This is a genomic window from Ketobacter sp. GenoA1 (assembly GCF_003671475.1).
Taxonomy (GTDB): domain Bacteria; phylum Pseudomonadota; class Gammaproteobacteria; order Pseudomonadales; family Ketobacteraceae; genus Ketobacter.
Map to the genome: position 1 here is coordinate 1 of NZ_RCHM01000044.1, position 230,686 is coordinate 230,686.

The 230,686-nt window shown below is 54.5% G+C and carries 196 protein-coding genes, 2 tRNA genes, 1 other RNA gene and 1 pseudogene (1 of these 200 cut by a window edge); 74 read left to right on the plus strand and 126 right to left on the minus strand.

Translation table 11 applies throughout. The features are described 5' to 3' along the window. Positions 1-274: 274 nt before the first annotated feature. Positions 275-1,480: a tyrosine--tRNA ligase gene (tyrS, locus tag D9N13_RS19310; protein WP_290593396.1), complete on the minus strand. Its 1,206-nt coding sequence runs from the start codon at positions 1,478-1,480 to the stop codon at positions 275-277. Positions 1,481-1,684: 204 nt separating this feature from the next. Between tyrS and D9N13_RS19315 the strand changes: the two genes are divergently transcribed. Together D9N13_RS19315 and D9N13_RS19320 are read left to right on the plus strand one after the other, a co-directional pair. After that, a complete protein-coding gene (locus tag D9N13_RS19315) occupies positions 1,685-3,061 on the plus strand; it encodes an OapA family protein (RefSeq protein ID WP_290593398.1) in 1,377 nt (458 codons plus the stop codon). Then, positions 3,061-4,179 carry an anhydro-N-acetylmuramic acid kinase gene (locus D9N13_RS19320; RefSeq protein ID WP_290593400.1) on the plus strand — a complete coding sequence of 373 codons (1,119 nt, stop codon included), beginning with the start codon at positions 3,061-3,063 and terminating at the stop codon, positions 4,177-4,179. Before D9N13_RS19315 ends, D9N13_RS19320 begins: the two co-directional genes overlap by 1 nt. On the opposite strand, the gene erpA is transcribed toward D9N13_RS19320, so the two are convergent. The 4 genes from erpA to argC all read right to left on the minus strand — a co-directional run bounded on the left by erpA (position 4,176) and on the right by argC (position 6,890). Next, on the minus strand, positions 4,176-4,496 hold the full coding sequence (gene erpA / locus D9N13_RS19325) for an iron-sulfur cluster insertion protein ErpA (RefSeq protein WP_290593850.1): 321 nt from the start codon (positions 4,494-4,496) through the stop codon (positions 4,176-4,178). The two genes, D9N13_RS19320 and erpA, sit on opposite strands and share 4 nt — an antisense overlap. 111 nt (positions 4,497-4,607) lie before the next feature. Then, a complete protein-coding gene (locus tag D9N13_RS19330) occupies positions 4,608-5,090 on the minus strand; it encodes a polymer-forming cytoskeletal protein (RefSeq protein ID WP_290593401.1) in 483 nt (160 codons plus the stop codon). Continuing rightward, positions 5,074-5,835: a DUF6776 family protein gene (locus tag D9N13_RS19335; protein WP_290593403.1), complete on the minus strand. Its 762-nt coding sequence runs from the start codon at positions 5,833-5,835 to the stop codon at positions 5,074-5,076. The genes D9N13_RS19330 and D9N13_RS19335 overlap by 17 nt, the downstream gene beginning before the upstream one ends. A gap of 8 nt (positions 5,836-5,843) precedes the next feature. Then, positions 5,844-6,890: an N-acetyl-gamma-glutamyl-phosphate reductase gene (argC, locus tag D9N13_RS19340; protein WP_290593405.1), complete on the minus strand. Its 1,047-nt coding sequence runs from the start codon at positions 6,888-6,890 to the stop codon at positions 5,844-5,846. Between the two features lie 207 nt (positions 6,891-7,097). Between argC and D9N13_RS19345 the strand changes: the two genes are divergently transcribed. The 4 genes from D9N13_RS19345 (at position 7,098) to D9N13_RS19360 (ending at position 11,232) form a co-directional block, all read left to right on the plus strand. After that, positions 7,098-8,849 (plus strand): chloride channel protein, encoded by a 1,752-nt coding sequence (locus D9N13_RS19345; protein ID WP_290593407.1) that lies wholly within the window; start codon positions 7,098-7,100, stop codon positions 8,847-8,849. Positions 8,850-8,855: 6 nt separating this feature from the next. Then, the gene (gene hemJ / locus D9N13_RS19350) at positions 8,856-9,296 is read left to right on the plus strand and encodes a protoporphyrinogen oxidase HemJ (protein ID WP_317622538.1); all 441 of its coding nucleotides are present in this window, start codon (positions 8,856-8,858) and stop codon (positions 9,294-9,296) included. Positions 9,297-9,304: 8 nt separating this feature from the next. After that, positions 9,305-9,688, plus strand: a complete 384-nt coding sequence (locus D9N13_RS19355) for a cupin domain-containing protein (RefSeq protein WP_290593409.1) — start codon at positions 9,305-9,307, stop codon at positions 9,686-9,688. Between the two features lie 248 nt (positions 9,689-9,936). After that, the gene (locus D9N13_RS19360) at positions 9,937-11,232 is read left to right on the plus strand and encodes an NAD(P)/FAD-dependent oxidoreductase (protein ID WP_290593411.1); all 1,296 of its coding nucleotides are present in this window, start codon (positions 9,937-9,939) and stop codon (positions 11,230-11,232) included. A 266-nt stretch (positions 11,233-11,498) separates the two neighbouring features. On the opposite strand, the gene D9N13_RS19365 is transcribed toward D9N13_RS19360, so the two are convergent. Together D9N13_RS19365 and D9N13_RS19370 are read right to left on the minus strand one after the other, a co-directional pair. Continuing rightward, entirely contained in the window at positions 11,499-12,437 is a 939-nt protein-coding gene (locus D9N13_RS19365) for a DUF4124 domain-containing protein (RefSeq protein ID WP_317622539.1), read from the minus strand. Beyond that, a complete protein-coding gene (locus D9N13_RS19370) occupies positions 12,418-13,362 on the minus strand; it encodes a LysR family transcriptional regulator (protein WP_290593413.1) in 945 nt (314 codons plus the stop codon). The genes D9N13_RS19365 and D9N13_RS19370 overlap by 20 nt, the downstream gene beginning before the upstream one ends. Before the next feature lie 120 nt (positions 13,363-13,482). Here D9N13_RS19370 and D9N13_RS19375 point away from each other — a divergent pair, with 120 nt between their 5' ends. Continuing rightward, positions 13,483-14,085 carry an FMN-dependent NADH-azoreductase gene (locus D9N13_RS19375; RefSeq protein ID WP_290593415.1) on the plus strand — a complete coding sequence of 201 codons (603 nt, stop codon included), beginning with the start codon at positions 13,483-13,485 and terminating at the stop codon, positions 14,083-14,085. A gap of 53 nt (positions 14,086-14,138) precedes the next feature. Further along, a complete protein-coding gene (locus tag D9N13_RS19380) occupies positions 14,139-14,978 on the plus strand; it encodes a pirin family protein (RefSeq protein WP_290593417.1) in 840 nt (279 codons plus the stop codon). 29 nt (positions 14,979-15,007) lie between these two features. Here the strand turns inward: D9N13_RS19380 and D9N13_RS19385 are convergent, their stop codons facing one another. The 4 genes from D9N13_RS19385 to D9N13_RS19400 form a co-directional block, all read right to left on the minus strand. Further along, a complete protein-coding gene (locus D9N13_RS19385) occupies positions 15,008-15,904 on the minus strand; it encodes a DUF2167 domain-containing protein (protein WP_290593419.1) in 897 nt (298 codons plus the stop codon). Between the two features lie 135 nt (positions 15,905-16,039). Beyond that, positions 16,040-16,873 (minus strand): dienelactone hydrolase family protein, encoded by an 834-nt coding sequence (locus D9N13_RS19390; RefSeq protein WP_290593421.1) that lies wholly within the window; start codon positions 16,871-16,873, stop codon positions 16,040-16,042. A gap of 9 nt (positions 16,874-16,882) precedes the next feature. Continuing rightward, positions 16,883-17,332 (minus strand): copper chaperone PCu(A)C, encoded by a 450-nt coding sequence (locus tag D9N13_RS19395; protein WP_290593423.1) that lies wholly within the window; start codon positions 17,330-17,332, stop codon positions 16,883-16,885. A 5-nt stretch (positions 17,333-17,337) separates the two neighbouring features. Continuing rightward, positions 17,338-17,898, minus strand: a complete 561-nt coding sequence (locus D9N13_RS19400) for an SCO family protein (protein WP_290593425.1) — start codon at positions 17,896-17,898, stop codon at positions 17,338-17,340. Positions 17,899-18,051: 153 nt separating this feature from the next. Between D9N13_RS19400 and miaB the strand changes: the two genes are divergently transcribed. The 5 genes from miaB to lnt all read left to right on the plus strand — a co-directional run bounded on the left by miaB (position 18,052) and on the right by lnt (position 23,834). Beyond that, entirely contained in the window at positions 18,052-19,389 is a 1,338-nt protein-coding gene (gene miaB / locus D9N13_RS19405) for a tRNA (N6-isopentenyl adenosine(37)-C2)-methylthiotransferase MiaB (RefSeq protein WP_290593427.1), read from the plus strand. 494 nt (positions 19,390-19,883) lie between these two features. Further along, positions 19,884-20,906: a PhoH family protein gene (locus tag D9N13_RS19410; protein WP_290593429.1), complete on the plus strand. Its 1,023-nt coding sequence runs from the start codon at positions 19,884-19,886 to the stop codon at positions 20,904-20,906. After that, the gene (ybeY, locus tag D9N13_RS19415) at positions 20,893-21,390 is read left to right on the plus strand and encodes an rRNA maturation RNase YbeY (RefSeq protein ID WP_290593431.1); all 498 of its coding nucleotides are present in this window, start codon (positions 20,893-20,895) and stop codon (positions 21,388-21,390) included. Before D9N13_RS19410 ends, ybeY begins: the two co-directional genes overlap by 14 nt. 22 nt (positions 21,391-21,412) lie before the next feature. Continuing rightward, positions 21,413-22,258: an HlyC/CorC family transporter gene (locus D9N13_RS19420; RefSeq protein ID WP_290593433.1), complete on the plus strand. Its 846-nt coding sequence runs from the start codon at positions 21,413-21,415 to the stop codon at positions 22,256-22,258. A 16-nt stretch (positions 22,259-22,274) separates the two neighbouring features. After that, positions 22,275-23,834, plus strand: coding sequence for an apolipoprotein N-acyltransferase (lnt, locus tag D9N13_RS19425; protein WP_290593435.1), 1,560 nt, complete (start codon positions 22,275-22,277; stop codon positions 23,832-23,834). Positions 23,835-23,855: 21 nt separating this feature from the next. Here the strand turns inward: lnt and D9N13_RS19430 are convergent, their stop codons facing one another. Genes D9N13_RS19430 through D9N13_RS19440 form a run of 3 tightly spaced genes read right to left on the minus strand, consistent with a single transcriptional unit; the run spans position 23,856 to position 27,379 of the window. Next, a complete protein-coding gene (locus D9N13_RS19430; protein WP_290593437.1) occupies positions 23,856-24,611 on the minus strand; it encodes a YdcF family protein in 756 nt (251 codons plus the stop codon). 58 nt (positions 24,612-24,669) lie between these two features. Then, positions 24,670-25,257, minus strand: coding sequence for a class GN sortase (locus D9N13_RS19435; protein ID WP_290593438.1), 588 nt, complete (start codon positions 25,255-25,257; stop codon positions 24,670-24,672). Continuing rightward, complete coding sequence (locus tag D9N13_RS19440) at positions 25,241-27,379, minus strand: marine proteobacterial sortase target protein (RefSeq protein ID WP_290593440.1); 2,139 nt, start codon at positions 27,377-27,379, stop codon at positions 25,241-25,243. Before D9N13_RS19440 ends, D9N13_RS19435 begins: the two co-directional genes overlap by 17 nt. A gap of 15 nt (positions 27,380-27,394) precedes the next feature. On the opposite strand from D9N13_RS19440, the gene D9N13_RS19445 reads away from it, so the two are divergent. Beyond that, the gene (locus tag D9N13_RS19445) at positions 27,395-27,538 is read left to right on the plus strand and encodes a hypothetical protein (RefSeq protein ID WP_290593442.1); all 144 of its coding nucleotides are present in this window, start codon (positions 27,395-27,397) and stop codon (positions 27,536-27,538) included. Between the two features lie 6 nt (positions 27,539-27,544). Here D9N13_RS19445 and D9N13_RS19450 read toward each other — a convergent pair whose 3' ends face one another. Further along, the gene (locus D9N13_RS19450; protein ID WP_290593444.1) at positions 27,545-29,122 is read right to left on the minus strand and encodes a sensor histidine kinase; all 1,578 of its coding nucleotides are present in this window, start codon (positions 29,120-29,122) and stop codon (positions 27,545-27,547) included. A gap of 166 nt (positions 29,123-29,288) precedes the next feature. Here D9N13_RS19450 and D9N13_RS19455 point away from each other — a divergent pair, with 166 nt between their 5' ends. Continuing rightward, positions 29,289-31,667: a molybdopterin-dependent oxidoreductase gene (locus tag D9N13_RS19455; RefSeq protein ID WP_290593446.1), complete on the plus strand. Its 2,379-nt coding sequence runs from the start codon at positions 29,289-29,291 to the stop codon at positions 31,665-31,667. Further along, positions 31,664-33,799 (plus strand): molybdopterin-dependent oxidoreductase, encoded by a 2,136-nt coding sequence (locus tag D9N13_RS19460; protein WP_290593448.1) that lies wholly within the window; start codon positions 31,664-31,666, stop codon positions 33,797-33,799. The genes D9N13_RS19455 and D9N13_RS19460 overlap by 4 nt, the downstream gene beginning before the upstream one ends. Here D9N13_RS19460 and D9N13_RS19465 read toward each other — a convergent pair. Further along, complete coding sequence (locus tag D9N13_RS19465) at positions 33,787-34,371, minus strand: TetR/AcrR family transcriptional regulator (protein ID WP_290593450.1); 585 nt, start codon at positions 34,369-34,371, stop codon at positions 33,787-33,789. The genes D9N13_RS19460 and D9N13_RS19465 overlap by 13 nt on opposite strands. A gap of 88 nt (positions 34,372-34,459) precedes the next feature. On the opposite strand from D9N13_RS19465, the gene D9N13_RS19470 reads away from it, so the two are divergent. From D9N13_RS19470 to D9N13_RS19480, 3 genes are read left to right on the plus strand one after another with little or no spacing between them, the layout of a single operon-like run. Continuing rightward, a complete protein-coding gene (locus D9N13_RS19470) occupies positions 34,460-35,686 on the plus strand; it encodes an oxygenase MpaB family protein (RefSeq protein WP_290593451.1) in 1,227 nt (408 codons plus the stop codon). 30 nt (positions 35,687-35,716) lie between these two features. Further along, positions 35,717-37,081: a cytochrome P450 gene (locus D9N13_RS19475; protein ID WP_290593452.1), complete on the plus strand. Its 1,365-nt coding sequence runs from the start codon at positions 35,717-35,719 to the stop codon at positions 37,079-37,081. Between the two features lie 23 nt (positions 37,082-37,104). Further along, positions 37,105-37,980, plus strand: a complete 876-nt coding sequence (locus tag D9N13_RS19480) for an SDR family oxidoreductase (RefSeq protein ID WP_290593454.1) — start codon at positions 37,105-37,107, stop codon at positions 37,978-37,980. 51 nt (positions 37,981-38,031) lie between these two features. Here D9N13_RS19480 and D9N13_RS19485 read toward each other — a convergent pair whose 3' ends face one another. Further along, positions 38,032-38,538, minus strand: a complete 507-nt coding sequence (locus D9N13_RS19485; RefSeq protein ID WP_290593456.1) for a hypothetical protein — start codon at positions 38,536-38,538, stop codon at positions 38,032-38,034. Positions 38,539-38,699: 161 nt separating this feature from the next. Next, a complete protein-coding gene (locus D9N13_RS19490) occupies positions 38,700-39,962 on the minus strand; it encodes a saccharopine dehydrogenase family protein (RefSeq protein ID WP_290593458.1) in 1,263 nt (420 codons plus the stop codon). Between the two features lie 218 nt (positions 39,963-40,180). Here D9N13_RS19490 and leuS point away from each other — a divergent pair, with 218 nt between their 5' ends. Genes leuS through holA form a run of 3 tightly spaced genes read left to right on the plus strand, consistent with a single transcriptional unit; the run spans position 40,181 to position 44,282 of the window. Beyond that, positions 40,181-42,748, plus strand: coding sequence for a leucine--tRNA ligase (gene leuS / locus D9N13_RS19495; RefSeq protein WP_290593460.1), 2,568 nt, complete (start codon positions 40,181-40,183; stop codon positions 42,746-42,748). After that, a complete protein-coding gene (gene lptE, locus D9N13_RS19500) occupies positions 42,745-43,251 on the plus strand; it encodes an LPS assembly lipoprotein LptE (protein WP_290593462.1) in 507 nt (168 codons plus the stop codon). Before leuS ends, lptE begins: the two co-directional genes overlap by 4 nt. Next, complete coding sequence (gene holA, locus D9N13_RS19505) at positions 43,248-44,282, plus strand: DNA polymerase III subunit delta (RefSeq protein ID WP_290593464.1); 1,035 nt, start codon at positions 43,248-43,250, stop codon at positions 44,280-44,282. Before lptE ends, holA begins: the two co-directional genes overlap by 4 nt. Positions 44,283-44,284: 2 nt before the next feature. On the opposite strand, the gene D9N13_RS19510 is transcribed toward holA, so the two are convergent. Continuing rightward, on the minus strand, positions 44,285-45,277 hold the full coding sequence (locus D9N13_RS19510) for a helix-turn-helix domain-containing protein (RefSeq protein ID WP_290593466.1): 993 nt from the start codon (positions 45,275-45,277) through the stop codon (positions 44,285-44,287). Positions 45,278-45,457: 180 nt separating this feature from the next. Here D9N13_RS19510 and D9N13_RS19515 point away from each other — a divergent pair, with 180 nt between their 5' ends. From D9N13_RS19515 to D9N13_RS19530, 4 genes are all read left to right on the plus strand, one after another. Further along, complete coding sequence (locus tag D9N13_RS19515; RefSeq protein ID WP_290593468.1) at positions 45,458-46,252, plus strand: hypothetical protein; 795 nt, start codon at positions 45,458-45,460, stop codon at positions 46,250-46,252. A 104-nt stretch (positions 46,253-46,356) separates the two neighbouring features. Then, a complete protein-coding gene (locus D9N13_RS19520) occupies positions 46,357-47,412 on the plus strand; it encodes an alpha/beta fold hydrolase (protein WP_290593470.1) in 1,056 nt (351 codons plus the stop codon). A 64-nt stretch (positions 47,413-47,476) separates the two neighbouring features. Further along, positions 47,477-48,640: a sensor histidine kinase gene (locus D9N13_RS19525; RefSeq protein ID WP_290593471.1), complete on the plus strand. Its 1,164-nt coding sequence runs from the start codon at positions 47,477-47,479 to the stop codon at positions 48,638-48,640. Then, positions 48,637-49,266, plus strand: coding sequence for a response regulator transcription factor (locus D9N13_RS19530; RefSeq protein WP_290593474.1), 630 nt, complete (start codon positions 48,637-48,639; stop codon positions 49,264-49,266). The genes D9N13_RS19525 and D9N13_RS19530 overlap by 4 nt, the downstream gene beginning before the upstream one ends. 80 nt (positions 49,267-49,346) lie before the next feature. Here the strand turns inward: D9N13_RS19530 and D9N13_RS19535 are convergent, their stop codons facing one another. From D9N13_RS19535 to rlmE, 16 genes are all read right to left on the minus strand, one after another. Next, positions 49,347-50,033: an START domain-containing protein gene (locus D9N13_RS19535; RefSeq protein ID WP_290593476.1), complete on the minus strand. Its 687-nt coding sequence runs from the start codon at positions 50,031-50,033 to the stop codon at positions 49,347-49,349. A gap of 246 nt (positions 50,034-50,279) precedes the next feature. Continuing rightward, a complete protein-coding gene (gene pnp / locus D9N13_RS19540) occupies positions 50,280-52,397 on the minus strand; it encodes a polyribonucleotide nucleotidyltransferase (RefSeq protein WP_290593478.1) in 2,118 nt (705 codons plus the stop codon). Positions 52,398-52,627: 230 nt separating this feature from the next. Continuing rightward, positions 52,628-52,897, minus strand: a complete 270-nt coding sequence (gene rpsO / locus D9N13_RS19545; protein WP_290593480.1) for a 30S ribosomal protein S15 — start codon at positions 52,895-52,897, stop codon at positions 52,628-52,630. Positions 52,898-52,975: 78 nt separating this feature from the next. Then, on the minus strand, positions 52,976-53,899 hold the full coding sequence (gene truB, locus D9N13_RS19550) for a tRNA pseudouridine(55) synthase TruB (protein WP_290593482.1): 924 nt from the start codon (positions 53,897-53,899) through the stop codon (positions 52,976-52,978). A 2-nt stretch (positions 53,900-53,901) separates the two neighbouring features. After that, positions 53,902-54,315, minus strand: coding sequence for a 30S ribosome-binding factor RbfA (gene rbfA / locus D9N13_RS19555; protein ID WP_290593484.1), 414 nt, complete (start codon positions 54,313-54,315; stop codon positions 53,902-53,904). A 13-nt stretch (positions 54,316-54,328) separates the two neighbouring features. After that, a complete protein-coding gene (gene infB, locus D9N13_RS19560; RefSeq protein WP_290593486.1) occupies positions 54,329-57,019 on the minus strand; it encodes a translation initiation factor IF-2 in 2,691 nt (896 codons plus the stop codon). A gap of 59 nt (positions 57,020-57,078) precedes the next feature. Then, positions 57,079-58,575, minus strand: a complete 1,497-nt coding sequence (gene nusA / locus D9N13_RS19565; RefSeq protein WP_290593488.1) for a transcription termination factor NusA — start codon at positions 58,573-58,575, stop codon at positions 57,079-57,081. A gap of 48 nt (positions 58,576-58,623) precedes the next feature. Beyond that, positions 58,624-59,085 (minus strand): ribosome maturation factor RimP, encoded by a 462-nt coding sequence (rimP, locus tag D9N13_RS19570; protein ID WP_290593489.1) that lies wholly within the window; start codon positions 59,083-59,085, stop codon positions 58,624-58,626. A gap of 343 nt (positions 59,086-59,428) precedes the next feature. Continuing rightward, a tRNA-Met gene (locus D9N13_RS19575) sits at positions 59,429-59,505 on the minus strand. Between the two features lie 131 nt (positions 59,506-59,636). Beyond that, a tRNA-Leu gene (locus tag D9N13_RS19580) sits at positions 59,637-59,723 on the minus strand. A 64-nt stretch (positions 59,724-59,787) separates the two neighbouring features. After that, positions 59,788-60,243: a preprotein translocase subunit SecG gene (secG, locus tag D9N13_RS19585; protein WP_290593490.1), complete on the minus strand. Its 456-nt coding sequence runs from the start codon at positions 60,241-60,243 to the stop codon at positions 59,788-59,790. Positions 60,244-60,256: 13 nt separating this feature from the next. After that, on the minus strand, positions 60,257-61,006 hold the full coding sequence (tpiA, locus tag D9N13_RS19590) for a triose-phosphate isomerase (RefSeq protein WP_290593492.1): 750 nt from the start codon (positions 61,004-61,006) through the stop codon (positions 60,257-60,259). 69 nt (positions 61,007-61,075) lie between these two features. Next, positions 61,076-62,419 carry a phosphoglucosamine mutase gene (gene glmM / locus D9N13_RS19595; protein ID WP_290593494.1) on the minus strand — a complete coding sequence of 448 codons (1,344 nt, stop codon included), beginning with the start codon at positions 62,417-62,419 and terminating at the stop codon, positions 61,076-61,078. Between the two features lie 37 nt (positions 62,420-62,456). Then, the gene (gene folP, locus D9N13_RS19600) at positions 62,457-63,311 is read right to left on the minus strand and encodes a dihydropteroate synthase (RefSeq protein WP_290593496.1); all 855 of its coding nucleotides are present in this window, start codon (positions 63,309-63,311) and stop codon (positions 62,457-62,459) included. A 15-nt stretch (positions 63,312-63,326) separates the two neighbouring features. Then, the gene (gene ftsH, locus D9N13_RS19605) at positions 63,327-65,267 is read right to left on the minus strand and encodes an ATP-dependent zinc metalloprotease FtsH (protein WP_411268192.1); all 1,941 of its coding nucleotides are present in this window, start codon (positions 65,265-65,267) and stop codon (positions 63,327-63,329) included. A 117-nt stretch (positions 65,268-65,384) separates the two neighbouring features. After that, positions 65,385-66,008, minus strand: a complete 624-nt coding sequence (gene rlmE / locus D9N13_RS19610; RefSeq protein ID WP_290593498.1) for a 23S rRNA (uridine(2552)-2'-O)-methyltransferase RlmE — start codon at positions 66,006-66,008, stop codon at positions 65,385-65,387. A gap of 136 nt (positions 66,009-66,144) precedes the next feature. Between rlmE and yhbY the strand changes: the two genes are divergently transcribed. From yhbY to D9N13_RS19630, 4 genes are all read left to right on the plus strand, one after another. Further along, entirely contained in the window at positions 66,145-66,459 is a 315-nt protein-coding gene (gene yhbY / locus D9N13_RS19615) for a ribosome assembly RNA-binding protein YhbY (protein ID WP_290593500.1), read from the plus strand. Positions 66,460-66,528: 69 nt separating this feature from the next. Further along, positions 66,529-67,929, plus strand: a complete 1,401-nt coding sequence (locus D9N13_RS19620) for an ATP-binding protein (protein ID WP_290593502.1) — start codon at positions 66,529-66,531, stop codon at positions 67,927-67,929. Then, positions 67,926-68,618, plus strand: a complete 693-nt coding sequence (locus tag D9N13_RS19625; RefSeq protein WP_290593505.1) for a response regulator — start codon at positions 67,926-67,928, stop codon at positions 68,616-68,618. Before D9N13_RS19620 ends, D9N13_RS19625 begins: the two co-directional genes overlap by 4 nt. Positions 68,619-68,683: 65 nt before the next feature. Continuing rightward, on the plus strand, positions 68,684-69,019 hold the full coding sequence (locus tag D9N13_RS19630) for a Spy/CpxP family protein refolding chaperone (protein ID WP_290593507.1): 336 nt from the start codon (positions 68,684-68,686) through the stop codon (positions 69,017-69,019). A gap of 62 nt (positions 69,020-69,081) precedes the next feature. On the opposite strand, the gene D9N13_RS19635 is transcribed toward D9N13_RS19630, so the two are convergent. The 4 genes from D9N13_RS19635 to carA are packed head-to-tail and all read right to left on the minus strand — an operon-like array spanning position 69,082 to position 74,390. After that, positions 69,082-69,501 carry a hypothetical protein gene (locus D9N13_RS19635; RefSeq protein ID WP_290593509.1) on the minus strand — a complete coding sequence of 140 codons (420 nt, stop codon included), beginning with the start codon at positions 69,499-69,501 and terminating at the stop codon, positions 69,082-69,084. A gap of 40 nt (positions 69,502-69,541) precedes the next feature. Next, the gene (gene greA, locus D9N13_RS19640) at positions 69,542-70,018 is read right to left on the minus strand and encodes a transcription elongation factor GreA (RefSeq protein WP_290593511.1); all 477 of its coding nucleotides are present in this window, start codon (positions 70,016-70,018) and stop codon (positions 69,542-69,544) included. Continuing rightward, a complete protein-coding gene (carB, locus tag D9N13_RS19645; RefSeq protein ID WP_290593514.1) occupies positions 70,015-73,236 on the minus strand; it encodes a carbamoyl-phosphate synthase large subunit in 3,222 nt (1,073 codons plus the stop codon). Before carB ends, greA begins: the two co-directional genes overlap by 4 nt. 17 nt (positions 73,237-73,253) lie before the next feature. Beyond that, the gene (gene carA / locus D9N13_RS19650) at positions 73,254-74,390 is read right to left on the minus strand and encodes a glutamine-hydrolyzing carbamoyl-phosphate synthase small subunit (protein ID WP_290593516.1); all 1,137 of its coding nucleotides are present in this window, start codon (positions 74,388-74,390) and stop codon (positions 73,254-73,256) included. Between the two features lie 236 nt (positions 74,391-74,626). Between carA and D9N13_RS19655 the strand changes: the two genes are divergently transcribed. Further along, positions 74,627-74,773 carry a hypothetical protein gene (locus D9N13_RS19655; protein ID WP_290593518.1) on the plus strand — a complete coding sequence of 49 codons (147 nt, stop codon included), beginning with the start codon at positions 74,627-74,629 and terminating at the stop codon, positions 74,771-74,773. Positions 74,774-74,855: 82 nt separating this feature from the next. Here D9N13_RS19655 and dapB read toward each other — a convergent pair whose 3' ends face one another. The 5 genes from dapB to hrcA all read right to left on the minus strand — a co-directional run bounded on the left by dapB (position 74,856) and on the right by hrcA (position 81,108). Next, positions 74,856-75,671 (minus strand): 4-hydroxy-tetrahydrodipicolinate reductase, encoded by an 816-nt coding sequence (dapB, locus tag D9N13_RS19660; protein WP_290593520.1) that lies wholly within the window; start codon positions 75,669-75,671, stop codon positions 74,856-74,858. A gap of 275 nt (positions 75,672-75,946) precedes the next feature. Further along, positions 75,947-77,086 carry a molecular chaperone DnaJ gene (gene dnaJ, locus D9N13_RS19665; RefSeq protein WP_290593522.1) on the minus strand — a complete coding sequence of 380 codons (1,140 nt, stop codon included), beginning with the start codon at positions 77,084-77,086 and terminating at the stop codon, positions 75,947-75,949. 168 nt (positions 77,087-77,254) lie between these two features. Next, a complete protein-coding gene (gene dnaK / locus D9N13_RS19670) occupies positions 77,255-79,192 on the minus strand; it encodes a molecular chaperone DnaK (RefSeq protein ID WP_290593524.1) in 1,938 nt (645 codons plus the stop codon). Positions 79,193-79,382: 190 nt separating this feature from the next. Further along, entirely contained in the window at positions 79,383-79,988 is a 606-nt protein-coding gene (grpE, locus tag D9N13_RS19675; protein WP_290593526.1) for a nucleotide exchange factor GrpE, read from the minus strand. An 88-nt stretch (positions 79,989-80,076) separates the two neighbouring features. Next, positions 80,077-81,108, minus strand: a complete 1,032-nt coding sequence (gene hrcA / locus D9N13_RS19680; RefSeq protein ID WP_290593528.1) for a heat-inducible transcriptional repressor HrcA — start codon at positions 81,106-81,108, stop codon at positions 80,077-80,079. 134 nt (positions 81,109-81,242) lie between these two features. On the opposite strand from hrcA, the gene recN reads away from it, so the two are divergent. Next, positions 81,243-82,913, plus strand: a complete 1,671-nt coding sequence (recN, locus tag D9N13_RS19685; RefSeq protein ID WP_290593530.1) for a DNA repair protein RecN — start codon at positions 81,243-81,245, stop codon at positions 82,911-82,913. Between the two features lie 71 nt (positions 82,914-82,984). Here the strand turns inward: recN and fur are convergent, their stop codons facing one another. Further along, on the minus strand, positions 82,985-83,392 hold the full coding sequence (gene fur / locus D9N13_RS19690; protein WP_290593532.1) for a ferric iron uptake transcriptional regulator: 408 nt from the start codon (positions 83,390-83,392) through the stop codon (positions 82,985-82,987). A gap of 90 nt (positions 83,393-83,482) precedes the next feature. Here fur and D9N13_RS19695 point away from each other — a divergent pair, with 90 nt between their 5' ends. Then, positions 83,483-83,950 (plus strand): outer membrane protein assembly factor BamE, encoded by a 468-nt coding sequence (locus D9N13_RS19695; RefSeq protein WP_290593534.1) that lies wholly within the window; start codon positions 83,483-83,485, stop codon positions 83,948-83,950. 17 nt (positions 83,951-83,967) lie between these two features. On the opposite strand, the gene D9N13_RS19700 is transcribed toward D9N13_RS19695, so the two are convergent. Both D9N13_RS19700 and D9N13_RS19705 read right to left on the minus strand, forming a co-directional pair. Further along, positions 83,968-84,273, minus strand: coding sequence for an RnfH family protein (locus D9N13_RS19700; protein WP_290593535.1), 306 nt, complete (start codon positions 84,271-84,273; stop codon positions 83,968-83,970). A 1-nt stretch (position 84,274) separates the two neighbouring features. Continuing rightward, positions 84,275-85,630, minus strand: coding sequence for a sodium-dependent transporter (locus D9N13_RS19705; protein ID WP_290593537.1), 1,356 nt, complete (start codon positions 85,628-85,630; stop codon positions 84,275-84,277). Positions 85,631-85,866: 236 nt separating this feature from the next. Here D9N13_RS19705 and smpB point away from each other — a divergent pair, with 236 nt between their 5' ends. From smpB to ssrA, 3 genes are all read left to right on the plus strand, one after another. Then, positions 85,867-86,340: an SsrA-binding protein SmpB gene (smpB, locus tag D9N13_RS19710; RefSeq protein ID WP_290593539.1), complete on the plus strand. Its 474-nt coding sequence runs from the start codon at positions 85,867-85,869 to the stop codon at positions 86,338-86,340. A 73-nt stretch (positions 86,341-86,413) separates the two neighbouring features. Next, the gene (locus tag D9N13_RS19715) at positions 86,414-86,776 is read left to right on the plus strand and encodes a DoxX family protein (protein WP_290593541.1); all 363 of its coding nucleotides are present in this window, start codon (positions 86,414-86,416) and stop codon (positions 86,774-86,776) included. A gap of 104 nt (positions 86,777-86,880) precedes the next feature. Next, positions 86,881-87,233, plus strand: a transfer-messenger RNA (tmRNA) gene (ssrA, locus tag D9N13_RS19720). Between the two features lie 224 nt (positions 87,234-87,457). Here the strand turns inward: ssrA and D9N13_RS19725 are convergent. The 18 genes from D9N13_RS19725 to D9N13_RS19810 all read right to left on the minus strand — a co-directional run bounded on the left by D9N13_RS19725 (position 87,458) and on the right by D9N13_RS19810 (position 108,215). Beyond that, positions 87,458-88,045 carry a toll/interleukin-1 receptor domain-containing protein gene (locus D9N13_RS19725; RefSeq protein ID WP_290593543.1) on the minus strand — a complete coding sequence of 196 codons (588 nt, stop codon included), beginning with the start codon at positions 88,043-88,045 and terminating at the stop codon, positions 87,458-87,460. A 9-nt stretch (positions 88,046-88,054) separates the two neighbouring features. Further along, complete coding sequence (locus D9N13_RS19730; protein ID WP_290593545.1) at positions 88,055-89,482, minus strand: SIR2 family protein; 1,428 nt, start codon at positions 89,480-89,482, stop codon at positions 88,055-88,057. Then, complete coding sequence (locus D9N13_RS19735) at positions 89,479-89,856, minus strand: TIR domain-containing protein (protein ID WP_075267763.1); 378 nt, start codon at positions 89,854-89,856, stop codon at positions 89,479-89,481. Before D9N13_RS19735 ends, D9N13_RS19730 begins: the two co-directional genes overlap by 4 nt. 227 nt (positions 89,857-90,083) lie before the next feature. After that, positions 90,084-90,260, minus strand: a complete 177-nt coding sequence (locus D9N13_RS19740; protein ID WP_011399984.1) for a hypothetical protein — start codon at positions 90,258-90,260, stop codon at positions 90,084-90,086. Positions 90,261-90,364: 104 nt separating this feature from the next. Continuing rightward, positions 90,365-90,913, minus strand: coding sequence for a winged helix-turn-helix transcriptional regulator (locus tag D9N13_RS19745; RefSeq protein ID WP_290593554.1), 549 nt, complete (start codon positions 90,911-90,913; stop codon positions 90,365-90,367). A gap of 44 nt (positions 90,914-90,957) precedes the next feature. After that, on the minus strand, positions 90,958-92,061 hold the full coding sequence (locus D9N13_RS19750; protein WP_290593556.1) for an ATP-binding protein: 1,104 nt from the start codon (positions 92,059-92,061) through the stop codon (positions 90,958-90,960). Then, a complete protein-coding gene (locus D9N13_RS19755) occupies positions 92,061-95,255 on the minus strand; it encodes a type I restriction endonuclease subunit R (protein WP_290593558.1) in 3,195 nt (1,064 codons plus the stop codon). Before D9N13_RS19755 ends, D9N13_RS19750 begins: the two co-directional genes overlap by 1 nt. 5 nt (positions 95,256-95,260) lie before the next feature. Further along, on the minus strand, positions 95,261-95,926 hold the full coding sequence (locus tag D9N13_RS19760) for an RloB family protein (RefSeq protein WP_290593560.1): 666 nt from the start codon (positions 95,924-95,926) through the stop codon (positions 95,261-95,263). Positions 95,927-95,935: 9 nt separating this feature from the next. Beyond that, positions 95,936-97,207 carry an AAA family ATPase gene (locus D9N13_RS19765; RefSeq protein WP_290593562.1) on the minus strand — a complete coding sequence of 424 codons (1,272 nt, stop codon included), beginning with the start codon at positions 97,205-97,207 and terminating at the stop codon, positions 95,936-95,938. A 131-nt stretch (positions 97,208-97,338) separates the two neighbouring features. Beyond that, positions 97,339-98,667, minus strand: a complete 1,329-nt coding sequence (locus D9N13_RS19770) for a restriction endonuclease subunit S (protein WP_411268201.1) — start codon at positions 98,665-98,667, stop codon at positions 97,339-97,341. Further along, positions 98,667-100,664: a class I SAM-dependent DNA methyltransferase gene (locus tag D9N13_RS19775; protein WP_290593564.1), complete on the minus strand. Its 1,998-nt coding sequence runs from the start codon at positions 100,662-100,664 to the stop codon at positions 98,667-98,669. Before D9N13_RS19775 ends, D9N13_RS19770 begins: the two co-directional genes overlap by 1 nt. A gap of 30 nt (positions 100,665-100,694) precedes the next feature. Continuing rightward, the gene (locus D9N13_RS19780; protein ID WP_290593565.1) at positions 100,695-100,934 is read right to left on the minus strand and encodes a transcription factor; all 240 of its coding nucleotides are present in this window, start codon (positions 100,932-100,934) and stop codon (positions 100,695-100,697) included. Positions 100,935-101,029: 95 nt separating this feature from the next. Further along, positions 101,030-101,980, minus strand: coding sequence for an Abi family protein (locus D9N13_RS19785; protein ID WP_290593567.1), 951 nt, complete (start codon positions 101,978-101,980; stop codon positions 101,030-101,032). 219 nt (positions 101,981-102,199) lie between these two features. Next, positions 102,200-102,913, minus strand: coding sequence for a hypothetical protein (locus tag D9N13_RS19790; RefSeq protein ID WP_290593569.1), 714 nt, complete (start codon positions 102,911-102,913; stop codon positions 102,200-102,202). Positions 102,914-102,927: 14 nt separating this feature from the next. Then, positions 102,928-104,229 carry a TniQ family protein gene (locus D9N13_RS19795; RefSeq protein ID WP_290593571.1) on the minus strand — a complete coding sequence of 434 codons (1,302 nt, stop codon included), beginning with the start codon at positions 104,227-104,229 and terminating at the stop codon, positions 102,928-102,930. Beyond that, complete coding sequence (locus D9N13_RS19800) at positions 104,222-105,316, minus strand: AAA family ATPase (protein WP_290593573.1); 1,095 nt, start codon at positions 105,314-105,316, stop codon at positions 104,222-104,224. Before D9N13_RS19800 ends, D9N13_RS19795 begins: the two co-directional genes overlap by 8 nt. Then, positions 105,313-107,712 (minus strand): integrase catalytic domain-containing protein, encoded by a 2,400-nt coding sequence (locus D9N13_RS19805; RefSeq protein WP_290593575.1) that lies wholly within the window; start codon positions 107,710-107,712, stop codon positions 105,313-105,315. Before D9N13_RS19805 ends, D9N13_RS19800 begins: the two co-directional genes overlap by 4 nt. A gap of 224 nt (positions 107,713-107,936) precedes the next feature. After that, positions 107,937-108,215, minus strand: coding sequence for a hypothetical protein (locus D9N13_RS19810; protein ID WP_290593577.1), 279 nt, complete (start codon positions 108,213-108,215; stop codon positions 107,937-107,939). 162 nt (positions 108,216-108,377) lie between these two features. Between D9N13_RS19810 and D9N13_RS19815 the strand changes: the two genes are divergently transcribed. Beyond that, positions 108,378-109,217 (plus strand): hypothetical protein, encoded by an 840-nt coding sequence (locus D9N13_RS19815; RefSeq protein WP_290593579.1) that lies wholly within the window; start codon positions 108,378-108,380, stop codon positions 109,215-109,217. 906 nt (positions 109,218-110,123) lie between these two features. On the opposite strand, the gene D9N13_RS24355 is transcribed toward D9N13_RS19815, so the two are convergent. The 9 genes from D9N13_RS24355 to D9N13_RS19850 all read right to left on the minus strand — a co-directional run bounded on the left by D9N13_RS24355 (position 110,124) and on the right by D9N13_RS19850 (position 115,676). Continuing rightward, on the minus strand, positions 110,124-110,384 hold the full coding sequence (locus D9N13_RS24355) for an AEC family transporter (RefSeq protein ID WP_411268194.1): 261 nt from the start codon (positions 110,382-110,384) through the stop codon (positions 110,124-110,126). Next, positions 110,299-110,904 carry an AEC family transporter gene (locus D9N13_RS19820; RefSeq protein WP_290593581.1) on the minus strand — a complete coding sequence of 202 codons (606 nt, stop codon included), beginning with the start codon at positions 110,902-110,904 and terminating at the stop codon, positions 110,299-110,301. Before D9N13_RS19820 ends, D9N13_RS24355 begins: the two co-directional genes overlap by 86 nt. Further along, a complete protein-coding gene (locus tag D9N13_RS24360; RefSeq protein ID WP_411268195.1) occupies positions 110,862-111,053 on the minus strand; it encodes a TauD/TfdA family dioxygenase in 192 nt (63 codons plus the stop codon). Before D9N13_RS24360 ends, D9N13_RS19820 begins: the two co-directional genes overlap by 43 nt. 52 nt (positions 111,054-111,105) lie before the next feature. Continuing rightward, the gene (locus D9N13_RS19825; protein ID WP_290593583.1) at positions 111,106-112,152 is read right to left on the minus strand and encodes a DUF5924 family protein; all 1,047 of its coding nucleotides are present in this window, start codon (positions 112,150-112,152) and stop codon (positions 111,106-111,108) included. 136 nt (positions 112,153-112,288) lie between these two features. After that, positions 112,289-112,630: a DUF3703 domain-containing protein gene (locus D9N13_RS19830; RefSeq protein ID WP_290593585.1), complete on the minus strand. Its 342-nt coding sequence runs from the start codon at positions 112,628-112,630 to the stop codon at positions 112,289-112,291. Positions 112,631-112,668: 38 nt separating this feature from the next. Beyond that, entirely contained in the window at positions 112,669-113,772 is a 1,104-nt protein-coding gene (locus tag D9N13_RS19835; RefSeq protein WP_290593587.1) for an SO_0444 family Cu/Zn efflux transporter, read from the minus strand. Continuing rightward, positions 113,756-114,217: a Zn(2+)-responsive transcriptional regulator gene (gene zntR / locus D9N13_RS19840; protein ID WP_290593589.1), complete on the minus strand. Its 462-nt coding sequence runs from the start codon at positions 114,215-114,217 to the stop codon at positions 113,756-113,758. Before zntR ends, D9N13_RS19835 begins: the two co-directional genes overlap by 17 nt. 90 nt (positions 114,218-114,307) lie before the next feature. Beyond that, on the minus strand, positions 114,308-115,156 hold the full coding sequence (locus D9N13_RS19845; protein WP_290593591.1) for a thioesterase family protein: 849 nt from the start codon (positions 115,154-115,156) through the stop codon (positions 114,308-114,310). 88 nt (positions 115,157-115,244) lie between these two features. Next, positions 115,245-115,676 carry a group III truncated hemoglobin gene (locus tag D9N13_RS19850; protein WP_290593593.1) on the minus strand — a complete coding sequence of 144 codons (432 nt, stop codon included), beginning with the start codon at positions 115,674-115,676 and terminating at the stop codon, positions 115,245-115,247. 348 nt (positions 115,677-116,024) lie between these two features. Between D9N13_RS19850 and D9N13_RS19855 the strand changes: the two genes are divergently transcribed. Beyond that, positions 116,025-116,960 (plus strand): dienelactone hydrolase family protein, encoded by a 936-nt coding sequence (locus D9N13_RS19855; RefSeq protein ID WP_290593595.1) that lies wholly within the window; start codon positions 116,025-116,027, stop codon positions 116,958-116,960. Positions 116,961-117,072: 112 nt separating this feature from the next. Then, entirely contained in the window at positions 117,073-117,789 is a 717-nt protein-coding gene (locus D9N13_RS19860; protein ID WP_290593597.1) for a hypothetical protein, read from the plus strand. A gap of 71 nt (positions 117,790-117,860) precedes the next feature. Here D9N13_RS19860 and D9N13_RS19865 read toward each other — a convergent pair whose 3' ends face one another. After that, complete coding sequence (locus D9N13_RS19865; protein ID WP_290593599.1) at positions 117,861-118,580, minus strand: mobilization protein; 720 nt, start codon at positions 118,578-118,580, stop codon at positions 117,861-117,863. A gap of 267 nt (positions 118,581-118,847) precedes the next feature. On the opposite strand from D9N13_RS19865, the gene D9N13_RS19870 reads away from it, so the two are divergent. Further along, positions 118,848-119,474, plus strand: a complete 627-nt coding sequence (locus D9N13_RS19870) for an LON peptidase substrate-binding domain-containing protein (protein ID WP_290593601.1) — start codon at positions 118,848-118,850, stop codon at positions 119,472-119,474. A 60-nt stretch (positions 119,475-119,534) separates the two neighbouring features. On the opposite strand, the gene D9N13_RS19875 is transcribed toward D9N13_RS19870, so the two are convergent. Continuing rightward, on the minus strand, positions 119,535-120,938 hold the full coding sequence (locus D9N13_RS19875) for a WS/DGAT/MGAT family O-acyltransferase (protein ID WP_290593603.1): 1,404 nt from the start codon (positions 120,936-120,938) through the stop codon (positions 119,535-119,537). 53 nt (positions 120,939-120,991) lie between these two features. Continuing rightward, positions 120,992-121,351 carry a hypothetical protein gene (locus tag D9N13_RS19880; protein WP_290593605.1) on the minus strand — a complete coding sequence of 120 codons (360 nt, stop codon included), beginning with the start codon at positions 121,349-121,351 and terminating at the stop codon, positions 120,992-120,994. Positions 121,352-121,610: 259 nt separating this feature from the next. Here D9N13_RS19880 and D9N13_RS19885 point away from each other — a divergent pair, with 259 nt between their 5' ends. Beyond that, positions 121,611-122,627 (plus strand): AraC family transcriptional regulator, encoded by a 1,017-nt coding sequence (locus D9N13_RS19885; protein WP_290593607.1) that lies wholly within the window; start codon positions 121,611-121,613, stop codon positions 122,625-122,627. Positions 122,628-122,652: 25 nt separating this feature from the next. Here the strand turns inward: D9N13_RS19885 and D9N13_RS19890 are convergent, their stop codons facing one another. Then, entirely contained in the window at positions 122,653-124,446 is a 1,794-nt protein-coding gene (locus tag D9N13_RS19890) for a long-chain-acyl-CoA synthetase (protein WP_290593609.1), read from the minus strand. A gap of 241 nt (positions 124,447-124,687) precedes the next feature. Here D9N13_RS19890 and D9N13_RS19895 point away from each other — a divergent pair, with 241 nt between their 5' ends. Then, positions 124,688-127,495, plus strand: a complete 2,808-nt coding sequence (locus D9N13_RS19895) for a hybrid sensor histidine kinase/response regulator (protein ID WP_290593611.1) — start codon at positions 124,688-124,690, stop codon at positions 127,493-127,495. 3 nt (positions 127,496-127,498) lie between these two features. Here D9N13_RS19895 and D9N13_RS19900 read toward each other — a convergent pair whose 3' ends face one another. The 4 genes from D9N13_RS19900 to D9N13_RS19915 all read right to left on the minus strand — a co-directional run bounded on the left by D9N13_RS19900 (position 127,499) and on the right by D9N13_RS19915 (position 133,914). Further along, entirely contained in the window at positions 127,499-128,878 is a 1,380-nt protein-coding gene (locus tag D9N13_RS19900; RefSeq protein ID WP_290593613.1) for a DUF1329 domain-containing protein, read from the minus strand. A 15-nt stretch (positions 128,879-128,893) separates the two neighbouring features. Next, positions 128,894-130,933: a DUF1302 domain-containing protein gene (locus tag D9N13_RS19905; RefSeq protein ID WP_290593615.1), complete on the minus strand. Its 2,040-nt coding sequence runs from the start codon at positions 130,931-130,933 to the stop codon at positions 128,894-128,896. A 289-nt stretch (positions 130,934-131,222) separates the two neighbouring features. Continuing rightward, on the minus strand, positions 131,223-132,503 hold the full coding sequence (locus tag D9N13_RS19910) for a hypothetical protein (protein WP_290593617.1): 1,281 nt from the start codon (positions 132,501-132,503) through the stop codon (positions 131,223-131,225). A gap of 154 nt (positions 132,504-132,657) precedes the next feature. Continuing rightward, a complete protein-coding gene (locus D9N13_RS19915) occupies positions 132,658-133,914 on the minus strand; it encodes an MFS transporter (RefSeq protein ID WP_290593619.1) in 1,257 nt (418 codons plus the stop codon). A 154-nt stretch (positions 133,915-134,068) separates the two neighbouring features. On the opposite strand from D9N13_RS19915, the gene D9N13_RS19920 reads away from it, so the two are divergent. Beyond that, positions 134,069-134,815, plus strand: coding sequence for a hypothetical protein (locus tag D9N13_RS19920; protein WP_290593621.1), 747 nt, complete (start codon positions 134,069-134,071; stop codon positions 134,813-134,815). 70 nt (positions 134,816-134,885) lie between these two features. On the opposite strand, the gene D9N13_RS19925 is transcribed toward D9N13_RS19920, so the two are convergent. Together D9N13_RS19925 and nifJ are read right to left on the minus strand one after the other, a co-directional pair. Further along, positions 134,886-135,899 carry a dihydroorotate dehydrogenase-like protein gene (locus D9N13_RS19925; RefSeq protein WP_290593623.1) on the minus strand — a complete coding sequence of 338 codons (1,014 nt, stop codon included), beginning with the start codon at positions 135,897-135,899 and terminating at the stop codon, positions 134,886-134,888. Then, on the minus strand, positions 135,899-139,486 hold the full coding sequence (gene nifJ, locus D9N13_RS19930; RefSeq protein ID WP_290593625.1) for a pyruvate:ferredoxin (flavodoxin) oxidoreductase: 3,588 nt from the start codon (positions 139,484-139,486) through the stop codon (positions 135,899-135,901). Before nifJ ends, D9N13_RS19925 begins: the two co-directional genes overlap by 1 nt. Positions 139,487-139,694: 208 nt before the next feature. Here nifJ and D9N13_RS19935 point away from each other — a divergent pair, with 208 nt between their 5' ends. After that, positions 139,695-141,227, plus strand: coding sequence for a cryptochrome/photolyase family protein (locus D9N13_RS19935; RefSeq protein ID WP_290593627.1), 1,533 nt, complete (start codon positions 139,695-139,697; stop codon positions 141,225-141,227). Between the two features lie 102 nt (positions 141,228-141,329). Next, positions 141,330-142,580: an RNA polymerase sigma factor RpoD/SigA gene (locus D9N13_RS19940; protein WP_290593629.1), complete on the plus strand. Its 1,251-nt coding sequence runs from the start codon at positions 141,330-141,332 to the stop codon at positions 142,578-142,580. Here D9N13_RS19940 and D9N13_RS19945 read toward each other — a convergent pair. Continuing rightward, a complete protein-coding gene (locus tag D9N13_RS19945) occupies positions 142,561-143,505 on the minus strand; it encodes a MerR family transcriptional regulator (RefSeq protein ID WP_290593631.1) in 945 nt (314 codons plus the stop codon). The genes D9N13_RS19940 and D9N13_RS19945 overlap by 20 nt on opposite strands. Positions 143,506-143,646: 141 nt before the next feature. On the opposite strand from D9N13_RS19945, the gene D9N13_RS19950 reads away from it, so the two are divergent. The 4 genes from D9N13_RS19950 (at position 143,647) to D9N13_RS19965 (ending at position 148,098) form a co-directional block, all read left to right on the plus strand. After that, positions 143,647-145,422 carry an acyl-CoA dehydrogenase C-terminal domain-containing protein gene (locus tag D9N13_RS19950; protein ID WP_290593633.1) on the plus strand — a complete coding sequence of 592 codons (1,776 nt, stop codon included), beginning with the start codon at positions 143,647-143,649 and terminating at the stop codon, positions 145,420-145,422. Between the two features lie 3 nt (positions 145,423-145,425). Next, positions 145,426-146,172, plus strand: coding sequence for an SDR family NAD(P)-dependent oxidoreductase (locus tag D9N13_RS19955; RefSeq protein ID WP_290593635.1), 747 nt, complete (start codon positions 145,426-145,428; stop codon positions 146,170-146,172). A gap of 98 nt (positions 146,173-146,270) precedes the next feature. Continuing rightward, entirely contained in the window at positions 146,271-146,726 is a 456-nt protein-coding gene (locus D9N13_RS19960; RefSeq protein ID WP_290593637.1) for a hypothetical protein, read from the plus strand. A gap of 172 nt (positions 146,727-146,898) precedes the next feature. Further along, on the plus strand, positions 146,899-148,098 hold the full coding sequence (locus D9N13_RS19965) for a Zn-dependent hydrolase (protein ID WP_290593854.1): 1,200 nt from the start codon (positions 146,899-146,901) through the stop codon (positions 148,096-148,098). An 11-nt stretch (positions 148,099-148,109) separates the two neighbouring features. Here the strand turns inward: D9N13_RS19965 and asnB are convergent, their stop codons facing one another. The 12 genes and pseudogenes from asnB to ectA form a co-directional block, all read right to left on the minus strand. Then, positions 148,110-150,128 carry an asparagine synthase (glutamine-hydrolyzing) gene (gene asnB, locus D9N13_RS19970; protein WP_290593639.1) on the minus strand — a complete coding sequence of 673 codons (2,019 nt, stop codon included), beginning with the start codon at positions 150,126-150,128 and terminating at the stop codon, positions 148,110-148,112. A gap of 38 nt (positions 150,129-150,166) precedes the next feature. Then, a complete protein-coding gene (locus D9N13_RS19975) occupies positions 150,167-151,246 on the minus strand; it encodes an aspartate carbamoyltransferase (protein ID WP_290593641.1) in 1,080 nt (359 codons plus the stop codon). A gap of 120 nt (positions 151,247-151,366) precedes the next feature. After that, on the minus strand, positions 151,367-152,788 hold the full coding sequence (locus D9N13_RS19980) for a sodium:solute symporter family protein (protein ID WP_290593643.1): 1,422 nt from the start codon (positions 152,786-152,788) through the stop codon (positions 151,367-151,369). Positions 152,789-152,814: 26 nt separating this feature from the next. Beyond that, positions 152,815-153,114, minus strand: coding sequence for a hypothetical protein (locus D9N13_RS19985; protein WP_290593645.1), 300 nt, complete (start codon positions 153,112-153,114; stop codon positions 152,815-152,817). Between the two features lie 227 nt (positions 153,115-153,341). After that, positions 153,342-156,470 carry an efflux RND transporter permease subunit gene (locus D9N13_RS19990; RefSeq protein ID WP_290593647.1) on the minus strand — a complete coding sequence of 1,043 codons (3,129 nt, stop codon included), beginning with the start codon at positions 156,468-156,470 and terminating at the stop codon, positions 153,342-153,344. A gap of 1 nt (position 156,471) precedes the next feature. Next, entirely contained in the window at positions 156,472-157,542 is a 1,071-nt protein-coding gene (locus tag D9N13_RS19995; RefSeq protein ID WP_290593649.1) for an efflux RND transporter periplasmic adaptor subunit, read from the minus strand. A gap of 102 nt (positions 157,543-157,644) precedes the next feature. Beyond that, positions 157,645-159,054, minus strand: coding sequence for a sodium/proline symporter (locus D9N13_RS20000; RefSeq protein ID WP_290593651.1), 1,410 nt, complete (start codon positions 159,052-159,054; stop codon positions 157,645-157,647). Continuing rightward, positions 159,054-159,947 (minus strand): TPR end-of-group domain-containing protein, encoded by an 894-nt coding sequence (locus D9N13_RS20005; RefSeq protein ID WP_290593653.1) that lies wholly within the window; start codon positions 159,945-159,947, stop codon positions 159,054-159,056. The genes D9N13_RS20000 and D9N13_RS20005 overlap by 1 nt, the downstream gene beginning before the upstream one ends. Continuing rightward, positions 159,932-161,374, minus strand: a complete 1,443-nt coding sequence (locus D9N13_RS20010; RefSeq protein WP_290593655.1) for an aspartate kinase — start codon at positions 161,372-161,374, stop codon at positions 159,932-159,934. The genes D9N13_RS20005 and D9N13_RS20010 overlap by 16 nt, the downstream gene beginning before the upstream one ends. 7 nt (positions 161,375-161,381) lie before the next feature. Next, positions 161,382-161,786: an ectoine synthase gene (locus tag D9N13_RS20015; protein ID WP_290593657.1), complete on the minus strand. Its 405-nt coding sequence runs from the start codon at positions 161,784-161,786 to the stop codon at positions 161,382-161,384. Positions 161,787-161,848: 62 nt separating this feature from the next. Next, positions 161,849-163,153, minus strand: a complete 1,305-nt coding sequence (ectB, locus tag D9N13_RS20020; RefSeq protein ID WP_290593855.1) for a diaminobutyrate--2-oxoglutarate transaminase — start codon at positions 163,151-163,153, stop codon at positions 161,849-161,851. A 75-nt stretch (positions 163,154-163,228) separates the two neighbouring features. Beyond that, a pseudogene (ectA, locus tag D9N13_RS20025) lies at positions 163,229-163,720 on the minus strand (diaminobutyrate acetyltransferase); the annotation flags it as partial. A gap of 314 nt (positions 163,721-164,034) precedes the next feature. On the opposite strand from ectA, the gene D9N13_RS20030 reads away from it, so the two are divergent. From D9N13_RS20030 to D9N13_RS20040, 3 genes are all read left to right on the plus strand, one after another. Beyond that, positions 164,035-164,538: a MarR family winged helix-turn-helix transcriptional regulator gene (locus tag D9N13_RS20030; RefSeq protein WP_290593659.1), complete on the plus strand. Its 504-nt coding sequence runs from the start codon at positions 164,035-164,037 to the stop codon at positions 164,536-164,538. Positions 164,539-164,807: 269 nt separating this feature from the next. Next, a complete protein-coding gene (locus D9N13_RS20035) occupies positions 164,808-166,091 on the plus strand; it encodes an ammonium transporter (RefSeq protein WP_290593661.1) in 1,284 nt (427 codons plus the stop codon). Between the two features lie 15 nt (positions 166,092-166,106). After that, positions 166,107-166,748, plus strand: a complete 642-nt coding sequence (locus tag D9N13_RS20040; RefSeq protein ID WP_290593663.1) for a hypothetical protein — start codon at positions 166,107-166,109, stop codon at positions 166,746-166,748. 76 nt (positions 166,749-166,824) lie between these two features. Here the strand turns inward: D9N13_RS20040 and D9N13_RS20045 are convergent, their stop codons facing one another. The 5 genes from D9N13_RS20045 to D9N13_RS20065 all read right to left on the minus strand — a co-directional run bounded on the left by D9N13_RS20045 (position 166,825) and on the right by D9N13_RS20065 (position 174,555). Further along, positions 166,825-169,935: an efflux RND transporter permease subunit gene (locus D9N13_RS20045; protein WP_290593665.1), complete on the minus strand. Its 3,111-nt coding sequence runs from the start codon at positions 169,933-169,935 to the stop codon at positions 166,825-166,827. Next, positions 169,928-171,406, minus strand: coding sequence for an efflux RND transporter periplasmic adaptor subunit (locus D9N13_RS20050; RefSeq protein WP_290593667.1), 1,479 nt, complete (start codon positions 171,404-171,406; stop codon positions 169,928-169,930). The genes D9N13_RS20045 and D9N13_RS20050 overlap by 8 nt, the downstream gene beginning before the upstream one ends. After that, positions 171,399-172,808: a TolC family protein gene (locus D9N13_RS20055; protein WP_290593669.1), complete on the minus strand. Its 1,410-nt coding sequence runs from the start codon at positions 172,806-172,808 to the stop codon at positions 171,399-171,401. Before D9N13_RS20055 ends, D9N13_RS20050 begins: the two co-directional genes overlap by 8 nt. Positions 172,809-172,876: 68 nt before the next feature. Further along, complete coding sequence (locus D9N13_RS20060; protein ID WP_290593671.1) at positions 172,877-173,305, minus strand: hypothetical protein; 429 nt, start codon at positions 173,303-173,305, stop codon at positions 172,877-172,879. A gap of 107 nt (positions 173,306-173,412) precedes the next feature. Further along, positions 173,413-174,555, minus strand: coding sequence for an acyl-CoA dehydrogenase family protein (locus tag D9N13_RS20065; protein WP_290593673.1), 1,143 nt, complete (start codon positions 174,553-174,555; stop codon positions 173,413-173,415). Positions 174,556-174,762: 207 nt separating this feature from the next. Between D9N13_RS20065 and D9N13_RS20070 the strand changes: the two genes are divergently transcribed. Continuing rightward, complete coding sequence (locus D9N13_RS20070) at positions 174,763-175,785, plus strand: AraC family transcriptional regulator (protein WP_290593675.1); 1,023 nt, start codon at positions 174,763-174,765, stop codon at positions 175,783-175,785. A 14-nt stretch (positions 175,786-175,799) separates the two neighbouring features. On the opposite strand, the gene D9N13_RS20075 is transcribed toward D9N13_RS20070, so the two are convergent. Genes D9N13_RS20075 through D9N13_RS20085 form a run of 3 tightly spaced genes read right to left on the minus strand, consistent with a single transcriptional unit; the run spans position 175,800 to position 178,850 of the window. Next, a complete protein-coding gene (locus tag D9N13_RS20075; protein WP_290593677.1) occupies positions 175,800-176,315 on the minus strand; it encodes a ferritin-like domain-containing protein in 516 nt (171 codons plus the stop codon). Further along, positions 176,312-177,118, minus strand: a complete 807-nt coding sequence (locus tag D9N13_RS20080; protein WP_290593679.1) for a 2-oxoacid:ferredoxin oxidoreductase subunit beta — start codon at positions 177,116-177,118, stop codon at positions 176,312-176,314. Before D9N13_RS20080 ends, D9N13_RS20075 begins: the two co-directional genes overlap by 4 nt. Then, a complete protein-coding gene (locus D9N13_RS20085; RefSeq protein ID WP_290593681.1) occupies positions 177,096-178,850 on the minus strand; it encodes a 2-oxoacid:acceptor oxidoreductase subunit alpha in 1,755 nt (584 codons plus the stop codon). The genes D9N13_RS20080 and D9N13_RS20085 overlap by 23 nt, the downstream gene beginning before the upstream one ends. Positions 178,851-179,081: 231 nt before the next feature. Here D9N13_RS20085 and fabV point away from each other — a divergent pair, with 231 nt between their 5' ends. Further along, complete coding sequence (gene fabV / locus D9N13_RS20090; RefSeq protein ID WP_290593683.1) at positions 179,082-180,263, plus strand: enoyl-ACP reductase FabV; 1,182 nt, start codon at positions 179,082-179,084, stop codon at positions 180,261-180,263. Positions 180,264-180,335: 72 nt separating this feature from the next. On the opposite strand, the gene D9N13_RS20095 is transcribed toward fabV, so the two are convergent. Both D9N13_RS20095 and D9N13_RS20100 read right to left on the minus strand, forming a co-directional pair. Then, complete coding sequence (locus D9N13_RS20095; RefSeq protein WP_290593685.1) at positions 180,336-181,811, minus strand: N-acyl amino acid synthase FeeM domain-containing protein; 1,476 nt, start codon at positions 181,809-181,811, stop codon at positions 180,336-180,338. A 234-nt stretch (positions 181,812-182,045) separates the two neighbouring features. Then, positions 182,046-184,436: an efflux RND transporter permease subunit gene (locus tag D9N13_RS20100; RefSeq protein ID WP_290593687.1), complete on the minus strand. Its 2,391-nt coding sequence runs from the start codon at positions 184,434-184,436 to the stop codon at positions 182,046-182,048. Positions 184,437-184,564: 128 nt separating this feature from the next. Between D9N13_RS20100 and D9N13_RS20105 the strand changes: the two genes are divergently transcribed. The 4 genes from D9N13_RS20105 to D9N13_RS20120 all read left to right on the plus strand — a co-directional run bounded on the left by D9N13_RS20105 (position 184,565) and on the right by D9N13_RS20120 (position 189,415). Beyond that, positions 184,565-185,185 (plus strand): TetR/AcrR family transcriptional regulator, encoded by a 621-nt coding sequence (locus D9N13_RS20105; RefSeq protein WP_290593689.1) that lies wholly within the window; start codon positions 184,565-184,567, stop codon positions 185,183-185,185. Positions 185,186-185,291: 106 nt separating this feature from the next. Next, complete coding sequence (locus D9N13_RS20110; RefSeq protein ID WP_290593691.1) at positions 185,292-186,764, plus strand: cytochrome P450; 1,473 nt, start codon at positions 185,292-185,294, stop codon at positions 186,762-186,764. A 116-nt stretch (positions 186,765-186,880) separates the two neighbouring features. Next, a complete protein-coding gene (locus D9N13_RS20115) occupies positions 186,881-187,534 on the plus strand; it encodes a DUF2959 domain-containing protein (RefSeq protein ID WP_290593693.1) in 654 nt (217 codons plus the stop codon). Positions 187,535-187,699: 165 nt separating this feature from the next. Beyond that, positions 187,700-189,415: an OmpP1/FadL family transporter gene (locus D9N13_RS20120; RefSeq protein ID WP_290593695.1), complete on the plus strand. Its 1,716-nt coding sequence runs from the start codon at positions 187,700-187,702 to the stop codon at positions 189,413-189,415. A 98-nt stretch (positions 189,416-189,513) separates the two neighbouring features. Here D9N13_RS20120 and D9N13_RS20125 read toward each other — a convergent pair whose 3' ends face one another. Beyond that, positions 189,514-190,581: an SDR family oxidoreductase gene (locus tag D9N13_RS20125; RefSeq protein ID WP_290593697.1), complete on the minus strand. Its 1,068-nt coding sequence runs from the start codon at positions 190,579-190,581 to the stop codon at positions 189,514-189,516. A gap of 225 nt (positions 190,582-190,806) precedes the next feature. On the opposite strand from D9N13_RS20125, the gene D9N13_RS20130 reads away from it, so the two are divergent. Further along, entirely contained in the window at positions 190,807-191,337 is a 531-nt protein-coding gene (locus D9N13_RS20130) for a hypothetical protein (RefSeq protein WP_290593699.1), read from the plus strand. On the opposite strand, the gene D9N13_RS20135 is transcribed toward D9N13_RS20130, so the two are convergent. After that, a complete protein-coding gene (locus D9N13_RS20135; protein ID WP_290593701.1) occupies positions 191,330-191,797 on the minus strand; it encodes a MarR family winged helix-turn-helix transcriptional regulator in 468 nt (155 codons plus the stop codon). The two genes, D9N13_RS20130 and D9N13_RS20135, sit on opposite strands and share 8 nt — an antisense overlap. A 75-nt stretch (positions 191,798-191,872) precedes the next feature. On the opposite strand from D9N13_RS20135, the gene D9N13_RS20140 reads away from it, so the two are divergent. Then, positions 191,873-193,042 carry a metallophosphoesterase gene (locus D9N13_RS20140; RefSeq protein ID WP_290593703.1) on the plus strand — a complete coding sequence of 390 codons (1,170 nt, stop codon included), beginning with the start codon at positions 191,873-191,875 and terminating at the stop codon, positions 193,040-193,042. Continuing rightward, positions 193,039-194,379 carry an MATE family efflux transporter gene (locus D9N13_RS20145; protein WP_290593705.1) on the plus strand — a complete coding sequence of 447 codons (1,341 nt, stop codon included), beginning with the start codon at positions 193,039-193,041 and terminating at the stop codon, positions 194,377-194,379. The genes D9N13_RS20140 and D9N13_RS20145 overlap by 4 nt, the downstream gene beginning before the upstream one ends. Positions 194,380-194,422: 43 nt before the next feature. On the opposite strand, the gene D9N13_RS20150 is transcribed toward D9N13_RS20145, so the two are convergent. Then, the gene (locus D9N13_RS20150; protein ID WP_290593707.1) at positions 194,423-195,829 is read right to left on the minus strand and encodes a DUF945 family protein; all 1,407 of its coding nucleotides are present in this window, start codon (positions 195,827-195,829) and stop codon (positions 194,423-194,425) included. 256 nt (positions 195,830-196,085) lie between these two features. Then, on the minus strand, positions 196,086-198,629 hold the full coding sequence (locus D9N13_RS20155; RefSeq protein WP_290593709.1) for an EAL domain-containing protein: 2,544 nt from the start codon (positions 198,627-198,629) through the stop codon (positions 196,086-196,088). A 161-nt stretch (positions 198,630-198,790) separates the two neighbouring features. Here D9N13_RS20155 and D9N13_RS20160 point away from each other — a divergent pair, with 161 nt between their 5' ends. Then, positions 198,791-200,119, plus strand: coding sequence for a PilZ domain-containing protein (locus D9N13_RS20160; RefSeq protein ID WP_290593711.1), 1,329 nt, complete (start codon positions 198,791-198,793; stop codon positions 200,117-200,119). Between the two features lie 71 nt (positions 200,120-200,190). After that, positions 200,191-201,765, plus strand: coding sequence for a bifunctional GNAT family N-acetyltransferase/carbon-nitrogen hydrolase family protein (locus D9N13_RS20165; RefSeq protein WP_290593713.1), 1,575 nt, complete (start codon positions 200,191-200,193; stop codon positions 201,763-201,765). Positions 201,766-201,808: 43 nt separating this feature from the next. Here the strand turns inward: D9N13_RS20165 and D9N13_RS20170 are convergent, their stop codons facing one another. Next, positions 201,809-202,582 carry a ferredoxin--NADP reductase gene (locus tag D9N13_RS20170; protein WP_290593715.1) on the minus strand — a complete coding sequence of 258 codons (774 nt, stop codon included), beginning with the start codon at positions 202,580-202,582 and terminating at the stop codon, positions 201,809-201,811. A gap of 100 nt (positions 202,583-202,682) precedes the next feature. On the opposite strand from D9N13_RS20170, the gene D9N13_RS20175 reads away from it, so the two are divergent. Beyond that, positions 202,683-203,567: a LysR substrate-binding domain-containing protein gene (locus D9N13_RS20175; protein WP_290593717.1), complete on the plus strand. Its 885-nt coding sequence runs from the start codon at positions 202,683-202,685 to the stop codon at positions 203,565-203,567. Positions 203,568-203,572: 5 nt separating this feature from the next. On the opposite strand, the gene D9N13_RS20180 is transcribed toward D9N13_RS20175, so the two are convergent. The 3 genes from D9N13_RS20180 to D9N13_RS20190 form a co-directional block, all read right to left on the minus strand. Next, positions 203,573-205,858: a PAS domain S-box protein gene (locus D9N13_RS20180; RefSeq protein WP_290593719.1), complete on the minus strand. Its 2,286-nt coding sequence runs from the start codon at positions 205,856-205,858 to the stop codon at positions 203,573-203,575. 63 nt (positions 205,859-205,921) lie between these two features. Then, on the minus strand, positions 205,922-206,371 hold the full coding sequence (locus D9N13_RS20185; protein WP_290593721.1) for a phosphate ABC transporter substrate-binding protein: 450 nt from the start codon (positions 206,369-206,371) through the stop codon (positions 205,922-205,924). 144 nt (positions 206,372-206,515) lie between these two features. Further along, positions 206,516-208,003 carry a sensor domain-containing diguanylate cyclase gene (locus D9N13_RS20190; protein ID WP_290593724.1) on the minus strand — a complete coding sequence of 496 codons (1,488 nt, stop codon included), beginning with the start codon at positions 208,001-208,003 and terminating at the stop codon, positions 206,516-206,518. Positions 208,004-208,281: 278 nt separating this feature from the next. Here D9N13_RS20190 and D9N13_RS20195 point away from each other — a divergent pair, with 278 nt between their 5' ends. Beyond that, the gene (locus tag D9N13_RS20195) at positions 208,282-209,514 is read left to right on the plus strand and encodes a succinylglutamate desuccinylase/aspartoacylase family protein (RefSeq protein ID WP_290593726.1); all 1,233 of its coding nucleotides are present in this window, start codon (positions 208,282-208,284) and stop codon (positions 209,512-209,514) included. Between the two features lie 19 nt (positions 209,515-209,533). Here D9N13_RS20195 and D9N13_RS20200 read toward each other — a convergent pair whose 3' ends face one another. Beyond that, positions 209,534-210,145 (minus strand): thiol:disulfide interchange protein DsbA/DsbL, encoded by a 612-nt coding sequence (locus D9N13_RS20200; RefSeq protein ID WP_290593727.1) that lies wholly within the window; start codon positions 210,143-210,145, stop codon positions 209,534-209,536. Between the two features lie 182 nt (positions 210,146-210,327). On the opposite strand from D9N13_RS20200, the gene D9N13_RS20205 reads away from it, so the two are divergent. Then, on the plus strand, positions 210,328-211,335 hold the full coding sequence (locus D9N13_RS20205; RefSeq protein ID WP_290593729.1) for a hypothetical protein: 1,008 nt from the start codon (positions 210,328-210,330) through the stop codon (positions 211,333-211,335). On the opposite strand, the gene D9N13_RS20210 is transcribed toward D9N13_RS20205, so the two are convergent. Next, the gene (locus tag D9N13_RS20210) at positions 211,319-212,470 is read right to left on the minus strand and encodes a patatin-like phospholipase family protein (RefSeq protein ID WP_290593731.1); all 1,152 of its coding nucleotides are present in this window, start codon (positions 212,468-212,470) and stop codon (positions 211,319-211,321) included. The genes D9N13_RS20205 and D9N13_RS20210 overlap by 17 nt on opposite strands. 102 nt (positions 212,471-212,572) lie before the next feature. On the opposite strand from D9N13_RS20210, the gene D9N13_RS20215 reads away from it, so the two are divergent. Further along, positions 212,573-213,187, plus strand: a complete 615-nt coding sequence (locus D9N13_RS20215; protein ID WP_290593733.1) for a histidine phosphatase family protein — start codon at positions 212,573-212,575, stop codon at positions 213,185-213,187. Between the two features lie 106 nt (positions 213,188-213,293). Here D9N13_RS20215 and speD read toward each other — a convergent pair whose 3' ends face one another. Further along, entirely contained in the window at positions 213,294-214,094 is an 801-nt protein-coding gene (gene speD / locus D9N13_RS20220; protein WP_317622541.1) for an adenosylmethionine decarboxylase, read from the minus strand. A 154-nt stretch (positions 214,095-214,248) separates the two neighbouring features. After that, positions 214,249-214,674: an OsmC family protein gene (locus tag D9N13_RS20225; RefSeq protein WP_290593735.1), complete on the minus strand. Its 426-nt coding sequence runs from the start codon at positions 214,672-214,674 to the stop codon at positions 214,249-214,251. 393 nt (positions 214,675-215,067) lie between these two features. On the opposite strand from D9N13_RS20225, the gene crp reads away from it, so the two are divergent. Then, positions 215,068-215,700, plus strand: coding sequence for a cAMP-activated global transcriptional regulator CRP (gene crp, locus D9N13_RS20230; RefSeq protein WP_290593737.1), 633 nt, complete (start codon positions 215,068-215,070; stop codon positions 215,698-215,700). Between the two features lie 101 nt (positions 215,701-215,801). Here the strand turns inward: crp and D9N13_RS20235 are convergent, their stop codons facing one another. From D9N13_RS20235 to rpmE, 3 genes are all read right to left on the minus strand, one after another. Beyond that, on the minus strand, positions 215,802-217,070 hold the full coding sequence (locus D9N13_RS20235; protein ID WP_290593740.1) for a malic enzyme-like NAD(P)-binding protein: 1,269 nt from the start codon (positions 217,068-217,070) through the stop codon (positions 215,802-215,804). 220 nt (positions 217,071-217,290) lie between these two features. Next, positions 217,291-218,091 (minus strand): thermonuclease family protein, encoded by an 801-nt coding sequence (locus D9N13_RS20240; protein ID WP_290593742.1) that lies wholly within the window; start codon positions 218,089-218,091, stop codon positions 217,291-217,293. Positions 218,092-218,177: 86 nt separating this feature from the next. Then, positions 218,178-218,393: a 50S ribosomal protein L31 gene (rpmE, locus tag D9N13_RS20245; protein WP_290593856.1), complete on the minus strand. Its 216-nt coding sequence runs from the start codon at positions 218,391-218,393 to the stop codon at positions 218,178-218,180. A gap of 204 nt (positions 218,394-218,597) precedes the next feature. Between rpmE and D9N13_RS20250 the strand changes: the two genes are divergently transcribed. Next, on the plus strand, positions 218,598-220,820 hold the full coding sequence (locus D9N13_RS20250; protein WP_290593744.1) for a primosomal protein N': 2,223 nt from the start codon (positions 218,598-218,600) through the stop codon (positions 220,818-220,820). Between the two features lie 4 nt (positions 220,821-220,824). Here the strand turns inward: D9N13_RS20250 and D9N13_RS20255 are convergent, their stop codons facing one another. From D9N13_RS20255 to D9N13_RS20270, 4 genes are all read right to left on the minus strand, one after another. After that, positions 220,825-222,543 carry a P-loop NTPase fold protein gene (locus D9N13_RS20255; RefSeq protein ID WP_290593746.1) on the minus strand — a complete coding sequence of 573 codons (1,719 nt, stop codon included), beginning with the start codon at positions 222,541-222,543 and terminating at the stop codon, positions 220,825-220,827. A gap of 151 nt (positions 222,544-222,694) precedes the next feature. Then, positions 222,695-223,327, minus strand: a complete 633-nt coding sequence (locus tag D9N13_RS20260; RefSeq protein ID WP_290593748.1) for a hypothetical protein — start codon at positions 223,325-223,327, stop codon at positions 222,695-222,697. A 170-nt stretch (positions 223,328-223,497) separates the two neighbouring features. After that, the gene (locus D9N13_RS20265; RefSeq protein WP_290593750.1) at positions 223,498-224,664 is read right to left on the minus strand and encodes a GGDEF domain-containing protein; all 1,167 of its coding nucleotides are present in this window, start codon (positions 224,662-224,664) and stop codon (positions 223,498-223,500) included. Then, positions 224,639-225,808: a sensor domain-containing diguanylate cyclase gene (locus tag D9N13_RS20270; protein ID WP_290593752.1), complete on the minus strand. Its 1,170-nt coding sequence runs from the start codon at positions 225,806-225,808 to the stop codon at positions 224,639-224,641. The genes D9N13_RS20265 and D9N13_RS20270 overlap by 26 nt, the downstream gene beginning before the upstream one ends. Positions 225,809-226,076: 268 nt before the next feature. On the opposite strand from D9N13_RS20270, the gene argS reads away from it, so the two are divergent. The 5 genes from argS to D9N13_RS20295 form a co-directional block, all read left to right on the plus strand. Continuing rightward, a complete protein-coding gene (gene argS / locus D9N13_RS20275) occupies positions 226,077-227,837 on the plus strand; it encodes an arginine--tRNA ligase (protein ID WP_290593754.1) in 1,761 nt (586 codons plus the stop codon). Positions 227,838-227,859: 22 nt separating this feature from the next. Continuing rightward, on the plus strand, positions 227,860-228,378 hold the full coding sequence (locus D9N13_RS20280; RefSeq protein ID WP_290593756.1) for an SPOR domain-containing protein: 519 nt from the start codon (positions 227,860-227,862) through the stop codon (positions 228,376-228,378). Positions 228,379-228,472: 94 nt separating this feature from the next. After that, the gene (hslV, locus tag D9N13_RS20285) at positions 228,473-229,015 is read left to right on the plus strand and encodes an ATP-dependent protease subunit HslV (RefSeq protein WP_290593757.1); all 543 of its coding nucleotides are present in this window, start codon (positions 228,473-228,475) and stop codon (positions 229,013-229,015) included. Further along, the gene (hslU, locus tag D9N13_RS20290) at positions 229,015-230,361 is read left to right on the plus strand and encodes an HslU--HslV peptidase ATPase subunit (protein WP_290593759.1); all 1,347 of its coding nucleotides are present in this window, start codon (positions 229,015-229,017) and stop codon (positions 230,359-230,361) included. Before hslV ends, hslU begins: the two co-directional genes overlap by 1 nt. 36 nt (positions 230,362-230,397) lie before the next feature. Next, positions 230,398-230,686: the 5' portion of a DUF971 domain-containing protein gene (locus D9N13_RS20295; protein ID WP_290593761.1), read on the plus strand. 83 nt of this gene lie beyond the right edge of the window; only the first 289 of its 372 coding nucleotides appear in the window; the start codon lies at positions 230,398-230,400; the stop codon falls past the right edge of the window.

The window sequence follows — 230,686 nt, forward strand, 5'->3', positions numbered from 1 at the left end:
ATTGTTAAAGAACGTCTTTTTAACCTTGCCCTCTTCAAGCAAGGACGCGTATTCTACTCCCTCCCAACACCGTGTCAACCTGTTTTTAAACCTGATCAACACCTTAGGGTGTAATACGCTGCGCCGCTTGGACTGCTGTGCCTCAGCCTGCGCCCTTCAACGCCTCCGCCACCCTGTATTCGAGCAACTTCCCCGTCGAAGTGGTGCGCATTATAGGGCCTCAACCTGCCCCGTCAACGACTTTTTTTAACTATTTTATTCAATACCTTACGGGCTACTTGATTACGACTCGCGCAAAGCGTTTTTTACCCGCCTGACACACATAGGGACCACCTGATGCAAGGCGTGACCTGGGGTCTTTTATTGGCTCACCATCAATGCGCACGGCCCCCTGCTTCATCATGTCTCTGGCTTGCCCTGTGGTTTTAGTCAGGCCTGCCTGTTGTATGACATTCGGCACAGGCAACCCCTCGCCACCTTCTGCCTGCAACTCAAACTCCGGCATTTCCTCCGGGATCTCGCCCCATTTAAACTTATTGCCGGCCCCTTTATGGGCACTTTGGGCTGCCTCTTCACCATGGAAACGAGCCACGATTTCTTCCGCCAACCTTGATTTGATGTCTCTCGGGTTCACACCCCCATCAATATCGGCTTTGAATTGGGCAATATCTTCATTGCTACGAAAGCTCAGTAACTCAAAATAACGCCACATGAGCTCGTCGCTGATGGACATCAGCTTCCCATACATCTCCGATGGAGCATCGGTCACACCAATATAGTTACCCAACGACTTGGACATCTTCTGTACACCATCCAACCCTTCAAGAATGGGCATCATGACGACGGTTTGGGGTTTCTGCCCATTTGCCTTCTGCAGCTCACGCCCCATCAGCAGGTTGAACTTCTGATCCGTGCCGCCCAGCTCCACATCGGCCTTCATCTCGACGGAATCCCACCCCTGGATGAGCGGGTACAGGAATTCATGAATGGCGATGGGCTGGTTGGACTTGAAGCGCTTGGAGAAATCATCCCGCTCCAGCATTCTGGCGACGGTATGTTGCGCCGCCAGCTGGATCATGCCTCCGGCACCAAGCTTTTCCATCCAGGCGGAGTTGAAAACCACTTCTGTCTTTTCCGGGTCGAGGATTTTAAACACCTGTTCCTTATAAGATTTTGCGTTCTCCAGCACATCTTCCCGGGTCAGCGGTTTGCGAGTCTGATTCTTACCGGTAGGATCCCCGATCATTCCGGTGAAATCACCGATCAGAAACATAATATGATGACCCAGATCCTGGAACTGGCGCAGCTTGTTGATGAGCACAGTGTGGCCAAGGTGAAGATCCGGCGCGGTTGGGTCAAAGCCAGCCTTGATCCTGAGTGGCCTATTTTCTTTTAGTTTCTCGATAAGCTCTTCTTCCAGCAGGATTTCTTCTGCGCCCCGCCGGATGAGGGCCAGCGCCTGTTCAACGGAATTCGACACGTTTTCCACCTTGATTGATTGGTCTGGTCATAAAAATGGGCGGTATTGTAGCATGCAGCCGGTAAAGCCCCAGCCCGGAACAGGATAATTTTGAACTGTGATGGACGGCTCAATCCCAACCTTAAAGTTTCTGTAACATTCAGTTTCATCTATCCTTATAATGAATTACTTAGCAGCATTAACCAGAATCTACTCGAATTAGGTATGACGAATCACAGCAGTGCAGATCAGGCACCCAAGCCTTCTTACCCAAAAACCCATCTGATGGCCGTAGCCGTCTGCTCAGCCGTAATGGTGCTGACGCTGACCTTACTGCCCTCTCCCGATGCCACGGCAACCAAAACGGTTCGCTTGAAGCCCACCATTGAACAGAGCAATGCATCGGCAAAGGCCCGGGCTCAAGAACTCATGGATGAATCCCTGGCAGAAGAGCCGCTACTGGCTGAGCTTGAACCAGCAACGCCCGTCAGGAACTGGATGGACCAGAAAGTGCGCAGTGGCGATACATTGAGCCATATATTCAAACGCGTGGGCCTGAGCTCCCGGGATGTCTATGAAGTAATGTCCGGGCAGGGGGAAGTCACCCTGCTGAAGAAAATCCACCCCGGTCAAACCATGCGCTTTGCCATCGAAGAGCAGAAGCTGGTGGCGCTGGAGTACGTCATGTCTCGAACCGAGAGCCTGGTAATTGAGCAGGGTTCCGAAGGCTATGTTGCAGAAAAGCATCAGAAAGCGCTGGTCCCCTACACATCCTATGCCGAAGGCACCATCCATTCATCGCTGTTTCTGGCTGCGCAAAAGGCAGGGCTCTCAGAGGGCCTGACCATGGAGCTGGCCAATATATTCGGTTGGGATGTGGATTTTGTGCTGGATATCAGGGAAGGGGACTCCTTTCGCGTGATCTACCAGGAAATGCACCTGGAGGGCGAAAAAGTGAAAGATGGTGAAATCCTGGCTGCCCAGTTCACCAATCAAGGCGAGACATTCACCGCCATCCGCTATGAAACTGCGGACCGTGGAGCCAGCTATTTCACTCCCGATGGCGACAGCATGCGCAAAGCTTTCCTGCGCAGCCCGATTAGCTTTGCCCGCATCAGCTCACACTTTAATTTGCGCCGCAAGCACCCGGTGCTGCACACCATTCGGGCCCACAAAGGCACCGACTATGCAGCATCGCGAGGCACTCCGATCAAGGCAACCGGTGATGGCAAAGTGGTCTACGCCGGCCGCAAGGGCGGATACGGTAAAGTGGTTATTATTCAGCACGGCCAAACCTACAAAACACTTTACGCCCACATGAACAATTATGCCCGTGGCATTCGCTCCGGCACCAGAGTCAAGCAAGGCCAGGTCATTGGCTATGTGGGAAGCACGGGGCTCGCCACCGGACCACACCTGCATTATGAGTTTTACGTAAACGGTGCAGTGCGAAACCCTGTGACCGTTAAGCTGCCCCATGCTGAACCGATTCCCAAACAGGATAAATCCGGGTTCCTGGCTGTGGCACAGCAAATGGTCGGCCAGCTTGCCACCTACGCTGCCGCCATGGAGAGCGAAAGCGTCGCGCAATTGGATCAATAATGAGCGCCGACGAACTGTACGTTGGCCTCATATCTGGTACCAGCGCAGACGGCATTGACGCTGCACTGGTTTCGCTCCGACAAGACCGCCCTGAGCTGATCGCTCATCATCTGCACCCGATTCCTGCCGCCACGCGTAAACTCCTGGTTTCCCTGTTCACGCCTGATCGAAACCAGATCGACTTGATGGGTGAGCTGGATATTGAGCTGGGGAGGCTATTCGCTGCTGCAGCCAATACACTGTTGCAGCAAGCTGGCGTACCCGCGAGCGCGGTACAGGCCATCGGCAGTCACGGACAAACCATTCGGCATCGCCCGGACAACACTGCCCCCTTCACCCTGCAAATTGGCGACCCACATACCATTTCTCAGCTGACCGGGTTGCCGGTGGTGGCGGACTTTCGACGCCGGGATATGGCTTGCGGCGGCCAGGGCGCGCCGTTGGCACCGCTGTTTCATCAACACTGCCTGACCGACAGCCGGGAGAACCGGGTCATTCTGAACCTTGGAGGCATTGCCAACATCACGCTACTGCCCGCCCGTGGTTCCGGAGGGCGCCCGCTCGCCATGGACACGGGGCCCGCCAGTGGCTTGATGGACGCCTGGTGCCAGGCCCACCGCAACCAGCCCTATGACCAGGCGGGTGCCTGGGCTGCGCAAGGCCAGGTCATTGCCCCCTTGCTGGAGAGCTGGCTGCAGGACCCTTACTTCTCACACCCGGCTCCCAAAAGTACCGGTAAAGAGTATTTTCATCTGGAATGGGCGCAACAGAAGGCCGGTATGCCCCTGGGCGATTTTGAGCCGGTGGACGTACAGGCCACTTTGCTGGCGCTGACAGCAACCACGATAATGGACGCGGTTAACGGACTGCCGGTGCGGGCGAACGGTGTGCTGGTCTGTGGGGGGGGCGTTCACAACCAAGCTCTCATGGACCGGTTGCGGGCCTTATGCCCCTGTCCGCTGGATACAACATCTCCAGTGGGTGTCGATCCGGACTGGGTGGAAGCAATGTGTTTTGCCTGGTTGGCAAAATGCCACATCGATGGCACAAAGCTGGACACCGGCCCGTTTACCGGCGCTCACTCTGAGGTGCTTCTGGGTGCTCTGTATCCGGCCTAAATAGAAAAGGAAGAGCCGCAGCCGCAGGTACTGGTGGCATTGGGGTTTTTCACTATGAACTGCGCTCCCTGCAGACCTTCCGAATAATCCACTTCAGAACCGGCGAGATACTGGATACTCATGGGGTCCACCAACAGGGTGACGCCATGATTTTCCACCTGGGTGTCATCCTCTTTGGCTTCCTCATCGAATTTGAAGCCGTAGGAAAACCCGGCACAACCTCCACCGGTGATATACACCCTCAGTTTGAGGTTATCGTTACCTTCTTCCTCAATCAGCGCCCTGACCTTGCGGGCCGCATTATCAGTGAAGCTCATCGCTGGTACATCAGACACGTTATGAGATACTCCTTTAAAATACTGACGGCGCCAAAGGGCGCCGTCTTGGGATTATCTTAAGTCCGACTAAATTAGTCAAGAATAGCCGAATCAGGCGGGACTTTGCTTGGTTTCCATTTTAGCGTTAAGGCCTGATGGTTTTTCATCCTTTTTGGCTTTTTTGTCCAGCGTAATCGCTACCTCTTCCACCGCCGGTTTCTGCTGGCTGTGCACCAGGGAGCCGTTCACTTCCGCCCCCATGACCATTTCGATCAGATGGTAATGAACATTGCCGTTGACAACCGCCTTGGCCGCCAGCTCCACGTGGGCAGAGGAATGCACATCACCATTTACCTTGCCGTTAACCACGACATTCGGCACATGGATTTCACCCTCAATCTTACCCGCTTCGCTCAGGCGCAGCAGGGCTTCGCTGCCATCATCCGCCCTCACATTCCCTTTGATCGTACCTTCAACCAAAAGCCCGCCTTCGAACCTGACGTCACCATCAATCACAGTGCCTTTCGCGATCATGGTGGTTTTGCCAGCATGACGGTCAAAGTCTACTTTTTTTGTCTTATCCTTTCCCCACATCGCTTTTTACCTCTAGCACGTTCCAATCAAACCGCTTTTCAAGTCTAGTCGCTTTACGACCTTTTGACTGAGCGATTACCTCAATTTGTTCCGGAACAAATCCACCCGGAACCACAATTTCACCATCTACATTCTGGAAGTAACGGAATTTAAAAGAAATTCCACTTTTATCCATCTCTTCGGAGAGTTCCTCAAATGACAGGCTTTCTTTGGTGCCTCCACGCACGCCAAGTAAATTCATAGTGACATTACCACTGATATACGAGCTGTTATCCGCCACCTGAGTCATCACCACTTTGTATTTAAAACGGCGTTTATTGAATGTGGTGGAGAGCTCTAAACGCTCGATCCGCAACCCCTTATCGTTCTTGCGGGGTGCCATAATACTTTTGTAGAACGTGACCGCTTCTTCCAGCTCGGATACCCGGTTCTGCAATCCGATGTTCTCTTTTCTGACCCGTTCTGACGCCTGCCGTTCCAGCTCACTGCCGTGCTTGAGTATGGCCGCTTGTTCCTGAAGCTGAGACAGGGTTTTGCTGAGTTCTTTGGTTTCCCGCTGCAGTTCAGTGCGCTCATCCAGCACATGCAGCTTTTCCCGAATGCCCTGGTAGTAACCGGCGACAAAAAAACCACCGGCCACCAGCAGCAACACCGCCAACCCCAGCGCCGCACGCTTCCAGCGCGAACCTTGCCTCTGCGGCACTAAAACCAGCTGTGGATCCGGGCTGCCACCAGATTTTGCCACGGCAGGCCTCAGGGCATCAGGGCCACCTGGTTCAGCCCAGCTGACTCAGGTAACCCACACATAATGTTCATATTCTGAACCGCCTGCCCGGCAGCACCTTTCACCAGATTATCGATCACGGACAGCACCACGACGGTGTCACCACCCTGGGGGACATGTACCGCCATGCGGCACTGATTGGAACCTTTGACGCTACGGGTCTCCGGCATTGCCCCTGCCGGCATGACATCCACAAAGGGTTCATCGGCGAAGCGTGCCTCGTACAAAGCCTGCAGATTTTCCAGCGAGTCGCCCAGTCGCCCATACAAGGTTGCGTGAATGCCTCGAATCATGGGCGTCAGATGTGGAACAAACGTCAGGCCAACCGGGGCCCCCTTCACATCAGTCAGGCCCTGGTTGATCTCGGGTAAGTGCCGATGCCCGGACACCCCGTAGGATTTGAAGTTTTCACTGGCCTCACACAGCAGCGACCCCAACTTTGCCTCACGCCCGGCACCACTGACACCGGACTTGGCATCTGCGATCAGATGCTGCGGATCAATCAGGTCGTTCTCCAACAGGGGCAGGAAACCCAGCTGCACCGCGGTGGGATAACACCCAGGGTTAGCCACCAGGCTGGCACCGGCGATCTGTTGGCGATTGACTTCAGGCAGGCCATATACCGCTTGCTCGAGCACATCGACGCAAGCGTGGGGCATGCCGTACCACTTTTCCCAGAGTAACGGATCCCGCAAGCGAAAATCTGCGGCCAGGTCCACAATTTTCACGTTCGCCTTGAGTAGCGCCGGCACCATTTTCATGGCGACACCATTGGGGGTCGCAAAGAACACAAGATCACACTGACTCAGGTTATCCACATCAGGCTGGGAAAACTGCAGATCCAGGTGGCCGCGCAAATTCGGGTACAAAGCGTGCACATCCTGCCCACATTCAGAGCGCGAGGTGACGGCGGTCAACTGGACATTGGGGTGCTGCACCAACAACCGCAGCAGTTCCACGCCGGTGTAGCCAGTGCCACCAACGATTCCAATTTTGATTTTTGCGCTGTGATTCATAGGGATCCCGATTCGTTCTTGCTGATAGAATGTGCAATCATAAAGCAGCTGGAACCGTATTAAAAATTCTAAGCCCTTGTATAGGCAAAATTTTTGCTTGAAATACCCGGTGGAGCAAGCAGCCTTTGTGACTGATAGGGTTCTGACTATGCTCTAGACCGTTGTCCGTTTCCTTAAGCGTAGCGTATTTGGCAGACCTGTCCCGTTATGAACTTTGACCTTGATCGCATAAGAGAACGTTTGTCCACCCTGGATGCGGTGCCACTGCTGGCGCTGCTGGGAATTCTGGCGGGCCTCAGCTCCGGCCTGATCATCATCCTGTTTCGCATGGTGATTGAACTGACCCTTGGCTTGTTTCTGCCGGATCATTCCGAAAACTTCGAAGGCCTGAGCCCTCTGCTGCAGGGTGCCCTGCCCCTGACCTGCGCAGTGCTCCTGGGCGCTGCTTTTCACTACCTGCCGAAAGAGGAGCGGCGTACCGGTGTGGGCTATGTCATTGAGCGCTTCAATCTGAACCAGGGCGCCATCAGCCTGCGCAGCTTATTGGTGCAGTTTTTTGGCGCCGCACTGACTTTGATCGGCGGCCTGTCCATGGGACGGGAGGGCCCGGCAGTACACCTGGGCGCCGCCGGCGGCAGCCTGCTGGGGCAATGGGCCCGGCTCCCCAACAACAGCGTACGAATTCTGACTGGCTGCGGCTGTGCGGCGGCCATTTCAGCCTCATTCAACACCCCCATTGCCGGAGTCATCTTTGCTATGGAGGTGATTATGATGGAGTACAGCATCGGCACGTTTATCCCGATCATCCTCGCATCGGTGGTGGGAGCCTCTCTCACCCGAGCCGTGTACGGTCATGAGCCGGCCTTTACCATTCCTGAAGTGCAACTGGGCACCCTCATGGAGCTTCCCTTTGTGGTGTTGTGCGGAATCCTGATTGGCTGTCTTGCCGCCGCGCTGATTTTTTTGTCCACGCAGTATTATCAACGCACCCACCGCCTGGGGATCGGCTGGCGCTTTTTTCTGGCGGGCATGATTACCGCAGCAGCAGGTTTTGTGGCGCCGGAAGTGCTAGGAATTGGTTACGACACGGTGGATGCGGCCATGATCGGCAGCCTGACAGTCAGCTCATTGCTGATCATCGCGGTCCTGAAACTGGTGGCCACCAGTGCCTGTGTGGGCTCCGGTTTGCCCGGTGGCGTCATCGGCCCATCGCTGTTCATGGGAGCCCTGGCCGGCGCCCTGTTCGGCAAACTGGGTGGTGCCTTGCTACCGGATGACTCCAATATCACACTGTATGTGTTGCTGGGAATGGCTGGCATGATGGCGGCCACACTGGAAGCGCCACTTGCCGCCTTAATGACCTTGCTGGAACTGACCTTTGAAGCCAATATTATTTTCCCCGGTATGCTGGTGGTGGTGATTTCCAGCCTGATCACCACGCAGGTATTCCGGCAACGGGGCATTTTTCAGGCGTTTTTGCAGGCCCAGGGTATTGCTCTGAACACCAGCCCCCTGGCTCGACACTTACACCGGGTGGGCGTGGCCGCCGTCATGGACCGCAACGTGCGCAGGGTAAACCGGTTGATCAATCGGGAGGAAGCGGACGACATCCTGAAAAAACAACCGAACTGGCTGCTGATCGAGAAAGAAGGCCAGCCAACCCATTTTATGCCGGCTGCCGAGCTGGCCCTGTACATTGCCAGCCTGGAAGAAAAGGGTGAGCAACCCTCCGAAGACAAAACAGCCCCGGAAGAATTTAAAATCAACCTGTTGGAAATTCCCGCAAAACGGGATAATGTGACGCCAATCCTGTTGAGCGCAACGTTGCACGAGGCGCTGCAGGCGATGCAAAAAGCGGATGTCAGCGCGGTGTACGTGCGGCGCATGTCGGCACCCAATATCTATCGCGTTTTTGGTGTTATCCGCAAACAGGATATCGAGCACTATTACCAGATATAAGGATGCATGATGCTCTGGGTTAAAGCATTTCACATTATCGCCGTTGTCTGTTGGTTTGCAGCGCTGTTCTATTTACCAAGGTTGTTTGTTTATCACTGCCAGGCTAATGCCGAAGGTGACACCCAGGGCTCCGAACGTTTCAAAATCATGGAGCGAAAACTGTATCGTGGCATCATGACGCCCTCAATGATTGTGGCGTTGATACTGGGCATCTGGATGCTGGTTGATCGCTGGGATCCTTACTTTAAATCCGCTTTGTGGATGCACATAAAACTGACGCTGATCATACTGTTGATTGGCTATCATCACCTGTGCGGTGCCATGCTGAAAAAATTTGCCCGCAATGAAAACACCCGCTCGGAATCTTTCTATCGTGTATTCAACGAAGTTCCTGTTTTCATCCTGGTAGCGGTCATTATTCTGGCAACTCTGAAACAACCTTTGTAGGCACTGCAATGTCTGAATCGGGATTACACCCTGCGGTACTCAAATTCAATGCGGATGCCGAATATTTTTTTGAGGAAGGCTGTTACATCATCGAGCAGCTTAACTCAGACTGTGACCCCGCACTGTCCATCGCCCGGGCTCGGGTCACACCGGGCCGCACCACCCATTGGCACTGCCTGCACAACACGGTGGAACGCTATCAGATACTGTCCGGAACAGGGCTGGTGGAAGTCGGTGACCAACCCGCTGCAGCGGTACACCCCGGAGACACTGTGATCATTCCCGCCGGCATGCGACAACGCATCCACAACCCTGGTGAAGACGATTTGATTTTTCTGGCATTGTGTACCCCACGCTTTGTACCCGAACATTATCAGGATCTGGAAAGCTGACTTGTACCAGCACAGTTTGCCGGAGATACTATTGCCCTGGAGACCGCTCACAGTTACAAAACTGTCATTGCGTGCGTCAGATTGGCCACTAGAATGGCCGCCCACCACAACCACGGTCACCTCTGTTGCTGACCGAGCAGTTTCACATTGCTGACTAACGAATTTTGTCGCTGGTGTCATCCATGGCCAGAACACCAGCCCCCGCACATCTGACGGGAACCGGTTTCTAACATTGAAAGGTAACTACTATGACTCATCGTATCGTCATCGTTGGAGGCGGCGCCGGCGGCCTTGAACTTGCCACGCTGCTGGGAAACAAGGCAGGCAAGCGTGGCCAGGCAGAAATCACTTTGGTGGATGCCAACATGACTCACCTTTGGAAGCCCCGCCTGCACGAGGTGGCTGCCGGTGTGCTGAATGCCGACGTGGATGAACTCAACTACGTGGCACACGCCCAGCGTCACCGATTCAAGTTCATCATGGGCCGCATGAATGGTCTGGACCGCCAGGGCAAAGAGGTGATTCTGGAAGCTCATGTGGTTGAGGGTGAGCAAATACTGCCGGAGCGACGCCTGGGATACGATACTCTGGTGATCGCCATCGGAAGCAACACCAATGATTTTGGTACCCAGGGTGCAGCGGAACATTGTATTTTCCTGGACAAGCGTTCAGCCGCCGAAACGTTTCATCGCAAATTTCTTAATAAGTATTTAAAAGCAAACCAGGATCCCAGCGCCGACCCCAAACATTGTAGTATTGCTATTGTCGGTGCCGGCGCAACCGGAGTGGAGTTAGCGGCAGAGCTGAACCATTCAGCCCACGAACTGGTGGAATACGGTTTCGATCAAATCAAACCGGAGAACCTGACCATCACCATTATTGAAGCTGCAGACCGGGTATTGCCGGTGCTTTCTGAAAAAGCCTCTGCTGCCATATTGCGCCAACTCAACGAGTTGAACATCAACGTATTGACCGGCGAAATGGTGACGGAAATCACCGCCGATGGCTTGCACACCAAGAGTGGCAAGTTTGTTCCCGCCTTTCTGAAAGTATGGAGCGCCGGCATCAAGGCACCGGATTTTTTACATGGCATCGCCGGACTGGAGAGTAATCGCATCAACCAGCTGGTGGTGAAAGCCACACTGCAGACAACCCGGGACGATGATGTTTTTGCCTTTGGCGACTGCGCCCAATGTCCGCGCCATGATGCAGATACGCCGGTGCCCCCACGGGCACAGTCCGCCCACCAGCAGGCTAAGCTGCTGGCCAAATCCCTGCAGCGCCGATTGGCCGGCAAGCCACTGCTGACCTTTGAATATCAGGATAAGGGATCGTTGATTTCATTGAGTAAAAATGGCAGCGTGGGCAACATCATGGGCAACCTGAGCAAGGATTTCACCTTTGAAGGCAAGCTGGCGCGCTTTATGTACATCACGCTGTACCGCATGCACCAGTTCACCCTGCACGGTGTGTTCAGAACCTTGCTGTTGATTTTGCGGGATCGAATAAATCGACGGGCCAGCCCTACCTTGAAATTACACTGACCAGGCCAGGCCGGAAAAAGAAGAACTCGCCACATGCAGCCCAATCTACAGCGTGGCGAGTGCATTCAACGCACAAATGCTAAAAAGAGAAGATATATTTGGCCTTCCCTGAACAGGAAAACGGACCCTCTGTAGCCCTTTACCCATAACAGTGAAAGTCAACACAGCTTCGTTCATCAACTGAACATGCGGATATTCTACCCAAGCCTGCAGAAAAACGGACTGGCATCTTACAACAACTTGTGTGAATGAAGAGGTCATCCTGCTCAGCGGGGTTTAAACTCTTTCCATTCCGCATCACAGTCAAACCGACGGCGGCGGTCGCGTATATTAAGCCCGGTAAGCGATTCCAGGGCCTGCCGCAGTTGGGGATACTGATCCGGGTTATCCTGTTCCACTCCCAGCGATTCCATCAATAAATCACGTGAGGTACTGCCGCCTGTAGCCAACCGCACTCCGGCTTTTTGCCGCTCCTCATGTGACAAGGGCCGAAACTGTTTCCAGCTGTCAATATCATCGCAATCGCTACCACGTTGCTTCCGGCAGCGGGTACGAGCTTCATCGGCCCAGTTTTTCAGCGCACTGCAACTTTGACCAAAACGCTGCTGGCAGATGGATTCCGATGCCACTTCATCACAGTAAAAACCATGCTGGACCAGACATTGCCAATCCCTTTCCGACACCAGCGCCTGCAGGGGCATTGCCCGCCCCATCTGCAAACCGGTGAGCACCGGCGGGCGACGATCCAATAGATGAAAGGGAGAATTGCAGCGATCGGAAATATCCTTCTGCTCACAATCCTGCTGCAGACACACTTTCCAGTGATAGATTTTTTTACAGGGCAGACTAAAGCGCAGTTTACATACGTAGTCCTGCTGTTCGGTAAAACAATCACCCACCACGCCTTCGCACAGATCATCTTCCGACGCATCCTCCGGCACCGATTGCGGGCGGCGGGAGGGGATGCCTGTGCTTGGTTTTTTGTTCGTCAGGGCCTGCTCCGACCAGGCGGCGGATTCATCCGGCTTGCTCAAGCGTACGCCCAACCGTTCCGTATTGGGTGTAACGGTTTTGACTTCGGCATCGTCCGGCGCTTCATCGGAATAATGGACCCGGCCCGCGGCATCCTTCCACTGATAAATCTCAGCGTGAACCCAGACACTCATACAACACAAAAACAAGGTACTAATCCATTTTAAGATCAAAGTCCTCTCCCCTGGGTTGCAGTGATTTCATATTACGACAGCGATCCAGAAGCAACTGGGTGAGAAACCGAGCCGCCGGGCCCGCTGCATCCTTATCTTTATACACCAAATACAGCTGCCCGTAGCGATGCCCGCCCTCTTCCATATTCACCGGCTTCAGGGTACCGGCGTTTAATTCCTCCGCCACCTGCAGTCGCGGCACCCAGGCGAACCCTAAACCACTTTTGATGGCACGAATGGAGGTGGTGATGTTACTCACCGTCCAGCGCTGCTCCGCCTCCAGCCAGGGAGCGCTGAAGCGCCGCTGAGGCCCGGAATCCCGCGTCACCATTTGCCGATGCTGTTTCAGATCCTGCAGCGTCACGGCGCGGCCCAATTGCTGCAGGGGATGATCCGGACTGGTTACGCAAACGAATTCCAGCCGCAGCAAAGGCTCCCCGACAAAACCCTGGGGGACCACCGTTGACACCAGTATGTCCACCAACCCGGACAGAAGCAGATCGTGCCCGCCGGAGAGCACGGATTCCACCAGCTCGACCCGGGTATCGGGAAAGCCCCGGGAAAATTCCGCCAGCACGCAAAGCAGCTCATCGTAGGGAAACACCACTTCCACCGCCAGATCCAGGCGCGCCTCGATACCTCGGGACAGGTTGTCGGCGATGGTCTCCAGGGACAGCGCGCTGTCCAACAACTGACGCGAGCGTCGCAGCAGCACCTCTCCCGCACTGGTAAGGTGGGCTTTGCGCCCTTTCACTTCCAGCACTTGTACCCCCAGCGACTGCTCCAGCTTCTGAATAGAATAGCTGAGGGTGGACTGGGTTTTATGGATTGCCTGAGCGGCCTGGGCGTAGCCGCCGCACTCCACCACCGCTTGAAACGCGCGCCATTGTTCCAGCGTCACTCTGGGTACCTGTGTTGCCGGCATAGGGCCTCCATCAATCGAATTGTTCGAATACTTTTAGCGAATTTATCGTATTTTAATTCAAATTATTCGATTTATCATTACACACATCCATAGACATCGTGACCCACAAGGAGCTTGACCATGAACATTCTTCACATCAGCAGCAGCATCTTCGGCGACAATGGAAAATCCAGCGAGTTGGCGAAGCATTTCCTCGAGCAAATGTCCGCCCGGAACCCCGACGCTTCCGTCACAGTACGGGATTTGGCCAAGGATCCTGTTCCCCATTTGGACGCGGAAACCTTTCAAGCCAATATCACGGCTGCCGACGAGCGGAGCGAAGCACAACAGCAGCGGGCGCAGCTGGGGGACACCCTGGTTGAAGAGTTGATGAACACGGACATTCTGGTGTTGAGCGTGCCCATGTACAACTTCGGAATCCCCTCCACCCTGAAAGCCTGGATTGATCAGGTGGCACGGGCCGGAACCACCTTCAAATACACTGAAAATGGCCCCGTAGGCCTGGTGAAGAATACCAAGGCGTATGTGTTGGGAGCCCGCGGCGGCGCCTACGCCGGTACCTCCAATGATACCCAGACACCCTACCTGAAAATGTTCCTGGGCTTTCTCGGCATAACGGATGTGGAATTCGTGCTGGCGGAAAAGCTGAACATGAACGCTGACCAGGCACCGGCAATCATCGATCAGGCGAAACAGGAAATTAACCAGTTACTGGAGTCATAAAGCACAGCAACCACCCGGATATCCCATCCGGCACACCCAGAGGAGAAGCGGCCATGACGACCATCCGACATTGCATCCCTGCCCGTCCGGCATCTGACGGAGCCGGCGTCAAAATCAAACGGGTTGTCCCCACCGGGGATTATTCGGTGATGGACCCGTTTCTGATGCTGGATGAAATCCGATCCGAAGATGGCAGTGATTACGCGGCCGGCTTCCCTGCCCATCCCCACCGTGGCTTTGAAACCATTACCTATATGCGACAAGGCCAACTGGAACATCAGGATCACATGGGCAACCGCGGTGTAATCTCAAGCGGCGGCGCACAATGGATGACGGCGGGACGGGGGGTCATCCATTCCGAAATGCCCCTGCAGCAGGACGGCGCCTTCCACGGTTTTCAACTGTGGCTGAACTTACCGGCTGCTGAAAAAATGCGGGCTGCTGAGTACCACAATCTGGAACCGGGCGACATTCCTACCGTGTTGGTAGGCAAACACCTGATCCGTGTCCTGGGTGGCAACCTCACGGTGGGCACAGAGATCATTTCCGGCCCGATCAGAAACCGGGCCACCGCGCCGCAGGTGTGGGATATAGAAATGAAGGGTGATGCACCTTTGGTGTTGCCGCTGGATGCGGCCATGGCCTGTCTGCTTTATCTCTATGAAGGCAAAGTGGAGGTGGCAGGGGAACCGCTGCGGGAAGCACAGCTGGTGAGCCTGGAGCACCGCGGCGAGATCACCCTGCGCACCGCCAACAGCGCCCGGCTTTTACTGTTGGCAGGCAAGCCATTGGCGGAACCTGTGGTGCAATACGGTCCGTTTGTTATGAACAGTCGCCAGCAGATTGAAACGGCCATCCAGGATTACCAGGCCGGCATCCTGGTTGCCGAATAGCCTGGCCGCCACCCACGCTTGAGCGGAGATCAGGCTTTACTACCCTTGAACAACTTCACCAGCAAGCCGCCACCAGCGGCAAGTATGATTACACCAAACTTTTTCAGGAACAGCAGCAGCCCAGCCAGAAGGCCGGTTTTTGCCAGCACTTTTCCGGCCACCAGGCCGCCGATACCATAGGCTGCATAGGTGTCGTATTCCGGATCAAACTCATCGTAGCGGTAGCCGTCGTTGAAGCTGGCCATGGCCAGTACGCTGTCCACGTTCTGGTTGATCTCCGGTAGTTGATTCATGTCGGCAATGAAATTCATCAACAGGTAACCTTTGCGGCCCAGCACCCTGATGTTGTAATTGAGTGTATGGTCTTGGGCATCACCAAATTTCAGTTCCTGTGCCCAGTGCAGCTTATGGTCCACGCCATCGTAGTAGGGCTGGGCGGCCCAATCGATCAGCTCAATGGGCTCGTAACCCAGGCGGACGCGTTCTGCACTTTCCTGCTGGGTGCTACTCTTCATGTCAGCCAGCAGTTCGCTGAAATCAATCTCATGGGCATCGTCATCGGACACATAGCCGTCTTCACTGTACTCAATGGTAACCCCCCAGGAATCGGCATCCAGAGGTGACTTGTCGGCGGGAAACAGCATACCCAGAGGTGGTTCACCTTCGGGATTACCCCAGGCCTCCACCAGCACCCGTTGGGAATCCTGCGGTGACAAATAATAAAACCCATCAGGCACATTCAGGCTGGCAACCCCATTCGGCAGGGCGATGGTCCCGGTCTGACGGTCAAGACCGGCTTCAAAGTTTTCGATCCAGGCCTGGATCTGCGCCTGCTCATCCGGAGCCTGTGGCTCTTCGGCCTGCAGCGGGGTGGACAGCATTGAAATAGCGCACAACAGTGCACCGAAGCAAAGGGCTCGCGTCATGATTGTTCTCCTTATTTCACCCCAAGGCCCTGAAGTCAGATGCGCTGACATCTAAATCCGAATTCGGGGATATTTTTTTGAATTGTTACAACGGCCAACAAGTCTGTTCACTTTGCTGGCCGCAGTCGTAACCCTTTAATCAGTATGGCCCATCTCTGTGCATCCATCCTGGGTGGCACCATTTTTGTGAAGCCGCTCACGAAAAAACCCCACCATCTGATCGTATGCCTGGCGGGTGGGATGATCCGGTTTATCGACAAAATCCAGCGTCAATACCGAGTGCGCCCAGGGCGGTATCCGGTGTTTATTGAACAGGGAGGAATCAATCTCAATACGCCTGAAGTTATCCCCAAACTGATCCTGAAGATAATCAAAGCGGGCCCGGGGGCACATAACGTCGTTGCTGAAGCGCATCCCCATCACCGGCACGCCCTGCTCCTGTGAACGCTTGCGGGCGGCGGCCATATCGGTTGCCGTCACGCCCAGGCTGCGGCGCGCCTGTTTGCCCACCATGCCGTCCATATTACCGGGTTGGCAGGACACCGGCGCCGCCACCGCGTCATCCACCATCAGCGTCAGGGCAAAGCCGCCCGTAAAACACATGCCGATGGCACCCACCGGTATGTCACCGCACTCTGCCTGCATTCGTCGGCACAGCGCCCGCAACCAATCCGCCACCGGCCCCCGGCGCCGGTTGGCCAGCACCCGGAATTCAAAACTGACACAGACTTTGGCCAGGTTCTTCAACGGCTCGAACGGTGAATCCGGTTGCCCGAACAACACCGGCAAATACACTGTAAAACCATCCCTGTGCAACCGTTCAGCCAGCTCAATGGTCTCCCGGGTGATGCCCGGGAGTTCCTGGATAATCAGTACACCGGGTTGCTGGCCATCCCCTTTGCGCAACACCCGATGAGAAAAGCCGCCGTAAGCAAATCGAAATTCCTCAAATCCGGGAACCTGCTTCATGCACTGGCCTCAATGATGGTGATGATGCTGATGGGCATCATTCTGGCCGCGTTTCACCGGCAGACTGACGCTTAGGTTCTCACCATCCTCGAAGATCAACGTCAATGGCACCGTGTCGCCTTCTTGTAGCGGCTGCTTCAGACCGATAAACATAATGTGATTAGCGCCCGGTTCAAACATCACACAATCCTCAGCCGGCACCGCTATGCTCTGCAACTGCTGCATACTCATGGCACCATCCTGCTCCACCACCGTATGCATTTCCACTGCCTCCGCCACGGGGCTTTTCACCGCCACCAGATTCCGGTTTTGATCGCCTCCGTTATGCAGCATCAGATAACCTGCCGTATTGGGACTGACCGGCGGCACCAGACGCACCCAGCCCTGCTCTACCGATAACCCGTCTGCCCATACCGGAGCGGACACTCCCAACAACAACACCAACAACCACTTCTTCATCAACTTCAATCCTCCAACAGGGATTCCACGTCTTCCACCATTTTGTCGATGGTATCACTTTTCGCAAACAGGGCTCGTACCCGGCCCTGCTGATCCAACAGATAGATATAGTCACTGTGGGTATACAGAGTACCCGCGGCGGAATCGGATTGCTGGGCAATGGCGATCACACCATATTGCCGGGCCACTGCCGCCAGTTGCTCGCGGGTACCGGTGAAGCCCACAAAATCCTTGCCAAAGTAGTTCAGATACTGCTGCATGCGTTCCACCGTATCCCGTTCAGGATCGAAGGTGACAAACACCGGCTGTACCTGGGCGCGGCTTTGTTCCAGCTCATTGAGCACCGCCGCCATGCGGTTCAACACCATGGGGCAGACGTCCGGACAACTGGTGTAACCGAAATTCAACAACACCACCTTACCCTTGAAGTCGCTCAGACGGCTGGTTGTCGCCACGGTAGACGGCAGCTCAAAATCGCCCCCCAACTTGGTGTTAATGGGTAATTCAGCGGCCCCGGCCAGGGCCGGCAGGCTTATCAGCAGCCAGGCAAATGTCTTCCACACCATCGTTACATCCTTAGGTTGTTGTTTTTTAGGTGGTTTATAACCAGTCATCGACTGCCTCGATACTAACCTATAAGGCGGTCAAGACAAACTGTGAAAAGCGCCGCCATCCCCTGTATAATTCGCCTCCCGCACTGGCTCGGACTGAAGTGGATCATGCGCAAAAAACTCTTTATTGAAACCCATGGCTGCCAAATGAACGAATACGACTCCAATCGTATGGCGGATCTGCTGGGCGCCTCCTATCAACTGGAACTCACTGACAGCGCCGAGGAGGCAGACGTTCTGTTGTTGAATACCTGCTCGATTCGGGAGAAAGCCCAGGAGAAGGTGTTTCACCAACTGGGGCGCTGGAAAAAGCTGAAGGAGCGCAACCCGCAGCTGGTCATTGGCGTGGGCGGCTGCGTGGCCAGTCAGGAAGGAGACGCCATCCGGGATCGGGCCCCCTATGTGGACATGGTGTTTGGCCCCCAAACCCTGCACCGGTTGCCCACTATGATCGAAACGGTGGACATCACCCACGAGGCGGTGGTGGATGTCAGTTTCCCCGAGATCGAGAAATTCGACAAGTTACCGGAGCCCAGCGTGGACGGCCCCAAAGCCTTTGTGTCCATCATGGAAGGTTGCTCCAAATACTGTACGTTCTGTGTAGTGCCCTATACCCGCGGCGAAGAGATCAGCCGCCGCTTCGAAGACGTGATGAAAGAAGTTCAGCACCTGGCAGGGCTGGGCGTGCGCGAGGTCAACCTGCTGGGCCAGAATGTGAACGCATACCGGGGTGAAAACCGGGACGGCGACCCGATGGATCTGGCGGAACTGATCGAGCATATCGCACGGGTTCCCGGCATTGGCCGCATTCGCTTCACCACCAGCCACCCGGTGGAATTCACCGATTCCCTGATCGATGTTTACGCCCGCGAGCCGAAACTGGTGAGCCATCTGCACCTGCCGGTGCAAAGCGGCTCGGATCGCATATTAAGCGCCATGAAACGGGGCCATTCCCGTGCGGACTACCTGGCCAAGATTCGGCGTATTGAAGCCAACCGGCCGGGCATCAGCCTGTCCTCGGATTTCATCATTGGTTTCCCCGGCGAAACGGAAGAAGATTTCAACGCCACCATGACACTCATTGAGGACGTTGGCTTCGACCTGAGTTTCAGTTTCGTTTACAGCCCACGCCCGGGGACACCCGCAGCGGACCTGACAGACGACACCCCCCTGGCAGAGAAAAAGCGCCGCCTGGCCCTGCTGCAGCACCGCATCAACCAGAACGCACAGGAAATCAGCCGCCGCATGGTGGGTAGCCAGCAGGTCATTCTGGTGGATGGTATTTCCAAGAAAGATCCCGGACAACTGCAGGGGCGCACTGAAAACAATCGGGTGGTGAACTTCCGCCACGATGACGATGAGCTGATCGGAAAATTTGTGGCGGTCAGTATCGACCAGGCCTTACCCAACTCACTGTTGGGAACCTTTGTGGAGTTGGCAGAATAAAAAACGACCGGCAACATGGGTTGTCCGGTCGTTCATGTGTTACTGCCTCTACGGCTACAGCAAATAAAAAGAAACCCGGAGGCCGTTACGCAAAGTATGAACCTTTGTGGAACGGCCCCCCTGTTGTGCCCCAACGGGTTTCTGCTCGCTTTCCCCCAGGAATTCGGCCACGAATGGCAGAAGGTTGCACCAGCAGTAACAACAACCTAACCTATGCAGGCCCTGTGCCAAAACAACAACCCTATGATTTATATAGATTTATCGAAAATCACAAAGCGACAGCCGATGGGCTGTGTAAAAATGTCCGACAAGTTATGACGTTTTTTGACAGCAAGATCCGCACCGCAAAGGATGCTGGGCGTAAAACCCTTCGACACTAAAACCAACAATAAAATGAACAAAGGTTCTTAAAGAACTTTTATGCTTTTCCTGCCTGGCGGTTCCGTATATTCTTATATTCAATTCACTATAGAAGGGCGTATTACGCAGCCACTTTGAACGAGATCGTAACAACACATCAATTGAAACTGGAGCCTGCAGACTCCAGTCGCCTCGCCAAGCTGTGTGGCCAATTCGACGAGCACCTGCGACAGATCGAAGACAAGCTGGATGTACAGATCGCCAACCGCGGCAACGCATTCCAACTGACCGGACACCCCAGTCAGGTCAATGCCGCCAGCGAAGTTCTCCACAAGCTCTATAAAGACACACAGAGCACCCGCTATCTGACTCCCGATGACGTACACCTGATGCTGCGGGAGAGCCTGATGAACCCGGAGCACAATGACCCGGAACAGCCCGCAATCAATGCCCCGGCCCCCGACCAGGAAGCCACCGAGCTGGGTATCCGTACCCGTAAGGGCATGATCAAGCCCCGCGGCGAAAACCAGAAAGCGTATGTGCGCCAAATACTGCGTAATGACATTAACTTCGGCATCGGCCCCGCCGGTACCGGTAAGACCTATCTGGCCGTGGCCTGCGCCGTGGAGGCGCTGGAGGCAGAACAGGTACGACGCATTTTATTGGTGCGCCCGGCCGTGGAAGCGGGGGAAAAACTGGGATTTCTGCCGGGTGACCTGGCAGAAAAAATCAACCCGTATCTGCGCCCGTTGTACGATGCGCTGTATGAAATGCTCGGTTTCGAGCGGGTGGCCAAATTCATTGACCGCCAGATTATTGAGGTGGCTCCGCTGGCCTACATGCGCGGTCGGACACTGAACAATTCCTTCATTATTCTGGATGAAAGTCAGAATACCACCAAAGAACAAATGAAGATGTTTCTGACCCGGATCGGCTTTGGCTCCAAAGCCGTCATCACCGGTGACTACACCCAGATTGACCTACCCAGGGGCACCAAAAGTGGCCTCGTGCACGCTATGGACGTACTCAAAGAAGTGAATGGCATCGGCTTCTCTCACTTCCAATCCAAAGATGTGGTGCGTCATACCCTGGTGCAGCGCATTGTGGAAGCCTATGACCGCCACGAAACCGACGACATGCACCATGATGGCCACTGAGAACGCCCAGGGTCTGGACATCGACCTGCAACTTGCCTGTGCCGGCCACACCATTCCCACTGCAGCGCAATTTTCCCGTTGGGTGGCACAAGCTCTGCAAGCAGCACACTATACGGCCCCCGAAACGGTGCCCACAGAACTGACCTTAAGAATAGTGGAGCAGAGCGAAAGCCAGGAACTCAACCATACCTACCGGGGCAAAGACCGCCCCACCAATGTATTGTCGTTTCCCTTTGAGGCGCCGGAGGATATTCCCCTGGCCCTGCTGGGGGATCTGGTGATCTGCGCCGACATTGTGGAACGGGAAGCGCAGGAACAGCAAAAAGAACTGGAAGCCCACTGGGCTCACATGGTAATCCACGGTACCTTGCATTTATTGGGTTACGACCACATAAATGAAGAAGACGCCGAGGCAATGGAAACGTTGGAAGTGCAAACCCTGGCTAACCTGGGCTATGCAGATCCATACGTGATCAATAACTAGAATAGGAGTGACACTCGTCATCATGAACGACGATCACAGTCGTAACGGTTCATCAGGCAGGGGTTTTTTAGATAAGTTAGCCAACTTTCTGTCCGGTGAACCGCAGAATCAATCCGAGGTTCTGGAAATTCTGACCAATGCCCACCACAGTGGGCTGGTTGAAGCAGAAGCACTGGGCATTTTTCAGGGGGCGTTACAGGTATCCGATATGCAGGTGCGGGAGATCATGATTCCCCGTTCCCAGTCCATCGTGATCAACGCCAGCGCCAAGCCCGATGAGTATCTGCCACCCATCATTGAATCCGCCCATTCCCGTTTCCCCGTGTACGGCGACAGCCCGGATGAGATCATCGGCATTTTGCTGGCCAAGGATCTGCTGGACCTGGCCTACAAGGGCAAACTGGAGAAAACCCAGCTCAAGGATCTGATCCGCCCCGCCACCCTGGTCCCCGAAAGCAAACGTCTGAACGTGCTGCTGAAGGAGTTTCGCCAGACCCGTACTCATATGGCCATCGTGGTGAACGAGTATGGCAAGATGTCCGGCCTGGTGACCATCGAAGACGTGCTGGAACAGATCGTGGGCGAGATCGATGATGAACACGATTTTGATGACGACTACATGATCAAACAGGCAGACAACAATGAATTCGTCGTCAAGGCGGTGACCCCCATCGACGAATTCAATGAGCATTTTGCCACCAAGTTCAATGAGGACGAATACGATACCATTGGGGGAATCGTGTTGAGCCACTTCGGACATTTGCCGAAACGTGAGGAAAGCGTCAACATTGGCAAATATCATTTTACGGTACTGAACGCGGATAACCGGGCCATTCGTTTACTGAAAGTGAGCCCCATACAACACTGATAACCAGAACACGCACATGACTTTAAAGACCTCAATTACCACAGGTGGCAAAGGCCACCTGTTGGCGTTATTGGCGGGGGCGATTTTCCCCCTGGGATTGGCCCCTGTGGGTTTCTGGCCGCTGATCCCCGCCTCCATGGCACTGCTACTGATTTTGCTGGAAGGGCAAACGCCGCGACGGGCCTTTCTGCGGGCCTTTCTCTACGGTATGGGGTTTCACGGCGTAGGCGTGTCCTGGGTTTATGTCAGCATCCATTTTTACGGTAGCGCACCGGTGTGGCTGGCAGCCCTGGGAACGCTGCTGTTCTGTGCCTTTCTCAGCGGGCTGCTGTTTGCGTTGCCGTTCTGGGCCTATCGCCGTTTACAAATGGATCGCTATGCTCTGCTAACCTTCCCGGCGTTATGGGTACTGATGGAGTGGACCAAAACCTGGCTGTTGAGTGGCTTTCCCTGGCTCTGGGCCGGGTATGGTTTTATTGATTCACCCATTGCCGGCCTGGCCCCCGTTGCCGGTGCCCTGGGCTTAAGCCTGGTGGCGGCCGTCTCGGCGGTACTGCTGCGCCAGATACTGAAACAGGAATCGCCCCGGCGCCTGCCGGCTGCCGGCGCGCTGCTGGTCATCTGGGTGAGCTGCTGGTTACTGCAGAATACCCCGTGGACCCAACCGGATCTGGCCCAATCCCGGCAGGTGGCCTTGATACAGGGCAACATTCCCCAGGAACAGAAATGGGACCCAAAATACCGCAATAAAATCATCAGCACCTATGTGGACGCCACCCGGGAAAACTGGGATGCCGATCTGATTCTGTGGCCTGAGGCCGCCTATCCGGTGTTTTATCACCAAGCCCTGCGCACAATTACGGATCTGGATATTGCGGCCTCCGAAAAATCCGTGGCCATCATCAGTGGTGTACCCCGCTGGGAACCCCAGGAAAACGGCGAGCAGCATTATTACAATGCGGTCTTCGTCATCGGCGATGGTGAAGGGATCTACAACAAACAGAAACTGGTCCCGTTCGGCGAGTACGTGCCACTGGAAGACGTCCTGCGCGGGTTGCTTCCTTTCTTTAACCTGCCCATGTCCAGTTTCACCAAGGGTGCAGCCGAGCAGCCGCCACTGATCGCCAAAGGGCTGAGTTTCTCTGCTTACATCTGCTATGAGATTGTCTACCCGGAGTTGGTTCGCCAACAGGCCAGGGATAAAGACTTTCTGATCACCATCAGCAATGATGCCTGGTTTGGCCGCTCCTGGGGGCCGATTCAACATTTTCAGATGGCCCGCATGCGCGCACTGGAAACCGGAAAATATCTGCTGCGAGGAACCAATACGGGCATCACCGCCATCATCGATCACCGTGGCCGCGTTCAGTCCCGCATCCCCTCCTTTCAGGCAGGGGTTTTGAAGGGAGTAATCTATGGCACCGCGGGGGTCACGCCGTTTGTGCAATTCGGTCAATGGCCGGTTCTGGGGCTGTGCCTGTTGCTGCTGATTGCCGGTATCGCACTCTCCAGTCGCCCCATCCAGGAACCGGAAGTACGACCGCTGTACCATCGCTCTACGGTTTCCCGTAAGTAATCAGAAACACTGCAGCAATGTTCAGGGCTCGGCCTGCCCCCAGTGGTAGGCCAGAAGCCCCAGATATTCCCGAATGGCGAAGCTTGACAGGAAAAAACTCCAGGAACCCGGTATCCAATAATACAGACTGCAACCGCATCGGCTCTCAAATCCGGTGGGCGCCGGTATCACATCCATCCCCTGCTGCTCAAAACTGTACACGGCCCTGGGCAAATGCCAGGCATCGCTCACCAACAGAACCTGGTCAATGCCACTGCGTTGCAGGTATTCCACACTGAACAGCGCGTTCTCCCAAGTGTTGCGGCTGTTGCTTTCCACCCACCCCGGTTCAATGGCAAACCGCCGTAAAATTTCCGCCATGGCTTCCGCTTCACTGCGTTCTGCAGCACCGGGAGCACCACCGCTGAGCAACAATGGCAACCCGGTCTGTTCATGCAGATAAACCGCGTACAACAGACGTCGGTTGGTTAAATCCGAGGGCACCGAAGCGCCGTACTCCGGCTGCTGCACATAAATACCTCCCCCCAACACCACAATGGCGCCCGGGTTTCGGCCGGGCTGTTGCAGGGAAGCAGCATCCAAGGCCGGATAAGGCTCCAGCCCCTTGAACAAAAAACATTTCACCGCCGGAATGGACAGCGCCAGCAACGTCAGTAATGACACCGAGCCGAACACCATGGCCAACTTGCGGTTGTTGCGCCACAGGATCAAGGCGATCAGCAGCAGCATGAAATTCATTGCCGGCGGCAGTATCAACGCAGTAAGAATGTAACGCATGAACGTCGACTACCCCATATCAGTCTCAGTATGCGGCTCACCCTACCACAATCGGATGTCAACTCACAGACAGGCCACGGCCCACCTGGCGGGCGATGACCAGGTAGCGTAACGGGCCACCGCTATCCAGTGCGGTAAACGGGTAGCACGCCACCAGCGCCAATACCGGTGCGTCAGCCTGCAATCGAATATCGGAGTCGCGCACATCCGTTACCTGGATCTGCACAATCTCGAACCACTGCAGACGACCATCGCGGGATTGCAGCAGTATTTGCTCCCCCAGTTGCACCTGACTGAGAAACGCAAAGTGGGTGTCGCGATGTCCGCCGATCACACTCACACCCACCTGCCCCGGTGTCACACTGGCACTGAGATGGCTGGGGCCGAAGGCAAGATTGCGTCCGCTGGCCCCGGCCAGTACCACCAGTTTCTTATCCTGTGCGGGGAATACCAGGCGGGCGATGGGCGCGGTATCCGCCCAGGGCCAGGGTCGATGGTCGTTGCCGTCCCGCAGCGAGCGTTGCCAGGCGTCGTCCAGCAAATATTGTGCAAACCGGGCCTTGGCAAACAGGTAAGCACTTTCCCCCAACAACCACACCGCCAATACCATCAACAACAGCGCCGCTTGCTTACGCCAGTTCCGCATGCGCTTGGCCTCCGAATTCCGCCCGTTGCCACAACAACAAGGCCAGCCCCAGCAATAAGAATCCAATCACCAAATGCCAGTGCAGGCCCAGGGCCGTGCGCGGATAACCCACTGCCGGCGCCGGCTGCCGGGATCCGGCGGGCATTCGATTGGCAATCTGCGCCTGCTGCACGGCCGCGTCCTGCGGCCGCACCGGCGTTTTATCGACAGCCACAAAACTGGTGTAAGGGGTCAGCAGTCGGTGCTCAAGTCCCAGTGCCACAATGGCATCACGGTGCATCGCTGCGTTTCCCTGGCGCACACCGTCATCCTGCAGGCTGGCCACCTTGGCCCGCGCCCACAGGGTGGCCACACCGGCGGCCTGCTGGTCGGAGCGCAATTGCAACCGGGTCTGCCATTGCTGCCCTGCAAAGCGTCCAGCAATGGATACGGCCGCAGGTGGTTGATCAAAGCGCGCTTTGATCAACAATGGCTCCCCCACAAACAAGTCCGGTACAGGCTGTGGATACCACTCGGCCGCGCCGCCTTCTACCTGCACCGATATTTGAGTCAGCGCGGGCTTTTCAATTTTGCCAAACAATTCCGCCATCGCGCTTTGCACCTCATCGGTGCTGCCGATGTAGGTGTAGGTTCCGCGGCCAAACTCCGCCGCCTTACGCATAAAAAATCCATTGGGTGCAGCACCAATGGCCACGGTATAAAGACGCTTATGGGCGATGTGCTGGTGAATCAATTCAAACAGGGCACTTTCATTACCCACACTGCCATCGGTAATAAACACGATCTGGGCGATGACATCGGCTTGTTCCTCCTCAAGCTGTTCCTCATCTACATGTTCTGCATCGGCTTGGGTCAGCGCCCAGCGCAGCGGGGACGCCATTTCAGTACCGCCATTGGCCACCAGACCATCCACGAACCCCTGTGCGCGGCGCAGCGCTGCCGGACTGGCTGCGGTGGAGTGAGGAAACAGAGTCCGGTATCCGGAATCAAAATCGATAATGTTAAACCGGTCCTGGGGCCGCAAACGGGAGAGCGCCATGTGCAAAGCCTGTTTCGCCTGCAACATAGATTGCCCGGCCATGGAGCCGGAACTGTCGATGATCAAAATCAGCTCCCGCGGGGCAACGCTTATGCCGTCTGCGGTGGCCGGTGGTATCACCATGATCAGGCCATGATCCCGACCCGAAACCTGTTCAGAAAAATACGCCGCCACCGGACTTTGCTGGGCGACCGGTTTCCAGCGCAGTACAAAATCCCGGTCCATGGCCACCTGTTCGCTGCGGGTCCGGATCTGATAGACCTCACTCAACCGGGTGACATCGATGTCGTGATAGGGTGCCTGAAACTGTTGTACCTGATAGCCCGGCGTCACTTGAATGCGGACACGGGCCTGGAGTTGATCCGCCGCGGCATGATGGGTTTGCGGCGGTGTGATCATAGGGGCATCCGTCACCTGTGCCGTGGGAAAAGCCCACCCCTGAACCTGCTCTGGGGATTCCGGCAGACGGGACAGGCCGGGAATGTAACGCGGCGTCAGCGTCATGGGTAGCCGCAGGGAGAACTCACCCTGGTCGTAACGCAGGGTCTGCAGAAAGGTCAACTCCACCTCAATGGTTTCGTGAGGGCCGATGTTCGCCACCTGGGTGGAAAACAGATCTGGTCGCTGTTGCTGCAGCAGTCCGGCCCGCATACCCTGGGCTTTGGCCTGGGTGTATAGGCGCCTGGCTTCCTGCTTTTCCTTGATTTCACCTTCGATCACCCGCTCCCCAATGCGAATGCGCATGGCGTTGACAGCGCTGTTCTCGGGCAACGGCAGCACATAAACAGCCTCCACCCATTGCCGGGAAGGGTTGATAAAACTCTGGCGCAGTGTCACCCGGGACACCAGACCATTTACCTGCACATCAAACTCTGACTGACTGCGCACAAACGGCGTGTAGCCCTGCTCCGATGGCATCAACAGGCTGCCCGCGCCCACCTCATCCAAAGCGGCATAATTTGCCTCTTGATAGTTCGCCTCTTGATAGTTCGCCCCTTGATAGTCCACTCCTTGATAGGCGCTGGCGCTGGCTGCTGTGATGAGACAAAACACGATTGAAACAAGAAATTGAATACGGTGCATAAGGCATCCCCAAGCATGAAACAGGTATTCCCATTGCAACGTTCAATGTGGGCGCTGGAGCCACCCGAAGGTGGCAATCTGGAGGTCAATTATGCTGAATTATGGCGTAACGGGATGAGGGCCTTGTTCAGGGCTGCCGCCAGTACCGGTTTGCTTTAGTGACGTTCAAAACAGTTCGACAGTGTCGTCTGGCTCGGCGTGCTTGAAGCGCGGCAGAGTGATGCTAAAGCAGGTACCGGCGCCCTCGTTGGAATGGACATCGATTTCACCGCCCATTTCGGCCACAAACTCCTTTACCACCGCCACCCCCAGGCCGGTACCCTGATGGTGGTTCACGTAATCGTCGTACAATTGGCTTACCGGACGGAACATACCCTGTAGTTTCCGGGGTGAGATACCCACCCCGCTGTCACACACCTGCAACACCAGTTGTTCACCGCAACTGTGGTGGTAGCGGGTGGCCACCGTGACGGAAATCTCCCCTTCTGCGGTGTATTTCAAGGCATTGGCACAGAGCTTTTTCACCACCTGATTCAGCCGCGTGGGATCCAGTTCCGCCTGCATACCGGGCTCACTGTAATGTGCCCGGAAGCGCAAACCTTTTCGCTGCGCCTGCTGCTCCACATGGTGCAGGGTTGCCACCAGTGTATCCTCCATCAGCACCCGCCGTTTGGCGGATTCCGTATCCACATTGACACTGCTCAGATCTTCCAGATCCTCGATCATTTCCATGAGCCGCCGGGCGTTATCATGAATCATCGAAGCTGCATTGCGCTCCCGTTCAGAGTAGGGCTCAGCGTTGGATTTGGCGGCAAGCCGGTGACTGAACCCCAGAATGGCATTCATGGGTGTGCGCAATTCATGGGACATCACCCGTAAAAAGGTGGATTTGGCTTTCTCGGACAGGGTCACTGCCCGCTCCAGAGCCAATGTCCGCAACCGGGCTTCAGCACCTTCCACCAAGGTGAACAGCATGTCTTTCATGCGGCCATAGGGCTCGGAACCCACCTCGGGCATGTTGCGCGCCATGACGCTGATGGTGTCGAAATTCGCTATGGTACGATTTTCCAGATCCACAAAACGGCCCTTGCTGCGCATTTCCAGCATCAAACGCTGCCAGGCGTCACGCCGCTCCTGCTCGCCGAAATAAACCACAGCACCATCCTGGGATTCAATCAACCCGCAGCCGGCAATCCCCAGGCGTTCCAGGGTCTGATTCAATAACGCTCCCAGCTCAGAGTAGCCACTGCAGTTATAACTCTTCTCCAAAAAGCGGATGATTTCCCCCAATTGACTGCTGGCGGACATGGACAACATGGCAATATCACTGGCTTCGCGCAGTTGATTTTGCAAAGTGGTGATTTCCCGCTGCTTGGAAAAAAATTGATCCAGCGCTGTGTATAGAGGATCAAAACCTTGAAAAACAGGCACATACAACGACAGCCGACATTGCCAGAACGGATCAAGATCCACCTCTCCCGGAACCCGCTGCAGGAGAATCAAATGATCATAGGGGTTTACCGTGAAGGTGCCCAGCAGCTGATTCAGCAGGGCACCCTGGTTGCGCGGGGTTACTTCAACCAGGGCGACCGGAGCCGTGCTGGTCTGACGGGTGAACGCGGAACTGGACTCCAGCATGACCAACTGACAACCCAGGGTGCGTTCCAACTCGGACAGGGCCATTTCTGAGCGGGTTTGGGGGTCCACCAACATCAGCATTTGCAATCCGTAGCGCGCGTTCACCTGCATATCCCTGCTGTAACCATGCTTTATTAAAGAGTAGTGCAGGTTATTCACTCTTGCAGGTGGCATTTGTTTGCGCTCAATTTGTCATATTTGGGCATTGAACTGCCACTGCACATTTAGGAGGCTGTCACAACCAGACAAGAACAAAAACGGACTGTCAGCCATGGTTATAGCAACCCGCCAAACGGGCACGCAAACCCATTATCGAACCTGCAATCTCTGCGAAGCCAGCTGCGGACTGGTCATTGAGCATCGAAACGGACACATACTGTCCATCAAAGGGGATGCGAAGGATCCCCTGTCGGAAGGCCATATCTGCCCCAAGGGCGTGGCGCTGCAGGATCTGCAAAATGATCCCGACCGATTGCGCAAACCACTGAAAAAGACTGCACACGGCTGGCAGGAAATTGGGTGGCAACAGGCGTTCGACGAAATCGGCAACAACCTGCGCCGCATACAACAGCAGTACTCCAAAGATGCAGTAGGTTTGTACCTGGGCAATCCAACCGCGCACAACCATGGCGCGTTGTTGATGCTGGCGCCATTGATCAGGGCGTTGAACACCCGCTCCCGTTTCTCCGCCACCTCCTGCGATCAATTGCCGCACATGCTGGCCTGTAAGGAAATGTTCGGGCACTTTGCCAACTTCCCCATTCCGGATATTGACCGCACCGATTACTTCCTCTGCCTGGGCGCCAACCCTCTGGCCTCCAATGGCAGCGTGATGACCGCCCCCAATATCAAAACCAGACTGCAGCGATTGCAGAAACGCGGTGGTCGCTTTGTGGTACTGGATCCCCGCAAAACCGAATCGGCGACCATCGCCGACGAACACCACTTTATCCGGCCGGGAACCGACGCTGTACTGTTATTGGCGCTGTTGCACGTTATCTTCCGAGACCATCTCAACAGTGATGGCGTCGCCCGCGGCTATCTGAAAAATCTCGACCAATTGCAACAGGCAGCAAGGCAAATCAGCCCTCCATTGGCCGCCGCCATTACCGGTGTGGACCAAGAGGCGATTGAGCGGCTGGCGCGGGAATTTGCCAGGGCACCACGGGCTATTGCCTACGGGCGGGTGGGTGTGAGCACCTCCCAGTTCAGTTCCATCAACGCCTGGCTGATTTACGCCCTGAATATTGTCACCGGCAACCTGGATAAAGCCGGCGGCCTCATGTTTACCCTGCCGGCCATTGATCTGGTGGGGCTGGCGGCATTGGCGGGGGAAACCGGCAGCTTTGATCGCTGGCGATCTCGGGTCAGGGGGCTGCCGGAATTCGCCGGTGAACTGCCGGTGGCCACCATGGCAGAGGAAATCCTGACCCCGGGCCATGGACAAATCAAAGCCATGATTACCCACGCCGGCAATCCGGTGCTGTCGGTTCCCAACGGCACATTGCTGGAGCAGGCTTTGCATCAATTGGAATACATGGTCAGCATCGATATTTACCTGAATGAAACCACTAAACATGCGGATATCATCCTGCCCCCTACCGGCCCTCTGGAACACGGCCACTATGAACTGGGCCTGCACAGTGTGGCCATTCGCAATACGGTAAAATACTCCCCGCCGTTATGGCAGCCCTCTGGCAACAGCCTGCACGATTGGCAAATACTGGCGCACCTGACCGCGCAACTGGAATCGACTTCACCAATAAAAACCCTGGCTGCCAAATCCAGGCTGGCGCTTATTGAACGACTCACTGATGAAGGCATGCTGGACTGGCTGATCAAACTGGGCCCGTATGGCAAGGGCTTACCGGGTGTATATCAACTGCTACAGTGGCTGGGGAAAAACACGCTTACCAATGCCTTGAAAGCCAAAGCCGCGCGCTCTGCCCGTGCCGTTACCCACCGCCTGCCAGCGCTCAACAAAGCCTTGCAATCATCGGCCTACGGTAACCTGACTGACGACAGCCCAATACCGTTTCCCAAACTGGATTTACGGGAGCTGAAACAGCACCCCCATGGTGTGGACCTGGGGCCATTGCAACCCATGCTGACCCATCGCATATTCACCCGGGATAAAAAAGTTGATCTGGCGCCACCCCTGTTTATGCAGGATTTGCAACGGCTGCAGGCGAACCTGCCGGTGCCCGGTGCCGCGCATGAATTGTTGTTGATCGGCCGCCGCCATCTGCGTTGCAATAATTCCTGGATGCACAACAGCAGACGGCTGATCAAGGGCAAGAACCGCTGTGACTTGATGATGTCCACAGTGGATGCGCAGCGCCTGGGGTTACAGGATGGTGCCGCCGTTACCGTGGCATCGGCCACCGGCAAAGTGGTGCTGCCTCTGTGGGTAAGCGACGATATCATGCCCGGCGTGGTCAGCATGCCCCACGGTTGGGGCCATCATCGACAGGGCACCAACCTGGCCAATGCCTCCCGCAAAGCCGGTGTCAGCATGAACGATATCACCGACCATAAGCTGGTGGACGGGCTTACCGGAATGGCGGTAATCAACGGCGTTCCTGTGCGCGTGCAACGTGCCCCTTCGCCCGCAACCACCAAGCAAACCCATGCCACGGTATCACCATGACCAAAACACACCACACTTTTTGCCGAGTATGCGAACCCTCCTGCGCCCTGATCGCTGAACTGGATGAGAACAACAGGTTGATCAAACTGGCACCGGATCGCCAGCATCCGGTAAGCCGGGGTTTTGCCTGTCACAAGGGTATCCATTACCAGGCCATTCACCAGGATCCGGATCGGCTTAATGTTCCCATGAAACGCAGCAACAGCAAGGCCGAAGCCGGCCACTTTGTGGAGTTGGATTGGGATCAGGCCATTGCCGACATCGCCCATAAGCTGCAATCCATTCGGCAACAATACGGCAATGATGCCATCGCAGGCTATATCGGCAACCCCACGGCCTTTAATGCCCTGGGCAGTCAGGCGATCGGCTCCCTCTTCACCCAACTGGGAACCCGCCGTCTGTTCAATTCGGGCACCCAGGATTGCAGCAATAAGTTTGCCGGGGCGGAAGCCGTTTTCGGCACCAGCACGCTGCATCCGATCCCCGACCTGTCCCGCACCCGCTATGCCCTGATTTTTGGTGAGAACCCCAAAGTCTCCCATATGTCGTTCGTCTCCATGGCCAACCCCATGGCACAGCTGAAGAACGCCCGCAGCAACGGCGCCACCATCCGCTTTATCAATCCCCGTCGTATTGAATCCGCCACCGCGGCCACCGGCGATGTATTGCAGATCAAGCCCGATACAGATCTATACCTGATGGCGGCCCTGCTGCATGAAATTGATCAGCAGGTTGGGTTCGATGAATCAGTGCTGGCCGAGCATGGCAAGCACATCGCTGGATTGCGGGCCTTCATTGCACCTTACAGTGCGCAATCCGTGGCCGATGTCACCGGTCTGGATGCGGCCCTGATCCGGCAAACGGCCATTGAGTTCGCGCGCGCCGAATCCGCCTGCGTGCACATGTCCACCGGGGTTAACATGGGGCGCCAGGGCACCCTGTGTTATTGGCTATTGCAGATGCTGAGTTTTGTAACCGGCAATCTGGATAAACCCGGAGGTAATCTCTACAGCCTGGGCTTCTACCCGGCGGCCAAAGCCGGGGCAATGCACAATCTGTCTGCGGACTCGATCTTTTTCCAATCCGAGCATGGTGAACTGCGCACCATTCGCGGCGCCCTCCCAGGCAACCTGTTAGCGGACATGATTCTGCGGGACAGTAACCCCATCCGGGCCCTGTTCATCATTGCCGGTAATCCACTGCTGTCCATGGCCGGAGAACAACAGTTGCGTGAAGCCTTTGGGCAACTGGAGCTGATTATTGTGCTGGATTTGGTTCGCAATGCCAGCGCCGAATACGCAGATTACCTATTGCCCTGTACCGATATGCTGGAACGTCCGGACATCAATATCTGTGGCCTGGGTATGCAGTACCAGCCTTATGTGCAATACACCGAGGCAGTGGTGCCACCTGCGGCAGAACGCAAGCCGGAATGGTGGATACTGGGCAAACTGGAACAGGCCATGGGCCTGCATTCGCTATTTGATGGCGACCACCAACCCAACCCGTTCGGCCGCCTCAACCGCATGCTGCGCTACAGTGACCTGGATATTGACCAGTTAAAAGCGGCACCCGGCCAATCCATAACCCTGCCGGACAACGGCACTGGCCGGTTCTATTCCGATTGGCTGCAAACCGAAGACAAAAAGGTGGATTGTTGCCCGGCCTTATTCAAGGAGGCCATCGCGCAGGCCCATCGCTTGTTTCAGGAGCTGAATTCAGAACCCGCAAATCAACTAAAGCTGATCAGTCTGCGCACCAACTACATGCAGAACAGTTGGTATCACAACATGACGGAGCTGAAGCGGGAACAGCAACAGGAAAACCCACTGCACATGTCGCCGCAAGATGCGGCGCTACGCCAGCTCACCGAGGGTCAGCCGATCCGCGTGTTCAATCAATGGGGACACTTGCAGGCCCGGGTAAAAATTGATGACACCCTTCGGCCCGGTACGGTGGCCATGACCCACGGTTGGGGCAATCAACACTCTGCGGGGCTGCACGTGGCGCAGCAGTACCCCGGCATCAACGTCAACCAACTATTGCCCACCGGACCCGGTAGCTTTGAAAAACTCAGCAATCAGGCCCATATGACCGGCATCAACGTGGAGGTGGAAGCCTATTCCAGATAGCCCACCACCATATCGGTCAATCCGCGGGTGATCTCCTCCTGGGTCATCATCTGCGGCTGGCCGATGAATCGCACCATGGTAAACATGACACTGTTGGAAATAATAAAGATGCGAACATGCAGATCCTGAATCGGATTATTCTGATAGTGCTTGAGAAAGTACACCCGCGACAGGTCCATAAAACTCTGCTGCAAGATATCCATAACCCGGTCCGTGGGCAGGCTGTGCCAGTTGCGTACCAGTTCCAGATACAAGCCATCCCGTGAATTCAACAAGCCAAACCCGAACTGGATAATCAGCGCCACGTTACTGCGTAAATCGCCATCCTGGCTCATGGGCAGGCGCAGCAACGCCTGGGCAATCTCGTTGGCGAGCTTGTCCACCAGGGCCTCCACCAGCGCCTCTTTGTCATCAAAGTACTGGTACAGGGAACCCACGCTGACACCAGCGGTTTCCGCAATATGATGGGTGGTAATACCTTCCAATCCCCGCTCCACTATTGCCGTGGCAGTCGCCTCGATCAAGGCATCCACCATCTGGCGGGAGCGTTTCTGTTTCGGCTTTTTCCGCACAGCAATCTACCCTGTAAACGCGAATTGAATGCGAATAAATATTCGCATTATTCTGCTGGAACATCAAGACGCTGGATGAGAGGCCATCATGAATCAAGCGGAAACCCCAATACCCACCCGTGCGCGCCCCTTTGAAAAAGCGCAAAAGCCCACCCCCGCCTGGCTGAAAGCCATTCTGGGACGTGAACTGTCCCCTTCCCGAAGCGAATATCAGGCGGTGACCCAGGCCCTGTGGGATGGCGACAAACCCATGGACGACCTGGTGGCCTGGATGTTCGAGGCGGACACCCGTCAGCGCAAGCATCAAGTGCAACAGGCGATCCGGCAGGGAAATCTGCACCAGGCACCAGCAGCCATTGAGGGCTTTTTTGCCACCCTGCAGCAGCCGCCCTCCTGGATCGATTTCGACCTTGTGGAAGAGGGCGTGCGCTTTACCCATGGCCTGGGCATTGCCGCCGGCTATGTACTGCGTGACCTGGCCCTGATGGGTGGCTACCTGTTGTCGGGCTTCAATCAATCCCTGGTGATGACCGGCGCGCTTAATAAGGGCACCGCCCAACGCATAGCAGAGACCGGAAAATGGTGGATCGACTGTACTGAGCCCGGCGGGCTGCAACCTGTTGGCCCCGGTTACCGCACCACGCTGCAGGTGCGATTGGTACATGCCCTGGTGCGCCGTGGCCTGGATCGGCGCCCGGACTGGGATCACGGCCGTTGGGGTTTACCCTTGAGCCAGATTGATATGGTGGCCACTTACCTGGGCTTCAGCGTGGTGATGCTGGTGGGTCTGCGTAAACTGGGGATGCCGGTATTACCGCGTGAATCCAAGGCGGTTATTCATCTGTGGTCCTACGCGTGTTGGCTGATGGGCGTGGAAGAAAAATGGCTGGTGCAATCCGAAAGCGACGGCTTTGTATTGCTCAACCACACCTACATGACCCAAAGCAAACCCGACGCCACCAGCCGCGAACTGGCCCTCGCACTGGCACGGGAGCCCTTGGCACGCCGTTTTCCAAACCTGCAATCCCTGCGCCGCAGGTTGTCCTACCATCAGCACCTGGGTATGAGCCACTATTTCCTCGGCCAAAGCAAAATGCAGGAACTGGGCTTCGAGGAACTGGGGCTGCCCTGGTATCCCCTGGTGTCCAATGTACCCCGGGCACTGGGTTACAGTGCCCGACATTTTGTGCCGGGCCTGCGTCAACGCCAACAACGCAATGGGCGCAAGGCGCAATTGGCCATGCTGGCCTCCATGTTTGGGGAACAGGATCACACCATTATCAACCCCGATTCAGACCACCCCGCACACCTTTAATCCGGGACGAGCCGTAGACGGAGCATAAAAATGATACTCGACCTTATTGCAGACCAGCGCGCCGGCCAACGCCTGAAAAACACCCTGCCCGGCGAGAAGGGGCTGCCCTTAGTGGGCCACAGCCTGGATTTTCTGTATCGACCGGTGGAAACCGCGTTACGCTTTGAAAGCAAGCATGGCCCGGTCTTCTGGCTATCCATTTTTGGTATGACCGCCGTGGTAATGGTGGGCCCCGACGCCAACAAACGGGTGCTGCTGGATCGGGAAAAAGCCTTTTCCAATGCCCGTGGCTGGGATTTCTTCATTGGTCAGTTTTTTAAACGCGGCATCATGCTACTGGATTTCGATGAACACCGGTTTCACCGCGGCATCATGCAGGCCGCTTTCAAAAAACAGGCACTGATGCAGTATGTGGGGCGTATGAATCCCGTCATCCAAGGGAGCCTTAACACCTGGTGTGACAGCCGCAGCCGAAAAAACTTTGCCGTGCTGCCCCACCTCAAACAAATGACATTGAACATCGCCACCGAAGTTTTCATGGGTGAACGGCTGGGCCCGGAAGCCGATGCCATCAATCAGGCTTTTGTGGATTGTGTGCTGGCGGGAACCGCCCTGATTCGCTATCCGGTGCCGGGTGGCCGCTGGCACAAGGGCTTGAAAGCCCGTAACAAACTCGAACAGTTCTTCGCATCCCGGGTGGCGGAGCGACGCCGCAACCCGGGGTCGGATCTGTTCAGCCAATTGTGTCTGGCGCAGGATGAAAACGGCCGGCGTTTCAGCGACGCTGACGTGGTCAACCATATGATCTTTTTAATGATGGCAGCCCACGACACCTCCACCCTCACCCTCTGTGCCATGTTCTATTATCTGGCCAAACATCCCCACTGGCAGCAGACGCTGCGCGAGGAATCCCTGGCGCTGAACAAACCGGCTGCGGACTATGCAGATCTGGATCGCCTCACCGGCATTGAAAAAGTGATGAAAGAGGCGCTGCGTCTGATGCCGCCGGTGCACGGTATTCCGCGGCGCACGGTGAAACCGGTGCAATTCAACGACGTCACCATACCGGAAGACACCTTTGTCATTGTCAGCCCCTTTGTCACTCACCATATGGAAAAGTATTGGCCCAATGCACAGCAATTTGATCCCGAGCGCTTTGGCAACACAGTGGACAAAGCGCAACAACACCCCTATCAATACGTTCCGTTTGGCGGCGGCGCCCATAAATGCATTGGCCTGCATTTCGCGGAGCTGCAGATCAAAACCATTATGCATCAAGTATTATTGAACTATCGCTGGCAAGTGCCCCGGCACTACCACATGCCGATTAACTTCACCACGCTACCCAACCCGGCAGACGGCTTACCAGTCAAGCTCATCCGCTTGCAGAATTAATGCATCAGCAGTAAGGAACCAGCATGAATCCAAAACCCCACAACACTGTTTTCATTACCGGTTGTTCATCCGGCATTGGCCGGGAGACGGCAAAACTGTTCCAGAGCAAGGGCTGGAATGTGGCCGCCACCATGCGCAATCCCGGTGCCGAAACCGAGCTCAATCAATTGCAGAATGTAATCTGCCCGCCCCTGGACGTGACCGATGTCAACTCAATTCAGCAGGCGGTGCAATCCACCCTGGATGAATTCGGCTATATCGATGTGGTGGTCAATAACGCAGGTTACGCACTGATGGGCGCCTTCGAAACGCTGGATCGCGAGCAGATTCTGCGGCAGTTCGATACCAATGTATTCGGGCTGATGGAAGTGTGTCGCGCTGTGTTGCCACACTTTCGCAGCCGCAACCACGGCACCCTGATTAATGTGGCCAGTATGGTAGGACGGTTCCCGCTGCCACTGTACAGCGTCTACAATGCTAGTAAATTTGCCGTGGAAGGTTTTACCGAAACGCTGATATACGAATTGGAAAATTTTAATATCAACGTGAAGCTGATTGAACCCGGTGCCACCAACACGCATTTTTTTGGTCGTTCCAGCGAGCGGCAAAACCGTACCGGCGTTAAGGCGTATGAGCGTTACACTCAAAAAGTGTTTGCGGTGATGGATGCGATCGGGCCCGCCGGCGGCGACAGCAAAGCGGCCGCCAAAACCATCTGGCGGGCTGCAACCGAAGGCAGCACCCAATTGCGCTATGCCACCGGTAGCGATGCCAAAGCCTTTCTACTGGCACGACGCCTGTTGCCCGACCGCTTGTTTAACCGCACCATCAAAGTCAGCTTGACACCCTGGGCGTTGAACACCGTGGGGCGCTTGTTTTACCGCCCCAACACGCCATAGCAAGGTAGCAAAGCGCTACAGCGGGCAGAACAGAACTGCCCGCTTATGACTCTAGCACGCGGACAATCCGGAAGGTGCCGCAGGCGCTGCGGCCAAGTCCACCAGATCCATTGCCCAGAAACCCACCTCATTCGGTGGATAGCCATCCTCCCCATGCAACGGTTGACTGTTGTTGACCACCTCCAGGCGCCCGGAGATACCATTCCCCATAGTGATACTGGCCAGGCTGATCAGGGAAGGCGCATCCTGCACATTGGCTGGCAATATCGCCGCCGTGCCCTGGGACGGCTTGCCATTGAAGACGCACACTGGAGGATTGGCGGGCCTCACCTGGCCCCACACCATAAACCAAAGCTGGTCCAGGGGCGCTTCAGGCAGCGGTATATCAAACCGCTGTCCACCGGGATTAAAAGGCATGGGGCCAGGGCTTTGGTACAGAGGTGAATCACCTTGCCCTGGCTGCGGGCGCTCACCTTCATAAAGAGCGACCTGTAGATTGCCGTCCATCAGCGGGATGGATGGCCTTAGAAAGATGGTTGTCAGTCGTAACACTTCCATGTTGCCTCCTGCGAGTGCAGATCATCTATTATTCAGACGCATACCACCAAGCAGTGGATGCCGATATAACATCAAGCAGAACGGGAGCGATGTCCAGCCCTGTTTTTGTGCATTAATTCCTGAATCAATCCACCCGTCACCGGCAGCTGTGGCCGATCACCTTAGCCGGCAACCTCTGCTCCCCAATGAATGCCGGCGTGCTGTGCCAGCTGTTGGCGCAATACTTCCCCCATGGCCAGATAGGGGGTCAGATACCCTCCGGTTTGCCCGGTTTCCGCTTCCAGCTGCGGCTCTAATCTGGCCAGACAATAGGCAGCGTCCACCAACATGGCGGCGGTACCGCCGTGGCCTGGATCCCATTCGGTGTGCATCCAGCCCTTCAGTTTTCGGCCGGACGGTGTAATCCCCACCGCCCTGAAACCACAGGGCCCATTCTTCGCCATCTGCCGATCTGACGGCCCCGAGCCCTCTTTAGGGCCCAGGGCATGCAGCATACGCCCCCCTAGGGTGGTGGGGTTTGCTTCCACAAACCACCGTGTCAGGCGGGTTTCCAGTTGTGCTTTCAGCCGATTTAGCACGCCATTCCCGGCCAGTTTGGCTTCCATATAGGTGAAGTCCTCCCCCCAGGGTCGCCCCAGCAGCGCATGGCTGCGTCGCACCACCCGCGCATTGATCTGGCCCAGTGGAAACGGCATGATCCACTGGCCGAAATCCGCATCAAACCGCAGCCGGTCCAGATCCGGGCACTGAGGCCCAGCCAGCTGGTGCGGCGGATTCAGGCTATAGGGGTTGGCGATCATTTCCGACATGAGCGGGTCCGTGGCCACCGCTTCCATCACCCCTTTGCCACTGGCAAAGCTGCCGCCACTGACTGCAATACGCCCGTAACTGAAGCAGTTAAGAATGTGGCTACAGTATTCCCCAAACGTTTCACGGGCCACCTGCTGCATGTGATGCACCAGATACTCCGAAGGAATGGAATCCAGCCCGCAGCAATTCACAATCTTGACCCGGTTAGCCCGGGCCTGGGCGTCATGGGTGTCCATCATCCGGCGCAACCAATGCAATTCTCCGCACAGATCCGCCATGTGCGTGCCGTGGGCGACACAGGCCTCCACCATCTCGGTGGCGTAGCGGGCACCCGGTGCCACCGTCGAGACTATCACCCTGGCGCGGGCAGCAATATGGTCCGCCGCGGCTCTGTCCGCCCCCGGCACCACAAACACCGCAAGCAACGGATCACCGATTTCCGCTTTTAAAGCCTGTAATTTGGCGGCATCTCTCCCGGCAATGGCCCAGCGCAGCGGACGCCCACTCTCGCCCCGCCCGTTGCCCCCGTACTGGCGATGTAAATACCGCGCTGCCGGACGCCCGGTATGGCCGGTGGCGCCCCACAGAATGACATCAAATTCACGCTCTCGCATCGGTTGTCCCCCCAGCTAGACAGTGCCATGCACTCTAGAGGACTGTCCCCCCGCCGGTAACCGGCGCCTGGACGTATTCGCCTTACTCTATTTGGTGTATTCTGCCCCGTTCCCCTCGCAGAATCTGATCGTAACCCCATGCAGCCCCTATCTGTCGCCTGCCGGGTGCGGTATCCTTTGCGCTTTGAATTTATTGGCATTCCGAGAGTTTTCAGTCGATGGAAGAACAGTACCATCCCCAGCAGATAGAAACCGAAGCCCAGCAATACTGGGAGCAGAACAAGAGCTTTGAAGTCACCGAACAGGAAGGCAAGGAACCTTACTACTGCCTGTCCATGTTCCCCTATCCCAGCGGCCGCCTGCACATGGGCCATGTGCGCAATTACACCATCGGCGACGTGATCAGCCGTTTCCAACGCATGCTGGGCAAAAACGTCATGCAACCCATGGGCTGGGATGCCTTCGGTCTGCCGGCGGAAAATGCCGCCATCAAGAACAAGGTAGCTCCCGCCAAATGGACCTACGAAAACGTAGACTATATGAAGGGCCAGCTTAAGCGCCTGGGGTTCGGTTACGATTGGAACCGGGAGCTGGCCACCTGCCGCCCGGAATACTACCGCTGGGAACAGTGGTTCTTCACCAAGCTCTATGAGAAGGGCCTGGTGTACAAGAAAATGGCCACCGTGAACTGGGATCCGGTGGATCAGACTGTGCTGGCCAACGAACAGGTCATCGACGGCCGTGGCTGGCGTTCCGGCGCCCTGGTGGAGCGCAAGGAAATCCCCCAGTGGTTCGTGAAGATCACTGACTACGCCGAAGAGCTGCTGGCGGATCTGGACAAGTTGGAACACTGGCCGGAACAGGTCAAGACCATGCAGCGCAACTGGATCGGCCGCTCGGAAGGGGTTGAGTTGCAGTTCGAGATCGAAGGCGGTGAGCCGCTGGAAGTCTACACTACCCGCCCCGACACCCTGATGGGTGTGAGCTATGTGGCGGTGGCCGCCCAACACCCCCTGGCCAAACAGGCGGCAGCAGAGAACACCGCCATCGCCGCTTTCATTGAAGACTGCAGCCATAACAAGGTGGCGGAAGCCGACATGGCCACCATGGAGAAGAAAGGCATCTTCACCGGTTTGATGGCTAAACACCCCATCAGTGGCAAGCAGGTGCCTGTGTGGGTCGCCAACTTCGTACTGATGGACTACGGCTCAGGTGCCGTCATGGCGGTGCCCGCCCACGATCAGCGCGACTTTGAATTTGCCCAACAATATGACCTTCCCATTCAGCAGGTGATTACTGCCCGCAACGGTGAAGAGATCGACCTGACCACTGCCGCCTTCACCGAAAAAGGCACCCTGATCAACTCAGGGGAGTTCGATGGCTTAAGTTCAGAAGACGCGTTCAACGCCATCGCCGAACATCTACAGAAAGCCGGTAAAGGTCACGTGAAAGTGAATTACCGCCTGCGGGACTGGGGTGTTTCCCGGCAACGCTACTGGGGCACCCCCATCCCCATGATCAACCTGGCAGACGGCAGCGCCGTACCCGCCCCACCCGAGCAACTGCCGGTGAAATTACCCGAAGAGGTGGTGATGGATGGCGTACAGTCCCCCATCAAGTCCGATCCGGAGTGGCGCAAAACCACTTACAACGGTGAGGCCGCCGAGCGCGAAACCGATACCTTCGACACCTTTATGGAGTCCTCCTGGTATTACGCCCGCTATTGCAGCCCCAACGACGACACCCAAATGCTGGATCCGGAAAAGGCCAACTACTGGCTGCCGGTAAATCAGTACATCGGCGGCATCGAACACGCCATCCTGCACCTGCTGTATTCCCGCTTCTTCCACAAACTGATGCGTGACTTCGGCCTGGTGGAATGCGATGAACCCTATGAGCGCCTGCTGTGCCAGGGCATGGTGTTGGCCGACTGTTTCTACCGCGAAGATGAAAAGGGCGGCAAGGTCTGGTTCTCTCCAACGGAGGTCGACACCGACGCTAACGGCGGCTTTGTTCTGAAAAGCGATGGCCAGCCTGTGTTGCACGACGGCATGAGCAAGATGTCGAAATCCAAGAACAATGGCATCGATCCCCAGGTCATCATCGATCAGCACGGCGCCGACACGGTGCGCCTGTTCATGATGTTCGCGGCACCGCCGGAACAATCCCTGGAATGGTCCGATAGCGGCGTGGAAGGCGGCAACAAGTTCCTGCGCAAGATCTGGCGTATGGTAATTGGCCATCTGCAAAAAGGCACAGCACCGGCACTGGATGTGTCGGCCCTTAACGACCAGCAAAAAGACCTGCGCCGCAAACTGCACGAGACCATCGCCAAGGTGAAAGACGACTATGATCGTCGCCTCACGTTCAACACGGCAATCGCGGCCGTAATGGAGCTGTCCAACCACATGGCCAAGCTCGATGACGACGGCAACCAAAGCCGCGCCGTGATGCAGGAAGCGGTCGAGGCCTGTGTATTGATGCTGGCACCCATTACCCCCCATGTGTGCCATACCCTGTGGCAAAAACTGGGGCATGAAGAACCCGTAATTGATGCGACCTGGCCCGTAGTGGATGAAAGCGCTTTGGTGCGTGATGCCATTGAAATGGTGGTGCAGGTCAACGGTAAAGTGCGCGCCAAGATCGAGGTGGGTGTGGATGAAGCCAAGGACAGCATCGAAGCCAAAGCCCTGGCCAACGAGAATGTGCAGAAATTCACGGCCGGCAAGCACATTGCCAAAGTCATCGTGGTGCCGGGTAAACTGGTAAGTGTTGTGGCCAAATGATGCTGCGCACACCCATTCTGCCCATCCTGATCGCGGCGCTGTCACTGATGAGCGCAGGCTGTGGCTTTCAGCTGCGCGGCTCCAGCGCCTCCATCGCTCAGTCCTACAGCAGCGTACGGGTGGTAGACCTGAGCGGCGATGGCAGGCTGCGTAAAGATCTGGAACAGGCACTGACGGATACCGGCACCAATGTAACCGCCACCTCCCTGAACGTGGTGGAGATCCTCCAGTCCGAGGAAGACAAGCGCACTGCCTCCTACTCCAGCCGCGGCAAGAGTGCTGAATACGAGCTACTGAAAGAAATCCGTTTTCAGTTCAAGCGTGATGAGAAAGTGCTGATTCCGGAAACCACCTTCAAGGCACGGCGCTCTTACCTGTACCGGGAGACCGCTGCAGTGGGCAAAGCCGAGGAAGAGAACATGCTGAAGCGGGAAATGGATCAGGATCTGGTACAACGCATTTTATTGTCCATTCGCCGCTCCTCACAAGATATAGACCTATGAAGCTGCGCACGAACCAACTGAAAGAGCACTTTGCCAAAGGACAGATACTTCCCGTCTATATTCTCAGTGGTGACGAAACCCTGCTGATGCAGGAAGCGGCCGACCACATTCGCCGATCCTGTCGCCAACAGGGCTTTACCGAACGGGATCTGTTACCCATTGAGCCTGGCTTTGATTGGTCCAACCTGCTAGAGGCCGGCAACAGCATGTCGTTGTTTGGTGATCGCAAAATACTGGAGGTGCGCCACCCCAAACCGAAGTTCGATGATGGTGCGAAAAAAACGCTACAAAAGTACTGCGAGAATCCAAACCCCGACAACGTGTTGCTGTTGATCATCCCCAAGGTGGATAAAAAAACCCAATCCACCAAATGGTTTCAGAAGATTGAACAATGCGGAGCATTGATTCAGGTGTGGCCCATCGACATCAACCAGCTACCACAGTGGATTCATCAACGGATGCGTCAAGTGGGCCTGGAGCCGACCCGTGAAGCGGTTCAACTGCTGGCAGAAAGAGTGGAAGGCAATCTGCTGGCAGCATCCCAGGAGGTGGAAAAACTGGTATTGCTGCGGGGCAAGGGCCCGCTGGATGTGCAGGACATAGAAGAATCCGTCGCCGACCATGCCCGCTACAATCTTTACGATTTGGTGGATGAGGCATTAAAGGGCAATGATGCCCACGCCATGAAAATGCTTTACCAACTGCAGGCCGGAGGCACGGAGCCAACGGTGTTGCTGTGGGCCTTCAGTAAAGAAATCCGGGCTCTGGCAGGGATGGCCCAATTGCTCAACAATGGTATGGCAGCAGCCCGGGTTATGCAGGAATACCGGATATGGGACAGCCGCAAGCCTATCTTTCAATCCGCATTACAACGACTCTCCCCCACCAGCTTTCGACACTGCCTGCTGGAAGCCGCGCGTATCGACCAGGCCATCAAAGGCATTGGCGAAGGCAACCCCTGGGATGGATTCAGTACCATCATTCTTTGGCTGTCCGGTAAAGTGCGCCCCACGCAACTGTCCATCGCCTGAGATTACTGGCCTGTTCGGCAATGGCCGCAGTGACACTCCGCACGTTTATGCCAATCCCTGCCGCGCATTCGGCTCAGGTAGTCTGTGGGATTCTCACCAAACATCGCCCGGTAATGGTCAGGTAATCGGCCCATATGGCGTAAACCACTGGCCACGGCCGCTTCGGTGACCGAACCAACCTGACGCAGAGCTTTGTGAAATTTGATCAGGCGGTAGCAGCGTAAAAACTGTAAGGGTGTGAGTCCAAACTGATTCTTGAATACCAACTGAAGATTGCGGCTGGTGGAGTGGGTGTAGTCCACCAGATCACGGATCTTGATGTCGAAACGATAATGGTGGCGGATGTAATCCAGGCTCCGGGTCAGAATCCGCTCCCGATTGCTGCTTTTGGTTTTACCGCTATCAGCACACATGAGTACTTCCATCCAATCCAGCACAACCTGTCCCATGCAGTAATTAAACTGAACAACGTCAACCGTAGCCGTCTCCCGCAGGCCAGCTAACAGCATCCTATGGATGGCGGCGGCGACCGAAAACAACGCGGCACCATCCAGGTCCCTGCGCTTTATTTTGTCTGCGTTGCCGAAGAACCAATCCAGTTCAGAGTCACTGAACAATGTACAGAGCTGCTCCACCGTCACCACCATCGCCATGGCCGGCGTGCGCACCATATGCCAGGTTAACTCGGATGAAGGCAACGAGATCATGGAGTGCTTGTCGCCTTCCGGATGCCAGGTAAAGTGGCGCAGGGCCGGAATATCCGGGTGCGGCAGGTGGCAAGCGATCGCACTCTCCGGCAATCTGCATTCCTGCAACGTATCCAGACTACTGGAACGCCAGAACAGTTCAAAGTTGCATGAAACCAAACCGGAGGTAGCGATTTTCGGGGAGTCAGACAAGGGGGTATTACAGGAATCGTACTTCCCGTAAATGTCATCAAATTCCGTGATGCAGATGTCCTTGAGATCGAATGATTGTAGGCGGTCTGAATCCATGCACCAACGTAATTGAGACGTTCCAACTCTTATCCATTGCAAACCTAAGGTTATTTATAACACACTTTATTCGCCCTGAATGGCAGGCGATAAAAAATCCTGCCAAGATTTCGTTTTCTGGATAGTTCAACAAGCAGGGAATGACATACTGAAAGCCAGGCACCACCTCAAGGAGCTATTGTGTCTGCCAAATCGATTGTGAAGGAACCAGCACCCCGTGATCTGGCCAATGCCCTGCGCCGCCAACATCAGCTTGGTGCGGTGAACAAGGCAACGCGGGAACTGATTAATGCACAATGCCACGATGATCTGCTCAACATCATCCAGCAACTGTGTTGCAGTCTGGGGGCTTCCGGTTTTGTCTTTCTTCAAGGGCCCCATTTTCGAGGTGTACGTAAAATCGCCGCCGGACTACCGCGCAACCAGATCAGAACCTTGACGGCACTGCTCTGTGGCGATGATAAAATTGCGGCCCACGATCATCTGTTTGCCTTCCGATATCGAGACTTCAAGCTGGTCATTCACCACCAGGGCCCTGCACCGGAACAACACAGCCCCATCCAGGATGACTCCATTCAGGATGATATGGCACTGTTTCTCGACAGTGCGGAAATCTGGTTAAACAAGCATGAGGCACTGCTGCAGACCGAAACCCTGATCAAACATCAATTAAATGATTTCCAGCAAGCCCTGCTCCTGGACAGGCAGTCTCTGGGCAGCAAACGGGATCTGATCGTCAATAAGATGCTCACGGACATGGCAACCCTGCTGCCCATGCTGGGCCTGGAGGCTGATCAGGAAGACGATATCTACGATGCCATCACACCGATCGTCGAGGCCATGTCGCAGACTCTGGACAGCCATACCCGTTCCAACCTGGACCTGTTTGCAATCGTTGAAAATCTGCTGCATCACCTGCGGGGCAGTGTCGACTACCGAGCCCCGGCCCAACCCGACGATATCGTGCTGTTCTAGGACTTCTCCCATCTCTAGGACTTCCCCCATCCGGGTGATACCCAAAACAGGCTGATTTCCCCATTCTGAAACACTATCCACTTGGATTAACAGAGGGAATTCACATGCACCATTCACACCTATTCATGCGCCTCACGCTGCTGGTGCTGGCGACACTGGTCACCACCTCCAGTATGGCGGGCAGTTGCCAACAAAATGAATATACAGCACCTGAACGTGACCAGGCCCGGCTCGAAAGCGGCCTTGTTGGTGAGTGGAACCAGACATTTGACGAAAAGATACTGACCGTGGAAGACATTGACGGCAACCAGTGGCGTTACTTCACCATTGAAAAGCGACCCGAAACCCCCGCAGGCCTGATCCTTTTTTTACATGGTTTCCCCGAATTTGCCTACGCCTGGGAGCAGCAACTGGAATACTTCGGTGACACCCACCATGCTGTGGCCATAGACCTGAAAGGACATCATTATTCCTCCAGCCCTGACCTGGTGGAGGAATATGATTTCATAGAAATTGCCTGGGAAATTCGTGCAATCATTCGCTGCCTGGGTTATGACAAAGCAACCATTGTCGGCCATGACTTCGGTGGCGCCATCGCCTGGATTATGGGAATGCTGCATCCAGATGCCGTTGACGGCTTGGTGGTGATCAGTGTTCCCCACCCCTACCTGTTTGGCCGCGCACTGTTGAATCCTGACAGCGACCAGGCAGAGCGTAGCCGCTACATTGGCTATGCGCAGGGAACCTCACTAGCGGACCAGTTGAATTTTTCCAAAATCATTTTCAGTGACTTTTCAATATTCGATAGCGGATTCTATTCCGGCAAGCGGATACTGCGCCTGATGCTGGAAAACTGGGTGCCCACGCAACGCTGGAAAACCATGAAACATTACTATCGCGCCATGCCGTTTCCTGCCAATGAACAGGATTACCCTGCTGAGCTTACGGCGTTCCAGAAAAAGATCTACACCATCAAACGCCCAACCCTGTTTTTGTGGGGCCTGGCAGACCCCTACTTCAATCAGGATACCCTAACAGGCATTGGAGACCTGGTACCGGATCTGGAGCTGGTTACTTATCCGCAAGGCACTCACTGGCTACACCATGAAGCAGAAGATCTTAATTTACGAATAGATACTTTTATTCGCAAATTACAATAGATCCTGCATAGACGCCAACTCGAACGCCATGTTATACAAAAGTGAAAACATCATGATATTCGCCATGCTAAAACGTTATCAAGAATTGGTGCCACCTTATTTTCTGGTTCGCTCCCTGATCCTCACCAGTACAGGGATCATCGTCATGGCCTGTGTCTACGCTGAACTGGTGAAAGCCATTGATACGAGCAGTTTCATATTGTCACTGGCCTTGCTGTATCCAGTGCTCTTTATTTCGTCCTACTTGTATCTCACCATCTTTTACCCGCTGCGGGAATCCAACCATTATCCCAATTCAGCACAGCATCCTATTCTATTATTGTTAAGCATACTCAACTACGGATGCGCCATCGCGCTCATTGAAGCCAGTAAAAATGCTGTTGACAATCTGCATGTGCTGACCTTTCTGCTGGCGCTGCCGGCCGCTTCCACCGCTGGATTACGCGGTTGGCAAGCGGTGTTGATAATCAGCATTGCCAATCTCACTGCCGGCCAGGTTCTGCTTGCACAACTGGATACATCCTATTTTCTGCAAATCGCCAGCAGCCAGGTACTGGTCTATCTGCTGTTCAATACCATGATCAGCGAATTCAAACAGAAAACCATCGCCAGCATCAATTTGGCTCAGCTGACCGCCACCCAAAACTTACTGGAATCCCGGGTCGCTCAAGAGACCCGGGAGGCAATCGCCCGTGATCTGCATGATGAATTGGGGCACCTGAGCACTGTCATCAGCCACAACCTGAATCAGTATTGTTACACACACCAAAACAAAGACCCGTTACTGATCAATGCCATGGAACTGACCCGCAAGATGTCCGAACAGATTCGCACACTGTCGCATACCTGGCAGGAGCCGGTTTTTGACATCAAAAGTGCTCTTGAAACTTTGGCGCACAGTATTCCTCGCCCGCATATCGTGGTCGATACAGAAGGCTTTGACGGCAGCTGTTCAGCCTCCAGTGGCGCCATTCTGTTTCGCTGTTGCCAGGAGATCATTACCAATAGCATTCGACATTCCAACGCCAGCACCCTTTACATACTCATAATGAAAAGCCCAACGCAGTACAGCATCAGCATTGAAGACAATGGTTCCGGCAAGACTCAGTTCAAACCCGGCAAAGGCCTGAACGGTATTTATTCCCGAGTGAAACAGTTGGGTGGCAAGATCGATCTGGCACTGAACACCGACGGGTTCAGTGCCACCTTGGTGATTCCCGCGCTATGAAATATCACGTACTCCTGGTGGAAGATCAAGCGTTGGTGCGAGAGAGCCTGGCTTCGCTATTAAACAGCACACAACAATTTCAGGTTACTCACAGCCTGGAATCAGCCCAACTGGCACTGGCACTTCTTAAAAAGAATCAGACCTTCGACCTGATCCTCTGTGACTACCACCTGAAACAGGATACTGCGGAAACCCTGCTGCGCAATCAGAACCTTTTGGGCGGTATTCCGGTTGTCCTGCTAACCTCTCACTTTAACGCATTGGCACTGCAACACTGTCTGTCACTGGGGGCGAAAGGCTTTCTGTTTAAGGAATCCGGTATCGAGGAATTTATACAGGCACTGAATACGGTAGCCAACGGCGGCGTGTATTTTTCAACCCCGGAGCCAACCATCCAGGCACTGAACGATTGCGGAGAATTACAACAACCGGATCTGCAGCTGACAGCCACCGAAACGGAAATACTGAAATGGCTTGCCACCGGTATGAGTAACAAGCAAATTGCCATCAGTACGGATAAAAGCACCGAGACGGTAAAAACCCATATTGCCCGTATACTGAAAAAACTGCAGTGCAAAACCCGCACCCAGGCGGTCACCAAAGCGGCGCACTTTCATCTGATCTAAACCGTATGCAACATGGTATAACGTGCACAAAAAGAAAGGGGCCAGCAGGCCCCTTTCTTTTTACTTGTTAAAAAAACCGCTTATTGCGTCATGGCAACGCCGCTGGAAACCGGCTCTTTAATGAAAGCGAATTTTGCACCCTCATATTTACCCAGTGCTGAAGCTCGCAGGTTTTTCATGGTATTAAACGGCATTTCATAGGTAAACATATCCAGCAACCAACCCTGAATATCACCACCGGGATTGTAATCTGATACGTAGGCCACCTCGACAACACCATTGCCTTTCGGTGTCAGCACCCACTCAGCTTCCATATGTGGGCTGCGAATCATGCTGTCATCTTTATTCAGGTACTGCGGTTCAGCGAATACTTTTTTGGTCACCACCAACGTTTCCGGATTCTGTTCCCAGCGGGAATACAAAATGGCGTCCCGATCACGCTCAGGCCAGGGAGCATCAACAACGGTATAGGTTATGGATTCCTTATCACTGATCTCTTTCAATTGCTCCGCTTTGGCCACCTTATCCATCCACTCGGGAAAAGCGCTGTGATCCGACAAAAAAGACACCAGACTGGAAAGGCTGCCCTTCACAGAAGTGACGACTTTGACTTGTTTCAACGGGCTTGATTGCGATGCTTTGGTATAAAGTTGTACTCCGTTTTCATCCATATCCAACTGCCAGTCACTGGCCAGGGCCACACTTGAAAGCAGCAGAGCGGATGATGCAACCAATGCTTTAAAACGGTTGATTTTGTGCAATGGCATTTCCCTATTCCTCCGGTTTTTTGTTCTTGTATATTCTGTAGAAAATGTACGGGTCTGCAGTCTGTCGTGATCTACACAGCGCAACAGATCAAAAATAAAGCAGGACGCTGATTTTGTCTCGAATGTCATTAGGGTACGCAATGCCCTTCACAAACACAACTGTATTTTATATAACCAAGTGTAAATAAAAAGGGAGCCGTTAGCTCCCTTTTTATTTACAAACCTTAGCAAGTTAGCTGATGTTTGTTATTCCGCAGAGGTATTTTCACCTTGCTCTGCCAGTGCTTCCTTGATACTCAGTTTAATGCGGCCACGGTTGTCCACATCCAACACTTTAACGGTTACTTCCTGACCTTCCTGTAGGTAATCACCCACACTGTTCACACGCTCTTCAGCAATCTGAGAGATATGAACCAGGCCATCGGTACCCGGCAGAATGTTAACAAAAGCACCGAAATCAACGATCTTGTTCACCTTACCGGTGTACAGCTTGCCGATTTCAGCTTCGGCAGTAATGCCTTCCACCATGGACAGTGCTTTCTCGGCTGCAACCTGGTTCTCACCGTAGATTCGTACCTGACCGTCATCCTGAATATCGATCTCGGCACCGGACTCTTCGCAGATACTGCGAATCATCGCTCCGCCTTTGCCGATCACATCACGAATCTTATCCGGGTGGATCTTGATGGTCAGATAGACCGGCGCATCGGAAGACAATGTGCCACGGGCCGCACCCAGTACCTTGTTCATCTCGCCCAGAATATGCAAGCGGCCTTCCCGCGCCTGATTCAGAGCCTTTTCCATGATTTCTTCGGTGATACCGGTAATCTTGATGTCCATCTGCAAGGCGGTAATGCCGTTTTCCGTGCCGGCTACTTTAAAGTCCATATCCCCCAAGTGATCCTCATCACCCAGAATGTCGGACAGGATGGCAAAACGCTCGCCTTCCTTTACCAGGCCCATGGCAATACCCGCCACCGGCGCCTTCATGGGCACACCGGCGTCCATCAACGCCAGACTGGAACCGCACACAGAAGCCATGGAAGAAGAACCATTGGATTCGGTGATTTCAGAGACCACGCGAATGGCATAAGGGAAATCGGCGCTGTCCGGCAACATGGCCTGTACGCCACGACGGGCCAGGCGACCATGTCCAATCTCACGACGCTTGGGCGCCAGCTGGAAGCTGATCTCACCCACACAGAATGGCGGGAAATTATAATGAAGCATGAACGGATCCTGCTTCATGCCTTCAATGGAATCGATGCTTTGGGAATCGCGCAGGCTGCCCAGGGTAGCCGTTACAATGGCTTGGGTTTCACCTCGGGTAAACAAGGCTGAACCGTGAGTACGGGGCAGAACACCGGTTTCCACACTGATCGGACGTACCGTATTCTGGGCGCGGCCATCAATACGGGGTTTGCCGGACAGAATGTTTTCCCGCACCGTCACGTATTCCAGATCGTGGAACGTGTCCTTCACTTCACGCTCGGAAGGGGCGTTCTCGTCATCTTCCTTGCACAGAGCAGCAATGGCTTCGCTACGCAGCACGTCAACCTGAGCATAACGCGCCTGCTTGTCATGGATCTGATACGCTTCCACCAGACGGTTGCCAATCACGTCCTTCACTGCCGCAGTCAATGCAGTATCTTCTTCCGGCGCTTTCCAGTCCCACTTTGGTGTTGCCACTTCTGCAGCAAACTCGTTGATGGCGGTAACGGCTTTCTGCATTTCCATATGGCCAAACAGAACCGCGCCCAGCATCTGGTCTTCGGTTAATTCCTGGGCTTCGGATTCAACCATCAGTACCGCTTCTTCGGTACCGGCCACCACCAGATCCAGCACAGAGGTTTCCAGCTGCTTGTAGGTGGGGTTGAGAACGTACATACCATCGCAATACCCAACACGGGCGGCACCAATCGGGCCCATGAAGGGAATACCGGCGATGGACAGTGCAGCAGAAGCACCGATCAATGCAGCAATATCCGGATCGGTTGTTTTATCGGTCGACATTACCGTGGCAATCACCTGCACTTCATTGGTGAAGCCATCGGGGAACAGTGGACGAATAGGACGATCGATCAAACGGGAGGTCAGCGTCTCTTTTTCGGTAGGACGGCCTTCGCGTTTCATAAATCCACCGGGGATACGGCCGGCGGCATAGAATTTTTCCTGATAGTTAATGGTCAATGGGAAAAAATCGATTCCCGGGCTGGCTTCTTTCTTGGCAACAGCCGTAACCAACACAGAACAGGACTCTGTTTTCACAACGACTGCACCCGTCGCCTGACGGGCTACCTTTCCGGTTTCCAACGTAAATGTCTGGTCACCAAACTGAAATTCTTTTTTTACCACTTTAAACATAATTTACCTTCCGTTTCGAGACTCCGGCACAACTCGTTTTCCTATGATTGCTTACATTCTGAAGCCGAAGTTTTACCAATAGTTTCAATTTCATTAATGCACTTAAAAAAACACGGCACTGATCCGAAGATGAGTGCCGTGTTTCTCAGCGTATCAGAAGCACAGTGTCCACACGGGTAAACCCCTTAGCGGACGGGTGCGTTCTGAATATCTGCCTTGCCAATGCTTCATTAACGACGCAGACCAAGCTTGCCGATCAGTGCAGTGTAGCGATCCAGATCCTTGCGCTTCAGGTAGTCCAGCAGCTTACGACGCTGGTTTACCATACGGATCAAACCACGACGAGAGTGGTGATCCTTGTTGTGAGCTTTGAAGTGACCTTGCAGCTGATTGATTTGCGCAGTCAGCAGAGCAACCTGTACTTCCGGGGAACCGGTATCGCCTTGTCCACGGGCGTGTTCGGCAACAACTTTTGCTTTTTGTTCAGCACTTAATGACATTGTATTTCTCCAAATATGCTTGCATCAAAACCGACCGAACCACGCATATTTACAGTTCGTCGGCTACTTCATCAACAGCTAGATGCTGTTACTTATTAAGCGTCGGGGAGCCACCTTTCCATCGTCCAGCACCTCTCCAACGCCAATAAATTCATGATCCGGCCCGGTGAGCTTCACCCACCCAGTGACCGGTGCCCCCGCTACCTGTACCGGGTTGCCATTGCGCATGTAAAATGCGGTGGCTTCCGTCAGGGCCAGCTCAGGCCAGTGATCGGCACTGCTACCCAGCGGCAAAAGCAACTCATCCAGGGCTTTATGGCCTCCAGAATCAATGGCTTGCGAAAGCGCATCCACGGTGACCGCTTGTTCCAGGGTGTAGGGGCCTGCCTGGGTGCGGCGCAATTCTACCACATGCGCCAGATTCCCCATAGCGGTGGCGATATCTTCCACCAGATTACGCACGTAGGTGCCCTTACTGCAGGATACCGCCAACCGGAAATGGCTGGTGTCGAAGTCTAGCAGCTCCAGGCTGTGAATGCGCACCTTGCGGGCCTTGCGCTCCACTTCCACCCCTTGCCGTGCCAGCTTGTACAAGGGTTGTCCATTATGTTTGAGGGCGGAATACATGGAGGGAATCTGCTCGATATCCCCCCTGAACTGCTCCAGCACCGGCAACAAGGCTGCTTCCGTCAAGCCGTCGGTGGCACAGGTTTCCACCACCTCACCATCTGCGTCTGAGGTATCCGTGCGTGCGCCCCACTTGGCTTTCACCACATAGGCCTTGTCGGCATCCAGCAGAAATTGCGAAAATTTGGTGGCCTCACCAAAGCAGAGGGGCAATACACCGGTCGCCAGCGGGTCCAGACTGCCTGTGTGTCCGGCCTTGGCAGCACCAAACATTCGTTTCACGCGCTGTAAAATCTCGTTGGAAGTACAGCCGGCGGGCTTATCAAGCACCAGCACACCGTCGACGGCACGCCCTTTATTGCGTCGTTTTCCCACGCTTACTCTCCGTCGGATTCGCTGTGTTCATCGTCGCGATGACGGGCCTGATCCTCAGCCACGGCCTTGTCAATGAGGCGCGACATCCGCGGCCCATCAACAATGGTGCGATCATAATGAAAGCGTAGACGGGGCATGGTACGCAACTGAATACTCTTTGCCAGCAAGCTGCGCAGGAAGCCACCGGCATGCTCCAGCACACCGATGGACTCGTCCACGTTCTGATCTTCATTAATACCCATGAACGTGACATAAACATCGGCAAACGCCAGATCTTTACTCACGTTGACGCTATTAATAGTAACCATACCCACTCTTGGGTCTTTTACTTCCCGCTGCAGCAGGACCGCCAGATCACGCTGAATCTGGTCAGCTATGCGGTCAGTACGATTATAACCTCGAGCTCCGTGACGCAACGCCTATCACCCCTTAAATGGTGCGAGCTACTTTCTTAACGTCAAAGACTTCGATCTTGTCGCCTTCTTTCACGTCGTTGTAGCTCTTCACGGCGATACCACATTCGATACCGGCGTTTACTTCGTTTACGTCATCTTTAAAGCGACGCAGGGATTCCAGTTCGCCCTGGAAGATCACCACATCATCGCGCAGGACCCGAATGGGCTTATTGCGATGCAGGGTGCCTTCAATTACCTTACAACCGGCAACTGCGCCAAACTTGGAGGAACGGAACACATCCCGCACTTCGGCCACACCCACGATTTCCTCGCGCAGCTCTGGCTCCAGCAACCCGGACATAGCGTTCTTCACGTCTTCAATGATGTCGTAAATAACGCTGTAATAGCGCAGTTCGATGTTCTCTTCCTGGCACAGTTTACGCGCTGCACCATCTGCCCGTACGTTGAAACCAATGACCACCGCATTGGAGGTCAGGGCCAGGTTCACATCGGACTCGTTGATACCACCAACACCGGAAGAAACGATGTTCACCTTAACTTCCGTGGTGGAAAGATCCACCAGCGCAGACTGCAGTGCTTCCAGTGACCCACGCACATCGGTCTTCAATACGATATTGACGGACGCGGCCTCGCCAGAGCCCATGTTCTCGAATACGTTTTCCAGCTTGGCCGCCTGCTGACGGGCCAAACGGTTATGGCGCAGCTTCTTCTGACGGAACTCAGCCACCTCCCGCGCCTTACGCTCATCTGGAACGATCTGGAACTCTTCACCGGCATCCGGTGCACCGGCCAAGCCGAGAATTTCCACGGGAATGGATGGCCCGGCGGACTGTACCGGTTTGCCGTTTTCGTCCAGCATGGCCCGCACCCGGCCATAATGCTCGCCAGCCAACACCATATCCCCTTGATTCAGAATACCATTCTGGACCAACAGGCTGGCGACAACACCACGCCCCTTATCCACACGGGACTCGATCACGATACCGCGGGCGGCACCCGTTGGAACAGCTTGTAGCTCCAGCAGTTCGGCCTGCAGCAGGATGGCATCCAGCAGCTCATCAATTCCCTGACCGGTATGAGCAGAGACATTAACGAACTGGGTATCACCGCCCCATTCTTCCGAAATTACTTCTTTCTGAGAAAGATCAGACTTGACCCGCTCCGGATCGGCGTCTTCTTTATCAATCTTGTTCACTGCCACAATAATGGGCACGTTCGCCGCCCGGGCGTGATCGATGGCTTCTGCAGTCTGTGGCATCATGCCGTCATCCGCAGCCACAACCAGCACGACGATATCGGTACAGGATGCACCGCGGGCGCGCATTTGGGTAAACGCTGCGTGGCCAGGGGTGTCCAGGAAGGTAATCATGCCGTGGCCGGTTTCCACATGGTAGGCACCGATATGCTGGGTGATGCCACCGGCTTCGCCTGCTGCCACCCGGGTGCGCCGAATATGATCCAGCAGTGACGTTTTACCGTGGTCAACATGGCCCATGATGGTCACCACCGGAGCACGACTGGCAGTCTCGGCGTCGGATTGAGTATCTTCCAGGTGTTCTACCAAAGAATCCTCAACCGCGTCTTCGCTCACCAGCTTGACCTTGTGACCGAACTCTTCCACGACCAATTGTGCCGTATCACGGTCAATGGCCTGATTCATCGTTGCCATAACACCCAGATTAAAGAGGGATTTGACAACCGCAGCGCCCTTTACCGACATTTGCTGTGCCAGGTCTGACACAAGAATGGTTTCACCAAGAGCGACTTCACGCACGACAGGTCCTGTTGGGTTCTGGAACCCATGTTGGTTTAAGCGAGAAGCAGAAACGCGGGGGACAATCTTACGTTCCGGTTGTTTATCCTTACCCTTCTTCTTGGGTACTTTACGGGCCCGCTTGGCCTGGCGGGCTTCCCGGTCCAGACTGTCTTCGAAGGCACGCTTAACAATGGCGTCTTTTTCCTCTTCCAGCAATTCTTCCTTGCTGGCCTCCTCAGATGAACCGCGACCTTCCAGCTCCTGGGCAATACGGCGTGCTTCTTCCAGCGTACGCTGACGGGCTTCTTCTTCCGCTTTCTTACGAGCCTCTTCCTTGCGCTTGGCCTCTTCGGCTTTGCGCGCATCTTCTGCAGCCTGCTCTTCCGGACTCTTCTCCGGCTTTTTAGGCGCGGTATCCTTTGCAGCAGACTCTTTCTTGGTCTTGGCGGTGGAGGCTTTGGCAGGCTCCTTGGCCGCAGCGGCCGCAGTTTGCTTGGCCTCCTCGGCTTTGCGCGCCTCTTCGGCAGCTTTTTTCTCTGCTTCCAGGCGTTCCTGCTCCGCTTTCTTCGCAGCTTCTTCCGCTGCCTTGCGTTCTGCTTCCAGGCGTTCTGCCTCTTCCGCCTTGGCCGCTTCTTCAGCCTCTACTGTGGAACGCTTTACATAGGTCCGCTTCTTACGCACTTCAACGTTCACAGTCTTGCTGCGGCCCTGCGAGCCGCTGACTTTCAGCGTGCTCACACTCTTACGCTTCAGCGTGATTTTCTTGGGCCCAGAGTCCGACTCACCGTGGGATCGTTTCAGGTGCGCCAACAATTGCTCTTTCTCAGTATCTGATACAGCTTGCGCTGGATCTTTGTGAGTCAGTCCCGCGTCTTTCATTTGCTGCAATAAAGTCTCAACGGGAATACCCACGACATCTGCTAGCTGTTCGACGGTCACTTCTGCCATATCAGCGTTTCTCACTCCTGTTCTTCGTGCCGGTTAAGTACTTGTGGTTTGGGTTCAGGTTATTCCTGACCTTCAAACCAGGGGGCACGTGCAGTCATAATCAATTGCGCGGCGCGTTCTTCGTCGATGCCTTCCACATCCAACAAATCATCAACAGCCTGCTCGGCCAGATCATCCATCGTGATGATACCGATTTTCGCCAGCGCGTAGGCGGTGGTTTTATCCATACCGTCCATATTCAACAGGTCTTCAGCAGGCGCCTGCTCGCCTTCCAGTTTCTCTTCTGACACCAATGCTTTGGTCAGTAGAGCATCCTTTGCCCGACGGCGCAGTTCATCGACAACATCCTCGTCGAAACCATCAATTGCCATCATCTCTTCCTTGGGCACATACGCTACTTCTTCGAGGCTGGTAAAACCTTCCTCAACCAGCACCACAGCAACGTCTTCATCCACATCAAGATCATTCATAAAGCGTTCGACCAATTCGCCCGCCTCTTCTTCCTGTTTACTCTGAGCCTGCTCAATGGTCATCACATTGAGATCCCAGCCCGACAGTTCACTGGCCAAACGGATGTTCTGGCCACCTTTACCGATCGCCTGGGCCAGCTGATCCTCTTCCACCGCAATATCCATGGCGTGACGGTCTTCATCCACCACAATGGACATTACATCAGCAGGCGACATGGCGTTAATGACGAACTGCGCCACGTTGTCGTCCCACAGAACGATATCAATTCGTTCACCACCCAATTCGTTGGAAACAGCCTGAACACGGGCACCACGCATACCAACGCAGGCACCAACCGGGTCCACCCGCTGGTCATGGGTTTTTACGGCAATCTTGGCCCGCGAACCCGGGTCACGGGCAGCCCCTTTGATCTCTATGAGGTCTTCACCGATTTCCGGCACTTCTATCTTGAACAACTCGATCAGCATTTCCGGACGCGTCCGGCTGACAAACAGCTGCGGCCCGCGATTCTCGTGGTTTACCCCATGCAACACCGCACGCACCCGATCGCTCATACGGAACGTTTCCCGGGGAATCATCTCATCGCGCGGCAGCAACGCCTCGGCGTTGTTGCCCAAATCCAGAATGACGCTGTCTCGAGTCACCTTCTTGACAGAACCACTAACCAACTCGCCGATACGATCAACAAAAGCCTCAATGACCTGCTGCCGCTCTGCTTCACGAACTTTTTGTACAATAACCTGTTTGGCAGTCTGGGCAGCAATGCGGCCGAATTCAATGGACTCGATGGGCTCTTCCCAGGTATCCCCGATGTTCAGGGATTTGTCCACGTCATGGGCTTCTTCCAGCGTCAAATGACGACCGGGAAATTCAAAATCTTCATCCGCAACCACATGCCAGAGACGATAGGTATCGTAGTCACCTGTAACTCGATCAATGTTGACGCGAATTTCCACGTCATCGGAAGGGAATCGTTTTTTAGTGGCCGTTGCCAGCGCCAATTCAACCGCGCCGAAGATTACGTCTTTATCAACGCCTTTTTCGTTAGATACGGTGTCCGCTACCAAAAGTATTTCTTTGCTCATCTCACTGCCTCACCCTGAGACTGCGTCCGATAGATATCCATCAGTACGTTAGTCAAATATTGGGACCAGGTTTGCCTTATCAATTTGGTTGATGGAAACGGTGAGCTGCTGGTTATCCACTTGAAAAGTGAGCACATCATCTTTCGCTTCCAACAGCTTACCGGTGAAATTTCTCATGCCGTTTACGGCCATTTGCAAACGCACCTTGATCAGTTCGCCCTGGTACATTGCAAACTGGTCAAAGTTGAAAAGGGGTCTGTCCATACCTGGAGAAGACACTTCCAGGTTGTATTCTCCATTGATGGGATCTTCCACATCCAGCACACCACTGACCTGATGCGAGGCTGCTTCGCAATTATCAATGGTCACACCGTCTTCCGAATCTATGTATACGCGCAAAATGGAATGTTTGCCCTGTGACAGATATTCGATGCCCCACAGCTCCATCCCTACAGCGTTGACCGCCGGCTCCAACATTTCTTTCAAAGATTCGATTCGTTTTGAAGACACGTAGTATTGAACTCTATCTTTATGTCACAAACAAAAAGTGGGCACCACGGCCCACAACTGGTTGGCTTGCCGCAGGTGTTACACCGTTGCCCAACCAACATTTTTCCTAACAAAAAGCCCCTAAAAGTAGGGGCTTTCAAAATTCGTACTCGTTAGCTCCGCTTGCGTGCCACCTAACACCTTAAGGTGATCACCCAATCCTATCGGCTGCGCATTATAGCAATGATTGAAGCGCCGCTTCAACTACAACGACCTGAGCACAAATGATCCGATAGAACTTCGAAGTCGCTGCCCGTACCTGGTCAGGTCTGGTAATTCCTGATCAGGTACGGGAGCTTAGGATTGGTAGCGGGGGCTGGATTTGAACCAACGACCTTCGGGTTATGAGCCCGACGAGCTACCAGGCTGCTCCACCCCGCATCGACAAGACGCGCATCTTAGAGACTTTATTTTAACCTGTCAACAGGTTGTCACAAATAAAGATGTTTATCTAAGTGCTGGTAAATTAAAAGAAATTAAAAAGCCTGCTCTACGCAGGCTACTTACCAATTTGGTGCCGAAGGCCGGACTTGAACCGGCACGACCGTTAGGCCACTACCCCCTCAAGATAGCGTGTCTACCAATTTCACCACTTCGGCGGGGAGGCATAATTTAACGGATAACGCATTTGCGTTCCAGCCCAATTATGCCGTAAATCTTAAATTACTCTACCGGGGCAACCGGGGTCGATTCTGGCGCTTCAGATTCGGCCTCATCCACTGCCGCACCGCCTGCTTCAGCCGCCGCTTGCGGTGCCTCAGGCACGTCACCGGTGGTTTCCGCCGGCTCTTCCTGATACTGGGGAACATCAGTCTCGACCACCTGCTCTACCGCCGCTTCCGGCTCCGAGGTAAAGTCAAACTCACCACCACTGGCTTTTTCCCGGGCAATATAGGCCAGCGCCACGCAGATAACAAAAAATATCGCTGCCAGCAACCACGAAGACTTGGTGAGGAAATTACCGCTACCGGCACTGCCAAACACGGTTTGCGATGCGCCACCACCAAAGGAAGCCCCTGCATCGGCACCTTTACCCTGCTGAATCAGCACCAGGCCAATCAGAGCAAGGGCCACACACACCAGCACAATCAATAAAACGGTTTCAAAATTCTCAATCATCTCGATTTCCTAATTACTCTGCCGCATGGCAGATAGCCAAAAACGCTTCGGCATCAAGGGAGGCACCACCGATCAAACCACCATCAATGTCTGGGCAGGCGAACAATTCCGCCGCATTCGCCGCTTTCACACTGCCTCCGTATAAAATAGGCAGTTTGTCTGCGACAGCCCCGTCCTCCGCTGCGAGCCGCTTGCGTAATGTCTCGTGCACTTCCTGCGCCTGCTGCGGAGATGCTGTACGGCCGGTACCAATAGCCCAAACCGGCTCGTAAGCCAGGATTGCCTTGCTGAAGGCTGCTACCCCCGCAGCGTCCACAACGGCCATCAACTGCTCTTCGACCACCTGCGCGGTGGTGCCAGCCTCACGCTGCTCAAGGGTTTCACCCACACATAAAATCGGGGTGAGCCCGGCATCAATCACCGCCATGAATTTGGCAGCAATCTGTTCATTTTGTTCACTAAACAGCGCCCTGCGTTCAGAGTGCCCAAGAATCACATGGCTACAGCCGAATTCCTGAAGCATACCCACCGAGACTTCGCCGGTATAGGCCCCTGCAGGATACTGACTGGCATTCTGCGCCCCCCACTGGATGGCACTGCCACTCAGTTCGTCCGCCACCAGCCCCAGAAAGGGGAAGGGTGCACACACCACCACGCTGGCTCGACCTGGATTCAGGCCTTGCTTCAACTCCCGCAACAGGGCAGTCACGGTGGATTTGGAACCGTTCATTTTCCAGTTGCCCGCAACCACAGGTGTACGCATCGCTCAACTGCCTCCATTTTTACGAGGCGGCAATGGTAGCGAAGAAGATGTCAACATACAAGAATGGGGTTACGCGCCGATCACTTCCTCGACCGCATCGGCTATCTGGCGGCACAATCCCGCCACTTCGTCCGCATCATCCCCTTCCACCATGACCCGAATCAAGGGTTCGGTACCGGAAGGACGCAGCAGGACCCGGCCACGCCCGGAAAGCTGTGACTCCACGGTCTTGACCGCATCCTGAACCTGGGGAATGGATACCACTTCCTGCTTTTCGGGCAACCGAACATTGATCATGGTTTGCGGCAGCTTGGTCATTCCGGAGCGCAACTCAGCCAGGGCCTTGCCCTGCGCCACCATGGCTGCCAGAACCTGCAGGGCAGACACGATGCCGTCCCCGGTGGTGGTCTTGTCCAGGCACACGATGTGACCGGAAGACTCACCGCCCAACTGCCAGTCATTCTGCTTGAGCAATTCCATGACGTAGCGATCACCCACTTTGGCCCGCACAAAATCCACACCCAAAGACTGCAGTGCCAACTCCAGACCGTAATTGCTCATCAGCGTGCCCACGACACCACCCTGCAGGGAGCGGTCCAGCTGGCGGCCACTGGCAATGATGAACAGCAGTTCATCGCCATCCACCAACTCCCCTTCGGCATCCACCATCAACACCCGATCGCCATCACCGTCGAACGCAATCCCCATATCCGCGCGCAGCTCCAGTACTTTTTCCTGCAGGGCCTGGGGATGGGTGGAGCCGCAGTTGTGATTAATATTCAATCCATCCGGCTTAACACCAATGGGCACGATTTCAGCACCCAGCTCTTCAAATACGGCCGGCCCGGGCGCATAGGTCGCACCATTGGCACAGTCCACGACGATGCGCAGGCCATGCAGGGACAAATGCCTGGGAAAGGTGCTTTTACAGAATTCGATGTAGCGACCCCTGGCATCCTCAAGCTTTTTGGTTTTGCCAATCCGGTCAGAAGGCACCGTATCCATTTTCCGGCCCAACTGGGATTCAATGGCCAGCTCCACCTCATCGGGCAGTTTTTTTCCTTCCGTGCAGAAAAACTTGATGCCATTATCGTAATAGGGGTTATGGGACGCACTGATGACAATGCCGGCGGCAGCCCGGTAGGTGCGCGTCAGATAGGCGATGGCCGGTGTTGGCATGGGCCCCAGCAACATGACGTCCACACCGGATGCCGATAGCCCCGCCTCGAGGGCGGATTCAAACATATAACCGGAAATCCGGGTGTCCTTTCCAATCAGAATCCGCTGACGCCCCTCTCCCTGGGCGAATACTTTGCCTGCGGCCCACCCCAATTTGAGCATAAACTCCGGGGTGATGGCCCCTTCACCGACCTTGCCCCTTATGCCATCGGTTCCAAAATACTGTTTGCTCATCACGCTTCCTTAATTTTTCTGAACGTTCAAATCACTATCAGACGGATTCCAGCACAGCGGACCATACTTTCAACGCATCCACCGTCGGAGCAACATCGTGCACCCGCACAATCGCCGCACCGGACTGCACTGCAATCAGTGCCGCCGCCACACTGCCGTGCAGTCGCTCGGCTACCGGCTTATCCAAGACGGCCCCAATCATGCTCTTGCGGGACATCCCCACCAACATCGGGCACTCCAGTTTTGTAAACTGATCCAGATGTTTGAGCAGGGATAAATTATGCTGCAGCGTTTTACCAAACCCGAAACCGGGATCCAAGACAATACGTTCAGGTGCAATGCCTGCGGAACCACAGGCTTCCAGCCGGGCCTGCAAATAAGTGTAGACGTCATTCAACACGTCCTGGTAGCGGGGGTTATTCTGCATCGATTCCGGCTGCCCCTGCATGTGCATTAGGCAAACCGGCAATGCTGTATTTTTCACACATTCCAGTGCCCCGGGGCGCTCCAGTGCACGCACATCATTAATCATCCCGGCCCCCGCCGCGGCTGCTTCGCGCATGACCGCAGGTGTGCTGGTGTCCACCGAGACAACCGCATCAATTGCGCCGGCCAATGCCTCAATCACGGGCACTACCCGGTCCAGCTCTTCCTGCTCGGAAACCGGTGCCGCTCCAGGGCGCGTGGACTCCCCACCAATGTCGATAATGGCAGCCCCCTGCTCAACCATCAGCCGCGCCTGGGCCAAAGCCTCATCTTTGCAGAAGAAGCGACCGCCGTCGGAAAAGGAATCAGGAGTAACATTGAGAACACCCATCACCACAGGACGGGATAAATCCAAAAAACGGCCTCCACATTGGAGACCGTTTTCGGGCGAAGCTGGTCTGTGCATTCGCTTATCTGGGCATTAGTGAGTGTTAGCCGGATCACCAATGGAGCCGGTATTGGAATCGTCTTTTTTACCGGAAGCGGATGTATCCACTGCCTGGTTACCGCCGCTGGGGCCATCATTGGAATCGTTCCAGCCTTTCGGCGGACGCGGCTTTCGACCTTCCATTATATCTTCAATCTGGTCCGCATCGATGGTCTCGTACAACATGAGCGCCTCTGCCATCATATGCAGCTTATCCATGTTTTCATCAAGAATGCTCTTCGCCCTGTTATAGCAGTCATCAATGATCTTGCGGACCTCTACATCGATTTCCTTGGCGGTCTGACCGGATACCATTTTGCGTTGCGTGTACTGACGACCGAGGAACACTTCCCCTTCGTCCTCTTCATAACTCAGGGGGCCCATTTTTTCGGACAAACCCCATTTGGTAACCATATTGCGCGCAATCTCGGTTGCACGGTGGATGTCATTGGATGCACCGGTGGTGACGCCATCCCGGCCCAGAGTGATTTCCTCTGCAATGCGGCCACCGAACAAGGAACAAACCATGCTTTCCAGGGCCCGCTTGCTCTGACTGTATTTATCCTCTTCCGGCAAATACATGGTGACACCCAGGGCACGCCCACGGGGAATGACGCTGACTTTGTACACCGGATCATGCTCGGGCACCAGACGCCCGACAATGGCATGCCCTGCTTCGTGGTAGGCCGTATTGAGCTTTTCTTTCTCGGACATCACCATGCTCTTGCGCTCGGCACCCATCAGGATCTTGTCCTTGGCTTTCTCAAACTCGGCCATCTCCACTACCCGCTTGCTGGCGCGGGCGGCAAACAGGGCAGCCTCATTCACCAGGTTGGCCAAGTCGGCACCGGAGAAACCGGGGGTACCACGGGCAATGGCTTTAGGTTCCACATCGTCTCCCAGCGGCACTTTGCGCATGTGTACTTTCAAAATCTGCTCACGGCCACGAATGTCCGGCGCGGACACCACCACCTGGCGATCGAATCGACCGGGGCGCAACAAGGCTGAATCCAGTACATCCGGTCGGTTGGTGGCGGCAATCACAATGACACCGTCATTGGGTTCAAAACCATCCATTTCCACCAGCAACTGGTTCAGGGTTTGCTCACGCTCGTCGTGACCTCCACCCAGACCGGCACCACGGGAACGGCCCACGGCGTCGATCTCGTCGATAAAGACGATGCAAGGTGCCTGCTTTTTAGCCTGCTCGAACATGTCCCGCACCCGGGATGCACCCACCCCAACGAACATTTCAACGAAGTCGGAGCCGGATATGGTAAAGAAAGGCACCTTGGCTTCTCCGGCAATGGCTTTCGCCAGCAGGGTTTTACCTGTACCGGGAGGGCCCACCATCAGCACGCCACGGGGTATTTTACCGCCAAGCCGCTGGAACTTGCCTGGGTCCCGCAGGAACTCAACCAATTCCTGGACTTCATCCTTGGCTTCGTCGCAGCCTGCGACATCGGCAAAGGTGGTCTTGATTTGATCTTCGCTCAACAATCGGGCGCGGCTCTTGCCGAATGTCATGGGGCCGCCGCGGCCGCCGCCGCCACCCTGCATTTGACGCATAAAGAACATGAAAATGGCAACAATCAACAGAATGGGGAAACAGGCCACCAGCAACTGAGCCCAGAGGCTTTGTTTTTCAGGCGCGCGGCCCTCAATGGCGACATTGTTTTCCAGCAACATGGGCATCAGATCGATGTCCGCAATGGCGGGCAGTACGGTCTCGAATTTCTCATTGGATACTGTTCGCCCGGCTACGGTGGAGCCATCAATGACGACCTTATCCACCTGACCCGATTGCACGTATTCGACAAATTGCGAATACGGAATGGTCTGAGAACTGGTATTGGCGCTGAAATTATTAAAAACCGAAAGCAGAACAATTGCGATCACAACCCACAAAATGAGGTTTTTTGCCATATCGTTCAAGGGTTTACCCTCTCTTTTCATTCGCCGGACGACGCCGGACGAGAATACTTATTACTGCGTTTAATGAACTACATTACTACACAATAGACGCTTACACCATCTTTCGCCGGAAACAGATCACGATCCTCGAAAGCCCTTGCCCAATAGATAAACCTCCTTGGATCGAGGCCTGGAAGCCGCGGGTTTTCGGGTGATGACCTTAGCGAAATTCTGCTGCAAATCCTTGCGATATTCCTGCGAACCTTCACCCTGAAAAACTTTGACCAGAAAATCTCCGTTTTTCTTCAAAACCTGTTTCACCATATCCAGAGCCAACTCCCCCAGATACATCGCCCGCGGTTGATCCACCGCGTTCACTCCACTCATATTGGGGGCCATGTCGCAAATTACAAGGTCCACCGGGCGTTTTCCCACTAATTCAAGCAGTTGCTGGTACACGGCATCCTCCCGGAAGTCTCCCTGAAGAAACTTAACCCCGGGAATGGGGTCCATCTCCAGAATATCAGAAGCAATCACCAGGCCATGATCCCCCACCAACCTGGCCGCCATCTGGCTCCAGCCCCCGGGCGCCGCGCCCAGGTCGAGCACCGTCATACCTGGCTTTATCAGGGCATCTTTATCGTTGATTTCCAATAACTTATAGACTGCACGAGAGCGCCAGCCCTCGTCTTTGGCCCGCTGCACATAAACATCATCAAAATGTTCACGCAGCCATTTTCCGCTGGTTTTGGAACGCGACAAACTTCACCTCTGGGTTCAATACAGTGCAGAACCGCCTATTTTGCCCGATGGGCACTTGCACTGCGAATTTTTTGGTGTCCGGCCCCGGACTACTCTACAATACGCGCCCGGTGACTCTCAGGCAGGTATTCTCAGCATGGCTTTGACCCAAGATCAGAAAAAACGCTTTCGCAAATTGGCCCACCATTTGAAGCCAGTGGTTCTGGTGTCCGAAAATGGCCTGTCCGAGGGAGTAATGAATGAGCTGGACCGAGCACTGGAAGATCACGAGTTGATCAAAATTCGGGTCAATACCATGGATCGGGAGGATAAGGTGGCCATCATTAACGAGATCTGCGCCCAATGCGGAGCGGAGCTGGCTCAGGTGATCGGCAAAATGGCCGTGTTGTACCGGCCCGCCAAAAAGCAGAACCCCAAACTTTCCAATCTGGTTCGACTGCAACAGCAATAACGCCGGCTTCCAAAGTTTTTGCACAATTTGTGGATATACTGGGACAAAAGCGACTCTCAATGATCCGGTATGTCCATTCACAAGAAATTATTGCTCACCTTCATCGTCTTCAGTGGTGTACTGATCATCAGCATGGCATTGCTGGTAAAGTGGAGTTTTCAGTATAACTTTCGCGCCTATGTAAAAGAGCAGAACTTGTCCCGTCTGCAGGAGGGTGCCCTGCGTCTGGCGGATTACTATGCACAACACGGCAATTGGAACAGCCTGCAGAATGATCCGCCACAGTTGCGACAATTGATGCGCCGCCCCTCACCCCTTTCAGGTCCGCCCGGGCCACCCCTTCCTGACGAATACAGCACCAGCGCGCCGCCGCCTGCCAAGTCCATGCGTCTTTTCTTTCTCCTGGACGCTGAACACCGGTTGCTGTTGGGCAAAGCGCCGCAGCACATCCAGCCCCACCAGCTGGCCCCCATTACTGTGGGTGGCCAACCTGTGGGTTATCTTGGTTACGACCTGGACCGGCGCGTACTCAGCCACATGGACGAACGCTTCGCCCAACGGCAGGGGCGGCAGTTGCTGCTGATTTCCATCACCGGCATTATTCTGTCGCTGTTGTTCGCCTGGCCCCTGTCCCGCTTTCTGGTGGCCAGGCTGGATCAGTTGGGCCAGCAGATTCATCATCTGAGCGAAGGCCGATACGATGCGCGCGTGGCATTGAGTGGTGAGGATGAGTTATCCCGTTTAGGAACACACCTGAATCACCTGGCACTGACACTGCAACAGACGGAACAATCCCGCCGCAAGTGGGTGGCGGATATTTCCCACGAGCTGCGCACGCCACTGGCCACTTTGCGGGCACAGCTGGAAGCCATTGAAGATGGGGTGCACACCTACAATGAGCGCACCCACCAGCGCCTGGTACAGCAAACCCAACGCCTGCAGCAACTGGTGGAGGATCTCTACCAGCTGTCCCTGGCGGATGTAGGTGCGTTGCAGTACCGAAAGCAGCCCTGTGATCCCATTGCCCTGGTGCAAGACTGTGTTGAGGAGTTCCGGGACGCGTTTGCCAAAGCCGGCATCACTTTGGACACCGATATCAGGCTCACGCCCGGCCTGCGCCTGTTGGCAGATCCGCAACGCCTGCATCAACTACTGTGCAATCTGTTGGAAAACAGCCTGCGCTACACCCACCCCCCCGGCGCAGCCTTTATTCGCGCCCACCAGGACCACGATCAATTGATTATCTCCGTGGAGGACACTTCACCAGGGGTTTCAGAGGTGCAACTGAATCATCTGTTTGAGCGCTTTTATCGCGGTGAAAGCTCCCGCAACCGGGAAACCGGCGGTGCCGGCCTTGGACTGAACCTGTGCCGCAGCATCGTGGAGGCCCACGCTGGCAGCATCAGCGCCAGCGCCAGCCGCCTGGGCGGGCTTGCGGTAACGGTAACATTACCCGTGAGGACAGCATGACCAGAGTGTTGATCGTTGAGGACGAAAAGGATCTGGCCGATCTGCTGACCGATTATCTGCAGCACCATCAGATCGATTCACAACAGGTTGCCGATGGCAATAACGTCATAGCATACTTTCTGGGTTACCAACCGGACCTGATTCTGCTGGATCTGATGCTGCCCAATAAAGATGGGCTGACACTGTGTAAAGAGATCCGCGCGCAAAGCCAGGTGCCGATTATTATGGTAACGGCGAAAGTGGAGGAGATTGACCGCCTGCTTGGCCTGGAGCTGGGGGCTGACGACTACATTTGCAAGCCCTACAGCCCACGGGAAGTGGTGGCCCGTATCAAAGCCGTCCTGCGGCGTTCAACCACGATTTCTCCACCGCCGGAGGCAAGCCACGGGCCTTTGGTGATGGACCCTGATTCATTGAGTGCCCAACTCTTTGGCGCACCATTGACACTCACCAGCGTAGAATTCAGGTTACTGCAAACCCTGAGCGAACACCCGCACCGTATTTTCAGCCGCGACCAACTGATGGACCGCATGTACCAGGACCGTCGTGTGGTCAATGACCGCACCATCGATTCCCATATCAACAAACTGCGCAAAAAACTCAGTGTTGCCTGTCCTCACTGTGAGGTCGTTCATTCCGTATACGGTGTCGGCTACAAATTTGAACTTCCACAATCTTTGGATAATTGATGTGATTTTTCTGCATCATGCTTCGCAATACTGTATTGGAAACCAAACACACCAGGAGCAAATCAATGAGAACCCTTATCGCACTTATCATCAGCACCGTCATAGCCATCCCGGTATTGGCCATGCCTCCGGGCGACGGCAGCCAAATGCTCAAAGGCATGACCCGGCAACTGAATTTAACCGATGAACAACAGGCTCAGGTAAAGGCCATTCTGGAATCCAAAAAAGCGGAAATGGAGGCCATTCGGGCGCAGATGCAAACATTGCACGCGCAGACCAACGCTGAAATCAAAACCGTGCTGAATCCAGAACAAATCAAAAAGTTCGAAACAATGCAGGAAAAACGCAGGGAGCGCTTCGAAAACAAACGCGAACACCATGAACGCGGCTATCAGAAATAAGAACAGGAGCCACCTTCAGCCGACTTCTTAACCTGCTTTACGCCGCGCACTGCGGCGTTTTTTTATTCCCGGCTACGTCTAACGGCAAAATAGGCCAGGCCGGATAACGCCTGCACCACCGCCACCGCATTCGCCATTGCTCCCACTGCGGGAACATGCAGGCTCGCCAACATTCCCAGAGCGCTCAGACCAACCGGCATCAGCGCACACCACTGCATCCATGATACGGCAACCTGAGCGCGCTGCATCCACAACAAAACCAGCAAGACCAGGGTCAGCCCGGATACCGTCAACCACTGCATTTTGTATACGGCCAATGGCACGCCAGCGGGCACCTGACTGTCATAAAATGGCAGCCATACCAGCACGAACAACCAGACGGCCCCAAGCAACAGGACTTCTATTGCCTGCAGCAGAAAGCGCGGTGTTAAATCGCGCTCCCCTGATTGCGGTGCTTGCGGTTGGAGTGGGATTTTCTGCATGGAACACGCACAAAGAAAAGGGCGGTTGCCCGCCCTTTTCTTATATGTGCTTTACCTTGATTATCTCGTACACCACAGTTCCCCCGGGTGTGTCGACAGCGACTTCATCCCCTTCCATTTTACCGATGAGGCCACGGGCAATGGGCGAGTTAACCGACAGTTTCCCCTGTTTGATATCCGCCTCGTCATCACCGACCACCTGGAAGGTCTTCTCCTGATCTTTATCCACATCATACAGATCAACGGTGACACCAAAGATCACCTTACCACTGTTGTCGATCTTGGAGATGTCGATGATCTGGGCATTGCCCAACTTACCTTCTATCTCCATGATTCGGCCTTCAACAAACCCCTGCTCCTCTCGGGCAGCGTGGTATTCCGCGTTTTCCTTAAGATCGCCGTGCTCACGGGCCTCGGCAATGGCCGCCACGATTCGTGGCCGTTCCACCCGCTTCAGATGATCCAGTTCTTGTCGTAACTTTTCCGCGCCATTCACGGTCATTGGAAATCGATTCATGCTAGTAACTCCGCGTGTAAATCCTGTAATCGTCGAACCACTATCTCCACATCTGAATTCAACGCCGCACAGATGGCCTGCGCGCCAGCGATGGTTGTGGTATAGGCCACTTTATTCTGCAGCGCTTCACGGCGAATATGATAAGAATCCGCCACCGCCTGGGTACCTTCAGTGGTGTTGACGATCAGATCTACATCTTTGTTCTTGATAGCATCCACAATATGCGGACGCCCTTCTTTCACTTTATTGATCTGTTTTACTTCCAGACCGGCGTCTTTGATCATCCGCGCCGTGCCGCCGGTGGCCACCAACTTAAAGCCAAGTTCGGTGAGCTGACGGGCCACGTCGACGGCCGCGGGTTTATCGCTCTCACGCACACTGATAAAGACAGTGCCTTTGGTGGGGAGTTTCTCGCCTGCGCCCAGGGAAGCCTTACCGAAAGCTTCACCGAACTCATCACCCACGCCCATCACTTCACCTGTGGATTTCATTTCCGGCCCCAGAATCGGATCAACACCCTGGAACTTGGCGAAGGGAAACACGGCCTCTTTAACAAAGTAGTGCTTGGGTACAATTTCGGTGGTGAAACCCTGTTCCTGCAATGAGGTTCCCGCCATACAACGTGCGGCCACTTTTGCCAGGGACACGCCGATACACTTGGATACGAACGGCACGGTACGGGAAGCCCTGGGATTCACTTCCAACACATAAACTTCGTTACGCTTGACCGCAAACTGAACGTTCATCAGCCCCACCACACCCAACTCCAGGGCCATTTTGCGGGACTGCTCACGCATGATGTCCTGCACGTCCTGATTCAGGTTATAGGGAGGCAGCGAACAGGCGGAATCGCCAGAATGCACACCGGCCTGCTCAATATGCTGCATCAAACCACCGATAACCACCTGCTTGCCATCGGATACGGCGTCCATGTCCACTTCGATGGCATCATCCAGAAACCGATCCAGCAACACCGGCGCATCGTTGGATACGCTGACCGCCTCAGTCATATAGCGACGCAGCTCGGATTCCTTATACACAATCTCCATGGCGCGACCACCCAGCACATAGGAAGGACGAACCACCAGCGGATAGCCGATTTCCTCAGCGTAGCGCACGGCTTCTTCCGTGGAGCGGGCCGTTCTGTTGGGCGGCTGGCGCAACTTTAAGCGTTCGATCATCTGCTGGAATCGTTCACGGTCTTCCGCACGGTCAATGGCATCCGGGGTGGTGCCAATGATGGGCACACCGGCCGCTTCCAGATCGCGGGCCAGTTTCAGGGGTGTCTGACCGCCGAACTGGACGATAACCCCTTTCGGCTTTTCCAGATTCACGATGGCCAGCACATCTTCAAGGGTAACCGGCTCGAAGTACAAGCGATCGGAGGTGTCATAATCCGTGGATACTGTTTCGGGATTGCAGTTCACCATAATGGTTTCATAGCCATCATCCCGCATGGCCAGGGCCGCATGCACACAGCAATAATCGAATTCGATGCCCTGACCAATTCGGTTAGGACCACCACCCAGCACCATGATTTTGTCACGGTTACTGGGTTCAGCTTCGCACTCTTCCTCGTAAGTCGAGTACATATACGCAGTGGTGGTCGCAAACTCGGCTGCACAGGTATCGACGCGCTTGTAAACGGGTTTGATGCCCATTTCCTCACGGCGCTTACGCACCTGTTTTTCGGACACACCCAACAGTTTGGACAGACGGGCGTCCGAGAATCCTTTACGTTTCAGTTGCCAGAAGCGGTCTCTGGTCATATCACCGATGGCAGATTTCACCAGCATCAGCTCGTCGCGAATGATGTCCTCGATCTGCACCAGATACCAGGGGTCAATACCGGTGCACTGGTACACTTCATCAATGCTCATGCCGGCCCGGAAGGCATCACCCAGCACCCAGATCCGATTCGGGCCGGGGTTTTTCAGCAGGTTCAGCAGCTGATCCCGCACATCATCGGCTTCCAGATCCAGGTACGGATCAAAACCATCGGCACCCACTTCCAGGCCGCGCAGCGCTTTTTGCATTGACTCCTGGAAGGTGCGGCCGATCGCCATCACTTCGCCCACGGATTTCATCTGAGTGGTAAGCGTGGGGGTGGATTTGACGAACTTTTCAAAATTGAAGCGCGGTATTTTCGTCACCACGTAATCAATGGAAGGCTCAAAAGATGCCGGAGTATTGCCGCCGGTAATGTCGTTTTGCAGCTCATCCAGGGTGTAGCCCACCGCCAGCTTGGCCGCCACCTTGGCAATGGGAAAGCCGGTTGCCTTGGAGGCCAGCGCCGAAGAGCGCGACACCCGCGGGTTCATTTCAATCACCACCAGGCGGCCGGTGTTGGGACACATGCCGAACTGCACGTTGGAACCACCGGTTTCCACGCCGATCTCACGCAGTACAGCCAATGAGGCATCCCGCAGGATCTGGTATTCCTTATCGGTGAGAGTCTGAGCCGGGGCAACGGTGATGGAGTCACCGGTATGAACACCCATGGGATCGAAATTTTCAATGGAACAGACAATGATGCAGTTGTCGTTTTTATCCCGCACCACTTCCATTTCATACTCTTTCCAGCCAATGAGGGATTCATCAATCAGCAATTCATTGGTGGGTGACAAATCCAGGCCACGCTCACAGATTTCCACAAATTCATCGCGGTTATAGGCAATCCCGCCACCGGACCCCCCCATGGTAAAAGAGGGGCGGATAATGCAGGGAAAACCCAGCACATCCAGTACCTGCAGGGCTTCTTCCATACTGTGGGCGATCTGAGCCCGCGGTGTTTCCAGACCAATGGACTTCATGGCTTTATCAAAGCGCTCACGGTCTTCTGCTTTATCGATGGCATCCTGGGTGGCACCGATCAACTCCACACCGAATTGCTCCAGCACACCTTTTTTGGCCAGATCCAGAGCACAGTTCAGTGCTGTTTGCCCACCCATGGTGGGCAGCAGGGCATCGGGGCGCTCCTGCTCGATGACCTTGGCCACGGTTTTCCATTCCACCGGTTCGATATAGGTGGCATCCGCCATGGCGGGATCAGTCATGATTGTGGCCGGGTTGGAATTCACCAGAATGACGCGGAACCCCTCTTCCCGCAGGGCTTTACAGGCTTGCGCGCCGGAGTAGTCAAATTCGCAGGCCTGCCCGATCACAATGGGACCGGCACCCAGAATCAAAATACTTTGTATGTCAGTACGTTTTGGCATTGCATCCTACCGTTGCGTTAATTGGCTTGCTTGGCGCGTTCCTGCATCAGTTCGACAAAATGATCGAACAGAGGTGCAGCATCATGGGGGCCGGGGCTGGCTTCCGGGTGACCCTGAAAACTGAATGCGGGCTTATCTGTGCGATGAATCCCCTGTAGGGAGCCATCGAACAATGAACGATGAGTGGCCCGCAGATTATCAGGCAGGGTATCTTCATCAGCGGCAAAGCCGTGATTCTGGCTGGTGATCAGCACAGTCTTATCATCCAGATTCTGCACCGGGTGATTGGCCCCGTGGTGACCGAATTTCATTTTCACGGTTTTGGCACCACTGGCCAACGCCAACAGCTGATGACCCAGACAGATCCCGAATACCGGTATATCGGTTTCCAGAATCTCTTTGATGGCTTTGATGGCGTAGTCGCAGGGTTCCGGATCACCGGGACCGTTGGATAAAAAGATGCCGTCCGGATTCATGGCCAGCACATCGCTGGCAGGGGTTTGCGCCGGCACCACGGTGAGCTCGCAACCGCGATCCACCAGCATACGCAGAATATTGCGCTTCACCCCGTAGTCATAGGCCACCACCTTGTATTGGCCAGCCTCATGACGGGCATGACCCTTACCCCAGGACCAGGATCCTTCAGCCCAGAAATAGGGTTCGGAAACCGTCACTTCCTTAGCCAAATCCATGCCTTTAAGGCCACCAAAGCCCCGGGCAGCCGCCAGAGCCACCTCTTCATCCACATCACCGGCCATTATGCAGCCGCCCAATGCGCCTTTCTCCCGCAGGATTCGGGTCAGCTTGCGGGTGTCGATATCGGCGATACCCACCACGCCGTTATCACGCAGGTATTCATCCAGATTCTTCTGGCGCCGCCAGTTGCTGGCCATTAACGGCAGGTTCCGGATGATGAGGCCAGCCGCCCAAATCTGGCGGGATTCCTCGTCCTCCTCGGTGACGCCGGTATTGCCAATGTGGGGATAGGTCAGGGTGACCATCTGGCGGGCATAGGATGGGTCGGTCAGGATTTCCTGATAGCCGGTCATCGCAGTATTAAAAACTACTTCGCCTACGGATTGCCCGTCGGCTCCAATGGATACACCCCGAAACAGGGTGCCGTCTTCTAGGGCCAAAATGGCTGGTTTGTTCAAGCCAACCTCCATTGCTGGTCGATGCGGGTGCTAAGTTCGATGTTACGGCAACTCGTTCACCAGTTGCAAAAAAGCGGAATAGATTCAAAGAGATCCATCCCGCTTTGTTGATTCTGTTACTGGCTTGATCAGGTGCTTGGTGTGATATGGCGGCTTTTTCACCCTCTGAAAAACGCCAGGCCGAACACGAGCGGGCTTGATACAGCGAACTGCTAAGCCTTGCTTAAGGTCGGTTGGTGAGTGATTGGATGAAGAACCGCTCCACCATGGAGCTGATCGGGCGCTATTTTATCGAATTGGAGGTATGGCGTCTATTGCTTTGTGGCATTCGGCACACTGCCACACCACCAGATCCCATTTCTGCTGCAATTGACCGCCTGTAACGGGGTTCACCCCTTAACAGCAGGCGGTAGCAGCAGGCAGGCCCGCTTAATACCCGCCGGCTGCAAAGGGGTAAAAGCGCTGTTAGCGCAAACCCAGCACGTCCTGCATATCAAACAAGCCGGGTTCTTTGTCACCCAGCCAGCGGCAGGCCCGCACGGCACCCCGGGCGAAATTCATCCGGCTGGTAGCCTTATGGGTGATTTCAACCCGCTCACCATCGGCCGCAAACATCACCGTGTGCTCGCCAACAATGTCGCCGGCGCGCACCGTGGCAAAACCGATCGTATCCCGATCGCGGGGGCCTTCCTGCCCTTCCCGACCGTACACTGCCACCTTGTTCAAGTCCCGCCCCAGGGTATCGGCTACCACTTCACCCATGCGCAGCGCCGTACCGGAGGGAGCATCCACTTTGTGGCGGTGATGGGCTTCCACCACCTCGATATCCACTTCATCGCCCAACACCCGGGCGGCGATTTCCAACAGCTTGAAGCACAGATTCACCCCCATGCTCATATTGGGAGCAAACATAATGGCGGTTTTGCCCGCCGCTTGCGCCAGCCTGGCCTTTTCCTCATCACTGAGCCCGGTGGTACCAATGGCCATCTTCTTGCCGTGCCGGGCACAGAACTCGGCATTGGCCACCGTGGCAGCCGGCGCCGTAAAATCGATTAACACATCGAAATCATCTTTCACGGCTTCCAGGCTGTCTGCAACCGTGACACCCAGCTTGCCAATGGCCGCCAGCTCCCCGGCATCGGAGCCGATCAGGGAGTTGCCGGGGCGGTCAATGGCGGCGGTGAGGGTGACACCCTCACCTTCGGTGACAGCCTGGATCAGGGCGCGCCCCATGCGGCCCGCTGCGCCGATGACGGCGACTCGTACGTCGGAATTGCTCACGTTGATTCCTTTGTATGGATACTAAATCAGGTTTAATCGTAATCGGCTAGATCGCTACAGGAAGAGAAGATACCTTCCCCAGAACACGCCGTAAACCCATCCCTGGGGGCTTCACAACCGCATCCCTGCGGTTGGGAGTTCTGGGGAAGGTATCTTCTCTTCCTTACGCTATCACTTCATAGCATGCTCAGTGGCAGCCAACCTCTATGGCAAATGCGATGATAAAGGCCATCGCCGTCATGAGCGCCGGGAAGACAAGGCGAGAGCCGGCCCGCTTACAACATGTCGTCGAAGAAAGACTTCACCCCATCAAACCAACCACTCTTTTTCGGTGACTGGCGGTGACCTTCCTTTTCCAGGCTTTCCTGGAACTGCTTAAGCAGCTCTTTCTGATCCTTCGACAGGTTAACCGGTGTTTCAATGATAACCCGGCACAACAGATCGCCGGCATTGCCACCGCGCACCGGTGTAACGCCTTTGCCCCGCAAACGGAACAATTTACCGGTCTGGGTTTCGGATGGAATTTTCAGTTTTACGCGGCCATCCAAAGTCGGCACTTCCAGCTCACCACCCAAGGCAGCATCGACGAAACTGATGGGCACTTCGGTATAAAGATCCTTGCCTTCACGACGGAAGATGGAATGATCACGCACCGCCACCTGCACATACAGATCACCGGCCGGGCCTCCATTGAGCCCCGCCTCACCCTCACCGGCCAGGCGAATACGGTCGCCGGTATCCACACCCGGGGGAATTTTTACCGACAAGGTTTTGCGCTTTTCTTTACGGCCCTGGCCATGACAATCGGAACAGGGATCCTTGATGATTTTGCCCTGGCCGCGACACGCCGGACAGGTCTGCTGCACCGAGAAAAAGCCCTGTTGCATGCGCACCTGACCCACGCCACCGCAGGTATTACAGGTGACCGGGTTAGTGCCTTTTTTGGCACCGGAACCATCACAGGTATCGCAATGCACCATAGTGGGAACCCGGATCTCAACACTGGTGCCTTTAACCGCCTCTTCCAGATCCAGTTCCAGGGTATAGCGCAAATCCGAGCCGCGGTTGTTGCGGCTGCCACCGCGTCCACCACCACCGCCAAAGATATCCCCGAACACATCTCCGAATATATCGCTGAAGCTGGCGCCGGCGCCGGCACCGGCGTGGAAGCCACCGCCACCCATGTTGGGATCAACACCGGCATGACCGTATTGGTCATAGGCGGCCTTTTTCTGTTCGTCGGAAAGCACTTCGTAAGCTTCGGTGGCTTCCTTGAATTTCGCCTCCGCCTCTTTGTCGTCCGGGTTACGGTCGGGATGATATTTCATGGCCAGCTTACGATAGGCTTTTTTAATATCCTGCGCACTGGCGCCCTTGCTTACCCCGAGTACTTCGTAAAAATCTCTTTTCGACATGCGTTCAGACCAATTAGATGAAATGAATGGTGCGAATTATACCTTTGTCGGAACCGGGTGTCCGACACAAGAGCGCGGAGACAGTGCTCCGCGACCCGATAATGCCGTTGGCAAGAACAGCAGCTGGGGAGCGGCGAACTCACACCGAATTCGCCGCTCCGGTACTGCTTACTTCTTGCTGTCGTCCACTTCTTCGAACTCGGCGTCTACCGCGTCGTCAGCGGAGCCTTTCTCAGCCGCTCCAGCATCCGCCGCCGCGTCAGTGGCTTCAGCGCCACCCTGAGCCTGCTGTTCGGCGTAGAGCCGCTGCGCCAGACCGGAGGAAGCTTCCGTCAGCTCCTTGGTCTTGGCTTCGATGGCGTCCTTGTCATCACCCTTCAGGGCTTCTTCCAGTGCCGTGATGGCGGACTCGATGGCGGTTTTCTCTTCCGGTTGAACTTTGTCAGCGGCATCTTCCAGCGTCTTTTTGGTGGCGTGGATCATGCCATCAGCCTGGTTGCGAACCGTCACCAGCTCTTCGAACTTGCGATCTTCCTCGGCGTGGGATTCTGCATCCCGCACCATTTGATCAATCTCATCATCGCTCAGACCGGAAGAGGCCTTGATCACGATGGACTGCTCTTTGCCGGTGGCCTTGTCCTTCGCGCTGACGTTCAGAATACCGTTGGCATCAATATCGAAGGTAACTTCAATTTGCGGCATGCCCCGCGGTGCCGGCGGAATGTCCGCCAGATCAAAGCGACCCAGTGATTTGTTCTGGGAAGCCTGCTTACGCTCACCCTGGCACACGTGCACGGTTACGGCTGTCTGGTTGTCGTCCGCGGTAGAGAAGATCTGCGATTTCTTGGTCGGAATCGTAGTGTTCTTCTCGATCAGCGGCGTCATCACTCCACCCATGGTTTCGATACCCAGGGTCAGGGGTGTTACGTCCAGCAGCAGTACGTCTTTTACATCTCCGGCCAGTACCGCAGCCTGGATGGAAGCACCCACGGCTACCGCTTCATCCGGGTTTACATCCTTGCGGGGTTCCTTGCCGAAGAAATCTTTTACCTTCTGTTGAACCAGAGGCATACGGGTCTGACCGCCCACAAGAATTACTTCATTGATATCGGACGCTTTCAAACCGGCATCCTTCAACGCGGTTTCGCAGGGCTTCAGGGAATCTTCCACCATTTTCTCAACCAGCGATTCCAGCTTGGCGCGGGTCAACTTGATGTTCAAGTGTTTCGGGCCGGAAGCATCCGCCGTGATGTAAGGCAGGTTCACTTCAGTCTGCTGGCTGGAAGACAACTCGATCTTGGCTTTCTCTGCGGCTTCTTTCAGGCGCTGCAGGGCCAAAGGATCGTTGTGCAGATCGATGCCGGAATCCTTCTGGAAGGTATCCGCTAAATATTCGATCAGGCGCAGGTCGAAATCCTCACCACCCAGGTGGGTGTCACCGTTGGTGGCCAGTACTTCAAACTGGTGCTCGCCATCCACTTCGGCGATTTCGATGATGGAAATATCGAAGGTACCACCACCCAGGTCATAAACCGCCACCACGGAATCACCGCGCTTCTTGTCCATACCGTAAGCCAGTGCGGCGGCGGTAGGCTCGTTGATGATGCGCTTCACATCCAGACCGGCGATACGGCCGGCATCTTTGGTGGCCTGACGCTGACTGTCGTTGAAGTAGGCAGGTACCGTGATCACCGCTTCGGTGACCGCTTCACCCAGATAGTCTTCGGCGGTCTTCTTCATTTTCTTCAGAATTTCCGCAGACACCTGAGGGGGCGCCATCTTTTTGCCGTGGGCTTCCACCCAGGCATCACCATTGTCGGACTTGATGATCTTGAAGGGGGCGCGCTTCAAATCTTTCTGCACTTCGTTGTCAGTGAACTTGCGTCCGATCAGACGCTTCACCGCAAACAAGGTGTTGTGGGGGTTGGTCACCGCCTGACGTTTGGCGGATTGACCCACCAGGATCTCCCCATCTTCGTTGTAGGCAATGATGGAAGGAGTGGTACGATCACCTTCGCTGTTCTCGATAACCTTGGGCTTGTCACCCTCCATTACCGCTACGCACGAGTTGGTTGTACCCAGGTCGATGCCGATAATTTTACCCATTTTAAACTCTCCGCTGCTTTGCTCGATTCAGGCTGTCTAAGCCCTTAACGGTTCTGTAAATGAAACTTTTTTGCCTGAGGGCCGGCCCTTGCATTTGGCCTTACCCCTTGTCTGGTTACCTAGATGGGGGCTTGCCCCACCTTTTCAAGTGCTTATCCTGATAACTTGTCTGAAATTCAGGGCATTTGCCTTACGGCGCCTTTGACACCACCACCATGGCCGGACGCACCAACCGCCCTTTCAACACATAGCCTTTTTGCATCACTGCCATCACGGAATTGGGCTCCATGTCCGGGTTGGGCACCATGGACATGGCCTGGTGAAATTCCGGGTTGAAGGGCTCACCCATGGGATTGAGTTGCTCAATACCGTGCTTGCCCAGGGTATCCACGAACATTTTCAGGGTCAGCTCAACCCCGTCCCGCATGGCCTTGACCGCTTCGTTCTCCAGGTTTTCTGCGGCCTCCAGGGCACGCTCCAGACTGTCGATCACGGGCAGTAAATCGGATGAGAACTTATCCAGCGCGAATTTGTGGGCATTTTCCACGTCCCGCTCTGCGCGGCGACGGATATTCTGCACTTCCGCCTGAGCCCGTATTACAGAATCCGACTGCTCGGTGACTTTGGCCTGCAATGCCGCCACCTCTTCCATCAGTGACTCCACGGTCGGAGCTTCCAGATTCTCAACCGGTTCCGCCTGCTGGGCCTCGGTGGCCTGCTCAACGGATGCCTGCTCCACACCCTCCTGCTGAGGCTGCTCTTCATCCTGTGGGCGCGTGGCTTCTTCGTTGGACATACAAATTCTCCAAACAAAACAAAAGGTTATCCAAACCGCTGCGAAATAGCGGCAAGATTCTAACAAAAATTTGAAGGCTATATGGGGGTTAACTGGCGGGCTTCAAGGCCGCCGAGAGAATTTTTGCTGTTAAATCAACCATGGGAATGACTTTCTGGTAGGGCATTCGGGTGGGGCCGATCACCGCCAGCACCCCCAGCACCTCATCCTCGGTGCCATAAGGCGACGAGATCAGGCTGCACTCGTCCAGCATTTCATAGCCGGACTCCTGACCGATGTAAATTTGAATACCATCCGCACTGACACAGTGATCCATAAGATCCAGCAGATCCCGCTTGCGCTGGAAGGCATCGAACAACTCCCGCAAGCGATCCACGCCCTGCTCATCGGCCATGGCCAGCAGGTTCGACTGGCCGGACACAACGCACTCCGGCTGCCCGCTGGGCTGGAAACTCTGGCCCGCCACTTCAATCACCGTCTGCATCAGGGAATCCATACGCACCTTGTCATCCCGCATGGCGGCCAGCAGCCGATCCCGGATCGCGCCCAGGGGGTTGCCGATAAAGTGCTGATTGAGATAGTTGGCTGCCTGCTGCAATTCAGATTCATTGTAGCGGCGATTGGTGGTAATGATCCGGTTCTGCACCTCGCGATCATTGAGCACCAGGATCACCAGCACCCGCTTGCCTTCCAGCGGCAGAAACTCAACCTGGCGCAGGCTGGACCGATCGCTTTTGGGCACCATCACAATACCCGCCATGGAGGTCAGATCCGACAGCACCTCAGAGGCTTCCTCCATCAATGCCTGGGGGGTTTTATCGGGTAACAGGCGCTGCTTGACCTGATCCACGTTCTCCCGCCCCGGTGAGGACACCGTCAGCATGGTGTCCACAAACATGCGATAACCCAGGGAGGTGGGTACGCGGCCGGCGGAGGTGTGCGGAGAATGGATCAGGCCCCGCTCCTCGAGCTGGGCCATCACATTGCGAATGGTGGCCGGGCTGGCGGAATTGACCATGGACTGGGCAATGGCCTTGGAGCCCACCGGCTCGCCATCGCGGATATAACGCTCCACCAGCGCTTTCAGCACTTCTTCGGCACGATCCACCTTTGGTCGCATCTGGGCCCCGTCACATGATTGAAAATCAGCAGTAATTTTTGATTCTAGCGCGCCTTTGACGATGGCGACAAGCCACCAATTTCCCTATCATGGTGGCACACTCCCAGGATCAACCAGGCGCGATCACGTCCACTATGCTCACACACATCAACATCCGCAATTTTGCCATTGTCGAACAGCTGGATCTGGATATCCCCAACAAACTGACGGTGGTCACCGGTGAAACCGGGGCCGGCAAGTCGATCATGATCGATGCCCTGGGCCTGGCTCTGGGCAATCGCGCCGACTCCGGCTCCGTGCGCCACAGCGCCGACAAGGCGGAAATCCTCGCCACCTTTGATGTCCATAACAATCCGGCCGCCCGCAGCTGGCTGCAAGCGCGGGATCTGGACGCCGACCACGAGTGCATCCTGCGGCGGGTGATTGCCGCCGATGGCCGCAGCCGAGCCTACATCAACGGCACCCCCTCCCCGATCCAGAGCCTGAAAGAACTGGGGGAAATGTTAGTAAGCATTCACGGACAACACGAGCACCAGGCCCTGCTGCGCAGGGATACCCACCGTTTGTTGCTGGACGAGTTTGCCGGGCTCAACCAGCAGGCCAAAGCCGTGGCCGACGCCTTCCGCCATTGGCAAACAGCGCAGCAGGCGTTTGAACACTTCCGTGATCACGCCAAAGAGATGCAGGACCGGGCTGACCTGCTGCGTTTCCAGATCAACGAATTGGATGAGCTGAAACCCGTTGCCGGTGAACTGGCCACGCTGGAGGCAGAACACAAGAAACTGTCCAATGTGGAATCCCTGCTCAGTCGCGGACAACAGGCGCTAACCGGGCTCAGTGAAGGCGACCCCAGCCTGGTGGACCAAACCCACAGTGTCCTGCACCTGTTGAAGGATATGCTGGACGAAGATCCCGGCCTGAAAGAGATGACCGAGCTGGTAGAAAGCGCCCGCATTCAGCTGGATGAGGCCGGTACCAGTCTGCGCCACTACCTCGACAGCCTGGATCTGGACCCGGAACACTACCAGGCCCTGGATTCACGCATTGCGGCCTATTTTCACCTGGGACGAAAGCATCGGGTTGACCCGCAACAACTGGCCGAACTCTGGCATGAATTGCAAACCGAGCTGGACGCCATTGATGGCGGCGAGGAAAAACTGGCCAAGCTGGAGCAGGCGGCAGAGGCGGCCCGGACGGCATATCTGGCAGCCGCCACCAAGCTGTCAAAAGGGCGCGCCAAGGAAGCCAAAAAACTGGGCAAACTCATTACCGAAAAGGTGCAACCGCTGGGCATGCCGGGGGCCGAATTTCAGGTAGACCTGCAGCCCCTCAGCACCGAACAGTATTCAGCCAACGGCCTGGAAACTGTGGAATTCATTGTCCGCACCAACCCCGGCCAACCGGCCAAACCGCTCAACAAGGTGGCCTCCGGAGGCGAACTCTCCCGCATCAGCCTGGCTATTCAGGTGGCCTGCGCCGCCAAAACCAATGTGGCAACCCTGGTGTTTGATGAGGTGGACGTGGGCATCGGCGGCGGTGTTGCCCAGATCGTGGGTCAACTATTGCGGGAACTGGGCCACCATAACCAGGTTATGTGCGTCACCCACCTGCCCCAGGTGGCGGCTCAGGGCCACACCCATCTGCACGTAAACAAGCAGACCAGCAAGAACCAGACACACACGGACATTGCAAAGCTGTCACAGGATGAGAAAGTAGCAGAGATTGCCCGGATGCTGGGCGGATTGAAGATTTCAGAACAGACTCTGGCGCATGCCAGGGAGTTGATTGAGGAAAGCCAGGCTTAAGCTTTCCTCTTCACCGAGTGCAGTCACCGGGTGCAATCACCACACTCGTGGCAACACCGGGTAACAGGTGGTTATTTCTTGGGTTTAACGTACAGCACCAGATTGTGATCCACCAGATCGAAACCGTGCTTCTCCGCGATGGCGTGCTGAAGCACTTCGATCTCTTCATCTACAAACTCGATGACCTGACCAGTATCCACACAAACCATATGGTCATGATGGTCGCCTTTATCCAGCTCAAACACGGCATGACCACCATCAAAGTTCAATCGGCTCACCAACCCGGCGCTTTCGAACTGAGTCAGCACCCGGTATACCGTCGCCAGCCCCACATCATCTCCCGCGTCCAACAGGGCCTTATACACATCTTCTGCGCTCATATGGTGGCTGTCGGAGGCTTCCAGAATCTGCAGGATCTTCACGCGCGGCAGGGTAACTTTGAGGCCGGCTTTGCGCAATTCCTGATTTTCATTTGTCATAGGGATCTTTCTTCGTTTTACGGTTTCTAAAGAATCCGCGTTACCTGTATGATGTTCGTTTTTTGCGAAGATAGTGGAAAACCTTACCAGATGCAAAACTTGTTGAACGCTTTCCGCAGCGGCCGGCACGCCGCAACACTGATTCTGCTGGTGGCAACGCTGCTGGCCGGCGGCTGTAGCTCCCTGCGCTTTCCCGGCGTGTTCCGTATTGATGTCGGCCAGGGCAATCTTATCACCAAGGAAATGGTGGACAAACTGAGGGTGGGCATGACCCCGCGCCAGGTGGAATATGTGATGGGCTCCCCCATGGTGGCGGATACCTTTCACCCAAACCGCTGGGACTACATTTACAGTCTGGAAACCGGTAAAGGCATCCAGATTCAGAACCAGCTAACGCTCTTTTTTAATAACGAGCGCCTGGCCAGAATCGACACCAGCCGCTACAAAGATCCGGAACAACTGCGTAACGACCTGCTGCAACAAATGGGTCTGCCGGTGCCACGGTCTGAAAATAAAGATAAAGACCAAGACAAAGCCACACCCAACACCGAAGCCTGATCGCATTTGGCCCGGGGCTATTCCTCCCCGGCGGCCTTTTTGGCAGCACGCTTTTTACGCACTTCCTTAGGATCGGCAATCAGAGGGCGGTACAGCTCAACCCGCTCGCCCTCTTCCAGCACACGCTCTTTGGGTTTGCGTTCGGCCTTGCCGAACACCCCCATGGGCACCGCATCCACATCCAGCCCGGCAAACTTGTCCGCAATGCCGGACTGAACCACCGCATCATACATGGTGGTTCCTTTTTTCACAGACAAAGGCACAATCAGCTGCTTCTCGGGCAAAGCATAGGCCACTTCCACTTGAATCATCGGTTCACTCATTTCACGCCATCAGTTTATTGAACATTACCACCGCCACGCCCGCCGGCGATACGAAGCGCACCAGGAAAAACCAGACTTTGTAGACAGTAGGATGATCAATGTCCACTTCAGCCCGCACCACGGCACGATCCATTATCCAGGCCACGAACACACAAATCAGCAATCCGCCCAGGGGCAGCATGATGTTGGTGGTAAGTTTATCGAGGAAATCGAAAATGCTGTTGTCGAAGATTTTTATATCCGACCAAATATTCAGGGACAACGCACAGGCCACCCCCAACAACCAGGCCGCCACCCCCACAATCAGCGCCGCCACCCCACGGTTCATACCCAAGGTTTCCACGGCCCAGGCCACGGCCGGCTCCGCCAGCGAAATGGCCGAACTCCAGGCGGCGGCGGTTACCAGTATAAAGAACATGGTCCCCAGGATCATACCACCGGGCATCTGGCTGAACGCAATGGGCAGGGTCTGGAACATCAGGGACGGCCCGGCGCCCGGCTCCAGTCCGTTGGCAAAGACGATGGTGAAAATCACCACCCCGGCCACCAGTGCCACCAGGGTATCCAGGATGCCGATGGTGACCACCGTGGAGGCCAGATTCTGCTGCCGGGACATATAGGCGCCGTAGGCCATAATCGCCCCCATGCCCAGGCTGAGGGTAAAGAAGGAATGCCCCAGCGCACTAAGAATGGCCTCTTCGGTCAACTTGCTGAAATCCACTTTGAACATAAAAACGAGGCTGTCGCTGAAGGTATCCTGCGTCATGGAATAGCCCAGCAGGATCAAGAGCATGATGAAGAGAAGAGGCATCAACAACTGCACCGCCATCTCCAACCCTTTATGGATACCATTGGCTACCACCGCCACAGTCATGGCCATAAACAGGGTGTGCCAATCCACCAGTTTGGAGGGATCACTCACCAGGTTACCGAATTCGCCGCTGATTGCCTCAGCACTTTCACCGGCAAAGGTACCGCTTGCCATCAGGTACACATAGGATACCGCCCAGCCTGCAACCACACTGTAAAAGGACAGGATGAACAATCCCGCCAGTGCACCCAGCCAACCAATACCGCCCCAGAACGGGGTTGCCCGCGCCTCATCGGCCAGCTTGTGCATGCTGTTAATGGGGCTGGCCCGCCCGCGCCGGCCCAGCAGAATTTCCCCCAGCATCACCGGTATGCCAATGGCAAAGATGAACAGTAGATAGAGCAGAACAAAGGCTCCGCCGCCGTTCTCGCCTGCCATATAGGGAAACTTCCAGATATTTCCCAATCCCACTGCGGATCCGGTGGCGGCCAGTATGAAGGTCCAGCGTTTCGTCCAGATACCATGAATTGATTGCTGCTCAGTCATTGGCAGTCCCTTATGCGAAGCTTATTGTCACTGTTATTGAAGGTAGCGCGCTCAAAAACACCCCCAGCGCTAAGGGCATTTTCCTTGCGTTTCCGCGGGCTGTCAAAACAAGCCCACACGGTTTTTGGTTTCTAGGGTCAAAAGCCCTATACTTAGCGGCCCGGTTGAATCGGTACCCAGATTGGATCGGTACCCGGTTGGATCGCTTGCAAGGGACATCACTCAGCGCGGAAACTATGTCGAAGTCGAAGAAAAAAGCCGGCGGTTCCACAATCGCCCTGAACAAAAAAGCCAAGCATGAATTCTTTCTCGAAGATCGCTTTGAAGCCGGCCTGGCACTGGAAGGCTGGGAAGTTAAAAGCCTGCGGGAAGGCAAAGTCAATTTCATGGACAGCTATGTGCTGATGAAAGATGGCGAGGCGTTTCTGTTCGGCTGCCATATTTCCCCCCTGCCCACTGTTTCCACCCATTTTGTGCCCGACCCAACCCGAACCCGCAAGCTGCTGTTGCATCGACGGGAGCTGGGGCGTATTTTCGGGGCCATTGCCAAAAAGCACCTGACCTGTGTCCCCCTGGCGCTGTACTGGAAGAACGGCAAGGTAAAATGCGAGATCGCCCTGGCACAGGGTAAGAAACTGCACGATAAAAGGGCCACCGAAAAAGACCGTGACTGGAACCGTGAGAAAAGTCGGATTCTCAAGAACGCCTAAACCGGTCAACCATAATTGACCATATTGCCACTTAGGGGTAAAGTGAGTACCACATTATTATTGGTACCCGGCCATGATCCTAAGCGCAAAGATTGTCTGCACCCTTCTCGCCCTGTTCTTTGTTGCCACCGGCTGGATGAAAGCCGGCGGCCACCCCCACATGATTGAAGAATTCGACAAATTCCAGTTGCCTCACTGGCTGCGTATTCTGGCTGGGGTGCTGGAACTGATTGCCGCCCCCTTGATGTTGCTGGTCTGGTGGCTGCCCACCCTGGCCAGCCTGGGGGCGTTGCTGGTGAGCGCGGTGATGGTGGGGGCCGCCTACACCAATTTCGTCAAGCGGCCCGCGGTGTTTGGCTGGGGTACTTTGGTGATTCTGGCCCTGTGCCTGATCCCGGCACTGGCTTTTAATCCGCTGCAGCCCCTGTTGCCCTAGCATTACCTGAAACCCCGGTCAGGGAACTTTTATCGTGCCGGACAGTCAAAGAAAACACTTAACCGTTATATTACTTTGCCTATCAGTGGTATAATGGAAGTTCTGGGGGCGACATTGGCTTCGACGTCGATTACGAACCCTTAGGTGCATGTCGTGTGGGTAGCAACACACGTACTTCAAGTGCTGCAAATGATAGTTGCAAACGACGACAACTACGCTTTAGCCGCTTAAGGCTAAACCGACCCGATTTTTTGCTTGTGGAGATGACAGGTCGGTAACTTTACACAAGATCGCAGCAAAGCGCGCCTGGCGCGGCGCTGTTAAAACCTTAACAGGCTGGCTTGTTACACCCTGTCTGGTCGGGCCGTAACGAGCGAGATTAATAGACAAGACTAAACATGTAGATCCTTAGGCAGAGGATTGGCGGACGCGGGTTCGATCCCCGCCGCCTCCACCAATTGAAAAAGGTGAACTGATCACAGTTGGGGAAAGTCACAAAGTTTGGCCATTTTGGCCAAACTTATGTACTTTTTTCAAAAAGGTTGGCCAAATCCAAGGGTATACTGACCCACTTAAAGAAAAAAAGGCCTGAGAAATCACAGACTAATGATTTCTCAGGCCTTTTTGCTTAATGTTCTTAAATCTGCAAGATTGCCGGTCGTTTGCGGAAATCGATGCCGACTAATAGGAATAACGATTCCAGGTTGTACTTCCTTTCCTAAACGAATCGAGCGTTAACCAAGCGCCCTGCTTTTTTACGAATGTATCTGACTGACCATTGGTATACCTACCTTTATCAACCAACGGATACAAACCTAAGTATTCCTGACCTTTAAATGTTGCGCCTTCATAATCAACGATTGGCAAAACTGCAACCGAGCCTCCGCTGAATCCATCAAAGTAACCTAATTCCCAAGGCATCCACTTCGACCCCGATGCATTGTCTGTAGCCAGGAATATCAACGATTTTGACTGTTTCATTCTCGTTCTCAGGAGCTCCGCAGTCTCAACGGTTACATTCTCACGATTTGCCTGTGGATCGTCATGCCAGTCAACGTAAACCTTAATCCCCATGCGGGATAAAATTTCTTTTACTCCCAAGACGAGCTCAGCATCTTTGGATGAATGGGATAGAAACACATCGAAGCTTTCATACGATGTTGTAGATCTGGCCTCCGACTCCAATATTGACTTAGCGTTGAACTGATAACTTTTATTCATTCTGGAGCGGGCTGCTTGACGCGCCTCGTCTTTCGTAAAATAAGCCATTAGAGCCTCCTACAAACTATCCAATATACGCTCAAGCGTTTTCAAATGTTCCTGCCCTGATTTGGTTTTATCGCCGAGAGAAACAAAATCAGGCTTAATACCGTGAAGACTCTTCGGGATTATTTTCTCAAAGCTATTAACAACTTCACGCCATAATTCCTCTGCCATACTCCCCGTGAATCCCAAAGGCAAGGGAGTAACTCCTTTTGCTATGGCTATATCAAACTCTTCTCTCATTCCATTGGATAAAACCAATCCATTTTCCGAGGCCTTGTTTCCGAAAACAAAGACGGCAACGCCGGCATAATCCAGCATATCTTCCCTGTATCGGCTCCACATTTTTTTAGCGTCATCGGATTGAGGAAATGGGCGAATCTGCAACTGATCAGTGAGTTTGCTTCGTTGATTTCTATATATTTCCCTTAAGGCACCTTCTACGATTGCACTTCCAACCCCTAAACCAAGGCCATTAACAATTCGGAATCCTTTTTTCACTATCAAAGCGGAAATATTCGCACACAAATCCAAAGCATCCGCCTCAGCCCACGGAGAATAATCATCTGCCGCACCACTAACAAAAATCGTTCTTTGCTTATGGACACGTTCAATTTTCGTTAGAATGTCAGTGATCTGCGCGTATGAATCTATCAATACAGTTTGAATGTTATATCTGCACTTCAAATCATTGATAAAGTGCTCTTGCTTTATCTTCCTATACTCGAAATCACCAGGAGAGTCTGAGTCCAGCTTCTGTTCTTTCCGAAGTATGCAGTAATGGGTTCTCTGACAAGATCCCATTTCTGACCGTATCCTTCCTAAAACATGATCTAAATTTGGATCACTAAAGCTGAACCCTAAAAACAGAAATGTTTTTGATACCAACTCGCCTGCAAGCGCAGTTACAAACGGCCCACGCGTTTGCATATATGTTTGATAGTCATCTTTTGCTATCACTGCGTCATTAGGGTGCTGCGCATCACCATGCATCTTATAAACGACAGCATCGCGATTTCGAATAGTCCTTGGTAGATCTTCCTTGGCATGCTTAACGTCCGGAATCTTCCCAGCATCTTTCAATGACCGCTCTATTAGATCGTCATAGTTCGTTGTCCAGTACGTGGCAATCGGTAAGCGAGCCAAGATTCTGTGATTTTCAGTAACGGTATTCTCATTCAAAAAGTGGTCGATTATCGCCCTATTCAGACCATCTCGATTTGCGCCTCTGTCGTTGAGGTGATATTGGGCAAGCGACACTAGGTCGTGCTCCTTATCAACGTCCAGATTCAATTCGTCCGCAATCTCACGCAACAAATCTGACCAATTTACGAATCCTGCTCCGACTGACAGTCCTGCCCCTGCAAAGATAGCTGCATTATTCTCGTCAACTTCGCGTGAGAACTTCTTAATGAAGTTTTCGATAGAAACCAATGTAGTCACCCCAACAAATTCTTAAGGTTTTCCCAGTTCCAGCGATATAGCCTTCCAGCATTAGGAACAGCAACATAATCCCCATTTTTGTATCCAATAACTTGAACAATAGGAATTCCTTCTTCCCTAGCCATCGCAACCTCAGCCAAAACTCCCGGGGCCCGATGGGTCTTGGGGCCGACCATAACGAGAACAATATCGGACCGTTTAATTGCCGATCGAGCCTTGTCCTTCCAGGAACGCTCTGGAGCTGCCTCCTTCAAGCTGTGATCAATAACGTTAAAGGGCGAGTCAGGGTTCTTTGCTTGCTGAATAATGAAATCCTTCAAAACGCGGTCTTCATCAAAATCGAAGCTCACGAATACTCTCTTTTTTCCGACCATTGCTGTGCCTCCAAACACATTTTCTCCTAACAAATAGGACGCGCCACCGATCAGTGCTGGGCCCAATCCAGGAGCGATGAATTGACTTAAGAATGCAGCGGTTCCAAAACCTGCTGCGCTCCTCCACGCCCCCTGGGAGCGATGATGCCTACAGTATTTCTCCCCTTCGGCACATAAGATTGAACAGCGAGTTCCGTCTCGCTTAGTGCCCGCGCACATGGGCATATCTATTTCTTCTCTTTCCGTACACCTTTGAATGGTGTTTTGTCAGTCGTTTTAACATCCATAAAGCGGCCAGTATCAGCGTCACGCTTAACCCAGTGGCCACTGGGAGTCTGAGTCTGAGAGCGATCACGAACCGCGCCATTGCGGTGACCATCGCCTTTAGGTGGATTTGTTGCCATGCTGATTCTCCTTAAATAAAGCTGTTTAACCAGGGGTTATTAAAAATGGGTGTTTTTCACCCATAAGCGCACTTTACACGCCAAATCTGTTTAAAACAACCCGTTTAATCAGAAAATTGTGGGCCTGAATAGAGAAACTCTATCCCACCCGTGAGCGAAGATGCCTCAGACCTCATTATTAGCCCTTCATTACTAAGCTTTTTTAGCCTGGTACTGGCATTCTGGACAGAGATTCCGAGAGCCTTGGCCACACTAGCTGTGCTGACCCCCCTCTGGCTTAGAACAAAGTCCAGTAGCTCTCTTGTGGACGCCTTTGCATCGGGCCCTATGACCCGTGTCTCGCTATCCGTTATGAGTATCAAAGATTGCTGTTTCGCGGTTGCGGCATAATCCCAGTTGTCGATGAGATCCGGCGAGTTCACGTGAGTGATGTAAAACCACCTTTCCCCGCGCAGCTGCTTTGCGAGGGCGATAACGCTCTCTCTTGGAAAAGAGGAATCTGTAGCCACAATACCTTCAAGCGAGATTTCAAAAGACTTTCTGCCAGGATTCTCGTCTACAACACCTTGCAGCCGTTTAAATACCTCACGGCCTATAACATTCCCGAACGGATGGTCGTTATTATCAGTGAGTTCGAGGAGCTTAACTAACATAGACTTCTGCTTAACAGGTTTAATTTAAGGAGATTATACTAATGTTAGTCCAGATAAAAATCAAAGCAAACTTGTGTTCCGTCTATCCTGCAAAGACCCTTCTTCTCACTTATGTCGGCTAGTTCTCCATCTTTGTATTGAATCTTCAACTCAAAAGTCGGCTGACGAACAACAACGATGGCATCGTATTTTGCGGCATGAGTCTGTGTACTTCTGAGCCCAAGCCCCCTCGCATCCCCATCTGGGCTAGAACCAAATCGACTTAACCCGCCTTGGGTTAATGCTCGTGATACTAAAAAGATATCTGTATCAACGCTACCTTCTTCAAGTTGCTCAAAAAGATCTGGGTAGTGCTGACTCAGAGTTCGTTTTAACGTCGAAGCAATGCCCAACCCTCCATCGGATATAACCGTCTGGATATGGCGTCGCTTACCACCATAAAGTTGCAATGCGACAAAGCCCGGCATAGGTGTTTCGCTGTGTTCTTGCACGTTACCAATTAACTCTGAAAAGATTGTAAAAGCCGATTGGTAATAGGCATCGCCTGCGTGATGCGAAAAGCGCTTTGTAAGATTTTTGGGGAGCGAATAATCAAAATTGTTCAAATCTATTGAGGCAATTTCAACCAGGTTTTCACTGTTTCCAAGGTACTGTTTCGCTTTGGAATCCACAGGCCTTGCGGGCAATACCATAACACTGTGATGCAAGTGATCGAAGAACCCCAGCCTATCAAGATAGTGCTTTGTGCTTGGACATCTGCTGAAATCCAATTCGATAGATTTGCCAACATAGGAAGCCTGGTTTGCCAATGCAATCACTCGCGCCCCCGCAATTAACAAGATTTTACAGTTTTCTGGAAAACGTATGACACACTTGTTAGCAGGCGAGCCTAACAGGCATCCCGCAGACGACAAGCTATCCTCAAAATCACTCTCGCTAATCCACGTCGACTGTGTCGCCAGCTCCAAAATATAATCTTCGTCAGCCAAATACCATTTCCAGCCTTCCTGCCTCAGCCCTTCTGAATTGGCATAAAGATACTTGTTGAGTGCAGACTTATCGCTAACACCTAACGCTTTAGCAATCTGTTTACCTGTCAGCCCAGGAGACTCCCGAAGGACATTTTTAATTTGTTGCTTATCAAACATTACTCGATCAAATCCTTTGACTCGCCGTGCTTCATAATGTCGTAAACCAAGCTAAAAAACGTAGCCATATTTTGAGGATCTTTCAGCAGGACTCTCGCCAAATCGTTATGCGACTTCATTGCATCAACCGTTGCCGATCTGACAACCTGTGGCAAATCACCCTGAAGCGCCTGCTCTTTTGTATTGTTTTCAACCTGCTCGTTGACTCGTTCATTTTGCTTCGCGATATCAACTATTTGCGATGTAAAATGACGCCGCCCAAGATCGTCTGATATTTCGCCAAACAATTCATTCATTCGTGCGATGATCTGACTTATAAACTCCTTCTCTCGATCGCTAGGCTCAGCCTCATTTGGGCCAATAGGCTTCAAGGCATATTTAGCACCTTCTTCTTTGACTTCCTTTGCACCACGTATCTGAAAATTAGCAAGCACCAAACCCGTTAAATCAATCTGCTCAGGGGAGATACCCTTCAGGCGTTTGCTGTAAAGCTTTGCGAAAGCCGCAAAATTCTCCAGTTCTGCGTCACCCAACTCAACCAACTGAGCTATATAGTTGTAGGTTCGAACAAAACGAGCAAGATCGGTTTTAAAGCGCATTAACCCTTCACGCTCTGTGGCAAATTCACTGCGTTGCTTTTCAGCATACTCCTGCGCTTTTCTATCTCCTTGTGCAACAGCTTTGTCTATTGCTGCATCCCATTTCTCAATAGCGTCAGTTAGGATCTTCAATTTGCTATTGAAAATATCGGTCGGGCGCTGGGTGGCGCTGTATAGTTTCTTGTGGAGGCTTTCGTCGCTCTCCTTACCAAGAACAGCTTTGCCGCGTGCTTGTTTGAACGCTTCGAGATCCGCATGTACGTAAATGCCGAAAGCGTCGAGAATATCTTTCATGTCGTAAATGACATTCACATCCTGTACAGACTCTAACTCTGCACCATCATCATACTGCTTAAAGGCATCCAGAATGGTTTTCGGATCATTAACAAAGTCGATCACATAGGTTTCATCTTTGCCTGGATATGTTCGATTAAGGCGAGATAGCGTCTGAACAGCCTCCACTCCGCTGATTTTCTTATCGAGGTACATGGCAACCAGTTTCGGCTGATTGAAACCTGTCTGAAACTTGTTGGCTACAATCATCACTCGATATTCACTGCGCTCAAACTCATTGCGCAAGTCACCAGAGGTGTCTGGATTCAAATTGTACTCTGTGTATTCCTTTTCAATATCGATACCCAACGACTCTTTCTCGTCGTCATCACCAAGGGCTTTTCCTTCAACCTTTCCAGAGAAGGCGACCAACGCCTTGATGTGTTCAAGATTGTGCTTCTTGATGTATTTATCGAAGGCCAATTTGTATTTAACAGCCTGGGGTCGACCACTGGTAACCACCATGGCCTTCGCCTCGCCATTCAGCAGCCCGGCAATGTTTTTGCTGAAATGGTCGATGATGAACTCTACCTTCTGCGACACAATGGTCGGGTGAAGCGACTTCCAACGAGCCAGAGCGCGGCGTGCAAACTTTTTGTCGACACGCTTATCGTTTAACCCCTGGTCGCCAAGGCGCAATGCCTGCTCGTAAGGCGTGTAGTTCCGCAGCACATCCAGAATAAAGCCTTCTTCGATGGCCTGTCGTTGTGTATATCGGTGAAACGAAACAGGCTTGTTATCATCTGATACCGGCAACGCTGGGTTCTCCGGTCGACCAAATAGTGTAAAGGTGCTGTGTTTAGGTGTAGCTGTAAAGGCAAAATGGCTGACGTTAGTCGGACGCACTCGCGATTTCTGAATTTCCAACAGCACGTCCTCAATGGTCATCTCATCGAGTTTATCTTTGGCGTCCAGCGATAGAGCTGCTCGCAAGCCTTGAGCTGTTGAACCCGTTTGCGAGGTATGGGCCTCGTCAATGATGACGGCAAAGTTGCGGTCCTTTAATGACTGTTCCGTGATGATAGCTTCCATCGCAAAGGGGAAGGTCTGGATCGTTACGACGATAATCGGCACCCCTTGCTTCAACGCCTCTGCCAAGCGGTTCGATTTGGATTTGCCACCGCGCTGGTTCGCCTCAATGGTTTCGATCAAACCAAACTGGTGATCAAGCTGTTTTACCGCATCCTGCAACTGCGCATCCAGAACGGTTCTATCGGTCACGATGATCACGGAATTGAAGTATGCCTTCCCATCCGGGTAGCGCAACTTAATCAGATCATGGGCTGTCCAGGCGATGGTACTGGTTTTGCCTGAGCCCGCAGAGTGCTCACACAGATATTGATGGCCTGCCCCTAGCTTACGGGCGTCGTCGATCATCCTGTTCACCGCGTCAAACTGGTGATAACGAGGGAAGATAAGCGTCTCTGCTTTGTAGGGCATCCCGAACTTGTCTACTTTCTCTTTGGTTTCCACATACACAAAGCTATGGAAAATTCGCAACCAGGCATCGCGTTGACATATCTCTTCCCAAAAATAAGCAACGGGGTATTCACCATCATCACGGGGTTTATTACCGGCGTGACCATCATTACCTTTGTTAAACGGCAGGAAAAAGCTCTTATCGCCCTTCAGCTCTGTACACATGGCTATTTCGCTATCGCTCATCGCAAAATGCACCACGGCACCGCGCTTAAAGGTTAGGAGTGGCTCTTTGCGGTTGGTTTTCGGGTCTACCGGCAGACGATCCTGTTTGTACTGCAAAATGGCATCATCAATGGCCTGCGTGAAATCTGTTTTCAGCTCCACCGTAGCTACCGGCAAACCGTTGATAAACAAACCCAGATCGATGGCCCATTCCCGAGTCGGGCAATACTTCAGCTGCCGTACAACCCGCAGAATATTGTTCTGATATTTCTCAACCTCCTTGCTGTTACGGGTATCTTCAGGGGCTGCCTGGCTCATGGCAATATTACCGCAACCCGCCATATCAAAGCCCTGGCGAAGTACTTTCATAGTACCGCCTGTTTTGGCGGAAAGTGCCTTTTCCAACCGATCCAAAATGGCCTTTTCCGCATCGCCTCCATTAAGGCGTATCAACTTTTCCCAGGTCTGCGGTTGCGAAGCCTTAACCCAGCCCACCACGTCTTCTGGGTATAGCGCCCGCACTGGGTCGTAGTGGCTATTGTGGCCTTCCACCCAGCCACTCTCGACCAGCTTTTTAACCACATAGGATTCAAGATGTACTTCGTGATGGGCGGCCATGCGTTTTAGTCCTTTAAATTTTGTAAAACTTCAACCAGCTCATGCACGCGAGTACTGGGATTATCGGTTTGGTTCCGCTCGCTTTCTTGCAGTGCTCGCTTGGCATAATTTTTTGCCTGTTCTAATTGCTCAATAAGCTCGGAAAATATCGTGCGCCGGCCTTTTTCATAATCGGAAATGTAGTTCTTTAACTCCGTCAAAACTTGATTACCTGAACTATTACCGGGGAGCGCTGTATATGGGCGGGTTGAATAAACGAAATGCAGCAACAACCAATACTCAAAAGAGGGGACTGAACTGATAGTGAAATAGGTATCTTTCGGCGTGGCAGATGTCAACGCGTCTATTGCGCGGGCATAAGTGGCATGCCCATCTTTATCAAACACACAGTAAATTTGATCAAATGGGTCTCCAGCATCTTTTTCTTCTCGATACCGTTGTTTAGCGAAGCTGACAATGCTCATTGGGTCGGAACCGCAATCACCCCGAACCTCAACATTCACTGTATTAAGCTCATAATACTCGCGAGCACCTTCAAAGTAGTTCGGTTCAGTCTTTTCGCCTTCGCAGACTATCAAAATCTTTTTGTAGGCAGCTCTTCGAGCCCCCTTTCTTTGCAGGTTTTTTGCACTTTTCGCTTTGCGCTTATGAAATAGATTTTCCGATCCCACAAAGCCCCCTTAACTCGCCGAGCGCATTTTCTTCACAAACGGTAAAGCACCATAGCGCCCAGAAAGATAAGCCAACTCTAGATTTTCACGGCCTTTGCGCGGACTGAAATCAGTTAACGGATAAAGCTCAGTCGCTTGATCTTTATCTTTCTCACAAAACCAAACCTGATCCCTACGAAAGACTTCCTGGTTCAGAATTGACGTTTCATGGGTTGTAAAAACTAATTGCGCATTATTTGGATTGGTTTCGGAGTTGTGAAAAAGCTCAACCAAAAAACGTACAAGCCTTGGGTGCAGATTGTCGTGCAGTTCATCAATAAACAAGACGTAACCATTTTCAAGCGCATCAATCCATGGCCCGGCAAAAGCAAACAGCTTTCTTGTTCCGTCAGACTCCTCATCAAAATCAAAAATGACTGGCTTGCCGTCACTGCCTTTATGGACCGTTTTGATTTCCAGCGTCTTTTTATCCTTCATTTGACCGATGACTGCATCTCTCAGCGCCTCAGGCATATCAGAAGGTAGGTCATCAGGATCAAATGTTTTCTTCTCGATTAAAACGTCGTCAATATGAATATCCGCGGCATGAAGAAACTCCATCACTTTGGATTTTTCATCGTTTTCACACAACGAAGCACTAAACGACGGAGCCCAGCCACCCACATTGCTCATTCGAAGCGTGGTTTTAAACCAGTCGAAAACCGGTTGTAACTGCTCACTGTTTAATTGAACCGCTGTTGATAAGAACAATGCATTATCTCGAGTGGACTTCTGCCACAATTGCTTTTCGCCTGTCAGGCTACTGCCTAGCTCCCATTCAAATTGCTTCTTATCAGCTGCCCATACACGGGTGAACCAGCGCTGGGCACGCCCCTTGGGGTAGGCCAAAAGCCATTCTTCGTGAATCTGCTCAGGCGTGGCGGAGAAGCCATATTGATAACGCACACCATCCACCAGAAACGTCACTTCAAACTCGCTGGGTGCCTGGCGGGTATCTACCGAAAGCCGGAATGGAGTAACAGGCAAGCGATCACCGCGCTGCTGGCTCGCGGCAGATTCGAGCACAATATGCTTCATGGTTTGCAAAGCGCGCAAAAAGTTGGACTTACCGCTGGCGTTGGGGCCATAAATGGCGGCCGAACGCAGCAACTCAAACTCATTCGCGGCTTCAACCTTAAAGACATTGGATGTTGCCAGCTCGTCACCCTTGCCCTTAACCAGGCTGAAGGTTTGCGTGCCACAAAGCGAACGAAAGTTCGCCACATTCATCTCAATAAGCATTGAGATTCTCCCAAAATTGTATTTTTGACAAATTAATCCAAAATTTAGCATACAACCTTAAATTTAGACAGATTAAAGTGTCATTTTTGGTAATTTTCGTCAAATATAGCCCGCTAATCAGTGCCCCCCCCCTAAGCCGCCTCCTCTTTGTAGTTGCGAACGTCGACTTTTCCCGTAACGGCGGCACTGATAAGAGCGGTTCGGTGTTCTCGCAAGAGTTCGATAGATCGTGAGGTTTCTACAATAATTCTATCGAATCCTTCTAGGCGCTTTTTCAGCGCACTTACGATCAAGCCCTGCTCGGCTTTAGGGGGCTTTGCTAGGAATAGTCTTTTGATATTTGATTGGGACAAATTATTAGCCAACCCTTCCGCACCACCTATAGCCAGCTCTATTTGCCGACGTAGCGGATACGAACCCAGGCAAATGGAGACAAATTCTGGATTGATATCATCTAAGCAATTTAGCCTAAATAGCTTATCAGATAGCATCAGTTTTGAACGAGTTTCATACACATATGCAGCAGAACCAATCAGGTCACGAGACCCACTTGCGCGAGACATGATTAGATCGCCAGATTTGACTTCTATCTCTGGTCTTGGCAGGAAATTCTCTGGAAGCTCTTTATTTTCTTGGGCTTGATAAACTCCTCCATTGACAGCCCCAGATTTTAAAACTCCCCAACAATTTTCTTTTGCGGGATTTGAATGGCATTCGGGACTCCAACCTTGTTCAATATTGCGAACTAACCGCTTTAATGACACGCATTCCCAATGCTCCGGCACTTCACCAATCCACTCGACACCGGAGTCTCTCATTTTGACGTTGGGGTCGAGGCCTTTGGTGACCACATGGCTAATCAATGCCTGCCGCTTTTCTTTGAGCAGGTTGATAAAGGTTTGCTTTTCGGCAATCAGATTGTCGATGCGGGCGGTTTCTCGGTCGAGGAAATCCTCAACTTGCTTTTGATCACTCTCTGGAGGTGTAACAAGAGGCAGACGTTTTAATTCATCATATTTGAGAGACTGGCGCATGCCGCTACCAAGGTTATAAAAGACCTTGATTTCATCATACGAACGCATTAAATAGTGCATGAACTTCGGCCGAATTTTCTTGGGAGTAACCGCAACATAGGCCGAAGTAATAATTCCACGTTCCCTACAAATTGCTGAGCGCAGGCTGCGCTTATCATTCTGCAAGTCTGTTAACCGAAAAATGATGTCGTTTTCATTCACCACCTGATATGTCTCAAACGACTCCGGCAACAGCCCGCCGAGTGTTTCGATATCTTTCTGAATAATTCGCCCATAGCTGAGTGACAATAGATTGTTTTCTATCATCCCTTTGTTGGATATTTTTGACTCAGAGGCTACAGTAAATAACGGCCTGATATCCCAAGAAGCAGGAATACGTCCTATCCACTCCACTTCGGAATCTTTGTATGTCGGATAGCCCTGCATCACTCAGCCACCTCTTCCAGCAGGGCCTGAATACGCGCCTCACAAGCTTTTAAGTCCGCATCAATGTCATGCAAGTCACGCGGCGGTACATATTGATAGAAGTAGCGGTTAAAGTTGATCTCATAGCCGACAATGCCCACTTCTCCGTCTTTACTGTCGCGCACGCTGTAGTCGATAAACGCATCGGGCACATGGGGCAACACTTCGGCTTTAAAGTAGTCTTCTACCGAGGTACCAAAGGGCACACTTTCGGTATCATTCAACGACGTATCAGGAATTACCTGGCCTTTGTCGTCTAAAACCGGCTCGGCGTCGTCATCGCGCTCCATAAATGCAGCAATAAAGGCGTTAGCAAGTGCTTTGGTGGTTTTACCAAAGCCTTCTCCTTTGTTCTTAGCCTTCACAATGTCAAAAGCCCAGGTGTACGACTGCTCACCGCCATTGGGTTGTGAGATCAGTTCTCTGAAGTAGTCAATCCAGGCGGTTTGCTGGGCTTCATCGAGTTTTTCAAACGCTTTCTGATCGAACAGGGTTTTGATTTTGGCTTTGGTGATGACCAGTTTGGCCTTGAGCGGGCGCTTGATGGCGACCTTTCGGTAGGCAAAGTCCGTAGTATTGAAGATTTTGCTGCGCTCGGTTTCGGTAAAATCAGCGTATTCGCGCACCACATCATCGATTTGTTCATCACTTAAGAATCGACGCTTGGTACCTTCGGATTTACGCATGGCAGACCAGGTATCGCTGAGGTTAATCAGCTGCACTTTGCCCTTTCGGCGTTTTTCTTTGTGGTTGGACAGAATCCACACATAGGTGCCAATGCCGGTGTTAAAGAACATGTCGGTTGGCAAGGCCACGATGGCTTCTACCAAATCCTGCTCCAGTAGCCAGCGGCGAATTTCGCTTTCACCAGAGCCTGCATCACCGGTAAACAGCGGCGAACCAGACAGTACGATACCAACTCGACCACCGCCGTTTTCGGGGCGCTCCATTTTGCTGACCAGATGCATCAGGAACAACATGGAACCGTCACTGACGCGGGGTAATCCCGGCCCAAAGCGCCCTGCGTAACCCAACTCTTTGTGTTCTTTTTCAACGGCAGGTTTGTCTTTTTCCCACTTGATACCAAAGGGGGGATTCGCCAGGCCATAGTGGAAGCGCTTATCACGGTGCAGGTCGTTAGAGAGTGTGCTGCCCTGGGCGATGTTTTCTGATTTGTAGCCACGGATCAGCATGGCGGTGAGGGCCATGGCGTGGGTTTTCGGGTCTAGCTCCTGACCGAAGGGGACAATAGTTGCGGTAGAGCCCATTTGATTGATCTGGTCGATTGCATCACTGATAAAGCCCAACAGACCGCAGGCTGGGTCATATACGGTGCGGATAACGCCCTTTTCCGAAAACACGGCTTCATCGGGTGCCAATACCAGCTTGGTGGCCAGGCGAACCACATCTTTCGGGGTCATGAATTCCCCAGCCTTTTCGTTGATGCTGGCAGCGAACTGGCGGATCAGGTCTTCATAGGCATTCGACATCACCCGGTCAGAGACCACATCCGGGTGCAGATCAATGGCGGCAAACTGGCGCGTCATGCTATATAGCAGGCGGGCCTTATCCAGCTCGTGAATAGTATTGATAAAGCCAAACTCTTCAAAGATCACCCGCACATTGGCACTGAACTTACTGATGTAGTCTTCCAGGTTAGCGCGGGTGTTGGTGCCGCCCAAGGTATCCAGGGTGTATTGGCTGATGTTGTAAAACGGCAAGCCAGAGAACGACGGCAGGATCAGGTCCAGATCAATACCGGAGTCTTTTTCGTTTTCGTACTCTTTCAGTACCGCTTCTTTGGTGGGTTCCAGCACGCACTCAAGGCGGCGCAGAAGCAGCAAAGGAATAATGATGCGGGCGAAATCCGTGTGTTTGAAATCCCCCCATAGGTCGTCGGCAACCTTCCAGATGAAATTGGAAAGAGTTGTACTATCGCTGGTTCTTACTTCTTGCATTGATGGATTCCAATTTTTGATATTGTTGAATTAGAGGAGGTCGGTATTCAGACCCGCTGATTTCAAGCGCTGGGTGAGATTCCGCATTTTGCTGAACTCAGTACCAAAGCTGGGCTTGAGGCCCACACCCTCGCAGAACTCTTTGGAGGTCACGTTCTTGAGCTTGTCTGCGTACTTAATCATTTGCAGATGCATCTCCACGGTGTACTGGTTACGAGGCGCATCGGCCAGGGCTTTGCGAATCTGTTCATAGATCTCGGATTCGTTCATTTTTTAACCTTCAAGATCGTCTCTTAGATAATTTAGCTAATTTATATACTGGTTTCGCCTGGTGCAAGCCATAAGCTGCTTTTAGTTGGTCGGATTCATCGAAGCATCGGGTAGTAAGTACCTACCGGGCGGTTTTTACGACTGACCGTTACCATGGCCTGGCGCGCAAGGAGACTATTGAGCTCCCGCTTGAAGCGAGCCATTGGCATATTCACCCCAGGTTGCAACTGCTTGTAGGCATCAAGTCCTTCGGCAGAGCAAATCCAGTTGAAATGTCTCTCTACATAGCTGCTCATATAATCATTGTATCGATCAGGTGATAGCCATTTCAGTAGCTCTGTGATGCGATCATGTATGAGTTTGAGCCTGAGAATAACTTCCGTTGGTGAAGCGGGAGCATGAAACTCAATGATAGGTTTAGGTGAGCCAGGTCGCTCTCGTCTTTCTTCGTACAAATCACCCTGCTTCCAAACCGGTTCAAAGTGGGCAATACGATTTCGGATGCGATTCACCAGATCCATGCGTGCGTAAAACGCATCTTGATGCTTGATCACAGACCAGTATTTAGCGTCTTTATAGCGATGGCCGGGAACAATTTGCGGAAGCAGTTGCCCCCATGCTATTCCGCTTATATCCAGTAGTTTCGGCCAGAATCCAAATGTCATTCTAGAAACTACATCGTTGGCCGAGGGCTGACGCTTTTTGGGGCGCCATGAATTACTTTTCTTATGATAGAAATGGGTTTCAGCCCTAATCTTATCGGAGGACTTTGCGCTCAGTGAAATATGGTTGTACCAGTCATTTGAATCGTTTCTGCCTACGGAGCGGTGACTATGCAAGTGCAAGCTGAGCGCAGTATGGAAGCGATTACGCATCACAACCTCGGTGATTGAAATTAACCGGAATAGCGTTGCGGAAAGGGCCTCATTCCAGCAATATATGCCATAGAGTTCATGGTCATTTGCTCCATGAAACATCGTTCGATAGCTGGATAGCCGAGCGACAGATATGTCTGTATGAGTCTGTTGAATATTGGCGGGTTGCACTCGCTGGCCTCCTATCCTATACTAGATTCCGTAAGCACTTGGGTTTATATCTTTTCTCTGCTCACTTCGGTCAGCTTGAAGGGGTCCAAGATGCGAAGATTCAATCAGAAAGGCTCTCCGAAAGGAGGGCCTTTTTGCTTTTTAGATCAATAAGTTACAAACTCAAGTCGCCATATATAATTTAGCTAATTTATATATTCGGCAGCCAAAACACAAGCCTTAATGCTCGAAAACGGCAAGCCGCCCGCTGCCGGCCCCAATAGTCAACTCCGCAACAGACGCCTCCCCCCATTCGGCCTGATGACATCCCGTATCAGCCAAAAACACAAAGCGCGCGAGCTCGGAGTAGCTTGCTGTGATGGGGTAAGGCGATAACCGGCCATCCTTCAGGATGGCACCAAACAGATACTCTTGCGGTTCTTCATATCCACGAAGGCGGTACCAGGCTTCCAGGGTTTGGTGGTACGCAGTCTCCAGGTCGAAAAGCGGCCTAGTGGCACCCATGAGCGTCGTCAGCGTCACCACCTCATCAGCGACGGTAAGGCTAGATACCCGGAGTTCTGCCAGTTCATCACGACTTAGACCATGGTGGTAACAAACGAGCAGCACCGTCTTGGCCAACAAGGTGTACTTGGCGAGATAGAGGTGGTGACTTCGTGAATAGGGAGCCGATCGCTGCCCATGATTGAATTGATCAAGACATGTAAGTCGCTCTTTTACCTCAGCGAGCCCAAGGGAGTTAAGCTCTAAATGTCGATCATTAGCACTCAGAATTTCAAAAATTTCACTTAGCCGCCTCTGGTCTGTCTCACTTTTGCTCAGAATCCTATCGCATAGGCTCAATACCAGAGCCTCGTCCATTTTTATGGCAGGGTTGTGTAAGTAGTAGATGCTGTTGAGTGCTTCCGAAAATCGCTCCAGCGGTTCCCCCATTCGATATTCCCCTGTTATTGTTGTTGGTACTTTTGATACGCTGATTCTATGGCTGGCTTGAGGTAGAGCTTGGTCAGATCCGTTTCATCCAACAGGTGTTTAAGCGCCTGCTTCCTGGACTTTGGGTGTTTCTCATACTGACTGCTGTTGAAGTATCTGAGCGCCGCCTGCATGGCCCGGTGGTGCTTATCCAGCGCCAATTGCTCCAAATGCTTTTCATAGCGTGCAACGATTTGTTGTTTGAGCACCGGAAAGCGATAGTTGATGTAGCCGATGCTTAGCCCTGCTCTGCGGGCCACCTCCTTCAGGGATAGCGGCGTTTCAGATCGAGCCAGTTCAGTTAACCGCTGAAAACATTTGCCATGGTCGTGTTTATCCCGGCTGCGATTTAACGCCAATGGTTCCGGCACTGGCTGCCGCCAGAGGTAACGCATCGCCTTGGTTCGATTTAGCAGATTGCCGGTTAGCACATCGATAATATCGACGTTTGTGAGGTGGGCCAGAGCGCGCACGGTGCGCAGTGATATCGACTGGCAACCCCAAACCTGTTTGCGTACATCTTTATTGGTCCAGCAGTATTCGTACGCCGCATCAAACTCTGGCTCGGCGCAGCGGATCGAAAAGTCGTTAATCGATCGTTCCAAGCCCTCAGGCTTAATGAGGCCTCTCGTGTTAATACAGTCACCTGATCGGTGGGGGATGTGAGTCAGCAATCGGAGCAGATCACCTGCCTGGTATGCCCAGGAAGGGCTAATCTCAGCGGGCGCGACCGTTCTCTCACTCAAACTCCGCTCGCACTTATGACACACATCCAATGGCAACTTGCGCCCCACCGCATTCTGGTCCGCGCCACAGTGAGGGCATGCTTCCAGAAGTGGCGTATGGTGATGCGGGCAGTGGGTCACCTCGGACAAATGCCATACCAATTTGATGTAAGGTTCACTACCGAGGTCTCTGATGGACTTGAAACATTCCGGACACCACCGAGCACTTCGGCATATTTCCACTTGTGGCTGACTGACCACCGCCATCAACGGCAAAAATGTAGCCGATGCCACATCACGCCCAGTGAGGTGCTTTATCACCTTTACGTACATGCGAGGGTACTCACCGTACGTCAACAGGCTACGCATCGACACCGTTTGAGATGCCTTAAAGTAAGTTTGCTTCTGGTCATGGAGCCGATTGCACTCCCTGTGCAGATACTCCAGAAACTTGGTGGTTGGTACAGCATGATGATAGGCGCATCGGTGAAGATAGGAGGGAAGCGCCTCCACGCTTCCCGTTCCTTCGCCCATTAATGGGATATCAAACATGAACCTCTCCTGGAACCCGTTCACCTGCGGTGCGCCGTACAGGTTTGCAGACAAAAGGCTTCCCCTCACGCGGCTTTCGCGTCTTTTTGGTGGACGACTCCTCTTTCGATACAGCCTCGGGCTCTTTGAATTGAGAGGCCACCTTCAATGCAGGGGTCTCAATACCGCTGGCAGCCATCATCTCCTCGCCCGCAATAATCTCCTCTAAGGTAATGGCGAGATCCGTGTCGCAGGCTCGAGACTCTTCCAAAGCACGAAGATCAATGGAACTGTTGCGCACCATGGCATTGCCCAAAGCGTCTCGGAACCATCGCTCCAGCAGGCCTATGCAACCAAGGCTCCCGGAGTAGAGGTACTCGCTATAGGCGAGGATGTTTTCCAGCTCAGGCGCGAGAGGAAGATAACCCGCGTAGGTCTGAAGAATGGAATGGAACCCTGAAATGTCCTCACGAGTCACCCGGTATCTGGGGAAGTGCACGAAGCTCTTCCGCCCCAGCATGTGGGTTGAATTCTGCATGGCATTGTGAAGCTCATAGGTACCGGTTAAGACCAGTACCACACCGGTATCTTCCGCAACACACTTCCAGGCATCAAGCACTGAACCTGCGCCATTCCGCCCCTTGGCACGACAGATGTTCTGCGCCTCGTCGATAAACAAGTAGCGTTTACCGGCGGCTGGCAAGCCACGCTCAAGCGCCAGCCAGTAAGCGCCTTCGGTTTCCTGCCTGATTAGAGTATGGGTGTCATCACGGGCTGAAGTAGACAGTATCGGATGATTCAGCGCCACAACGGCTTTGCGGGCAAAGTCCTTGGTACTAAAAGCTCCGTTGGTGCTGCAATTCGAAGCCCGTACACCAATCGACAGGGACTGAGGATCATCAATACCAATCCCTGAAAGGTTGAGCATACTGCGGATAATCGAACTCATACGGGATTTTCCAACCCTTGGCGGTCCTATTACGCAAACCACTTGGCCTGGGGCGGCCAGCGCAATCCTCGCATAGGCAAGCTCAAGAGTTCGTGTCCATATGGGATGGTTGATATCAAGCGTGTTAATCGTTTTGGCAATATCGGTGTAATTGATCATGGCTGGCTCCAGGTAGAGGTTGATAACCGTTTAACTTCTGCGTTGGCGAGCTGTTTGAAGATATTGATACTGACTTCGCTGTCGTCGGTATTGGGTAAATCTTCGACTTCAAGCCAACCCACTTCTTTGGCCTTCCTCAGGCGTGCGTCCGCCTTATCAAGCCTCTCGGCAAGATCATCCTGGGCGTGTCGCTTGGCGTATGCGCGGAGGGAGCCAGCGCCACGTATCTTCAAGGTCTCTACGCGCTTGGAGATACTGGTGCGCTCCATAAACTCAACTGCCCCAGTCGCGGCACAAGATACCCACTTGCCCCCTATATAAGCGTAAACGATATAGGGATTTTCAGGTTCGATCCGAACTTCGACTTTGGTTTTGGCAACACGGGTACTCTTGAGAGCGGGATGGGAGTAACGAATGTGATCAATTTTGATGTCGTTGCGCTCAATGGTGTAGTCATTGGATTCCACAGCCGTGGCAACGATGAACCTTTCGTCATATTGGACTTTTCGCCCCACACAGGAATACAGATTTGAGTTTTGATTGAACGTCATTTCAATCGTTTGGGTCTTTGCTCCACGCAATCGATTATTACGGTGAGCCACAAACTGATCGAATTCCCAAAGAAAATCTTCGGGATCAAAAACCGCCATTCTTTTTGCAGAAAAAGCGCCATCCACCGCTCTGGCGGCGACTCGATTTGCGGTATTCCCGTCACGCTGCGTCAGCCATTGGGTAAGAAATTCATTGAATACACGCTCGACTTCCGAGCCAGCTTTGGAGCACGATGTTGGCCTGAAAGTCAGCGTCACTTTTTCAGAGGCCAGGAGTGAACGGAAGTAGGCTGATTTAAAATCGGTGCCATGATCTGCAATCACCTCTTCGGGCAACTTTTCATAACGTCTAACGCAATCTCTCAGCACGCAGGCATCGGCCATTCGGCTGGGCGATGCAAAACTGAAGTGATAGCCCAGAATCATATCCGTTGCCTCATCAATCAACAGCGTCAGCCAGGGCTTTCCACAAAAATCAGTTCGGCCATCTGTACCCCAAACAAGAAAGCATTTCACTTTGGTATGATCAATGTGCGCTCGCTGAAATGGGACACGATATTTTAGGCTCCTTGTCTCCAGTGCACTCGTGGTTGAATTGGCGTGCATCATTCGCTTACCACCACGCTTATAAGCGATCTTTTTAGGATCGAGCTTACGCAATCTTCTGCGAAACGTGGATTCACACATAAAATCCAGTGCAGGATGGTTTTCTTGCATGAATCTCCGGTAGCGAATATAGGCGGAAGTCACGTTGGATCGCCGTTTATTGGCATAATAGTGGTCGACCGCTTCCTGAAAAGCCTCGATTTCTTCATCTGAAAAACGCTCCTCTCGACGCCCCGAATTTGCATAGCGCGGCAACAGTGATTCAAATGGACTCAATCCCTCCTTTTTGCCTGCTTCTATCTGCTTGATCCAACGCCTGACTGATCGACTGTTTTCTCCTTTTTCGATTCTATCCAGTTTTTCCAGTGTGCTTTCGGCATGCGCAAGAGAAGGCAAGCCACCAACTTCAATGCCGATCAAATTGGTTCCCATTCGGTCCTGCATTCTCAATGATCGTGCTTGCATAGACATTTCTTTTGTCAAGGCAAGATGAAAATTTTCGTAGTCGCTCAGAAACTCCTTATCGAGCTCGCAGAACACTTCGCCTTTGTCAATCATTTGGATCAAAGGCGTTACATCAGTTAACTTTAACGACTCAACAAGTTCTTTCATCGTCATTGAGAAGTTTTTCGTCAGGGCCGACTTGACCTTGTTAATAATTTTTGGGCTTGGCGGGTCTTCCTGGCGGGATGACATGAGGAGACGGCGGTTAAATAAAAGCTTTTTGTTGAACGACGATATTTTTCTTATGCGATATTCGATACCAAGCTGCAAAAAGTATTCTTCGGCAGGCAAATAGTGAGCAATGTCTTGATCGTCAACGCTCCAGGCTGGATGCCCCTCTGAAATCTTCTTATTGATATAATTGTCACTCTTGATTTCATCAACGATCACTCCGCACTTGGTCAGCAACAAGAAATCCGCTCGAAGTTTCCACGAGGTCTTGCGACCTGACTTGTTGTATCCAGTTACTTTTACGGATGGCAGCTGTTCCCAATATTCAAGCACATGGGGTTCAAACTCATACTCGTAGATTGCGGGGTATTCTCCAGTGCTGCTTTCGGACTGAATGGTATGCCCCATTTTCTCCGAGTAGATGATGGAGCTTACATTCTCCAGATTGCCCTCGGTTACCGAACGAGATGGATCGGAGCCCCTTACGCGGCGAACGAAATCGCGACCCTTTTGTGGAAGGTTAATGGATTCGAAATATGATTCGAGTTGCATGTCAGTCAACATAGTTATTTCCTCAAGTTATAAATATTGCCGACAAGCTCCAGAATCATCGGGCTGAACAGCTGCACCAGTTTTCAGTGGCGCGAACTAAGCCCGCCCGATGTTTCGAGAAACTTGCTTTTTTGGTGGTTTTGTAGGAAGCTTGAGGAATAGCGATCCTACCAAAAGATTCGCTTCGGTACTCAGGTTTGCCGACCTGAGTACCGACCTCTAACTCCTTATCTGCGCTAAGCCATTACATTTTCAGTACCCTCCTTATCTACCTGATCAATGTAGTCTGCCATTGCTTGGGCAGAACAAAATAAACCTGCCCGGCCTTCAATTTTCACCAGCTTGATGGGCAGCGTTCCTTTGTAATACGCCTTCTTTACCGCCTCTTCGGTTTTGTATTTCAAAACATCTCTAATCTCTTCCAGCGAAAGTAGCGGTCCGTACTTCTGCATAATCATTTGTTTCGATGTGTATTCAATGATGAGCTTTCTTTGCCGCATAAAATTACCAGTCATACCTAGTCATATCTGGAGATGAATAGACACAACTTATACCTTGTTATGTTTACGCTTGGTAGGGACGCAAAACTCGGAAAATCACTTCAAAAAACGTCCCAATACAATTTGAAGGGATGTGTAGATATAATCGGAAAAATGGTGGTTAAGAGAGTTCAACTAATGAAATCAGATCTGGAGGGACTGAGAAGCAAGCTGATCATCCAGTACTTGATGAAGAAGACTGGGCTGGGACAGCAAGCTTTGGGATCAGCATTGTTTCCAGACCAATCCGAGCCCAGGAAGAAGATCAGACGGTGGCTTGCAGGCTCCGGCATCAGTCCGAGTAATCGCAGGACTATAGAAGCTCGCTACCCAGAAACGAAATGCCTGTTTGATTTGCCGCTTTATCCGCTACTGTCATCCGTGAAACTCAGCACAGCCGAAATCGAAAAGCTGCTATCCCCTTACAAGACAGACCAATCTCCTGGTGTGTACTGGGGGCTGCCAGACCGATCAATACTTAATCCGAATCCCCATCGCCCCATTTTTGGCCGTAGCAACAGTCAGGCACTGGCCGAAACCGGTTCGGTACAAGGCTTCGCAATTATTTTGGGGTTGGTACAGCTGGCGCGAATTAAGCAGACGACAGAATCTGTTGAAGAAAAGATAAGACGCAATGCCGAGATTTATTATCATTTGACCCAGGCAGCACGAGCATTCCCGAATGTTGCTCGGCACCCGATTTTTAGGGAAATTTGGCCGCTGCTTTATGAAAGATTCAAAGCTCTCTGGCTGGATACACTGCCAGATCCCACGACCCTGATTCTCGATGATGAGCTGATGATGCGTTATATCACCATGGACACGGAGTATGTGCTTTGGCGGGGTGGGTATGGCAGACATTCGGATGGCGAAAAACTGATCGTCCTTCCACCTCCTATTATCACCCCTGAACGAAAGGAACTTGGTCTGGCATTCTCACATTCGGAAATTGCCGCGAGCTCTATATCCAATCGCTAATGCTCTTTTGATAGATACTGTCACAGAAATTGTAAAACGGCTCTTCACTATTGCTGAAGTGGCAACGGAATGAAGCTTCGTCAAGACAGATCATTGAAAACAAGCCGCTGTTTCTACGTACGTCCAACTTTGTCCTGGCCTGATACGTTACAGGGCTATCGGGAAGCTGCCGTTCCAACCCAAAAACCAGAATCAACTCAGCGTCGACTGGAAACGCATTTAACGAGCCCTCACTCGAGAGGTTCCATAAATTGACTGTTCGATAATGCTGCCGAGCTTTACCACTTAAACTGCTTATCATCTCCTCCGTCGGCACCTCATCGGTAATGACGGCCAAGCAGCCTGAATAAACGCCTGCTTGCATCAGCTCAAACAATCGAGTGAGGGGTACACTGTTCATTTCAACTACTCAGGTTTGGCATAGAGTTGGTTCATGGCGCTGCAATTGGCTCTGTAGTCGTTAATAATATGGCCTAAGGTTGACCAAAATTACAGCTGTAGCCATCACTCAGCTCCCTCCCTGAAGGGAGGGGAGCCGAAGGCAAAACAAGCCAAACTGTTCAAGCATCAACCAAAATGAGTGCTTTGGCCAAACTTTATGTCAAATTTTTGGCCAAACTTTTGGACGTTCCCCAACAGTTCACCTTTTTTTATGTCTTCTTTTATGCGTTCCCCCTTCGCTACCAGCCCTGCGTATCGCCCCATCTCACACTGACCAGAGAACAGAGAACTCTTCAAATCAACGGATTCCTATCGGTGCAATAAAAGGTTTATCGGGTAAAGTGGTTAGTCTAAAGGGAACTTATTGTTGACTATCTGGAACCTGAAAGGCGCCCGTGTATCCGAGAATAAAGCCATACCATTTGCAAAAAAGTTCAAAATGGGAAAACAAAAACCAGGCTCTGATTAACTCATCCCTATAAAGAGCGGTACGGAGATTAACGCAAGCAGCGTACTCGCCATTACGGCGGTGGCGGCCTTTTCAGGATGCACGTCAAGTTGGTTTGCTATGATGACCACGTTACCAGCCATAGGCACTGTGGTCATTAGCATGATCATAGATCGTTCGACCACATCAAGTTCATAGGGAATAATCCATATCACAAACAGTCCGATTAAGGGCCAAACCAAGAATTTCCAAAACAGTGATACGATGAGGTATTTCAAGTTTTGAAATGTGGCTTAAGGTGATGCCAATAACCAGCATGCCCAATACAGAATACGCGCCTTTGAAATTCGCAAGCCCTTCTCTTAGTACACCACTGACATCGACATCCAATTGCCGAAGAATAGCAGCAATAACGAAAGCATAAAGGATAGGCAGCTTCACCAGACGGCTGAGACTTTCCTTAACCGTCCCAACCCCTCTGGCAGTGAGAAAGTAGCCTAGTGAAAATTCATAAAGGTTAACACCTAATATAATAAAGACAGCCAGGGCTGCCCCCGCAGCATCAAAAAGGCCAATGGCCAGGGGCAGGCCAAAGTAGCCAGTGTTTCCCGTACCTCCTCCAAACGCAAATAAAAAAGCTGTGCTGTCTTTCCAAATCAATCTACCAATGATCAGTGCACACAAAGACACGAATGAGCACAGTAAGAATGCACTGGCCGCGAAAGAGTAGTAGTTGTATCCGGCTGGCGCTTCAATTACAGCCAAAAATATAACGGCCGGGGAAATAAGATAAACCACTCCCCTAACCCCACCAATGTAGAACCATAGCAACGCTGCAACCAGCGCTGACCATCAATCCTGGCCCGGCTGTGAAGACAACGTCTATTGCTGAATATCATTAGATCCCCTACTTCCCTGTCAATTGACTTGCTGACCGATTGGGTCACTTCCGGAAACCGACCCAATTCTTCTTACGCTTCTTGTGTTAAAGCCACCGAACTACGAGTCAACCCTGTGAATTTGACCACGCAATGCCTCCACCACGGAAAAACGCAGGATTCCGATCAGCTGGCCCGCTTCCGTTGTGACCCGTATCTGCCAGTGCCCTTGCGACTGCAGCGGAAAATTAAGCTTGTGGGTCCAGGCGCGATAGCCCTCTTCCCGGCCACCATGAATATCCAGGGCAATGCGATCCACCGTTTCACCGTTCAGAGTCCATTCGTGATAAATCCGCTCGTGCAATCCTCGTGGTGCATGTATCGACGTATAAGCATACAAGCCCTTCTTTAATTGCCCTTCACTCACCACCAACAGTTTGTTTTGTGGCGCCCGTTGGGCATTATCAATTTCCGATGTGATCGCCACATCGGTCAACCACAGGGACGCGGGCGGAACCCATGGCCGCACCAGAATACCAAACCCGATGGCAGCGGCCATTAGCACAGCCACCATTAACGTGCTCCAATACCAGCGCCAGGGCAGATCCCGCTCCACGCTGAACACCGACAGAATCACGGCAATCACCAACGCGTGCAGATAGCTGGTACCGGTAGGGATGTGCAAAAGCATTGGCAACGCAGTCAACAACACCGCAAACAAAGTCACGCTGTGATAAATAAAATACAACCAGCGGCGGCGGGACAACCAGCGATAATAGAGCGGATCCAGGATGGAGATGATTCCAAACCCGATGAGCAAAGTGGTGAAAATCGCCTGTCCACTGTTCCAGGCGGTCGTGACGAAAAAGAACGGGATGACGAAGAAGAGACTTTCCTGATGTACCAACTGCGTTAAAAATTTCAGAATGGGACGGGGCAGGGAAACGTCAAACCAACGCTTTATCTGTCGATGCAGGAGGTTTTCTGCCACCAACCACAGCCAGCTGGCCAGCATCAAAATAGACAGAGCCTGGGCAAAGATTTCCTGTTCTCGCTCCACCAGGAAAAAGCTGCTTACACCGGCGGCAAAGCCAAACACCGCCACCACCCCGGGATATCGGGTGAGCACCGTCATCCCCCATGCCGACACTGATTTTATTATGGCCATAAGCGGGGTTCCCACCCCCATTAATATATTTCCAGAACCCATTGATCCCACTTTATCTGCTGTTATTGTCATCTGTGACTGCAACGCACGGATAAAATTTCAAGCCAGATTGTTACGCACGTCTCAAATCCAGCGTCTAACGAGACTCCAGCAACGCTTTCAGGTCATCCGGAATCGCCATGGGTTGGATGGGGCTGACATCGGCACCTCCGGTGTTACCCAGCGGCACCCAAATTCGTGACAACACCAGCGAACCGGCAATACGCAAGATTTGGCCGCGGATCTCGCGGGCATCGCCGCACCGCCAACCCACTTTCAGCATCCACCAATGTGCACGCGTGTGGGGGATCACATAGCACTGCCCCAGAATATGCGCGCGTTCCAGATGATAAAAGGTCAGATCATAATCCTGCTGCCGATAGTATTTTTTTGCCAACGCCATTTCCTGCCGGTAGGCCTGCTTTAAGGATGTATCCATCGGCTTTATTCTCACTTCTGGTTGCAGTCTCGCGTTGCTTATTCCTGATTGTGCGCAACAGTGGCGCTTGTCAGGCGAGGCAGCAATTGATTTCGGTAAAGGGAGTACAGCATCAACAACGCCAGAACTATACTCGCCGCATACGACAGCGACGGGCTCAACAACTCATGGGCATGCTCTGCCTGCACCATAAAATCCATAGCCCATAACTCAGCCAGGTAGTTCGTCAAAAACCCAAATGCAAACCCGACACCCACGACGCTTCCCAGATAGGCAGCAAGAGCACGATTACCCAGTTCCCGTTTTACCAAGCCCACTGTTGCTATATTGGTGGCCGGGCCCACCAGCATAAAAACCAGCACTGCGCCCGGTGACACGCCGGAGAACAACAGCCCGGCGGCAATGGGGGTAGAGGCGGTGGCGCAGATGTACATGGGCACACCGATCACCGCCATCGCAACGAACGCCAGCATGCCATCACCCCACTGCGCCAGAAACTCATTGGGTACGTAGGTTTTAATCACGGCGGCAAACCCCAACCCCAACAATAACCACAGGGTGATATCGCGCACCAGATCAATAAAGGTAAACTGAATTCCGCCTTTTAACCGCGCCGGCCAGGCAACCCGGCTCTTGGCAGTGGCCTGTTGCGGCTCACCGGCGCAACAGCTGTCTGGCTGTGGTGCCTGCTTGCTGGAACAGCAGGCAGACCCTGCCTTGCCAGCCGAAGTGTCAATCTTGCTGCTGTGATCTTTACCCACCAATACGCCGGCGGTAATGGCGCTGGTGACGGCGGCAATTGGGCGGATGACGGCCATGAACGGACCCAGTAACGCGTAGGAAATAGAGATGGAATCCACCCCCGTTTCCGGTGTCGAGATCAGGAACGATGTGGTGGCTGCTTTGGAGGCTCCACTGCGACGTAAGCCCAACGCCGCCGGAATCACACCGCAGGAACAAAGCGGCAAGGGTGCCCCCAGCAAGGCCGCTTTCACGGTGGAAAAAAAACCGGGCTTACCCAAGTGCCTGGCCAGAAAATCCGTCGGGATAAACCCTTTCAACAGGCCCGCCACCAGCAAACCCAACATCAACCAGGGCGCCGACTCCACAAACAGCTGCACAAAATTACTTAATAAGGTCATGATGCTTTCCTCCAACCAAACTACTTCCGGCGTCGTGATCGCTGAGGGCTTCCAGTATGGTGCAATGGGTAGCAGGTTCATCGCCACCACAACAGGCATCGCTCAAACTCTGTAACGACTTTTTGATTCTTTGCAGTTCATGGATACGCTGGGTTACCGTTGCCAGCTTTTCGTCCACCAGGCTCTTCACATCCTGGCAGGATTTCTCATCCCGGGTCACCTCCAGTGCCAACAGTTCCTCTATCTCCTTGAGGGTAAAACCCACCTCTTTCGCACTGAGAATAAACCGAATGCGCTGCAGGTCTTGTGCCGAATACAGGCGGTAACCGGCCTCGCTGCGGGCACTGGGCCGCATCAGTCCGTGCTTCTCATAGAACCGCAGGGTGTCCTGGGACACGTTGGCCAGGTTGGCCAGTTCGCCTATTTTCAACAATGGTCGCTTCATGACAGTTACTATAAACCTTGGAGTGGGGTCCAGAGTCAACTGTTTGTGGTGAATTTTCCGTGAAGGCTCCCTGCTGGGGGGGGTGGGGCGCTATGGCGCGGAATTCCCGGTGGCTGGTGAGGCCCGCCTGCGCACCAGAATGGACTGGGTGCAAAACCCAATGGCCCCTGTTTCATCAAACAGTTGCCCCATTACGGTACCTGCGCCCAGATCGGAATAAGAGGCGTGGGTTTGAATACCGACCCATTCCCCTGCGGCCGGCCGGTGCAGGTTGATGGTGGTATCCGGATTGATTCCGTAAAACGGTTGGGCGTCAAAGGCCTCTCCCGTCAGAATATGGTGGGAAAAGCTGGGTACCGAGTAGGTCCAGTCCGACGCCAGCGCCACCCGCTGCAAAGGGGTGATCGGTTGCCCCGGCAATACCGGATGTTTCAGGCGGAACCACATCACCGCTGGTTGCGCTTTGAGATCAATGCGAATTTCAATGGCGTTATGGAACCCTTCCTGATCTTGCATCTGGGCAAAGAAGGGCTGGCGCGGAGGCTGGGGCAATACGGGGGTATTGCCATCACATTTCAATCGATCCGCCACCGGTACGTCGGCTACCCCATAGCGCAGCGCACTGGCACGAACGTATTCCTGCCCTTTTGAGCAAATGGAAATATCCAACGCCTCCAGGTTGCGCCCACTCCGGCGCAGGTGGGCCACCAAGTCGATAGGCGCCAAGGGCGCCGCACTCAGCATATCCACCGTCAGGCGTGTCACCTGACGCGGCACAGCCGAGGGAACCTGCTCCACCGCCATGGCTGCCAGCAACAACATGGCACTGCCATGCTGGGTACCGGGATACCAGGGGCCTTTTGCCAGATGAGAAGGCAGTATCTGGTTTCCAACCTGTTGAAAGACGGGAAAATCCGGCGGAATCTGCATTCGGCTCATCAATGCTACACCTTAATTGCGCTCGTAAACCGGTGAATCATAGTGAGCTGCTCGGCGCAGATCTATGACGAGAAATGACAATCCGATATCAATTGAACGGCACCCGATCCTCTATGTAACGGGTGCGCTGGGAAAAATCCCCCGGCTTAAGCAGTGCCTCCTGCAGATTCCTGGCAATGGAATGGCCCAGATACCGGGCCCGCTCGCTGTATCGCCCGCTGTAGTGTTCATCCAGCGTGGCATCAAAATGGTGTAACCAACGCTGGAAATGTTCTGCGGTAAATTCATGCCGCTGATGAATCTGGCGGTGAATGTTCATCATATGGCGATCGTAACCCGTCTCCCGCAGCAGTAACTTCCGCCAGAAGGCTTCAATACGGGGCAAGTGCGTTTCAATATCAATATCGGCGGTCTGTAAAAAAACCGGAGACAACAGAGGATCATCCAAAAGCTTTGCGTAAAACCGTTTTACAAACTCGCCGATCGCTTCCGCTGAATCCAGATCATGTGATGCAGCCATTAAAAACCTACTTCGTTATCCGGCAAGGAGTTGGCTACGCAGATTAGAAAGCCTCAGCGTGAATTGCAAGTGGACATCTTCACCTGCTGTTCATGGGGAAATTGCACCTAAATACGTTAGCCACAGCGCATAACGCCCAATGACAGTGCCCCCACCCCTGGTCAATGGACTGTTGAGCCTATTCAGCGTGGCCAAATCCTCCAATGACTGTCGCACTCAAATTCAGCACCGGCTTATGCTTACCGCGTTTCGTCGCGCAGTCGAAATCCCCTCTAGACCATACGCTGTTGAATGGGTCGCAGTTAGCAGGAGCTTCACAATGTCACAACGCTAGAACAAGGAACGAACATGAAACCCAACAACACTTTTTCCAACTGGATAGCAGCCCTGACCCTGGTGGCCACCGGATTGCTCTCAACCCACTCCCTGGCCATGAGCCAGGTTCCACCCACCGACCCGCAAGACGCCCCCCTGGGGGAATGCCCAGCCACCGCCCTTTGCCGCAGTGAGGCACCGGGCTCCTATAGTGGCAACGGCCCGTACGGATATCGCTCCTACTCCCTGTCACGATTGCAAACACCCGGTGGTGCCACGGTCTACTATCCCGCCAACGCCGAGCCACCCTATTCCGGCCTGGTGTTCACCCCGCCTTACACCGGCGTGCAATTCATGTATGCGGCGTGGGGGCCGTTTTTCGCGTCCCACGGCATTGTATTGGTGACCATGGACACCACTACAACCCTGGATACCGTTGATCAGCGCGCCCGTCAGCAAAAAACCGTACTGGATGTGTTAAAGGGGGAAAACAACCGCGCCGCCAGCCCGCTTCGGGGCAAGCTGGATACCAGCAGAATCGGGGCAGTGGGATGGTCCATGGGCGGCGGCGCCACCTGGATTAATGCGGCGGAATATGCCGGCCTGAAGACCGCCATGTCTCTGGCAGGCCATAATCTGAGCGCCATCGATCCGAATGCCCGGGGTTATAATACACGGGTCCCCACCCTGTTGTTCAATGGCGCCCTGGACGCCACCTATCTGGGCGGACTGGGGCAATCCGACGGCGTCTACAACGCTATCCCCGCCGGCATCCCAAAAGTATTCTACGAAGTGGCGTCCGCCGGACATTTTGATTGGGGCTCTCCAACCGCAGCCAATCGCGATGTCGCGGGCATTGCCCTGGCGTTTCACAAAGCCTTTCTGGACGGCGACACCCGCTGGGTTGATTACATTCGGCGTCCGAGCCGTGACGTGGCCACCTGGCGCACCGCCTATCTGCCGGACTGAGCGTGACTCATAAGGTAGCCAGGCTTTCGATCGCGCAACTGCGTCACCGGCGCAGTTGCGCTTTGCAAGCCGATTACACGCCAAACCAGTGGAAAACAAAAGGAAAACAACCATGAGGGACAAGGACATGACAACACCAACCCGGCGCCATCCCCTGCGCCTGCGGTGGTTGGCTGGATGCGCAATCGCTGCTGCAGCGATTGCGTTGAGCCTGCTGCTAACGCAACGGAATGCGGCGCCATTGGTTCGCCAGCAAATGGAAGCGATTCCCGTACTAATTCCCACACCAATCCCCACACCAAGCCCCACACTCGTGCAACCAAAGCCCGCGCCCGGTGCCTCTCAGGATCACGAGGCCGTTGCCCAGGCACAGGCGCACTGGGCCCATGAGCTGCCGCCGGCCGCAACAGACACCGGGCAGGCTATAACTGTGTCGGATGAAACAGACTACGACACCCAGCGCCAGGCGCAGCAGATGCAGGTTCAGTACTTGCAGGAGGTTTACCCCCACACCTTGATGATTCCCACCGAGAAAACACCGACGCAAGTGGAGCAGATGTTGGCAGAAATGGAATTGCACCGCGCACTGAAACAGCGCATCGACAGTGGTGACGCCAGCGCGGAAGAGCGATCACGCTATGTGGAGCTGCACCGCCGGAAACTGGAAGAGGAACAGGACCTGATCACGCTGTGCAGGGACGTGGCCGCCAATTCCATGGCAGAGGAATCCGTACACAATGCTCTGCTTTGTACCCACGTGGCGGCAGCGGCTGATCAACGGCTTGCTGTCATCGCCCACCGCCTGGCAGAACTGGACGCAGAATTCTAGGTGCCGCCGAGCCGGGTGGATAACTCGTTGCGCTCCCAGTGGGCGCCGTTAATCAGATTGGCGCGAATCCGTCAGGTGATGGGTTCCAATTGATCCACCGGCTCGTCCGCCAGGATACTGTCGATCTGCAGATACTGCTTGTTCAACCAGGCCGCCACCCGGTGGCGCTCCACCGTGGACATCACATCACGATTATTGGCCGCCGCCCAGAAACTGGCATCACTGAAGTCGATTTTCCTGACCAGAGAAGGCTGCAACCTGGACAACACCATCGTATGGGCATCCAGGCTTTTGGCGCGGCCAAAAGTGGAGGACTGCTCCACCAGATCAAAATTGTCTCCCCGACCTCTGTTTTCCACCACCACGAGGCGAACCTGCTCGGTACGGAAACGCTCCATGGTTTTGCCCAGTAACGCCAGGGAATCCGCGCCGTCGTCCATTACGTGCCACATATACACATCGAAACCAAGCTCGGCAAAAATTTCCAGTATCTGGCTTTCTTCCAACCACTGGCTCAGATTGTCGAAGGTCTGGGCGGCCAGATCCACAATGATATTGTTTTGTGGCGCGGATTCAGCAAGTTCGACGATGCGATCCAGACTATCAAATGAACGGGTGTTCAGTGGGTGGGTAAAGTCACGGTAGAAACGGGAAAACGTGCCGTGTGACTGATCAGAATCAAACCCCACAAAGGGTAATTGTTTATCGACAAAATACTGCGCCAGCAACCGCGCCGTGAACGATTTGCCAACCCCACCTTTTTCACCACCGATAAAATGCAGTCCTGCCATGGATCACCCCTTTCAATCAGTTCAAGTTGCCCGAAGCGGCCTAACAGCAGTGATGGTACGTTTATCTGGTGTCAGATAAAAGTAAATATCGGGGCGCCATGGAAGATACGCCGATGTGCCAATTCATGGTGCATTCCGGCAGAGGCCCCCTTATTACCGCAGGTACCGCAGGTACCGCAGGGTAAATTAAGGCCCGGCACTGGGCAAAGCCTCTCCGGGCATGTTATACCAGCCTTTTAACGATCAACATTACGGGTGGAGTTGCGTATGTCCGGTGACCTTATTCCTGTCTTTCCGCTGAATACACCGCTTTTACCGGGATGTAAAATGCCATTGCAGATTTTTGAACAACGCTATCTGGATATGGTGTCCTCCTGCATGAAAGCGGGTACAGGCTTTGTGGTGGCCCTGTTGGAGCCGGGCTCGGAAACCCGGGAGGTGATTCGCCCGGGGGAAACAGCACAATCAACCCCCCCGTTCTATCCGCTTGGCACGCAGGCCCAGATCGTCGACTTCGGACAACGTGAGAACGGTCTGCTGGCCATCACCATTGAGGGATCGCAACGGCAAGACCTGTCCGGGATTCATCAACAAGCCGATGGATTATGGCTTGCCCAAGGAGAGCCGCGCCCGGAATCCGGCCAAGCGGGCCGGGCGGAACTTGAGGAGCTGACGGACCTGCTGGATGAGCTGATGATCGTCAACGGATTGAGTGAATATTTTGGGGATGAACTGACCGGTGAACAGGTGATGAATTATCTGATCATGCTGCTCCCCATTCCCGTGCCGACAAAACAGCAGTTGATTCAATGCGATGATCATCAGCAACGGTGGACCGGATTACGCAGAGCGCTTACCGAGCTGGTGCAGAGTCAAAGCGGTTCCGGCCATTGAACCGCACCGGCCTGTATATCCCCCTGCAAACGCCATCATGTGATGCTGCATCTATTGATCTTATGCCAGCTGCCGCTCATTGCGGCGCAGACTGTTCAGGCCCGCGGCCGCTTCCAACCCCTCAATCCCGGTTTCCAGATGGGCCAGCATGCGTTGCATGGACGGTAGCGTGCGTCGACAGGCGGTGAGGCCGAATTCCAGTTGATCATAGTAGCTCAGAATGGTGATGTTCAGCGCCAGGCGGTCCAGCGGCATGGAAACCGGATACATGCCCCGCAGGCGGGCACCATTCCAGTACAACGGTTCTTTCGGACCGGGCACATTGGAGATCAGCACATTGAACGCCTGCCATCTGGGCATCATGCCCGTCAGCATCTGCATGCCTGCCGGCGTCAACATCAGGGCCGTGTAGGCCATGATTTCCTGCCGCGTCATACTGCCCAGGCGCTGCTTGGCTTCCTGAACCGAGGCTTTAACGATGGACATACGCTGTGCCGCATCCGCCACATGGGTGCCCAGGTTGGCCAGTATGGTGACAATTTCATTGCCTCCAATGCTGTCATCCTGACGCAGGGAAACCGGTATGGCAGCGATCAACGGTTGCTGTGGCAAAGCACTCTGTTCCGACAGGTAATCCCGCAACGCGCTGCCGCAAATGGCCAGCACCACATCATTTATGGTGGCATCGAAGGCCTTGGCGATACGCTGAATCCTGGCCAGTGAATAGGATTCGGCCGCAAACCGGCGGGATCCGGTGATGCGCTCATTCAGCACACACTGCGGTGCCTGGAAAATACTGGTGTAGTCCACATCGGTTTTCGATTTATACCAGCTATCCTGCAGGGCTCTGGCCACGTGCGGAATGGCCGCCAGATTGGCACGAATGCCGGCCCGGGCGGAGGCGATAACGGTAGTGGCATCAAACCGGTTGGTAATCCTGTGATTGGACCTGGATTGCAGATCGAAAGCCCACACCGGGGCCATATCACGCTCAGCGGGATCATTGGACAGCATCTTGGTGCCCAGCCGCATGGCGGACATGCCATCCATAATGGCATGGTGCTGCTTGCCGTAAACAGCGAATCTTCGACCTTTCAACCCCTCAATCAAACAGCATTCCCACAGCGGCCGCTCCCGGTCCATCAAATTGCTGTGTTCTGCCGACACCAGGGCCAACAACTCCCGAATGCGGCCCGGTTTGGGCAGCGCCACATGACGAAAATGATGCTCAAGATCAAACTGCCCATCGTGCTTCCAATAGGGCCGGCCAAAACGGTAATGCAGCCGCTGGTTGAAAGGTGCTACCGGCTGATTGTAGGCACGTAAAGCCTCTGCAAATTGCGTAACAAAGTTGTTGGGGGCATCCTCCGGAAAATCGAACAACTGCAGACCCGCAATATGAGTGGGCTGTTGTCGTTTCTCCAGCATCAAAAACAGATTATCGGTTGCACTAAGGGGTTTCATAACAGAGGAGATTCCTTTCATATGGCGGTTCGTCATTTGCATTTGACGGAGCGTTACCTGATTGTTCGCGCCGTACGCAGGGCGATAAAGGGTTCCGGGATGGGTCCGAATTCCCGGCTGAACGGGCCGGGGCCAACAATACCAGAAAAATACTCCGCTGCGGCAACGGTTTGTGCCTCCGAAATTCTGGGCACCAGGGTATTAATCAACGAATGCGTGGCCTTCTTCACCGTCGACACCGTGCTAACCGCCATACGGCGCATAAACGGCCCCAGGTTGAGAATCTCAACCGGTTTTTCAAACACCCACAGGTTGGCCAGCGGATGGATCATTACACTATCAATGTAGTGTTGTACCAGATCAAACAGCACCGCCGAGGCCCGGTAGCGTATGTAGGCAAATTGTTGCGTCATTATGTACACCTTTACATGTTTCATCCTTTCCATATGAGACGAAATTGTACGGATTGGCTATCGGCCCCACACTGGCCACAAATGACAAAATCTGTGACCCGAAACACTAATGTGCCCCTAACAAGAGGAATTGGACCATACAAGCCGGTGGTTGCGCAGCACACCGTTAGTAACGGTCTACAGTCACTACACAATTCACCCCTTGAATCTGTGAATTCAGCATGCCTACAATCGAGTATTACAACAACAAACAACGATTATGACTCAAAGGACTGCGTCGGCCTCCTGGCTGAAGAACCTATGTGATATGTTTGCCGCCGAAGGCGTCAATGTCGGCCCTATGTTGCAGGACTGCGGCTTGTGCGAACGAGAGCTGCAGGACAGTGACGTGCGTTACCCCAGCGAATATGTAGGCCACCTGTGGGATGCTGCGGTACTGCAAACCGGCAACCGTCACCTGGGACTGCGCCGTGAATTATGCGACCGCTACGGTGGCCTGCATCAGGTGGGGTTCGCCATGATGGCAAGCCCCACACTGCTGGATGGGTTGCGTATCCTGCAGCAAAATCTGGCAGTGGTATCGGAAGACGTCAGTATGAATCTGGAAGCTGATGACCGGGGCTACTGGATTTATCTGTCCCTGGCCAAGCATCACTACGCGTTTCGTACCCGCATTGAATTCAGCTTTCTTACCACATTGATGCTCTGCACCTGGATTACCCGGCAGAACATTGTGCCTCTGCTGCAGGAATGGACCTTTGCTGCACCGCCGGATACCCGCCCTTACCAGGCGGCCTTTGGCTGCCCGCAAAGCTTTGAACAGGCTGAGAACCGCTTTCTGTTCAGCACCGAAATCCTGACCGCAGAATTACCCACTGAAAGCGCAATGGTGTGCGAGCTGCATCAAAACGTATTGCGGGAACAGATGGCACGGATGGGTTTCGCCTCTATACAGTATCGTGTGTATACCGAAATCCTGCGTGGTTTGCGCTATGGTGAACCCAGATTGTCCGACATTGCCCGTGCCATGCACATGTCCGAGCGTACCTTACAACGCAAATTGAAGCAGGAAGATCTCACCTATCAGGACGTGCTGGATCAAACCCGGCAGGAACTGGCGGAACAGTACCTGGCTAACTCTGCGCTCAGCCTGATGGAGATTTCCCAACTACTGGGCTTTCTGGATTTGAGTAACTTCTATCGTGCCACCAAACGCTGGTTCGGACTGCCGCCGGGCAAGTATCGCAACCAGCTGGAGCGGCAACCTTTTACCTGAGCAAACCACAGCTCATCCCACCTGATTAATAGCCTGCCGTGCCCGCCAGTATCTGCTGATAGAATGCCCGATCCAATGCCTCATACTCATTTGATCCCGGCTTCAACACAAACAGGGGATCGGGACACTGATCCAAATGATACGCTTGCTCCCTCAACTCACCCTTTTTCATTTTGAAAGTGCCGGTGGTATCCATATCCATTACCTGGCGAATAAACAGGGGGCGGGCATAAGAAGGGACTTTTTCGATGATGTGTTGTGAGATAGCCGGCAGCTGCAGGCTGCCGTGCTTTGCTGATATAGCCACCATTCCGGCGCGACCATCGGTGCCGGGCAGCTGCACACCGTAGACATTGCAGTACGCAACGGAGTCGGCGCCATTGATAATCTCACCTATTTCGTTGGTTGAAACGTTCTCCCCTTTCCAACGGTAAGTATCCCCCACCCGATCCACGAATTGATAGTGTGGCAAACCCAAAGCAAACCCTACATCCACCTGCTTAAGTAAATCACCGGAATTGAAATAGCGGTCACCCTTTTTGAATACGTCGGTCAGTATCTTTTTCTGTGTGGCACCGGGATCAACGTAACCATCAAACACGGCGTCTTTTGATATTTCCATTAACATCAATCCCGCTTCGCCCTTCTTTACTTTTTGGCAGAACCCTTTTCTGTTCCTCAATAATTCATCATTCAGAACATCGTAGCGCACCAGGGCGTGTCTGGCGCCACAAAAACCAACCGTGCAATCCTTATTGAAGGCATTCACGCAACCTGCGTTTCCTTCACTGGCTCCATAAAACTCTCCCACCCGTTCAATGCCAAATCGGGTTTTAAATTCCATCCAGATATCCGGGCGCAGGCCATTACCGACACACTTCCGAATAGGATTATCGGCATCATCAGGCTGTGGTGCTTGATGTAACAGATAGCGGCACAACTCGCCTATATAGGCAAAACAAGTGGTCTGATGCTGGCGCGCCTCCCGCAGCAGGTTGCTGGCAGAAAATTTGCGCCGCAGGAACATGGAACCACCGCTGTGTATGATTGAGCCAAAACAGATGAACATTCCGCTGGAATGATAGAGTGGCAGGCAGGCGTAAATACGGTCCTGCTCAGACATGTTGAGCAGAATACTTGAGAAGCCCAGGCTCATCCTGTAGTGACGGTCATGGGTAATCCGTGATGCTTTGGGTAGCCCGGTGGTACCGGACGTGAAAATATAGTATGCCAGGTCACTCAGGGTAACCTCTGCGGTTTGCGGCAGATCCGTACCCGGTTGCCCCTCAAAATCCAACGCTACGGCCCATTCCGGGGCTACGCCTGCCCCGGACAGCGCGGCATCTTGAACCCAGAATATATCATTGCTTGCCAGACCGAGTTCTGACCTTATCTCAGACAAGGGTGATAACAGCTCTTGCCCCACGATGATTTTTACCGAAGCGACAGACTTAATGCAGTGTAACAATGGCGCCTCAGTAAGACTGGTATTGATCATGGCGGCAACGGCACCAATCTTGGCGAGTGCGGTAACACAGGCCAGGTTCTCGATACGATTTTCCATCAACAGCGCCACGGCATCCCCTTTTTTGACACCCTGACTCTTAAGGTAGTGGGCCATCTGGTTCGCCTTAGTATTGAACTGTCCCCAGGTCAGGGTGACCCCCTCAAACACCACCATGACGTTATCCGGCGATTGCTGTGCCCGCTGCGCAACCATCGAGCCCAAACTGAGCGGGGTATCGCCGGGTAGCGGCTTGAGCTTTAAGGCTTTTCTAATCACACCCAGCATGGTCAACACATCAGTCACAGCACCCATTGTTATACGCCCTTTGCAGCCTTAAAACGAAGAAAAACCTCCGCAAGTGTACTGCAACCCGGATTACCCACGGAGCGCAATTTCTTACCCTGAGTTAACTAAATGAGGTCGCATATATGGTCACATGTTGAACCCAGCTCAAACAGTGGATCACAAATGGGGGATGACTGGCACAGTTTTCAATCACCCATTACACTCAAAGAAAAGGCCACAACCTGTTTCATGATTAATTGGGGACTCCATGAACACCAGCGGCACCACGGTCGTGACCATGATCTGGTTACTGGTCAGCTATCTGCTGCCCGGAACCAGTATGGCTCTCACGCATAACGCAGCGGAATTAACACCGCCACTGTCCTATTTTGTGCAAGCAAAAACGAATGCTGTTCCTGATGAAGATCCACGGAACCTCAATGCACACTGGGAGCCCATTCAGCGTTCAGAGCTTAATATGGGCTTCACCGATGATGTGGTGTGGGTCCGCTTCGATATTCCCTCTGATCAGCAGCGCCGGAATCTCATGCTGGAAGTGGCCAATCACAAGATTGATCATCTTGAGGTCTTCGTTTACAAACTGAATACCACCGGTCAGGACCTGCATTCACGTTTTAGTGTAGGGGATCACCTTCCCATCCATGAGCGCCCCTACCCTGCGCGCAACTTCATTTTTCCCATTGAGGTACAGGCCCACCAGCCGCTTCGGATTTACATGCGTTTTCAAAGCCGCTACCCCATGAAGCTGCCGCTCAATGTATGGACACCGGAGCAACTTGAACGACGCAATGAGGCCCGCATTCTGTTTCAGGGTATCTATTTCGGTGTGGTTTCGATCATGGCGCTGTACAACCTGTGTATTTATTTCTTTGTGCGTGATCGCAGCTACGGCACCTATAGCTTTTTCATAGTGTGCCTGGCTGCATTTATCATGATCGAACGCGGTCTGGCGATCGAATATTTGTGGCCGAGCAATCCCGGTTTCGATTTCCAGATGTCGCTGATCATTACCGCCCTGGGCTCTGCCGCCAGCATACCGTTTACCGTGCATTTCCTTTCTCTCAATCAGTACGCACCTCGAATTGCGCACGCTTACCGCTACCTGTTCAGAACCTGGCTGGTGCTGGCGGCATTGGGGGCCATCTATCCGGCTGTGTGGCTGGTTTACGTGGTGGTAATTATTCTGATTCCCGGCAGCCTTTCACTGGCCATTGTTGGCATGCTGATGTGGCGCAAGGGTGTGCCGGCAGCACCCTTCTATACCTTGGCATGGTTTGTTCTGGTATCGGCGGTGAGCGTGTATGACGCCTATGTCATGGGCTTTCTGCCTATTACCGCGTTTACCGAATATTCGCTCCAAGTGGGCAACATGATTGAAGTCACACTGTTATCCCTGGGCTTGGCCCATCGTATCAAATCGTTGGATCGGGAAAAACGTGAGGCACACTTGTTAACAAAAACCAAAAGCGAGTTTCTGGCTACTATGAGCCACGAAATCCGTACCCCCATGAACGGCATTCTGGGCATGGCAGAGCTGCTGCAGGACACCAAACTGGATCAACAACAGTCCAGCTATCTCAACACCATTCTCAGCTCGGGTAAAACCCTGATGACGGTGCTGAACGACATTCTGGATTACTCTAAGATAGAGGCGGGCAAGCTGGAACTGGAATCCGTTTCCTACCCGGTCCGCAGGCTGATCGATGATACCGCCAGTATTTTTTCGGTGGTGGCGAGGGACAAGGCGCTCTACTTCAATATTTATGTATCACCCCGTGTACCTGCCAGCATCAACGGGGATGCCACACGTGTGCGCCAGATTCTAAGCAATTTGCTCAGCAACGCGTTCAAATTCACCCATGAAGGTCAGGTTACACTAACCGCCGACTGCGATGCTGACGCCACTCAACTGATCATCAAAGTGAGTGATTCCGGTGTTGGTGTTCCCGAGCACAAAAAGCGCTCTATCTTTGAGCAATTCACCCAGGCAGAGCGATCCACCAGCCGCCAGTATGGTGGAACCGGCCTGGGGCTTTCCATATCCAAACGCTTTGTTGAACTGATGGGGGGCAACATCGGTCTACAGAGTACCATCGGAGCAGGTTCAACGTTCTGGTTTACCCTGCCATTGGTATCCCCAAAGCAGTTCAACTTGAGTAACCCGGAAGATCTGAAGCCACTGGCCGCCCAATTGCGCATCCTGCTGATTTGCCCTGATCGGCGATTTACCCGTCTAATCGATGACTACCGCGCAATGTGGGGGTTTCAATTATCTATCTGCCATTCGCTCCATGAGGCTCAACACCAGCTCAATGAAATGACCAAACAGCAAACGGGCCAGCAGCAGGTTTTCTTTCATTTTGTGCTGATTGATCAGTACTGTGAAGACTTCACCTGTGATCAGGTCAACCATTTCATACAGGATAATCCTGCATTGATGGATACCAACCTGGTGCTGACCGTCAAAGCAGGTTTTCCCCGCGACCGGATAAAGGGTGGGAATAAGGCGCCTATCTTTGAAGAGTATCCGGTCTGCATCTCGGCCATTCAGCTTGCTCTGCTGGATCGCATCGGCTTCAATCGAAAACTGCCCACGACACCATTGATTCGTTCCGATTTTAGCGGCACCAAAATATTGGTGGTGGATGATAATCCGGTTAACACCAAGGTCATCTGTGGATATCTGAGCAAACTGAATGTGCATCCTGATTGCGCTGCCTCAGGGCAGGAAGCGCTGGATAAAATCATTGGTATTAATCATCAATATGACCTTATCTTTATGGATTGCGAAATGCCCGGCATCGATGGTTACGAGGCCACATTACGCATACGGCAGTGGGAGCTTCACAACAACAGAGCGCAGCAAACCATCTGCGCCCTGAGTGCCCACGCCATGAAAAACTACCGGGATCGTTGTTTTGAAGTGGGAATGAATGATTTTCTGTCCAAACCCATTGTTATGGCAGAACTGAAAATTCTGTTGAATCGTCATTGCAACCAACAGACAACAACGGCAGACGAGACAGCAGAGGAGGGGCCCGCGCCCCTCCTCTGAGATTTATCGGATACCTGCCCGGCGCAACGCTGCCGGCTGGAAATCAGTGTAGGAAAACTCAGCTTCCCAATTCACACCCATCACTTCATTGTTTTCAAATCCCAACGCCAAATAACGACCGGCATGAAGATCATAGAGCACTTCGAGTGAATACCCCTGCACCGGGACGTGGTAGTAGAGTATTTCGTGGGATTCCGCCACCCGCCACAGATTGCCGCGGCCATCATAGTGATCGATCACTGCAGCCATCCAGCTGTCCTCATCCAGAAAGAACACCCGCTTGGCGTAAATATGCCGGGTGCCGCTGCGCAAATTGGCTTCCACCTGCCATACCCGGTGCAGTTCGTAGCGGGTCAGATCCTGGTTGATGTGTCCGGGCTGGATAATCTCATCATAGGGTAAACCTTTTTCGTCCAGCTTATAGGCATTGTAACCAATATACATCTCGCGTTTGCCTTTCAGCGTCCATTCATAACGATCAGGAGACCCATTATAAAGATCGTAATTATCCGCCGTGCGCATGCCGTCCGCCGCAGTCCCCGGGCCGTCGTAGGCCACTTGGGGAGCCCGGCGTACACGGCGCTGACCGGCATTGTAAATCCAGGCCCGGCGTGGCTCTTTTACCTGATCCAGAGTTTCATGCACCAACAGCACATTACCGGCCAACCGGGATGGGGCGGTGACCACCTGCTTGCCGTAAAACAGCACGTTATCGTCTTTACCCGGCTCGTAGTCGGTCAACTTGTTGGCAACCGCCACCTGATCCCGAAACATCACCATGCTGTAGGCACCATTGGCCAGCGGGGTAACCTGACCCGCATAGCGATCCAATGCATCACCCCGCCAGCGCGCAATGTGGTTCCAGATCGCCTCCAGACCGTTATTGGGAATGGGGAACGGATAACCCTGCAGCTCATAGTTTTTCATTCCGGTTGGGCCCACCGGCTGCGTTTTCAGCGCATTTTTTTTGGTGAGCTCAGCGATGTGCTCCGGCATACGAAAAGTACGGCGGGTCGGGTATACCGGCATACGATAGGTTTCTGGATATTTCTCGAACATGGCCAGTTGGCCCGGGCTCAATTTATCCTGATACTGCGCTACATTGTCAGCGGTAATCGTGAATAAAGGTTTGTCATCCGGAAACGGATCACAAAGAAACTCACCACCTTTATAACAATCGGGTGGCGACTTCAAACCACCTTCGTAAGCCGGAATGGTGCCTTCCTTGTTGGCCGCCACTTCTGCGCCGGTCACCGTCAGCTCGGATCCGCCCAGCTTCGCGGCCTGTTCCTCAGGCACCTTGGCGTTGGCAAAGCCGGCCATCATTATCGACAGGACAATGCCGGGCAACGTGATTGAGGTTTGTTGCGTTTTAATCATCATTATTTTCCCCCACCCTTAGAAGGATGCCGTAGCGCTAAGTGAGTAGTAGTCTCGATCGGCAAGCTGGTTATACGGTTCCGCACCATAGAAATCGGTGTACGAGGCTTTCACACTGTAGTCATTCAGCAATACCGCCTCCAGGGACAAGCCCAGGGCCTTTCGGTTCTGCAGGAAATTGGATACCGGGCTCGCGGAATTGCCGGACACATCGTGGCTGAAGCTTATGGTGGGGCGCAGATTTACCCCGCCCAGTACGTTGTTGTAATCACCGGTGAAGCGCATCTTATAGCCCCAGGCACCACTGGTTGGGTAGTAATCCTGTTCAGGGGTTGTCGCTGAATTGGGAATAAAGTTAGCCGCCAGAAACGCTTCATAGTCAGCAAAGGCCGCCTCGGGAGAATCTGCCTGGGGTAAGTTGGGAAACGACAGCGTTGCATTATAGCTGCTGTTCAACAATGCTTTATCCTTGTCCGGCAAGTCGGTATACGAACCCGCAATATCCAGTATCGCGGTCCAGCGAGCAGCACCCAGGATCTGATCGAAGAAATGAATAAACGCGATCTCAGCCTGATAATAATCCGCCTCAACGTAGCCTTTATTCTCATCACCGGAATCGAACTTGCTGTAACAATCATAAGGCGTTGGCGCGTCATAGCAGGTCAGTGAAGGCAAGCCCACAGCACCAGCCAATGAGTCACCATCTTCCAAAGCAAACGGCTGATCCTTCCTCAAACTGATTTCACCGGACACAGCGGTTGCACCACCGGGCAAACCAAAATCAAAGGCGGTGCTGAAACTGGCACCCAACAACGCAATGTCTTCAACATAATCCAGGTAGTAATCCCCATATGGCAGCAGATAGGCAGTGCCCAGGACACTGGACGGCGCTCCAGGCGCTTCCGGCAACGCAGCCAGCCCATCACGGAACTGCTCCAGGGTCAAACCGCTCCCGGGCGGTGGCAACAGCGTCCCCACAAGGCCCAACGGATCTGCTGTCAGGAAGGCATCCATATCGGCGTAGTGCCCGGAAATGACAGGCAAACGGGAGTGCAAGTTCATGTAGTACAAGCTGAATTCTGTTTCAATGGATTCTGCAAAATAACGCACAGCAACTCCATACTCGCCGCCGTTATCCGGCTCATGATCACCCACGCGAGGTAAGGTCACCGCCGCAGCAGGTGCCGGGAAAACCGTTTGGGAAACATCATTATATTCCATGCCATAGGGAACAAAGCCGTTGTAACAGCCCGGCCCCACCAGATCGGAGGGCGAGAAATAAGTGCCACAGGCGGGTAGTTCGGTTTCTTTCCACTCCAGCATATAGAAGGCTTCCAGGGTCAGTGCGCTGGTGAGGCCAATGGAGCCATACAATGACCCCAGCGGAATCAGCGCATCTTTCACCTCGGAGCCCGGTGCAAGCAGCGCGTTCACATCAACCGGGTTGATGCTGTTTATCCCATTGGCAAAGAAAATCCCCTCGCCCCAACTGATGACCTGACGCCCCAGGCGGACATTAACGGGCTTATCGCCCAGCCACCAATCACCCCAGACGAAAGCATCCAGAATATCAGCACTGCGGCCGTCACTTTGATTGGGGGCCAACTCGTCACCATTAAGCACAAGTTGATTGGCCACCTGATCATAATAAGCGGGTGTATCCGTTACGCCATCACCATTAACAATACGGTGATCGTAGAAGGCTTTGCCACGAACAAAGGCACCATAGTTCTTGTAATTCAGTTCCATATCCATGGTTATCTTGAACAGCTCTGAAAAGGTTGAACCCTTTTGGTAGTTCAAGTTCGCATTATCGGCTGTGCTGCTACCGTGTTTGTGGGCATTGGATCGATCACCGGTTGCAAGTACGGTGTTCAACGCCCCGATCTGCTGGTAGTCGCGATTCGAAGCACGCCAGGAAGCACCCACGGAAACCGTGGTGTCCACCTGCATATAGAAATCACCCTGTTTATATTCGAAGCCATAAGCCGGCATTGTGATTGCAGCACTGACTGCGGCAGCCAAGGCACTTACCCGAAGGAAGTCACGATTGGACATATGAGAGCATCCCCATCCCGTTTTGTGTTGTTCTGTTATGAACCGGTAAAGCAACACCAACGCAGCGCAGTGTCGGCGCCTTTACTCACGGCAGATTTCAGGTGCATGATTTAATTTTTGATCGCCCTGACCCTCGACAATAACAAAAGGGGAACGCTTGTTAATGGCCGATTAATCTATAATTAATGATTGTTTTGACCAGCATTGCTGATCCGCCAATACAGCTGGGCTTTTCATCTCATAACAGGGAAATGGTTTTGCTAACCAAACACGAAAACTGTGAGGGGTGTCACCATGGCCTTACTTCGATATCCGGCAGGGAGCGCGCCTGCCGAGCAAAATCCTCCGGTGCACCAGCGAACCCATCACTCATCAACAAACTGACCACCACACCAATGAATCCCTGCTTCGGAAATTCTTCAATAATATAACCGGTATTGGGCAGTTGCCCGGGAAACTGTTCGTTGGGCCGCTGCAACTCAAAACTGTCTTCCAGCAACAATGACATGCTGGAATCAAACCCTCCCAAATAGTCCACGTAAGAGAGAAAATCCAGATTACGTTTGGTACTCACCCAGATCCAGTTATCATGGGGGTCCAGTCCGGCATCAATCACCGACTGCTCCTGCTCGTCAATGGTGCCGTCTACAGTGCCAACCCGACCGGGGGCAGCAGAGGTCATGATACTGGCCCCCAGCAATCGATTGGCATCAATGGACATGGTAATGGTGGGATCGGCAACCAGGCTACGCCGCAGTTCCGGAATGACTCCCCGCACATCGTACATTAACGATTTGGGGCCATGATGAATCTGCACACTCAGGTTCAGCACCGGTACCGCCATGAAGTAGACACTGAAATCAAGCTGAGTGGTGGTACGAATAGGCCCGATAAGCTCACCTTTTGGCACAGCCACCAATTGATCCTTGCCCAGTTCCACTTCCGCCAAAGAGGTGAGTATCCCACCGCGCAGCTGCAGATTGAGGGAATCCAACGGCCTTTCACCCAAGTAATTCACATAACTGAAATCATCCCATACCAAATGATTATTTTTGTTATAACGGATGCTGTAAAAATCAGTCTCAACCACACCTTCTGCTGCGCTGTAACGCACGTACTGCTCATCAGAACGCAACCGTGAATTCTTCATCACGTAAACGTAGCGCAGATAACCCTGTTCATCCCGCATCCGTATCTCTGCCAGGATGCTACCGTCATGGGGTAGCCGCCCACGGTAACGTTCACCTGCGTCCTTAAACAGAAACAGAAGTTTATCGGTTTCATCCATCTGCTGTGCGCTACCCGCCAAAGGCACATGCCAACCTTCAAAATAAACGGCGCCACCGATGTTATACTGGTCTATTTGATAGGGGATGGGTTCCAGCACACCATCGATCATGGCAGCCAGGGACAGCTGTTCAAGGGGCATACCCACCAGACCAGGGGCATCCTCTCCTTCGATGGTAATGATTTTAAAGGCATCAATAGGGTGCAGGGGCGGTGTCAGTGCATAGCCAGTAGTTGCCAGCAGCCCGACACCCCAGACCAGTGCAGTCAGAATCCGTTTCATGGTGCCGCCTCGTATGTTTCTTTTTATTGTTACGAATTATTGTTACGAATTATTGTTACGAGGTTATAGTAACGAGGCAGCGCGCCGCACAAAGCGGCATAATAATCCGTTTACTTTGAGACTTTCGGCCACCCGCGAACAGATAGCATTTCCATCAGGATCCTGTGGACGCTGTCTCGGGAGCGGAGGTAATTTCTTCATCCGGCAGCATCTCCAATGCCGTTGGCGTGGTACGCACCATGGGCATGAAATGAGAAGGGTGTTCGGATGGGTCTTCGACTTTTTTACGCAGGTGCACAGCGGTAAACACCGCCAGCAGCATCTGCATGCAGACAAAATAAATGGGCAATGCCTGTGGCCCCAGCACCCCCATTAGCTGTCCGGCCAACGCCGGGCCAATCGCCGCGCCGACACCATGCAACAGCAGAATGCCGCTGCTGCCGGATAACATGCTTTCTGCATCCAGGTGGTCGCTCAGGTGTGCCACGCACACCGGGTACACCGCGAACGCCATACCACCATAGAGCGCAATGGCCAGCATCACCCATTGCCCGGCCATCGACAACAGTGCCAACAACAATGCCGCCAGCGCCGCGCCGCAGCACACCACTGCCAGCACTTTCCGCCGATCGTGGGTATCCGAGTAACGCCCCAGGGGAAACTGCAACAACGCGCCGCCTACAATGGCGCAGCTGATGAAAGTGGCCACACTGTTGCTGTCCAGACCGATTCGCCGCCCATACACTGCGCTCATTCCCCAGAATGCGCCCATCGCCAACCCCGACAGCAGTGCTCCGGCCATAGCCACTGGCGCCACCCGGTATAGATCTCCGTATTTCACTTTGGAGACCTTGGACACTTCTGGTTGCGCCAGCCGGGTCCAGGTCACCGGCAGCACACTCAGGGTCACCAGAATGGCACCCAGTGCAAACAGGGTAAAGGCCGAGGGGGAATCCAGCCGCAGCAGTTGTTGCGCCAGCGCCAAAGACCCCAGGTTCACCACCATATAGATGGAAAATACTTTGCCGCGTTGCTCTGAGGGCGTATAGCCATTGAGCCAGCTTTCGATCACTGTGTAGAGAATCACCAATGAGCTACCGGTTACCACCCGCAACAACAACCAGCCCACCGGGTTTACCAACAGAACATGAAGCAACACTGAGCAAGCTGCAATGGCAGCGCAGAAAGCAAAGGTGCGTATGTGGCCGATTCTTTGGATTATGGGCAATGCCAGAAAGGTACCAATGAAGAAGCCGACGAAATAACCGGACATGATCCAGCCCATGCTGCTGTCACTATAGCCTTCCAGCCCGCCACGGATCGCCAATAACGTGTTTAGCAGGCCACCACCCAACAACAACAGCGCAACCCCCAACAGCAGCGCGCCAATGGGGAGTATTAATGGGAGCATTCGCTTTCCTCCTGAAACAACTTCAACTGTGGCAATTTATGCTAACGTGAATTATAAGTGTTTTGAAACTTTGCCGGTGGACCCGTGAGGGCAGCCGACAGCACAGGTTACGTCATCTTTCATTCATAATAGTAAAAATACAGGGAGTATACCCATGAGCAACAACTATTCCGCCCCCAACGCAACACTGGTGGAAACCAATGAGTCAGGTGGATCACTGCAGGCCGGTATCGATGGTGATTATTCAATTGAACTGGCGGACATCCTGTCCGAAGCCTGGCAGAAAACCAAGGGGGCGAAGCGTTATATTCTGGGTGCGGGGATACTCATGTATATTATTGTCATGGTGGCGGTGGCCATTCTGACCACGGTTACTCTGCTCATCACCGGCACCGATCCGGAATCGGGCTCAGGTATGGGCGCCGCCATGTTGATTCAGCTCATCATACAATTTGCCATGATGGCGGTGATGCTACCCTTTTCTGCCGGTATATTCGTTATGTGCCTGAAGCAGGTGCAGGGGCAGCAACCGGAGTTCGGCGATCTGTTCTCCTGCTTCAATCTAACCGGCAAACTGCTGCTCACCATGATCCTCATGTACATCATGCTGTTTATCGGCTATCTGCTGTTTGTCATTCCGGGCATTTATCTGAACTTTGCCTACATGCTGGCGATTCCCCTGATCATAGACCGGGACATGGGCCCATGGGAGGCGCTGGAAACCTCACGCAAGGCCATCACCAAGCACTGGTTGAGCGTATTCCTGTTTTTTATTGTGCTCACCATCATTATGATCGTAAGCATGATTCCACTGGGCCTGGGTTTGATCTGGAGCGTGCCCCTTATGGCCATCGCGATGGCGGTACTGTATCGGGAAGTGTTTGGTATCACCCGCTACTGATCAGAGCAGGGCACACACCCAAGGCTGCTGCCCGCTGGCGGCAGCCTGCTGATCTTTGTGACCCCAATCGCTACACACGCACACCAGGGCTGCTGGTATAGCTGTCCAGAACATCCATATAGTTCGCCCGTTCGTAGCCTTCCGGATTTGCTGCATTGCGATAGCTCAGACTGCCCTGCAACTGCTGCACGGATGTATATTCCTTCTCCGTCATCCAGCAACCCATATCCTCGAGTATGGTGCCGATGACCTCGGGCCCGGCTTTCAACAGTACACTGCACAGATTCACAACGTCCGCCCCTGCCAACAATGCTTTCATCACATCCTGAAAGCCATGAAAGCCGCCGGTGGCAGACAGGGTCAATCCGACATGAGGCCGGATCATGGCAATCCAGCGGATGCGCAACAGCGTTTCCTGAACACTGGACAAGCTTAATTGCGGCCTGATCTGCAGCGTCTCCAGATCAATATCCGGCTGATAAAAGCGATTAAAAACCGATACACCGGCAGCACCGGCCTGCTCCAATCGACTGACAAAGCTCACCACACCAGAAAACTGGTTGGACAGTTTTGCCACGCAGGGTATCTGCACCGAGCCTGCCAGGTGAGAGACCAACGTCAGATAACGTTCCTCTATCATCTCGCTGCGGGTTTCCACACCGGGTTCAACTCCAAACAGATTCAATTCAATGGCATCACAACCGGCCGCCTGCAGATCCTGCGCATGCTCAATCCAGCCACTATCAGTCACCCCATTGAGACTGGCCACCACAGGTATAGACAGTGATTGTTTATAACGGACAATCGTTTCCAGCATCCGATCCAGGCGGGACGCACAGGGATGTACCGTGGGCAGAAAACTGTCCGCTTCGTGATGACCGATGTCCTGCATATCCATGAATCGATGCAGGTGTTCCTGTTCATGGATCAACTCTTCCTCAAACAGGGAAGGCAGTATCAGGGCCGCCGCCCCGGCATCTTCCAGGCGGCGGGCATCATCAAGGTTACCGGTCAGCGGTCCGGATGACGGCACCAGTGGATTCTTCAGGGTTAAACCGCAATAGCGTGTTGTGAAATCCACCATTATTGAATCTCCTCGTCCCAATCCAGTGCCGCCAATTGCTGATAACGCTCAAACCGTTCATGCACTTCGGCCCGTGCCTGATCCAGCAGCAAAGCGGCCCGCTGCGGATGCGTATTCCAGAGCATGCTGAAACGGGTTTCACTTTTCACAAACTCCGCGTAATCCACAGAGGGTGGTTTGGAATCCAGCTTCAGCGGATTCTGTCCCTGTTGCGCTTTACGCGGATCAAACCGGAACAGCGGCCAATGACCGGAATCCACCGCCAAATTCTGCTGTCGATGGTTGTTGCTCATATCCACCCCATGGGCGATGCACGGAGCATAGGCGATGATCAGCGATGGCCCGTCATAGGCTTCCGCTTCCAAAAACGTATGCAGGGTATGGACATCCTTGGCGCCGTAGGCAACGTGGGCCACGTACACGTTTTCATAGGTCATGGCGATGCGCGCCAGATCCTTTTTTGCGGTGGCTTTACCACTGGCGGAAAACTTGGCCACCGCGCCACGGGGAGTGGCCTTGGAGGTTTGGCCTCCGGTATTGGAATACACCTCCGTATCCAGTACCAGAATATTCACATCACGGCCGGAGGCCATAACATGATCCAGGCCACCAAAACCGATATCGTAAGCCCACCCATCACCACCGATGATCCAGATGCTTTTACGGCACAACGCATCCAGCACCGGCTCCAATTGGCGCGCAGCGGGTTCACCGACGTTATTCAACCGGTCACGAATGGCCGCCACCCGCTGCCGCTGCTCATGAATCTCTGCCTCATTGCTCTGGGGGCTGTTCAACACAGCCTCAACCAGACTTGGTTCCAATGTATGCGCCAGCTGCCGCAGGCAATCCTCCGCAATCAAGCGCTGCTGATCGTACGCGGCTCTGATACCCAGGCCGAACTCCGCATTGTCTTCAAACAGGGAATTATTCCATGCGGGCCCACGGCCCTCGGCGTTTTTTGTCCAGGGCGTGGTGGGCAGGTTACCGCCGTAAATCGATGAACAGCCGGTGGCATTGGCAACCACCATGCGATCACCAAACAACTGGCTGGCCAATTTGATGTAAGGCGTTTCCCCGCAGCCGGAACAGGCGCCGGAAAATTCAAACAGTGGTTCCAACAACATGGAGCCTTTCATGGTGTTGACTTTCACCTCGCTCCGATCCATGTCGGGCAATCCAAGAAAGTAATCCCAGTTGAGTTTTTCCTGTTCCTTTAACGGCCCGATCGCAGCCATATTCAATGCCTTGTGGCTGGCGTTGCTTTTATCCCGTATGGGGCAGATGTCAACACACAAAGAACAACCGGTGCAGTCCTCAGGTGCCACCTGATAACTGATGTGCGTGCCCTGGGGATAATCCTTACCCTTAATCTGGACCTGCTTGAACGTGGCGGGCGCATCCTTGGCCGCGGCAGCGGGGAACGCCTTGCTGCGAATCACCCCATGGGGGCAGACGAACGCGCACTTGCCGCAATGGGTGCAGAGTTGCTCATCCCACACCGGGATTTCCAGGCCGATATTTCGCTTTTCGATTTTCGCGGTACCGGTGGGATAAGTGCCATCCGCCGGCAACAGGCTTACCGGTATCCGATCACCACGCCCGGCGATGATTTCTGCGGTAACGTTCTTCAGGAACGGATCAGTTTGCGCCGCACCCACCTCCTGTATTTCCTGGCTGGAGCTAACTTCAGCGGGCAACGGCACTTTGATCAAGGCGGCCAGCGTATTATCAATGGCTTCGAAATTGCGGCGGGTGATGTGGCGACCTTTGCGGCCATAGGTTTTCTCCACCGAGGCTTTGATCTGCTGTATTGCCTCCGCCCTGGGCAGAACCCCTGAAATCGCAAAGAAACAGGTTTGCATCACCGTATTGATACGCCGCCCCATACCACTCTGCCGGGCAACCTCATAGGCATCAATGATGTACAGACTGATATTTTTCTGCAGCATCTGCTGTTGGGCGGAGCGCGGTAAGGATTGCCATACCTGATCTTGCGAAAGCGAGGTGTTGAGCACAAAGACCGCCTCCTGTGCGGCCTTTTTCAACATATCGAACTTCTCCAGAAATATCGTCTGGTGACAGCCCACGTAGCGGGCGCGGTCATCTCCGATAAGATAGGCTGAGCGGATCGGCTGTTGACCAAAACGCAGGTGGGACACGGTTACCGCACCGGATTTTTTGGAGTCGTAGACAAAGTAGCCCTGGGCATGCAGATCGGTGCAATCCCCGATTATTTTGATGCTGTTCTTGTTGGCGCTGACGGTTCCGTCAGAGCCCAGGCCATAGAACAGGCATTCAAAGGGCTTGCTGTTCTGCGCCGGCGCGTTGCGCTCCTCCCAGGGCAGACTGGAGTGCGTGACATCATCCACAATGCCCACGGTGAAATGATTGCGGGGAGAAAGACTGTGTAAATTGTCAAACACCGAGCACACCATGCCCGGTGTGAACTCCTTGGAAGACAAGCCGAAGCGGCCGCCCACCACCCGTGGCACCTGGGCGAATGGCAACCTGCCCGCCCCCGCCGCATCCAGCACCGCTGTGGCCACATCCTTATACAGGGGATCACCCTCAGCACCGGGCTCCTTGGTTCGGTCCAGTACGGCAATGGCTCGGGTGGTGGTGGGCAGAGCGGCCAGTAAGGCTGTGCCGTCAAACGGCCGATAGAGTCGCGGCTTCAATACGCCCACTTTCTCACCTTTGGCCAGCAATCCGCTGACGGTTTCGGCCACGGTTTCAGCGCCGCACCCCATCACAATGATCACACGCTCGGCATCGCTGGCGCCTTCATAGTCAAACAGTCGGTAGGCCCGGCCGGTCAGGTCGGCAAACTGATCCATGGCCTGTTGCAGGATGGCCGGGAACTGCTGGTAGTAGGGGTTGACAGTTTCCCTGGCCTGGAAAAAGACATCGGGATTCTGCGATGTGCCCCGAATAACCGGGTGTTCCGGCGACAGCGCCCGCTGGCGATGTGCTTGCACCGCATCGCCATCGATCATGGCGGCAATAACCGAATCCTCAATGCTGTGTATTTTCGCCACTTCGTGGGACGTGCGAAAGCCATCAAAGAAATGCAGTACCGGGATGCGACTGTTGAGCGTGGCAGCCTGGGTGATCAGCGCCATGTCGTGGGCTTCCTGCACGGAATTGGATGCCACCATCGCAAAACCGGTGCCACGGGCGGACATCACGTCGCTGTGATCGGCAAAAATCGACAGGGCCTGCGCCGCAACCGAACGCGCGGCAATGTGAAACACCGTGGGAGTCAGCTCCCCTGCAATCTTGTACATATTGGGCAGCATCAACAGCAGCCCCTGGGACGCGGTGAAGGTGGTGGCGAGCGTGCCCCCCTGCAGCGCACCATGGATGGCTCCGGCGGCGCCCGCTTCACTCTGCATCTCAATGATCTGAGGCACCGAGCCAAAAATATTGGGGCGGCCCTGGGCCGACCAGGCATCCGCGTGCTCCCCCATGGGGGAGGCAGGGGTGATCGGATAAATGGCGATAACTTCGTTGGTTTTATGGGCGATCAGGGCCACCGCCTCATTCCCATCAATGGTCAGGAAGTGGCTTGCTGTGTCCGGCATTGCAGTCTCTCCGCAGGGTCAGGGCACCGAGAGCATCACTGTTGCACGGCTACCCGGGCCATGAATTGATCTGGAACAAGGGTGGCAAGGGTTTTCACCGTGGAACGGAGCCCACAGCTAGACAATTACTGGAGATGCGTGAAGCATTCTGGTGCCCGTTGGGGAATCTGCCTAGGATGTTTAAAACCAACCCAATTTTGTGGCTAAGATGAAAATCGGCTTAATACTGGGAGACCAGCTTTCCCCGGGGCTTGCGACCCTGGCACAACTGGATCGGCAGCGGGATTGCCTGCTGCTGGCGGAAGTGGGCGCGGAGGCCCGATACGTTGCCCACCACCAGCAAAAAATAGCGTTCATCTTCAGCGCCATGCGGCATTTCGCCGCCGAACGACGGGACGAGGGCTGGAACGTCATATACCAGCATTACGATCCCGCTACACCAGAACGGACACTGCTTGATGTGGTGCAGGACACACTCAAGCACAACCCGGCAGACAGCCTGGTGATCACCCACTGCGGGGAATACCGCTTACAACATGACATTGACCAGCTGTGGACCCGGGTGTTGCCCTGTGCGGTGCGGGTGCTGGACGACAACCGGTTTCTGGCGTCGCTGGAGGAATTTAAGCATTGGGCCGGCCAACGCAAACAACTGCGTATGGAATACTTCTACCGGGAGATGCGCAAGCGCACCGGCCTGCTGATGCGAAGTGCCACCCAACCGGAAGGTGGCCAATGGAATTTTGATCAGCGCAATCGCCAACCCTACCGTGGAGAACCACCGATACCACCCCTGCCTGCGTTCACGCGGGACGACATCGATAAATCGGTGCTGGAGTGTGTGGCATCGCATTTCAGCGATCATCCGGGAAAACTGCAACCCTTTAACTGGGCCACCACCGGCCAGCAGGCCCGGGCCGCCCTCGACCATTTCATTGAATTCCGGCTGCCCTGGTACGGCGATTTTCAGGATGCCATGGTCATGCATGAGCACGCCCTGTTTCACAGCCTGCTCTCCCCTTATCTGAACGCCGGCCTGCTGGAACCGCTGCAGGTGTGTGAAGCCGCCCAGACCGCCTACCAAGAAGGCCGCGCTCCGCTCAACGCAGTGGAAGGCTTTATCCGTCAGATCATCGGCTGGCGCGAATACGTGCGCGGCATCTACTGGCTGAACATGCCCGATTACGCCCATTTGAACAGTCAGCACAATCAACGGCCGCTGCCCCACTATTATTGGAGCGGTGAAACCCGAATGCAGTGCATGGCGCAATGTTTTAAAAATACCTTTGAGCATGGCTATGCCCATCACATACAGCGTCTGATGATCACCGGCAACTTCGCGCTGCTGGCCGGCATTGTCCCCAGGGAAATCTGCCAATGGTACCTGGCGGTGTACGTGGATGCATACGATTGGGTGGAATTGCCCAATACCCTGGGCATGGTGATGCACGCTGACGGCGGCTATCTGGGCAGCAAACCCTATGCGGCGTCCGGCAATTACATCCACAAAATGTCCGACTATTGCCAACATTGTGACTACAACGTAAAAACCGCCTCAGAAGCGGACAGCTGCCCCTTCAACAGCCTGTACTGGCACTTCATGCAACGTCATCGCACCGCATTCGAGGGCAATCCCCGAATGAACATGATCTACCGAACCTTTGACAAAATGGATGCGGAAAAGCGTGCCCGCAGCCTGCAGCACGCCGAACAACTGCTGCAGCGACTGGACGAGCTGTAACAACACAGCCAGGCTCAACAGATCGTAGACACCGGAACCGACCGCAAACTTTTACCCGCCCGGGCGTTCAAAGTTTCAGACAACGTAACAAGGTAGGTGACTATGTTTCGATGGAGTCATATTGATGTGTCGGCCAACCCGGACGATGAGGCCATACATCCCCCCAATACGGCTCTGCTGTTTGATCAGGAACAGTGGGAACAAACAGTGGATGAAGAAATCGAGGTGACAACAGAAAATCCATCCCGTGGCAACATTGCCGACCACCCACTACTGGATGCCCAGCAGGAACAGGCACTGGCCACTAGCCTGCGGGATTGCTTCCGCCGATTACAGCAACAATTGGCCGGCAACAGCGAACGCCTGGCAACACTGCTGGATCAGATCCAAGCTGAAGAATGGCCGGCGCAGGCCAGCAGGCAGCCGGAGTTAAAGGTTACCCTGGACGCCATCATCACCACCCACGATCACTGGCAACTGTGCCGACAGTGCTTAGCGGAGCCAGCCCGGGAGCAGGCGCTGCTGCAGCGGTTGATACACCTGTTCGATCACATTGACATAAACCGGGATTTCATACTGCAGCAGGCAGAGAATGTTGCACAGGGCACCACGGAGGCCACACATTCAGACCTGGTGCATACCCTGCATAAGCTTTATGACGTTCGCAATCAACTGGTGGAATGCAATGTGCGCCTGGTCTACCACCTGGCAAAACGGCACCGCGATAAAGGCATGGAATTCGACGATCTGGTGCAGGAAGGGATCCTGGGCCTGCTGCGCGCCGCCATCAAGTTTGATGCCCAGGTGGGCGTGCGCTTTTCAACCTATGCATTCTGGTGGATTCAACAGGCCATGCGTCAGGCAATCGCCAAACAGCGCTCCCTGATCCGCTACCCCACCCACATCAACCATCAGGTCAACCGTATGTACGCTTTCATGCAGGCCCACCGCAGCCGTGCCGGCCGCAATGCCACGCCAGCGGATATCCAGCGGGAAACCGGCTTCAGCCGCAAAAAAATTCAGGATCTGCGTTCCTTGTCCAACCTCTGTATCTCTGCTGACACCCCGCTGTTCGACGATGGCCAGAAAACCCTGCTGGACGAGTTAAGTTACGACTGGCAGCAAGCCGACCCGGACTCTGCCACCGCCATCGCGCAGCAGCAGCGTCGGATTCAATCCTATCTTGATCGGCTCAGTGACAGGGAGGCCACCATTGTGCGCCTGAAGTACGGCATCGGCCATCATCAGCCATACTCACTCAACGAAATCGCCCCACAGATCGGCGTCAGTCGCGAGCGGGTACGACAGATTCTGGAAGAGGCGCTGGAAAAACTCAGGCTTCTACCAGGCTGAGATCAATACCTTCCTGCTCCAGAACGGATTGCAGCAATGATTCCATGATTTGCCGCGCTTCAGCGGTACGAAGATGGATGTGCCGGTGCAAATCTTCAGATGCCTTGTCCTTGTTTTCACATTGAGCACTGTAATTCTCGAACGCCACCAGACTCTTGATGACTTCAGCCATGTGGTGGGGGCACTCGCACTCAATACTGGAAGACAGGTTTGCCGCTTTATTCAACGCGTGATCAGTGAACTGGCGTGAGGGTGCGCGCCGCATGGGAAGAATCTTGGCGCTCTTACCCTCAACGTTGACCACGTCGCTCAACAGGCTGTGCAAATCATTCCTGTCCACCGGTGCTTTCATGGTGCGCACCCCCAGCGTTCGCAGGTAGCTCACGTCCTGCTGCCGGGCAAAGCGATAAAACAGCACCACACTGCCGGCCGCCAGTGATTTGACAAACGCGCCCAGTTCCCTGGCTTCGGCTGCGTTGAAAGAAGGCACGTCGAGCATCACCAGATCATAGTGCCCGGCGCTGTACACCTGCTTGAATTCCGCGACACTGGCATGACGCTCCAGCCCCTGCAGATTCAGATACTGCAGCACCATCTGCTCCAGACTGGGCATCAGTTCCGCCCCCACCAGACAGACTTTGTAATCCCGTTTTGCGGCAGCCGGCTTGACGGTGGCCGCCCCGAACTCTGAGAGGGTCTCTTTCAATTCGCTGTCACTCATGTCCGCCACTGAACTGATGGCCAGACCGTTATCAACACAGGCCTTCAGCAATTTGAGCCGGCGCAGTGCCGCCTCGCTGTAAACGCGGCGCCCGCTTTCAGTACGCTCCGTGTCCACCGCATTGTGACGCTTCTCCCAGACCCGCAGATTGTGCACGGTCAAGCCAGTTAACTTCGCAACGGCGCCGATTCGATACTGTTTCATGGGTTTATCTCCTGGATTAATCACCACAAATAAGACAACAACAAAACAAATAATAGATACTACCTAGACACATTTCAATTAAAGCCATTATGTCAGCTATTGTCAAGAACAATACATTGACAACTAAGCAGGAGTAACACCATGAATCAATACGAAGCCCCGCTGGCAGACTTCTCGTTTCTACTGTTCGATGTCATGCAAGCCCACCAAACCTATTCAGGTTTGGCCGGTTACGAGGAATTCAGCCCGGATCTGGCGGAAGCGGTACTGAGTGAGATGGCGAAGTTTGCCAGTGGCGTGCTGCTGCCGGCGAATGCGGAGGGCGACCAGCAGGGCTGCCGCTACGACGCGGCCACCCACACCGTCACCGCACCACAGGCCTACCAGCAGCCCTTTCAACAATTCGTCGCCAACGGCTGGCCCTCACTGACCGCACCCACCGAATACGGCGGCCAGGGCTTACCCAAGATTCTGGGGGTGGCCTTCGACGAAATGTGTGCCGCCACCAACACATCCCTCAGCATGTACTTCGGCCTCACACACGGCGCCATCGTGGCACTGGAACAGCACGCCAGCGAGGCGCTGAAAAGCCAGTACCTGGAAAAACTCATCGCCGGACAATGGACCGGCACCATGTGCCTCACCGAGCCGCAGTGCGGCACCGACCTGGGGCTGATCAAGACCCGCGCCGAGCCCCAGCCGGATCAACACAACACCTACCGTATCAATGGCGCCAAAATCTGGATCACCGGGGGTGAACACGATCTGGCGGAGAACATTATTCATCTGGTGCTGGCAAAATTGCCCGATGCTCCGGCCGGAACCAAAGGCATTTCGCTCTTTCTGGTACCCAAATGGCTCACCAACGGGGAGCGCAACGGCATCTATTGCAGCGGCCTGGAACACAAAATGGGCATCAATGGTTCAGCCACCTGTTTCATGAACCTGGAAAACGCGGAGGGCTATTTGATTGGCGAACCCCATCAGGGCCTGCGCTATATGTTCTCCATGATGAATTCCGCCCGCTTGATGGTAGGTGTTCAGGGTTTGGGGCTGGGGCATGCGGCCTATCAGACCGCCCTGGGCTTTGCCCGGGAACGGATTCAGGGGCGCTCCGTGGCCGGCATTCAGGAGCCGGACAAACCCGCCGACACCATCCTGGTTCACCCGGACGTACGGCGCATGCTGCTGACCCAGAAAGCCCTGGTGGAAGGCGGCAGAGCGCTGGCAATGTGGGTCGGCCTGCAACTGGACATCAGCGAACGCAGCAAGGATGACACCGCCAGGGAACAGGCCTCGGATCTGGTGGAACTGCTGACACCCGTGGTCAAGGCCCACCTCACCGACACCGGCTACCACATCTGCGACCAGGCGGTACAAACCCTGGGCGGTTCCGGCTACACCCGGGACTGGGGCATTGAACAACTGCTGCGTGACTGCCGGATCTCCCGTATTTATGAAGGCACCAACGGCATTCAGGCGCTGGACTTCGTCGGCCGCAAGTTACCCATGGGAGGTGGCCGCGCTGTCAAGGCGCTGTTGACAGAACTCAGCGGCATGCTGACATCCATCACTGAGCCCCAGGTTCAACAGCCACTGCAGAAAGCGCTCGCACAGCTGCAGGATGCACTGGGCTGGTTGACCCAGCACGGCTTGCAGGATCGGGAGCAGGCTGCGGCAGCGGCCACCCCCCTGTTGAAACTGTTCGGAATTGCCGTGCAGGGATTTTTACTGGCGCGCAACGCCCAGGTGGCGGAAGACTTGATGGCCAACGGCGATGAGCGCCCTGTGCTGCGGAGCAAAAGCAAAACCAGGGACGTGTACCTGCGGGAAATCCTGCCTGAAATGCAGGCTCTGACGCAAACCATCAAAGCCGGCAAGGATCACCTGATGGCCTTTAGCGCCGAGGAGTTCTGATGGATGGCCGGGTCAGCAACCAAGGATGACACAGACCGCACTACCTTGATTATCGGCGCCGGCAGCACACTGGCCGGTGCCCTTATCAGGCAGCTTGCCGCGGAGGCCGATGGCGGCCGCATTGTCGCCATCAGCCGCCGGCCTGCGCCGACACCTGGCGCCGCCGTGCACTGGATAACCTGTGATTACAGTGAACAACACATCGCCTCAACCTGCGCCAAGCTGATGACCTATCAAGGCAGTGTGCAGCGGGTTTACCTGTTCAACGGGCAACTGCACAACACTGATCTGCTGCCGGAAAAAAGGCTGGAAGATCTGAGCGAGCGCTGCCTGCAAAGCATCCTGCATTCAAACACCATTGTACCGGCCCTGTGGCTGGCGCGCCTGCCCACCCTGCTGCGCGGCCCCAGGCATTGTGTGGTCACCCTGCTGAGCGCCAGGGTGGGCAGCATCAACGACAACCAACTGGGCGGCTGGTACAGCTACCGGATGTCCAAGGCCGCCCTCAATATGCTGGTGAAAACCGCCGCCATTGAATATCAGCGGCGGGCGGAGAATGTGTCGCTGATGGCTTACCATCCGGGCACTGTCGACACGCCCCTGTCCAAGCCATTCCAAAGCCGGGTGCCTGAGGACAAACTGTTCAGCCCGCAACGGGCAGCAACTTACCTGACGCAATGCTGTGATGGCATAAAACCGGGACAAAGCGGACTCTATCGGGATTGGCGGGGTGAGGATATTGCCTGGTAGCGCAGCGACAGAAGACCGTCACGCACAGTGGACAATAAGCCGGGTAGCCGTACACTAGCACAGAAGACATCCGCCCGCTTCCACACAAGATGATTCCCATGATGGCCAGTTTCACCACCAAGATCCAGCCCATTGCCCTGCCCCTGTGGTACGTGCTGTTGTGCCTGCTGCCTTTAGCCTGTAGCGACAGCCGCACCCCGGAGCACATCATTATCCAAAACCTGGAACACCTGGAAAGCGGAATTGAAGAAAAAGACCCGGATCAGGTGCTGGATCTGTTACACCCCAATTTCGGCACCCGCTCCGGCCATGACAGGCTATGGATCAAGCGCACCCTGGCGTTCTATATGCTGAAACATACCAACATTGAAATTGTGGCCAGCGCACTGGCAATCGAGATGGAGGCGGACGTGGCCCACGCCCGTTTCAACGCACTGGTGACCGGTGGTGAGGGCCTCATCCCACAGCAGGGTGCTGTCTATCAGGTGCACACCGAATGGCGCCTGGAGGGCACTGACTGGTTGCTGGTGTTTGCCGATTGGGAGCGGCGCTGAGGGCGCATCTTGAGTTTTGTATAACCCCCCATTACAGTGTGCAAAAGGCCGTTATAATTGCATGCAACAAACCCTGTACCAGCAGATTGAATTGCAAACAGATCCATAAATTACCGTTACAGGAGATGTCATTATCACTTACTCCGTTGATATTACCCGGGTTGAACGCGATCTGTATGAGCTTGCCAAGTTCGGCTACAGAGAGAGCGATAAAGGGATCTACCGGCAGGGCTTCACCGAAGCCGACTGGCAGGCTCGACACTGGATCACCGACCACTTTCAGCGTTGCGGATTGCACACCCACATGGACGGCGCCGGTAACGTCTGCGGCCGCTATGGCCCCCAGGACAAACCGGCCATCCTGATCGGCTCGCATCTGGATTCGGTACCGGCCGGTGGCATCTTTGACGGCACCCTGGGGGTGATCGCCGGCCTGGAATGTGTGCGCATCATTCAGGAACAGGACATTCCCCTGCAATACCCCATTGAGATCATTGCCACCAGCGAAGAGGAAGGCCGCTTTGGTGGTATGCTGGGTGCGCAGGCACTCAGCGGCAGCCTGACACTGGACTGGCTGGAAAACGCCAAAGACCCCACCGGTGAAACCCTGAAGCAGGCCATGGCGGCACGGGGTCTGGATTACCATGAAGCCCTGCACGCCAAACGCAACCCGGAGGATGTAAAAGCCTTTATCGAGCTGCACATCGAACAGGGCCCGGTGTTGGAAGCCAGCAAAAAAACCATCGGGGTGGTGGAAGGTATTTCGGGCGTTTTCAAATGGCTGATCAAATTTCTGGGCAAGGCAGACCACGCCGGCACCGCGCCCATGGATTTACGCAGCGATGCCTTTATGGGGCTGGCGGATTTTGCCCACGAGATCAAGCGCATCATCGACGAGAATGGTACGGATAAATCCCGCCTTACCATCGGCCGCGTGGATTTGAAACCCGGCTACGCACATACCGTACCCGGTGAAGCGGATTTCACACTGGTGGGCCGGGATATGTCGGAACAGGTGATGCGCGACCTGGCCGACAGTTGCCGCAAGGCCCTATCAGCCATTGCCCGCCGGCACCGGCTGATGTTTGAGTACGAGCAAATGAGCTGGCTGGAGCCCAAAAGCTGTTCCCAGCATGTAATGGACGTGATTGAACAAACCACCCAGGAGCTGGGTTACAGTTATCAGCTTATGCCCAGTGGGGCAGGCCACGATGCCCAGTTCTTCACCGACATCACCCCCACCGGCATGATTTTTATTCCCAGCGTGGGCGGTGTCAGTCACGCACCGGATGAATGGTCGCACTGGGTGGATGTGGAGAAAGGCTGCAACGTTTTACTCAACAGCCTGCTCCGGTTACAGACAACGCTTTAGGGCTGGCTGCATCATCCCGCAGCGTGCCAGCCCAGTTCATCGGCGCGCTGCCGTGCCAGCGCGGGCACATCCTGCGCCACAAAGTGATGGTGCAGTAACTGCACCCCCAACACATGGTTGATCACCGCATCCAATTGCACCTTGGTTTCACGGTCCATAGCGGGATTCTCGTGATCGCTGATCATCTTCTGGATTGCCACGCTGTCCAGCAAACCCGCCGACTCCACTTTTTCCTTGCTGGCAAACTCATCCATCAATGCCATCATGGATTGCCATTTCTTTTGGTCGGTATGGGCCGGTGGCGCCATAAAGGCAAACTTCTGGCGTTTATACAGGGTTTCCGGCAACAGCCCCTTCATGGCTTCACGCAGCACGTATTTTTCCGTGGCCCCTTTTATACGCAGCTGGGGGGGCACCGTGGTGGCGAACTTAGCCAGATGGTGATCCAGAAAAGCCGGCCGGGCTTCCATGGAATTCGCCATATCCACTCGATCCCCACCCCAGGTCAGGATCTGGCCCTCGAGCATGGTTTTGATCCACACATACTGCGCTTTATCCAGAGGATGACGGCCATCCAGTTGGCTGCGATCAAAGGTGGCCGCGATCTGCGCCCCCGCATCATAATCCTTGAGCTGGGCCCGCCATTCGGGATTCAACAGTGCCATGGCAAAGTCATGGCAATGCAACCAGTTCTGCAGGCAGGTGGGGGTAAAGCCCACCACATCGCTCATGGCCTCGGAGTTGAAATCCTCCCGCGGCAGCATGGCCCCCCGAAACAGACTGTTGCTCTCCTCCAGGCTGGATTGCCATTCCTTGCGCAGGGTGGCAGGCAGATCATCCAGGCCGTACAGGAACATATCCTTGCGGAAGGCCGGGTAACCGGCGAACAGCTCATCGGACCCCTCACCGGTTAACACCACCTTGTACTTATTCTGTTTGACGGTTTCGCTCATCAGCAGCTTCGCCACCGCCAGCGTATTATAAATAGTCCGTTCGGTGTGCCAGATGGTGCGGGAAAAATTATCGTAGAGATGATCCGCCGACAGGGTCAATACGATTTGCTCGGCACCGGTCCTGTCTGCCATTTCCCGGGCAATGGGGGTTTCATCGTATTCGCTGCTGTCAAAGCCGATGGTGAACGCCTTCACCGGGTCCTGACGGGCAGCCGCCGACAGGCCCAGAATGGAACAACTGTCGATGCCGCCGGAAAGGTAACAGCCCACCGGCACATCGGCATTAAGCCGCAGTTGCACAGCCTCCAGCAACTGATCGCGCACACCTTCAATATAATGGCTTTCATCGTGGTGATTGACGTACTCACCGGCCACCGGAAAATCAATATCCCAAAATTTCTTCTGACTGATGACCAGCTTGCCTTGCTTGCGTTGAACCTTGATCATGTGTCCCGGCGGCACCTGATGCACACCGTCGAAGGCGGTACTGCCGGGCACCATCACCTGAATCAACTGATGATAGGTGCCGGCGGCATTGAGCTGACGTTTCACGCCCGGGTGGGCAAACAATACTTTCAGCTCCGACCCGAACACCACCCCATCGGCGGTTTCACTCCAATACAACGGCTTGATACCAAACCGGTCCCGCACCAGATACAGGCTGTCTTCCGTTTTGTCATACAGCGCGAAGGCAAATTCACCACGCAAGTATTCCAGGGTTTTTTCCATGCCATAGCGGGGATAGAGATGCAGAATAATTTCGGAATCACTCTTGCTGGCGAAGCGGGCACCATTGGACACCAACATGGCGCGAATGCGCTGAAAATCGTAAAACTCCCCATTGTGCACCAGATAGTACTGCTGATCCGGTGACACCAGCGGCTGGCGACCGCGTTCCTCATTCAGATCAATAATGGACAAGCGGGCGTGACTCAATCCCAACCCCAGACCGGGCGGATTGGCATAACCGAAATTATCCGGGCCGCGATGATATTGGATGGCAGCCATATTCACCAACAATTGGGAATCAATGGGCTGTTGGGGGTCGCGGTGAAACACACCGGCAATACCACACATAATCTTCTCCTGTTGACTTCACCCTCGCGGGCACACATTTACATCCAGACATCCATTACCCGTTCGATGCGCTCACACATGCAGGTGAGCAGGGCCATGCGCAGGAACACAGCACCACGGGCCTGGGAGAAATACCAGTTGTGGGGTGTTTCATCCAGGTCGGTGGACAGCTCATCACCACGGGCCAGCGGGTGCAGCACAATGGCGTGCTTCTTGAGTGGGGATTTTCGATCCAGGACAAAACTGGCACCATAGGATTCAAAGCCATCCCCTTTCCAGGCGATGGCATTGATGTAAACCACATCCAACGTCGGCAGTGCCTTGTCCATGTCCGTGCTGATGGTGATCTTCAGCCCGGCCTGCTGCAACTGTTCCAGCTGCCCTGCATCCCAGATGCGGTCGCCCTCTTCATCATGAATGATCACCACCTCCTCCAGGCACTCAGGAAAAATCGCCAGCATCTTCAACAGACTGCGTACTGTTCGCATCTGATTGGGTACACCGATGATGCCCATGCGGATGGGCTGGCGCTGCTCGCCGCTGTCACTGAGCAAATCCGGCCGCCACTTGAAAATGGTATACAGATCCGCCAGCGCCTGGGTCGGGTGCTCATCCAATCCGTTGCCGGCATTGATGATGGGAATACGCAGGCTGCGCATCATGTCTTTTACCGAGGATTCGTTGGTATCGCGCAACACCACACAATCGCCATAATTGTTGAACATCTCCCCCACATCGGACAATGACTCACCCTTGGCAATGCCCGTAGTGGAACGATCCGTAATCGACATGATGTCGCCGCCCAGCCGATGCCAGGCACTTTCAAAGGAAAGGCGGGTACGGGTGCTGGGCTCATAGAAGGCGCTGATCAGAATCTTGCCCTGTAACGGCGTGCGAAAACGTTGCGGATTAGCTTCAAACTTGGCTGCCAGACGAAACAGTTGCAGCAGAACATCACGGCCGAACTGATCTGAGGAAATGATGTGTTGCGAGGACAGTTGCTTCAAGTGCTCGCCGTCTTCCTGAATGGATTTCAGTAATCCCTTGGGATGCGCATCACCGTACACATCCGGTACAGCGCGCTGAAACTCAACATTGCGCTCTTTAAAATCATTCACCACAGTGTCCCCCGCTTCCAGTCCAGAATCAAAAGCGATATCAAAACAACCGGAGACGCGCAGGTGACAAGCAAGGCCCCTCCAACCAATACTTCGAACAAGGTTTCGCTAATTGGCACGTTATTTCTCCATACGCTGTAAGCGTTCCCAGTTGAATTCATCATCGTACAAGGCCAACCCAACCAAACATATCGCTAAAGACACCAGGCAGGATGTTAACGCGGCCACATAAAAGCCTATCTGAGTATAGGCCACCAATCCAATGGCCGTGCCCAGCGCCATGGCCAGCCCCGCGTACAATCCGCCCAGGCGTGGGCGATAAAGGCCGAACACAATGGGCCAGATGGTACTGGCGACAAATGCGCCGGTGAAGTTCAACAGTTCGCCCAGCGTGGTCATGCGCGGCAGACACAGAACCCAGGTGACCACACCCAGCCCCAAGATCACCCATTTGCTCACCTTGAACAGATGCGCATTACTGGCATCGGGGCGGATCAGGCCGCGGTAGACATCTTCGGTTAACAGATCGCTGGTGGCCGCCAACAGGGAATCCAGGCTGGACGCCAACGCTGAAAACACCACGATGAACACGAACACGGCTCCGATACTGCCAAGCAATTTTGCGGCCACCATGGGGCCCACCATATCCGGGCTGGGGGGATAGAGACCCAAGGCCGGTGCCGCCAGGGCGATAAAACCGGTTACGATGGGGATCGGCAACCACATCAAACCGGATATCAGGTACGCCCGTTTGCCGATGCCATCACGGAAGGCGAAGGCCCGCGACCACCAAACGTTGGAATGAAATATTTCACCGATACCAAAGAACAGGTTGTTGAACAGAAACATGATGGCCGCAGGAAACAGCAGATTCAGCAATTGGGGTTGCTCACGGCTGACGCTGTCGTAGATCGTGGTCAATCCCACATCGCGCCAGCACACATAGCCGATAAAGAGCACACCACAGAGAATGATCACCGTCTGGATAAAGTCGGTGGCGATCACCGCTCGCAGCCCGCCCAACAGGGTATAGCCCACACAGATGGCCAATATCACCGTCATGCCCACGTGATAATCCAACCCGCTTAAGGCGTTCAATAAAATGCCACCGGCCATGCCCAGGCTGATCAACCAGCCCATGGCATAGCAAAAGGACACCACCAGAAACACATACCATGTGCTCCGCCCATAGCGCACGCGAATAAAATCACCGCAGGTAAAACCCTTGGGCATCAACGACTTGATGCGTTTTGCCAGGGGCGCGAACAAAATCAATCCGAGGGCAGCCATGGAATACCCCACCATCCCCCAGATACCAAACTGATAGGTCAGCTGGGGGGCCACCAGAGTGGTATTACTGGTGACCCAGGTGGCCATGGCGGTGGCCGACGCCAACGCCAAGCCCACATTGCGCCCGGCCAGCATAAAGTCGTCGATGGTGCGGTTACGGCGCCCCAGCCACCAGCCAAACCCCACCCAGGCAATGCCGAAAAGAACAAGAATGATGACAGCGTTTTGAGTCGATATCTGTGCGGAATACATAAGATCCGTCGGTTATTGTTTTTGGATTAAGAGCGAGTGAAACGCAACAATGTGACCATCAGAAAAACAAACAACCCGGCACCGATGGCAAACAGCACCATCGCGTCCGGCAGGGCCCGATGCTGAACCTCAAAGCGCGTTGCCCGGGTTAACGGCACATCGCCCCGATTCAGTAAACGGGCAAAATAAACACCATTGTCAAAGCCACTGAGATGAACCTGCGATTGCCCTTGCAGACTGAGACTTCGCACCAGCTGTTGCGCTTGCGGATCTGTGGACACCTGTACCGTGACAGGCTGCGGCTCCCCCAATTCGTTCCAGCTCAAAGTGATAAAACCCTCGCTTACTTTCTGAGCACTAAGTTGTAACGGCGGCAAACCCTGACTCCAGACCGGTGCAGATTGCACCAGGAGTGCGCATAAAAGCAGAAACTTCACGGAACGTTTGAGGGGTGGGAGCACATTACGCTGGGAGGAGTCGGGTGTCATAGCAACTGTTAAGCGATGATCGCTTGTGAGTTAAGCACTCAGGGTAACAAAGCTTTGAACTCAATTCAATTTGCGCCCGGAGGCGGTTTTTCCGGTGTTTTTTGCTCCTGGAGCGCCAGTTTACGGGCCACGTCACCGGGCGATCCGGTGTTGCGCGCCAGCAATTCATAGGCCACCGGAACCACGTAAAGCGTAAACAGTGTCGCCGCCAAGGTGCCCGCCAGCACCACCACACCGATCACCAGCCGGGTTTCCGCACCGGCGCCACTGGAACTGATCAGGGGAATGGAACCAGCGGCGGTGGTGATTCCGGTAATCAGAATAGGGCGAAAACGAACCTGAGTAGCCTCAATGATGGCGGCCTTGAATTCCACCCCCTGATCCCGCAACTGATTGGCAAACTCCACAATCAGAATGCCGTTTTTCGACGCCAGCCCCACCAGCATCATCAGGCCGATCTGGGAATAGATATTCAACGAACTGCCGGTCAGGTAAAGCCCGAACAAACCACCACACATGGCAAGCGGCACGGTGAGCATGATAATGAAGGGATGCACATAACTTTCGAACTGCGCCGCCAACACCAAAAAGGTAACCAGCACCCCCAGCAGAAACACAAACAGGATACTCTCGCCGGCAAACTGATAATCACGGGACTGGCCCTTGTAATCGATGTTCACATTAGGCGGCAAATGCGCCCGCACCAATCCTTCCAGGTAGCCCAGTGCCTCGCCCAGGGAAACGCCCTCCGCCAGATTGGCCTCCAGGGTAATGGCGCGCACCCGATTGTAACGATTCAGCGTGGTGGCGCCGGCAAATTCTTCCAGCTTCACCAGATTGGCCAGGGGTACCAACTGATTCACCCGCTCCGCCCGCACATAAATGTTCTGCAAACTGATGGGCGTATTCTGGTTACTGCGTTCACCCTCGAGAATAACGTCGTACTCCTCGCCCTGCTCGATATAAGTGGTCACCCGGCGCGAGCCCAGCATGGTTTCCAGAGTACGGCCGATATTTCCCACCGACACCCCAAGATCCGCCGCCCGATTGTAGTCGATCACCACATTCAGTTGCGGTTGCGTTTCCTTGTAATCCCAATCGATGCCCAGCAAACCGGGGTTATCGGCGTTGATTTTCTCCATCAGAATATCGCGCCATTGCGCCAGCTCTTCATAGGTGCCGCCACCCAAGACAAACTGCACCGGTTTTTGGGCCCGGGCACCAAAGCCCTGGCGCATCACGGGGAAGGCGCGTACACCCGGTAAATCCTGCAGCTTTTGCCGCACCTCGGCCATGATTTCAAAGCCCCCACGGCGCTTGGCCCAATCATTCAACACGTTGATCACCACGCCGGTGTTGAAATTTTGCTGACTGCCGAAACCGCGCGGTGCCCGAATCAACAAGCGGGTTATTTCTTCCTGTTCCACGTAGGGCATCATGCGCCGTTCGATTTCATCCATGTATTTTTCCATGTACTCATAGGTGGCCCCTTCCGGCCCGTTCACCATCAGGTAAAACACGCCACGATCCTCACGGGGGGCATACTCCGAGGGTATGCCTTTGAACAGCACATAACAGGCAACCAACAGACTCACAAAGCCGATCACCACCACCCAGGGTGCGTTCATGCAAAATTCAATACTGCGACCGTAACCGGCTTTCAGCCAGGCAAACACCGCATCCACCAACTTGACCACCGGACTGTGATCGTCGTTCGGCCGCAGTAATTTGGACGCCAGCATAGGGGAAAGCGTCAATGCAATCAGCGTGGAAAAACACACCGCCGCCGTCATGGTGAGCGCAAACTCTGAAAACAAGCGCCCCAGATCCCCCTGCAGAAACGCAATGGGAACAAACACCGCCACCAGCACCAGCGTGGTGGCAATCACGGCAAACCCCACCTGACGCGTACCGCGATAGGCCGCCAACAAGGGTGGCTCGCCGTACTCCTGCATGCGTCGCACCACGTTTTCCAGCACCACCACGGCATCATCCACCACCAGGCCAATGGCCAACACCAGTGCCAGCAAGGTCAGCAGGTTGATCGAAAACCCAAACAGCAACAGCGCTATGGAGGTTGCCACAATGGACACCGGCACCGTTACCGCCGGCACCAGCATGGCCCGGGCACTGCCCAGGAAAAGATAAATCATCAACACCACCAGGCCGATGGCAATGGCCAGCGTGGTGTAGACCTGTTGCACCGCATCCTCCACGAACACGGAAGAGTCGTAACTCTGCTCCAGGCTCATATGCTCCGGCAGCATGGCGTTGACCCGCTCCCGCTCCCGCTTGGCACCGCGGGCCACTTCAATGGTATTGGCCGTGGATTGCTTGATGATGCCGATCCCCACCTGGGGGATACCGTTACCCCGAAACAGGATGCGGGTTTCTTCCGTGCCCCGCTCCACCCGGGCCACATCCCCCAGGCGTACCAGATAGCCGTTATCGCCACGGGCCAGCACCAGGTTGGCAAAATCCGTGGCGTCGGCAAACGCACGCTGCACCCGTACGGTCAGTTGTCGTGTTTCCCCTTCAATGGTGCCCGCCGGCAGTTCCACGTTCTCCGCCCGCAGTGCCGATTCCACGTCGTTGGCTGTCAAGCCCCGGGCTGCCAGCTGATTTCGATCCAGCCACACCCGCATGGCATAACGTTGGCCTCCGCCCACCCGCACCCGGGCCACACCGCTGATCACCGAAAAACGATCCACCAGATAGCGCTCCGCATAATCCGACAGCTCCGGCACGGTCATGCCTTCCCCCACCAGATTCAGCCACATGATGACGTCGTCATCACCACTCTGTTTCTGTATTTCAGGCGGGTCTGCTTCCTGCGGCAGATTGTCAGAAATACCGGCCACCCGATCCCGCACGTCGTTGGCGGCGGAATCAATGTCACGGTCGATGTCGAACTCAATGGTGATGCGGGAATTGCCGTCGCTGCTGACGGATTCCACATAGCGAATGCCCTCGATACCGGCGATACGCTCTTCGATGATCTGGGTAATACGGGTTTCCACCACGGCGGCGGCAGCCCCCCGATAGGCGGTATCAACGGTCACCACCGGCGGATCAATACGTGGATACTCCCGCAACGACAAGCGGTCGAACGCCACCAGCCCAAAGGCAATCAACAACAGGGATAGCACAGAAGCGAATACCGGACGCTTGACGGAAATATCGGAAATCAACATCTCAGTCACCCATCGCAGGTGAACGATCCAGAGTGAATATGGCCACGCCATCCTGCAATTTAAGGGTACCGTCCACCACGATTCGGTCACCGGCGGCCACCCCTGCCAGGACTTCCACGCGGCCGTTTAAGCGCACGCCGATGTTGACCTGTGTTTTCTCCACCGCCAAACCAGCCCCCTGCTCCCGCACCACAAACAAATAATGCTCATCGCGCTGCTGCACCAAGGCGGATTCCGGCACCACTAATGCGGTGCGGGGATTGCTCTGCAGCACCACCTCCATCAACAGGCCCGCTTGCAGATGGCCTGCGGCGTTATCCAGCAGCGCGCGCACGGTCACCGAACGGGATACCGGGTCCACCTGATTGTCGATGGATTCCACCACACCATCGAAATAGCGGTCGCCCAGGGCGCGGGCTCGGGCGCGAATGGCCACGCCCGGCCGCAGCGAAGCAAGGAATAAGGAAGGCACATTGAAGTCGAGTTTCATGAGAGAATCGTCCACCAGGGTGGTGATGACGTCCCCGGGGGCAACGTAGGCGCCCGCACTGACGTTACGCAGCCCCACTCTGCCGGAAAACGGTGCCCGTATTACCCGGTTGGCCAGGCGGGATTCGATGGCCGCCAGCCGCGCCCGCGCCACATAGAACTCACGCTGTTTCTCATCCAGCAATGATTGCGAGGCATCGCCGCGTTTGGCCACCGCTCTGATGCGCTCCAACTGGGACTCAGCCTCATCCACCGTGTACCGGGCTTCCTGCAGAACGGCCTGCTCCTCGGCGCTTTCCAGCCGCGCCAGCACCGCCCCTTGCGCCACCCTCTGGCCACTTTCAAACAGGATCGCCTCAATGGTTTCCGCCACGTTCGCCGTCACTGTAACGAACTCGTTGGGCTTAAGTGTGCCCAGAGCCTCCAACGGATCCGCAATCTGCTCGGATTGCACCGTCCGCACCACCACCCCCACGTCCTGGGCAAGCGCGGGGTTCAGGGGCAACACCATACAAAAGGCGGACAAAAAAAACGGCAGCACGAACCCACAGCGCGCAGTCAGCATCACATCATCTCCGGACACAGGTCAACTTCTAGTGAAAACGTCAGCTTCTAGTAAAAAGGTCAGCTTTTGGTGAAAAGGCCGCTCTTTATAAGCTGACACTATGCCATGAAAATGGTTTCGTTATGAAACTGCTGTAGAAGAAGCGTTCAGACGAACACCCACCAGCAATACGGCCAGGCCGGCGATGATGGCGGGCATACCCTCATACACCGCGCCGTGCAGGCCGGCAAAACGCCACACCAGGGATACCAGGAAGCCAACCACCACCGCTATGATGCTTAACCTCTGGGAAGGCCGCAGCCCGAAGCACAGCACCAGCAACAGGGGCGCAAAAGCACTGGCCAGACCGGACCAGGCCAGTATTACCAGACTGAATACGCTTTCCCGGTTCAGCAGTGCCCAGCCCAACGCCAAAGCGCAGACCACCGCTGTCACCATCTTGATTTCACGGGTGTTTTCAATGTTGTGAGGTAATACATCATGGGTTAGCGCAGCAGAACAACTGAGGATCAGGGAGTCTGCCGTGGACAGGGTTGCTGCAAAGATGCCCGCCAACACCAGCCCCACCAATACCGGCGGGAACAGTTCCTGGGCCATGGTGGGCAGAGCCAGCTCAGCATCAAACGCTGCAGGATCCCCCAGGTACACCCGGGACAACATGCCCACCCCGGTGGCCATGGCATAGAACGCCAGGAACCAGAGATAGTACCAGGCGCGGGCCCGCAGCATGCGACTCTGATCGTCCAGTGCCATAAAGCGCACCATAATATGCGGTTGACCGATCACCGACATGCCGGCAAACGCCCAGCTGATCGCAAACAGGATGCCGCCCGCCAATCCGGGTAGCACCATGTCCTTGGGAAACCAGTCCAGGAAGCCGTCAATGGCCCCCATCTTCTGCCACGAGCCGTCAATCCCACCCAGGGCGCTGGTGGCCACCACCAGCAACAGTCCCATGGCCACGATCATCACCACCGATTGAGCCGCGTCGGTCCAGATGGATGCCCGAATTCCACCGGCCCAGCAATAGGCCAGTACCAGGGTTGCCCCCATCACAGCGCCAGCCCATTGCGGCCAGCCAAACAGTACCTGCAGTGCTTTGCTGCCCGCCACCAATTGGGCACTGGCATAGGCCAGCAAAAACACCAGCGACACCAACCCGATCAAGCGCTGCAAGGAATCGTGCCTGCCACCGTACCAATTACTCAGTACCCCGGCATAGCTCACCTCACCGCTGGCCTCGGTGGCCTTGCGTAAACGCCGGTGCACGTAAATGGAGGCAAGAAAATCACCCAGTATCCAGCCTACCATGATCCAGATGGCGGCAAGGCCGGTGGCGTAGGTGTAACCGATCACCCCGATGAACATATAACCGCTGTTGTTGGTGGCCACCGCCGACAATCCCACCAACGCCGGGCTCACCGAACTGCTGGCCAGGTAATAATCCTGCTTGGTTTGCCGGCTGCTCAGCACCGAACTCAAACCGATGGCAACAAATAACCCCAGGAAAAACAGAAAACTTGCGACCATTAGCCCGCCTTTTCGTTGTCAGTGTAAAGCCCCAGTAACACCTGGAACGATTCGAGATCATGCAGCGGCAACAGCACCGGATCATCAATAATATCCTGTCGGTAACTTTCCGTTTGCTGCAGCACATCCCCCAGATAGTGCACCGCCTCATCCAGGTGGCCCATCACTGTGTTGGCGCAGGCCAGTTGATAAAATGCATGGGTATTTTCCGGATCGATGCGTAAAGCCTGGTGGCACAGGTTGGATGCCCATTGCGGTTCGCCCAGCTCCAGCACGGCATCCGCCTTGTAGGTGAGCGCCTCGCAATCCTCCGGCCGCACCCCCAGAATCTGATCATAAATCAGAATTTTTTTGGTTATGTTGGTTTCCTGGCCGGCACGCAGCCAGAGCGACTGCACCTCGTTGGTGGTTTCAATCTGTTCGCGGTTTTCCTCAATGTGCTGGGATTTCTGGCTTAACTGCTGCTCAATGGACTCCAACCTGGCCTCATACTGCTTGATCAAGCGGTTGATTTCCTCATCCGCCAGTGAGTGTACCCGCTCCTTGATTTCGCGAATGGACGTCCATCCCACCAGCACCAGAATTGAGCTGGCCGCCGCAATCAAGTAGAAGAAATAGGTAATGGTATCGGTGGCGTAGGTTACGGCGCGGTCCACGGCAGAGTGCTCACGATCCACTGTCATTTGAATGAACTCCGCCCTCTGGGCACCCATGTCGGTACGCAACTGCTTGAGTTCATCCAGCACATAGCGTTCTATGAACGGGGAATACAGGGGTTCTTCCAGGTTATCAACCGCCTCTTGCACAGCGGCCGCCGGGACTGTGTCCGCGGCGGCCGTTGCGTTTAACGTGCACAGCAGCAATATAGTGAGCGTGGTTAACAGGCGAGGCATATGGCCCTTCCATGGTCGTGTACTTCCACCAACTGACTGTGCAATGCCTTGATGGCCGGCGCGTAGTCATCTTCGCCAATCACGAACTGCATATCCACCTGGCGCATGGATTGGTGCATGGCCAAAACGCTGATGTTGCTTTCCGCCAAAGCCGACACCGTCTGCGCCAACATACCCGGCACCTGCATGTCGCTGCCGATGGCAGACACAATGGCCACCTTCTTCTGGTTGATTTCCGCATCGGCAAATCGCTCCTGCAAGGCAGCACGAATGCGTTTCACGGTTTTCAAATTGGTGGACAGATAATGAGTGATGGTATTGGCGTTAATATCCTTGGACACAATATGACCGTGGAAACGCTTCACCGTTGCCAGAATCTCCCGATCATACAGATCGATGTTGCCCGCCATATCCTGGTCGAACACCTCAATGGCGTACACACCCCGGCAGCCGGCGATGATTTCAACACAGGGTGACTCACTGACGTAATCACTGGTGATCAGGGTTCCGGCGTGTTCCGGCTCAAAGGTATTCTTCACCCGCAACGGGATATTGTGCTTGCGCAGCCCTTTCGCCGCCTTGGGGTGAATAGCCTCCATCCCCAGGTTGGCCAACTGGTCCGCCACATCGTAATTGGTGCGACCAATGGGCACCGCGTTGCCTTCGCCAACCAGACGCGGATCGGCGCTGCTCAAGTGAAATTCCTTGTGAATCACGGCTTCACAGGCTCCGGTGAGCACAGCGATGCGGCTGAAGGTCATTTCACTGTAACCACGATCAAAGGTGGACATCAGGCCCTGTTCACTGTGCGCATAGCCGGTGGCAATGGGCAGCTGGGTGCTGAGATCGATGTTGGCAAAAGCCTGCTCGATGCGTTCATCCAGGGACATATGCTGGCTGGCGCGCCAGCCGGTGAGATCCACAAAACAGGCGTTGACACCATCCTGTTGCAGCAGCTTGGCCATATTCCAGGCGCTGTGGGCTTCGCCGATGCTGGCCAGCATTTCCCGTACCGTATGCAGATGCGCATCCAGGGCAAAATGCCCGTGCAGGCACAGTCGGCCCAAATCGGTCAGGCAGCGCTGGGCGTCATTCAGGCGTTCGGTGACAAATTCATTGGCTTCCCGCAGGGAACGGGCATCCCGGAACAGCTCGGCGTTGATGCCGCACAGTTCCTGTTTCAGCGCGGCCAGCGCATCCTGCCAACCCTGGTCACTGACACCCCGGGAAAACAGCTCATAAACGCCGGGTTGACCGGTTTTTTTGTGTTCCAGCAATTTGTTGGTGACACCACCATAGGCCGAAACCACAAACACCCGGTTATAACGCACCGGCTTTTCACCCGGCCCCAGAATAATATTGTCGCGAACAGCGGCGTAGTTACTCATCGAAGTGCCGCCAATCTTCTCAACACTGTGAAAAGACATGTTTGGTTTATTCCTCTATTTTTTCGGCTTCCAGTTCGTATGCGCCTTCGGCGTTGTGTACTTCCTTACCGGTTAACGGTGGATTAAAGACACAGGCCATTTTCATCTCTTCAAAAGCGCGCAGAACATGTTTGTCGTGCTTGTCCAGGATGTACAGAGTACCCGGCGTAATGGGATAAACTTTGCCGTCGTCCAGCGTTTCCACCTCACCCTTACCGGACATGCAGTACACGGATTCCAGGTGATTCTGGTAATGCATCTGGAAATCGGCACCCTTATAGATAGTGGTGATGTGGAAAGAAAATCCCATATTGTCGTCTTTCAACAGCATCCGGGTGCTGTCCCAGTTACCTTTGGGATCGACAATTTTGCGCCCTCTTTCTTCTGCTTCCTGAAGTTGTCGTACGATCATGTTAATACCTGCTGTAATACTGCTTATGGAATGATGTTTTCAATGGTTCAGGTGCAATCGGATCAACTGACTTTCTTAACCACATAAAATTGACGCTCCTTGGGTATGCGGCCTTCCGCGTCGCACACTTCCTTGATCGCCTCTTCCACAATATCAATGCCTTTCTTCAGGGATTCATCACTGATGATCAACGGTACCAGGAATTTGATCACCTGGTCGTCCGCGCCGCTGGTTTCAATCACCAGATTGTTCTTGAACGCCTTGCGGGTGATCTTCTCCGCCAATTCACCATTAACGCAGTTGATACCCTGGAACATACCGCGGCCCCGTGTGGTGAAGTTGCCTTCACCATACTGATCCACAATGGCGTCCAGGCGCTGTTTAATGTAAGCCCCTTTACGCTTGATCTCTTTACTGAACGCATCGTCCGACCAGAAATGATCGATGGCTGCCTTGGCGGTGACAAATGCCAGGTTGTTGCCGCGGAAGGTGCCATTGTGTTCACCCGGACGCCACTGATCCAGGTCCGGGCGGATCAATACCACGGCGAACGGCAGGCCGTAACCACTCAATGATTTGGACAGGGTGACGATATCCGGTTTGATGCCGGCTTCTTCAAAGCTGAAGAAGGTTCCGGTACGGCCACAACCGGCCTGGATGTCATCCACGATCAGCAGCATGTCATGCTTGCGGCAAACCTGCTCAAGATGACGCAGCCATTCAAAGCTTGCGGCATTGATGCCACCCTCGCCCTGCACCGTTTCCACGATCACGGCCGCTGGCTTGTCGATGCCGCTGCTGGAATCGGACAACACTTTATCCAGATAATGAGTGGTGTCGAAACCATCCCCCAGATAGCCATCAAACGGCATCCGGCTGGTACCACCCAGGCTGACGCCGGCTGCACCGCGGTGATGGGAGTTACCGGTTGTAGCCAGCGAACCCAGGCTGACACCGTGGAATCCGTTGGTGAAGGAGATGATGTTCTCCCGCCCCTTGACGTTACGGGCCAGCTTCAAGGCTGCTTCCACCGCATTGGTTCCGGTAGGCCCGGTGAACTGCACCATATATTCCAGATTGCGCGGCTTCAGAATCTTCTCGTTGAACGATTCCAGAAACTCACCTTTAGCCTGGGTGTGCATGTCCAGGCCATGGGTAATCCCGTCGCGGAGGATATACTCCATCAGTTTTTCTTTGAACACCGGATGATTATGGCCGTAGTTCAGGGTACCGGCACCGGCGAGGAAATCCAGATACTGGTTGCCTTCCTCATCGTACAGAAACTCAGCCTGAGCCTTGTTGAACACGCGGGGGAAAGAGCGTGCATAACTCTGTACTTCCGATTCGATCTCTTCAAAAATTTTCATATTCTTCTCTCCGGTAAAGTTGGCAACATTAGAAACAGTTTTAACGTTCGGCAGCGCCTGGCACTCGAAGGGCCCGATACGGGCCAATAGCTCACTGTCGTGGCTGCCGTTAAAGTGCTGTTCGCGATCGAACATCACACTACGATTCAATTCGGTATCCAGACGCCGAGCGACACCTTCGAACAAGCCCCAGGAGGCATCGTTGTCCGCGGTCACCGTGGTTTCCAAAAACGCCACCTGTTTGCAGGCCGGGCGTGCCAGGATATGCTCGATCATTCTGCCGGCCAGACCCTGGCCGCGAGCAGCCGAACTGACCGCCACCTGCCAGATAAACAGCGTGTTGGGCCGATCAGGCAGTATGTAGCCGGAAATAAACCCCACCAGCTCATCGTGCAGGGTGACCGCCACCGACGTGTCGGCAAAATGGCTGCACTGCAACAAATTGCAGTACATGGAATTGGTGTCCAACGGGGGACATTGGCTGATTAAGTTGTGCACGGACGCCCCATCCTGAGACACAGGCGCGCGGAAACACAGATCTAACTTTTGATTAGGTCGTGGATTCATAATATCAATTTACGCTTCTGGTTAATTAGAGGTCTAAGGGTAAAAGACAGGATAAAAGATGGGAAAATCGGAATGTGCTTGAAATTTCAGCTAAATTAAGCATGGCTCTGCGTTGGTTGCTAAAGTCGAGATACATTGTACTCAAAATAAATTAAATGTCCAGCCCGTGAATCAATTCAGGGCGTCTAATCCCGATTTAGGCCATTTTTGGGCGTTTTTTGTGATTTTGACCCCCCGAGCCCGGATAAAACGTATAATCGCTACCGGTCTAAAATCGATCGAAGGCAGAACACTTTTTCAGGAAGGAACAATCCTTGAGCAATATCGCCGATGTACTGATCGCCCTGCGGCGGGTCATTCGTGCCACTGACCTGCATTCCAAGCACCTGGCCAAAACCACCGGCCTGACCGCGCCGCAAATCATGTTGATGCAGGCCATCCGTAATAAGGGAGAAGCCACCATCGGTGAGTTGGCCCATGACATCAGTCTGAGCCAGGCCACCGTGACCACCATCATGGACCGTTTGGAAAAACGAGGCCTGGTATACCGGCAACGCTCCCAGGCAGACAAACGCAAAGTCCACGCCCACCTGACCGAAACCGCCCATGAGGTGTTGAAAACCGCCCCCCTGCCGCTGCAGGATCAATTCACGCAAAAATTTGAGCGTCTGCAGGACTGGGAGCAATCCATGATCATTGCCGCCCTGCAACGGGTAGCGGAAATGATGGACGCGCAGGAACTGGATGCGGCACCCTTTCTGGAAGTGGGCAAGCTGGACCGCGCGGACCTGAATATCGACCCGCCATCGGAAGGGTAAAGTGACGTGACCCGGAGCGGGGCATCCGGGTTCTTACAAAAAAACACATTTATCGCCCCTGCGCACCAAACCGATGCGCCTTACTCAATCCTATAAAAAATAAACCAAAAAAATGCACCAACTCGATACAAAGCAAATGGACAGCGTTCAATTAAAGCTTCTTGCGCGCCATGAGCCTGCACACTTCTTGACCAGTCTTCTGCACCTTACTAAACCTGTTAAAGACATAAAAATATTTAACCCCGTCACACTTTAACGAGGATTTGCCCGTGAAACGCATCACTTTGTCATGCGCTGGACTCTTATTGTCTGCGATTTCCGGTAGCGCATTTGCAGGAGAGCAGGAACTCATCGTCAACATGAATACGCTGTGGGTGGTTACTGCCTCCGTACTGGTGTTCTTTATGCAGGCTGGCTTTGCCCTGCTGGAATCCGGCAGCACCCGGGCCAAAAATTCCATTAATGTGATGATGAAGAATTTCATCGATGTCTGCCTGGCCAGCCTGGTGTTCTGGACGGTGGGCTATGGGCTGATGTTCGGGCAAAGCAGCACCGGCTGGTTCGGCGAATCCCACTTCATGCTTAATGATGCCTCCCAGCATGACTACACCATGCTGCTGTTCCAATCCATGTTTGCCGCCACCGCCGCCACCATCGTCAGTGGCGCCATTGCCGAGCGGACCAAGTTCACCAGCTATATTGTCTGTGCCGTGGTGGTCACTGCGGCAATTTATCCGATCTACGGTTCCTGGGTATGGAACAGTAATGGCTGGCTGGCACAAAAAGGCTTCGTGGATTTTGCCGGTTCCACCGTGGTGCATTCAGTGGGTGGCTGGTGCGCTCTGGCAGCGGCCATCGTCATTGGTCCACGCCTGGGCCGCTTTGATCGCGCCACCGGTGAACCCCGGGAGATCCCCGGCCACAATTTGTCCCTGGTGGCTCTGGGGGGCTTTATTCTGTGGATGGGATGGTTCGGTTTCAATGCCGGTTCCACCCTGGAGGCGTCTGCAAGCCTCGGCCTTATTGCGTTGAATACGCATCTGGCCGCCTGCGCCGGTGCGGTGGGAACCGTGGTGTACTGTATCCTGGCGCGCCAGCCCGTTCTGCTGACGTCCTGTGTTAACGGCGCATTGGCGGGCCTGGTTGGAATCACCGCCGGCTGCGCGAGCATGGCACCCCAGTACGCGGTGCTCACCGGTTTCATCGCCGGCATGCTGATCGTACCCAGTACCCGCCTGTTACTGTACTGCAAGGTGGATGACGTGGTGGGAGCAATTCCGGTGCACGGTATCGGCGGTGCCTGGGGCACACTGGCAGCAGGCGTGTTTTATCAGGGTGATCTTTTCAATAGCGATCGTATCATGACCCAGCTGGTGGGGGTTGGGGCCGGATTTGTCTGGGCCTTTTTCGGCAGCCTGGTGCTGTTCCATCTGGTGAACCTGGCCATTGGCATGCGAGTGGACAGCGAGCATGAACAACGGGGACTGGATTTTACCGAGCACCATGAAGTGGGGTATCCGGAATTCCATCAACTCACCCAAAGCTTCAAATAACCAAGGAGGTGAGACATGTCCCTGACGGAACGAAAAAACGCATTTTTGGCGGTGCTGGCGGCCAACCTGGACCACGGGGTTCGCGACGAAGTCATGCGCTTCTGGGAAAAGAAATATTCAACCCGGCCGCAATTCGGTGTCAGTGCCTTTCTTGACGAGCTGTACAGCAATTACCGCATCACCATCAAGAAAGGCCAGTTGTTCCGCGAGCTGTCACGGGCCACCCTGTCAGTGGGTGCCGGTGACCGCCCCGGCCGCGACAGTAACAACAGCATCAGCAAGACACTGGAGCCGGAGGCCAGCGAAGTCATCGACAAAAACGGTCTGGTGGTTTTTCAGGCGCTGCAGGATGAGTTTACCGGGCTGGCCAAACCGGCTGATCGCATGAAGATCACCAAAGCTCAGTTTGACGGTATTCAGCAACAACCCTATGACAGCACAAGCATCCGCAGCGTAATGGAATGGTTACGTTCAGGGGCAAAAGCCATGCCCAACCGGGCTGAGCTGGGATTACTGCGCAAACTCTTTAATCTGGGTTATGTGGAAAGCTGCCATTTATACGGGCCGGTAAAAACCGACCAGATGCTGAACGCTGCCTTGCAGAAAACCAACACCATTCCGGAAGCACACATTACACCGCCGGTGTATTTTATATAGACCCGATCGGTACTTGTACCTTACCTGGCTTGCTCCGCACGCAGGTTGAACAGGCTGGCTTACGCCAGCCTTTTTTTTACTCCGGGCGCCATCGCAGCCACAAACTGTATAAAACCGGCAGTACCATCAAGGTCAGCAACACTGCCGTCACCATACCCCCCACCATCGGTGCCGCAATTCGGCTCATGACTTCCGACCCGGTGCCGGTTCCATACATCACCGGCACCAGCCCGACAATGGTGGCAATGGCAGTCATCATCACCGGCCGTACCCGCAAGCTGGCACCCTCCAGTATGGCCGTGCTCAACTGCTGTCGGCTCAATGCCGCGCCCACCTTTGCCGCCTGCTCCTGATAGGATTGCTTCAAGTATTGCAACATGATCACGCCTGTTTCAGCTGCCACACCGGCCAGGGCGATAAAGCCCACTGCGGTTGCCACCGAAAAGTTATAGCCCTCCAGCCACATCAGTGTCACCCCACCCACCATGGCCAGAGGCAGCGTCAGAATGATGATAAACACTTCAGCAAAGCTGCGAAAATTCATGTACAACAGCACCACGATCAGCATCAGGGTCAACGGCACCACGTAGGTCAATTTGGCTTTCGCTCTCTGCATGTATTCATACTGGCCAGCCCAAGTGACGGAGTAACCTGCCGGCAGGTCCAGCTGCGCCTGCACCACTTCCCTGGCTTCCTCCACATAGCCACCCACATCCACGTTTTCAATGTCGATGAAAGTCCAGCCGTTCAACCTGGCGTTTTCACTTTTAATACCCGGCGGCCCCTGTTCAATATACACCTGGGCCACATCACCCAATGACACCACCTGACCGCTGGGTGTGACGATAGGCAGCAGGGCAAGCCGCTCCGGACTGTCACGATAATCCTGCGGATACCGCAAATTGATCGGGTAACGTTCCAGCCCCTCCACGGTTTGCGCCACATTCATGCCGCCGATGGCGGTTGCCACCACCTGCTGTACCTGGGCTATGTTCAGCCCATAGCGGGCGGCCTTTTCCCGCTGAATATCCACCTTGATGTAACGCCCACCGGCCACCCGTTCGGAGTAGACGGAAGCGGTCCCGGGTACCTCCGCCAGAATGGATTCCAGTTGTTGTCCGATTTGTTGAATCATATCCAGGTCCGGGCCCGCCACTTTTATTCCCACCGGCGTTTTAATCCCGGTGGCCAGCATATCAATGCGGGTTTTTATGGGCATTACCCAGGCATTGGTAACACCGGGCAACTTCACCAGGGCATCCAGTTCCTGCTTCAAGCCTTCGGTGGTTAAGCCTTGCCGCCACTCGTCCCTGGGTTTAAGTTGGATAAAGGTTTCAATCATGGTAAGCGGCGCGGGATCGGTGGCGGTTTCGGCGCGCCCCACTTTACCGAACACGTTTTCCACCTCCGGCACTGTGCGAATCAGCTTATCTGTTTGCTGCAGCAACTCCCGGGCCTTGCCGATGGAAATACCCGGGTAGGTGGTGGGCATATACATCAGATCCCCTTCATCCAACGGCGGCATAAATTCGCTGCCGATCTGCTTCAGCGGAATACTGCCCAACAGCGTGATCAGCACTGCAAACAGCAACGTGGTCACCGGAAAGCGCAGCAACAGGGCGATCACCGGCCGGTACAGGGCAATCAACAGGCGATTCACCGGATTGCGTTGTTCAGCAATCACCTTACCCCGGATAAAGTACCCCATCAGCACCGGGACCAGTGTAATGGCCAGGGCGGCAGCGGCCGCCATGGCATAGGTTTTGGTAAACGCCAGAGGCGAAAACATGCGCCCTTCCTGTGCCTCCAGGGTAAACACCGGGATAAAACTGACCGTGATGATCATCAGGCTGAAGAACAAAGCCGGCCCCACTTCGGCCGCGGAATCGGCCACCACCTGCCAGCGATTCTGCGGTGTGAGCGGCGTGCGTTCCATATGCTTGTGCATGTTTTCAATCAACACGATGGCGCCATCGATCATGGCGCCAACGGCGATGGCGATACCACCCAGCGACATGATATTGGCGTTCAATCCCTGCCAGTACATCACAATAAACGCCACCAGGATGCCCACCGGCAAACTGACAATGGCCACCAGGGATGAGCGCACGTGGAGCAGAAACACCACACACACCAGCGCCACCATCAGCAGTTCCTCGCCCAGCTTGTGCCACAGGTTCCGCACCGCGCGCTCGATCAGGTCAGAGCGATCATAAACCGGCACCAACTCCACACCGTCAGGTAAGCCCTGCTTCAGTTGTTCCAACTTGGCTTTCACACCGGCAATAGTCTTTTGCGCGTTTTCACCAAAGCGCATCACCACCACACCGCCGACGGTTTCCCCTTCCCCATTAAGTTCCGCAATACCCCGCCGCATTTGCGGACCAATGGCAATCTCTGACACATCTTTCAACAACAAGGGTGTACCATTCTGGTTCACCCCCAGGGGCACGTTACCAAGATCCTCCGCATTCTGGATGTAGCCGGTGGCGCGCACCATGTATTCGGCTTCGGCCATCTCCACCACGGAGGCGCCCACTTCCTGATTACCCTGTCGAATGGCCAGTTGTATGTGGGATAAAGGAATGCCAAACGCCCGTAACTTGTCCGGGTTTACCTTGACCTGGTATTGCTTGACCATGCCACCCACGGATGCCACTTCCGACACCCCCGGCACCGTCTGCAATTCGTATTTCAAGAACCAATCCTGCAGGGTGCGCAGCTGGCTGATATCGTGCTTGCCACTGCGATCCACCAAGGCGTACAGGTAGACCCAACCGACACCGGTGGCATCCGGGCCCAACTGCGGGCGGGCGTTTTCCGGCAGATTTGCCGCCACCTGACTCAGGTATTCCAATACCCTGCTGCGGGCCCAGTACAGATCGGTTTCTTCATCAAAAATAACGTAGACGTAGGAATCGCCGAAAAAGGAATAACCCCGAACGGTAACCGCGCCGGGCACCGACAGCATGGCGGTGGTCAGGGGGTAGGTTACCTGATCTTCCACCACCTGCGGTGCCTGCCCGGGATAGCTGGTTTTAATGATGACCTGCACATCCGACAAATCCGGGATGGCATCCACCGGGGTATTTTTGAGAGCATAGGCTCCTCCCCCCAGGATCATCACCATGGCCAGTAACACAAAAAACCGGTTGTGAACGGACCAACGAATAATGGCTTCAATCATGGTTCATGGCCTCCTCCATGATATGCAGCTCCGTGACGACAAAATCCCAGTCTTCGGTAATCACAAAGGTGAAATGAATATTCATTCCCGGCTGCAGGGAGCTCATTTCCAGGCTATCGTCAACGGCAAAATCCAGGGTCGCAGGCTCTCTGTTCCACTTGGGGATGGCCTCGCGGGAGATATTCAGTGTCCGGTTACTCCGGTCCACGGCATTGATCACCCCCATCACCTGTGCTTCGCGATCCGGAGGATTCTGGTCTTCATGGTGCATACGTTGGAAATCGGAAGTCTTGGAGGATTCGGAATCCAGCAGGAATTGGGCAGAGGTTACCACCGTTTCCTCCGCCGCCAGGCCCTGCAGGATCTCCACGCGATCTTCCCCCATGCGCCCGACTGTTACGTTAATCGATTTAAAACGGCCTTCTCCCAATGCCAACACCACCCGATCGGTTTTTCCGGTACGGATCAGCGCTTCGCGCGGAATCAGTACATTGCTGCTGTCGGCACGGGCATGGATTACAACCTGGGCAAACATGTTCGGCTTCAGTTCCCGCTGGGGATTGGCAAAACGCATGCGCACCTGGATGGTTCGGGTCTTTTCATCCAAGGTCGGATACACATAGTCCACACGGCCATTCCACTCACGCCCCGGCAGATAATCCAGGGTCATGGTGACCGTAGCACCCACTTTTACCAGAGAGGCCTGGCGCTCAAACACATCGGCCTCCACCCAAACCTCATCCAGTGAACCAATGGACATGACGGTGGTGCCCGGTTGCACATAAAAGCCTTCACGGATATTGAGATTATCCACCACCCCACTCTGGGGGGAATACATGGTAACGGTTTGACTGACCCGCCCGTTTTTGCGCAGCGCGGCAATGGTGCCCGCGGACAACTGCAACGCCTCGAGACGGTCATGAGCAGCCTTGATCAAGCGTTGATTGTTGCGATCCAGCGCCAACAGATATTCTTCCTGGGCGTTCACCAACTCCGGCGCGTACAGATCATAGAGCGGCTGCCCGCGGGTAACCGGATCACCTTCGGCTTTCACGTGAAGTTTCTCCACCCAACCCTGCACCCGGGGATGAATGTGAATCAGGGCATCCTGATTGTACTGCACATAACCCACCGTATTGATCTCGGTGTGTAAAGTACCACTGGCAGCCGGTTGAGTACGCACACCCAGGTTATTCACCACTTCCGGTGAAATCGAGATGGTGCCCGGCCCGGCATCACCGGCGCTGCTGTCTTCGGCATACACCGGGATCAAATCCATCCCCATCGGCGATTTGCCCGGCTGATCCCGTTTGTAATTCGGATCCATGGGCGCCACCCAATACAGGGGTTTTTGTTCATCGCTGGCGGCCATATCACCGCCACCGGATTTTGGCATCAATTGCCAGGTCATCAATGCCCCCACGGCGATGCCGCCAACCAGCCAGGCTATACTGAGTGCCAATTTATTCATGGTGAGATTCCCCTGTTTGATCCGCAACACTGCCCGCGAAGTAATAATTTAATTGCGCAACCAACTGCTGGCGCCGGGCCGCAATGGCAAGCGCATCGATTTCGGCATTGAGTTCGGCGATCCGCGCCCGCATCACCTCTGCAAAATCACCACTGTCATTGGTGTAGGCGGTGAGCGATGCTTCCGCCTGCTCATGCATTTGCGGCAGCAGGCGGGATTTATACAATTCATGGCGCTCGTTGAGCCGCTGCCATTGCGCCCGCGCCTCGTCAAACTCGGACAACATGGTTTTCAGCCGCAACCACTTGCGGGTTTTTTCTGTTTCCACCTTTGCCACGGCTGCAGATACCTGGCGATCCTGACGATTACCGGTGAACAGCGGCATATCAAAACTGACACCGATGGAGAAAAAATCCGCACGCTGATTGCCCATGGGATCGTCGTCACGGTAACCATAACTGGCATTCACCCCCCACTCCGGCTTATAGCGTTGCCGGGCCAGGTCTGCCTCGGCATGACTGGCCAGAATATCCTGCTCCAGCTTGCGCACAGAGGGATGCTCAAGAAAGCGTGAGGCAAGCTGTTGCCAGTCACTGTGTTGTTGCTCCAGCAGCTGTGCTGGAGCCAGCATGGTGATCTGGGGCAACGCGCGGGGCAATCCATAGGCCGGTTTTGCCGCCCTGAAAGCCGGCCCCGTATCGGACTGCGCCCCCACCTCCCCAACATCACCGACCCACTGACTCAATTGCGCCAGACTGGCATCCTGTTGCTGCTGCAGCTGGGTCAGGCGATCCTCCAAGCGGGTCAACTCCAACTGGGCCCGGATCACATCCTGCTGCCGGGTACGCCCCACCGCTGACGAATAACTGCTTTGGGTGATCTCCAGCATTTGTTCAAACAAGAAACGGTTGCGGTTAATCAGTGCGATGGACTCTTGGGTGCGCCAGGCTTCCAACCATAACCAGCTCACCCGCCGCCTCAGTTCCGCCTCCCGCTCCTCGCGTTCAAACGGCTTGCCGGCTCGGCTTAACTGCAGTTGTTTGCGCTGCAGCGCCAACTGGTCACCGCGGGGGAACATCTGGGTCACCCCCACTTTAAATTGGGTCATGGGTTCCTGATCGAAATCCCAGGTATTGGTGGGCAAATTGGCGAAGGCAACACTGACCTTGGGATCCGGCAGTGAACCGGATGCCACACTCAGGTCGTTCAGCGCCTGCTCGGCATGACGGTTCCCCTCTAGCCAGGGATCCTGTTGTCGGGCCAGTGCAATGGCTCGCTCAAGGGACAGGGAGCCGGTCGCCCCGGGTTGATCGGATAGGGGTTCAGCAACCACGGCACTGCCAACACACAGCCCAACGGCACAAACCCAGCATGAAATGCGTTTCAATTGTGGACGTATCATAACGGCCCCGAATCAAGTTAATACGAGTAGCCCGACAGACAACATCGGACAGACGGATTTATCCTGAGTCAGGCCGCGATGGGCGGTTTCAACAACAGTGCAATGTGGAGGTGGGTATAGAGATTGGATGCAGTGGGGATGGCTTCCGCCCCACCGCTGGTGAAGGCCAACACTGGTGCCGGTGACGCTGCCCCGTGGCCTGCGCCACAGGCGGCCATGGGGCAACTGCAGCGCTGTTGACAACAATCCGGCTCCAGCGCTGGGGCAGCAGCGCCAATGCTGTTATCAAGCAATGCCACCGGGCTCTGCAACAGAGCGGGTGTGGCAGCGGGGGCCTGGATTTGACCGGTTACGTAATCGGTCGCTGGGGAAGGTTGGTGACAATGCGCGGCCGCTACCGACGAGGCACCCAACAACGCCCCCATCATGCTGAGCAACAGCAGGAGGGTTTGCGCCAGCTTGGAGAACAGCCTGTCAGATGGAAAGCGATGGGGCACTGGGTATATCAACCGTAAATTATACTAACCAGCCCATAGAATAATGCATCCTGCAGCCTCTGGAAAGCCCGGCTGCAGGATAACCTGACTTGGATCAGCGGCTTGGATTAACGCCCCACGATACCGCGGGAAATCACCTCTTTCATGATTTCCGAAGATCCGGCATAGATAGTCTGAATACGGGCGTCGACGTAAAACCGGGAAATCGGATACTCAACGGTATAGCCGTAACCACCGAACATCTGCAGGCATTCGTTCACCGCCCGCAGTTGCATTTCGGTGGTGGCCAGCTTCAGCACCGCCGCATCATCAACCGTCATCTTGCCGGCCTTGAACTTGGTAATGTTTTTCTCCAACAGCGCCAGGTTCAGTTCGATGTCGGTCTTCACGTCGGCCAGCTTAAAGCGGGTGTTCTGGAACTTGGCAATGGGCTGGCCGAAGGCCTGACGTTCCTGCACATAGGCCGCCGCCAGATCCAGAGCCCCCTGGGCAGCACCCACGGCCTGGGTAGAACAGCCCAAACGCTCTCGGGGCAGCTCTTCCATCAGATACACAAAGCCTTTGCCTTCTTCGCCCAACAGTGCATCGGCGGGAACACGCAAATCACTGAAGAACAGTTCCGCGGTATCACTGGAATGCTGGCCGATTTTTTCGATCTTTTTGCCGGTGGAAAAGCCCGGCAACGAGGTGTCCACCAGGAACAGGGAGATGCCTTTGGCTCCGGCTTTGGGGTCGGTTTTGGCGCACACGATCACCATGTCGGCGTGAATGCCGTTGGTGATAAAAACCTTGGAGCCGTTCAGCACGTACTCGTCGCCGTCTTTCACTGCGGTGGTACGCAGCGCGGCCAGATCACTGCCGGCACCGGGTTCGGTCATGGCAATCGCCGTCACCACTTCACCGGTCACCATCTTGGGCAACCACTGGGCTTTCTGGGCTTCGGTGCCGATATTGTTCACATAGGGGGCGCAGATGTTGGCGTGAATGTTATAGCCCGTTGCCAGGCCGGCATAACCCAGCCGGGACATTTCCCACATGATCATCTGGGCCACGTCAAAACTGGCTCCGGCAGAACCGTATTCTTCCGGCATATCCACCAGCAACAAACCGGCGGCACCCATGGTGTTCCAGACTTCACGGGGCATCATGTGGTTCTTTTCCCACTCTTCAAAATGGGGTTCGATTTCCTGTTCCAGGAACCGCAAAACCATGTCACGAAACAGATCCAGTTCTTCGTTTTGTGCGCTCATGGGGGCCTCTTCCAAAATGGGTGAATGATAGGCTGCAGATTGGGCTGCATCGGGTATAGCAGTGTGGACCAGGTTCGGCCGGGCCTCAATGATGGATCGTGTCATTTAATTAGCATATTCGGACCAACAACCCCATTTTAGATGAAATTTAGCCCCTATTAGGGCATTATTACCCTGAATATTTACCTATTTCGGACATTTGATGGGATGATCAAACCCCATTACACCAATCATACCGTCTCCATTCACTTCGCCCGCGCCTACCTGCAACGGGGCCGCAGCCTGGGTCTGGATTGCCAAGCACTGATGGAATACGCCGCCCTGACCCCCGCCCTGCTGGCGGACGATCAGGCACGACTGGCCCCGTACCAACTGGCGCGCCTGCTGCACCGGGTAATGGTGGACAGTGACGATGAGTTTATGGGGCTGGCGGCGGCCCGGGCACGCTTCGGCATTTTCACGTTGCTGGCAGAACGCCTGATACATTGCCCGACCCTGCGGGATGTGTTGGTGGAAACCGGCCGTTTTTACCGGCTGGTCACCGGTTCGGTGCTGTTTGATGTGCGCGAAGCGGCGGATGAAACCCGTCTGCAGCTGCGCATGGCCGAGCCGGAGAAAGATCCGGACTTTGTCATGACCGAGCTGCTGATGTTGATCTGGCACCGGTTTCCTTCCTGGTTGATCGCCGAGGTGATCCCCCTGAACGCGGTGCATATGATCATGCCGGCACCGGCACACCAGGCCGAATACCCGTTGCTGTTCCCGTGCCCGGCCCAGTTCCAGCAAGCGGAAAACGCTCTGCTGTGGCCCACTTATATGATGGAGCGCCCGGTGCAACGAACCGACGCTCAACTGCGGCGCTATCTGGCCAAGGTGCCCCTGGTTTGGTTCCGCAAACTGCAGTTTGCCGAACAACTTACCGAACGGGTGACCCACCTGTTAAAGCACTGCGATAATCTGCAGCGCATCTCGGTGGAGGACGTTGCCGCCCAACTGCATATGACCTCGCGCACACTGCGCCGCAAACTCACCGCCGAGGGCACCCAGTTTCAATCCCTGAAAGATACCGTGCGGCGGGAAAAAGCCATTTTCTGGTTAAGCCAGAATGCCTCCATCAAGGAGGTTGCACGCCATACCGGATACACAGAAACGGCTTCGTTTGTGCGCGCTTTTAAAAATTGGACCGGCCTGTCCCCGGGGCAATACAAACGCAAAATCAATGCCCAATAACGCGCAGACAGGCTCTACTCAGGCATATGAGGCGGATCAAAGTCCGTGTTATCCAAAGCAGCGGCAGACTGCAGCACCTGTAAGCGCGCCTGCAGCGCCTGCACGTGTTCAGCCTCTTCTCCGGCAAACCGGCTGGCCAATTCCGCCAGGGCCGGGTTGCCACTGCGCCTGGCCACATCCTCATAAAAGCCCCGCGCGTTCTGCTCCACCTCCAACGCCACCTGCAGGGCCTGCTCCGCGGTCATCAGGTAATGCACCCGGGCATAGTGGAATACTTCCGGTGATTCCTCCTGGGGCCAGCTGTATTCCCAGGCCCGCAGAGAGGGCAAGGTTCTGCCCTGGCACAGAGCCTCTACCGCCAGGGCATGATGCTCGCTGTAGGCGGCCAACTCCAGCAGCAAACCCTGCAATTCACGGTTGTTGTGCACGTCCATGGTGTTGGCCAGCTCATACAACCGCTGCGCTGCCTCCTGCTCCAGCGCCACGCTGTGGGCCAGAAACAACGCCTCATCTTCATACAGTGTAGTCACAGTCTGAACCCCTCCCGCAGGTCGGCCGCAGCGGCCGCTGCATGAACCGAGGGCCAGACCGGGCGCGGATTGCGGTAGAAAATACCTTTACCAAAGCCATCATCCCCATGTAGAAAGCGCGCTGCTGCCACCGGATCCCGGGTGCAATGGTCTTCCTGGTGCACCCGTTCCTTCCATGCCGCCTGCTCAGGGCAGAAGGTCACGCACTGACTCAGCACCTGCACAAATGCAAACCCCGGATGCTGCACGGCTTCAAACAGGATCTGCGCCAAACCATTGGGATCGCCGGAATGCCCGCGGGCGATGAAACTGGCCCCGGCCGCCAAGGCGATGGCACAGGGCTGGAACGGACGCACTTCCGGGCCATGGGGTGTCAGTTTGCTGTGTTCCCAATGCTCCGGTGTGGTGGGTGACGCCTGTCCTTTGGTCATGCCGTAGACTTCGTTATCCATGACCACGTACACGATATCCACATTGCGACGACAGGCATGCAGGAAGTGGTTGCCACCGATGGAAAAGCCATCACCATCGCCCCCCAGCGCCATCACATTGAGCTCCGGACGTGCCACTTTCAGCCCCGCCGCCAGCGGCAACGCGCGGCCGTGGACACCGTGAAAACCGTAGCTGCTGACATAGGCGGGCAACCGGGACGAGCAGCCGATACCGGACACCAGCACGGCGTTTTCCGGTGCCTGCTCGAGGGCAGCGAACGCCTTGGTGATGGCGTTGAGCACACTGTAATGTCCGCAGCCCGGACACCAGATGGGTTTGACACCGGATTTATATTGCCTGGCTTTCAGCATGACGCATCTCCTTCACCTGACGCACCAGTTCCCCGGGCGTAAACAGTCGCGGACCGGGGCGATGATAACTGCAAAACGACAGCCCGAATGAGCGCAAATAACGGGCAAACTGCCCTTGATGATTCTGCTCGATCACCACCACTTGCTTTACTTCATCCATGCACTGTCGGATCTGCGCAAGCGGTGGTGGTGATAACAACCTTATACCCACCACGTTCACCGGCAGCGACTCACCCAGCAGTATCTGCTGGGCTTCCAGGGCAATGGGATAGAGCGAACCGAAACACAGAATCAACAGCTCTGCACCCTGTTGCCGGCAGCATTCCCCCCAATGGGGGGAATCCACCAGGCTTTCCAGTTTGCGCTGCCGTTTGTCCAACTGGGTTTGGTGATCCTGTGCCTTGGCCGACGGCAGCGCCTGTTCAGAATGCTCCAGGCCATCGGCGGTGTACATGCCGCCGGCTTGCCCGGGCAGCGCCACCGGTGAGACACCGTTGTCGGTATTGAGGTAACGGAAATAGTCGCCGCCCTCTGCCGGCGGCAGGGAGGCGCTGACCGGCTCCGCCTTGAAAGCCCCCTCCGCCAGTGGTGGCAAAATCTGCATGGACTGCCCCAGAAACTGATCCGACAACACGATCGACAGGGTCTGGCGCTCACTGGCTACCGCCACCGCCCAGCCCAGGGTGTGGTGACAGTCCGCAATGGTGAGGGCCGCCATCACCACATGGGGGGCATCGCCATGGAGGCCGTAGACCGCCAGGTTAAAATCACTTTGCTCACTCTTGGTGGGAATGCCGGTGGAAGGGCCACCCCGCATCACGTTCAGAATCACCAGGGGCGTTTCACTGGCCACCGCCAACCCCATGGCCTCAGCCATCAAGGCCAGGCCCGGACCGGAGGTTGCCGTCATCGCCGGTACGCCGCCAAAGCCCGCCCCGATGGCCATGTTGATGGCAGCCAATTCATCCTCCGCCTGCACCAGGTGCCCACCCTGCTGCTCAATTCTGCCCGCCATCCATTCCAGCGCATCGGACGCCGGGGTAATGGGATAGGCGGCCACAAAACGAATACCGGCCTCCAGCGCGCCCAGCCCGGCCAGTTGATTGCCGGTGGCCAGCCAGCGTTCGCCCCTCTCTTGCTCCCTCTCTTTGCCCCTCTCACCCCCCGTGACGGCAGCGGGTGCCGCCAGGGCAAGGGGCGACACCGTATGCAGGTGGCTTCCAGCCTGGGCAACCCGACGGATGAGCGCCAGGGTATCCGCACCGTGGTGTTGGAGCCGTTGCTCCAGCGCACGCTCAATCTGTCCGCCATCGCAGCCCAGCCAGCTGCCCAGGTAGCCGAGCGCCGCAATGTTGCTGTGGGCGGAACCCTGTTGCCGGGCCAGACCGCTGAAATCCAGCCTGGTGGCACTCTGTAACGCCGCCGGCGCGGTACCGGCCGCAGTATCCTCAATGATCAACGTCGTATCCGTCAGCGGAATTTCATCGGCAAAACGCTGGAAGTTGGTCCAGTCCAGCACCAGCAGCAGATCAATGGTCTCACCAAAGCTGGCCAGTGGGCGGGGGCCCAGGCGCACTATGGCTGCCGATTCGCCACCGCGTATCTGGGGGCCGAAGGTTTTTCTCAAAATGCCGTACAAGCCAAGCCGGGCGGCAACCTGCAACACCATTTCGCCCAGGGCGACCACGCCGGTGCCCCCGGAACCAGTGAGGGCAATGGTTACATTTTTCATGCGGCAACAACCGTTCCTGTGGTGGGTAAAGGAAGGGAACACTTTAACACTTTCAAGCAGCAGACAACTTGCTCTGGCTCAAGGGCAGACAAATTGTAAGAAAACATAAAATTTACCCCGGCCTTTGCGTCCGCAACTGGCCAACCCCAGGCCGCGCCTTTAGAATGGCTGCAAACCAAGGCATCACCCTCCGGGAAAAGTACAAGGGTATCAACACAAAAGGGTTCAACAATGGTCATTTCACCCAGGGTTAAAGGATTTATCTGTACCACATCTCACCCGACAGGCTGCGCGGCCAATGTGCAAAGGCAGATCGAATTTGTTAAACAACAGGGCAACATCGCCGACGCCCCGAAACGGGTGTTGGTGATCGGTGCCTCCACCGGCTATGGACTGGCTTCCCGCATCACTGCCGCGTTTGGTGGTGGCGCCAGCACCGTGGGCGTTTTTTTCGAGAAACCGGCATACGGCAAGCGCACCGCTTCCGCAGGCTGGTATAACGCCGCCGCATTCCAGCAGGCTGCCGATGAAGCGGGCCTGTACTCCAAGAATATAAACGGCGATGCCTTTTCTCACGCGATCAAAGCCAAGGCAATTGATCTGATCAAACAGGATCTGGGGCAGGTGGATCTGGTGGTATACAGCCTGGCCTCCCCCCGCCGCCAGCACCCGGACACCGGGGCGGTGTATTCATCCACCTTGAAGCCCATCGGCAAGGCAGTCACCCAGACCGGCCTGGATACCGACAAGGAAATCATCAAGCAATTCACCCTGGAACCTGCCACCCAGGACGAGATCGACAATACGGTTGCCGTGATGGGCGGTGAAGACTGGGAAATGTGGATGGCGGCTTTGGATAAAGCAGGGGTTCTGGCGGCCGGCTGTAAAACCACCTCGTACACCTATGTGGGCGAAGACATCACCCGCGACATTTATTGGGATGGCACCATCGGTGCTGCCAAGAAAGACCTGGATCGGGCCGCCGCTGCCCTGCGCGACAAGGGCTTTGATGCGCGGGTTTCTGTTTTGAAAGCCGTCGTTACCCAGTCCAGCGCTGCGATTCCCGTGATGCCGCTGTATCTGGCACTGCTGTTCCGCGTCATGAAGGAACAGGGTACCCACGAAGGCTGCATCGAACAGATCTATCGCCTGTTCGATGAATGCCTGTATAACACCCAGCCCCGGCGGGACAGCGATGGCCGTAATCGCGTGGATGAAAAAGAGGTGACGCCGGAAGTACAACAAGAAGTGGCGGCGTTATGGCCTCAGGTCACCACGGAGAACCTCAATGACATCAGTGATTTTCGCGGCTTTCGCACCGAGTTCATGCAATTGTTTGGCTTCAATGTGGAGGGTGTCGATTATGATGCGGAGGTGGACCCTAACGTAGCGCTGAATAATCTGCTGGATTGATTCGCCTCGGGCGTTCTCTTCGCTGCAATAAAAAAGGCCGCTGATCACCGCGGCCTTTTTTATTGCAGCTTTTCAACGACTGTTCACCCGCTTCCAATGGTGATAAACCGCGTGCCGCTGGCCCACTCTTTCTTTGGCAAGAGCACTTAGCTCCCGCCAACGCAGAGTCATACCAAACAACCAGCGGCTGCCATAAACCCGTATCTTTTCCGGCAATGAATAATGGATAATTCGGTGCTTGTACAGATACATACTGACACTGCCCCACACGCCCCACCAGGTCACAGGGTTCATGCCCTTGCCCCACTTGGTGGTGAAGTCATCCATCAGCATGACACTCATCTTCAAATCACGGTACTTGGGCTGCACAAAGCTGAAGCCGGTATCCTGAAAGCCGACGGTTTTGTACATATCCATCAGGTATTTGTCGCTGCTGATCACAATGTAGTTGCGACCGTTCATCATGGCATAGGTATAAATGTGCTCGAACATGCCGTGCAGAATATCCGTATCACGGTAGCCTTTATCCAGACACAGTGCCGCCACTTCGAAGGTCTGCTCGTATGGTGGCAGCTGACTGAAATCCGATTCCTGCATGAGCACTTCCACTTCCATGGGTTGCTCGCCGCGCTTGCCTATAATAATCGTGGCGGTGCCAATTGCCCTGCCCTGGTGGTAAACCACCAGAATACGGCTATAACGATCAAAGAAATAAGACAGCTTCTTTAGCGGCGCATCCGCAGCCACTTTTCTGACGGCCGCGTAATTGCGCCGCCTCAGATCCAGCACATCTTCATATTCCTGCTGGGTTTCCACAAACTTGAACTGCACGAAACCTTTGACAAAATAGGACCGCAACCCCGAGCGCCTCAGTTCCCGTGGTGTTTTCTTCAGGTAGTGAAAACAATACTGTGCCAATTGTTTTTCCACGGCCTTGGTCAGCGCTTCAAAACGGACAAAGCAGCGTTGCCCGTTGTGCTCATCGGATGACACCTCCGAGACATAGCCGTCGATGGTTTTGTCGCCGTCAAACACACCCAACCGTAAGGTGATGCGCATGCCGCTGAACAAGACACAGGCCAAATCGATCCCGGTGAGATAAAACCCCCGGGCAGACAGGCTCTCGACATTGAAATAAAAATTCTGCCGATAGAAAAACGGATGCTGAAACTGCCCCCGAATCGTATCCTGCGAAGACAACTCAATCGGTGTCAGATGTTGGTGTCCGTCAGCATTATCATGCACGATAACCGCAGACAGTTTGATGGTATCACCGGTTTGTTGCTTATCGATGATCCAACCCTGAACGTTGTAACTGACGTCCATCAATGGACTGACTATCAGTTTGATCGGGTCACGAACATTTACCTGAGCCTCATGCTCCGCAGGCAACTCGATTGCAAACCCCAAACTGGAAATATCCAGCAAAGTTACAGAAACTCGGACCGACCCAGCCACCCAAGTCGCATCCACCCCATGATTTCCATTCAATTGTTGCCGAACAATACGGCGCCCTTCCCTAGATGAAAACTTAACAGTGGTTTCCATATAGGCTACGTCTTTTCAGGTTGCATTAAATAACAAGTCCGCTACGGTGCGGGCACTGTTCCCCAAAGCCACGCATCGTACGGTGTTTATAATCTAATCACTTTTTTTATAGTTTGCCAAACATTATTTGGTTAACTAACGAAACCCCAGCCTACGATATGTAAACAGTGCAACAACCAGGAAACTGTCAATCGATAATTGTAACCGCTCAGTAGTGGCTCTGGTTGATTTGCGTTAACCGATGCTTTCTGCTGGCTGCATTCCTGAATCACTATCGCATTTACGGTCGGACTTGTTTTGTGCATTGCGGCTATCCACAAACAGAAGCAACGGCACAAAGAATAAAAAATTAACCGCCAGGGCGATGGCCACCGTAATCGCCGTCAACAGACCCATACTGGCATTGGGGTAGTAGTGAGAGAATGACATCATGCCGAAATTCGCGGATATCACCAAGGTGGTGGCAATCAACGCGATGCCCACTGTTTTAAAAGCGTAACGTGTTGCCTCTATATTGGAGAGCTTGCTTTCCTGCCGGGCACGGATGTACTTGCTGAGAAAGTGAACAGTGTTATCGATGACTATACCCAAAGTCATGCACGCCACGATGCTTACGGATATGCCGATCTGACCATCGATCAGCGCCCAGACACCAAATGAAATGATCGCTGGAAACAGGTTGGGCAACATGCTCAGCAGGCCGTATTTCACTGATTTCAATGAAATTATCAACAACAGCGAGACCACAACAAGAGCCAATGCCGTTCCCACCAGCATGCCCTGGCCGTTTTGGTAGGAGAGCTCCCCCAGCAACAAATCGAATCCCACACCGCGCACCTGCATGTAGTCCGGCAGCTGCTCACTAATCCAGCGGTCGGCGCGGGCTTCGAAGTCCAGAATCTCATTGGAACTGACACCGCCCAACAACACATTGACGCGGATGGTGGACTGATCCATATCGATCTGATTTTCCAGCCCCAAACCAAAGGGCAATGACATCTGGAACATGAGGGTGTACTGGGCAATCAGGTCCCGCTGCTGCGGAATACGGTAGAACTCAGGGTCCCCACCGTTCATATCCCGGTTGAGACGTTTGATGGTGTCTGAAAACGTCGACACAAACTCCACTTCCGGTTGCTGCCGTGCCCAGTGGGAAAACCGCTCCAGGCCATTCATGTATTCCGGGTTCATAATGCCCGCGGGCTCCCCGGACGGAAAGGCAAACTGCAGCCGATGGTTGCCGGTGAGTTCATTCACCATAAACTCGGTGGCACGCCTCACTTCATAGGTTTCATCAAAGTAGTCCATCCAGACATCATTGAATTCATTTTTCGCACTCAACGCCGCCAACCCCAGAAACACCATGGAGGACAGGATAAACACCGGCTTGCGGTGATCCACCACAAAGTCCGCAAATCCATCCATCAGGCGGTGATCATGATCACCGCCGCGAAAACGCTGCTGTGGCAGAAGCACCAGCAATGCCGGCAGAAAAACCACACTTAAGAACCACGCCGCCATCACCCCGATGGACACCATATTGGCCATGTCCGCAAAGGGTGGGGATTCCGAGCTGTTTAAAAACAGGAAACCGATGGCGGTGGTGAGACTGGTAAGAAACACCGGCTGGGAATTGACCCGTAAGCTCTCAAAGGTCGCCTGGTACTTGTCGGCACCGTTGCGTATCTGATGCTGGTAGGTGATCAGCAGGTGGATACTGTCCGCCACCGCCAAGGTCAGAATGATGGCCGGCGCGCCCCCCATTACCGGGGTCACTTCAACCCCCAGCCAGATGATCGTTCCCATGGCGATGATGATCGACAGTGTAATCACCAGCATGGTCTGCAGCACCGACACCACACTGCGCAACATGATGAACAGACAGACGACAATGGCCACCGCACTGTAGATTGAGGTGGAACTGAGTTCCGCCTCAGTGGTGGAGCGGGTGGCACTTTTGAAGGCGACGATGCCCGTCAACATGATGTCCACCCCCGGGTACTGCGCCTCAAACTGATCTCGCAGATCGTCCACGTAGGCCATGATCATGGGGGAATCCTGCCCGCTACGATCCTCGGTCACCACGGTCACCGATACCGACGCTGCGTGCCCGGATGTGGACACCACATTGTTCACCAGATTCGGCTCCGCCAGCGCAATGCGCCTGATCCGCTGAATGTCGGCATCGCTTAAGGCATCCAGATCCCCCACCAGATCATCAATGACCAGCTCATCCCCATCCACCTCGGTGTGCTGAAAATTGGTGAGCGAATCCACCCGTTGGGTTTTGGGAATGGACCACGCCGCAGCCGTGAGTTGCTGCAGTAACTGCAGGTTGCGACGGGTGAACACATCACCATTGTCGGGGCGCACAATCAAAATGACGTTATCATCCCGGCTGAACTGGTTTTCCAGCGATTCCAACCGTTGCAGCCCCTGGTTATCCGCGGCGAACAGGGCACGGGAATCGTTATTGAATTCGATATGGCGAAACCCGGACCCGGCCAGCACCACCCAGGCCAGGGTAACCAGAATACACACCCAAGGGTGATTGATGATGAACAGCTGCGCTTTCTGGACCAATCCGGGGCGCAGGCCCTGGCCCTGATAGGGATCGAACTTCATGACACTATCTCTTTGAAATATGGTGTAATTTGGTTTTGTTATGGAGCACGATCACCAGCTTGTGGACCGCCAACACTTGCTATACGATCGTATAGTCTACTAATTCTGTCAACCACCAATGGATCAACATGCAACCGGATGACAAGCAGGCCAGCCGCCTGGACATACTCACCGCCGCCGCCAACCTGTTCTCCGAGCTGGGTTATAACGGTACCTCTTTCGCCGCCGTGGCCAACGCCGCCTGCCACAGCAAAGCACTGGTGCAATATCACTTTCCCAGCAAGGAACAACTGTGGAAAAGTGCGGTTCAACACCTGTGGCAGCAACGTGACCAGGCGCTGCCCCGGTACCTGGATGAGCAATTCCTGTCGCAACTGGATGAGCAGGCACAAAACCAGATGATCCGCCAACTGTGCCGTGGCCTGATCCGGTTTACCGCCGATAATCCCCAGTGGGTGAAGATCATGTACCTGGAGGCCTCCAATCCGGGCCCCCGCCTGGAATGGATGGTGGAGGAATTCTTCCAGCAGGATTTCGCCGCCGGCTCGGCCATGGTGGAACTGGCGCAGCAGCGCCACCTGCTGCCGGAAGCGGATCCCATGAGCATGCTGTTTATCCTGGGCGGGATGGTGATCCATTACGTCAACGTGGCCCCCATCACCCGCCAGGTCACCGGCATCGACCCCCTCACCGACCAGCAGATAGATCATTACGTGGACAACTTCTTGCGCATCCTGCAACGCCCCTGATCCACTACCCCTTGCTTTCTGCCACCCATCCATCTTAGTATACAGCGTATACTCAATGCAACGCCAGCCGTCACCGATAACAAGAACGCAGAATCAGGAGTCCGCCATGAACGACCACGCCCAATTGCCACCCGGCCCCAAGGAGTTCAAATTCAGACAGGCTCTGAAGATGGGCCTGAGCATTTACGACTACCTGCAACAGTGCGCCGACGAATTCGGCGATGCCTTTACCCTGAATCTGCCGGGTATGGAACCCATGGTGTGGGTCAGCCGGCCGGATATGGTGAAAAGTTTTTTCAGCCTGAAACCGGATCAGATCGACCAGTCCAAACTGGCGATTCCCATTGATGTGGGCGACAACCAGACCGGCTTCATCAATAACGAAGAACACGCCCATTCCCGCAAGGTGATCATTCCTCCCCTGGTGTCCAAACGACTGCATGACCGCGCCCAGGTGATGCATGAAATCGTCACCGAACACATCGACGCCATGCAACCCGGCGCCGAATTTGATATTCCCCGCCTGGTGGGGGATATCACCCTGGACATCGCCTGTTATACCCTGCTGGGTTTGCGCAGCGGTGAGAAACGGGATCAGTACCGCGACCTGATGCTGGCGTGGATTCAGGCTTCCACCAACAACACCATGTTCTTGCTGGGCAATATGGTGGGGCCCTCCAAATGGCGTAACCGGCTGCATAAGGCCTATCTGAAGAAAACCCGCAAAGGGGATTTCGGCCATGGCAAAAAAGGCATACTGCCCTGGTCGTACTCGGTGGAACTGAAGGCACAGCTGGCGGATATGATGCGCCGGGACATCCGCGAAGCCCGCGAGAACCCGGACGCACAGCGTAACGATGTGATGTACACCGTATCCCATGCCCGCTACGAGGACGGTGAACTGCTGCCGGAAGAACGGGTTATATCCGAGGCCATGGCCATGTTGATCGGTGGCCACGAAACCAGTGCCGCCACTTCCGCCTGGTATATGTTGTGGCTGTTGAAACGACCGCATGTCTATAAAAAGATGCACGACACGGTATTACAGTCGCTGGCAGAAGAAGGTCGCTTTGACCCCATGAAAATCACCGAGATTCCCTATCTGAATGCCTGCCTGTCGGAATCCCAACGGCTGACACCCTCCGCGGTGGGTACCATGCGCTGCCTGATCAAGGAAGCCAAAATCGGGCCGCTCACCATTCCGCCCAACACCAATGTGTTGGCCGCCGCGTATCTGACCCACCGCCGCAAGGATGTGTGGGGAGACGATGCCCTGGAATTCAGGCCTGAACGCTGGCTGCAGGGCAAACTACCCAGCCCGTTCGAATATTACCCCTTTGGCGGCGGGCGCCGTGCCTGCGTGGGATCCAATCAGGCCAAACAGCAGCTGCGCATTATTTTTGCCGAGTTTGCCCGCCGCGTGGAATTTGACTCACCCTATGCCCACACCGAACAATGGCCGGGACAACAACAGGTGAGCGGCCAGACTGAACCCCAGGGCGGCGTACCGGTGACCGTCACCACGGTACGCCCCGCCCACTACGGCCTGCCCGGCTCCAGCCTGCAGGCCGCCAGCTAAGGGTGCCCTGTGCGGGGGTCATCACCCCCGCACAGGCGCCGTTAAACGCTAGTAATATCAGGGCCAGCTGCTATGATTGGGCGCAAAAATTGCCGCCCATTACCAAGAGGCCCATTATGATTTCCCGCCTACGCACCGCTTTTTTAACGGCTCTGTTGCTGTGTCTCAGTGCTTGCCAGAGCATGTACTACGATGCCATGGAGCAAGTGGGTTACCATAAACGGGACATTCTGGTGGATCGGGTGGAGGATGTGCAGGACGCGCAACAGGATGCCAAACAGCAATTTTCGTCAGCTCTGGAGCAATACCAACAACTGATAAAAATAGAAGACCAGGACCTGCTGGATAAATACAACGCCCTCAACGACGAATTCGAAGACAGCCAGGCGGCGGCGGAACAGGTCAGCGAGCGCATTAACGCGGTGGAAAGCGTATCCCAGGCCCTGTTTGAGGAATGGCAGGAAGAGCTGTCTTTGTACAGCAACGCCAACCTCAAGCAACAGAGCGCAGCCCGGTTGTCCAGCACCCGCAAGAAATACAATACGCTGATCCAATCCATGCGCCGGGCCGAAGCCCGCATGCAACCGGTGCTGGCCGCCCTGCAGGATCAGGTACTGTATCTGAAGCACAACCTGAACGCCCGCGCCATTGATGGCCTGAAAGGTGAACTGCGCACCATCGAAACCAATGTAGCGCGGCTGATCCGGGATATGGAAGCCTCCATTGCCCAGTCCGAAGCCTTTATTGCCGAACTCAATCAGGCCGGATAGCTTACGCCTTGACTCACACCTTGGTTACGGCAGATACCATCTGCAACAGTAAAGCGGTTGACCCATTGACAATGAAAGGACTAAAGTACCAAACGGATAACCCAATAAGATAAGAGACCATCAGGTCCGTATCCAATTAATTAAAACAAAAAATAAAAAATAAAAATGAAAAAATCAGCCGTAACCCTGACTGTGGCCATGGCGTCATGCCTGCTGGCCTCTACCGAAGCCTGCGCCCAGCTACTGAACAATCTGTCCATTGGCAACCCCAAGGCGCTTGGTATGGCCCATGCGGTCACCGCCGATCCACCGGGCATTGATTCAATCCACTTCAATCCCGCCGGACTGATTCAGATCAAGGGGCGCCAGGCCAGCGTCAAAGCGCTGATCGCCAGCGTGGAGATTGAATCCAAATTCGGTGAACCCACTCTGCCCACCGACGTCTACGATGTCCCTTTTGATCCGGGCAATCCCAACCCCAGCCCCATCAGCGACAAGCAGTTGTATTACAACCTCACCCAAAGCTGTCAGGACGATTACCCCATTGCCGACGACACCAACATCGATCAGGTGGCCGCCGCCCATGATCTCTGCTGGGGCATTGATCCGGTGGCCAACAGTACCACCACCACCGGCAGCCCGGTGCTGATGGTGCCGTTTATGGGGTTGCAAGAAAGCCCGATTCTGCTGCTGCCCATGGGCGGCATGGCGTTCGAGGGCCCTTCCGGTGGCTGGGCGTTCGGGTCAGCGGTTTATGTACCGGAAGGCATCGGCTACACCCGGGATCTGGACAGCGGTGGTGCCTATCAGGGCCATCAGGTGGGCCTGACCCGACTTACCTACTTTTCACCCACATTGGCGCTGCAGGTAACCGATACCCTGTCCGCCGGGGTGGGAGTCACGTTTTCCTATCACGGCCTGGGCATCAAAACCAACTTTCGCGCATCCGGACTGACCCTGGGTTACCTGCGCAACCTGAATTCCATCCCCGATAGCCCGCTGCCTGCCATTGATCTTGGCCCCTACGACAACGTGGGTCTGCTCACCATGGAAATGGAAGATCTGTTTTCCGTGGGGTTCAGTTTCGGCATGCTGTGGGAAGCCAATGACTGGCTGACCCTGGGCTTCAGTTACAAGAGTGAATCCGTCTCCGACCTGGAGGGGGATTACAGCATGGAGTACACCAGCAATTTCGTCAAAACCATGAAAGGGCTGCAGGAAGGCGGCCTGGATGCCATTCTGCCGCTGCTGGACGGTGGCAGGGTGAATGCAACGGATGTGGAGAAAGGCACCGTAAAAACAGAGTACATCGTGCCGCAGACCGTGTCCTTCGGCGCCTCTCTGCAGGTGATGCCCGATCTGAAAGTGAACCTGGATGCCAAATGGATTGAATACAGCCGCTGGGATGAGCTGACCTTCAGCTTCAGCCAGAACAATGACTTCCTCACCCTGGCCAGCGTGATCAACACCCTGGCCGGACTGGATTACGCCGATCCGGATGAAATGCGCATTCCCCGCAAATACGAGGACACCTGGTCCTGGGCCATTGGCGCGGAATATCAGTGGAACGACAATATCGTGTTACGGGCCGGATATGAACCCCGCAGCTCGGCCATTCCGGAAGACCGCACCGACCTGCTGTTTCCCATCGGCGATGCCGACCTGTTCACCGCCGGTTTCGGCTGGCGCTATGACAATCTGACCCAGGTGGAAGCCGCCATCGGCTACATGCATTCAAACACCAAAACCGATGCCTGTGAGTCCGTTAACGCCAACAGCTGCCGGGAGGGGGATGTGGTGTACAACCCCTATTTCGCCACTCCGTTTGAAAACGAGGTCAATGCCTATCTGGTGGCGTTGTCCATCGATCGCAAGTTCTGATCAGACCGCGCCATGACAGCCGCAGAATCAGGATACCGCTGCTAAATCGGTAACCTGATTCTGTAACTGCGACAGGTTGTTTTTATGCCCGATGGCGATCAGCGGATCAGGCCATCATCAATGAGCTGCTGAAAGTGATCAACAAAGGTTTGCTCCAGAGGGTGGTACTGCAGACCCAGGCGTTGCTTGCTGCGGCTGTTATCGAATTTGAGCGGATGCCCCACATTTTGTTCGATAAAACGCGGTTTGGCGCTGGCGTCCATCAACCTGCCGAACCATTTGACGATCACCTTCGGCAATTCAAAAAACGGAAACTTATACCGCTTACCAAAATGCTTTTTCAGGATGGTTGCCACTTCCAGCATGGTGGGCTCGCCATTGGAAATAATATGGCGACCCTCCGCATCCGCACGAAAAGCCGCTTCCACATGAGCCCGGGCCACATCCCGCACATCGACCCAGCCCAGACGCATTTGGGGTACCCCGGGCCATAGGCGGCCATTGCCCAGGCTGCGTAAGGTATCGATGCTGGTGGAATGGCTGTACTTGGTCAATGCCGGCCCGCCCACCATACTGGGATTGATGGTCACCAGATGCCAGCGGGACTGGGCATCATGGATCTTCCAGGCTTCCTTTTCCGCCAGAAACTTGGAATAGGAATAGGGTTGATGCTGCAGGCTACTGGAAAAATTCCAGTCCTCCTCATTGAAAACACCCCGGGGATTCTTACGCAGATCGGCATTATCCCCAAACACGGCCGCCACGCTGCTGGTCAGCACCACTCGTTTTACGCTGGCGGTGCGATTGGCCGCCTCCAGCACGTTGCGGGTGCCCTCCACCGCCGGTTTGATCAGCGCCTCCTGCGGATCTTTAAACCCCCGCACCACAAAGGGCGAGGCGGTGTGCATCACCACTTCGCAACCAGCCATGGCCTCATCAAAACTGCCCTCGTCCAGTAGGTCCGCCTTAAACAGCTTCAATGTCCCCTGCGGTGCTGCGGCGGCAATCTTCTGCAGGGGGCCCACAGACTTCTCACTGTCCGGATTGCGCACGGTTCCATGCACCGTGCAGCCTTCTTCCAACAAATATTTGATAATCCAATTTGCAATGTAGCCTGATGCTCCAGTCACCAGCACCGGTTTGGTCTTATCGATGATCTGTTCCATGTTCAATCCATAATTCGCAAAGATGACGTTTTAATGGAGCGAACCCTATGCCAATTTGCCCATTAACTCAATGGCTGTACCGCCACGATCCCCTGTCCATGATTGGCCCGGCAGGGTGAATGGCCGGTATTCGGCCAAGGATTTAACAGATGACATGGTCAACCATAATTGACCATATCCGAGTATCGGGATACACTGGGCAAACATTAACAACGGAATTGGATCATGCTGGAACTGATCAAAGAGTACCTGGGCCCCTACTATTTAATTGTTAAATTCGTACATGTCTTTGCCGTGATGGCCTGGTCATGGAGTACCGCGGTTGCCTACACCTCGTATCTGAAACCGGCCTATATAAAGTGGCGCAAGAATCCGGCCGACCCCATACTGCTGCAACGACGGGATTGGGCATTCGAGCAGTTTGATCGGGGGGCGGTCATTGAACATACCGCTTTTCCGGTGCTTGTGATCAGTGGGGGCCTGTTGTTTGCGTTGGGCGGCTGGGATATCGGGTTTCACTGGTTGATGCTGAAGTTGTCCATCGTGGTGTTGATTTTCTTTCCCATCGAAATCGCCGACTACTGGCTATCTCATATGGGTGGCAACAAATACCGAATTCGCGCCTCAGGTGACGCCGAAAAATATCAACGCTACATTCAGCATCACTGGCACTTCTTCCGCATCACCACACCATTGATTACCCTGTTTATGCCAATGGTGATCTTTCTGGCCATCGTCAAACCGGCTTTCAACTAGGTTGAAATACCGCCCCCGGGGAACACTCCAGAATTTCCCGCAGGGCGGTGGCCCGCTCCTTGCCAATACGGCGAGCCAGCTCTGATTCCAGTTCATGCAGGGCTTTCGCGGCCTGCCTTCCTTTTTCAAGGCCGGCGCGGGTCGGCAGAATGCGCTTACTGCGTTTATCCTCTGCATCCACCACCAGCGTCAGCAAACCCCGTTCAACCAATTCATTAACCGTCTTGTTCACCGCCTGCTTACTTACCCCCAAATGCCGCGCAATATCCACCGCTGTGTTACGCCCTTCTGCCAAATTCACAAACACGGCAGACTGGGCTTTGCTGAAAGCGGTTTCACCGCTGGCCGCCAGAATATTCTGCAGACTGGCATCAAACCAGTCGTAATAGTTCAACAACAGCTGCATCAGATTAACGGGATAGCCCACGTCAACCTTTTCCATCGGTTTGAGTTTATTCATAAACTGTTTGTCCAGTGAATTTGCCCCAGTATACACTAACCGTTTCCAGCCCTCCGCAATGGGAGTTCTATACTCGTGCGTCGCACCAGCAAGTTGATCCTGGCGCTGTATGCCCTGTCGGCCATTATGCATTTTTACGTAGCCATGCGTTTATTGCCGAACTTACCGGTTGCGACCGGCATCAAGGTGAGTTTGGGCATTGTGTTAGTGGCCTCAACGCTTCTAATTCCGGCAGCCATGATCCAAAGCCGTAAACAGCACAGCCTAGTCAATACGTTGATTATATGGTGCGGACTCATCTTCATGGGGCTGTTGTCCAGCCAGTTTGTGTTCACCCTGGTGCGGGATCTGTTATTGCTGACACTGCACCTGGCCGAACAGGTTGCCCATCTGGATTTTCTCTCTCCCAATTGGCTCAGCGTCAGCGCCACGGCTGTTGTGTTGGCCAGCCTGGCCATCACCGGCGCGGGATTTCTCAGCATTGTATCAGGCCCGGCGGTGGTAAAAGTAGAGATCCCAATTCAGGACCTGCCCGCAGAGCTGGAAAGTTTCCGTCTGGCACAGCTGTCTGATATACACATCGGCCCCACCATCAAGCGCCGCTTTTTGCAGAAGGTGGTGGCACGGGTAAACGAACTGGCAGTGGATGCGGTGGTGATTACCGGTGACCTGGTGGATGGCAGAGTTCACCAGCTGGGGCGGGAAACACAGGCACTGGCGCAACTGAAATCCGCAGCCGGCACCTTTTTTGTGACCGGTAATCATGAGTACTATTGGCACGCGGAGGAATGGGTTGCCCTGTTGAAAACCCTGAACATTCGCATCCTGATGAATGAACATGTGGTGATTTCCCACCAGGGCAAACAGGTGGTCATTGCCGGTGTGGCGGACTATTCTGCCCACCAGTTTATCGCGCAGCACCGCAGCGACCCAGAGCGTGCCCTACGTCACGCACCCGCCACCGCCGGCCTGAAAATTCTGTTGGCGCACCAACCACGCAGTATATTTCAGGCCAGAGAAAGCGGTGCCCATGTTCAGCTTTCCGGTCACACTCATGGTGGGCAATTCTGGCCCTGGAATCATTTTGTTCCGCTGCAACAACCTTTCACCAGTGGACTGCACTGGTTTGAAACCATGTGGATTTATGTCAGCCGCGGCACCGGCTACTGGGGCCCACCCAAGCGCTTTGGCGCACCGGCGGAAATTACGCTGATCCGGTTTGTGCGGGCGGAACTCCAGCAATGACACCACCGGCAGCACCCGGTTATAAACGCATTCTTATGCTGACCTGGCCAATTATACTGGCCAACAGCGCCACCCCGTTACTGGGCCTCGCCGACACCGCTGTGATCGGCAACGTGGCCGGTGCGGCCCACCTGGGCGCCATTGCTCTGGGCGCCCTGCTGTTTAATTTTATTTACTGGGGATTCGGCTTTCTGCGCATGAGCACCACCGGCTTTGTGGCGCAGGCATCCGGTCGCAACGACCGCACCAGCATTCTTGAAACCACGCTGCGGGCACTGTGCATGGGCCTGTTGATTGGTGTCTGCCTGACACTGTTGCAGTGGCCGCTGGCAAAATTGGCGTTCTCATTATTTGGTGCCAGCGAGACGGTGGAAGCCCTCTGCCAACAGTATTTTGCCATCCGCATCTGGGGTGCACCTGCCACTCTGGGTACCTATGTATTGATGGGCTATTTCATTGGCCAGGGATTAAGCCGCCGACTGTTGCTGCTGCAGTTATTCCTTAACGGATTGAATATTGGGCTGGATATTGTGTTTGCGGGCTACCTTGATATGGGCGCCAAAGGCATTGCTTTGGGAACCGCTATTGCGGAATGGAGCACCTTGTTTCTGGGCCTGGTATTGGTGCGGCAACACCTCGGACTGGGCCAGCCTGCTCTCGATTTACAGCTCTCACATTTGCCCTGGGGTGAGCTGTTGAAAGGCGACAAAGTCAAGCCGGTGTTGCAGGCCAATGCCAACCTGATGATCCGCACCCTGTTCCTGCTACTGGGTTTTGCTGTGTTTACCGACCAGGGTGCGCGCTTTGGTGATACCACCCTGGCCGCCAATCATATTCTGCTGCAATTCATTTCGTTCAGCGCGTTCTTTCTGGACGGTTTTGCCTTTACCTGCGAATCCCTGGCGGGCAAGGCACTGGGCCGGCGTAACCGCCCTCTCTTTCTATCGGTGGTGGCCAGAACCACCTGGCTGGCGGCGGGCACCGGCATTATTCTGGCCACCGCGATCATGTTGTTCGGGCCCGCCTTGCTCACGGTTCTCACCGATTTGCCTGCGGTCAACTCGACCGCACTGAACTATCTGCCTTACTGTGCCTTTTATGTGGCGATATCCTTCGCCGCCTTCCAACTGGATGGGCTGTTTATCGGCACCACTACCACCGCGCCGTTACGCAACGCCTCAATACTGGCCACCAGCGCTTTTTTGTTGTTGATCGCAAGCCTGACCCCGGCTTGGGGCAATGCCGGTTTGTGGAGCGCTTTTATCGGTTTTGTCTGCCTGCGGGCCCTGTTTCTGGGGGCTTACTTCCGCCATCTGCTGCGGCCACTGGCAGCCTGAGCAGAGGCTCTCACCAGGGCTGCTGTCACAGCAGCCATTACACCTAAGGAGCAGCAGCCGGATCAGCCGACGGGTCGCCGCTGGGTGCGGGTTCCGTCATGGCCGATTGCAGAAGCGCCTCAATGGGAAACGGGCTGCCGTTCAACAACATCACGCCATCCTCAAGGGACGCCCGCAGCACCAGCTTACCCTGCTCCGGCAGCAGCAGGCCCTGTTGCATGAATGGCAGCACCGTGTCCGCAAATTGACTGCCGACAACCGACGCCTCATCCAACTCCAGATTCACAGCACCATTGAACGCCGGTAGGAACTGCAGCGGATCGTCCAGATCCGCAAAACTCACACCACCCGGCAAACCGTTGTAACCCAGCCTCATGTCCGCGTGATGTTGTGCCCCCAGGGCCGCCACATCCAGTCGCTGTGCAAACCCCAGCCCCGGTTGAAACAACGCTTGCATCACCTGTTCAAGCTCGGCCTCCAGTTGCGGGGTCAATTGCGGCTCGCCCGTTTCATCCGTGGGCAACGTGCCGGACTGAAACTGTTGTTGAATCTGCATGGACACATCAGACCAGCGCTCCAGGCCGGTGGGGGAGACACCGGTGAATTCCAGGTGCCAACTGGCTGCAGTGATGGGCAAAGGGGATTCTATGCTTTCTATTTCCAGGGTTTGAAAGTAATCCATTTTGCCCTGGTTAACCTGGTTGCCACTGTTCAGGTTCAGGTTCTCCAATATCAGCACCATGGACTTCGAGGTCAGCGCCAGCTTGGGGATACTGAACACACTCTCCCCCACCATGGTATAGGGGGAATTGCCCGTATAACTCATGGAACCGGATGCCTCCGCCATGTCCAGCGCAAAACCGGCACTGAGCACATTGCTGGCTCGCACCAGCAGACTGGCATCAAACCGGGTCAACGCCTTATTGGAACGCAATGACAGATTGGCACCGCCAAAACGAATATGATCCTGGCCCTGGTCCATCTCATAGGCGGCAATATCCAGTTCCGTTTGCGCCGACTGATCAAAATAGATAATGGTACGGAGGTTTAAGGGCGCAGCTTCCAACCAACGGGATAGGGTCTGCTCCACCCCTTCCGCACTGCTTCCGGAAAGGCTCAGGCTGCCGTAGCCCAGGCCCAGGCGTGGCCCGATATCCGTCAGTAACAGCGGTCCGTGGTAAAAACGGGACTCAACCAGCAGATCAAGGGGCTGCTGACCCAGGGCCGGATCCCCCAGCAATTGATCCAATGACAGGGTCACACGCACCACGGCATGGGAACGAAACCAACCCCGATCATAGGATTGCGGTGCCACGGCAATACCTGCCTGCAATGGCATATTGGCAATTCGTTTTTCGTAGGCTCGCTCCAGTGCGAACCCCGACACCAATGGAAAACTCAACAGCACCCCAATTACAATCACCACCACATACGCCAATAGCTTTTTCATCAACACGCCTTTTTAATCTTTATAAATCTGATAGTTATAGTAAGCCTTCCACTAATGATAGCGAACCATGAAACATTTGGCGCGAGAATGCATGAAAATGTGGCACACCACTCATCCTGTGGATACACATTAAGGGATTTCATGTCCGGCGCGGGCAGGCATTCGAATCATTCGTCAAGGGGATAAAAATCGAAGTGCTGCAGTGGATTACACTGTGGGAGCAGGACAGCGCGGCCTTTTATCATTACATGAGCAATCAGCTGGCACGCCGCAATACCCAATCCCTGAATTGAGAAACCGGCATGGGTTTGGCCAGATAAAAACCCTGCACCCGGTCACAGCCCATGCGGGTAACCGCCGTTAGGGCCTCCTGATCCTCAACCCCCTCGGCGACCGTCTGGATCTGCAGTGCACGGGCCAGTTTCACGGTGTTTTCCACTATGCGGTAATCGCTGTCGTTGCGACCCATCTGGCTGATAAAACTGCGGTCGATCTTCAACTCATGAATGGGCAGGCGGCTCAAATACGCCAATGAAGAATAGCCGGTACCGTAATCATCCAGTGCGATACTGCATCCAGTGGAGGCCAATTGATTGAGGTTTTCGATCACCGTTTCAAAATTATCGCTGGATGAGGTTTCCGTCACTTCAAAAACCACATCCGACAAGTTGACCATGTGCAACTCCGCCATAGACGTCACAAATGAAATCAACTTTGCTTCCATCAGATTCTGGATAGACAAATTGATGCTCAAGGTGAGTATTTGCCCGCTCTCATTGAAGCCGTGCAGCAAATTGAAAGCCTCTTCGATAACATAACGGCTCAGCTCCGGCATCAGTCCCGCTTCCTCCGCGACCTCGATGAACTCAACCGGAGAAACCACACCAAAGCTCTCGCTGTTCCAACGCAACAACACTTCGGCACCACACAAGCGATTGGTGCGGCAATCAAACTGCGGTTGCAGGTACAAATCCAACTCCCGCACACGGATCGCTTCCACCAGCTCACCGGCGATCGCCAGGCGGCGCCGGCCAAAGGCATCGATATCAGAGCTGTAGATGGTGATATTGTCCGAACCGCGGAAACAATAATCCCGTGCGGCACTGGCATGCTGGACCAGCAGATCAGCCCGGTCACCGTGCTTGGGATAAATCGCAATACCACACTTGGCTTTCAGGCGCGCAGACGTGCCACCAACATCAATGGCCGTTTCGTGCAACTGCATCACCCGGTCAATAAACTCATGAATGGATCGATAACCCTCGCCCATTTTGGCCAGCAGTGCCAAGCTGCCGAATTCGGTTACCGCGATGTAGAAACGCGCGGATTTTTCCACCGTGATGGTTTGAATGTCCGTCGACAATTCCTGATTAAGACGCGCGCTGACCCGGGCAAACAAATCTTCCGCCAGGCGCCGCCCCATGGACGATGAAATCTCCTTGAACTGAGGAAAGTACAGCATGGCCAGGGCAAATGAATCGTACCCGGAACGATGATCAATCAACTCACCCAGCCGGTTCAGCAACAACGAATCATTGGGATAGTGGGTGATGGGATCGTGCAGCGCCTGTTGCAAAGCCTGATCCTGCACCTGAACGATGGCATGCTGCGCCGCCTTCATCTTTTCCATGGCAATCAACTTATGTCGGCGTTCTTCTTTGATGCGGTGGGCCAGGGCAAAGGAAAACAGCAATGCTTCCAGCATTGAGCCTGCCTGAAACGCATGGTTAGTCAACTGGGACGGCTCGATATAACCAAATATATTTGCCAAATACAAACTGCTGCCGAACACCAGGGCAGCGGTGGCAAAAACAAAATAGCGCGCAATCTCGATTCCCGAAATCAAGGCACTGATGCCCGCAATCAACACCAGCAGCATCGACAGGGCACCCACACACCCGGCCAGAAAAGCGCCATTATCCGGCACATAAAGCACATAGACCGCCACCAACAAATTGACCACACACATAATCCGCATCACCAGTTGCAATACCGTGCCCAGGCTCTCGCTGCGCAAAAAACACAGTGAGAAGCACAGCAACCAGAACAGGGTAAAACAGGCCGACAGCGGTAAAACATAACGGGTCAAATCCGCATTCAACCAGACATAACGTGCCCCCAACCCCGAGATCGACAGCATCAAACCCACGATAGAGAGCAACGTCATCACATAGTAACCATAGGTGACATCGGCCATAGAGATAAACAGGAAGCTGTTGTACAGCAGCAACGCCACGATTACCCCGAAATACACCCCCCACAACAACGCCTCCATGTTCTGGCGGGAAACCAGATACTCCACGGTCCACAGTTCCACCGGAATCTGCAATGAGGTAGTGGATTCCACCCGGATATAAAAATCCACCTCGCCGTTGATGTAATCGGGAATCGGGAAATTGATATTGTGGGATCGAAAGGTATGGGGATCCCTGCGCACGGTTTGCAGATCACTGCTCCACAGCACCCGTCCAGCGCTGGGGTCATAAGCATGAATAGCCACCTTCTGCAGCAGTGGATAGGGGATTACCAGATGCCAGCGCTGATCGCTGTACTGCGCCAGGTTCACCCGCAGCTTGAGCCACACCGCAAAATCCACAAACCCGAAGTTCAGTACATGGCCGGCTGTATTCCTGACCCAGGCATCGGACGTCAACACATCATCCAGCGCCAGCGTGCGGGATGTATCAACCTGGTAACTGACAAACGCATTGAGGTTGTAGAAATCATAGGCCGCTTTTTCAGTCTGAATATGCTCCATCGCCTGCGACGTTGAGCACATTGCAAACAGCGAACTGATCACAAATAAACCAATTCCAGTGGTTGTCAGCTGCCGGCAAGACCTCCACAAGGTTCTCACCATTAACTTGAATCCGTTCAATATTTCGCACTCTGTTTTTTGACGAATCTGAAATCTGGTCCAGACTTCCAATGCTAAGTAATCATTATAGATGGAACTTTGGAATGAGCACATTACACGGAGAGTACCGCCGCCACGCGCGCACCAACATCAAGACATCGGTTTCAATCAGCATGGACGACAATGGCTTGAACACCAAAACCCGGGATGTCTCCGAAAGTGGCATTTGCATCGCCAAGCCCAGCGAACTGACGCTCACCCCTGGTCAAACTGTAAACATTACCTTCGATCGACTGTCCAAGTTGTCGGTACCGGCCACCATCATTCGGGTGTCGGACAATCAGATCGGTTTATCACTGGAGAATATCCGCTTCAGCGAACAGGATATTACGGGCATTATTCAAACTGCACCCTGGCATCAGCGGGCCAAAGTGGCCATCAAGCGCAGTTTCTGGAAAAATACCCGCAGGCTGGCCATTCTGGTCACCAATACGCTGTTGCGGAAACCCCTGCTTAAATTGATCAATCCCAGCTTTATCTTCGCCGTGTACGGCAATGAGAAAGACGTCGGCACGTACTACACCCCTTTCATGGCGCGCCTGATACCGCCGCTGATGATCGGCAGCGTGATTCGCAATCGCAACCGCACCGGCATCATGGTGGCGTCGAAGTTTTATGAACACGAACTGGCCGAAGATTCCAACAAAGTGCGCACGTACCTGCAACAACTGCAGGACGAGTTTCCTCATATTGATACCATTGCCCTGGTTGGCAGGTTACCCAACTTTGTCATGAAGGCCGGCAAGGAAATCCAGCGCCCCTACGTGGACGGATCCATGGGCACCCGCTACATGATCTGGGACGTGGGCCGGCAAATGAAGGCACTCCCCAAGTACAGCGGTGAAGAATGCATTGTCGTGTTGGGCGGCGCCGGCCGCATCGGCAACATGGTGTGCGAAGATCTGACCCGCGTGTTTCGCACCGTAATTGCCTTTGACCCGCGTTATGACAAGCAAGAAGAGATCTACACGCCCATAGGCAAGATCATCCGCAGCAGTAATCCCGACATTCTCAACAGCAGCAGACTGTTCATCGGGCTGACCCATCACGGTGATGCCATACGCAATGTGATTCCTTACCTGCCGGCCGGCTCCCTGGTGGCTGACGACACCCACCCCTGCATCAGCCTTGAAGCCCGGCAGGAAATGAAAGCCATGGACATCGAGGTGGAGAAAATCGTGCTGTTCCACGAGGAATTTTCCATGTGGCCGCGCATGCCCGGCTGGAACAACCGCGCCATCCCCGGCTGCCTGGTGGAGGCCCTGGTGCTCAAGGAACAGGAAGATACCGATGTGGGTAATTTCGACAGCTTCTGCCATACCGCCCACAGCATCGGATTTGAGGGAAGACTCATAAAACCCCTGGACGAATAGCGTACAAGCATCGAGTTACGCGCTGAAAAGACATATACTTTCCTGTACCCTCGCCACTCACAGGAAAGTATATGTCTTCCAAGAACAGCCTCTCCAATCCAAAAAATCAGATTACCATCCGCAATGCCACCCTGGGCGATGTCGCCGGCATCTGTGATCTCAGCAATCGGGTTTACGCCAATACCGGCATGTATGGATACTCTGAGGGGGCTGTGACCGGCCAGATCAACCACTTTCCCCAAGGCCAGTTCGTTATCATCATCAATGATACCGTGGTGGGCTACTGCGCCACGTTCCGCATCGACGAGAACCTGGCTTTGAAAGAGCACAACTGGACGGAGATCACCGGCAACGGCTATGCCTCCCGCCATGATCCCGACGGCGACTGGCTCTACGGCATGGAAGTGGCGGTCGACCCTGATTACCGCGGTTACCGACTGGGGCAACGGCTCTACAATGAGCGCAAAAAACTGTGCGAAAGCCTGGGCCTGAAAGGGATCGTCTTCGGCGGCCGCCTGCCGACCCTGGCCAACCGCCTGAAGCGCTTCGGTTCCGTGGAAGAATATGTGGAGCAGGTCATTCAGAAGAAGCTGCGTGACCCGGTGCTGACCTTTCAGATCAACAACGGTTTTGAGGTCATCGGCATCATCCCCCACTATCTGGATGCGGATGTCCAGTCCAAGGGCTACGCCATCCATCTAATGTGGCGCAACCCCAAGGTACCGGTGGATGAACCCAATGCAGGCAAGAAAAAGTACGGTGGCAGGGTGCCGGATTCCATTCGCATCGGCTCGGTCCAATACATGCAACGGCGGGTGCATTCCTTCGAAGAGTTTCTTTCCATCGTGGAATATTTCGTGGATGTGGTGGCCGACTACAAAGGGGATTTTGTGGTCTTCCCCGAGCTGTTCGCACTGCAGCTGCTGTCCATCGAGGATCAGGCTCTGTCACCCATGGAATCCATGGAAGCCCTCACCAAATACACGCCCCAGTTCAAGGAAGCGCTGCGGGACATGTCCCTGCGCTATAACATCAACATCATTGGCGGATCGCACCCCACCATCATGCCCAACGGCCGGGTGGAGAATATCGCCTATATATTTCTGCGGGACGGCACCATTCACGAGCAACCCAAAATTCACCCTACTCCCAATGAAGTGTACTGGTGGAATATTGAGGGCGGCAACACGCTGAAGGCCATCGAGACCGATTGCGGCCCCATTGGTGTATTGATCTGTTACGACTCGGAATTTCCCGAACTGGCCCGCCATCTAACCGACCAGGGCATTTCCATACTGTTCGTGCCCTTCTGTACCGATGAACGACAAAGCTATCTGCGGGTACGCTACTGCTGTCAGGCCCGCGCTGTGGAAAATCAGATTTATGTGGTGATGTCGGGTAACGTGGGCAACCTGCCCAAGGTCAATAATATGGACATCCAATATGCCCAGAGCTGCATTCTCACCCCCTGCGACTTTCCCTTCTCCCGGGACGGCATTGCCGCGGACACCACCCCCAATGTGGAGATGATTGCCTTCGCCGATTTACGCCCGGAGACCTTAATGATGGCGCGCAACAACGGCACCGTGAAAAACCTGCAGGACCGACGACACGATCTGTACAGCCTGAACTGGCGCGGCAAATAGCCCGGTTACAAACGAGGCACCGGGGTGGGCCTGTTTTTCAACACTATTTCTCGACAAAGGCCCGCTCGATCACATAATGCCCGCGATCACCATGACGGGCCTCCTCAAAGCCCCGCTCATCCAGTATGCGGCAGGTGTCTTTCAACATGGAAGGGCTGCCGCACAACATAAAGCGGTCATGCTCCGGGTCCATCGGCGGCAGGCCGATATCGCTGAACAGTTTTCCACTTTCCATAAGATCGGTCAGTCGGCCCTGATTTCGAAACGGCTCACGGGTTACGGTTGGGTAGTAGATCAGCTTGCTGCGCACCTCGTCACCAAAGTATTCGTTATTGGGTAACTCATCGGCAATGAAGGATTCATAGGCCAGATCCGCCACATGGCGCACACCGTGGGTCAGTATCACCTTGTCATAGGCCTCATACACCTCGGGATCCTTGATGATGCTCATAAACGGAGCCAGACCAGTGCCCGTACTCAACAGGTACAGGTTGCGACCCGGGTGCAAATGATCCACGATCAGGGTTCCGGTGGGCTTGGTACTGACAAAGACCTCGTCACCCACCTGCAGGTGCTGCAGTTTGGAGGTCAGCGGGCCATCCTGCACTTTGATGCTGAAAAATTCCAGCTGCTCCTCATAGTTGGCACTTACAATACTGTAAGCCCGCAGCAACGGGCGCCCTTCATTTTCCAGGCCGATCATGGTGAAGTGACCGTTTTTGTATCGAAAGCCCGGATCGCGGCTGGTGGTGAAGCTGAATAGAGTCTCATTCCAGTGGTGCACACTGGTGACACGTTCGGTGATCAGATTGGCCATGGTGATGCTCCCGCTGCAATGAATACTGGCTGACACTATAGAACTGGGCAGATTATTGGTAAAATGGTTTATATTGATATAATTAATCGATTTTATAGATATGAAATTTACCCTTAGACAGATCCAGGTATTCTTGGCCACAGCTCATTTCGAGAATATATCCCGGGCAGCCGACAGCCTGTCCATGTCCCAGTCAGCCGCCAGCAGCGCTTTGGCGGAGCTGGAATCCCAGTTCGACATCAAGCTATTCGACCGCGTGGGCAAAAGGCTGCAACTGAATGCCCTGGGCCACGCCCTGCGCGGCCAGTCGGAAGCGCTGCTGCGGCAGGCGGAAGATCTGGAGGTGGCCCTGCAGCAACACTCCGCCATCGGCCACCTGAAAGTGGGTGCCACCCTGACCATCGGCAACTATCTGGCGGTGCATATCATGAGCCGTTTTCTGCAGGATAAACCGGAAGCGCGAGTAGAGCTGGACGTGGCCAATACCGCCAGCATTGCCCGTAAAGTAAAAAACTTTGAACTGGATGTGGGCCTGATCGAGGGTGAGCTGTCCGACCCGGAGCTGGACATCACCCCCTGGATGAAGGATGAACTGGTGGCATTTTGTGCCCCGGAGCATCCCTATGCCGACAAAAAGAAGCTCACCGACCAGGATATCCTGGCCGCCAACTGGATACTGCGGGAACAAGGCTCAGGTACCCGTCAGACCTTTGACTGGGCCATGCACGGTGTTCTGCCGCAACTCACCGTATTGCTGGAGCTGCAGCACACTGAAGCGATAAAACGTGCCGTGGAAGCCGGCCTGGGCATCGGCTGCCTGTCACGGGTGGCCTTAAAGGAGGCGTTTGCCCGTGGCAGCCTGGTTCCTCTGCCCATGCCGCAACGCAACCTGAAGCGTGAATTCTATTTTATCCTGCACCGGCAAAAATACCGCAACAGCAGTATTGATGCCTGGCTTGCCCTGTGCCTGGAGCTCTTCCATTAATCCCATCACCGCGAATCGGGTTTGGTTGATTTTTTATGCTGATACATGCGTTCATCGGCCAGCTTGATCCAATGATTGGCATCCCCAATTTCCACCTCACCCAGGGTGACCGCGCCATAGGAAATCGCAATCCCCACATCGTCATACTCACTCAGCCGGATGGAAACCAACACCTCATCGAGCTTTTTAATAAACTGCGCAGCCTCACCGGCGCCTGTTTCCCGCAGCAGCAACAGAAATTCATCACCGGCGTAACGATAGAAACCATCAGTTTCACGTACATTGGCGCGAATGCATTTTGAAAACTCAACCAGCACCTGATCACCGGCCTCATGGCCGTAATTGTCGTTGACCTGCTTGAAATCATTGAGGTCAATGAACAGCAGGGTCGCCACCGTTCCATAGCGCCGCTGAAGCGCTATACACTCATTCAGGTCAGCAATGGCGTAGGGCCTGCGTACCGCCATGGTCAGAGGGTCAAATTTTGCCAGCTGTTCCAACTGGCGATTGCTCTGCTCCAGCTTTTTCTGTGCCATGCGTTCTTCGGTGACGTCTCTGGCCATGCCCACCATAAACAGCAGTTCACCGGCGGCGGAGCGAACCGGTAGCCCTTCATCATGGATGTATCGCACCGTTCCATCACGGCCCAATATGCGGTAATTGACATCCCAAATTCCCTTGCGATGATTATCCACTTCTGCATTCAGCAGGTGCCGGTCTTCCGGCAGCACCGCATCCATAAAGCTGGTAGGATTATGCATCAGGCTTTCGATGGTGCGCCCCCAAATCTGTTCATAGCGATTACTGACGAACAGCACTTTGGTGATACCCGGCGTGGACATCCAGACAACGGCGTTAACATGATTGGCAATACTTTTGAATTTCGCTTCCGACGCCAACAACTCTTCCTCATACTTACGGCGGTAGGAGATGTCCTCGATGATGGCAATCAGATACTCAGGAACACTGGACTCGCCCCGGTAGGGTGTCATGGTGAAGGTGACCCACACATCCTGGCCCTTACTGTCCAACAGCCGCTTTTCGAAGCGCAGGTGTTCCACTTCACCACTGATCAGGCGCCGTATGGTCAGGCGATTGGCATTACGCTCCATAACCGGCGTCAAATCATCCAGCTTCATCTCTTCCAGATCGCGCCTGGGATAACCCAGAATAGCTGCCAACTGGCGATTAACTTTGAGAAAATGACCTTCCAGGCTGATCTGGGCAATCCCCACCGGGGCCAGTTCAAATGTCATTCTGAAATGTTCTTCCAGCTGGGCTGCGTGACGCTCGATGTTCTCCACCTTGGACACATCCAGCAGGTTCACCACCGCGAAACGTTCCTGCTCAATCTGATAGAGCCCGATCTGCACTTCCACCCGCTTGATTTCATTGCGTGCGGTGGATAAGGCCACCGGATTACGCATAGTACGTTCACCACCACTGCGGAAAAACAGATTGCGATATTCGATGTGATCACCCCGCGCTGCTTCCGGTATAAACTCTTCTATCTCGCGGCCGATCAATGCATCGCTTTCACATTCGAACAGTTTTGCGGCCCCCTGATTTGCCACTACAATGGTACCGGACTCCGTCACCACCAGAATCGGGTTGGGTGCCGCGTCCAACAATTTTTGCCGGGATGATATTTTACTGTGTTCTTGCAGGCGTGCACGCAAGCCGGTTAATGCCACCCAGGAAAGTGCCCCTACCACCACCACCGTACCCACGCTCAGTGCCAGAACCAGCTGCAACAATGTATCGCGCCGTCTCTGACCGCTGGCATCTTCCCGCAGCAACTGCGCAGACTGAATGTGAAACTGGGTGATCAAGTCCCGCAATGCTGCGGAGGCCGCCATGTCATCCACCCGAATCAATTGATCGATCTCCTCAACGGAGGCACCCTGATTGTGCAGCATGCGAGCCTGTTCCAGCTTGAGTTCATACTTGCGCACCACCTGCTCAATCAGTTTCACCTGCGCATCAATGGAAGGGTTGTCGGAACGGGCTTGAGTGGATTTGAATATCGTGGAAAGTTGCTTCAGATTTTCCAGCGTTGCCTGATAATAGGGCTCTTCTCCGCGCAGCACATAATTCTTGAAATTATGGATAAAACCGGTGTAACCAAGCTGGTGAATTAACGTGGAAATCCGCGCCTGGCTGTCTAATGATGCCCGTAGCTGGCGGGAAATTTCTTCCTGCTGGCGCTGCATGGTGTGATTCAATGCGGTGATGGCAAGCGCGGCAATCACCAACAATGAAGCAACATATATTAGGTGTTTGGGTTTCACCAACAGCTCATCCTTGACGTCATCACTGCCGGGGGCAGTGCGGCCTTAACACAAATGTTGCAATTACTGGATCGTCAGCAAAACCTTCACGTTGGAGAGGTTGGCGGCGGTCTGCAGAGCCCTGACGTCAACATAACCAATCATGTTCGGGTTGGACGCAATAAACTCTAACACCTCACTATTACCCGAGACTGCAAAGGGCGGTTGCCCCCGACCGGTAAAAATGAGTCGTGACCAATACGAATTGAGCTGAGGCAATGTTTTACGCACTACCTTGGCATAGAACTCCTGCTTTAATCCGCTCCCTTCCAACTGATCCAGGGGAACCACCTTGGTGCCATCCGGAAGCTGGCGGCTTTTACCGAGAAATATGCTGGCCACATCCTCCACGCTGATTTCCTGAATGTCGTTTGTGTTGTTAACAATAATCGCAAGCTCACCACTGGCTGAAGAAGCAGATTGGATTCCCCAAAAAAACAAACTCCAGATCAACAGCACCCTGTGTGCTTTCATTTTGTTACCTCATCCTCATTATTCTGCGGTGTTGTATCCGATTCCATTCATACTGATGTTTCGGCACTTGTGCGCCACTTCCTCTAATAAAAGTACATATCTGTGCTTTCTTCAATAAATTCTTGGGCTTATATAGCGTTCAAGCTAGTTTTTTCCCTGCTTTGACGTATGAGTGTCACCATTGTGAACAATGACACAGTTTCGCCCTGAGCGTTTGGCTGTGTACAGGCCTACATCGGCGCGCTCCATGATGTCCTCCATGCTTTCTGTCTCATCCAGCATAATGGCGATGCCGATGCTGACGCTGAAGCTAACCTGACTCCCCTGCAGCTCAAACACCTCTTCCATCCAGCGCTTGCGGATGCGTTCTGCCACCAGATAGGCGCCCCGCTCCTGAGAGGACACCAGCAGGGCACAGAACTCCTCACCCCCCACCCGGCCCAGTAAATCCTCTTCCCGCAGGCTGCTCTTCACCAGCTCCGCGAAACGGCGCAGCACCGTGTCACCAAATTGATGGCCATAGTTATCATTCACCGCTTTAAAGTTATCGATATCCAGCATCAAAATGGCAAGCGGCTGACTGTAGCGTACCGCCCGTCGCACTTCTTTATACGCCGTATCAAAAAAGCTGCGCCGGTTAAAAACACCGGTCAGCGGATCGGTGGTGGCCAACCGCTCCAGTTCCTGTTGGATACGCTTGCGGTCAGTGATGTCCATAATGGAAATAAAAACCGAGTTAATCCCACCGAATTCCAGCCTGCTGCCGGTGAGAGACGCCCAAAATGTTTTGTTATCCCGGGATTTCATCACCATCTCGGTTTCAAAAACCCGACTTTCGGTGAGCACCGACTCAATAAAATTCTCTCGATCATCCCGATCTGACCAGAACTCCCTGGATTTCAGCTCCTCAGGCGTCTGTTCCTGGCTAATGCCAAATAACGCATAGGCGCTTTCATTCGCAAACAGAACAGGGTATTCCTCCGTCAGCTCCACAATCAGGATGGGATAAGGTGCGGCACTCAAAATCGATCGCATACGGGCTTCACTTCGCTGCAGGGCCAGCTCCGCCAACTTGCGATCAGTGATGTCCTGCACCGTACCGGTTTCATGCACGGGGCTGCTGCCTTTGCCTAAAAAAACCTGTCCCGCCAGGCGAATGTAGCGCTCACTCCCGTTATCACACACCACCCGGTGATCGCATTGGTAACTACCACCCTGAAAATACGCTGCCGCAATGGCTTCGGTGACCCGGTCCTGATCGTCTGGGTGAACCAGGCTTTCGTAATGGGACAGGTCCTTGGCGGGGTCATCAATACCCAGCACCACCTTGGCTTCCCTGGACCAAAAGCTTTCCCCGGTTTCGAAGTTGCGGGTCCAGCTACCGATACGGGCTATGCGCTGGGCATCCTGCAAACGCTCCTGGGCACGTTCCAACAATTCTTCCTGCTGCGCCAACCGCTGCGTGTAATGGTTTCGGAGCAACCAGATGACAACGCAAAAAGCAGCAAAAAAGCCTAAAAGAAGCCAGCCCCAGTCGCCGGCCAGAATACCGGACTCCTCCCCCTGCTCATACAGAATCTCAATGGTTTCCGCCTGGGCAGCCGCCACAAACAGCCCTGGACAGGTTCGCAAAACCATCCATAACAGGCTGAAACTTTTATTGTTTTTCGATATCTTAGGAAGAGACATCCCGACCTTGGCGTGCATCACTGCGTTTAAGGCTCCCGTGCCATACAAAGGCATATAGAATCAGTATAGCCAACACTGCCGATACGGCGCTGAAACCGACTCAGTATTAAGCCCATAATTTTTAAGAGGAATACCCTCGCATCCATGGTTATAAAACCGGCATATAAACTGCTTACACTGTTTCAGCTACACTAGCTTGAAATCATAAGGCTGCACCGTACATGAAATGTTTGCTCCCCATTCTGTTGCTGCTGTGTTTTTCACTGAGCATGAAGGCCCTGGCCAACGAGGCGGAACCGGACGAACCGGCGCCGTCTCCGGTACAACATCAGGACCATTCACTGGACAACACGCCACAGAACGACACCGACCTGGCAAGCCCGATTACTCTGCTCAATAACACCATTGCCCCGGGTACCTTCCGCACCCTGCATTGGTCTCCCGGCTTATCCATGAACAGCCTGAATACTCCGGTGCCGGTGCTGGTCGCCCATGGCGTCAAGCCGGGGCCGATGATGTGCATGACCGCGGCCATCCACGGGGATGAGTTAAACGGTATCGAAATTGTGCGTCAGGTTCTGCACCAACTTGAACCGGATGATCTGCGGGGCACTATTATTGGGATGCCCATAGTGAATCTTGATGGCTTCCGCAGAGCGTCACGTTATATGAGTGACCGGCGCGATCTGAATCGGTTTTTCCCCGGCAATCCCGCCGGCAGTTACGCGTCCCGTGTGGCGCACTCCCTGTTTCACAAAGTGATTCTGCACTGCGATTATCTGGTGGATATCCACACCGGCTCGTTCCTGCGCACCAACCTGCCGCAGTTACGGGGTGACTTAAAAAACCCAATGATTCTGGAATTCAGTCGCCACTTTGGCGGCATGGGCGTATTGCATCACAGTGGCGGCCCCGGTACCTTGCGCCGCGCCGCGGCGGACTCCGGCATTCCGGCCATCACCATGGAAACCGGTGGCCCCCATTCACTGGATCAGGAATCCGTGTCCCATGGGGTGAAAGGCATCAAGAACCTGCTGCACAATCTGGAGATGTATAAAACCGTCCGCCTCTGGCTGATCCCCCAGCCGGTGTTCTATCAGTCGACCTGGGTACGCTCCAGCTCAGGGGGTATCATGCTGTCGAAGGTGGAATTGGATGAAAAAGTGAAGAAAGGACAACTGCTGGGCAAGGTGGTGGACCCCATTACCAACACCAGCAGCGACATTATCTCGCCACTGGACGGCATCGTATTGGGCAAAGCACTGGATCAGGTGGTGAGCCCGGGCTTTGCCACGTTTCATATCGGCATCATTGCCACCGAAGAGCAATTGGCAGAACCGATCCCGGCAGCAGTCACCGAACCGGAGCTGGAGGGTGAAAACGGGGATTCCATGACTTCTCCCCCCATTGCCCCCACCGAAACCAGCGAGCCCTTTCAGGATATGGACAGCTGATGCCGGCCGGTTTACCGCGCTATTTGGTCAGCAGGAAGTTGATTACCTCAAACAGCTCATTCTGCGAACCCGCCATCTTGACACTGGTCTTGTACTGGCCATTCACCACCATGGCCGGTACACCACGAATCTGATATTGGCCATAGATTCTGCCGGCGGTATTGGCTTTGGTCTCCACCTGCTCATCTTCCCAGGCTTTGGCAAAGTCCGCTTCTTTCACCTCCAGCCCGGACAGCGCGGCCCAGGCAGAGGCCCGGCCATCGATTACCTGATTCTGCTTGTGCAGATAATCAAACACCGCCGGTACAGCTTTATCTTCAATTCCCAGCGCCACGATCACGTAATAAAGCTTAGCCAGGACCTTAAAGCGGGGGTTCCAGGCGGCGGGGACCCGAGTGAACTGCACCGCCTCCGGTTTGGTTTTCAACCATTTTTCCACCAGCGGTTCCAGATGGTTACAATGCGGACACCCAAAGCTGAAAAACTCCATCACCGTATCGGGCTTGCGTTCTGCTCCCGCCACTTTCTCATAGTGCACGCCCTCCACGTATCGCTCCAGGCTGAACGCCCACACACTGCTGCCCATCACGGACAGCACTACGGCCAATACACCTTGCGCTATTGTTCTCATATCAAACCCGTTTTCTGATTAATTTATAAACCACTGTTAAAACAGTCAACCTAGCATATCAGCTTGCCATGAGAAGCCCAACTTAATGATATTCATACCGAATTTAGACAAAAAATTGACCGGGAGCAGACACCGGGAGCAGAGATCACTCCTATACTGGTAGAAAGTAATGAAGGTAACCTATGCTGAGCATTCCCCGACAGATCAACAAATTCACCAACCGGATCTTTAATAACCGGGCGCACATACTGCAGGATTTATCCCTGGCGGCACGCCATGCCTGGACTATCCCCCTGCTGGCCAGCCCCTGGAATTCGGAATCCCTGACCCAATCGGAGCTACACCCCAACAGCTATAACAACTGGGGTGATGTGATTAACCTCAGCCTGCAGACCATCGTGCCCCTGGAACGGCGCACCTACAGCCCCGGCACCATTGCCTGCTACCCGGAACATTATGCAGCCACATCAGGCCGGGAGAAGTGGTTCTTTATCAACGGGATATGTACTTCTCCGCCCATTGCCATCCTGAACGGGCTGGAGCTGGCCAAGGCCTTCCACCGCCCCATTCACCTGATCCATACCCCAACCTACGGCGCGGTCCGGGATTTGTGGGATTCCATCACCGCCCGTACCCTGCGTAAAGACGGCAAGCTCTCCCGCCCAGCCTATGATGTGGTGAAAGAGGCCCTGGCGCATCATGACAAAGTGGTGATTGTGGGGCATTCCCAAGGCACCATCGTCAGCAGCTACATTGCCCGCAAACTGTTGAAAGACAAGCGTTACCGCCATCATGCCCCGAAGCTGGAAATCTACTGTATCGCCGGTGTGGCCGACAGTTTTCGGGTGGATCCGCAACTCAGCGAGCACTTTGGTCGCGGGGTTCCCTATGTGGAGCATTTTGCCAACGGCATGGATTTCTTTTGCCGCATCGGAGTGCTGGCCCACGCTGATAATACCGCAGGCGAAGTGTTCTGCATCCCGGATCGAACCGGGCATCTATTGAACGATCATTACATTCCCGGTATCTGGCGCGGCGAATACTGCGATCAAAAATCCAGGTTGTTCAAATACATCGACGGCAACACCCCCAGCTCAACGGATTACGTGGCCCACGACCTCAAAACCGCTGCCGCTACGCCCAAGCCAATCCTGCATCCGCTCAAACAGGTGGCTAATCAGAGGCCATAAAAGCCTCAATTTCTTTGGCCTGCACCATGCAATCATGGTAGCCCAACGCAATCAGCTCCTGGCAGAACCGGCGTTCAAACAACAGGTAACTGAGAATGCTGGAGCCGGAACTGCGGGTGGCGCCAATTCCATGCAAAAACACTCGGATGCTGGTGGGCAGCACATGCAGATACTTGGAGGCAATGCGATCCAGGCACTGCGAGGGGGAGATCACCAGGCTTTCAATGGGGTGCAATGAGGACTGGTACTTTTGCCGGACATTGGGGGGAATCACCCCCAGCATGTCATTGATGCGCTCCATGCGCTCCACATCGTATTCCAGACTGTCCAGAAAGATGCTGTTCATCAGATGGCCACTGATCTGCGCCAACGACGGGTAATCGTCTACCGGGCGCTGAACCTGGGGAGCGGAGCGATTACCACTGACCCCCACCACCAGAATTTTTCGCGCCCCCAGGTGCAGGGCCGGGCTTAACGGAGCCAACTGACGCACCGCGCCGTCGCCGAAGTATTCGCGATTGATGCGCACCGCCGGAAACACCACCGGAATAGCAGAGGATGCCATCAGGTGTTCCAGATTCAAATGAGTACGCATACCGATGCGCTGAAACCGCTTCCAGGCGCTGATGTCCGGGGAACCTTGAAAAAACGCCACAGAATGCCCGGAGCTGTAGCCGGAGGCGGTGACCGAAATGGCCCGCAGGAAACCATCATCGATGGCTTCCTGAATATTATCAAAACGGATCATGCGCCCCAGCAACTCCGCCAGGGGTTCATTATCCAGCAGAGAGGATCGATTGCGGGAGGCAAACAACAGGCTGGCCAACCAGCGCATGGCGTTGCTGAAAACGCCCACCGGGTCGGACCGGTAAACCTGTTGCGGACGAAAAGCTTTCCACACCGTCTCAATGTTATAGACGGCATTGCGGAAATTATCGGCGTGAGAAGCCAGCGCCACGGCATTGATGGCGCCCGCGGAGGTGCCGGAGATGATGCCGAACGGATTACGGGTGGATTCCGGCATGATATCGGCAATGGCTTTCAAAACCCCCACCTGATAAGCGGCACGGGCACCGCCGCCGGAAAGAACCAGGGCACTGTGCAAATGGGTGTGGGTGGATTTGATCTTACGCATACAGCAACTTCCTAAGACAATATAGTAACTGTAGCAGCATCTGGCTGGAGCCCCACTATGCCGGGCTGGTACACTAGAGCGGTAGTAACCCGTGGAGCCGTTATGAGCACAACCCATTTGATCCTGATCCGCCACGGCCAGATACAGGCCAATCTCGACAAACGCTGGCATGGCTGGACCGACAGCGCCCTCACCGATATGGGCATTACCCAGGCTGAGCGGGTGGCGGAACGCCTCCACAAGGAGCACCCGGACATCAGCGCCCTCTATGCCAGCCCCTTACAGCGCACCTTCAATACCGCGCAGAAGATTGCCGATATTCTGCAATTGGAGGTGATCACCGAACCCCGCATCAAGGAATACGGCATCGGTGTGTGGGAAGGGGAAACCTTCAGCGACCTCCACAGTAAATTCAATTTTTTTCAACAGGTCAACGCCAACCCGGATTATGCCCCTGAGCAGGGCGAATCCATTGCCGCCGTGGGGGACCGGGTCAGCACCGCGCTGCAATCTTTCTTGAGCCGACACCCGGGTGAGAAAGTGGTGGCCGTGAGCCACGGCGCCGCCATGGCACTGGGCCTGGCAGGCTTGCTGGATAAAGACTGGTACGCGTGGAATAAATACCAGTTCCTGAATACCTCGGTAACGGAACTGGCTTTGGGTCTGGAACCCAAACTGCTGCGGCTGAACTGTGTAGAGCATCTGGCCGGGCTGTGAACAGCGCTCGAACCGGCCACAGCAACACCATGGCACAAGGCCTCTATCAAAAAAGGCTTCCTCAATAGGAAGCCTTTTTTATGGACTGTTGCGGCCCGGGCGGCCCTTAGCTGGACATATTGCGGCCGTAAAAGATCTCCAGCATTTCGCGGCGCAGCTTGCGGCTGATCTGATCCTGCTCCTCATCAGACAGCTCATCCACGCCGGTACCAAACAGATAATTGTCCAATTCAAAATCCTTCAACAGCATTTTGGTGTGGAAAATATTCTCCTGGTATACATTCACATCGATCATTTCATACAACTCCAGCGTCTCTTCCAGGAAGTAATTCTGGATGGAGTTGATTTCGTGGTCGATGTAATGCTTCATTCCGTCCACGTCGCGGGTAAAACCGCGCACCCGGTAATCCACCGTCACAATGTCGGAATCAAACTGGTGAATCAGGTAATTCAACGCCTTCAGTGGTGAAATAACACCACAGGTGGAAACATCGATGTCCACACGGAAGGTGCTGATGCCATTTTCATTGTCGGGGTGCGTTTCCGGATAGGTATGCACCGTGACATGACTCTTATCCAGATGGGCGACCACCGATTCCTTCAGCGGGCCCGGCTCTTCCTTGGAAGGATCCTCATCCGGCGCAATGGGATGCTCGGCAATCAGCATGGTCACGCTGGCCCCTTCCGGATCATAGTCCTGGCGGGCGATGTTGAGAATGGTAGCACCGATGATGTCGGTTACCGTGGTCAGAATCTGGGTCAGACGCTCGGCATTGTAAAGCTCATCTACATATTCCCGATATTCACGGCGATGCTCCGGTGTCTTGGCATAGCAAATATCGTAGATATTGAAGCTCAATGATTTGGTCAGGTTGTTAAAACCATGCAGTTTCAACTTGTGGGGGATTTCGTTATCGTTCATCTACTCAGATCTCGATAGGTAGAGTCGAAAATTGATGGCCCCGGCCTGAATGCCAGAGCCCGCTGAAAGTGAAACCGAATCGGCACATTGCCAGTAAGGCTGACATTGTACCCTCCGACATTTCATATAAAAACCGCGCTCAGGCGGCTGACTCGTGAATTTCGTAACTGTGGGTCACATTCACACCGGCTTTACTGAGCATGATCGACGCCGAGCAATATTTTTCCGCCGACAGTTCCACCGCCCGCTTCACCTGCGCCTCTTTCAAGCCACGGCCAGTCACCACAAAGTGCAGGTGAATGGATTGGAATACCGCTGGAACCTCATCCACCCGCTCCGCTTCCACCTGGGCCACACAGTCCGTAACATCCTGGCGGGACTTTTTCAGAATATGCATCACGTCGAAAGAAGAGCAGCCGCCCACACCCAACAGCATCAGCTCCATGGGGCGGACACCCTGGTTCTTGCCGCCATGATCCGGTGGCCCATCAATGATAACGGTATGGCCTGAACCGGACTCAGCTTCAAACTTGACGTCGCCGGCCCAGCGAATGGTTGCTTTCATCAATCACTCCCGCAAGGCATTGGTAACCGGAGCGAGCCCGGCCATGTAAGCCGCGCAAGATAACATGAAACTCCCGTGGGTGTGCAAGAATTTTGCCCCGATCAAGATCACTTTTTGATCGATTTTTTCCACAAACAGCCAAACGGTCTTTGTGCGCAGAAAAACGGCGCAGCCGTTCACACATGCTTCTTGAAATTTACGTTATAATTGTTTGATCTACATTGATTTTCAATCACTACCCAGCTTGGCCCACATGGGGCACGCTGTCTGACGGGTGCCAAACGGTACTTAAAGTAGCGACCCATGGCTTTTAGGGCCATAATGAATAAATTAGAAAGATCAATAGTCTTCAGCGAGTACGCTCGAAACATCACAACAATACCGGGTCATGAAATGACGTTAAAACCAAATCGCTTAATTCCAGACACGGAACACTTTCTGGCACATTGTCATCGACGTAAATATCCCGCCAAAAGCACATTGATTTATGCCGGTGATGACTCCGACGCTCTTTATTACATTATCAAGGGCACCGTCATGGTGGTTATCGAGGACGATGACGGCCGAGAAATGATCATGGCCTATCTCAACGAGGGGGATTTCTTCGGTGAAATGGGCCTGTTTGACGAAGCCGCCGGCCGCAGTGCCTGGATCCGTGCCAAAACCGAGTGTGAAGTCGCTGAAATCAGCTACACCAAATTCAAACAACTGGCCAAGGAAGACGCCGATATTCTGTTTGCCGTCAGCGCCCAGATTGCCGGTCGCCTGCGCGCCACGACGCGCAAAGTGGGTGATCTGGCGTTTCTGGATGTCACCGGCCGGGTGGCCCGTACCCTGATCGACCTCTGCAAACAACCGGAAGCCATGACCCATCCCGACGGCATGCAGATCAAGATCACCCGCCAGGAAATCGGTCGCATCGTGGGTTGCTCCCGGGAGATGGTAGGCCGGGTACTGAAGAGCCTGGAAGAACAGGGCCTGATTCAGGTGAAAGGCAAAACCATGGTGGTGTACGGAACCCGCTAACCGATTGCGAATGATAATAAAAAAGCCGCTCAATGAGCGGCTTTTTTATTGAACTCTTATTTAACCCTTATTGAACTCGATTGGATTAAATACCTGGATGCCTAGATGTACTCAATATCATCCAGGGTGTTCAGGGGATAATGGGCCGGATAGGGCCGTGTGGCCACACCACTGTCCACCGCTGCCTGCGCAACCGCAGCCGACACCGCGCCCAACAAGCGCGGGTCCGTTGGCTTGGGAATGATGTAATCGCGGCCAAACTCCATCTCGATACCATCATAAGCATCTTTCACCACCTGCGGTACCGGCTCTTTGGTCAGGTTGCTGATGGCATGTACGGCGGCAATCTTCATTGCCTCATTGATGCGGGTAGCGCGCACATCCAGCGCACCACGGAAAATATAGGGAAAGCCCAACACGTTGTTCACCTGATTGGGGTAATCACTGCGCCCGGTGGCCACAATCACATCATCGCGGGTTTCATAGGCCACTTCCGGACGAATCTCCGGATCCGGATTGGCCAGCGCGAACACCACGGGATTGGGTGCCATCAGATTCAGCATCTCGGGAGTCAGCAGGTTGGCACTGGAAACTCCGATAAACACATCGGCACCGGCCAGCGCATCTTCCAGGGTGCGCTTATCGGTTTCGTGGGCAAACGCAGCCTTGTACTGATTGAGGTCGGTACGCCCGGAATGGATCACACCGTTACGGTCCAGCACATAAATATTTTCTTTGCGGGCCCCCATTTCCATAATCAGCTTGAGGGTGGCCACACCCGCGGCCCCGGCACCAATACAGACAATGGAGATGTCTTCAATTTTTTTGTTCTGCAGCTCCAGGGCATTTACCAGGCCGGCGGCGGCAATGATGGCAGTACCATGCTGATCATCATGGAAGATGGGAATATCACATTGCTCAACCAACACCCGCTCGATCTCAAAGCATTCCGGCGCTTTGATGTCTTCCAGATTAATGCCGCCGAAGGTGGGCGAAATACGCTTCACCGTATCGATAAAGGCTTGGGGACTCTCCGCATCCACTTCGATATCGAACACATCAATACCGGCAAAACGCTTGAACAGAACCCCTTTGCCTTCCATGACCGGTTTGCTGGCCAGCCCCCCCAGATTTCCCAAACCCAGAATCGCCGTGCCATCGCTGATCACCGCCACAAGATTGCCTTTGTTGGTATATCGGTAAGCGTTTTCAGGATCACGGGCAATTTCACGTACCGGCTCAGCCACGCCGGGGCTGTACGCCAGAGACAGATCGCGGGCGGTTTCGGTAGGTTTGGTTAGCTCCACACTGATCTTGCCGGGACGCGGTTTGGCATGATAATCAAGTGCAGCTTGTTTTAAATCTGACATAAATTTCTGCTTCCCATGGATGGGTTGGCGGTACTGACAACAGGTCGAAATGAGGGTTCGCGATCTGCTTGACTTCCCCCTGCCAAAGCCGGGTTCAGCAGGGGTCGTGTAGCATAGCGAAATCACCTCGGGCTCTCAATAAAAGAATAGACTGTCCAGGATCTGATTGAAGGATTAGGCCGGATTATAAAAAAGATCCGGCGAAAAACCGGAAAATCCCCTATCCGGGTGGCAGAACCTGCCACGATGTCTGATGGGTCACTTTCATCTGATAGCGCTTGCGCTGGCCTTGGCGTACCAGCGCCGGCGTATTGCCGTTCCAGGTCAGGCGATCGGAAAGCCAACCACGGGCTTCCAGGCGCAACGCCTGCTCCGGCTTTCCTCCCTGGGCAACCGCCACCAGTCGATCCAGCAACGCGCTGTCTATATAAGGAGCCGCATTGCGTTCCACTTTCAGTGTCACCTGCCCTGCCAGCTCCACAAACACCGCCCGCTTGCTGAGTTCCACCGACTCCACCTGCCCTTCAACCCGGGCATAGCCGGGCCGCAACCTGTCACTGGTGGCGGGAATGGCGGCATAGTAGTCATGCCCCCACACACCTCTGGCGTTCATACGCGCCTGTTGTTGCGCGTGGGCATAGCAATCCACATAACGCAGATTGGGTACGATGGCCACCTGAAACCCCATTCCCTGTTGCAACAACGCGGCAATGAGACTGTTGCCTTCCCGGTCAAACAGGTGCCCCAGCACACGACCATACCGGTCGTGCTGGTCTGATCCCTGCAGCAGGCGAATGGGTTTATTGCTCAGCAACGCCTGCAACTGATCCTTGGCCTGCAGCGCCAGCGGTTCCTCTGCGTTGCCGCCGTGGGCCACTTCCGGCGTATTGATTCCCACCAGGCGCACCTTGCGGCCATCCACCAGGCGCACGGTATCACCGTCAAATACCGATTCTATCTGCACCGTTTCCACCGCCAGCCCGGGCTCCAGCGCACACAGGGCCTGCAGTGGGGCCGGCAACAGTGCGAGCCACAAAAAACAGACAATAAAAAAGGCCCCCAAGGGAGCCTTTCTCAGCGAACAACCCACAGAACGCATGGGCCGCATTACTTGGAGCGGCGTACCGCGCCAAAACGCTTTTTGAATTTGTCGATACGGCCGCCGGTGTCAACCACCTTTTGTTGGCCGGTGTAGAACGGGTGACAGGCAGAGCACACGTCCAGGTGGATATCTTCTTTCATGGTGGAGCGCGTCTCGATCACGTTGCCGCAGGTGCACGTGGCCTTGATGTCGTTGTATTCTGGATGGATGCCTTGTTTCATGGTGTCACCTGATCTCTCTTCAGTGCATGCCGCCACCTGATCTTTTGCCAGGCACCGCATGAATTGTTGAACATTCGCAATACGAGTATCGTATCCAAGGGCGCGAATCATACCAAAGTGTGGCAAATTGGCAAGCAAAGCATTAACCTTTACCGTTCTTTTTCCTTTATGCACCAATAACCCTTTGGAATTTAAAGCTTTTTTATGGGAAAGCCAGGATCTCACACCATTATTCAAGTGGCTTTGCCGGTGCCCCTGCGGCGCACTTTCGACTACCTGCCCAAACCGGATACGCCGGTCAACCTGCTGCAGCCCGGCACCCGGGTGAAAGTGCCCTTCGGCAAGCGGCAACTGATAGGTATCATTCACGGTGTGATCCCCCACTCCAGCTATGGTGATGACAACCTGAAAACCATCACCGGCCTGCTGGATGAAGAGGCGGCTTTTGGTGATGAGCTGGTGACCCTCTGCCAATGGGCGGCCAACTACTATCACCACCCTCTGGGGGATGTCTATGCCCATGCCCTGCCCACCCTGTTACGCAATAAGGATGACTCCTGGGAAGAGGTCAGCACGCGCTGGCGCCTGACCCAGAAAGGCCGTCTGATCGGGTTTGATCAGATGAAACGCGCCAAACGCCAGATCCACGCACTGGAGATCCTGCGCGAACACCCTGATGGACTGCATCAGCCATTGCTGAAAGGATTTGAGGTGGAACCTGCCACGTTGCGGGCACTGCAGGACAAAGGCCTGGTGGAGCAACACGCCGATCGCCCACCCCGCCAGCACTGGTGGCAAGAGCACATGCTGGCGGAAAGCCCTCTGACCCTGAACGAGGAACAACGCCACGCCCTGCAACCCATTATTGCAAACCAGGGCTTCCGCCCCTTTCTGTTGGAGGGTGTTACCGGCAGCGGCAAAACCGAGGTCTACCTGCAGGCCATCCATCACTGCCTGCAGCAGGGTAAACAGGCCCTGGTATTGGTGCCGGAAATCGGCCTGACACCGCAGACGCTGCACCGTTTTCAACACCGTTTTGCGGTGCCGGTGGTGAGCTTTCATTCCCATCTCAGCGACCGTGAGCGCCTCACCAGTTGGCGCAAAGCCCGCAACGGCGAAGCCGCCATTGTCCTGGGGACCCGTTCGGCCCTGTTCTGCCCCATGGAAAACCTGGGCATGATCATAGTCGATGAAGAACACGATTTATCCTACAAACAGCAGGAAGGCTTCCGCTACAACGCCCGCGATCTGGCCATCATCCGTGCCCGCCGGCTTGATATTCCGGTGGTGCTCGGCAGTGCCACCCCCACCCTGGAGAGCCTGCACAATGCCCGCAGCGGCCGCTACGAACACCTGACGTTGAATCGGCGGGCCGGGAAGGCGATGCCGCCCCACTTCCGGGTGCTGGATATCCGCCAAAAAGCACTCACCCACGGTATGGCGCCGGAGCTGCTCACGGATATGGAAGCCCGCCTTAAAGCCGGGCGACAGGTTCTGGTGTTCATCAACCGGCGGGGCTATGCGCCGGTGTTGATGTGCCACGATTGCGGCTGGTTCAAGGAATGCCCCCATTGCGATCACCGCATGACCTGTCACGCCAACCCGGCCCATTTGCATTGCCACCATTGCAACCATCAGCTGGCCATTCCCCGTTACTGCGGCAACTGCAAGAGCACAGACCTGCGCCCCATCGGCATGGGCACAGAACGGCTGGAAGACAACCTGACGGCTCTGTTTCCCAAATTTCCAGTGATACGAATCGATCGCGACACCACGGGGCGCAAGGAAGCCATGAGCAGGCACCTGGAGCGCATTCATTCCGGTGAGCCCTGCATTCTGGTGGGCACCCAGATGTTGGCGAAGGGCCACCACTTTCCCAAAGTGACCCTGGTGGCGGTCTGTGATATCGATGCCGGTTTGTTCGCCGCCGATTTCCGGGCCACGGAACATACGGCGCAACTGCTGATGCAGGTGGCCGGCCGATCCGGCCGCGGTGCCGACCAGGGGACGGTCATTCTGCAGACCCACCAGCCCGCCCACCCCCTGCTGCAAACCCTGCTCAGTGAAGGCTATGGCGCCTTTGCCACTGAGCTGACCAATGAGCGCCGTCTGCTGGGCATGCCGCCCTACGGTTATCTGGCGCTGTTGCGGGCGGAAAGCAGCGATCCGCGTCAGGCTGCCCAATTTCTGAACCAGATTGAACACTGGCTGCAACCGCAGGCTCAGGCATTGAATGTGGAAGTGTGGGGGCCAGCCCCGGCACTGATGCCGAAAAAAGCCCGCCGCTATCGTTTTCAGTTAATGCTGCGGGCGGAACAGCGCCCGGCTCTGCAACAATTACTGAAACAGGCAGTAAAAAAAGTGGAGCAGGATGCCGGGCACCGCCTGAAATGGAGTGTGGATGTGGATCCGGTAACGCTGGATTAAGCGGTCACGGGGCGGCCTGGCCGACACCGGGCCCGCCGTTTTCGTCGTCCTGGATGACGCAGGGCAGCACAAACGGTTCCACCGCCTGCACCATGGACCCCTCCCCATCCGCAAACCGGCTACCCACCACCTGCAGTACGTCATCATTTATTTTTCCGGTGGGGTCAACATAGACCATGCCGGCATCGCCCTCCTCCCGAAAGGAGCGCTGCCGCGGCGCCGTTACCAGGCGCAACAGCCGCGCCCGCAACAACGCGTCATCCAGACTGTTGATGTACTCCAGTGCGAACAGGGTAATCAACATGGGAGAGCCCAGGTCACGGGTAAGGGCATGCAGGGTGGACGATTCTCCGACACTGAACTGGCCGTCTTCGCCGTAGTAATGTCGCAACAGGTTATAACTGTTGTGCAGGCGTTTCAGTTGGCGGGGATTGCTGAAGCCAAAGTGCTGCACCCATTTTTTGAAAAGCTGCTTTTGCTGTTCACTGAGACCCAGCTGCACTGCGGGATGGACAACGCTGTCTGCCACCGTGGCAGGCAATGGCTTGGAAGTGGCCGAAGGGGAGCCTGGCGCGCCGGACGTCTCCTGCCAGATGGACTCCAGATAACCGGCAATGGCAGGGCCATCCGCCGCGGTGAGTGTGATCGGCATATGAATGACTTTGGCCAGGTAATCCCGCGCAATGGCCTGCGGATTACTGAGCCTGTGATGCTGGGCCAACGCCTGATAGTGCAGGGCCAGCGCCGCCAGCGCAATGCGCTGATCCACGGCGATGATCACCGTCACCTGTGGAATATCCAGCACCAGTCTCACCGCCTCAAACACCTTGACGATCCCTTCCTGACCACAGCGGTCCAGATCGTCCACCAGGAACAACAAACGCTTTTTACGGCCAAAGGCGGGGTTCAAGCGCACCTTGCACAACGCACTGATCTGCTTGCGCATGACCGGAATCGAGCCCAGATGCTCGCCGTAATCCGGCAGCTTCAGGTAGGTCATCCACTCTTTTGCCAAGGGCATGGCCAGCAGGGATTTCATCTGCCGGAACAGCATCACCAGTGCCACCATGGCACCTCCCCCCATCACCATCTGCGCGCCGGTTCCGGCTGCCATCACCCCCGCCGCCATGGTTTCCACATCGTGCCAACTGAGGTTCAGCACCATCAGCAACAGCAGTCCTGCCAGCACCAACAGGCGCGGCCCGTGCAGTGCCACGGCAAACCGGAACATCATGGGGACACGCACACAGAACCACCATACCAAAGGCGCCAGCGCAGATTTTACAGGGTGCTCCCGGGTGCCACCCCCCACCCCCTCACGGCGATTGGGCGCCACCGGATAACTGGACAGGGCTTTCAACATCTCCTGGGCCATACCGGCCTGCAGATTGTTGGTGTGCTCATATTCCCAGGCATTGAAGGTGCCAAACAGAAACGGCTGCTGTTCCCGGCGCGCCCACAACGCCTGTTTCAGCAGGTTCACAGTGGTGGATTTACCTACCCCCCAATCCCCCAGCAAGCCGATGGTTTGATGGTGCTCGTTGTCGCCGCTCAACACGGTGGCCAGGGCCTCCACCAAACGGGTGCGATTCAATCGATCCTGATCGCTTATGCACTCAGCACTCTGGCGTCGGGAAGGTTTATAGCCGGATTCGGAAGTCTGCCTTGATGGCTTTGTAAAAGATTCCGACTCTGAATCGGGTTGTTCTGGCTGGCTGCTCACCGGGAATATCCTGCCGCTGGTTTTCATCTAAGAGGTATGCACACCTTAACCCTAACCCAGTTACGCAAGGTTGCCCACCCGGAGTTGCAGATAAAAAAAGGCCCGCAGGTGCTTAGGCTGCGGGCTGCTTAACGCCTGAAGGTAAAACGCATTAACGGTTGGCCAGATGGCGCCGGGTCACCAGTAATCCCGCCAAGCCCACTGCCAACACCACAAATACCGGAGGCTCAGGCACATTGGCGTAGGCGTGGTTGTCGCTTTCAAAGGCATATCCATCACTGCTGAGCATCACCATGTCAAACAGGTCGCCGCCGCTGAACATAAAATTTATGAACCGGTTGGAGGTCCAGGAGCCCTGCCCGCCATCGGCGCTCAGCGGCCCCAGGTCAGCGCCACCAAAGCCGCCCACCCAGGTACCTTCCAGATAAAAGTCGATGCTGTTGTAATTGTCGATGGAGCCCCAGTACAGGCCATAATAATTGTACGCGCCATCCAGACCGAGACTGACGGAGCCGCTCCCGCCATTCTGTGGAACACTCAAATAGGCGCTGTCGATCCCATAGGGGGAGGCATAACGCCCGGACAAACTGCCACTGACAATCTGCCCGTTACCGGAGCAACTGACCGCGCTGCCACAACTGTAATCATTGAAATCAATGGTGGTGGCACCGCTGACTTCAGTGCTGTAAATACCCACCTCTGAGACATAGAATTCCACCGCGGACTGCGTTGTAAACGGCACAGCAAGGAGAACGAAAGCGGATAGCAATCGAAGTGCAGACATGATGTTGACCTCAAATTCCTTTTGTTCCTGTCGAATCACAAAATGTGATCCAGTTCACACTTCTTCCGTGTGCAAACTTAAGGCCAAACACATGTTTACATTATATTTCAGTAGGTTATCACAAGGCGGCAAAACAATTGTAACCGAACTGTAAAGTTGATCGACAGCCCCTAAACGCATTCGAATGAAGTGTTTCGGCTCAGCAATGTGGCCACCACCCGATCACGGCCGGCATCCTTCGCCCGATACAGGTTGTCGTCCGCCACTTTGAGGGCCAACTCGCCATCGCCATCGTTGACTTGCACAATACCGATGCTCATGGTGACCTGGAAGCTGGCGTCTCCGCTGCCGAAGATATGGTGGCTCAGGTAGCGACGAATCTTTTCTGCCACTTTTTCAGCCTGCTTCAACTTGGTTTCCGGCAACAGCACCACAAATTCTTCCCCGCCAAAACGCGCCACCTGATCGCCGGCAGAGCGGGTACATTGCTGCAGTATGCGACCCACCGCCCGCAGCACCTCATCGCCGGCCGGATGACCCCAGGTATCGTTCACCCGCTTGAAATTATCCACATCGCACATCAGCACACACATGGACTGCCGCTTGCGACTGTGACGCCGGCTTTCCATATCCAGCTGCGCCATAAAGTGACTGCGATTGGCGATGCCGGTGAGCACATCGGTCACCACCATGCGCTCCAGCTCCAGCTTCTCCCGATCCATGAAGTACCCCAGCACAAAGAAAAACACCAGCATGGGCAGTGCAATCATGGCGTAGATCATGCGCAACCAGAATGACCACCAGTTATCCAGCGCCTCGCCCACAAAAATGGGGGCGTTCAACATGGGCGCGTAGGGCAATGTATTGGTCCAGAAACCGATTTCACTGCACACAAACAGCAGGACCATAACCACGGAGATGGGTTTGTAGACATCCGGCTTGAACAGGGCACGCACCAGCAGCACCATGCCCAGGCACAGCAGCATCAGCGGGGAATCCTTATAGCCGTAGCTGACGCTGAGTGCGGTCACCGCCAGAAACATCACGGTCACCGTGAACAGGGAAAGCCAGGGGTAGTTGGCATCGGAGGTGCGCCGTGACCAGCTGAACACCGCCACACCGCCCAGTACCAGGGAACTCATCACGATCACAATCTGGGTAAAGGGCACTACCTCCCAGTTGTAAATGTGCCGATGATCCTGGTCGGCCATGGCCAGAAAGGGCATCAAAATAAAAATGAAGAACAGCGGTAACGGCAGTGCCGACGCAACCAGGCAAGCGGTGATGTCCCGTTGCTGACGAAACCAGGATTCAAGCCAGAGAAGCCACCCGTTCACGGAACAGTACCTCCTCTTCCACTGAAGCAACGATGATATCGCGCCCCTGAGCCTTGGCCTTGTACAGATTGGCGTCGGCATAATGCAGCAGGTTTTCCGGCAATAAATCCCGGCTTTCCACCACGCCCATGCTGAGTGTTACGGTAAAGCTTTTGCCGGAGCAGAAAAAGGGCAGCGTCTGCAGGCTCTTTTCCACCCGGCGGCACACCTTCAGCGCTCCCTCCAGATCGGTCTCCGGCATCAGAATCGCAAACTCCTCACCGCCCACCCGGGCCGGCAGGTCTGCGGGCACCCGCATGTGCCGGGACAGCACATCCGCCAGGCCCCGCAGTACCGCATCCCCCATCAGATGGCCGTAGGTGTCGTTAATGCGTTTGAAATGATCGGCATCAATCATCACCAGGCAAAGAGGTTGCCGCGACCGCTGTTGCCGCTCGCACTCCTCTGCCAGGCGTTGCATAAAATAACGACGGTTGGACAACCCGGTGAGGGAATCCAGCTTTGACAGCGTGGTGAGATTGTGGCGGTGATAATCGTATTGATCGAACAACACCCAGGCAATAAACCCATAGGCAATAACACTGGTGTACAAAACACCGGTTCGAAACACCTCCGCCATCAGATGCTGCTCACCATTTTCGAACGCACCGGGGGCATAGCCGGGGGCGTAATCCACCAGCCCGGTATAAATAGCCAGATCGTTGGCCCAATAAAAAAGCATGCCAATGGCCACACCAAATGCCACTGAACGCCGATCCAGGATCAGCAGGCCAATGGGTATAATCCCCACGATGACCAGATTGGTGGGGAATGTGAGGTTACCCCCCAGAAAGGCTTCATAGGCAAAGGCCACACCCACGATGGTGGCAAGGAAAACACTGGTTTTGGGGCGGGGTTCAGGGTTCAGGCGCCGCCGCCACAGCACCACCACCAGCGCCCATTGCAGCAACACGGCCGAGCCCAACACCAGATTGCCAATGATCATGTATTTCGGAACCAGATATTCCCGCCATTCCGGCACCCACAGCCCCGCACTCTGGGCCGCCATAAAGGCCAACAGGAAAGGCGTGTTGAGACTCACCGCCAATATGCAGCGCTGGCTGGGGGTAGCGTGAATCAGAAAGTTGCGGATGGCTTGCAGCATCAGTGAGCCCGTATTATTGGATTTTATTTTGGACTTTGGACCATTGTGCATATTGCGGTCAGGCAAGCCCATAGCCTGCTACGTGTATAAACGATTCGTTACCAAGCGCTACCTTTGCATACACACTGCAATTAACTTATTGGATTAGATTATTTCTCAGCCTAAGCCATATCCCGGGACAACTGGCTTTCAAGCGGCCAAACCGCCATAATACGCGGCTATTTTTCCCATTCTCCACGTTCACTCAATCAAGCGAAGCACAACAGCCATGAAAGAAGCGCTACAAGCCCTGCTGGAAACCACCTTTGACAACCTGATTGGCCAAGGCATTATTCCGGAGGGCGCGCCACGGCGAATTCAGGTGGACCGCACCAAAGACAAGTCCCACGGCGATTTCGCCACCAATCTGGCCATGATTCTGGCCAAGCCAGCGGGTAAAAAACCACGGGACCTGGCCCAGTTGATCGTGGACAACCTGCCGGCCAACGATGCCATTACCAAGGTGGACATAGCCGGCCCTGGGTTCATCAACTTCTTCATGAACGATGCCACCCGCTTTGCCGTGGTTGAGCAGGTTCTGCAGGACACCGCCGCCTTCTGTTCGCCGGATGTGGGCCAGGGTGAAAAAGTCCTGCTGGAGTTTGTGTCCGCCAACCCCACCGGGCCCATGCACGTAGGGCACGGCCGCGGTGCGGCCTATGGGTCGGCGCTGGCCAACCTGCTGCAGGCCACCGGCTACCAGGTGCACCGGGAATACTATATCAATGACGCCGGCCGACAGGCGGACGTGCTGGCGGTGTCCGTTTACCTGCGCTACCTGGAAGCCTGCGGCGAGACCGTTGCCATTCCGTCACGGGCCTATCCCGGGGAGTACGTGAAAGAATGCGGCGCCGACCTGTTCAACCAGGTGGGCAAACAGTATTTCCACCCCTACCCTACCGTGCTGGCCGGTGTGCCGGAGGACCCGGAAGGCGAAGGGGACGAGATCAAGATGGCGAAGGAACGGCATCTGGATGCCCTCATCGAAAAAGTACGCAATCTGCTGGGAGACGGCTATCGCACGGTGCAGGACTTTGGCCTCAACGCCCAGCTGGACGCCATCCGTGCCACCCTCAAAGCCTTTAATGTGGAATTCGATCAATGGTTTTCCGAACGCACCCTGGAACAGAACGGAGCCATCGAAAAAGCCATTAATCGCCTGCGCGAGCGGGGCCATGTCTACGAGAAGGACGGTGCCATCTGGCTGCGCACCTCTGAGCTCGGCGACGAAAAAGACCGCGTACTGATTCGGGACAACGGCCTGCACACCTACTTTGCCGCCGACGTCGCCTACCACCTGGATAAACTGGACCGCGGTTTTGAAAACCTGATCGATGTCTGGGGTGCGGATCACCACGGTTACATCGCCCGGGTCAAGGCCGCCATTGAAGCCCTCACCGGTAAGGGTGACCTGTTCCATGTGGCCCTGATCCAGTTTGTCACCCTGTCCTCCGGCCGTATGGGTAAACGCTCCGGTAATTTCGTCACCCTGTCGCAACTGATCGAGGAAGCCGGCAACGACGCCACCCGTTTTTTCTACCTGACCCGGTCGCCGGAACAGCATCTTGAATTCGACATCGACCTGGCCCGCTCCCAGACCTCGGATAACCCGGTGTTCTATCTGCAATATGCCCACGCCCGCGTGTGCAGCATGTTACGGGAGCTGGAAGAGCGCAAGCTGAGTTACAATCAGGCGGCCGGACTGGCGGCACTGCCTTCCCTGCCGGAAGACAACATCGAAGACCTGGCCAAGCGCCTGGCAGCCTGGCCGGAGGCCATCGCCGTTGCCGCCCGCAACCGGGCCCCGCACCAGCTCACTTACGCCTTACGTGATCTGGCCCAGGATTTCCATACCTGGTACAACAGCAATAAAGTTCTGGTGGAAGACGACACCCTGCGTAACGGGCGCATGGCCATGGCCATTGCCGTGAAAAACGTCATCGCCAACGGTCTGCAGCTGCTGGGTGTCAGCGCACCGGAAAAAATGTAAACCTGCAGGGAGTATCAATACATTGGCAAAATCCGACTCCAATCTACCGGCCTGGGTCTGGCTGTTTACCGGCGTGGTAACGGGCCTGTTCCTGGCATTTCTGTACTATCTGGCCGGGATCAAACCGACCGACAGGCAGATGCAGGAAATTGAAGTCACCACCCCGGCCTTACCCGGCACCGGCGGCAGCGGCCCGAAATTCGATTTCTACACCCTGCTACCGGACCGCGAAGTGGTGGCCCCGGCAACGGATCAACCCAAACCCGGGAAATCCACTCCCGCACCGGCCGCCCCCAGCGCCAACGAACCCTTCATTATTCAAACCGGATCATTCCGCTCCGCCCAGGAAGCAGATCATCGCCGGGCAGAGCTGATCCTGATGGGATTGGATGTCAAAATCCAGAAAGTGGAACTGGGGCCGGGTGAAGCCTGGCACCGGGTTCAGGTGGGCCCATTCCAATCCCAGCAGACACTGGAGCAGGCGAAGTCCACCCTGGCAGAAAACCAAATCGAGCATATTGTGCTGCGCTTGAAAAAGTGAAATCCGCCCCCATCTACACACTTTTACCAACAGCGGACATCCGCTGGCAGCACTGTGCCTGCACTCATTCATGCAGTAACGATAAGGATACCCTGTGGAACAATATCGAGGCACCACCATCCTCTCTGCCCGTCGTAACGGCAAGGTTGTCATCGGTGGCGATGGCCAGGTCAGCCTGGGCAACACCGTCATGAAAGGCAATGCCCGCAAGGTCCGACGGCTCTACAATAACCAGGTTCTGGCCGGCTTTGCCGGTGGCACAGCGGATGCCTTCACCCTGTTTGAACGCTTTGAAGCCAAGCTCGAAAAATACCAGGGCAACCTGACACGGGCGGCCGTGGAGTTGGCCAAAGACTGGCGTACCGAGCGTGCCCTGCGGCGCCTGGAAGCCCTGCTGGCGGTTGCCGACAAAGAGGCATCACTGATCATCACCGGCAACGGCGATGTCATTCAACCGGAAGACGACCTGATCGCCATTGGCTCCGGTGGCCCTTTTGCGCAATCCGCCGCCCGGGCCCTGCTGGACAACACCGATCTGGAAGCACGTGACATCGTGGAGAAAGGCCTGCGCATCGCCGCCGACATCTGCATTTACACCAACCAAAATTTAACCATCGAAGAACTGGATTGTGCCTAATGTCGAATATGACTCCCCGGGAAATCGTTGACGAACTGAACCGACACATCATTGGCCAGCAGGAAGCCAAGCGCGCGGTGGCCGTGGCCCTGCGCAACCGCTGGCGCCGCATGCAGCTGGCCGATGAACTGCGCAGCGAAATCTCCCCCAAGAACATTCTCATGATCGGCCCCACCGGCGTGGGTAAAACCGAAATTGCCCGGCGCCTGGCAAAACTGGCCAAAGCCCCCTTTCTCAAAGTGGAAGCCACCAAATTCACCGAAGTGGGTTACGTGGGCCGCGATGTGGAATCCATTGTGCGCGACCTGGTGGATGGTGCGGTAAAAATGTTGCGGGAAGAACAGATGGTGCAGAATCGATCGAAAGCGGAAAACGCCGCTGAGGATCGCATTTTGGACGCGCTGATTCCCCCGGCCCGTGATCAGTGGGGCAACAACACCGAAACCAAAGAAGACGAATCCACAACCCGTCAGGTGTTCCGTAAAAAATTGCGCGAAGGCCAACTCAACGACAAGGACATTGAAATTGATGTGGCAGCCGCGTCGATGGGAGTGGAAATCATGGCGCCCCCCGGCATGGAAGAGATGACCAGCCAGCTGCAGAACATGTTCTCCAACCTCAACACCGGTAAGCAGAAAAAACGCCGCATGAAAGTCGGTGAGGCCTATAAACTGGTGCGGGATGAAGAAGCCGCCAAGCTGGTCAACGAGGAAGAACTCAAGGTTAAGGCCGTGGAAGCGGTGGAGCAGAACGGCATCGTGTTCCTGGACGAGATCGACAAGGTGGCCAAGCGTTCCGAGACCTCCGGCACCGACGTGTCCCGTGAAGGAGTGCAACGGGATCTACTGCCGTTGATTGAGGGCTGCACCGTCAGCACCAAATACGGCATGGTTAAAACCGATCATATCCTGTTTATCGCCTCCGGCGCATTCCACCTGGCCAAACCTTCGGATCTGGTACCGGAGCTGCAAGGCCGCTTGCCGATCCGGGTGGAGCTACAGGCACTGACCGCCGATGATTTCGAGCGCATCCTGACCGAGCCCAGCGCGTCATTAACCGAACAGTATCGAGCCCTGATTGAAACCGAGGGTTTGCAACTGGATTTTCAGGCAAACGCCATACGCCGCCTGGCGGAAATTGCCTGGCAGGTGAATGAACGCACCGAAAACATCGGCGCCCGCCGCCTGCATACGGTGATGGAGCGGCTGCTGGAAGAGATTTCCTTCGATGCCGCTGACTTGTCTTTGAAAACCGACCAGAACCCATTTGTGATCACCCCGGCCTACGTGGATGAACGCCTCGGTACCCTGGCGGGGGATGAAGACTTGAGCCGCTATATTCTATAACCCACTTTATTCCAGCACTGACAAGGATCACAACCCATGACCATGCCGACGGAAATCAAGCTGCACACGGAATCCAGGGAACTGGAACTGGTGTTCGGCACTGAACAGTACCGACTCTCTTACGAGATGCTGCGGGTGCTGTCGCCGTCGGCAGAGGTACAGGGCCACGGCACACCGATCCTGCAGACCGGCAAACGTTTCGTCACCATTCGCGATATTGAACCCGTAGGCAATTACGCGGTGAAAATCACCTTCGATGACGGGCACGATTCCGGGCTCTACTCCTGGAGCTATTTGCACAAACTGTGCGTGGAGAAAGAGCCGC

Coding starts and splice junctions, on each gene's coding strand:
- D9N13_RS19315 (WP_290593398.1), top strand. CDS start 1,685: ATGACGAATCACAGCAGTGCAGATCAGGCACCCAAGCCTTCTTACCCA.
- D9N13_RS19320 (WP_290593400.1), top strand. CDS start 3,061: ATGAGCGCCGACGAACTGTACGTTGGCCTCATATCTGGTACCAGCGCA.
- erpA (WP_290593850.1), bottom strand. CDS start 4,496: ATGAGCTTCACTGATAATGCGGCCCGCAAGGTCAGGGCGCTGATTGAG.
- D9N13_RS19330 (WP_290593401.1), bottom strand. CDS start 5,090: ATGTGGGGAAAGGATAAGACAAAAAAAGTAGACTTTGACCGTCATGCT.
- argC (WP_290593405.1), bottom strand. CDS start 6,890: ATGAATCACAGCGCAAAAATCAAAATTGGAATCGTTGGTGGCACTGGC.
- D9N13_RS19345 (WP_290593407.1), top strand. CDS start 7,098: ATGAACTTTGACCTTGATCGCATAAGAGAACGTTTGTCCACCCTGGAT.
- hemJ (WP_317622538.1), top strand. CDS start 8,856: ATGATGCTCTGGGTTAAAGCATTTCACATTATCGCCGTTGTCTGTTGG.
- D9N13_RS19355 (WP_290593409.1), top strand. CDS start 9,305: ATGTCTGAATCGGGATTACACCCTGCGGTACTCAAATTCAATGCGGAT.
- D9N13_RS19360 (WP_290593411.1), top strand. CDS start 9,937: ATGACTCATCGTATCGTCATCGTTGGAGGCGGCGCCGGCGGCCTTGAA.
- D9N13_RS19370 (WP_290593413.1), bottom strand. CDS start 13,362: ATGCCGGCAACACAGGTACCCAGAGTGACGCTGGAACAATGGCGCGCG.
- D9N13_RS19375 (WP_290593415.1), top strand. CDS start 13,483: ATGAACATTCTTCACATCAGCAGCAGCATCTTCGGCGACAATGGAAAA.
- D9N13_RS19380 (WP_290593417.1), top strand. CDS start 14,139: ATGACGACCATCCGACATTGCATCCCTGCCCGTCCGGCATCTGACGGA.
- D9N13_RS19385 (WP_290593419.1), bottom strand. CDS start 15,904: ATGACGCGAGCCCTTTGCTTCGGTGCACTGTTGTGCGCTATTTCAATG.
- D9N13_RS19390 (WP_290593421.1), bottom strand. CDS start 16,873: ATGAAGCAGGTTCCCGGATTTGAGGAATTTCGATTTGCTTACGGCGGC.
- D9N13_RS19395 (WP_290593423.1), bottom strand. CDS start 17,332: ATGAAGAAGTGGTTGTTGGTGTTGTTGTTGGGAGTGTCCGCTCCGGTA.
- D9N13_RS19400 (WP_290593425.1), bottom strand. CDS start 17,898: ATGGTGTGGAAGACATTTGCCTGGCTGCTGATAAGCCTGCCGGCCCTG.
- miaB (WP_290593427.1), top strand. CDS start 18,052: ATGCGCAAAAAACTCTTTATTGAAACCCATGGCTGCCAAATGAACGAA.
- ybeY (WP_290593431.1), top strand. CDS start 20,893: ATGATGGCCACTGAGAACGCCCAGGGTCTGGACATCGACCTGCAACTT.
- D9N13_RS19420 (WP_290593433.1), top strand. CDS start 21,413: ATGAACGACGATCACAGTCGTAACGGTTCATCAGGCAGGGGTTTTTTA.
- lnt (WP_290593435.1), top strand. CDS start 22,275: ATGACTTTAAAGACCTCAATTACCACAGGTGGCAAAGGCCACCTGTTG.
- D9N13_RS19430 (WP_290593437.1), bottom strand. CDS start 24,611: ATGCGTTACATTCTTACTGCGTTGATACTGCCGCCGGCAATGAATTTC.
- D9N13_RS19435 (WP_290593438.1), bottom strand. CDS start 25,257: ATGCGGAACTGGCGTAAGCAAGCGGCGCTGTTGTTGATGGTATTGGCG.
- D9N13_RS19440 (WP_290593440.1), bottom strand. CDS start 27,379: ATGCACCGTATTCAATTTCTTGTTTCAATCGTGTTTTGTCTCATCACA.
- D9N13_RS19445 (WP_290593442.1), top strand. CDS start 27,395: ATGAAACAGGTATTCCCATTGCAACGTTCAATGTGGGCGCTGGAGCCA.
- D9N13_RS19455 (WP_290593446.1), top strand. CDS start 29,289: ATGGTTATAGCAACCCGCCAAACGGGCACGCAAACCCATTATCGAACC.
- D9N13_RS19460 (WP_290593448.1), top strand. CDS start 31,664: ATGACCAAAACACACCACACTTTTTGCCGAGTATGCGAACCCTCCTGC.
- D9N13_RS19470 (WP_290593451.1), top strand. CDS start 34,460: ATGAATCAAGCGGAAACCCCAATACCCACCCGTGCGCGCCCCTTTGAA.
- D9N13_RS19475 (WP_290593452.1), top strand. CDS start 35,717: ATGATACTCGACCTTATTGCAGACCAGCGCGCCGGCCAACGCCTGAAA.
- D9N13_RS19480 (WP_290593454.1), top strand. CDS start 37,105: ATGAATCCAAAACCCCACAACACTGTTTTCATTACCGGTTGTTCATCC.
- D9N13_RS19485 (WP_290593456.1), bottom strand. CDS start 38,538: ATGGAAGTGTTACGACTGACAACCATCTTTCTAAGGCCATCCATCCCG.
- D9N13_RS19490 (WP_290593458.1), bottom strand. CDS start 39,962: ATGCGAGAGCGTGAATTTGATGTCATTCTGTGGGGCGCCACCGGCCAT.
- leuS (WP_290593460.1), top strand. CDS start 40,181: ATGGAAGAACAGTACCATCCCCAGCAGATAGAAACCGAAGCCCAGCAA.
- lptE (WP_290593462.1), top strand. CDS start 42,745: ATGATGCTGCGCACACCCATTCTGCCCATCCTGATCGCGGCGCTGTCA.
- holA (WP_290593464.1), top strand. CDS start 43,248: ATGAAGCTGCGCACGAACCAACTGAAAGAGCACTTTGCCAAAGGACAG.
- D9N13_RS19510 (WP_290593466.1), bottom strand. CDS start 45,277: ATGGATTCAGACCGCCTACAATCATTCGATCTCAAGGACATCTGCATC.
- D9N13_RS19520 (WP_290593470.1), top strand. CDS start 46,357: ATGCACCATTCACACCTATTCATGCGCCTCACGCTGCTGGTGCTGGCG.
- D9N13_RS19525 (WP_290593471.1), top strand. CDS start 47,477: ATGCTAAAACGTTATCAAGAATTGGTGCCACCTTATTTTCTGGTTCGC.
- D9N13_RS19530 (WP_290593474.1), top strand. CDS start 48,637: ATGAAATATCACGTACTCCTGGTGGAAGATCAAGCGTTGGTGCGAGAG.
- D9N13_RS19535 (WP_290593476.1), bottom strand. CDS start 50,033: ATGCCATTGCACAAAATCAACCGTTTTAAAGCATTGGTTGCATCATCC.
- pnp (WP_290593478.1), bottom strand. CDS start 52,397: ATGTTTAAAGTGGTAAAAAAAGAATTTCAGTTTGGTGACCAGACATTT.
- rpsO (WP_290593480.1), bottom strand. CDS start 52,897: ATGTCATTAAGTGCTGAACAAAAAGCAAAAGTTGTTGCCGAACACGCC.
- infB (WP_290593486.1), bottom strand. CDS start 57,019: ATGGCAGAAGTGACCGTCGAACAGCTAGCAGATGTCGTGGGTATTCCC.
- nusA (WP_290593488.1), bottom strand. CDS start 58,575: ATGAGCAAAGAAATACTTTTGGTAGCGGACACCGTATCTAACGAAAAA.
- secG (WP_290593490.1), bottom strand. CDS start 60,243: ATGATTGAGAATTTTGAAACCGTTTTATTGATTGTGCTGGTGTGTGTG.
- tpiA (WP_290593492.1), bottom strand. CDS start 61,006: ATGCGTACACCTGTGGTTGCGGGCAACTGGAAAATGAACGGTTCCAAA.
- glmM (WP_290593494.1), bottom strand. CDS start 62,419: ATGAGCAAACAGTATTTTGGAACCGATGGCATAAGGGGCAAGGTCGGT.
- folP (WP_290593496.1), bottom strand. CDS start 63,311: ATGCACAGACCAGCTTCGCCCGAAAACGGTCTCCAATGTGGAGGCCGT.
- yhbY (WP_290593500.1), top strand. CDS start 66,145: ATGGCTTTGACCCAAGATCAGAAAAAACGCTTTCGCAAATTGGCCCAC.
- D9N13_RS19620 (WP_290593502.1), top strand. CDS start 66,529: ATGTCCATTCACAAGAAATTATTGCTCACCTTCATCGTCTTCAGTGGT.
- D9N13_RS19625 (WP_290593505.1), top strand. CDS start 67,926: ATGACCAGAGTGTTGATCGTTGAGGACGAAAAGGATCTGGCCGATCTG.
- D9N13_RS19630 (WP_290593507.1), top strand. CDS start 68,684: ATGAGAACCCTTATCGCACTTATCATCAGCACCGTCATAGCCATCCCG.
- D9N13_RS19635 (WP_290593509.1), bottom strand. CDS start 69,501: ATGCAGAAAATCCCACTCCAACCGCAAGCACCGCAATCAGGGGAGCGC.
- greA (WP_290593511.1), bottom strand. CDS start 70,018: ATGAATCGATTTCCAATGACCGTGAATGGCGCGGAAAAGTTACGACAA.
- carB (WP_290593514.1), bottom strand. CDS start 73,236: ATGCCAAAACGTACTGACATACAAAGTATTTTGATTCTGGGTGCCGGT.
- dnaJ (WP_290593522.1), bottom strand. CDS start 77,086: ATGTCGAAAAGAGATTTTTACGAAGTACTCGGGGTAAGCAAGGGCGCC.
- dnaK (WP_290593524.1), bottom strand. CDS start 79,192: ATGGGTAAAATTATCGGCATCGACCTGGGTACAACCAACTCGTGCGTA.
- grpE (WP_290593526.1), bottom strand. CDS start 79,988: ATGTCCAACGAAGAAGCCACGCGCCCACAGGATGAAGAGCAGCCTCAG.
- hrcA (WP_290593528.1), bottom strand. CDS start 81,108: ATGCGACCAAAGGTGGATCGTGCCGAAGAAGTGCTGAAAGCGCTGGTG.
- recN (WP_290593530.1), top strand. CDS start 81,243: ATGCTCACACACATCAACATCCGCAATTTTGCCATTGTCGAACAGCTG.
- fur (WP_290593532.1), bottom strand. CDS start 83,392: ATGACAAATGAAAATCAGGAATTGCGCAAAGCCGGCCTCAAAGTTACC.
- D9N13_RS19695 (WP_290593534.1), top strand. CDS start 83,483: ATGCAAAACTTGTTGAACGCTTTCCGCAGCGGCCGGCACGCCGCAACA.
- D9N13_RS19700 (WP_290593535.1), bottom strand. CDS start 84,273: ATGAGTGAACCGATGATTCAAGTGGAAGTGGCCTATGCTTTGCCCGAG.
- D9N13_RS19705 (WP_290593537.1), bottom strand. CDS start 85,630: ATGACTGAGCAGCAATCAATTCATGGTATCTGGACGAAACGCTGGACC.
- smpB (WP_290593539.1), top strand. CDS start 85,867: ATGTCGAAGTCGAAGAAAAAAGCCGGCGGTTCCACAATCGCCCTGAAC.
- D9N13_RS19715 (WP_290593541.1), top strand. CDS start 86,414: ATGATCCTAAGCGCAAAGATTGTCTGCACCCTTCTCGCCCTGTTCTTT.
- D9N13_RS19725 (WP_290593543.1), bottom strand. CDS start 88,045: ATGGCTTATTTTACGAAAGACGAGGCGCGTCAAGCAGCCCGCTCCAGA.
- D9N13_RS19735 (WP_075267763.1), bottom strand. CDS start 89,856: ATGGTCGGAAAAAAGAGAGTATTCGTGAGCTTCGATTTTGATGAAGAC.
- D9N13_RS19740 (WP_011399984.1), bottom strand. CDS start 90,260: ATGGCAACAAATCCACCTAAAGGCGATGGTCACCGCAATGGCGCGGTT.
- D9N13_RS19745 (WP_290593554.1), bottom strand. CDS start 90,913: ATGTTAGTTAAGCTCCTCGAACTCACTGATAATAACGACCATCCGTTC.
- D9N13_RS19750 (WP_290593556.1), bottom strand. CDS start 92,061: ATGTTTGATAAGCAACAAATTAAAAATGTCCTTCGGGAGTCTCCTGGG.
- D9N13_RS19755 (WP_290593558.1), bottom strand. CDS start 95,255: ATGGCCGCCCATCACGAAGTACATCTTGAATCCTATGTGGTTAAAAAG.
- D9N13_RS19765 (WP_290593562.1), bottom strand. CDS start 97,207: ATGCTTATTGAGATGAATGTGGCGAACTTTCGTTCGCTTTGTGGCACG.
- D9N13_RS19770 (WP_411268201.1), bottom strand. CDS start 98,667: ATGCAGGGCTATCCGACATACAAAGATTCCGAAGTGGAGTGGATAGGA.
- D9N13_RS19775 (WP_290593564.1), bottom strand. CDS start 100,664: ATGCAAGAAGTAAGAACCAGCGATAGTACAACTCTTTCCAATTTCATC.
- D9N13_RS19780 (WP_290593565.1), bottom strand. CDS start 100,934: ATGAACGAATCCGAGATCTATGAACAGATTCGCAAAGCCCTGGCCGAT.
- D9N13_RS19790 (WP_290593569.1), bottom strand. CDS start 102,913: ATGGGGGAACCGCTGGAGCGATTTTCGGAAGCACTCAACAGCATCTAC.
- D9N13_RS19795 (WP_290593571.1), bottom strand. CDS start 104,229: ATGTTTGATATCCCATTAATGGGCGAAGGAACGGGAAGCGTGGAGGCG.
- D9N13_RS19800 (WP_290593573.1), bottom strand. CDS start 105,316: ATGATCAATTACACCGATATTGCCAAAACGATTAACACGCTTGATATC.
- D9N13_RS19805 (WP_290593575.1), bottom strand. CDS start 107,712: ATGTTGACTGACATGCAACTCGAATCATATTTCGAATCCATTAACCTT.
- D9N13_RS19810 (WP_290593577.1), bottom strand. CDS start 108,215: ATGACTGGTAATTTTATGCGGCAAAGAAAGCTCATCATTGAATACACA.
- D9N13_RS19815 (WP_290593579.1), top strand. CDS start 108,378: ATGAAATCAGATCTGGAGGGACTGAGAAGCAAGCTGATCATCCAGTAC.
- D9N13_RS19825 (WP_290593583.1), bottom strand. CDS start 112,152: ATGGCCATAATAAAATCAGTGTCGGCATGGGGGATGACGGTGCTCACC.
- D9N13_RS19830 (WP_290593585.1), bottom strand. CDS start 112,630: ATGGATACATCCTTAAAGCAGGCCTACCGGCAGGAAATGGCGTTGGCA.
- D9N13_RS19835 (WP_290593587.1), bottom strand. CDS start 113,772: ATGACCTTATTAAGTAATTTTGTGCAGCTGTTTGTGGAGTCGGCGCCC.
- zntR (WP_290593589.1), bottom strand. CDS start 114,217: ATGAAGCGACCATTGTTGAAAATAGGCGAACTGGCCAACCTGGCCAAC.
- D9N13_RS19845 (WP_290593591.1), bottom strand. CDS start 115,156: ATGAGCCGAATGCAGATTCCGCCGGATTTTCCCGTCTTTCAACAGGTT.
- D9N13_RS19850 (WP_290593593.1), bottom strand. CDS start 115,676: ATGGCTGCATCACATGATCTGGATTCAGCGGAAGCGATCGGCGAGTTT.
- D9N13_RS19855 (WP_290593595.1), top strand. CDS start 116,025: ATGAAACCCAACAACACTTTTTCCAACTGGATAGCAGCCCTGACCCTG.
- D9N13_RS19860 (WP_290593597.1), top strand. CDS start 117,073: ATGAGGGACAAGGACATGACAACACCAACCCGGCGCCATCCCCTGCGC.
- D9N13_RS19865 (WP_290593599.1), bottom strand. CDS start 118,580: ATGGCAGGACTGCATTTTATCGGTGGTGAAAAAGGTGGGGTTGGCAAA.
- D9N13_RS19870 (WP_290593601.1), top strand. CDS start 118,848: ATGTCCGGTGACCTTATTCCTGTCTTTCCGCTGAATACACCGCTTTTA.
- D9N13_RS19875 (WP_290593603.1), bottom strand. CDS start 120,938: ATGAAACCCCTTAGTGCAACCGATAATCTGTTTTTGATGCTGGAGAAA.
- D9N13_RS19880 (WP_290593605.1), bottom strand. CDS start 121,351: ATGACGCAACAATTTGCCTACATACGCTACCGGGCCTCGGCGGTGCTG.
- D9N13_RS19885 (WP_290593607.1), top strand. CDS start 121,611: ATGACTCAAAGGACTGCGTCGGCCTCCTGGCTGAAGAACCTATGTGAT.
- D9N13_RS19890 (WP_290593609.1), bottom strand. CDS start 124,446: ATGGGTGCTGTGACTGATGTGTTGACCATGCTGGGTGTGATTAGAAAA.
- D9N13_RS19895 (WP_290593611.1), top strand. CDS start 124,688: ATGAACACCAGCGGCACCACGGTCGTGACCATGATCTGGTTACTGGTC.
- D9N13_RS19900 (WP_290593613.1), bottom strand. CDS start 128,878: ATGATGATTAAAACGCAACAAACCTCAATCACGTTGCCCGGCATTGTC.
- D9N13_RS19905 (WP_290593615.1), bottom strand. CDS start 130,933: ATGTCCAATCGTGACTTCCTTCGGGTAAGTGCCTTGGCTGCCGCAGTC.
- D9N13_RS19910 (WP_290593617.1), bottom strand. CDS start 132,503: ATGAAACGGATTCTGACTGCACTGGTCTGGGGTGTCGGGCTGCTGGCA.
- D9N13_RS19915 (WP_290593619.1), bottom strand. CDS start 133,914: ATGCTCCCATTAATACTCCCCATTGGCGCGCTGCTGTTGGGGGTTGCG.
- D9N13_RS19920 (WP_290593621.1), top strand. CDS start 134,069: ATGAGCAACAACTATTCCGCCCCCAACGCAACACTGGTGGAAACCAAT.
- D9N13_RS19925 (WP_290593623.1), bottom strand. CDS start 135,899: ATGGTGGATTTCACAACACGCTATTGCGGTTTAACCCTGAAGAATCCA.
- nifJ (WP_290593625.1), bottom strand. CDS start 139,486: ATGCCGGACACAGCAAGCCACTTCCTGACCATTGATGGGAATGAGGCG.
- D9N13_RS19935 (WP_290593627.1), top strand. CDS start 139,695: ATGAAAATCGGCTTAATACTGGGAGACCAGCTTTCCCCGGGGCTTGCG.
- D9N13_RS19940 (WP_290593629.1), top strand. CDS start 141,330: ATGTTTCGATGGAGTCATATTGATGTGTCGGCCAACCCGGACGATGAG.
- D9N13_RS19945 (WP_290593631.1), bottom strand. CDS start 143,505: ATGAAACAGTATCGAATCGGCGCCGTTGCGAAGTTAACTGGCTTGACC.
- D9N13_RS19950 (WP_290593633.1), top strand. CDS start 143,647: ATGAATCAATACGAAGCCCCGCTGGCAGACTTCTCGTTTCTACTGTTC.
- D9N13_RS19955 (WP_290593635.1), top strand. CDS start 145,426: ATGGCCGGGTCAGCAACCAAGGATGACACAGACCGCACTACCTTGATT.
- D9N13_RS19960 (WP_290593637.1), top strand. CDS start 146,271: ATGATGGCCAGTTTCACCACCAAGATCCAGCCCATTGCCCTGCCCCTG.
- asnB (WP_290593639.1), bottom strand. CDS start 150,128: ATGTGTGGTATTGCCGGTGTGTTTCACCGCGACCCCCAACAGCCCATT.
- D9N13_RS19980 (WP_290593643.1), bottom strand. CDS start 152,788: ATGTATTCCGCACAGATATCGACTCAAAACGCTGTCATCATTCTTGTT.
- D9N13_RS19990 (WP_290593647.1), bottom strand. CDS start 156,470: ATGTTGATTTCCGATATTTCCGTCAAGCGTCCGGTATTCGCTTCTGTG.
- D9N13_RS20000 (WP_290593651.1), bottom strand. CDS start 159,054: ATGGTCGCAAGTTTTCTGTTTTTCCTGGGGTTATTTGTTGCCATCGGT.
- D9N13_RS20005 (WP_290593653.1), bottom strand. CDS start 159,947: ATGCCTCGCCTGTTAACCACGCTCACTATATTGCTGCTGTGCACGTTA.
- D9N13_RS20010 (WP_290593655.1), bottom strand. CDS start 161,374: ATGTCTTTTCACAGTGTTGAGAAGATTGGCGGCACTTCGATGAGTAAC.
- D9N13_RS20015 (WP_290593657.1), bottom strand. CDS start 161,786: ATGATCGTACGACAACTTCAGGAAGCAGAAGAAAGAGGGCGCAAAATT.
- ectB (WP_290593855.1), bottom strand. CDS start 163,153: ATGAAAATTTTTGAAGAGATCGAATCGGAAGTACAGAGTTATGCACGC.
- D9N13_RS20040 (WP_290593663.1), top strand. CDS start 166,107: ATGTCCCTGACGGAACGAAAAAACGCATTTTTGGCGGTGCTGGCGGCC.
- D9N13_RS20045 (WP_290593665.1), bottom strand. CDS start 169,935: ATGATTGAAGCCATTATTCGTTGGTCCGTTCACAACCGGTTTTTTGTG.
- D9N13_RS20050 (WP_290593667.1), bottom strand. CDS start 171,406: ATGAATAAATTGGCACTCAGTATAGCCTGGCTGGTTGGCGGCATCGCC.
- D9N13_RS20055 (WP_290593669.1), bottom strand. CDS start 172,808: ATGATACGTCCACAATTGAAACGCATTTCATGCTGGGTTTGTGCCGTT.
- D9N13_RS20065 (WP_290593673.1), bottom strand. CDS start 174,555: ATGAGCGCACAAAACGAAGAACTGGATCTGTTTCGTGACATGGTTTTG.
- D9N13_RS20070 (WP_290593675.1), top strand. CDS start 174,763: ATGATCAAACCCCATTACACCAATCATACCGTCTCCATTCACTTCGCC.
- D9N13_RS20080 (WP_290593679.1), bottom strand. CDS start 177,118: ATGCTGAAAGCCAGGCAATATAAATCCGGTGTCAAACCCATCTGGTGT.
- D9N13_RS20085 (WP_290593681.1), bottom strand. CDS start 178,850: ATGAAAAATGTAACCATTGCCCTCACTGGTTCCGGGGGCACCGGCGTG.
- fabV (WP_290593683.1), top strand. CDS start 179,082: ATGGTCATTTCACCCAGGGTTAAAGGATTTATCTGTACCACATCTCAC.
- D9N13_RS20095 (WP_290593685.1), bottom strand. CDS start 181,811: ATGGAAACCACTGTTAAGTTTTCATCTAGGGAAGGGCGCCGTATTGTT.
- D9N13_RS20100 (WP_290593687.1), bottom strand. CDS start 184,436: ATGAAGTTCGATCCCTATCAGGGCCAGGGCCTGCGCCCCGGATTGGTC.
- D9N13_RS20105 (WP_290593689.1), top strand. CDS start 184,565: ATGCAACCGGATGACAAGCAGGCCAGCCGCCTGGACATACTCACCGCC.
- D9N13_RS20110 (WP_290593691.1), top strand. CDS start 185,292: ATGAACGACCACGCCCAATTGCCACCCGGCCCCAAGGAGTTCAAATTC.
- D9N13_RS20115 (WP_290593693.1), top strand. CDS start 186,881: ATGATTTCCCGCCTACGCACCGCTTTTTTAACGGCTCTGTTGCTGTGT.
- D9N13_RS20120 (WP_290593695.1), top strand. CDS start 187,700: ATGAAAAAATCAGCCGTAACCCTGACTGTGGCCATGGCGTCATGCCTG.
- D9N13_RS20125 (WP_290593697.1), bottom strand. CDS start 190,581: ATGGAACAGATCATCGATAAGACCAAACCGGTGCTGGTGACTGGAGCA.
- D9N13_RS20130 (WP_290593699.1), top strand. CDS start 190,807: ATGCTGGAACTGATCAAAGAGTACCTGGGCCCCTACTATTTAATTGTT.
- D9N13_RS20135 (WP_290593701.1), bottom strand. CDS start 191,797: ATGAATAAACTCAAACCGATGGAAAAGGTTGACGTGGGCTATCCCGTT.
- D9N13_RS20145 (WP_290593705.1), top strand. CDS start 193,039: ATGACACCACCGGCAGCACCCGGTTATAAACGCATTCTTATGCTGACC.
- D9N13_RS20150 (WP_290593707.1), bottom strand. CDS start 195,829: ATGAAAAAGCTATTGGCGTATGTGGTGGTGATTGTAATTGGGGTGCTG.
- D9N13_RS20160 (WP_290593711.1), top strand. CDS start 198,791: ATGAGCACATTACACGGAGAGTACCGCCGCCACGCGCGCACCAACATC.
- D9N13_RS20165 (WP_290593713.1), top strand. CDS start 200,191: ATGTCTTCCAAGAACAGCCTCTCCAATCCAAAAAATCAGATTACCATC.
- D9N13_RS20170 (WP_290593715.1), bottom strand. CDS start 202,582: ATGGCCAATCTGATCACCGAACGTGTCACCAGTGTGCACCACTGGAAT.
- D9N13_RS20175 (WP_290593717.1), top strand. CDS start 202,683: ATGAAATTTACCCTTAGACAGATCCAGGTATTCTTGGCCACAGCTCAT.
- D9N13_RS20185 (WP_290593721.1), bottom strand. CDS start 206,371: ATGAAAGCACACAGGGTGCTGTTGATCTGGAGTTTGTTTTTTTGGGGA.
- D9N13_RS20195 (WP_290593726.1), top strand. CDS start 208,282: ATGAAATGTTTGCTCCCCATTCTGTTGCTGCTGTGTTTTTCACTGAGC.
- D9N13_RS20200 (WP_290593727.1), bottom strand. CDS start 210,145: ATGAGAACAATAGCGCAAGGTGTATTGGCCGTAGTGCTGTCCGTGATG.
- D9N13_RS20205 (WP_290593729.1), top strand. CDS start 210,328: ATGCTGAGCATTCCCCGACAGATCAACAAATTCACCAACCGGATCTTT.
- D9N13_RS20210 (WP_290593731.1), bottom strand. CDS start 212,470: ATGCGTAAGATCAAATCCACCCACACCCATTTGCACAGTGCCCTGGTT.
- D9N13_RS20215 (WP_290593733.1), top strand. CDS start 212,573: ATGAGCACAACCCATTTGATCCTGATCCGCCACGGCCAGATACAGGCC.
- D9N13_RS20225 (WP_290593735.1), bottom strand. CDS start 214,674: ATGAAAGCAACCATTCGCTGGGCCGGCGACGTCAAGTTTGAAGCTGAG.
- crp (WP_290593737.1), top strand. CDS start 215,068: ATGACGTTAAAACCAAATCGCTTAATTCCAGACACGGAACACTTTCTG.
- D9N13_RS20235 (WP_290593740.1), bottom strand. CDS start 217,070: ATGTCAGATTTAAAACAAGCTGCACTTGATTATCATGCCAAACCGCGT.
- rpmE (WP_290593856.1), bottom strand. CDS start 218,393: ATGAAACAAGGCATCCATCCAGAATACAACGACATCAAGGCCACGTGC.
- D9N13_RS20250 (WP_290593744.1), top strand. CDS start 218,598: ATGGGAAAGCCAGGATCTCACACCATTATTCAAGTGGCTTTGCCGGTG.
- D9N13_RS20260 (WP_290593748.1), bottom strand. CDS start 223,327: ATGTCTGCACTTCGATTGCTATCCGCTTTCGTTCTCCTTGCTGTGCCG.
- D9N13_RS20270 (WP_290593752.1), bottom strand. CDS start 225,808: ATGCTGCAAGCCATCCGCAACTTTCTGATTCACGCTACCCCCAGCCAG.
- argS (WP_290593754.1), top strand. CDS start 226,077: ATGAAAGAAGCGCTACAAGCCCTGCTGGAAACCACCTTTGACAACCTG.
- hslU (WP_290593759.1), top strand. CDS start 229,015: ATGTCGAATATGACTCCCCGGGAAATCGTTGACGAACTGAACCGACAC.